The sequence below is a fragment of the Arthrobacter sp. UYEF20 genome, from assembly GCF_040546335.1.
Lineage (GTDB): Bacteria > Actinomycetota > Actinomycetes > Actinomycetales > Micrococcaceae > Arthrobacter.
Window position 1 is genome coordinate 55,863 of sequence record NZ_JBEPNP010000001.1, and the last position, 227,028, is coordinate 282,890.

Consider the following 227,028-nt stretch of genomic DNA (forward strand, 5'->3'; position numbering starts at 1 on the left):
CAAGGAATATTATGACGTGGACTTTGAATTCGTCATGAACTAGAATCGCTGCATGGCAACACCGCAGGACCGCCAGCTGGTTGAGCAATGGCGCAGCATCCAGACTACCTACTTCCGTACCGCGGGCGCGATCGACCGTGCCCTGGAGTCGCGGTTCAGCATCGGCCTGACTGAGTTTGAAATCCTGGACCTCGTGGCCGACAGCGCGGACTCGGCGTGCAGGATGAAGCAGCTCGGGGAGCGGACGCCCATGACCCAGAGTGCCATGTCCAAGGTGGTGGACAGGCTTGAGAAAGCCGGACTCATCTGCCGCCATTCCTGCGAAGATGACCGGCGCTCACTGTTTCTGGAACTCACCGACGCGGGCCGTGCCCTGCACGGGAAAGCCGCCGTCGAACACCGCGCTCTGCTCAAGGAGAACCTGGCCTGAGACCGCCGTCAGGCTGACAAGACGACCGCACATCGGCCTCTTGCGGCAGGACCAGACTCAGGCGGAGGGAATCGCTTCTGAGTAGGAGACGAGACAGTGGTTGGGTCCCAGGGTAGGAGCTCCAAGGACCAATTATTTGGGGTCAACCATTCCATCGGCAGATTCCCGATAGCGGACGTTTATGAGCTGCCCGATGCCGGACACGGCCCCGCCGGGCTGCATGACCTACATGGTCGGGACCAAAGCCCAGGCCGCCAGTTTGTGGACACCCAACAAAATCCTGGCGTCAACAGGAAACTAGCGTCAGCTGTGAGGCATATCCGCAGCCGGCCAGCGCAAAGGACGATCAATGACGATTCAGGCACATCCGGAGACTACCCGGTACGAAATTCTCGAAACCGCTCGCAAACAGGTCCTTGAAGAGGGACGCGGGTTGACGCAGGACCAGCTGGTGGACGTGCTGCGACTGCCCGATGAGGCCCTTCCCGCTGCGCTGCAGCTGGCCCACGAGGTGCGGCTCAGGCACTGCGGCGAGGACGTGGAGGTGGAAGGCATCGTCTCCATCAAGACCGGAGGCTGCCCCGAGGACTGCCACTTCTGCAGCCAGTCCGGACTCTTCGACTCGCCCGTCCGCGGCGTGTGGCTGGACATTCCTGAACTGGTCAAGGCGGCGAAAGAAACCGCGGCCACAGGAGCCACGGAGTTCTGTATCGTGGCGGCCGTCCGAGGACCCGACATCAAACTGATGAACCAGATCAAGTTCGCGATCGACCGGATCAACGAGGCAGTGGACATCAACATCGCATGCTCGCTGGGCATGCTCACCCAGCGGCAGGTGGACCTGCTTGCTGAGTGGGGCGTGCACCGTTACAACCACAACCTCGAGACCGCCCGCAGCTACTTCCCCGAAGTCGTGACCACGCACAGCTACGAGGAACGCCTCGAAACCTGCACTATGGTCAAGGCGGCCGGCATGGAGCTGTGCTGCGGGGCTTTGATCGGTATGGGCGAATCCCTGGAACAGCGGGCCGAGCTCGCAGCCGAGCTCGCAGCCCTCGAACCGCACGAGGTCCCCCTCAACTTCCTGAACCCCAGGCCCGGCACACCACTGGAGAACCAGGGGATCATGGACGGCAAGGACGCCCTGCGCGCCATCGCCGCGTTCCGCTTGGCCATGCCCCGGACCGTGCTGCGCTATGCCGGAGGCCGAGAACTCACCCTCGGTGATCTGGGCACCCGCGAAGGCCTGCTGGGCGGCATCAACGCCGTCATCGTCGGGAACTACCTGACCACCCTGGGCCGCCCCGCCGATGCCGACCTGAATCTCCTGGTGGAACTGAACATGCCCATCAAGGAATTCCAGAAGACACTGTGAAATCTTCCATCCAGAAACCGGATCTCACCGGGCCGACCGACTATTGCGGTCACTGCGGCGGCACGTCCGACGGCGGTGAGCTGCCGACGTCGGACACTCACCTTCGTTGCCGGGAGCAGCTGGCGCTGGAACCGCCACGGTACTGCGAGCATTGCCGCAGGCGGATGAAGGTCCAGGTCACGCCGCTGGGCTGGACCGCAGAATGCTCCCGCCACGGGGTACTTGTCAGATGACACAGGTTCCGGTTTCGGCGCCGCTAAGCCTGATCCAGCGGGACCGCGCACGGTTGTGGCACCCGTACGCGCCGGCTTCCCCGGATCTTCCGCTGTGGGAGGTCGAGGCGGCCGAGGGCGTGCGGCTGCGGCTCCGCGGCGAAGACGGCACGCAGCATGAGGTTTTGGATGCCATGTCCTCGTGGTGGTCGGTGATCCACGGCTACCGGAACCCCGTGCTGGACGCCGCCGCGAAGCGGCAGCTGGACGGTTTCAGCCATGTGATGTTCGGCGGCCTGACGCATGCCCCGGCGGTTGAACTGGCTGAGCGGCTGGTGGACATGGCGCCGGCAGCTGCTGGCAGGTCGCGTTTGGAGCGGGTGTTCCTCGCTGACTCAGGCTCGGTTGCCGTGGAGGTTGCGCTGAAGCTGGCGGTGCAGTTCCAGACCGCGTCCGGGCATCCCCGGCGGCAGCGGTTCCTGAGTATCCGCGGCGGGTACCACGGCGACACCTTCGGGGCGATGGGGGTCTGTGATCCCGTGGACGGCATGCACGCGGCATTCCCGGGGTTGCTCGCGGGCAACGTGTTTGCTCCCCGTCCGCCGGCCGCGGCTTCTGCGACCCCGGAATCCGTTCAGGCGTGGGCATCGGAGGTCCAGGCCATCACGGCTGCACACTCCGAAGAGCTGGCCGCGATTATCGTCGAGCCGCTGCTCCAGGGCGCCGGCGGCATGTACGCGTATCCGGCCGCATGCCTGACGGCGCTGCGCCGGGTGGCGGACCGGCACGGGCTGCTGCTGATCTTCGATGAGATCGCCACCGGTTTTGGCCGCACCGGTGAGCTGTTCGCGGCCGGCCATGCCGGCGTCGTTCCGGACATCATGTGCCTGGGCAAGGCCCTGACCGGCGGATACCTGACCCTCGCCGCCATGCTCTGCACCGGCGACGTGGCTGCGACGGTATCCGGCGGCCAGGCCGGGGCGCTGCTGCACGGCCCGACGTTCATGGCGAACCCGCTGGCGTGTGCGGTGGCCAATGCCAGTCTCGGCATCATCGACGGTGGCGGCTGGCGCTCCGACGTGGCCCGGATAGGCTCCGGGCTGGCCAATGGGCTCGCCCCCGCCCGGGAACTTGAGGCCGTGGCGGATGTCCGCACCATCGGCGCCGTCGGAGTCATCGAGCTCCACGACGCCGTCGACGTCCCCGCGGTCACGCGCGCGGCCATCCGAAACGGCGTCTGGGTGCGGCCGTTCCGGAATCTCGTCTACACCATGCCCCCCTATGTCAGCACCGCGGCGGACATTGAACAGATCACCGCAGGCATGACCGCGGCCGTCGCCGAAGTCCACGAACACGCCGCCGTCCGGCGCGGAGACGCGGCATGAGCGCCTCGATGACGCAGTGGCTCGAGCGCCAGGCCGCGGTCCGGGATCGCCGAGGCCTGGTCCGCCGCCCCCTCCCCCGGGCCGCGGATGAACGCTTCATCGACCTGGCCAGCAACGACTACCTAGGCCTGTCCTCAGATCCCCGGCTTGCGGACGCTGCCGCGGCAGCCATTTTGCTGTGGGGTACCGGCGCCACATCCTCGCGCCTGGTGGCCGGGACCACTCAGCAGCATCTGGACCTGGAGCAGGAACTGGCCCGGCTGGCCGGCATGGAAGCTGCGCTGGTGTTCTCCTCCGGCTATCTGGCGAATATGGGTGTGATCACGGCGTTGGGCGGCCCGGGGACCCTGTTCGTGGCGGACGAGCACTGCCACGCCTCGATGATCGACGGATTCCGGCTGAGCCGCTCCCGCACGGAATCCTTCGCCCACAACAGCGTGGAGGAAGCCAGCCGGTTACTCGCCGGCCGGACGGAACCGCGCGCACTCATCGCCGTCGAATCCGTCTACAGCGTGCTGGGCGATGAGGCCCCGCTCGAGGACCTGCTGGCTTTGGCCGAGGAGTACGACGCCGTGCTGCTCGTCGACGAGGCGCACAGCCTCGGCGTCACAGGCACCGGCCACTACCGGGGACACGGTTCCGTGGCCGGGACAGCCCTTGCCGGCCACCCGAACGTCGTCGTCACCGCCACACTGTCCAAGGCCCTGGGCAGCCAGGGCGGCGCGGTCCTCGGGTCTCCCCTGCTGCGCGAACACCTCATCAACCGCTCCCGCAGCTTCATCTTCGACACCGGACTGGCCCCGGCATCCGTCGCTGCCGCCCTCGCCGCGGTGCGGATCATCCGCGACGAGCCCTGGCGCGCGGGATCCGTCCGGAACAACGCTGCGGCGCTTGCCGCGGGGCTGGCTTCGGTGCTTGCAGTCCGCGGGACCACCATCGAACCGTCGGCGGGGGCGGTTCAGTCCATTGCCATGCCCTCCGCAGAATCGGCCCTGAAGGCCACCCTGGCCGCGCGAACCGCCGGCGTGCGGATCGGTTGCTTCCGGCCGCCGTCCGTCCCTGACGGGATTTCGCGGCTTCGGCTCACCGCACGCGCCACCCTAACACCTGAGGACATTGAACACAGCTGCGCCGTGCTGCGCGGCATCCTGGAGGAAATCATATGAACCTGCCCGCCATCATCCTGGTCACAGGAACAGACACCGGAGTCGGCAAGACCATAACGACGGCGGCCCTCGCCGCCGTCCTCCAGGGGCTGGGGCGCAGCGTCGCCGTCTACAAACCCTGCCAGTCTGGAGCCTCCGCCGGCGACTCTGACACCGCCGAGATTGTCCGTCTTACCGGCGCAATGACAGCCGAAACCGGCGTGGTGCTGTGGGAGCCGTTGGCGCCCGTCGCGGCGGCCGCCGTCGACGGAACGGCACTCCCGCCGCTGGCGGTGCACGCGGGCAGGATCCGCGAGCTCGCCGGGTCCCACGATCATGTTCTGGTCGAGGGCGCGGGCGGTCTGCTGGTTGAGCTGGACTCCGACGGCGGGACGCTGGCCGGGCTCGCAGCGCTTCTGGCACCCGCCGCGGCCTTACTGCTCGTTGCGCGTGCGGCCCTCGGAACGTTGAACCACAGCGCGCTGACCCTCGAAGCGCTGGAAGCCCGCGAGCTTCAGGTGCTGGGCGTCGTGCTCGGAAGCTGGCCAGGCAACCCGGGCTTCGTGCACCACAGCAACCGGCAGGTGCTCCAATCGTTGCGGGTTCCCTTCATCGGCGCCATTCCCGAGCAGGCCTCGGAACTGACCCCGGCCGTTTTCCGTGCTGAGGCAGCGGCCTGGCTGAACGGCCTGCCCGCATGAACCAGGCACCAGCGACCGCAGGACCCTCGGAACCGCAAACGGAGAAGCTTGGACCGGACCGGTGCCCATACATTGTGGTCCGTGACCCGGATGCCGTCCGGGAAGTTCTGCACCGGCCGGGCGACTTCAGCCCCGCCAATGCCCTTGTCGCGGTGACGCCCCTTGCGGGGCCGGCCCTGCGGGTGCTGCAGCGCGTGCGCTTCGCGTTGCCGCCTGTCCTGGCCAGCAATGACACTGACACACATGCGGGGATCCGTAAGGTCGTGGCGGGCTATTTCACGCCGGCCAAGGTCACCGCCTTGGAGCCACGTATCCGCGAACTCGCGCAGGAAGCGGCGGCGAACGCAGCGGAGCAGCTCGAACGTTTCGGCCACGTGGACCTCGTGCCGACGGTAGCGGCGTTCCCTCCGGCCGTCATCATGCTTGAACTCCTTGGGCTGCCCGTCCGAGATCTGGCGGGGCTCAAGCGCTGGGGCCTTGACTCCATGGAACTGTTCTGGGGTTGGCCCGACGAGGATCGGCAACTCGAACTCGCCCAGAGTGCCGCCGATTTCTACGTCTGGCTGCGCCAGCTTGTAGAGGAATCCGTGACCGCGGCCGGGCGCAATCTGTTCAAGTCACTGGCCGAACATGGCTTGTCAACGCCTGAGATCTGTTCGCTTGGCTATTTCCTGCTCATCGCCGGACAGGAAACGACCACCCAGCTGATCAGCACCACCCTGTTCCGGCTCCTCGAGGGATCAGCGCCCGTGGGCTGGGACGACGCGGCATCCGAGGCAGGCTCCCGATCCATGGTCAGGCACGTGCTTGCCACCGAATCATCAGTGCCAACCTGGCGCCGCGTGGCAGCGCAGGACACGCGGCTTGGTGGCGAGCTGATCCCGACCGGAGCCGAGATCCTCCTCGAGCTGACCGGCAATCACGGCACGCGATCAGCCGAGCCCGAGGGTTTGCCCCTGCCAATGCAATCGGCCCGGCACAGACCGTCAACCTCATATGGTCTGGTTTTTGGCTCGGGCATCCACCGCTGCCTCGGGGCCAAGCTGGCAGAACTGGAGGCGGCCATCGTTGTCCAGGACACCGCCTCTGCGCTGCTTCGAATACGGTTGCGGGACCGCGAGCCCCAATGGATCCGCCTCTTGTCCTTCCAGGCCCCCCGGACGGTCACCGTAATGCGCCAGCCATGCTGACCGCCCGGGCTGTTCAGGGTACGTGATCCGATACTTGATGCGGTCTGCGGCAGGTGTCCCTACTGAACTTCTGAGTGCGCCGGCCTGTGAGGGGCGAGGGGGGCGATATGCACCTTACAGTTCGCTGCGATGGCGTCCCGGTCCTGGGCGGGTACGTCGTCAGTCAGGATGACGTCTGTGAAATCGCTGACGGGGACGAAATGGTGCAGGGACGTCCTGCCCACTTTGCTTCCGTCCATCATGAGGATGCGCCTGGTGCCTGCTTTGAGCATGGCGCGCTTCATGAAGACAATGTCCTGTTCCTGGTGGTAGGTCATCTCGGACCCCATGGTCGAGGTTGACTGGAACACTATGTCCACGGCGTAGGAGTTCACAGAGCTGTCGGTAGGAAGTCCGATGAACGAGTCGTGTGTCCGGGAGTACTGGCCGCCGATGACGATGAGACGGATGTCGTCATTCTCGCGCAGGACTTCGAGGACCTGTCGGTAGTTCGTGAGGACGGTCAGGGGGCCGGTCTTGTTCAGCAGGCGTGCCAGCGCGAGAACGGTTGTGGAGTCGTCGAGCATGACGGACATGCCGGCCTCTACGAACTCCAGCGCCTTGTGGGCCAGGGCGGTCTTGGCCTGGGCCTGCATCTGCATGCGGATTTCGGAGCTGGCTTCGAACACGGTTGACGGCAGCGCGGAAACTCCTCCATGGACTTTGCGGAGAACTCCGCGCCCGGCCAGGTCGTCGATGTCGCGGTGAACGGTCATGAGGCTGACGCCGGCGAGGGCTGCCAGTTCGGCGGCAGTGGCGAACCCCGCTCCGACCACGTGCTCGACGAGTTTCTGCTGGCGGCGTGCCCGGGGTTTCTTCAAAGCAGTCGTCTCGTTCATCGGCTCGCCTTCGCCTTGGGTATCGTTCCCGGCACCTGTCGGGGTTCATTGCGGCTGGGCATCCGTTCAGGATATCCCGTCCGCCGTTGTGAAAAGTGTACCAACTTTAGTGGTCGAATTCACATTATTTCTGTTACTCTTATCACATCGGCAGCGGCCGGGATGATCGCACGCCGTACAGCTCACCCCGAGAAAGGGAATTCAATGAAGAACTTCTACACCCGTGCGGCCGCCGTTGCTTTGGCGGCCATGGCAGCAGTGGCGGCCCTGGCGGGCTGTTCCACACCACAGGGCACGGGCGGCGCCGGTGCCGGCGGTGACGCGTCGAACGCCAAGATCGCGTTCCTGATGCCGGACATCGCCTCGACCCGGTATGAACTGTTCGACAAGCCGCTGTTCGAGGCCAAGATCAAGTCCCTGTGTTCGGGTTGTTCGGTCATTTACTCCAATGCCAACGCCAGCGCCGCTAAGCAGCAGGAGCAGGCGAACTCAGCCCTTGCCCAGGGGGTAAAGGCGATCGTGATCGACCCTGTTGACTCGGCGGCGGCGGCCACCATCGTCAACACAGCCAAGGCACAGAACGTTCCGGTCATCGCCTATGACCGGCCAATCCCTTCGGTTCCGGCCAGCTACTACGTGTCCTTTGACAATGAGAAGATCGGTTCCCTCATCGCCCAGTCGCTGGTGGACCACCTGAAGCAAACTAATGCGAAAGGCGGGCTGCTCCAGGTCAACGGCTCCCCTACGGATGCGGCCGCCGGGTTGATTAAGAAGGGCATCCACACCGCGGTGGACTCCAGCGGTTTGAAGCTGCTGGCCGAGTTCGACACCCCCGGCTGGGAACCGACCAAGGCCCAGGATTGGGTCAGCGGCCAGATCACCCAGTTCCAGGGACAGATCGCGGGTGTTGTCGCAGCCAATGACGGCACCGGCGGCGGCGCGATTGCCGCCTTCAAGGCGGCCGGCGTCAACCCGGTACCTCCGGTGACGGGCAACGACGCCGAGCTTGCAGCGGCCCAGCGGATCATCGCCGGGGACCAGTACAACACCATCTCCAAACCCATCAAGATTGTCGCCGAAGCGGCCGCTGACGTCGCCTACAAGTTTGCCAAGGGCGAAAAGCCCGAGGGCAAGACCACCTTGTTTGACACCCCGTCGGAGCTGTTCGTCCCGACCGTGGTAACCATCGACAACCTCAACGAATCGCTGGTGAAGAGCGGCATCCTGAAGGCCTCCGACCTGTGCACCTCCACGTACGCCGCAGCCTGCGCCAAGGCCGGCATCAAATAACAGGGAAAGGTGCCCCGCCCGTTCGGCGGGGCATCGATCCGCCGTATGAACAACGATTACTGCTTAGAGGATCACATGTCTTCAACACCCAACTCACCCGGTGACGGGACCGGAAACCCGCTGCTGGCTTTGCGCGGCATCAATAAATCCTTCGGCGCCGTCGCCGCTCTCATGGACATCGATCTGGACGTGGCTGCGGGAGAGGTCGTGGCCATCGTCGGGGATAACGGTGCCGGCAAATCAACACTGGTCAAAGTGCTCTCCGGAGTGCATGGCCCCGATTCGGGGACCATCGCCTTCGAGGGCAACGAAGTGACCATCCCCACTCCGATGGCAGCCCTGCACCTGGGCATCGCCACCGTCTTCCAGGACCTTGCCCTCTGCGACAATCTCACCGTCGTCGACAACCTGTTCCTTGGCCGCGAGATCTCACCGCTGCGGCTGAACGAAGTCGAAATGGAAACCCGGTCGTGGGAGCTGCTGAAACAGCTCTCTGCCAAGATTCCCTCGCTGCGCACACCGGTCGCCTCCCTCTCGGGCGGGCAAAGGCAAACAGTGGCCATCGCACGGTCCCTTCTCGGGGATCCCAAAATCGTCATCCTGGACGAGCCCACCGCCGCCCTCGGGGTAGCCCAGACCGCTGAAGTACTGAACCTGGTGGAGCGGCTGCGCGAACGAGGGCACGGCGTCATCATGATCAGTCACAACATGGCCGATGTGCAGGCGGTCGCCGACCGCGTCGCCGTGCTCCGGCTTGGCCGCAACAACGGCGACTTCCGCGTCAGCGACGTCTCAACGGAAGACGTCATCGCCGCCATTACCGGTGCGACGGACAACGTCGTTTCCCGCCGGTCCGCCGCACGCGGAACACCCGGACCTGCCACACCCAGCGAGGAGAACCTGGCACAATGAACAGCAATACCGCACCCGCGACCCCTATCCGGCCGCTGGACCTGCAGGATGAACGGCTTCAGGACCGCACCGGACTCTCCGGACAATTCAGGGCCTTCGTGGACAGGACACGATCCGGAGACCTTGGTGTCCTGCCGGTCGTGGCCGGACTCATCGTCATCTGGGCCATCCTTCAAAGCCTGAACCCGATCTTCCTTTCCAGCGCCAACCTGGTGAACCTGAGCATGGAAAGCTCTGCGGTCGGAATCATCGCGCTCGGCATCGTCGGTGTCCTCCTCGTCGCGCAGATCGATCTGTCCGTCGGTTCCGTCAGCGGACTGTCCGCGGCCGTAGTCGCCGTGACCGCGGTCAATATGGGCTGGCCGGTCTGGCTGTCCGTCCTGGCCACGGTGGCCCTGGGCGCGGTCATCGGCTGGGTCTATGGGCAGATCTTCAACCGTTTCGGTGTGCCCAGCTTCGTCATCACGCTCGCCGGCCTGCTGGGGTTCCTGGGCCTGCAGCTGTACGTTCTCGGAGCCAAGGGGTCCATCAACCTTCCCTTCGATTCGGCCCTCGTGTACTTCGCCCAGCTCGCCTTCGTGCCGCCGTGGCTTTCCTATGTCCTCGTCGTCGCAGCGGCCGGCGGCCTGTTCGCCACCGACTATCTCCACGCCCGTGCCCGGCGGACCGCTGGGCTGTCATCGATGCCGCTGCAGAGCATGATCCCCCGCAGCGTCCTGCTGCTGCTGGTCCTGGGATTGGTCGTCTGGTACCTGAACCAGACACGGGGTGTGGGCTGGATGTTCGTCTTCTTCATCGCCCTGATACTGGCGATGAACTACCTGCTGAAGCGGACCAAATGGGGACGGTCAGTCTACGCAGTCGGAGGCAACGCCGAAGCGGCCCGCCGGGCGGGCATCAACGTCAAAGCCGTTTACACCTCGGTCTTCGTCACCTGCTCCACCCTGGCAGCCGTCGGCGGACTGCTGGCCGCGGCACGCCTGGCCGCAGCCAACCAGGGCAGCGGCGGCGGAGACGTCAACCTCAACGCCATCGCCGCCGCCGTCATCGGCGGCACCAGCCTCTTCGGCGGCCGGGGAAGCGCCTTCTCCGCCCTTCTGGGCATCGTCGTCATCCAGTCAATATCCAGCGGACTGACCCTGCTGAACCTGGACTCCTCGTTCCGGTTCATGGTCACCGGCGTCGTCCTGCTGCTGGCCGTCATGCTCGACTCCGTCTCCCGCCGCTCCCGCACCTCGCACGGCAGGGCCTGACCCGCAACCTGCGGGCCACACATCCACAGCAAGAAGGAAGGATCGGACATGGCGGTCATCTGCGTTGATGCCGGCACCACGATGATCAAAGCAGTCGGGTACGACCAGGACGGGGTCGAGGTCGTGGTCGTCCGCCAGGCCACAGCCTTGGCCCGCCCGCAGCCGGGCTGGGCGGAGCAGGACATGCAATCGGTCTGGGACGCCGTGGTCTTCACCGTCCGCGGCGTCGTCGCCCGGCTCCAATCCGAAGTCGACTACCTGGCCATCACCGCCCAGGGCGACGGCGCGTGGCTCGTCGCCTCCGACGGGGCGCCCACAGGTCCGGCCATCCTGTGGAACGACGGCCGCGGCGTGGACATCCTCTCTGCCTGGACGCACGCCGGGGTCCTTGAACGGGCCTTCCCCATCAACGGTTCGCTGACATCCTCGGGAATGCCCAACGTCATCCTCAGCTGGCTGCGGCAAAACGATCCGGACCGGCTCGACCGCTCGCACGCGTCCCTGACCTGCGGAGGATGGATCTTCGCCCAAATGACCGGCGAATTCGCGATCGACGAGTCCGACGCGGCCGCCCCCTTCATGGACATCCACACCCGCCAGTACTCCCCGGAGCTGCTGCGCCTCTACGACATGGAATGGGCACAGGCGTTGCTGCCGCCCATCCGCGACGACCACCATCGAGCAGCGGAGCTCACCGCTCACGCCGGGGCACTTCTCGGCCTTCCGGCCGGGCTGCCGGTCGTGATGTCCTCCTACGACATAGCCTCCACCGCTATCGGCGTCGGCGCCGTCACTCCCGGCCAGGCCTGCTGCATCCTGGGCACAACACTGTGCACCGAGATCATCACCGACCAGGTCCGGATCAGCGACCCTGCCGCCGGCCTGAACATTGCCCCGGGACTGCCGGGACTGATCCTTCGCTCCTTCCCCACACTCGCCGGCGGCGAGGTCATCCAATGGGCCTGTGAACTGCTGGGAATCCAAGACCCTGACGCGCTCACGCAATTAGCCTCCACGTGCGGTCCCGGCGCGGGGGGTCTGATGTTCCTGCCGTACTTTTCCCCCGCGGGTGAGCGGGCGCCATTCCTGGATCCGCTGGCGCGGGGGACCTTCCTGGGGATGTCCTTCGAACACCGGCGCGAACACATCGCCAAGGCTGTTCTGGAAGGACTCACCCTGGTCATCCGGGACTGCCTCACCGCCTCCGGAGACTCCCCCACGGAACTGCGGGTATGCGGCGGAGGAGCAGCCAGCGCCCCGTGGCTGCAGATGATCGCCGACGTCACCGGCATCCCGGTGCTCAGGTCCAAGGACACCGAGGTCGGAGCCAAAGGTGCATTCCTGATCGGACTCGTCGCCACCGGCCGCGCCGGCAGCGTGCAGGAAGCAGCCCCCTCGTATATACGGATCCGGGACACTTTCACACCGGAACCAACCCGGGCGGCCTTCTACAGCGGACTCTACGAAGACTTCCTGGCCCTGCGGCACGTGGCCAGCCAGGCCTGGCCCCGGCTGGCCATGATGCGGCAGCGCTCCATTGAAAACAGCCGGCCGGACACGGTACCGGCCCACAACCCCGCGCCCCCTGGCGACTCCCCCGGGGCCCCACCGCCCCCCGTCGCCGCGCGGCGAACCATCCAGCCGCGAACCAGTCACGGGCCGGAGAGAAGCATATGAAAGACCAGCCAAACGCCATCGACGACGTGTGGGTTGGAATCGATCTGGGAACCCAAAGCGTCCGCGTCCTTGCCGTCACCGGATCCGGTACGGTGCTCGGTTCCGGCAGCCGCCCGCTCACCAGCCACCGGGACGGCGCCCGCCACGAGCAGAACCCGGAACAATGGTGGGAGGCGGTCGCCGGCGCCTCCTCTGAGGCGCTCCGGGACGCACCCGCAGCGGCGGTACGGGGCGTTGCCGTCGACGCGACTTCCGGCACCATCCTGCTCATGGACCGGGACGGACGGCCCCTGACGCCGGGGCTCATGTACGACGACGGACGCGCCGCAGCGGAGGCCGCCCGCGTCAACAATGCCGGGGCCGACGTCTGGGGCGAACTGGGCTACCAGCGGATGCAGCCGGCGTGGGCCCTGCCGAAGCTACTCTGGCTGCTGCGCGAGCATCAGGACAAAGTCCCCGGCGCCCGGCTGGCCCATCAGAACGACTTCATCAACCGCCAGCTCACCGGTCATGACGTCCCCACCGACCTGAGCAATGCCCTCAAAACAGGGGCACACCTCATTCAGGAAAAGTGGCCCGAGGAACTCATGGAGAACCTCGGTGTCCCCCTGACGATCCTCCCGGACCTCGTCCGCATGGGCACCCGGATCGGGTCCGTCAGCAGCGCGGCTGCCGCGGCCACCGGCATCCCCGCAGGCACCCCGGTCATCGCCGGTGCCACCGACGGCTGCGCCGCGCAGCTCGGCGCCGGAGCACTGAAAGTCGGCAGCTGGAACTCCGTACTCGGCACAACACTGGTACTCAAAGGCGTCACCCGGGACCTGATCCAGGACCCCCTGGGCGTCGTCTATTCACATAAGGCCCCCAACGGAGACTGGCTCCCCGGGGGCGCCTCCAGCACCGGAGCCGGCGCCATCAGCCGGGACTTCTCCGGCCAGGACCTGGCCCAGCTTGAGCGTCAGGCCAGAACCTATGAACCCGCAGGCGTCCTCGCCTACCCGCTCGTGTCCCGCGGTGAACGCTTCCCTTTCCTCGCCCCCGGAGCGGAAGGATTCATCCTCGGGACCCCCGCCATCGATGGCGAACGGTACGCCGCGGTCCTGCAGGGCATCGCCTACATCGAACGGCTCTGCTTCGACTACCTCGACCTCCTGGGCGCGCCCCTGCACGGTGAGCTGATCCTCACGGGCGGAGCCACCAAAAGCGAGTACTGGTGCCAGCTGCGCGCCGACATCCTGGGCCGTCCCGTGACATTGCCGCAGAACGCGGAGCCGGCGCTGGGCATGGCCGTCCTCGCGGCCTCCCCGGGCCGACAGACCGCCGACGTGGCCGCGGAGATGGTGCGGATGCGCCGGACCATCGATCCCCGTGACGGATCCACCGGCACGTACGACGCCTCCTACCTGAACCTGGTCGGGGAGCTCGAACAACGCGGCTGGCTCCCGGAAGCCGTCGCCGCACACGCACGTGAAAGGACAAACGCATGACCGATCTCATCCTCGTCCGGCACGGCGAGACCATCTGGCACGCGGAAAACCGGTACGCCGGCCGCAGCGACGTCGACCTGACGCCCCGCGGCCTGGAACAGGCGTCCCGACTCGCCCGTTGGGCGGAAACCGCGGGACTGACAGGTATCTGGGCCTCGGACCTCAGCCGGGCCCGCCGGACCGCCGAAGGCTGTGCCGAGGCCACAGGCCACGAACTTAAGATCGACCCGCGGCTGCGCGAGCTCGACTTCGGCGACGGAGAGGGCATGACCGGTGCCGAGATGGAAGCCAAATTCCCCGAGGCCCGCAAAGCCTTTCAAACCGACCCCGCCGCGTCCCCGCTGCCCGGCGGCGAAGACCCTTTCAAGGCCGCTGAACGGTTCGTGCAGTGTCTGTACGACATAGCGGAGGAACAGCCGGACGGCCGTGTCCTGGTCGTCGCCCACACCACGGCCATCCGGCTCACTCTCTGCCGGCTCCTGGGTATCCCCCTCGGCGAATACCGGCGGGTTTTCCCCTCCCTCGGCAACTGCGCCCTGACCACGATCCGTCTTCAGGGCCAACAGGCCGGCCTCCTCGAATACAACGCAGCCGCCGGGCCGCTGACTGAACCATCCGCAGCCAGACCATCTGCTGCGTCCGCGGCATCCTGACCAGAACCTAGGAGTTCCACATGACAACCCGCATCCTCGCCGCAGGAGACCACTTCGTCCTGAACCGCCTCCTCATCGACGCCGTAGAACGCGAAGTGCCGGCCGGCGTCGAATTCACCGAAATGACGCTTCCGTGGCCGCTGACCCCGTTTGGCCCGGTCGCCGAAGTGGACGAAGCCTCCGGAACCGAAGAACAGCTGATCGAGTCGCTCCGGGGCGTCGAAATCTGCATCACGCAGATGGCGCCGCTGACCGAAAAGATCCTCCAGGCCTGCCCGGACCTGAAACTGTTCTGCATCAGCCGCGGCGGACCGGTCAACGCAAATCTGGAAGCGGCCACCCGCCACGGGGTTGCCGTCACGTCCGCACCCGGACGCAACGCCGCCGCCACCGCCGAACACACCCTGGGCATGATGCTGGCAGCCATCCGCCGCATACCCCAGACCAACGCCGATCTGTCCGCCGGAACCTGGCGGGGCGACTACTACACGTACGACAACGTCGGTCCCGAGCTTGAGGGCAGCACAATCGGCCTCGTTGGCTACGGTGCCATCGGCAGCCGCGTAGCGCGGATGCTCAAGGGTTTCGGCGCTGAGGTCCTGGTCCACGACCCCTACGTCACCGCCGACCTCCTGGCAGGAAACGCCGAAATGGTGGGACTGGACGAACTGCTCTCCCGCAGCCTGGTGGTAAGCCTGCACGCCCGCGTTACCCCGGAGACCACCAAAATGATCGGCGCCGCACAGATCGCCGCGATGCCCGCGGGGTCCATCATCATCAACTGTGCCCGCGGGGCGCTGCTGGACTACGACGCCCTGTGCGATGCCCTCGACTCAGGCCACCTGTTCGGGGCCGCATTCGACGTATTTCCCGAAGAGCCCATCCCCGCAGGCTCGCGCCTCCTCACCACCCGCAACATCGTCATGACCCCCCACCTGGCCGGCGCCAGTAAACAAACGGCTGCCAAAGCCGCAACGATCGTCGCCGGAGACGTCGGACGGTACCTCCGCGGGGAACCCCTGGCCCACTGCGCCAACCCCGAAGCCCTCCGCCCAGCCAACAGATAACCGCGCCCCAAAAGTGTTCGTCGTCAGATGGGCCGTGTGGAAGCTCTGACGTTGAGCATTGTGGGGTGCTCCTCGTCCCAGGGGCCGGTACCTGGCTCCTGGATCAGGCGAATGAGCATGTCCGCACAGCGCTGTCCCATCTCGCGCGGGGAAAGCTCTATTGATGTAATTTGCGGGCTGGCCATTTGCATAACCGAGCTGTCGACGCAGGATGCGACCAGGAGATCTTCGCCGGGGGTCAGGCCGCATTCCGCCGCCGCTGTCAGGACCCCGATCGCCGAGCCGTCCGGTGCACAGACTATTGCGTCCGGGCGCGGATCGACACGCAGCAGCTTCAGGGATTTTTCCCGCACGTCGGCAGCGGTCGCGTTGAAGGCCAGATCGGCCGCATTGGGCTGGACCCCGTGTCTTGTGCACCACTCCAGGTAACCGCGATGGAGGGAGCGGCCCCAGTCACTGGATCTTCCCGGCCCCAGGAAAGCCGGACGCCTGCTGCCCCTAAGGTAAAGGTGGTCCAGCAGTTCCAGCATGCTGGAACGGTGGTCCGACCAGACTGTTCCGCCGTTTCTGCCGACCGCCTGGCGCCCGTGTTCGCCTGTCACAAGAGGGATATTCCGGGATTCAAGGTCCCCGATAATGGGGTCCCCGTCGATGAGATCCACGGCGACGATTCCGTCCGTAATCTTTGCCGTAAGCGCGGACGAATGAGCCGACGAGGACGTCAGGACGACGGCAACGTCATCCTCGCTGGCTCTGTCCACCACTCCAAAGGTGAAGTCCATGTAATACGCGAGGCCGGTCACCTTTTCGGGGAGGTGCAGGCCGATCGCTCCGGTCCGGCTGCGGCGGAGATTCCGTGCCGCCTGGTTCGGGGCATATCCGAGTTGCGTGGCCACCGCCCGGACATGTTCCCTCGTCGCTCCGGACACCCGGCCCGTGCTGCCAAGTGCGGCTGAAACCGTGGTACGGGAAACCTTCGCCTCCCGGGCGATGTCGAGGATGGTCACGGCCGCACGCGATTGCATACTTGGGACTTTAGCAGTCAGAACCGGCCCCAGCAGGCACCTTGGCCGCAGGGTAATTTTGGCCAAAACTATTGCGGAATCGTTCCCGCACCGCCATGATTGCGGAATCGTTCCCGCAGATTTCTGAAGAGGTTCTTCCATGGCAATCAAAACTTCCCCGCAGTCAGTGGCGACTGCTCTAACTCAGCCGGGCTCCAAGATCGAGACCCGCTCCATAGACTTCGTGACGCATTCCGAGCGCTTCGGCAAGGTCCGCGACCTCGGACCCATCTGGTTTGTGAGCAGTGTCAACCTCGTAGGCATAGCCACCGGGGTGGCAACGTTGTCCATCGGAGCGTCGCTGTTCTGGACAATCATGGCTACCGTGCTGGGCTCGCTCTTCGGTACTTTCTTTATGGCCCTTCATTCCGCTCAGGGACCTCAGCTCGGGTTGCCGCAGCTGGTGCAGTCCCGCCCGCAGTTCGGATACCTGGGCTCGGCCGTAACGGTGCTGATCTTCGCGTTCATCAACTACGTCGCGTACAACACGTCGGACGCACTTCTTTCCGGCGGCGCCGCCCAGCAGATAACCGGCATCAACGCGACGGCGGGGTATCTCATAGCAACAGCGGTCGCCGCCGTGATGGCGATCTACGGCTACAAGGCGATCCACCGCATCAACAAGTGGCTGACCTGGCCTATGGTCGCCGTTCTAGTGGTATTCACCGGCATAGCTTTGGGTTCGAATGCGCTCCCTGTGGAGGTCTTGGCGCCGGGCAACTTCGAGCTGGCCCCGTTCATGACCGTCTTCGTGATCGTTGCCGGATTCCAGCTGGGCTGGGCACCCTACGTTTCCGACTACTCGCGCTACTTGCCGGCGACCGTGGGCGTCAAAGCCACCTTCTGGTGGACCTACGCGCCAAGCGTGATCTCTTCAGTCTGGGTTTTCGTTCTTGGCGCCGTCGTGGCTGCCGTTTCGCCGGGTTCTGACCCTGTCAGCGCCTTCATCGCCCTGGGTGACAGGCTCTTCCCCGGGTTCGGCGTCATAGGCGTTTCGTTTCTGTTCCTTGGCGTCCTGTCGATCATGGTCATCAACCAGTACGGCGGAAGCCTCGCGTTGATCTCGATCGTTGACTCATTCACACGTATCCGGCCGACCCGTGCCATCCGTGTGCTCTCGATTCTGGTCATGGGCACCATCGTCTTCGTCATCAGCCAGTTCGTCGGGATCGACAATTTCAACGCGTTCTTCAGCAACGTCCTGATCTTCCTCGCATACCTGTTCACTCCCTGGACCGCCATCAATCTCATCGATTACTTTTTCGTCCGGAAGGGCCGCTACGTCGTCTCCGAAATCTTCAATCCCGACGGCATTTACGGCCGCTGGGGCTGGCGGGGCATAGGTTCCTACCTCATCGCTCTGCTGGCGATGGTCCCTTTCATGGTCACGGCACCGTTTACAGGATTCATCGCCGCCGCCGCCGCCGCCGCCGGCGCCGTCGACTACTCCGTCTTCGTCGGCCTGCCGGTCGCGGCCGTCGCCTACCTCCTCCTCCACCGGACATCGGATCTGAGCAAGGAATTTGAGATGAGCGAGGCCGAGGGCCACATGCGTCACTGAGTCCAGCCCCCGGCAGCCTCGCCTCCGGCCAAGACCCACAAAGGACACACTTTGTGCACCAATCAACGCCCGCCGCGGTGGATCTGGTCGCCGAGGCCCGCAGCCGCGGCCTGGCGGCCTACTCCGAGACGTGCCCGCACTACCTCACCCTGGACGACTCCGTCTACGGCAGCGCGTTTCCGGAGTGGTACGCGTGCTGCCCGCCGATGCGCAGCGCCGAAACCGTGGCCGCGCTCAAGGACCGGCTGGCCGCCGGTGCCATCCACACCATCGCCTCGGACCACTCCTGCTACGACCTCTCGCAGAAGCGGGAACGCACGGACGACATCCGCGCCATGCCACACGGCCTGCCGGGGGTCGAAACCCGCATGCCCGTCGCCTTCACGGCCATGATGGATTCGGCCAGCGGCGGAGAGGGCCGGGTGGAGGACTTCGTGGAGGTTTTCGCCGCCGGACCAGCCAGGATCAACGCCGTCCCCGGCAAGGGAACCATCGCCGCCGGCTTCGATGCCGACCTCGTCATCTTCGACCCCGCCGAGGAACGCACGGTCGACGGCGGCGCTCTCCACATGGGTACTGACTTCTCGCCTTTCGAAGGGAGGACGCTGACCGGTTGGCCCGCCGTCGTCGTTTCGGCCGGGCGGATCGTGGTGGACCGCGACGGCTTCCATGATCCCGGACCCGTGGGCCGCTTTGTGGCCCGAAACGGCTTCCGAGAGCATCAGGCCGCCACCGCAGACAGCACACCCACCGTACCGGCGACCCTCTAGGAGCGACATGCCATCCGCAACACGCAAGACCCGCATCGGCATGATCGTGCCGTCCTCCAACACCTGCCTCGAACCTCAAAGCTACCGAATCCTTGGCGACCGCGACGACGTCACGATCCACTTCACCCGGATCCCGGTCACAAGGATTGCCCTGGACGATTCGTCCGACAAACAATTCGATTCGAGTGTGATGCGGTCTGCCGCAGAGCTGCTGGCAACCGCCGATGTGGACGTCATCGCCTGGAACGGCACTTCGGGCTCCTGGCTCGGAGCGGATCACGATCGCACACTCGTCAGCGAAATCACCAACGCCACAGGCATCCCAGCCACCACATCCACGCTTGCGTACATGGAGGCGTTCAAGTCGTTCGGCACCGACCGGATCGGCCTGTTCACCCCTGCACCGAAGACGTGAACCAAGCCATCGTGGCGTCCTACGAACGGGACGGCATCAAGAAGGTGGGTCACCGGTTCCTGGGGCTGAGCGAAAACGAGTCGTTTGCCCGGGTCACGGATGACGAGATGCGGCCGGGATCGCTGGAGCTTGCAGTGTCGAAACCGGACGCCCTGGTCTACCTATGCACCAACCTCTACGGTGCCAACGTCGCGGCGGAAATCGAGGCCGGCACGGGAGTCTCCGTGCTGGACTCGGTAGCCGTCACCCTGTGGCATTGCCTCAAACTTGCCGGTTCCCCATTGCTGGCACCAAGGTGGGGCAGGCTGCTGGCCGACGCCTCCTAATTCCGTGCCGTTGGCTGCCGGGGTGCTCGCCTTCGCCGGCGTCGTCCGCTCTGTCGCTGGCGCCGCGCTGATGTCCGCCTCCACAATCGTGGCGGCCCTCAACACCTAGCTGCTGCGGCGGCTGAAGCTCAACCCCGCCGAGGCCCGCTGACCGGAAGGACGCCAATGCCAGACTGCAACTCCCGTTATCCATCATTCGGGCAACACTTCGCCCGCGTGGGCCCGCGTATGGACGCCCGCGGGGCAACGGCGCACCGCCGGCGTCTCGTGGAAGTGGCGCACGGTGCCGTCATCGAAATCGGGGCGGGCTACGGGGCCACGTTCCCGTTCTACACTTCCGCGGTGACGAGCGTGCTCGCGCTCGAGCCCGACCCAACGCTCCGGGAGCTGGCGCTGGCCGCCGCAATCAGGGCCCCGGTGCCCATCACCGTGCAAAACGGCGTGGCGGAATCGTTGCCGGCGGCGGATGCCTCGATCGACGTCGTCGTCTCCAGCCTGGTGCTCTGCAGCGTGGCGGACCAGCCCACCGTCCTGGCGGAGACGATCCGGGTACTCCGACCCGGCGGCCTGCTGCTGTTCTATGAACACGTCCGCTCGGCGCACCGAGTGCTTGCGGCGGTCGAAGACCTGGTCACGCCGCTGTGGAGCCGGATGGCAGGCGGATGTCACCCGAACCGCGACACCGCCGCCACGATCGCCGGGGCCGGCCTCACCATGCGGGATCTGGAGCGCTTCGGCTTTTCAGCCCTCCCCGGTAACCCGAAGGTGGCCCACATTCTTGGCGCGGCGGCCAAGGCCGGGAAAAAGGGCGGCAATCGAAGAAGGGGGCGCCTGCCGAACCGGCAGGTGCCCCCTTCTTCGATCTTTACCCTGGCACCGGGACGGTGTCCCGGACCCCTACGCCTTTTTCGGCGGCAGGGCCAGCTTGAAGACCTTGGCCCAGGTGGAGCCGACCTGCTTCAGCAGCGGCCCGGTAGTGTAGGGCAGACCGTAGCGCTTGCAGATCTCCTGCACCTTCGGGGCCACCTCGGCGTAGCGGTTGGACGGCAGGTCCGGGAAGAGGTGGTGCTCGATCTGATGCGAGAGGTTACCGCTCATCAGGTGCATGAACTTGGACCCGGAAATATTGGCGGATCCGATCATCTGGCGGACGTACCAGTCGCCACGGGTCTCGCCTTCGACCATCTCTTCGGTGAAGGTGTCGGTGCCGTCGGGGAAATGCCCGCAGAAGATAATCGCATGCGCCCAGACGTTCCGGACCGCGTTGGCGGTCAGGGTGCCATAAAGCGCCTGCTTGCCGGAACCGGTCAGCATGGCCACTGCGGGTGTGGCGGCGTAATCCTTGGCGAACTGCTTCAGGGCCTTGAGCCCCAGCGCCTTGAGGTCCCTGGTCATGGCCTCTTTGCTCTTCTTGCCCTCTTTGTAGTCGGGCAACTCAAGATCGTAGAGTGCGATCCCCCATTCGAACACCGGTGCCAGGATTGCGTTGTACAGCGGGTTGCCCAGGTTGAAGGGCTTCCATTCCTGGGACGGATCCATGCGCAGCAGGTTGTACCCGATGTCATTGTCCTTGCCCACGACGTTCGTCCAGCGGTGGTGCAGATCGTTGTGGGTGTGCTGCCAGGAGCGGGTGGGGGTGACGAAGTCCCAATCCCAGGTGGTGGAGTGGATGTCCGGGTCCCGCATCCAGTCCCACTGGCCGTGCAGGATGTTGTGGCCAAGTTCCATGTTTTCCAGGATCTTGGCAAAGCTGAGCATCGCCGTGCCCGCGACCCAGGCGGCTTTGTGCTTGCTCACCAGAAGCGTCGCGCGGCCGGTGATCTCGAGCCCGCGCTGGACCTTAATCACCCGGCGGATGTACGCCGCGTCGCTCGCCCCGCGCTTGGCGAGGACCTCGTCGCGGATGGCGTCGAGCTCGCGCCCCAGCTCGGCCACCTGCTCGTCAGAGAGGTGCGCCGCGGCGTCCGGACGGACCAACGGGTGGCCGGACTCGGCGAGGGCGCCGGGCCGCGTCCTCGCAGCAGCGGTCACTTTGGCCGTGGCGGCGTCACCCGTGGCAGCGTCCCCGGAAACGTCCGGCTTGTCGGAAACAATCGTCATGCGGTGGTACTCCTTAGAGGTCGAGGTTAACGGGTCCGGCGGCTGCCGAAACGCACGTCTGGATTAGTTGGCCGGGCTCGCCGTGGACTTCGTCCGTGCGCAGGTCACGGACCTGGCCGGCCCGGAGGGGGATCAGGCAGCTGTGGCAGATGCCCATCCGGCAGCCGCTGGGCATCAGCACGCCGGCATCCTCGCCGACGTCGAGCAGCGGCGTGTCGCCGTCGGCCTCGACCTCGCGGTCGGAGGCCTCAAAGGTGACGAGTCCGCCGTCGTGCCCCTCCCCGCCCGCCAGCTTGGTGCTGAAGCGTTCAATGGTCAGGGTGGCCGCCGCCTGGGCATCGCCGGCGGAGGACTCCGCAATCTCGGCTTCCCAGAGCGCCTCGGCATCGTCGAGGAAGCCTTCGGGGCCGCAGGCGTAGGCTGCCCGCTGGCGCCAGTCGGGGCAGAGCTGTTCCAGTGCGTCGGCTGACGTGAAGTCCAGCCGTCCGCGTTCTCCGGTGAACCAGTGGGTGACGCGGAAGTTGGGGAACTGGTCCGCGAGTTCGGCCAGCTCCTCGCGGAAGATGGCGTCCGCCGGAGTCCGGGCGGTGTGGATGAGCACCACGTCGGAGTCGGGCCGGTGCGGCACGAGCGTGCGGATCATCGACATGACCGGGGTGATGCCGCTGCCGGCGGTGAGCATCAGCAGCGGCCGCGGGTGTTCCGGCAGGACGAAGTCGCCCTGCGGGGGTGCCAGGAAGAGCACGTCGCCGGGCTTGGTGCTGCGCACCAGGGTGCCGGAGACGGCGCCCATGTCCGTGACGGTAATGGCCGGGTCCTGGCCCGCGGGGGCACTGAGCGAGTAGGACCGCCAGTGGCGGACGCCGTCGAGTTCGACGCCGATGCGGGCCCACTGGCCGGCAAGGTGTGCTTGCCAGCCGCGGCCGGGACGGAAGAAAATGGTGGCGGAATCGGCCGTTTCTGGAACCACCCTGGTGACCACGCCGCGCAATTGGCGGGCGGAGAACACGGGGTTGAACAGCGCCAGAATGTCTTCTGGAGCTAAGGGGGTGGTCAGTACAGATGCGGCGCGCGCCAGCTTACGGAGCCGGATCATTCATCAAGCTTATGTCAGATTGCGCCATAGTTCTTCACCCAAGGCATACGATCGAGTCTAAGAAACTGTCTGTCCGCAACAACCTTATGGATGTGGCACATGAACGCTTCCTCAATGGAACAGCCCGCCACCCCCGCCTATGACCCGCCGTGGCTGGCCCTGCCGCGGGAGGTCAGCGATATGCTAAGGCCCATGATGCCGGGCATTGTCGAGGCCATCATCGACGCCGTGCCGCAACTGGTGCCCGCCTATGCCCGGCCCATTGAGGGCCGCTTCGGCCGCGGCCTCCGGCGCGGGGTGGCCGCCGCGCTGGACCGCTTCCTGCAGTTGCCCGGGACCCGACTGCCGGCACTGTCGGAGGAGAGCCGCCAGCTCGTGGCGGGGCTGGGCAGCGGCGAGTTCCGGCAGGGCCGGAGCATGGACGCGCTGCTGAGCGCCTACCGCATGGGTGCCCGGGTGACGTTCCGGGAGATGTCCCGTGTATCCGTGGAGCATCACCTGGGCCAGAGCGTCGTGGTGGACCTGGGCGAGTCGATCCTCGCCTACATCGACGAACTGTCCGCGGTCAGCGCCGAGGCCTACGCCTTTGAGCAGTCCGAGCGAGCCGGTGCGGTGGACCGGCGCCGCACCGAGCTGCTGGATCTGCTCCTGCTGGGCCAGGCGGATGAGGCAGCCCTGCGCCAGAAGGCAGCCCTGGCGGACTGGTCGCTGCCCCAGCGGATGGTGGTGGTGACCTTGCCGTTGGACCGGGCGGCCGGGCTTCGTTTGCGTTTGGGGCCCGGAACACTGGTGATCGAACGCGAGACCGACGCCGTCGCCCTGGTTCCCGCACAGCAGTCCAGCACCGCCCGGGCAAACCTGGAAAAGGCGCTGCAGGGGCGAGGCGCCTCCGTGGGGCCGGCCGGAGGCTGGGAGAAGGTCCCCGATTCACTGCGGCTCGCCGTGCTCGCGGCGTCGGTGGTGCCGCCGCGGGACGGCCCGGAGGATCCGCCCATCTGGGCTGACGACCATCTGGCGCAGGTGATTCTCGGCGCGGAACCCTCGGCCATCGCCGAGCTGGCCAGCCGCCGGCTGGCGCCCCTGGAGGGGCTGCGCCCGGCCCAGCGCGAGCGGCTCGCGGAAACGCTGCTCTCCTGGCTGCGCCACTGGGGCCAGCGCGCCCCGGTGGCGGCGGAGCTGGGCATCCATCCGCAGACCGTCGGCTACCGGGCGGCGCAATTGCGCGAGCTGTTCGGTGACACCCTGGAGGACCCGAAGGCGCGGTTCGAGCTGGAGCTGGCGCTCCACGCCGGACGGCGTTAAGCAAGCGCAGGCGTTAAGCAAGCGCAGGCGTTAGGCAGGCGCAGGCGCTGAGCAGGCGCGGCGTTAAGCAGGCGCCACTAGCCAGGCGCCAGGCCAAGCCGGCGACGCGTGACAGCGCCGCTATTTGGCAGGGTTGTGCGTGCCGATCGGCACCAGGGTCAGGTCCGGGTGGTTCTTCTCGATCCGGCGCAGGGCCCAGACATCGTTGAACAGGGCCAGGTACTCGCCGTCGGAGCGCAGCAGCACCTCGGCGCCGGGCACGTTGGCCAGCGCGGGCATGGCATCCGCCGTCGAGATCCGGGCGATCGAATATGGAAGCCGCTCCAGCCGCATCGGCGCACTGAAATCGTGCGCCATGCGGTCTTCAACAACTTCGAACTGCATCGGCCCCACGGCGGCCAGCACCGGGGCCTGGTCACCGCGGATGTCGGAGCGGAGGACCTGGATGACACCCTCGTGCTCCAGCTGTTCGATGCCGCGGCGGAACTGCTTGAAGCGGCTGGGGTCCTTGGACCGCGCCACCTGGAAGTGTTCCGGGGCGAACAGCGGGATGGCAGGGAACTCCACCGGCCGCTCCAGGAACAGGCTGTCGCCGACCCGCAGCGAGGAGGCGTTGACGAGGCCCACGACGTCGCCGGGGAAGGCCTCGTCGATGACCTCGCGTTCGCGGCCGAACACCTGCTGGGCGTACTTGGTGGCGAAGGACTTCCCGGTCCGGCCCTGCGTGACCACCATGCCGCGTTCGAAGATGCCGGAGCAGACGCGGATGAAGGCGACGTGGTCGCGGTGCGCCTTGTTCATGCCGGCCTGGACCTTGAAGACGAAGCCGGCGAAGGGGGCGTCGACGGGACGCGCGGCGCCGTCGACGTCGGGCCGGGGCGCAGCGGGCGGGGCGAAGTCCACGAGGGCATCGAGGATTTCCTTCACGCCGAAGTTCAGGGCAGCAGAGCTGAAGAGAATAGGCGTCGCCTTGCCGGCGTGGAAGGCCTCAACGTCGAATTCCAGGTTCGATTCGACCACCAGCCCGGCCTCGTCCACGGCGTTGGACCAGTCATCGCCCTGGCTGGCCGCCGCCTCTTCCGGGGTGAAGTACTCGGTGAGGGCGATGTTGGCGCCGGAATTGTTGCGCTGGAACTTCGCGAAGCGGTCGTTGCGGAGGTCCCACACGCCCCGGAAGTCACCCGAAATGCCCACGGCCCAGGTCAGCGGCATGGGCAGGAGGCCGGTGCGTTCTGTGATCTCGTCCATCAGCGCCAGGGCGTCCAGGCCGGGCCGGTCCCACTTGTTGATCACCGTGATGATGGGCAGGTTCCGCTGCTTGCAGACTTCGAACAGCTTCATGGTCTGCGTTTCCAGGCCCTTGGCCGCGTCCACCAGCATCACGGCGCAGTCGACGGCGGCCAGCACGCGGTACGTGTCCTCGGAGAAGTCGGCGTGGCCCGGGGTGTCCAGCAGGTTGATCACGGTGTCGCGGTAGGAGAACTGCAGGGCGGCAGAGCTGATGGAGATGCCGCGGTCCTTTTCCATCTGCATCCAGTCGGAGATCGTTTCCTTGCGGTTCGCCTTGCCGCTGGAAGCACCGGCGGTGCCGATCACCTTGGCGTGCAGGGCGAGCGCCTCGGTCAGCGTGGACTTTCCGGCGTCGGGGTGTGAGATGACCGCGAAAGTCCGACGCCGGGCCGCCTGCTTGTGAATCTCTTGGACTCGTGCGGGGCTAAGGACTTCTTGGGACACGGTGCTACTTTCGCTGCGGGCGTTGGGAGGGGAATCGCGCGGAGAGCCCGCGGTACACCCACGGCTTCCAGTTTATCGCAGCCCGCCGAGCTGACGCGAAGCACCAGCCGAGCCCGGCCGCAGGCCGCCCAAAGTGCGGCCCTGGACGGAGGGCGGCAGGGCCATTCCGCAGGGCTTGCATGACGGGTCCGAATGGGCCACTTTGAGGCTTGCCCGTGCGGTTCCGGGCCACGTTTACCCCTATCATGATGAGAGCGGGGAACCGAGTACTTTTGATCCTGCCGGCAAACACTGGAAACCGGCGCACCTGCGGGCGGTCGCCTGCACCTTTGAAGGGAAAATCTATGGCTCGGAGCCCTGAAGATTCACTCAAGGCGACTCTGGGCAGGGTGGCGCCGGGCACCGCCCTTCGCGACGGCCTGGAACGCATCCTCCGCGGACGGACCGGGGCCCTGATCGTGCTGGGGATCGACAGGACCATCGAATCCATCTGCTCCGGCGGCTTCGACATCGGCATCGACTTTTCCCCCACCCGGCTGCGGGAACTGGCCAAAATGGACGGCGCCATCATCTGCGATAAGGATGCGAGCAACATCCTGCGCGCCGCCGTCCAGCTGGTGCCGGACTCCAGCATCGAAACCCAGGAATCGGGCACCCGGCACCGCACCGCGGAACGCGTGGCCATCCAGACCGGCGTCCCGGTCATCTCGGTGAGCCAGTCCATGCAGATCATCGCGCTCTACGTGAACGGCCTGCGCTACGTGCTGGAGGGCTCGGAGAAGGTCCTGGCCCGCGCAAACCAGGCCCTGGCCACCCTGGAACGCTACCGCTCCCGCCTGGACCAGGTGACAAGCTCGCTCTCTGCCCTCGAAATCGAGGCGATGGTGACGGTCCGCGATGTCGCGGTCACCCTGCAGCGCCAGGAAATGGTGCGCCGGATTTCCGAGGAGATCTCGCAGTACGTGCTGGAACTGGGCGAGGACGGCCGCCTGCTTTCGCTGCAGCTGGACGAGCTGACGGTGGGCCGCGGCCCCGGCAGCGATGTGATCATCCGCGATTACTCCGGGCCGGCCACGTCCAGCGAAGCTATCGACAAGGCCGTCAAGGCTCTCGTGAACCTGGGTCCAATGGAGCTGATCGATCTGAGCAAGATCGCGGGCATCGTGGGTTTCGCCGGCGGAGAGGCCAACCTCGACGCCGTCGTCCAGCCGCGCGGCTACCGTCTGCTGTCAGGGCTCAAGGCCGTTCCCAAAGCCGTCGCTGACCGGCTCGTGGACCACTTCGGCGGCCTGCAGTTCCTTATGGCTGCCACAATCGATGACCTCATGACCGTGGACGGCATCGGCGACCAGCGTGCCCGCACGGTCCGGGAAGGGCTGAGCCGGATGGCGGAGGCCAGCCTGCTGGACAGGTTCCTCTAGGACTTCGTCTCCGGCCGACGTCGGACTCAGTTGAGCTGGAACACGGCCTTCGGGCTCACCTTGTTCGCCAGGCGCGCGGTGAAGACATAGTAAGCCCCGCCCGCTCCGGGCTTTGCCTCAATGGGGTCACAGCCCTGGACGCTGCGGTTGCGCTGCCAGGGGAAATTCGCCGTCTCGCTCTGGCCCGGGGCGATGGTCTTCATCAGCTCCGTGCTGTCTGCCTGGCAGTCCTGGGACGAGAAGATCCGATCCGAGCCGCTGGTGATTTGGTACTCCATCTGGGAAGTCCCCATATTGACCTCGCACGGCACCTTGTTGCCGTTCGTGACTTTGAGACTGAGCAGCGGCTCCTCGCCGGCCGCGTAGGCGGGCTTGTCAGTTGCTGCCGTGACAGTCACGAGGTTCTGCTGGCAGCCATTGCCCTGCGAAGGAGTTGCCGAGGGGCTGGCGGTGGGTTTCGCAGTGGCCCCCTCCGGGCCGGAACTCGGTCCGGTCCCGGGGCTCCCGGCAGCAGTTCCGCCCACCTCTGCAGCAGGCTGCCGGGGGGCGTTGATGACACTGGAAACGGCAATGAAGCCCCCCACGGCAACGGCGACGACCAGGAGCAGGGCGGCACCGACGAACAGCCGACGGCGGCGGTAGACGGCGTTTCCCGGTTTCCTTACCGGCTTACGGGCAGGTTTCTTTGCGGGCCTGCGCGCGGATTGTCCGCTGCCGGAAGCCTTCGGTCGTGAACCGTTCGTTCCTGAGTTGCCTTGCCTGCCCATCCTCCTAGGCTAGAGAACCGCGCAGACTATGGGGACCCACCACGCCGCGGGACGGACCACGGCCCGCGTCCATTACGCTGATTGGATCAAAGCTCTAGCCGATTCCCCCGCCCTCCCGTTGGCAGCACCCCCGGAAAACCTGCCGGACGGCGTCCCCGGCGTCCGCCCGCCGCCTGCCGGCGTTCCCGGCGTCCGCCCGCCGCCTGCCGGCGTTCCGCTGGCCAGCCTGCATGGGGCCCTGGACACCTGGTTCGAGTCCCATGCCCGCGACCTCCCCTGGAGGGCTGCCGGCTGCACTCCGTGGGGCGTGCTGGTCAGCGAGATCATGCTCCAGCAGACCCCGGTGGTTCGTGTCCTGCCGGTCTGGGAGGAATGGCTGCGGCGCTGGCCGGAGCCGGCCGATTTGGCCAGGGAGACCTCGGGCGAGGCCGTCCGGTCCTGGGGCAGGCTCGGCTACCCGCGGCGGGCCCTGCGTCTGCACGCGGCCGCTGTCGCGATCGGGGACAGCCATGGCGGGATGGTTCCCGCCACGTATCCTGAACTGCTGGGGCTGCCCGGAGTGGGAAGCTACACGGCCGCGGCAGTCGCCGCTTTCGCCTTCGGACGCCGCGAAACGGTGGTGGACACAAACATCCGCCGGGTCCATGCGCGGCTGTTTTCCGGCGCCGCCCTGCCCTCGCAGTCGCTCACGGCCGCCGAGATGCGGCTGGCGGCGCAGGTGATGCCGGACGACGTCGGCACCTCCGTGCGGTGGAACGCCTCCATGATGGAGCTCGGCGCGCTGGTGTGCACTGCCCGGGCGCCGAAGTGCGCTGAATGCCCGGTGCGAAGCTCCTGCGCCTGGCTCGCTGCAGGCGGGCCGCCGCCGACTTATACGCCGAAAGGCCAGTCATGGCACGGCACCGACCGCCAAGTACGCGGTGCCGTGCTGGCTGTTCTCCGCCTGGCCGACGCCCCTGTGGCGCCGGAGCTGTTCCAGCGGGCGCCGGCCGACCTCGGCTTCGGACCGGAGGGCATCGGCATCCCGCTGGCCGCCCTGCATCGTCTCGATTCCGCGCCCGAGCAGCTTGAACGCGCGCTGGCTGGCCTGCTGAGTGACGGACTGGCGGAACTGCACCTCGGCGGGCTCCGGCTCCCTGGCTGAGCATGGCCTGAGCATGGCGGGCGGGACTGGGCGGGACTGGGCGGGCTCGCGCTGACTCCGGCGGGCTGAATCCCGAGGCCCTAGCTGGACACGCCACCCGGAACTACCCTGAAGCATGCGCAAGTACGCGGCGACGCGGACGGCCTCCGGCAGGCGGATTAGTCCGCGCCCAGAAAGGGGCACCCATGAACGCGCAGAACATCAGGCATTGGCTCCTGGCGGGCTTGTGGACCCTGCCGGTCTCCGGATTGATCACCGGCTGGTCCACGCTCGAACCGCAGCCGGACCAGGAGCGGGATCCGGATGCCTGGGCCCGGTTTGTCAGCTCGGACTCGTACCAGTTCAGCCACCTGCTGGGCAGCACGGGCGGTACCGTCCTCGCGATCTTCGGCGTCTTCGCCCTCGGCTGCAGCCTGGCTAACAGCCGGGTGGGGCGCCTGGCGCTGGCAGCGATGGTGGTCACCGTCGCCGGAACTGCCTTGTTGCTGGTTCCCGCGGCGGTCTCCACCTTCGCCATCCCCGCGATCGGGAAGGCATATCTCGGAGGAAATCAGGACGTCATGCAGCTCGAGTTCCCCGCCGCCATGTCGGGGTCGTTTCTGCTGGGACTCCTGCTGGCCTTCCTCGGAAATGTGCTGCTGGGGATTGCCGTGTGGCACTCCCGGACCCTGCCGCGCTGGGCAGGGGCGATCTGGGTGGCCGGCGCCGTGCTCTTCTACGTCCTGGGCGTGGTGCTGGGGCAGGCGACGACAGGAAGCAGCCTGCCCACCCAGACCGCCGGGGCGCTGCTCGCGGCGGTTGCCGGCGGCTGGATTGCGTGGAACGTGACGCGGGAGGGACGAAGGTCTTTAGACCGTGCCGCCGCCGGAACCGGCGGAGCGTAGGGACCAAGGGCCAGTGGCCGGGGACCAATGATCATCGGCTGGGGACCAGTGGCCAGTGTCTGGGCGCCTACGCCTACGCTTCACCGAAGCCGGATTTGATCAGGCCGCCCAGATAGTCCACGGCCTTGGAAGCATCCGGGCCGCTGGCTTCGATGTGCAGCACCGTGCCCCGTCCGGCCCCGAGCATCATCATCTCTGTCATGGACGCGCCGTCGGCGCCGTTGACCGTCACCTCGGCGTCCATGCCGGACAGACCGCCCGCGATCTTTGCTGCCGGACGGGCGTGCATTCCGGCCTGGTTCACGAGCTCGAAATCCCCCGACGCTTCGGGCGGTTGGCGGTGATCGTGCACGTGCTCCGGCGCCGCGGGGGGCCGGTAGACGGCTTCGGCGGCTTCCTTGACCGCCTCCTTGCCGGCACCGGCCTGGGCGGCCACGGCAGCAGCGACAAGCCCTTCGATCAGCGGCGCGTCAGCCAGCAGCACGGACGCGGGGTCCCCCGCGAATTCCACGGCCGATTCCGCGGTCATCACCGCCGATCCGAGGTCGGTCAGGACCACGACGCCGTCACCGCCGGCAGCCTGTTCCAGCGCCGCCAGGACCCGCTCCAGGCTGGTGCCGATCCGGCCGTCGTCGGTGCCTCCGGCGGGGATGATCAGAACGTCAGGCGCCATCTGGGCGGCAAGTTCGACGGCGCCGTCGGCGATCTTCTCGCTGTGGGAGACGACGACGAGCCCGACCGTCATTCGGACGCTCCGGCCGCAGCCCTCAGGATCAGGGCGCTGGAAACGGCGCCGGGGTCCCGGTGGCCGATGCTGCGCTCCCCCAGGTAACTCGCGCGTCCCTTCCGGGCCAGCATCGGATCGGTGGACACGGCCCCGGCCTCGGCCGCTTCCGCGGCGGCGAGCAGCACCTTTCGGACGTCGCCGTGGGCTGCTTCGGCGGCGGCCGCCTCGATGGCCGGCGTCCAGGCGTCCACCATGGTCTTGTCCCCGGGCTCGGCCTTTCCGCGGGCTACGATGCCGTCGCGGGCGGCCTGCAGGGCCGTGGCCAGGGTGGTTGCGTCCACATCCGCTGTGTCCCCCAGCGCCGTGGCGGCGCGCAGGAAGGCGGTGCCGTAGAGCGGGCCGGCTGCCCCGCCCACCTTGGACATCAGCGTCATGGCCGTCAGCTTGAGGGCGGCCCCGGGTGTTTCCGGGGGCGTTTCGGCGATCTTCACTATCACCGCTTTGAAGCCGCGGTCCATGTTCTCGCCGTGGTCCGAATCGCCGATCGGCCGGTCCAGTTCAATGAGCTCTTCCCGGTGCTCCGCCATCGCCTGCGCTGACAGCGCCAGCCACCGCAGGGCCCAGCCGACGTCCAGCCCCACGGTCAGACACCCCAGCGGAGGGCCGGCGTGTGGACAGGCGCGTCCCAGAGCGCCGTCATTTCATCGTCCAGGCGCAGGACCGTGATGGAGCAACCCTGCATCTCGAGGGAGGTGATGTAGTTGCCCACCAGCGAGCGCTCCACCGTGATGCCCTTCTCGGCCAGCACTTGCGCGGCCCTGCGGTAGACAATGTACAGCTCGCTCTGCGGGGTGCCGCCCATGCCGTTCACGAACAGGAGCACCTTGTCCCCGGATGCAAGGCCGAGGTCGCTGACCACCGGCTCCAGCAGGCGGTCCGTGATGCCGTCGGCGTTTTCCATCGCGATGCGGTGCCGGCCGGGCTCGCCATGGATGCCGATGCCGATCTCGATCTCGTTTTCCTCAAGGACAAAGCTGGGCGCCCCGGCGTGCGGGACGGTGCCGGCGGTCAGCGCCACGCCCATGCTGCGGACGTTCTGGTTGACCCGGTCACCGATGGCCGCGACGGCGTCGAGGTTGTCCCCCCGCTCGGCGGCCGCACCGGCGATTTTCTCCACCAGCACCGTGCCGCCAACCCCGCGCCGTCCGGCGGTGTACAGCGAGTCCTCCACCGCGACGTCGTCGTTGACGAGCACCGTGCGGACCTCCACACCCTCGGCTTGCGCAAGTTCCGCCGCCGTTTCGAAGTTGAGCACGTCCCCCGTGTAGTTCTTCACAATATGGACGACGCCGGCGCCCGAGCTGACGGCGAGCGTGGCCGGCAGGATCTGGTCCGGGGTGGGCGAGCTGAACACCGCACCCGGCACCGCGGCGTCGAGCATTCCCATCCCGACGTAGCCGCCGTGCAGGGGCTCATGGCCGCTGCCTCCGCCGGACACCAGCCCCACTTTTCCGGCCACCGGCGCGTCCTTGCGCACGATGTACTTCGGGTCCGAAAAGACGGTCACGAGGTCGGCATGGGCAAGCCCGAACCCTTCCACTGACTCGTCGACCACGGCGCGGGGATCATTGATGAGCTTCTTCATGGCTGTGCTCCCTGGATGGTGTCCTGGCTGCTTGCTAAGACCCTACTACCGGGGCCCTGCCAGCGAAAGGCTCCGGTCTAGAACAGCCGGCGCGGGCACCGGATCCGCGCGCGTTCGCAGTGACGCCGTGTCAGGGCCGTCTGTCCGCCCAGGCAGGGAAATTCGGCCAGGCGTCGCTTCCCAGCCATGAAAACGGCGGCGCCGTGACGCGGTGCCGTTGGGTTCCGGCGTCCCCGCCCGGGTCAGCGCGCTGTCCTGGCGCGGGTCCGGGGGCTTCATCGCCCTCGGGTGCCTGGTCCGTTGCCCGGGGCGCTGCGGGTACGCCTGCGATGGTCATTTGGAATGCGGAGAAATTTGGAAATATCACGCGCTTGTGCAATCTCTTGCCTCCGGAAGCTGGGGCGGCCCACCCCCTGGGCCTGGCTCAGTTTATCCATCAAATTGATCGAAAGGAAGAGCTGGGCCTGGCGGGGATGCGCAGCGCGTCCCAGCGGGTGCTTCCGCCGGCGGGCCGGTTCGATCGCGGCGGGTTCGATCGCGGCGGGGCCAGGGGCTACAGAACCTTGATCATCCTTGTGTTGCCCAGGGTGTTGGGCTTCACCCGTGCGAGGTCCAGGAACTCGGCAACGCCCTCGTCATGCGAGCGAAGCAGTTCCGAATACACCACCGGGTCCACGGCGCTCTGGTCCGCCATGACCTCGAAGCCGTGCTTTTTGAAGAAGTCCACCTCGAAGGTCAGGCAGAAGACCCGGGAAACCCCGAGCGCCCGCGCCTCCTCCAGGAGCCGTTCCACGAGCAGATGGCCAACGCCCTTCCCGCGCCAGCCATCCGATGCGGCAAGCGTACGCACTTCCGCCAGGTCCTCCCACATAACGTGCAGCGCCCCGCAACCGATCACCCCGCCGTCGCCCGCTTCGGCAATCAGGAACTCCTGCAGGCTTTCGTAGTACGCCACCGTCTCTTTGGCCATGAGGATCCGCCGGTCCGCCAGCGGGGCCACGAGCGCCTTGATGGCCGCGACATCGCCAGTGCGGGCAGGGCGGATGCGGATCGTCTCAGTCACAGCCCAATCCTACGGTTTCGACCCAACTGACTAGCACTCGTTGTCGTTTTGAGGGCTCAAAACGACAACTATTGCGGGTCAGTTGGGTGTGCCCGGGCTGGACAGCAGAGGCCAGGCCCGCCCGGGGGCGGCCGGCAGCGCCGACCCACCCACCGCCGTCGAGCCCGGACAACACGAAGGCCCCGCCAACTCCTTTCGGGGCAGACGGGGCCTTTGCTCTTGGTGCTAGACGCTCGGAGCGATCTCCGGGATGCGGGGCTTGGCGTTGCCGGCGAACGTGAACTTCGCGTCGTCGCCTTCGCCTTCCACATCCACCACCACGATGTCGCCGCCGTGCAGTTCGCCGAAGAGGATCTTCTCGGAGAGCTGGTCCTCGATCTCGCGCTGGATGGTGCGGCGCAGCGGCCGGGCACCCATCGAGGGGTCGTAGCCGCGGGTGGCCAGGAGTACCTTGGCCGCCGTCGTGAGCTCGATGCCCATGTCCTTGTCCTTGAGGCGCTTTTCCAGCCGGCCCACGAACATGTCCACGATCTCGATGATCTCGTCCTGGGTCAGCTGCGGGAAGACCACAACGTCGTCAACACGGTTCAGGAACTCGGGGCGGAAGTGCTGCTTGAGCTCCTCCGTGACGCGGGCGCGCATCCGGTTGTAGCCGGTCTGCGTGTCCGTGCCGGACTGGAAGCCGGTGGCAACGGTCTTGGAGATGTCCCGGGTGCCGAGGTTCGTGGTCATGATGATCACGGTGTTCTTGAAATCCACCACGCGGCCCTGGGAGTCGGTCAGGCGGCCGTCTTCCAGGATCTGCAGCAGAGAGTTGAAGAGATCGGCGTGCGCCTTCTCCACTTCGTCGAACAGCACCACGGAGAACGGACGACGCCGGACCTTCTCGGTAAGCTGGCCGCCCTCCTCGTAGCCCACGTAGCCCGGAGGGGCACCGAAGAGACGCGACACCGTGTGCTTCTCCGAGTACTCGGACATGTCCAGGGTGATCAGTGCGTCTTCTTCGCCGAACAGGAACTCGGCGAGGGCCTTGGCCAGCTCGGTCTTGCCGACGCCGGTGGGGCCGGCGAAAATGAACGAGCCGCCCGGGCGCTTCGGATCCTTGAGCCCTGCACGGGTGCGGCGGATCGCCTGAGACAGGGCCCTGATGGCCTCATCCTGGCCGACAACGCGCTTGTGCAGCTCGTCTTCCATTTTCAGCAGCCGGCTGGATTCTTCCTCGGTGAGCTTGAAGACCGGGATGCCGGTGGAGTTCGCCAGCACCTCGGCAATGAGGTCCTCATCAACCTCGGAGATGTCATCCATGCCGCCGGTCTTCCACTGGCGTTCCTTCTCGGCACGCTCGGCAATGAGCTTCTGCTCCTTGTCGCGCAGCGAGGCGGCACCTTCGAAGTCCTGCGCGTCAATCGCGGATTCCTTCTCCAGCTTCATGGCGGCGATCTTCTCGTCCATGACCTTGAGCTCCGGCGGGGCGGTCATCCGGCGGATGCGCAGCCGTGCGCCGGCCTCATCAATCAGGTCGATCGCCTTGTCCGGCAGGAACCGGTCCGAGATGTAGCGTTCGGAAAGGCTTGCTGCGGAGGCGAGGGCGCCGTCGGTGATGGTGACGCGGTGGTGCGCCTCGTACCGGTCCCGCAGGCCCTTGAGGATCTCGATCGCGTGCGCGACAGAGGGTTCCTTGACCTGGATGGGCTGGAAACGGCGTTCCAGGGCGGCATCCTTCTCGATGTGCTTCCGGTACTCATCCAGCGTGGTGGCGCCGATGGTCTGCAGCTCGCCGCGGGCCAGCATGGGCTTCAGGATCGAAGCCGCATCGATGGCACCTTCGGCAGCACCGGCACCCACCAGGGTGTGGATCTCATCGATGAACAGGATGATGTCGCCGCGGGTGCGGATCTCCTTGAGGACCTTCTTGAGGCGCTCTTCGAAGTCACCGCGGTACCGGGAGCCGGCCACCAGGGACCCGAGGTCCAGGGTGTACAGCTGCTTGTCCTTGATGGTCTCGGGCACGTCACCGCGGACAATCGCCTGCGCCAGGCCTTCGACGACGGCTGTCTTGCCGACGCCGGGCTCGCCGATCAGCACTGGGTTGTTCTTGGTGCGGCGGGACAGGACCTGCATGACGCGTTCCATTTCGGATTCGCGCCCGATCACGGGGTCCAGCTTGTTCTCGCGCGCCGCCTGCGTGAGGTTGCGGCCGAACTGGTCCAGGACCACGGAACCGGCCGGGGTGCCTTCGGCCTGGCCGGGACCGACGCCAGCGCCGGTGGTCTCCTTGCCCTGATAGCCCGAGAGCAGCTGGATGACCTGCTGGCGGACGCGGTTCAGGTCCGCGCCGAGCTTGACCAGCACCTGGGCGGCTACGCCTTCACCCTCACGAATGAGGCCGAGCAGGATGTGCTCGGTGCCGATGTAGTTGTGTCCCAGCTGCAGGGCCTCGCGCAGCGAGAGCTCCAGCACCTTCTTGGCGCGCGGGGTGAAGGGGATGTGGCCGGACGGGGCCTGCTGGCCCTGGCCGATGATCTCCTGCACCTGCTCGCGGACTCCGTCGAGCGAAATGCTCAAGGACTCGAGGGCTTTGGCGGCAACACCTTCACCCTCATGGATCAGACCCAAGAGGATGTGTTCGGTACCGATGTAATTGTGGTTCAGCATGCGTGCCTCTTCTTGGGCAAGCACAACTACGCGACGGGCACGGTCCGTGAATCGCTCAAACATTTCGCCACACTCCTAGCTACGACTTACTTTGATGCTACGTGGCCCCGTTCGAGATTTGGGGCTTGTTCGCCACAGGGGAAACCGTGGGGGGCGATTGTCCGTAATTTCCGCTTTTTACTGATCGACCCACCACGGGAGTGCTCCGGGGAGAGCCGCCGCATCGCGGACCTGCGGAGGACCGTCCACCCGGTTGAGGTCCACGTTGAGGCGCCCGGGACCGAGGACTCCACCCGGATCACGTCAGCCGACGAGAAATCCTGCCGCGGCTCGTGGCCGAACAGCTCCAGTACGGAATCTCCTGTTACGCAGCGCGGAAAGCCTGAACCGGCGTCGCCGGTGGTAGGAATTGGCCCAATAACCAGCCCGCTCCGCAAAGGTCCCGTTCAAGAACTGAATATCAGACATGGAATCTCCCGCCAAGAATCGATTCGAGCGGGCCAATCAGCAAGGCGCCAGCACGGGAAGGGCGCAGGGAGTCGTTGCGGCAAACGGTCCGAAATGCCGGTGAAAAGGCCCGGCCTCCGCAGCGTGTGGCGGAGGCCGGGCCTGTACAGCGGAAGTCTCGAAGTTCTAGGAATTTGCCTTCTGGTACGCTTCCTGAATTTCTGCCTGAATGCGTCCGCGGCTGTTTACCGAGTAGCCGTTGTCCCGGGCCCACTGCCGGATCTGCGCAGAGTCCTGGTTGCGGCCGCTCATGACCTTGGTGCGCGTGGCGCGCCCGGTGGACGTCTTGCGCGCATGGGAGACAAAGCGCTCAACCGCAGAACGCAGTTCCACCGCATTATTCGACGACAGGTCGATTTCATAGCTGACCCCGTCGAGGCCAAACCGGACAGTCTCGTCCGCGGATCCCCCATCCAGATCATCTACCAGGATGATTTTTACTTTCTGTGCCACAAAGACTCTCTTTCCAAAAGAACGAGTATTTAGAAAAGCGGGATGTATCTGTAATAAGTATCCTCCGCTTTGCCGTGGCGAGTCAAAGCGGACGGAGTTTTTCTAAAGGAAATCCACAGGATCGAATAGGCCCTATTCGACCATTCCGGGAGAATGGCCGTCGTCGGGACCGGTATCGCCCGTCCGGGCCTTTTCCTCGGCTTCAGCCTGGGCTCGCGCCTCAGCCTGGCGCTCTGATTTGTCCGCATTGAAGATCGATTTCATCGCGAACCAGAAAAGCAGGCCCACCACAACGGAGGGCAGCAAAACGGCAATGTACTCCACGTTCAGTGTCCTTCGGGCTTCAGCAGCGGGAACAGGATGGTCTCGCGGATGCCGGCTCCGGTGAAGAGCATGACGAGCCGGTCGATTCCCAGTCCGATCCCGCCCATGGGCGGTGCACCGTATTCCAGGGCCCGCAGGAAGTCCTCGTCCAGCTGCATGGCCTCCACGTCGCCGGCCGCGGAGCGCCGGGACTGCTCGGTGAGCCGTTCGCGCTGGATGACGGGGTCGATCAGCTCGGAGAAGGCCGTGCCCCGCTCCATGCCGCCGATGATGAGGTCCCAGGCCTCGATCAGCCGGTCATCCTCACGGTGCTGGCGGGCCAGCGGCTGCGCGGACGGCGGATAGTCGTAGACGAAGGTGGGGTTCAGCAAAGTGGGCTCCACCAGTTCGCCGAAGAGTTCGACGACGAGCTTCTCGGCGTCCCAGCCGGCGTCGACCTTGGCCTCGTGCTTTGCGGCGAGCGCCAGCAGCTCGGAAACCGGGGTGTCCGGAGTGATTTCCTGGCCCACGAAGTCGGAGAGTCCGGGGTACACGGCCAGCCAGGCCCAGTCGCCGTCGAGGTTGATCTCCCCGGCTCCGGTCTGCAGCACGCGGCCCACCCCGGCGGCATCCGCGGCGTCCAGGATGATTTCCTTGATCCGGTCCGCCATCACGAACTGGTCCGCCCAGGCCTCGTAGCTCTCAAGCGTGGTGAACTCGGGGCTGTGCGTGGAGTCCACACCCTCGTTGCGGAACACGCGGCCCATGTCGTAGACGCGGTCGATCCCGCCGACCACCGTGCGCTTGAGGTACAGCTCGGTGGCGATGCGCAGCGTCATCTTCTGGTCGAAGGCGTTCATGTGCGTCTGGAAGGGCCGGGCCGTGGCGCCGCCGTGGACCAGCTGCAGCATCGGGGTTTCCACCTCGACGTAGCCCTGGCGGTGCAGGGTCTCGCGGATGGAACGGGTGATCGCGGCGCGGGTGTACACCATTTCCCGGGCCTCGTCGCGGACGATGAGGTCCACGTAGCGCTGCCGTACGCGGGTTTCCTCGTTGAGCCCGGCGTGCAGCACCGGCAGCGGGCGCAGCGCCTTGGACGCCATGGACCAGGATTCCGCCATGACCGAGAGCTCGCCGCGGCGTGAGGAGATGACCTCACCCTTGACGAAAACGTGGTCGCCCAGGTCCACGAGGGACTTCCAGTCCGCCAGCGCTTCCTCGCCGATGTTAGCCAGGCTCAACATCACCTGCAGCCGGACGGCCTTGCCGTCGGCGCCGCCCTCCTGGAGGGTGGCGAAGCAGAGCTTGCCGGTATTGCGGATGAAGACGATGCGGCCGGTCACGCCGACGGTGTCGCCGGTGGTTTCGTCGGCCTGCAAGTGCGCGTACTTCTCGCGGATTTCACCCAGCGAATGCGTGCGCCCGACACCCACCGGATACGCCTCGATGCCGCGTTCGATCAGCTTGGCACGCTTCTCCATCCGGATGCGCGTCTGCTCGCTGGCGTCGTGGGGCTCGGCTGCGGTGTGCGGGGCGGGGGTGTTTTGGGAAGTCACAATCCCCAAGTTTACCGGGAGTTCCTCCCGCCCGGGTCCCCGCGGTGCCGGCACGCCGACTCCGGCCCGAGCCGGCTGAAGGATGGGGCCCTGAAGAATCGGACGCTGAAGGACGGGCCTTTACAATCGGGGGGCGACCCCTTCGAAAGGACCCCCTTGGCCAAGCTCTACTTCCGCTACGGCGCCATGAACTCCGGCAAGTCGACGGGACTGCTCCAGGCCGCGTTCAATTATGAGGAACGGGGCCAGCGGGTGCTGCTCGCCAAGCCCGACGTCGACACCAAGGGCCACTCCGACGTCGTGTCCCGCCTGGGCATGACCCGCTCGGTGGACTTCCTGATCCCGGCGGGGGCATCCGCCCGCGGGCTGTTCACCGCCCGCGCTCACGGTGACGATCCCGATGCCCTGCTGGAGCATGTGGACACCCAGCCGGTGGCGTGCCTGCTGGTGGATGAGGCGCAGTTCCTCGAACCGGCCCAGGTGGACGACCTCTTCCGCATCGCCGTCCTGGACCAGGTCCCGGTGCTCGCCTATGGCATCCGCACCGACTTCCGGACCCGGGCGTTCCCGGGCTCGCTCCGGCTCCTGGAGATCGCCCACACCCTCGAGGAACTCAAGACGATCTGCCGCTGCGGCCGCAAGGCCATCTTCAACACCCGCCGGGTCGGCAACCAGGTGGTGTTCGACGGCGACCAGGTCGCCATCGACGGCCAGGACATCTGGTACGAATCGCTGTGCGGTTCCTGCTACCTCGAGGCCTCCGGCGGTCGGCTGGGCGGCTGAGCGCCCCGGCGACCGGCTACCTACTACGCCGTAGCTGCAGCCTCGGCTAGGCTCGGGGCATGACCCGCGAGAACATCAGAACCACCGACGGCGGAACCATCGAGCTTTTCAGCACGGGCGCCGAGCTGGCCTCGGCGGGTTCCGGCGTCGTCGTCGTGCCGGCCTCGATGGTGACTGCCGCCGATTACGGCCGCTTCGCACAGAAGCTCAGCGCTGCGCTGGGCCGGCCGGTCCACACCTTCAACCGGCGCGGGCGCGGCTCCTCCTCCCCGCAGCCGGAGGACTACACCCTGGACGTGGATATCCGCGACCTCGACGCGGTCATGAAGCACACTTCCAGCACGGACGTCTTCGGGCACAGCTTCGGCGGCGCCGTCGCCCTGCACGCTGCCCGCACCCTGCCGGTGGAACGCCTCGCCGTCTATGACCCCGCAGTGTCCGTCAACCACAGCGTCACCGCGGACTGGACCGCCGAATATGAGCGTGCGACGGCGGCCGGCGACGACGACCGCGCCCTCGCCGTGCTGCTCAAGGGGCTCGAAACCGGCAGCGCCCTGTCCCGGATGCCGCTGTCCATGCTGACGCTGGCCAACAAGCTCGCCGCCGGCACCCCGGTGGGCAAGCAGCTGCGCGAGCTCATGCAGACCGGTGTCCGCGAGATCAAGGCCATCATCGCCGCCGACATGCCGGCCGAACCGTTCCTGGAACTCCCGCTGGAGACGCTGATCGTCGTGGGCGAGAAGAGCCCGGCGTACTTCGGCGTGGCCTGCGGGCAGATCCACGACGTACTCTCCGGCTCCAGCTACACGATCCTGCCGGGCATGGGGCACGACGGCGTGAACAAGGCGCCGGACAAGCTGATCACCGAATTGAGTGAATTCTTCGCCGGCTGAGCCCCACCACGGCAACGCGGGGTCACCTGGCGCCCATTCCGGCGGCTCAGAGGGGCGCCAGGTGACCCCGCGCTGCGTTAATGGTTAGTGGGCATTTTCGTTAGTTCGTCGGGGGTTCAGGTCCAGGCGGCGGGGTGCCCGGGCTTAAGGACATGCCCCGCGCCGGGATCGGCGGATGGACATATTCCGATTATGTCCGGACCCGGGCGCGAGGATTGGGCATGGCCTCCCGGGGAGCAGCCCGACGCCCCGCCGCCGAACACGCCCAACGCCTGACATGCCCAACGCTTGACTGGACCAGCCCCACGCACCCCTGCCGTGACGTTCCTCCCCAGTTGCTTCGGCGCCACGCGCAAACCGCCCGCGGGAATCCGGGGTTCGCCACGGCAGGCAGGCGGCCGGGCGGCAAGCAACCGGGAAGGAGCGCCCCGCTTACTGCCCGCGCCCACGTGCCCGGCTTCCGGCCAGGAACGTCACGGTGTCGCCGGTCCCGGGCGCGAAGACCGGGCGGTGTCCTCCTGGAGAGTAGCCGATCCCCGCAGCGGAGCCACCCGAAAGTGCCCCCGGGATCCGGACATGCCCCATGCCGGGGTCGGCGCGCGGACATATTCCGATTATGTCCGGACCCGGGCGCGAGGAATGGGCATGTCCTCCCGACCCGAAGAAGTCCCAGCCCTCTAAACCCCCGACGAACTAACGAAAATGACCACTGAGTGACCCCCGTTGCGTTAGTGGGCCGCCGGCTGGTCCGCCCCGGCGGTCTTGCGCATCATGGCGGACAGCACCACGGCCGCGAGGGCTATGACTGCCGCCGTCAGGAACGCCGCGTGCATGCCCGCGACGAGTCCCGAGGCGGCGGACACGACGGCGTAGATCGAGACCAGGAGCGCCGTGCCGGCGGCGCCGGCCACCTGCTGCAGCGTGCTCATGATGGCCGAACCGTGCGAATAGAGATGCGGCGGCAACGGGTTCAGCCCGGTGGTGAAGGCCGGCGTGAACAGCAATGCAAGGCCCAGGCTCAGACCCACATGCAGCGCGATGATCCACCCCACCGGCGTGTCCGCGTCCAGCAGGGAGAACTGGAACAGGGACAGCACCAGCATGGCCGAGCCCGCGAGAGTCAGCGGAAGCGGGCCAACCTTGTCAAAGATCCGGCCGATGAAAGGGCCCAGCAGGCCCATCGCGAGACCGCCGGGCAGCAGGGCAAGTCCTGTCTCCAGCGACTTCAGCCCGCGGATTTCCTGCAGGTACAGCGGCAACAGAATCACGGCGCCGAACAGGGCGATCATCGCCACCACGAGCAGCAGCACGGACACCGTGAACATGCGGAAGTTGAACGCGCGCAGGTCCAGCAGGGGCGCCGCGGACTTCTGCAACTTCAACTGCCGGAGTACGAACGCCAGCATGGCCGCCACCCCGACGGCCAGGGCAATGACGGCAGGTGAACCAGGACCGCCCTGGCCGCCACCGATCTGGCTCAGCCCGTACACGAGGCCGCCGAAGGCGGGAACCGTCAGCAGGACAGACAGGGCATCAAGCCGCGTCTTTTCCGTTTCGCCGATGTTGGTCAGATACTTGGCGCCGATGGCGAACGCGAGCAGGGCGATCGGCAGGACAAAAACAAACATGAAGCGCCAGGAAAAGTGTTCGAGGATCAGGCCGGAAACTGTGGGGCCCATGGCCGGCGCCACCGAGATGGCGATGCTGACGTTGCCCATCACGGCGCCCCTGCGTGACACGGGGACCAGGGTGAGGATGGTGGTCATCAGGAGCGGAAGCATGATTGCCGTGCCGCCGGCCTGGACGATCCGGGCGAGCAGGAGGATCTCGAAGCCCGGAGCCAGCGCCGCGAGCAGGGTGCCGCCGGAGAAGAGGCCCATGGCCAGCATGAAGACGGCGCGGGTGGACAGCCGCTGCAGGATGAAGCCCGTTGTGGGGATCACGACTGCCATGGTGAGCATGAAGCCGGTGGACAGCCACTGCACGGTGGGGGCGTCGATCCTGAGATCCACCATCAGCCGCTGCAGGGCGACGTTCATGATGGTTTCGTTGAGGATGACCACGAACGTGGCCACCAGCAAGGTGACGATGATGGTGACGGATTCCCGGGACATCTTCGCCGGCGCCGAATTCGGCGGCGGCGGCGGTGAAACAGGCGCCGAAACGGGCGCCCCCGCCGGGGCTTCAGTCAGCACGGCTGGAGTCTGTAATGGGTCGCCGTGGGCGTTGGAAGAGACGTCTGTAGACATGGGGGTTCCCTCAGGGAGTGCGAAATGGTGTCCGGCGAGCGTCGGCGCTGCTGCTGCTGGTTCCAACAGTGTATTCGCGAAGCTAATTCCCGCGAAGAGGGAGAATCCGGGAAGACGTCCGTCAGGAGTCCAGTGGCACGTTGTCGATCAGGCGGACCGGGCCCACTTTGGCCGCGATGAGGGCCAGCCCTTCACCGCGGAAGGGTGTGTTCTTGCAGTTCTCGGCCAGCGGCTCCAGGGTGCGCGGATCCACCACCTCGAAGTAGTCCAGTTCCACGAGCGGCTGTGATTCCACCAGCGCGTGGGCGGATTCCAGGTCCAGCGGCTCGTGGGCGTTGGCCCGGTCCTCGATCAGGCGCAGCGCCCGGGACAGCACCAGGGCCGCTTCGCGTTCCGCGGCTGAGAGGAACCGGTTGCGGCTGGACAGTGCGAGCCCGTCCGGGGCGCGCACGATCGGTACCGGGACGATCTCCACCGGGAAGTTGAGGTCCGCCACCATGCGCTGGACCAGGGCCAGCTGCTGGGCGTCCTTCTGGCCGAAATACGCCCGGTACGCCGGCAGCGCTGCGCCGGTTGCCCCGCGGCTTGCCCCGCCGGTTGCAATGCCCGTGGCCGCGCCGGGCATTCCGTAGTGCAGCAGCTTGGCTACGACGGTCAGGGCGCCGTCGAAGTGCCCGGGGCGGGAGGCCCCCTCCCATTTCCCGGCCATCGGCCCCGCGGTGATCCGCACCATCGGTTCCCCGTCGGGGTAGACCTCGTCGACGCCCGGCGCGAACACCAGGTCCACGCCCTCGGCGTCCAGGACGGCCAGGTCCGCTTCCAGCGTCCGGGGGTACCGTTCCAGGTCCGCTGCCTCGCCGAACTGCAGCGGGTTCACGAAGATGCTGGCCACCACCACGTCGTTCTGTTCGACGGCGGTGCGCGCCAGCTGGGCATGTCCCTCGTGCAGGGCGCCCATGGTGGGCACCAGCCCCTGCGAGGTGCCCCCCTTTTGCGTGAGGAGGCGGGCGCTTTCGGTGCGGAGCTGCGCGGCCGTCGTCACGAGTTGGATCGCCACGTTAGGGTCCTTCCTTAGGATTCCGGGCCACCATGTTCCGGGTCTTCAAGGGCGCGGTTGACGCCCTCGAGCTGGTCCGGTTTCAGCAGGCCGCGGCTTCCCGCCCGGCGGGCCGTCGCCCGGGCCATGGCCAGGTACGCCTCCAGAATATCGCCGCCGGAGCCGGCGTCGTGCTCCCGGAGGGCTTCGGCGTGCGCGGCCACGGTGCCCGCATCGCCGCGGGCCACGGGACCGGTCAGCGCCGATTCGCCCGAGGCGAGGGCGTTCTCCAGGGTGGCGCGCAGCAAGGGGCCCAGCATGCGTTCGGGGGCTTCGACGCCGACTTCCCGCAGGAGCTGCGAGGCCTGCGCCACGAGGGTGACGAGGTGGTTCGAACCGTGCGCGAGGGCTGCGTGGTAGAGCGTCCGGTCCGCTTCGGCAATGGCGACAGGCTCGGCGCCCATCTCCACGACGAGGGCCTGCGCGATGGGCAGCATCGCGGTGTCGGCAGTGACCCCGAAGGTGCAGTCCAGCAGCCTCGTGAGGTCTAGGCTCATGCCGGTGAAGGTCATCGCGGGATGCAACGCCAGCGGCACGGCCCCTGCGGCGCGGACCGGGTGCAGGATGCCGACGCCGAAGCGGCCCGAGGTGTGCGCCACGAGCTGTCCGGGCTGCCAGGCGCGGAGTTTGGCCAGCCCTTCCACGAGGGGGCCGAGCGCATCATCGGGGACGGCGAGGAGCACGAGTTCGGCGCGCTCGACGATGTCCTGCACATCCAGCACCGGCACACCCGGAAGCAGGGTCTCCGCGCGTTCCCGGCTCGCCTCCGAGACCGCGGACACCCCGATGACGGCATGCTCGGCACCGCGCAGCGCGGCCCCCAGGACAGCACCGACCTTGCCGGCACCGATGATTCCGACGCCGAGGCGTCCTGGCTTAGCCATGCTGCAGGCCTTCCTTTTCGCTTGTCTCGGGGTCAACGGCGCCGGCCGGGCCGGGCCGATTCACATTTGGGATTTCGGCGGGCCCGGCTTCGGGGGGCCCTGCTTGGGCCGGGGCCGCCGCTACAGGCTCCGCTTCCGGGCCGGGCGCAGCCACGAGCGGCTTCACCTGGTCCAGCCAGTGCTCGCTGGTCTGGCGCTTCCGCGCGGCCCGGGCGCGTGCGCCCTGCGCGTCGAGCAGGGCCTTGCCTTCCGCGATGCCGGCCTGGATCAGTCTCGGGGAGACGGGGCCGGCGGTGGTGTGGAGGACAAGGTCCACCACACCGAAACGCCGGGCCAGCGGACCCCGCTGCAGCGCCATCGACTGCGTGCGCTGGTGCGGAACCACCACCAGCTGCCGCCACCAGCGCCCCGAACGGATCAGCAGGGCCGTGTCAGTGGCGGTAAAGCCGTTGCGCCGCCAGCCCAGCGGCGCCAGCAGCCGCGCGCGGCGCGGCGTGGTGACGAAGCCGCCGTCGCGCTCCGCCGCTGAGGCGCCGCCTGCACCGGACGCCCCCGCAAGGCCGTTGAGGCCTGCGGTGAAGATCCGCACGGGTTCGGCGGTTCCGGGGTCCGGCAGGACCAGGGACAGCATGGTGAGCACCTCAGCAAAGGTGCCCACGGGAAGGAGCGTGGTCCGGGACGAGCCCTCGCCGTTGTTTCCGGCGGTGCCGTAGCCGGCCACGTTGACCTGCATCCGGTACCAGCCGAAGATCCGCCAGAGCGGGGGCTGGCTGATTCTCAGCGCCTGGATTCTTCCCGGCGGCAGGGTCTGCGCCTGGGTGTCCAGCAACCCGTAGCGCAGCCGGATGCCGTCCGGCGAAATGGCCGCGGTGAAGTTGTAGCCCTTGGTGAAGGAGTTCCAGTAGGCGGCCACCAGGCCGAGCCCGGCCGGGATCAGGTAGAGGTAAAAGCTGCGGTTCTCGGTCACGGCGGAGAGCACCACGGACGCCACGGCGCCCAGGAGGATGAAGACGCTCTGTTCGCTCAGGAGCAGCGAACCGACCAGCCGCGGCGGCGGCACGGTCAGCACCGCATATTCGGGTGCCTCCGCAGCGGCGGCCCCTGGGTGCTCGGGGTCCGGCACCACGCCGGCGGCGCGGGCCAGGATGGTGGCCCGGAGCTGCCGCGCCTGGTCCATCGGGAGGTAGGCGAGCCGGACCGCGGACTCCCCGGCGTCGGCCACCTCGAACTTGAGCTCGGCCAGCCCAAAGATCCGGGCCAGCAGCGGCTGCACGATGTCGATCGCCTGGACCCGGTCCAGCCGGGCCTGCCGCTGCTGCTTGAAGAGGAATCCGGTATTGACCCGGACGTAGCCTTCCGCCACCTGGTAGCGGGTGAAGTACCAGCTCAGAACGTAGCCGGCGACCGTAAGGACCAGGACCGTGCCGCCGCCGAGCAGCAGCCAGGGTGCCCGGCCGGCGACTTGCTCATCGATCAGGGGACCGCCCTGGAGCATCCGCTCGAAGGTATCCCGGCCGAAGAAGAATCCGATGGCGGCCAGCGCCACCCAGCCGCGGACAAAAGGCGAGGCCGGATGCACGCGCAGCCAGCCGCCGTCGGGCCGTTCCGCCTCGGCACCGGCGGTCGCTTCGGGGGCCGTCCCGGTACCGCCCGGCTTCACGGCGCTCCCTTTCCCGGTGCAATCCTCACAGCTGGCCCGTCACAGCCCGGCCAGCCGCGCTTCGCCGCGGGCGGAGAGCTGCTCGCGCAGCCGGGCTCCCTCCGCGGCGGGCAGGCCGGGGATCTCGGCACTGGTCCCGGAGGAAGCGGTGTGCAGCTTCAGCGCGCACAGGCCGAGGCCACGTTCCACCGGCCCTGCGCCGATATCCACGTACTGCATGCGCCCGTAAGGCACCACAAGAACACGTTGGAAGAAGATGCCGCGGCGGATGAGCAGATCATCCTCACGCTCGGCATAACCGATCGCGCGGACCTGCCGCGGGATGAGCAGCAGCCGCCACAGCGCCAGGAGCACCATCGCCGCAGGCAAGGCGGCGGCCAGCCAGAGCGGCAGCGCCTTCCACCAGCCACTCAGGACCAGGATCAGCGGCAGGGACAGCACCGCCACCACGATCAGGTTCCCCAGCGCCCAGCCCGCGATCCGCACCGTGACGTACCTCGGGGAAACCCGCAGCCAGGTGACGCCGGGCGGGTCAATCGCCTCGGTAGGCATATTCGCCCTCCGCCTTCGGTTTGCCGCGCTGTTCCTGGACGCCCGGGGCGGCGTCGGTATCGCCGTCCTCCGGCGGGATCCGGCAGAAACGCTCCACCACCAGGCCCACGATGATCATGATCAGGCCGCCGCCGGCCATGGCCAGGGCCTGCCACGTGATGCCCTGGTTGCTGCGCAGGTTCCAGAGCCGCAATTGGTCCATGAAGATCCCGGCATGCCAGCCCAGCAGGACGGTTCCCGTGTACGCGCAGGCCTGGGCGAGGACCAGGGTCCACGCGGCCAGGATCGGGTTGAGCATCTTCTTTTTCTTCTTGCCGTTGCGCCAGCGCAGCACGCGGATGCCCAGCACAAGGGTCAGGACCACGATCACGCCCATGGTCAGCAGTCCGGTCAGCGGCAGAACCGGCGTCGCCAGGCTGTAACGGGTGGTCAGCACCGTGGCGAACCAGCCCGCAACGGCCACGCCCACGCCGATGACGAGGAGGAGCAGGGGGCTGGTCAGCTTCACGGCCGCTCCACCGCGCCGTGCACGTCCTGGAAGCCGTCGAAGGTTGCCAGGTCGGAAAAGTCCGCGGCCCTGGCGGCGAGCTCGCCGACCCGTTCGCCGTTCAGCTCCGCGGCCGGGTCGATGAGCGACCAGGGGTAGAGCACGAACGCCCGTTCCGCCGCCCGGGGATGGGGCAGGGTCAGCTCCGGGTCGGAGCTCACGGTGTCCCCGTACGTGATGATGTCCACATCCAGGGTCCGCGGACCCCAGCGCACTTCACGCACCCTCAGGTGCTTCTGTTCCACCTGGTGGCAGTGCCGCAGCAGGTCCAGCGGCGGCAGGCTGGTTTCCACCGCGATCACCATGTTGAGGAAATCCGGCTGGCCCGGCGGCCCGCCCACGGCCTTCGTCTGGACGATCGGCGAGATGGCCAGGAGACGGACTTCCGGCGGGTCCACCAGGTCGGCGACGGCGGACGAGAGGGTGTCGTTGCGCTCCCCCAGGTTGCTTCCGAGTGCGATCACGGCGCGGGTGTACAACGGACTCATGGCCGCTCCCGGTGCACGCTGACGGCCACGTCGCCGAAGTCCACCTCGATGGGGGCTTTCGGCTTGTGCACGGTGATGTCCACGGCGGCGACGCCGAACTTTTCCAGCACGTCGTCGGCAATCCGCACGGCCAGGGCCTCGATCAGGTTCAGCGGTTCCCCGGTGATCCAGCCCCGGATGCATTCCGCGACTTCGCCGTAATGCGCCGTGTCCAGGACATCGTCGGAAGCGGCGGCCTTGCCGAAGTCCAGGTGCAGCACGGCATCGACGACGAACGGCTGGCCGTTCCGGCGCTCAAAATCAAACACCCCGTGGTGGCCGACGGCGGTGACGCCGCTCAGCGTGATCTGGTCCATGTTCGCTTGCCGGATCAGTTGTTGCCGGCCGGGGCCATGCGCGCCGCGACCTTCACGGCGTCGAGGCTGGCGCCTACGTCGTGCACGCGGACGGCCCACGCACCGCGGAAGGCGCTGATGGACGTCACGGCGGCAGTGGCGGCATCGCGTTCCGCCGGCGGTGCCGCCTTGCCGGCGACCGTCAGGAGGCTGCCGAGGAAACGCTTGCGGGAGGCTGCGACCAGGACCTTATGGCCCATGGCCTGCAGGACGTCCAGGTGCCGAAGCAGTTCCCAGTTCTGGCCCTCGTTCTTCGAGAAGCCCAGACCCGGATCCAGGATGATCTGTTCCGGGGCGACGCCGGCCGCGTAGAGCTTGTCGCGGATGCCAGCGAGTTCCGCGGCGACGTCTTCCGCCACGTTTCCGTAGTCGGTCAGCGAGTCCATCGTGCTGGCGTTGCCGCGGCGGTGGGTCAGGATGTAGGGCGCCTTGCTGCGGGCCACGAGTTCCGCCATCTCCGGCTCCATGGTCAGCCCGGAGACGTCATTGATGATCGTGGCGCCGGCCCCGAGCGCCGCGGCGGCGGTAGCGGCGTGCGTCGTGTCGATGCTGACGAGTGCACCGGCCTTGACCAGCGCCTGGATCACGGGCAGCACCCGTTTCAGTTCCTCGTCAACGCTGACTTCGACCGCGCCGGGGCGGGTTGATTCGCCGCCGACGTCGATGATGTCCGCGCCGCCGTAGAACATCCGCAAGCCCGCCGCAATAGCGGTGTCCGTGGTCGAGTGCTGGCCGCCGTCGCTGAAAGAGTCCGGGGTAACGTTCAGGATCCCCATGACAAGAGTCCGGTCCGAGGGGAGGTCTTCGAAGCTCGCCGCCGGGCGCGGTTTGCGCAGCAGGGGCAGGGGCGAGGTTGCGGGGCCGGTTCCGGGGGCTGCGGCTAGGGAGTCCATAGTCTGTTCTTACCTTCCGAGTATGAGGCTCATGGCTTCGGCACGGGTGGCCGGGTCATGCAGTTGCCCGCGTACCGCACTGGTGACGGTCTTGGCGCCGGGCTTGCGGATGCCGCGCATGGACATGCAGAGGTGTTCGCATTCGATCACGACGATCGCGCCGCGCGGTTTGAGGTGGGTGACGAGGGCTTCGACGATCTGGGTGGTCAGCCGTTCCTGCACCTGCGGGCGGCGGGCGAACATGTCCACCACCCGCGCCAGCTTGCTCAGGCCGGTGACCTTGCCGTCATGCGAGGGGATATAGCCCACATGCGCCACCCCGTGGAACGGCACCAGATGGTGCTCGCAGGTGGAGTAGAACGGGATGTCCTTGACCAGCACCAGTTCCTCGTGGTCCAGCTCAAAGGTAGTCGCCAGGATCTCCGCCGGATCATGGTGCAGGCCGGCAAACATCTCCGTGTAGGCCTTGGCGACCCGCTTCGGGGTGTCCACGAGGCCGCTCCGGTCCGGATCTTCCCCGATGGCCAGCAGGATCTCACGCACCGCCGCCTCGATCCGGGGACGGTCCACCTTGGCGACGGTGTGCTTGGCGGGTTCTCCCGCCGCCGCAGGAGCGTCGGTGGCGGGAGGGTCGTTGGCGGGAGGGTCGTTGGCGGGAGGGTCGTTGGCGGGAGCGTCTCTGGCGGAATCGTCGTTGTCACTGATGAAAGAAGTCACAACAGAAGCCTAGCCGGGACGGCCATCAGGCCCGCGATCCGTCACACCGCCCTGGAACGGCTCCTGTCCGGAGACCCCCTGGGCGTGCGGCGGCATGGCGTCGAGCGGTTCCTCGAGCCGGGCCTCCTTGGCCTCCTCCTGTGCTTCGCGTTCGGCCTTCTCCAGGCGGGACTCCACCGGGCCGGCGTCCTGGATCGGGCGGGTCTCCTTGGACAGCCAGACATCGCGGAAGTCGCGCTTGCGGATGTGCGTGAAGACCTCGGCGATTTCGGCCTGGTTCAGGGTTTCGCGTTCCAGCAGCTCAAGGGCGAGCTCGTCCAGCACGTCCCGGTTCTCGGTGAGGATGGCGTAGGCCTCATCGTGGGCCCCGTCGATCAGGCGGCGGACTTCCTCGTCCACAATGTAGGCGATCTGGTCAGAGTAGTTGCGCTCGTGGCCGGCGTCGCGGCCCAGGAAGGGCTCGCCGCCGCCCTGGCCGAGGCGCACCGCGCCGACGCGTTCGCTCATGCCGAATTCGGTGACCATCCTGCGGGCGATCCCGGTGGCCTTTTCGATGTCGTTGGACGCGCCGGTGGACGGATCGTGGAAGACCAGCTCCTCGGCGACGCGGCCGCCCATGGCGTAGGCCATCTGGTCCAGCAGTTCGTTGCGGGTCACGGAGTACTTGTCGTTCTCCGGGACCACCATGGTGTAGCCCAGGGCGCGGCCGCGGGGCAGGATGGTGATCTTGGTGACCGGAGCCGAGTTGCGCAGGGCCGCTGCCACCAGGGCGTGGCCGCCCTCGTGGTAGGCGGTGACCTTGCGTTCGTGTTCCTTCATGACCCGGCTGCGCTTCTGCGGGCCGGCCATGACGCGGTCGATAGCCTCGTCGAGGGCGCGGTCGTCAATCAGGTTGGCGTTGGAGCGGGCGGTCAGCAGCGCGGCCTCGTTGAGCACGTTGGCCAGGTCCGCGCCGGTATAGCCGGGCGTCTTCTTGGCCACGGCCCTCAGGTCGACGCCGGGAGCCATCGGCTTGCCCTTCGCGTGGACCTTCAGGATCTGGTCGCGGCCGATCAGGTCGGGGGCCTCGACGCCAATCTGGCGGTCGAAGCGGCCCGGGCGCAGCAGGGCCGGGTCAAGGACGTCGGGGCGGTTGGTGGCCGCGATCAGGATGACGTTGGTCTTGACGTCGAAGCCGTCCATTTCAACCAGCAGCTGGTTGAGGGTCTGTTCGCGCTCGTCGTTGCCGCCGCCGATGCCGGCGCCGCGGTGACGGCCGACGGCGTCGATCTCGTCCACGAAGATGATGGCGGGCGCGTTGGCCTTGGCCTGCTCGAACAGGTCGCGGACACGGGAAGCGCCCACGCCGACGAACATTTCAACAAAGTCGGAGCCGGAGATGGAGAAGAACGGCACGCCTGCCTCGCCGGCGACGGCACGGGCCAGCAGCGTCTTTCCGGTTCCGGGCGGGCCGTAGAGCAGCACGCCCTTGGGGATCTTGGCGCCGACGGCCTGGAACTTGGCCGGCTCCGCGAGGAACTCCTTGATCTCTTCGAGTTCTTCCACGGCCTCGTCGGCACCGGCAACGTCACTGAACGTGACCTGCGGCATGTCCTTGTTCACCAGCTTGGCCTTGGACTTGCCGAACTGCATGACCTTAGAGCCGCCGCCCTGCATGCGGGAGAGCAGGAACCAGAACAGGACGCCGAGCAGCAGCACGGGGATCAGCAGGGAGAACAGCCCGGTGAACCAGTTGTTCTCGAGCGGCTGGTCGGTGAAGCCGCTCGGCGGCTTGGCATCGGTGACAGCCTTCACGACGTCGGCGGCGCGGGCGTTGACGTAGTAGAACTGGACGTTCTTGCCCTTGTCCTGCCCGTCCACCTGCAGGCTGTCCTTCAGGACCAGGTCCACCCGGTTTTCGGCGTCGAAGATCTTGGCCTGTTCAATCTTGCCGTTGTCCGCCAACAGCGCGAGGCCCTTGTCCGTGTCGATCCGGGCGGAGCCGCCAGGTGCAAGGGTGGCAAAGGCCAGCAGGAGCATGCCAACAACAACGACAATCCAGATGCCCGGGCCCTTGAAGAAACTCTTAGCTTTCATCTGTTCGGGGCTGGCCCCGTCCCTCCTGGTAGTGCTGCACGGCGAGCGGTCTGCGCGCGTGTGGTGCTGCGTCAGCTTCTAGCTATACACCGTCGCAGTGACTCACGCACGGTGGAGACCAAAAGTTCCCTGTCGGCGTAGCGGGGCACGGCACGGACGGCTCCGGCGAGGCCCAGGAAAGGGCCCGGCACCGCGCCGGGGCGGGAGCTTCCTACTCGTAGACGTGCGGCGCGAGGGTGCCGACGAAGTCCAGGTTGCGGTACTTCTCGGCGTAGTCCAGGCCGTAGCCGACGACGAACTCATTGGGGATGTCGTAGCCGACGTACTTGACGTCGATCTTGACCTTGGCCGCCGTGGGCTTGCGGAAGGCGGTGCAGATTTCCACCGAGGCCGTGCCGCGTGATTCCAGGTTGGTCTTGAGCCAGGACAGGGTCAGGCCCGAGTCGATGATGTCCTCGACGATCAGGACGTCCTTGCCCATCAGATCGGTGTCGAGGTCCTTGAGGATACGGACCACGCCGGAGGACTGGGTCCCGGAACCGTAGGACGAGACGGCCATCCAGTCCATCGAGACGTGGCTGTGCAGTGCGCGGGCGAGGTCGGCCATGACCATGACAGCGCCCTTGAGCACGCCGACGATCAGCAGATCGCGGCCTTCGTAGTCTTTGTCGATCTGGGCAGCCAGTTCGGTGATCCGGGACTGGATCTGCTCCTTGGAGTACAGAACGTGCTTGAGGTCTGCCTGGACGTCGTTTGAATCCACCAATGACTCCTGTGTAGATGCGGGGCGTGTAGATGCGGGGGCGACTATATTTGGGGCGGCTTTTGAGGCCGGAATACAAGCTTCCCACAGCGGGCGCCCTCCCGGTGAACACCGGAGGGGGCGGACTGGTCCTCGGCGAGCAGCTGGGCGAGGGACAAGCGGTAGACGCTGACCCCGCCGGGGAGTTCCACCGGACCCGCCGATCCGTGCCGGCGCAGCAGGGCCTCCGCCGCGAGGAGGCGCTGGTAGCTGGGCTGTTGACCGCCGACGGCGGCGGCCGCCTTGGCGATGACCCGGAACCTCACGGCCGGAGCCAGTTCGCGTAAGGCTGTCTCCGGGAGGCTGATGCCGGCTGCCGACCGCTCCTGCAGCCGGGCGAAGGTGCCGTTCGCCACGTCCTCGAGGTAGTCGGCGTCGAGCTGCAGGATGGCGGCGGTCCGGGCCAGCGACTCCGCGACGCCGGGGCCCAGCTTTTCCTCCAGCACGGGCAGCACTTCAACGCGGGTCCGGGATCTGGCGTAGGCGGGGTCGGCGTTGGACGGATCGTGCCAGGGTTCCAGGCCCTCGACGGCGCAGATCTCCAGGGTATCGGCACGCCGGAGGCCCAGGAAGGGCCGCAGCAGGCGTCCGCGGGCTGGCCGCATCCCGGCCAGTGACCGGGTGCCCGAGCCCCGGGCCAGGCCCAGCAGGACCTGTTCGGCCTGGTCATCGAGGGTGTGCCCGAGCAGGATCGCGCCGGCACCGGTGCGATCCGCTGCCTCTTCCAGGGCGGCGTGCCGGGCCTGCCGGGCGGCAGCTTCCGGGCCCATGCCGGCGGCAGCGACGTCCACGGTCCGGATTTCGACGGGGGCGAGTCCCAGCTCGCGCAGCACCTCGGCCGTGGTGGCGGCGACCCCGGCGGAGCCCGGCTGCAGCTGGTGGTCGACCACCACCGCGCCGACAGAGACGGGGTGGCCCTCAACGTGCCCCCGCCGGGCGAAATACGCGGCGACGGCGGCCAGGGCCAGCGAGTCCGGTCCCCCGCTGCAGGCAACCAGGACGCGTTCCGGATAGCGGGCTTCGGCCAGGGCGTCCTGCAGCATTTTCCGCGCGGCGCCGACGACGGGAGCCAGCCGCCCTGGCCGGCGTCGTCCGCTGGCAACGGAAGGAGAAGCGGCGGGTGCGGCATGCCCCGCGGGCACGGGTTTGCCGGCGGTCACGGGATTGCCGGCGGGTGGATTGCTGGCGGGCACGGTTATTAGAGCCCCATCCGGTCGAGCCACAGCTTGGAATCGTGGATCTCGGCCTCGGTCGGCAGCTGGCCGGCGGACTCCCAGACCCTGTTGAAGCCTCCCATGCCGGCCACTGCCACCACTTCCCGGACGAACTTCGCGCCGTCGCTGTACTGGCGCATTTTGGCGTCGAGGCCCAGGAGGCTGCGGACGAACTTCTCAATCACGCCGCGGTCCTTGTCCCGGGAGTTGAAGCGCTGCCGGATGGTTTTCACGGACGGTACGATGCTGGCGTCGACGGCGTCCATCACCACATTGGCGTGGCCTTCGAGCAGGCTCATCAGGGCCGTCAGGCGGGAGAGCGCCTCCTTTTCCTCCGGGTTCTGCAGCAGGTCCAGGATGGCTCCGCGGCTGGGGGCGGCGCCTGCTGCGGTGCGGTCCTTGAGCGATTTCGCTGCCGCCGAGGCGCGCTCCATCAGGGAATCGACGTTGCCGAGGAGCAGCCCGCTGAGGTTTTCGATCTCGTCCAGCATGTGGTGCCGCAGCCAGGGCGCCGCGGCGAACTGCACCCGGTGGGTCTGTTCGTGGAGGCAGACCCAGAGCCGGAAGTCCTCGGGTTCGACGTTGAGCTCGCGTTCCACCGAGATGATGTTGGGCGCCACAAGCAGCAGGCGTCCCGCGGCGGGGGCAGACGAGCTCTCGGCGAGGGCGGAGAAGGGGTCGTACTGGCCGAGGACCTTGCTCGAGAGGAACGCCAGGATGGCGCCAAGCTGGCTGCCGGTGATGGCGCCGCTGACGCTGGCAGCACCGGGGCTCAGGGTGCCGCGGTGGCCCTCGAGCATTTTTTCCATCGCGGGTTTAAGCATGACGGCGAAGCTCTGGGTGTTGGCCCTGGCCCAGGAGGCCCGGTCCACCACGAGGACCGAGGAATCCCGCAGGTCCCTGGCGGCCTCGAGGCCGGTGATGTCATGGACGTAGGGCACCGAACGGTCCGCCATGAGGCGCAGGTTCGCCACCGCGGCGGCGATCTCGGCCGGTTCCAGCACGGGACCGGGGGGTGTCAGCCTCGCGGCGGTGGACGCGGCAAGGTCCCAGTTGATCAGGGCTTGGGCTTGGGCAGACGTCTCGCGTGCAGAGGACTCCATAGGGTCCATCACATCACAACGGTCCGACTGTCCGCCTTAAACCTGGCTGCTCGCCTTCAACTCGCCTTAAATTCGTCCGGCTGCGAACGGCAAGGGACGCCCGGGCGGGCGGAAGCGCGTCCCGACGGCGCTTCCTGTCAGCGGCAGCCGCAGCCTGCCAGGACGGACGCCGTGCGGTCCAGTGCCGTCTTGTTGGCTGCGCCCGGGGCGAGGCCGTTGCCGATGAACGAAAACACCAGGAGCCGGCCGTCGGCGTCGACCACGTAGCCGCTGAGGGCGATCACGGTGTTCAACGTCCCGGTTTTGGCGCGGACCAGGCCCGCCCCCCGCGCGGTGGACGCGTCGGTGTAGCGGTCCCCGAGCGTGCCAGTGAGTCCGGCGACGGGGAATCCGGCCAGGGCCGCCCGGAGCCGGGTGTCCGTCCCGGAGGTGATGGCGCGGACCACTTCCGCCAGCTGGCGGGCGGAGACCCGGTTGGCGAGCGCCAGGCCGGACACGTCGGCGGCGCGGAGCGTGGCCGTGTCCACGTCGAGCTCGCCGAGCTGTTGCAGCACGGCCGCGGCGGCGCCGTCGTTGCTGGCGGGCTTGCCGACGGCGAGGGCTGTCATCCGGCCCATCACCTCGGTGAGGTAGTTGTCCGAGGTCCGCAACAGCAGATCCACCTGCTGGCCCACCGTGGCCGACTGGACCTCGGCCAGCACCTTGGCCTCCCCCGCTGATCCGGCCGATCCGGCCTCCTCGGCTGATCCGGCGGGGGCGCGTACGACGCCGGGCGCCACCGTGAGCCCGGCCGGCGCTCCGGCCGCCGATAGCTGCGCCCAGAACGCCTCGGCGGCAGTCATGGCGGCGTCCTGGGGGCGTGGCCCGGTGGTCTTGGCGGGGTCGAACCGGGCAGAGTTCAGCGCCAGCGGGAACAGCGGGGCCATCTCGCCGGCTGCAACGTCCTCCGCGCTCCAGGCCGGGTTGAGGGACGGGCCGGTAAAAAGGGAATCATCCAGCAGCACGGTCACGGTGCCGGAGACGCCGTCCGCCTGGAGGGCCCGGACGGTGGACTGCGCGAGCGTGGCGAGCCCGGCATGGCCCAGGACGGCTTCCGGGGCGGAGTCGCCGGCGCCCAGGAGCACGTCTCCCCCGCCGGCGAGGATGACAGTGCCTGGGGCGGAGCCGGCCAGGACCCGCGTGCTGAACCGCCGGTCCGGGCCGAGGGTCCGCAGCGCTGCGCTGGCCGTCAGGAGCTTCATGTTGGAGGCCGGAACCCTGACCTTGTCCGCGGAGCGGTCAAAGAGCAGCTTTCCGGTGGCGGCGTCCTGCACTACCCCGGTGAAGGTTCCGGCGCCGTCGGTCTTCAGGGTTTCATTGAGCTGGGCGGCCAGGGTGCCGGGCTCCGGGACGGGTGCGGCAGCGCTGAGCGGTTCAATCCCGGCGCCGCTGCGGGCGGCCAGGGCAGCCGGCGGCTGCTGCCACGGCGGGGCGGACGCGACGGGTTCCGCGGAGGCATTGTGGCCAAGGAAAGCCGGGGCGATTATGAGGCCCGCGGGAACGGCGAGCGCCAGGACCAGGAGGGTCAGGAGCAGCATCGGGACGATCCCCCGGAGCGGGCCGGGCACCTGGTCCGTGCCTGCGCTGCCGGTTCTGAGTTTCATGCTGCTGTTGGTCCTTCGGTCCTGACATGTCCCCGCTAGTTCCTGAAACCAGGGCCTCTCGCTATATCCTCAATAGTAGTCGGCGGCAAGTGCAGTCCTTTCTGCGCGCCGCGCACCCCCTGAATCCGTCGAGGAGCATTCCATGAAGCATGACGTGACCATCGAGATCCCCAAGGGATCACGCGTCAAGTACGAAATTGATCACGAGACCGGCCGCGTCCGCCTGGACCGCGTGCTGTTCACCTCCATGCAGTACCCCACGCACTACGGTTTCTTCGAGAACACCCTGGGCGAAGACGGCGATCCGCTGGATGCCCTGGTGCTGCTGCAGGACTTCGACCTGCACCCCGGCGTCATCGTTGAGTCCCGCCCCATCGGCGTGTTCAACATGACCGACGACGGCGGCGGCGACGCCAAGGTGCTCTGCGTGCCGGCCGACGCCCGCTTCGATCACATCAACGAGATCGGCGACGTCAGCGAGTACCTGATCAAGGAGATCGAGCACTTCTTCACCCGTTACAAGGACCTGGAGCCGGGCAAGTGGGTCAAGGCCGAGGGCTGGGGCGACCGCGCCGCGGCCGAAGCCGAGCTCGAGGCTTCCATCCAGCGCTACGTACCGCACACGCACTAACCTTCGCCCGCCCCGCCAAAGCGCGAACGGACACTTGGGGCCCCGACCGCTTGACTTTGCCGAGGGCTTTAGGGGCCTCGAGTGTCCGTTCGGCGGTTGTCAGTGGCGCGCCGGTAATGTGTGGAATCGTTGGCTCATGAACACCAGCCCTGCCTTTGATCCGCTCTGCGGTCCGATCACCGGATGGCGGGACGGTGACGTGGTGCGCGCCACGGGCATTCCCTACGCCACAGCCGGACGTTTCCAGGCTCCGGTGAGTGCACCCGACTGGACCGGCGTCCGCGCTGCAACGTTCCTCTCCCCGGCGTGCCCGCAGGGACCGGTGCCGTTCCTGGACGACATCCTCGGCACCCGTTACGGCGAGCTCCCCGGCAGTGAGGACTGCCAGCGCCTCTCGATCACGCTGCCGGCGGACCTCGATAAAGATGAGCGGGTGCCGGTCATGGTGTGGCTGCACGGCGGGTCCTATACGTCCGGCTCCGGGGACCTGGCAATCTTCGACCCCAAGGCCCTGGTGGCCGAGACCCGGGTCATCGTCGTTTCCGTGACCTACCGCCTGGGCCTGTTCGGATACCTGGCCACCGGCACGGGCCGGCCCGCCAACCTCGGCCTCCTGGACCAGCTGGAGGCGTTCCGCTGGGTGCAGCGCAATATCGGCGCCTTCGGCGGCGACCCTGGTCGCGTCACCGCTTTCGGTCAGTCTGCGGGAGGCGACGCCGTCGCCCACCTCATGGCGACGGCGGACGCACCATCTCTGTTCCAGCGCGCCATCATTCAAAGTGCACCCCTGGGCATTTCCCGGGGAAGGCAAAAGATGAACACCGCCATGGGGATCGCAGCGGAAGCCGTCACCGATGACACGCCGGCCCTGGACGTCGTCGCCATTGAGGAAAAAGTGGCGCACGTGGCCCGAAGGTTCGGCCTGACGGCTGCCATGCCGTTCGGCACGCAATACGGGCACTCACCCCTGCCGGCCGAATCCGGAATTGAGGATGCGTGGAACACGGCCGCCCCGGAGATCGAGGTCCTGATCGGGCACACATCCGAAGAAGCCCGGCTGTTCCTGCCGGGCAACCCGCATTTGAGCCGGGTGGCCAGGGTCCCGGTCCTCGGTAGCGCCATCCTCAAGATCATCAGCTGGGCCGTGACGGAAACGGTCTATGGCAGATCAGCCAGGAGGTTTGCCCGGCGGCATTCGCAGGCGGGAGGCAAGGCTTACAGCTACGTACTGTCATGGGGCGCGCCGGGAAATTTCTACGGGGCCGCCCATACCGTTGATCTGCCGCTGCTGTTCGGAGACCAACGGACCTGGGAAGGTGCAGGGCTGCTTACCGGCGCCACCTGGGAGGAAATCAACGCACAGGGCCGGGCCCTCCGCGCTGTTTGGGCCCGTTTCGCCTACGGGGACGGCCTTGGCAGCCGGGGCGAGATCCCCGGGGCACTCCGGTACCGCGCGGTCTGAGCCGGATGGTCTGAGCCGGGCGGTCCGAGCCGGGCGGGCGGTAGATTGCTCGTATGCCCATGCCGCTGACCACTATCCCGGGCGGATCCCGGTGAGGACCCTCGGCGTCGACTTTGCCGGACGCCTTCCTTCTCTTCCTTGCCGGGCACCTGAACTTCCGGGAGTCAGCGACTACGCCCGTGCCGTGGCTATCAGGGCCTCCATAGCCCGGATGGCCTTCTTGAGTTGGTCGGCAGTGACGGGGTTGTACCCGTAGCCGGCGCGAGTCTTCATGCCCAGCAAAGTGTTGAGGTGCTTTCCGGCCGCCTTGTCTACCGTCTTCAGAAGAGTCACAGCGTCGTTGTGATCTTGACCCTGGGCATACTCTCCGAGGGCTGCGATGCAAATTGCATCCGATGCAGCTATTCCGGCGTGCACGCACAGCGTCACAACCGCGTCCGCCACCTCTTGGTGCTCATCAACCAGGGCTAGCGCGTCGGTGGCTACCCGTTGGAACTGCTCGGCCTTACCCAGCCGACCTTTACGAACTGAATCGTCACCTGTAACCGTTCTCACCCGGGAACCCGGCTTGACCGCAGAGCCTGCCGGAGCCAGCCTGCCTTTCCTGCGATATCCAGGCCTTCCTTAGCGATTGACTCAAAGATCGGGGCAGGGCGGATCTCTCGTTCCCGGTACACCAAAGGGCGGGCGTCGTTGCCGGTCCAAGCGCTTATTTTCATCGCCAAGGCTGCGATTCGTTCCTCCGCCAGGTCGTCATCAACATCGTTCGGCAGGGCGATGAAAATATCAATATCGCTATCAGTTCGCATTTCGTTCCTGGCGGCCGAGCCGAAGATCTTTACTGCGCGGGGAGCGAATTCCCATGAACTGACTTCGCGTCGAATGCGATCGGCAAGCTGAGTTTTTGCAGTCGCCATCGCCACCACCGCATCGGCAATCAAGTGCTCACGGTTCAGATGGTACGTATGTGTCCTTCCCGCGACTCTTTCCAGAACAACACCGTGTTCGGTGAGGCGATTGAGTGCCTTACGTACGCCTGCGAGCGAGCCGCGTTCCGGCAACAGCTTGACGATCTGCGGAACAGTGAATTCTGCATCCGCTCGGGCAAGCACGTACAGCACGCCCATGTCTAGGGAGGGGCTGATCGCCGTAAGTGGGTTCTGTAACCGCATCCCAGGTCCTGTCATCTACTATTGTGCATTTAGATACACAATAGTGCATCCTCGGAGTCCACGTCTCCTGCTGTGCCGACGTCTACCCGGCGGCTTCGCTGAAATCCTGGAGCCTGCCCGCCCGCGGTTACAAGGGACGGGGGCGCAACGGAAACGGCGCTTAGGCACGACGACGTGGCTACTGGAGCCGCAGCGACCAGCCCCTGATCTCCGCCGGGTCCTCGCCGTGGACGCGGGTGTGGTCCCTGGCCCGCATCCGGCTGTCCTGCAGCGACTGCCGCAGCAGCGAATGCTTCTCCGACAGCCCGGGCACCCGGTCGATCGCATCGATGGCGAGCTGGAAGCGGTCGATCCCGTTGAGCATGGCCATGTCGAACGGAGTGGTGGTGGTGCCCTCCTCCTGGTAGCCGCGCACGTGCAGCCCACCATGGTTGGTCCGGCGGTAGGTGAGCCGGTGGATCAGGGCCGGATAGCCGTGGTACGCGAAAATGACCGGCTTGTCCGCCGTGAAGATGCCGTCGAAGTCCCGTGAGCCGAGCCCGTGCGGGTGCTCACTGGCATCCTGGAGCCGCATCAGGTCCACCACGTTGACCACCCGGATCTTCAGTCCGGGGACGCCCTGCTTCAGCAGGTCCGCGGCGGCAACAGTTTCGATTGTCGGCACATCACCGGCGCAGGCGAGGACGACGTCGGGCTCCTCGCCGGGGGTCTCCGAGCCGGCGAACTGCCAGATGCCGAGGCCGCGGCGGCAGTGGTGCGCGGCCTCTTCCGGGCCCAGCCAGGTCGGTGATGGCTGCTTGCCGCTGACCACGATGTTCACATAGTCCCGGGAACCCAGGCAGTGCTCCATCACGGCCAGCAGGGTGTTCGCATCCGGCGGCAGGTAGACCCGGATGACCTCGGCCTTCTTGTTCACGGCGTGGTCGATGAAGCCGGGGTCCTGGTGCGAGAAACCGTTGTGGTCCTGCTGCCAGACGTGCGAGGACAGCACGTAGTTCAGCGAGGCCACCGGCCGGCGCCACGGCAGCTGCCGGTGGACCTTGAGCCACTTGGCGTGCTGGTTGAACATCGAATCCACGATGTGGATGAAGGCCTCGTAGCAGTTGAAGACGCCGTGCCGGCCGGTCAGGAGGTAGCCCTCCACCCAGCCCTGGCAGAGGTGTTCGCTCAGCACCTCCATCACGCGGCCGGCCCGGGCGATGTGCTCGTCCAGGCTGTCGATCCGGTACTGCCAGACCTTGTCCGTGACCTCGTAGACGTCCTGCAGGCGGTTGGAGGCGGTCTCGTCCGGGCCGAAGAGCCGGAACGTCGCCGGGTTCAGCGCGATCACATCGCGCAGCCAGGAGCCGAGCGTGGTCATCGGGCTGATGCGTTCGACGCCCGGTTCGGGGACGTCGACGGCGTGCCGGGCGTAGCCGGGCAGCTTGAGCGGGCGCAGCAGGAGTCCGCCGTTGGCATGCGGCGTCGCGCTCATCCGCAGCTCCCCGGCCGGCGCGTTTGCGGCGATCTCCGGGTTCAGCCGGCCCCGCTCGTCAAAGAGCTCTTCGGGGCGGTAGGACTCGAGCCACTGCTGCAGGTGGGACAGGTGGTCCGGGTTGGTGCGGACCTCGTTCAGCGGGACCTGATGGCTGCGCCAGGTGCCCTCCACCTGCAGCCCGTCCACCATTTTCGGCCCGGTCCAGCCCTTCGGGGAACGCAGCACGATCATCGGCCACCGCGCGGCGGCGGCGCCGGCGCCGGAGTGGTCGGTCTCCGTGTCGCCGTCGCGGCGCCGCGCCTGGATCGCCCGGATTTCCGCCAGGCACTCGTCGAGGGCGGCGGCGAAGGCCTGGTGTGCGGCAGCGGTGTCGTCCGGGTCAGCCACCGTCACGAAGTGCGGCTCATGTCCGTAGCCGCGCAGGAGCTGCTCCAGCTGGGTCTCGGGCATCCGGGCCAGGATGGTGGGGTTGGCGATCTTGTAGCCGTTCAGGTGCAGGATGGGCAGCACCGCGCCGTCCGCGGCCGGGTCCAGGAAGTTGTGGGAGTGCCAGCCCGCGGCCAGGGGGCCCGTTTCCGCCTCACCGTCGCCGATCACGACGGCGGTGATCAGCCCGGGGTTGTCGAAAACAGAGCCGTAGGCGTGCGCCAGCGAATAGCCGAGCTCACCGCCCTCACTGATGGATCCCGGGGTTTCCGGAGCGGCGTGGCTGGGGATTCCGCCGGGGTAGGAGAACTGCCGGAACAGCTCCGCCATGCCCTGCCCGTCGTCGCCCACCTGGCCGTAGATCTCGGAGTAGGTGCCCTCGAGCCAGGCGTTCGCCACCACTGCGGGACCTCCGTGGCCCGGCCCGGCGACGAAGAGCATTGGCTGCCGGTCCCGGCGGATGACCCGGTTCAGGTGGGCGTAGACGAAGTTGAGCCCCGGCGTGGTGCCCCAGTGGCCCAGCAGCCGGGACTTCGTGTCGCCGGCGCTGAGGGGTTCCTTCAGCAGGGGGTTTGAGCGGAGGTAGATCTGCCCCACCGAGAGGTAGTTGGCGGCCCGCCACCAGCGGTCCACCAGGGCCAGTGCTGCTTCATCAAGGGCGTTGCGGGAGGCACCGGCCGGCTGCGCCCCGACGGCCCCGGCCGGACTCAGCCGGGGGTTCCCGGTCACGTCATCGTTCACGTCGCTGGTCACTTCGGTCCTCGCTTCGCTCGGGCCCCCGGCGGTGGGGTGTCCTCCATCGCAACACGTCCCCGGACGGGACACAAGGCCGGCGGCGGCGGGCCGGCCCGCTCTTGCCTCCGATTTACCAGCAGGTAGTGTTTGATCCAGAATGTTCACGCTGACCATCAACCAAACCGACAGCCGGCGCGACGGCGACCGCGTGCCGCAGCTCCTCAAGGACCTGCGGCACATTCCGGCGCGCCTCGATTTCGACCGCTCGGTGGAGGACGAGGTCCAGGGCATTGTGGACTGCCCGCACCAGGCCGTGGAAGCTGCGATGATCGCACTGCGCAGCGGCAGCTGGTACGTCGGAATCGGGGTGGGGCCGGTGAACGAACCGCTGCCCAACCAGATCAAGGATGCTTCCGGCCACGGGCTGATCTATGCGCGGCGGGCCGTTGACCGGCTGCGCAACGGCAAGGACCGGCTCCCGGTGGCGGTGGAAGGCCCGTTGGCGGACCTCGCGGCGGAATCGGAGGCCGTGCTGCGGCTGCTGGGCCATATTGTTCACGGCCGGAGCCAGGCGGAATGGCGGGTCCTGGACCTGTTGACTCCGGGCGTCCGCGGACAGCAGAAAGCCGTCGCGATGGAACTCGGCATCACGACGCAGGCGGTCAGCAAGGCCGTGGCCCGGGCACAGTGGAACGAGGAACACGCCGCACGGCCCGCCGCCGCCCGGCTGTTGGGCCTCATCCTGGAGGTCCGCTGACCGGTTCGGCGGCGACAAAGGGCTGCAGGGCCGGGGGCGCTGGACACTCCTCGTAGAGCACAGCCCCAATAAAGGCGGCAGTTTCCTAAACGAGGAGGCTGCGCAGCACGTGGGCTGCGCCGTCGTCGTAAACGGAGTGGGTAACCTCGTTCGCGGCGGCGATGACCTCCTCCGGCGCCTGTCCCATGGCCACCCCGCGGGCGGCCCACGTGAGCATCTCGATGTCGTTCCGGCCGTCGCCGACGGCGATCGTGCGGTGTGCCTCGATGTCCAGCCGGCCGCGGAGCTGCTCCAGGGCGCTGGCCTTGGTGACGCCGGCGGCGGCAATGTCCAGCCAGGCTGTCCAGCCGACCGAGTACGTCACCCCGGCCAGTCCGATGTGCCGGATTGCCGTGTTGAACTCCTCGGGCGTGTTTTCGGAGCTGAACACCACCACACGCACCGCGGTGGCCTCCAGCATGGTCTGGAAGTCGACGCCGATGGCCTCCACGCCGAAGCTGGCGTCCTGGAAGCGCTCGGTGGAGAGGAAGTTGCCGTCTTCGTCCTCCAGCGCGTACTTGGCCGTGGGCAGTCGCTTGCGCAAGGCGCGGAGGACCGGACCCGGGTCGAAGGTTGCCTTGTGGAGAACCTCGTAGCCGGCGGACAGGCTGGAATCGAGACGAAGGGTCACGCCGCCGTTCGAACACACGGCATAGCCGTTCTCGATGCCGATGTGCTCGATGATGGGTAGCGTGGCGTTGAGTGAGCGGCCCGTCGCGATCATGACGTGGTGGCCGGCGGCCACGACATCCTGGGCCGCCTCGCGGACCGGGACGGACATGTGGCCGTCGTGGTCGACCAGCGTGCCGTCGACGTCGAGGGCGATCATCAGCTTGTGGCCGTTGTTGTTCTGGTTGTTCTGGACGTTATTTCGCCGGTCATCGTTGCCGGCGACTGAGGTTTCAGTCAATGTTGTCATCTCACAAGTAGAGCAGACGCCCCCGACAGCCGCTAGGATCTACGCCACAGCACGCGGTGAACTCGGCGTGAACGCTGCGGGGCGTCGGGGGTTGGGGGGACCGCTACAGGACCGGGAAGACCGTCATTCCGCCAAGGTACTTCTGCAGGGCCGCGGGGACGTTAACGGAGCCGTCCGGGTTCTGGTGGTGTTCCAGGATCGCCACGATCCAGCGGGTGGTGGCCAGCGTGCCGTTCAGCGTGGCCACGGCACGGGTACCCTTGGGGGCCCCGTCCTCGTTCAGCACGCGTTCGCGGATGTTGAGCCGGCGTGCCTGGAAGGTGGTGCAGTTGGAGGTGGACGTCAGCTCGCGGTAGGCGCCCTGGGTGGGGACCCACGCCTCGCAGTCGAACTTCCGCGCGGCGGAATTGCCCAGATCTCCTGCGGCGGTGTCGATCACACGGTACGGCAGCTCGCACTTGGCCAGCATTTCCTCTTCCCAGGCCAGCAGGCGGGCGTGTTCGGCGGCCGCTTCCTCCACCGTGGTGTAGATGAACATCTCCACCTTGTTGAACTGGTGGACACGGATGATGCCGCGGGTGTCCTTGCCGTGCGAGCCGGCCTCGCGGCGGTAGCAGGAGCTTTGACCCGCATAGCGGATCGGGCCGGCGGAGAGGTCCAGGATCTCGTCCGAGTGGTAGCCGGCGAGGGCCACTTCCGAGGTGCCCACAAGGTAAAGGTCGTCTTCGGCGAGACGGTAGATTTCGGCGTCGTGCTTGACGTCGAAACCGGTTCCCTGCATGATTTCGGGGCGGACCAGCGTGGGGGTGATCATGGGCACGAAGCCGGCATCGATGGCCTGCTCCATGGCCATCTGCAGGAGTGCCATTTCCAGCCGGGCACCCACGCCGCGCAGGAAGTAGAACCGCGAGCCGGAAACTTTGGCGCCGCGTTCCATGTCGATGGCGCCGATCAGCTCACCGATCTCCAGGTGGTCCTTGGGCTCGAAGCCGGTGAATTCGCGAGGCGTGCCGACGGTCTTGACCACGATGTAGTCGTCTTCGCCCCCCGCGGGGACGCCGTCCTCGATGAGGTTGGGGATGCCGCGCAGCAGTTCCTCGTGGGCGGCCTGTGCGGCATCGGCCTCTGCGGAGGCGGCCTTGACCGACGCGGCCAGGACCCTGACGTCGGCAAGCAACGCCTGTTTTTCCTCGCCCTTGGCCTGCGCCACCTTCTTGCCGTAAACGTTTTGCTCGGCGCGCAGGTTCTCGAAGCTGATCAGCGCCGCGCGACGGGCCGAGTCCGCGGCCATGATCGCGTCCACCACTGATTCGTCGGCGCCGCGGGCGCGCTGGCTGGCACGGAACTTGTCCGGATTTTCGCTGAGGTCTTTTACATCGATCACCGGATAAGACTATCCAATCCGCGTTGCCTGGCTATCCGGCGGCATGGCAGCGGCGGGATAGTGTTGGAGCACAATGCGCGACTGGCTGCTGTACCTCATCATCGCTGGAGTCCTGGCGTTCGCCGTCTCCAGCTGGTGGGGAGTGCGCAGGCTGAAAGCCAAGCACACCCGCAGCGCCGTCTGGGAGCAAACGCACAGCCCAGGCCTGGGGCAGCAGAAGGTGGCGGTGGTGATGAACCCGATCAAGACCAAATCTGCCGAGGCCCGGGGGCTGATCGAGAGTGCATGCGCCTCAGCCGGCTGGGAGCCGCCGCGCTTCTTTGACACCACGGCCGAGGACGCCGGCTTTTCCCAGGCACGGGCTGCTGTGGAGTACGGTGCCGACGTCGTCCTGGCGGGCGGCGGTGACGGGACGGTGCGCGTCGTGGCCGAGATCCTGGCCGGCACGGACATCGCCATGGGCCTGATCCCGCTCGGCACCGGCAACCTCCTGGCGCGCAACATAGATCTTGACGTGAATGACGTGCACGGCAGCGTGCAGGCCGCCCTCTTCGGACACCAGCGGTTCATCGATACGGCGCGCATGCGGGTTGAAAACTCCAGGACCGGCCGGTCGTCGGAGCACACCTTCCTCGTGATCGCCGGCATCGGTATGGACGCCGAAATCGTGGGCGACACCAATGACGGGCTGAAGAAGGCAGTGGGCTGGCTGGCGTATACGGAAGCCGGTGTCCGGCATCTTCCCGGGCGCCGCAAGAAGGTCTCGGTCGCCCTCGATGACCAGCCCGAACAGTCCAGGAAAATCCGCAGCGTGCTGTTCGCCAATTGCGGGCTGATCCCCGGCGGCATCGACTTCATCCCCCAGGCCATGATCGATGACGGCATGCTGGACGTGGTGGTCATGAGCCCGCGCAGCGCCATCGGCTGGCTGGCGATGTATACAAAGATAGTCCTGAAGCACAACAGGAATCTGCCGGTGATGAGCTACTACCGCTCAGGGAAGGTGACCATCCGGTGCGCGGAACCCATGGCCACCCAGGTAGACGGCGACCCCTCCGGCGAGGCCACAAAGGTGACCGTCCAGGTGGCACCCGGATCGTTGCTGGTACGGGTCAGGAACGGCACCGAGGAAGACTAGGCGCTGGCTTCCTTCTTCGAAGCAGCATGTGCCGCATCCGCGGACTTCTTCGCCTCCGCAGCGGCCTTCGCGGCGCGCGCCTCGGACTGCTCGCGGATCATGGCCTGCTCCTCTTCGAAGCGCAGCCGGTCAGCACGGTCGGCGTCGTCACCGTCCCAGTCCTGGTTGTCAGCGGTCGGTTTGGGATTGACAATCATTCCCTGGCCGTCATTTTCTGTGCTGGTATTGGACATGACCTGCTCCCTCCGTTAGAGGACTTCCCCAATATGGATCAGGCAAGCATACGCACAGTTGCCTAGGCGTGGAAGTGCCCGGTGCGGCATTTGTCTACGCTCTGGGCGAAGCCCTCGGCGTATATTCCGGCACCAGAGATGCTCCTGCCAGAATATTTTTCACCCATGCATGTGCCGCGCGGAATGCCTGGTCCGAGGTATGCGGGGCCACGAGCGTCCGCTGACCGTCGGCACGGCCGTAGGAACCCAGGAAGCGGGTGGCCGGGCTGATCCGGTGCAGGCCGGCGAGGGCATCGGCGACCCTCGCATCGGCAACGTGGCCGTCCGCGTCGATACTGAAGAAGTAATGACCCAGGTACTGGCCGGTGGGCCGGGATTCGATCCGGCTCAGGTTCACCCCACGGGTAGCGAACTGGTCCAGGATCTCCATCAGGGCGCCCGGCCGGTCCTCCGGCAAGGGAACCACCACGGTGGTCTTGTCCGCGCCGGTCGGCTCGGGCAGGGCACCCGGCCGGCCCACGAGCACGAAGCGGGTGACGGCACCGGGGTTGTCCCCGATGTTCTCCGCCAGGACAGCCAGCCCTGGCTGCTCCGCCGCCACGATCGGGGCGCAGATGGCGGCGTCATAGTGGACGCCGTCCTCGAGAAGGCCCATCGCTGCCGCCGCTGTCGAGGAACCCGGAATGTATTCCGCATTGGGAATATTAGCGTCGACCCAGAGCCTGCACTGCGCCCAGGCGTGGCCGTGGGTGGAGATCCGGCGGATGTCTTCGATGCGGACACCGGGGCGGGCTGCCAGGACAAAGCTGATCGGCACGATGGCCTCCCGGAGGATGCGAAGCTCCTGCCCCGTGGCGATGGCGTCAAGGGTTGCCGTAACACCGCCCTCAACCGAGTTCTCGATCGGCACCATCGCCGCGTCCGCTGAGCCGTCCCGGACCTTGTCGAGCGCCGAATTCACATTGGACGCCGGGATGCGGATGGCCTGCGCCGCGCCCGGCACCTGCATCAGGGCAGCCTCGGTGAAGGTGCCCTCGGGCCCGAGGAAGGTGTAGGTGACGGGAGATGCGGGCATCGGCTCTTCTTTCTTCGCTTACAGGATGACTGGCTTGAGCCCGTTGTCGGACACCAGGGGCATGCCGGTTTCCAGCCACTGGTCCATGCCGCCGGCCACGTTCAGGGCGGAATACCCCTGGCCCACGAGCCACTGCGCGGCCCGGAATGAGCGTCCGCCGGTACGGCAGATGACGTAGAGGTCCTCATCCGGGTCCAGTTCGTCGATCCGTGCCGGGAGCTGGTCCAGCGGAATGTGCAGGGCACCTTCCGCGTGGCCCGCAACCCACTCATAGTTCTCGCGGACGTCCAGGATTCTGGCCTCTTCAGGGATGTCAGACACGGTGACGGTGTCGAAGTCGCTCATGTTGGTCCTTTCCGCAGCAATCAAGGTCTGCCACCAGCCTATCGCCAGCCACTGACGGCGCACCCCACCGGGCAGCACGTTACGCTTCTGGGATGGCGCAAAGGAGATCCCATGGCAGCTAACCGGCCCACCATCCTGGCAACCTCCGGCGGTTACAAAGCCGGGAACCGTACCCGGCTGGAGTTCGACCGCCTGGTGCATCACGCCGTCGAACTCGCCGGGGTGAGCGGGCGGGCGCCGCGGATCACGCACATCGGGACCGCCTCGGGAGATCAGCGCTGGTTCAATGCCGAGCTGGATGAGGCCGCCCGGGTCGCGGACTTTGACTTCAGCCATCTCAACCTCTTCACTATGCCTAACCATCCGGACCCCGAGGCGCACCTGATGGAACAGGACGTGGTCTGGGTCAACGGCGGTTCGGTGGTGAACCTGCTCGCCGTCTGGCGGGCGCACGGACTCGATGCCATCCTGCGGCGGGTGTGGGAACAGGGCGTGGTCCTCGCAGGCGTCTCCGCGGGATCGCTCTGCTGGTTCCAGGGCGGCACCACCGACTCCTTCGGCCCCGAACTCGCGGCGGTCACCAACGGCCTGGCGCTGCTGCCCTACGCCAACGGGGTGCACTACGACTCCGAGGCACGCCGGCGTCCCCTGGTGCACCGGCTCGTGGCCGACGGCACCCTCGGCGAGACGCATTGCACTGATGACGGTGTGGGGCTGGTCTATGTAGGTACCGAGCTGGTGGAGGCCGTGAGCGAGACCAGGGGCAAGGGCGCCTACATCGTGACCCGGCGTGACGGGGCGCGGGGGGACATATCCAGCGCCCACCCGGGGACATGCTCACCCCTTGCTGCCGGGACTGGGCATGATGCCACCATGTCCACTCCTGCGGCCCAGGAATGGGCATGTCCCCCGGGCGGGGAGGCCGCCGCAGCCGAGGAACGGCTGGAGCCGCGTTTCCTTGGCTGAAATCCACGAACTTTCCGCCGTCGAACTGCGCGATGTCCTGCGCTCCGGTGAAGTCTCGGCCCGCGAGGCGGCCGGGCATTTCCTGGACCGGATCGGGGCCGAGAACCCGCACCTCGGCGCGTTCATCACTGTCACGGCGGAGCAGGCCCTGAAGGACGCCGCCACGGCGGACGCGCGCCATGCCAGCGCGGCCCGCCACGGGGCTGCGCTGCCGATGCTGCACGGGATGCCCGTGGCGTTCAAGGACCTGACGGACGTCGCCGGCGTGGTCACCACCCATGGCAGCGCCGCCCTGGACCACAAGCCCGCCCTGGCCGACGCCGCGCTCACCTCCGTGCTGAAGGGCGCCGGCGCCATTTCCCTGGGCAAGACCCAGGTTCCGGAGTTCGGCCTGACGGCCTACAGCGAGAACCGGATCGCACCGCCGTCGCGCAACCCGTACGCGCTCAGCCGCAGTTCGGGCGGTTCCTCGGGCGGCAGCGCTGCCGCCGTGGCCGCCGGGTTGCTGCCCTTTGCCCCCGGGTCCGACGGCGGCGGCTCGGTCCGCATCCCGGCGGCGGCCTGCGGGCTCGTTGGACTCAAGCCCGGCCGCGGCCTGGTGCCCGCAGGGGAAAGCTCAGGCGACCCCGCGGGACTGGTTGCTACCGGCCCGCTGGCCCGCTCCGCAGCGGATGCGGCCCTGATGCTTGATGCGCTGGTGCCGGCGGAACCGGGTCCGCACCGAAATGCCGCGCCCAGCTACCTCGAACTCGCCGCCCAGGAACCGCCCCGGCTCCGGATCGGGGTGAGCCTGGACAGTCCGTGGCAGACGATCTTCCCCTTCACCCCGGGCCAGGAAGCCCTCGACGCGCTGGCGGCAGGCGTCAGGATGCTGGAGGCGTCGGGCCATGAAACCACGGAAGCCACGGTCCGCTACGACAACCGCTACCCGGACGCGTTCACCACTGCCTGGACCGCCGCCGTCGGAAGCGCCCGGATCGCTCCCCACCGCGAGGCGCTCCTGTCGCCGCTGACCCGCACGTTCCGGCGCCGGGCACAGCAGCGCAGCGCCGCCAAACTCAACGAGTCGTTAGGGTTCCTGCGGCTGTTCCAGCGGGACACGACTGTCCAGTACGCAGCCTGGGACCTGATGCTGATGCCTGCACTGGCGCAGACTCCCCGGCCGGTGGGCTGGTTCACCGGCGCCGCCCACGGCGACGGCTACTGGCCCGCCTCCGAGTGGACGGGCGACGCCGACGGCGACTACCGCAAACAGTGCGAGTTCGCGCCGTGGTCCTCGATGGTGAACGTATGCGGCTTGCCCGCCATCAGCATCCCGGTGCACTGGACCGGCGGCGCCCGGGGCGCCGGCCTGCCGATGGGAATCCAGCTGATCGGGCCGATGGGATCCGAGGCGCTGCTGCTGCAGGTGGCCGCGCAGTTGGGGTTCTAGCGCCGGTTCCGGTTGTACGGTGGACATGCCCAGTCCTGAAGCGACATGACTTGAGGCGACACCGTCTTGAAACGACATGAGAGGGATCGATGAAGATCACCGGTGCAGTACTCGAGGAAATCGGCCGCCCGCGCCCGTTCGCGGACTCCAGGCCCATCACCATCTCCGAACTGGAGCTGGACGGTCCCGGGCCCACTGAGATCCTGGTCCGGCTTGAGGCCGCCGGGATCTGCCATTCCGACCTGAGCGTTGTTGACGGCAACCGCGTGCGCCCGGTCCCGATGCTGCTCGGCCACGAGGCGGCGGGCCGCGTCGTCGAGGTCGGCTCCGAGGTCACGGACCTGGAACCGGGCCAGCGCGTGGTGATGTCCTTCCTGCCCCGCTGCGAAGAGTGCGAGAACTGCGCCGCGGACGGCCGGCTGCCCTGCACCGCCGGGTCGAAGAGCAACGGGGAGGGCACGCTGCTGCACGGCTCCACGCACCTGAGCCGCGGGGGTGAAAAGGTCTATCACCACCTCGGCGTCTCGGGCTTCGCCAGCCACGCCGTGGTGGACCGGGCCTCGGCCGTGCCGGTGGGCGACGACATTCCCGCGGACATCGCCGCCGTGCTCGGCTGCGCCGTCTTGACCGGCGGCGGGGCCGTCCTCAACGCGGCCCGGCCGGAGCCGAAGGACAGCATCATGATCGTGGGGCTCGGCGGCGTCGGCATGGCCGCCTTGATCACAGCCGTCTCCCAGGGCGTCTCCCGGATCGTGGCGGTGGACAGCCTCGAGGAGAAACTCGAGCACGCCCGCCGGCTGGGCGCCCACGAGGCGTACACCCCCCAGCAGGTCCTCGAGCAGGGCGTCAAGGCCAGGTATGTGATCGAATGCGCCGGAAATCCGCGTGCCTTCGAGACCGCCTTCGCGGCCACCGCCGTCGGCGGAACCACCATCACCGCGGGCCTGCCCTCGCCCGAGGCCCGGGCCGCGATCTCCCCGCTGACCATCACGGCCGAGGCCCGCACCATCGTGGGCAGCTACCTCGGCTCCGCCGTGCCTTCCCGCGACATCCCCAAGTACGCCCAGCTCTGGCGCGAAGGGAAGCTGCCCGTCGAGGAGCTGATCTCAGCCCGCATAGCACTGGCCGACATCAATCAGGCCATGGACCAGCTGGCCGACGGGAAAGCCGTCCGCCAGGTCATCATCTTCGACGCCGGGTAGCCCCTCATCCGGGTTCCGGCGGGGTCGCCGGAACGCTGCGGGGGTCGCCGGAAGCTTCGGGCGAACCCGCAGGTTTCCGGCGAACTCGGCACGGGCCGCCGGGCATCGGAAACAGGACGACGCGCTCCCCCTGGAACTTGCCCCGGGCCTCCGCGAATGTGACAATCGCGCGTCACAGTGTGAGCATTAAGTAAATGAGCACAACTCATTTATCCAATCCCCCCGCTACAACGCCGGGCGATACCTCCTTTTTTGGCCACCCAAAGATGCTGGCCAGCCTCTTCTCCGTAGAAATGTGGGAGCGCTTCTCCTTCTACGGAATGCAGGGAATCCTGCTCTACTACATGTACTTCACGGCGGCCCAGGGCGGCCTGGAAATTGAGCAGGGCCTGGCCGCCAGCCTGGTCGGCGCCTACGGCGGCGGCGTCTACCTCTCCACCATCCTCGGTGCCTGGCTCGCGGACCGGCTCTTCGGCTCCGAGCGCGTGCTGTTCGGCTCCGCCGTCATGATCATGGCCGGCCACATCGCGCTGGCCCTGGTACCAGGGATTCCCGGGCTGATCACCGGCCTCGTGCTGGTTGGGGTGGGTTCCGGCGGCCTCAAGGCCAACGCCACCGCCCTGGTGGGAAGCCTGTACCGCGAGAAGGATGAACGCCGCGACGCCGGCTTCTCCATCTTCTACATGGGCATCAACGCCGGCGCCCTGATCGGCCCGCTGGTGACCGGCTGGCTGCAGGAAAGCCAGGGCTTCCACTGGGGCTTCGGCGCCGCCGCCGTCGGCATGGCCCTGGGCCTGGCCATCTACGCCGCAGGGCGCAGGAAGCTCCCCGACGAGGCGCACCGGGTGCCCAACCCGCTTCCCGCCGCGGAGCGCACCAAGTACGGACTGATCTTCGCCGGCATCGCGGCCGCTATCGCCGTGCTGCTGGCCACCGGCACCGTGAACGCCGGGAACCTGGCCATGTCCATGGCCTACGCCGCGATCGGCGCGTCCGTACTGTACTTCGTCCTGATCTTCAGCAGCCAGAAGGTCGACGGCACCGAGCGCCGCCGCGTGGCCGCGTTCATCCCGCTGTACATCGCCTCGGCCGCGTTCTGGGCCCTGTTCCAGCAGCAGTTCACCTTCATCGCCGTCTACTCGGAGGAGAAGCTGGACCGCAACCTGTTTGGCTGGGAAATGCCGGCGGCCTGGGTGCAGTCGATCAACCCGGTGTTCATCATCATCTTCGCCGGCGTCATGGCTGCCCTGTGGACCCGGCTGGGACGCAAACAGCCCGGCTCGGCGCTGAAGTTCTCGATCGGCCTGTTCGTGATGGGGCTGGCGTTCCTGGCCTTCATCCCGCTGGCCGGCGGGGGCAAGACGCCGCTGCTCGCGCTGGTGGGGATCCTGTTCCTGTTCACTCTCGCGGAACTGTTCCTCTCCCCCATCGGCCTGTCGGTGACCACCAAGCTGGCGCCCAAGGCGTTCCACACGCAGATGGTGGCATTGTTCTTCCTCTCGGTGTCGCTCGGCACCACGCTGGCCGGCATCCTGTCCGGCCTGTACAACCCGGAGGACGAGCTGCCGTACTTCATCGGCATCGGCGGAACCGCCGTGCTGCTGGCGGTCGGCCTTGCGGCGGCCTCGCCGGCCATCAAGAAGCTCATGGGCGGCGTACGCTGAGCCGGTGAGTCCAAGGCACCGGCCGCCGGTTGAGTCACGCAGGTACGTCCGCGCCCCCCGGCGAGGCGTCCGACGTCGAACTCATGCCGGCGGGCGATGTCACCGACGGTGTGGTGCGGCTGGGCGGAACAATCCGCCGCCCGGCACCGGCCGCAGTCTCTCGCCGTCGGTGAGTACCTCGACTGGCTCGAGGACGCCGGTTTCGAGGGTGCGCCGCGGTTCCTGGCGGAGACGTCGTCATGGTGCGACCGCCGCGACGGCGGCGTCGAAGGCGACGCGCCCGCCCACAACGGTCAGGCGGGTCCGGTTCGTCAGTAGCTGCTCGGCTTCGGAGAGGAAGGGGTCGGTGTCTAGGACGGTGAAGTCGGCGAGGTGGCCGGCGATGATGCGGCCCTCGCTGTCCTCTGCACGGCAGGAGTAGGCGGCGTCGCGGGTTGCGTGGCACAGGGCGGCGGCCAGGTCAAGGGCGTAGTCCGGCCGGTTTGGCGGCAGTGAGGGGTCCAGAGCGGACTTCCGGGTGGTGGCGACGTACATGTTGGGCAATGGCTCGTGCGGCGCGGTGGGCGCGTCCGTGCTCAGGGCCAGGGTTGCTCCGGCTGCGAGGAATTCGGTCCAGGGATAGGCCCGCTCGACGCGGTCGTCGCCCAGCACGGACCTCCAGTTGTCCTGGATCGCCGGGTCGGCATGGACCGGTTGCACGGAGGCCACCACACCAAGATCAGCCAGCCGTAGCACGTTGCCCCTAGTGACGGTCTCGAGGTGTTCGATGCGGTGCCGGCGGTCCTTCGGGCCGTTGATCCGGTGCGCCTCTTCGAGGGCGTCAAGGGCGATGTCGGACGCTTCGTCGCCGATGGCGTGCAGGGCGATCTGCATCCCGGCGGCGTCGGCGGCGACCACCACCGGGATCAGGGACTCCCGATCCCAGATGGGTTCGCACCGGCTGCCGTCGGCGTAGGGCTCCTTCATGGCCGCGGTGCAGCTGTCGATGACGCCGTCGATGACGATCTTGATTCCGCAGATTCGCAGCCATGGGCCGGAGAGCTCGTCCACCAGGCCGGCTGCCCTGGCGACCTGGGCGAGGTTGTCCTTCTCGGTGGCCCGGCGGGTGACGAGCCAGTGGCCCTTCACACGCAGGGGCAGGGAGCCGCCGCGGTGGCGCAGGGCACGCCGGAAGGCGTCCAGGTCGTCGTCCTGGACGGCCATGTCCACGGCGCCGGTGACGCCGGCCGCGAGGTAGTGTTCGAAGGCCGACTTGAGGTGGGCGTCGCGGTCAGCGTCGCTGGCGGCCCGGGCGAGGGTGGGCCAGACGATCTGCTGCGCCGCGGTTTCGTAGAGCATCCCGTCGGCAGCCCCGGTGTCCGGGTCCCTTCCGATGCGACCGCCGATCGGGTCCGGCGTCGCGTCGTCAATGCCCAGCTCGACCAGGGCCGCGCTGTTGACCCACACCGAGTGCAGGTCATTGGCGTCAAGGTAGACGGGACGGTCGGCCACGGCTTCGTCGAGCATCTGCCGGGTCGGGGCCGCACCTGCCAGTGCACTGTAAAGCCATCCTGCGCCCAGAATCCGGGGAGACTTCGAGTTCTCCGCGGCCGCCTCCCGCAGGCGCCGCTGGATGTCGGAAAGGTCCGAGGCGTCGCGCAGGGCGACCTTTTGCAGGGCCTGTCCCATCATCAGCAGGTGCGTGTGGGCGTCGACGAACCCGGGCAGGACGAAGCCCCCGGTCAGGTCGATCTCATCAGAGTCGGGTCCGGCGGCACGGCGCGCTTCGGCCTCCGTCCCGACGTAGTGGAAGCGTGAGCCTTCAACGACGAAGGCGTCGGCACCTGCGCCGGCGACGTCGGCTGTGAAGACGGTGGCATTGGTGTAGAGGGTGCGGTTAGTCACGTGGAACCCTTTCGGATTGCGGGAAAGTAGCGGGAAAGTAGCGGGAGCATCAGAGGATCGCTGCCCGGGGGAACTCGGGCTCCGGCGAAGATTGGCCGGCGGAGGCGGTGTCCACCCGGAGGGAGATGCGCGAGATGATAAGGAAGGGGATCAGGAGGACGAAGGTCATCCCGGCAAGGACCATGCCCAGTCCGGCATAGCCGATCGCGGCCGAGAGGGAAGTGCCGAAGACTGGCGCGAAGGAGGAGCCGATGAGGTAGACGCCGAGCAGCGGTGCCGACCACCGTCCCGAAGCGTCCAGCGCGACGGCGACCGCGAGGACGTAGACGAACGCGGCCGCGTAGAGCGTGTTCCACGCGATGATGACCACCAGGTACCAGCCCGGGTCGGTCACCGTCCCGGCGAGAAGTTTGAGCAGGCCGCCGGCCACCAGGGTGACCGCCAGGGGGACGGTGCGTCCCAGGCGCCGGCCGAAGACGCTCATGACGGCTGTGGCGATCAACCCTCCCAAGGTGGACAGGCTTAGCGCCAGTCCCATCCCGGTTTCATCGAGACCGGCCTGCTCGGCCCCCATGGTGCCCGCGACGGCCCACAGGGAATCTTCGCTCAGGGCCCACAGGGCGAAGCAGATCAACAGCCCCATCCCGGCCTTTGTCGTAGTGCGCGCGGGCTTTGCGGTAGGGGCCGACAAGGACGCAGCAGAGGCGTATGTTGCCGTGGGCACGGGACGGTCCGGCAGCCACCCCGTGGTGAGCAGGGCCGCCAGGGCCAGGCCCGCGAGCAGCCCGAAGGCGCTGCCCATTCCGGCTCCCAGCGCCGGGATCGCGAACAAGACGACCGACACGATCGCGCAATTGGTGAACCCGTTGATGCCCGAGGCGCGGTCCGGATTACGCAGGGCCCCCAAGGCCGCGCCACCGGCGGAGACAGCCCCGCCCGCGCCCACGCCGCCCAGCACTATTCCTGCGACGACCACCGGCCCGGAGGGGACGAACGCGGCGGCTCCGAAGCCCAGGGCCGCAAGGGCCAGGCCGGCGCGGGCGACGACGTACCTCCCGCCGTGCGCGGACCAGCGGGAGGTCACCAGGCAGGAGGCAGCGCAGGCCAACAGGGAGGCCGTCATCAGGGTGCCCGCTTCGGTGACGGACAATCCCAGCTCCCCGGTCAGGGCAACGATCATGACCGGAACCAGGTTGGCGGTCATGAAACCCACCACGCTGATCCCAAAGACAGAGACGGCGCGCTTCGCCGTCAGCGGCACGCGGGCCGGAACCCTCCGGCTCCACAATGATTTCAGACATGGCTACCCTCCGGGGGATGGACTGGATGTGAATGCCGTCATTAAATGAAAGCCATTCATTTAGTGTGGCGCATCTCCCGGTCGGGCACAAGAGATTAGTGAAAGGCTTTCACTAAATCTTATGTAATCGCCTTGGCATGTACGCCGGCGACGAGCAGCTCGAGGCCGAACACGAAGGCCGCTTCGGCCCGCTCCTCAACGGAGCCGGAATTTGCGACCGCACGATGCAGCGCGGGGAATTGACCCTCGGGCGGGGACCAGACGACATCCGGGGCGGTCAGGTCAAGGGCCGCACCCAGGGCAAGGTAGTCAATCGTGGCAATCGCCGGGCCGATCTGGCCCTGCTCAAGGCCGGCACTCTCGAGCGTGACGGCAATTTCCTCGTAGAAGCCCACGACGCCGAGATCCTGGACCGTTTGCGTGATCAGCAGGGGTACGAGCCGAGGGTGGGCGGCGAATCGGTCACGGTAGGCGCGCACGAGGGCGCGCAGGGCATCCGCCCAAGATAGATTCTCAATCCGTGGCGGAACCTGGACGGCGAAAAGCCGGCCCCGCATCAGCTCAACGATGTGCTCACGGTTGTCGATGTGGTTATACAGGGCGGACTGGCTGACGCCGAGACGGCGCGCCATCTTGGGGAAGCTAAAGTCCCCCGCCTCATCTACGAGCGTCATCGCCGCGGTGACGATCGCATCGACGGACAACAGCGGTGAGTGGGGACGAGGCATCAGGGACTCCTTGGGTAGCGCACTCCGTTGAATCTACTCAATAAGTCTCGAATGCATCTGCTCGGACCGCTCGACATCGAACAAAATCTGGACTAGGGGCTGACCGCCCGGACGGAGAAGGTCCGGACGGAGACGGGCCCTCAGCGGCTCACGGGTTCGGCGGCGTCCAGCAGCTCCAGCTCCGCGCGCCGCGGCATTCCTTCCCAGTCACCGCTGACCAGACACGCGTAGGCTCCGGCCTTCACCGCCGTCAGGAGACGTTGCTGCACCGGTTCCCCGGTGAGCATCTCGGCGAGATATCCGCCGACGAAGGCGTCGCCGGCGCCCACGGTATCCAGCGGCTGGATGGCGACGGCCGGCTGGTGGTAGGACTCGCCGTCCACGAGGGCCACGCAACCCTCGGCGCCCAGCTTGATGATGACCTGCGACGGCCCGAGGGCGGCAACGCGGCGGGCCAGCTCCAGCGGGTCCTCCGATGCGCCCACCACGATTGCCGCCTCTTCATCGCCGGCGAAAACCACATCCGCCTGCCTGATCAAGCCTCGGAAGGCGCTTGCCGCGGATTCCTTCGGCCACAAGGCAGACCGGTAATTGAGGTCGAACGAGACGAGAGTGCCCGCGTGCTTGGCAGAGTCGACGGCGTACTGGGTGGCCCGCGCCGCCGCCGGGGACAAGGCCGGCGTGATGCCGGTGAGGTGGAGCAGCCGGGCCTGGGCGATCTTCTCCGCGGGAATGTCCTCCGGGGCAAGCATCGATCCTGCGCTGCCGGACCGGTAGTACCAGACCTTGACGCTCCGGCTGGTGCGTCGCTCCTTGATCATCAGGCCGGTTGGTGCGGTGCCGTCCCGGGTGCAGACGACGTCCAGCCCCTCTGCCAGCAGCTCGCGGAGGACAAGATCCCCCAGGCTGTCCGCCCCGACTTTCCCCGCCCACGTGACGGAGGCACCCAGCCGGCGGAGGGCGATCGCCACGTTGCTCTCCGCTCCGCCGATCCCCAGGCTCAGAGACTCTGTGAATGCCAACGGCCCCGGCGTGGAGGCCTTCATCAGCGCCATGGTCTCGCCCAGGGTTACCACCTCACTGGCCGGGGCCGAAGGGGATCCAGCTGCCGGCGCGCTCAACGCTTGTCCCGGGCGTGGAGTGCTTCGGCCACGAGACGGCTGACTTTTGCGGCCCGTTGAGTCAACTCGCCAAGGTCCCCGCCCTTGAAGGCGTCGCCCAGGAGGGGCCCGCCGAGGCTGACCGCCATGGCTCCGGCGCTGATCCAGGATGCCGCGTCTTCGATGGCCACCCCGCCCGATGGGATGACCTCGAGGTCCGGAAACGGCCCCCGGAGCTGGGAAATGTACCCCGGTCCCACGGCGGAAGCCGGAAAGACCTTCACCGCCGTTGCCCCGGCACGCCATCCGGCCAGCAGTTCCGTCGGGGTGAGGCCGCCAGGAAAGACCGGGACGGCACGCTCGACGGCGGCGTGGACTATGGTGCTGTCCGTCACCGGCGTGACAAGGAAACGGGCCCCGGCGTCGAGCGCCTGCTCCGCTTCGGCCGGCGTCGTGACGGTCCCGACGCCGATTTCGACGTCGTATCCGAAGTCCCTGGCCAGCGCCGGCAGGAGGTCGAAGACCCCCGCCGTGCTCAGGGTCACCTCGATCGATCGGACGCCGCCTTCCGCCAACGCTGCGATGACTGGTCCGTATTCGCCGGCGTGCCGGGCGCGCAGCACAGCCACCACCGGGTTCCCGAGCAAAAACCGGCTGGGCGCGGGGCGCGCCAGGTTCATGTCCGCTCTCACGTCTCTGCCTCTCACGTCACTGTCCCCAATTGCCATGGCACAAATTCTTCCTGTCCGAGATCGAGTTCTTCGCTGACCGTCTGCTCACCCGACGCGACCGCGAGGATGCGGGCAAAGATCTGCTCCCCCACCTCCTGGACGGTCGCTTCGCCATCCACGATGACCCCGCAGTTCAGGTCGAGGTCCTCCGGCATCCTGTTGTAGAGCTCCGTGTTGGTGCCCAGCTTGATGCTCGGGACGGGTTTGCACCCAAACACCGATCCGCGGCCCGTGGTGAAACACACCACGTTGGCGCCGCCGGCCACGATGCCCGTGACGGAGACGGGATCGTAGCCTGGAGTGTCCATGAAGACGAGACCGCGGCTCGTGATGGGCTCGGCGTAGCCGTAGACGGCGGACAACTCGGCCTGCCCGGCCTTGGCGACGGCGCCGAGCGACTTCTCCAGGATGGTGGTCAGGCCGCCTGCCTTGTTCCCAGGCGAGGGATTGTTGTCCAGGCTGCCTCCCCCGGCGGTGGCGTATTCCTGCCACCAGGCGAGCCGGTCCAACAGCCGCTGGCCCACTTCGGGTGCCACCGCCCGGCGGGTCAGCAAATGCTCGGCGCCGAAAACCTCGGGGGTTTCCGCGAGCACGGAGGTTCCGCCGTAGGCAACGAGCAGGTCCGAGGCGACGCCGAGGGCCGGGTTGGCCGTGATGCCCGAGTACCCGTCCGAGCCGCCGCAGTTCAGTCCCAGTACCAGCTCGGAAACGTCGATCGTGTCCCGCTGGAGTTCGTTGATGGCCGGCAGCATCCCCTGGATCCGGGCCACCCCTGCCTTCACCGTGGCCCGGATACCGCCCGAATCCTGGATGGTGAGCCGTTCGATGAACCCGGCCGGGGTGTCCGCATCCAGGAAGCGCTCGGCCTGCAGCATCTCGCAGCCCAGTCCCAGGACCAGCAGCCCGGCGAAGTTGGGGTGCTGGGCGTAGCCGCGAAGCGTGCGGACCAGCACCTCCGCCCCGGCACTTCCCAGGACCATGCCGCAGCCGCTCCCGTGCGTGAGTGCGAAGACACCGTCCACGTTCGGATAGGCATCCAGTGCGGACCCGCGGAACTGGTCAGCGATCATCCGGGCCGTGCTCGCCGAGCAATTGACCGAGGTCAGGATCCCCACGTAGTTGCGTGTCCCGGCCTTTCCGTTGGCGCGGCGGTAGCCCTGGAATGTGGGACGCTGGCCGGCGGGCGCCAGCGGTGTGACGCGGGCAGTGCCGAATTCGTAGTCCTGCTGCACCTGGTCCATGCCGAGGTTGTGGACGTGGACGTGGTCCCCGCGCCGGATCCGGGTCAAGGCACGGCCGATCGACTGCCCGTATTTGTGCACGGCCGCCCCGGCCGGCACGTCCGCGAGCGCAATTTTGTGGCCCTGTGGCACGTTGGCACGCACCTCTAAGGCGGGTCCCAGTTCGGCCGCCAGGACAGTGCCGGACGTCAGGTCGCGGGTGGCTACTGCCACCTCGTCGCCCTCGGCGAGCCTCAGGATGCATCCCTCGATCATGGTGTTCCCTGGATCAGTTGCGGGCTGCATAGGACTGCAGCGGCAGGTTGTAGGTGAGGTCGACGGCGGTCTCCACCGCTTCCGCCAGGCCCAGGCGCCCTTCGGCGACCAGCCGGGCGAGGAAGCCGGCGTCGATGCGGCGGGACAGATCATGGCGCGCCGGAATGGAGGCCAGCGCCCGGGTGTCATCCACGAAACCGCTGGTGTTGTAGAACCCGGCGGTCTCGACGGCCGATTCCCGGAAGCGCCGCATCTGCTCGGGGCTGTCGAGGAACCACCAGGGCGCACCGAGCTTCATGGCGGGATAGCATCCCGCGAGCGGCGCCAGTTCCCGGGAATACACCGTTTCATCCGTGGTAAAGGCGATGAAACGGAAGTCCTTGTTCATGCCGAAACTGTCCAGCAGCGGCCGCAGCGAACGTGTGAACTCGACCCTGACGGGAATATCGAAGCCCTTGTCCGGACCGTAGGAGCCGTAAACCCCGTGGGAGTGGTTCCGCAGCACGCCGGGGTGGAATTGCATGACAAGGCCGTCCTCGACGGACATGCGCGCCATCTCGTAGAGCATGTTGGCAGAGAACGCCTGGGCCTCCTCCGCCGTCACTTCCCCGCGCAGGGCCGCAGCGAAGATCCGCCGCGCTTCCGACGCCGGCAACGGAGTGGTGTCCGCCAGCAGATGGCCGTGATCCGTGGCCCTTGCCCCGGCGGCGATGAAGGCACCACGCCGTTGCCTCAGCGCGGACAGGAAGGACTCATAGTTGGCGACCTCCACACCGGAGACGTCGGAGAGCATCCTGACCTCGTCGGTCCACCTGTCGTGGTCCACATGCAGCAGGGAGTCAGGGCGGAAAGTCGGGACGATCCGTCCCGGCCCTAGCAAGTCGCCGAGTTTGTCATGGGCGGAGAGGTCCGAAAGCGCCGAGTCGGTGGTGGCGAGGATTTCCACGTTGAAGCGGTCCAGGATGGCGCGCGGGCGGAACGCCTCGGTCTGGAGTGCTGCGGCAATGGAGTCGTACAGGGCATCGGCGCTTGCTGCAGACGGCTGCATCTCCGCGCCAAAGACTACGGCCAGTTCGTGCTCAAGCCAGTAACGGGTGGGCGTTCCCCGGAACAGCTTCCAGTTTTCGCAGAAACGCCGCCAGATCAGGCGCGGATCCTGCTCGGTCAGTGCCGGATCGTGGCGGGAGGCGACTCCAAGCTCGCCGGGCGAGAACCCCTGCGAAACGAGCATCCGGACCAGGTAGTGGTCCGGAGTAATCAGCAACTCCGTGGGATTCCCAAAGAATTCGTTGTCAACGAACACCTGGGCTTCAACGTGGCCATGCATGGACACAATCGGGAGCGCCTCGACCGCGGCGTAGATCTCCCGGGCGACGCCGCGTGTTCCGGATTCCGCGGGAAGCGCCCGATCCGGATCGATGGTCCATTGTGGGGACTCAGTCATGAAATTGCCTCTCTTATGAAACAAAATGCAACGAAATTCGACATCTGGACTAATTACCAATATGCCCCTCAATTCCCGACAAATCAATGAATCAGACGATTCTCCGGGACATTCATGACGCCGCGAGCTCGCAAAGGACGAAAGTTTGTTGCAACTCTTGACAACGCTATGCAAACGATTGCAGGATGTGATGACCCCCACAGGGCGGCCCTGAGACAACGACGTTAGGCGAAGCATCCATGAAGGGATCGATCACGGTTCGGGACGTGGCGAAGGCGCTGGGCGTCTCGGCGTCGACGGTGTCCCGTGCCCTGTCGTCCTCCGAACTTGTCGCGCCGCGCACCCGGCAGCAGATAGTGGACAAGGCCCGCGAGTTGGGTTACAGCCCGAACAATGCAGCCCGCGGTCTAGTGACCGGGCGCAAGGGAACCCTCGGGCTCGTCGTGCCGGATCTGGAAAACCCCTATTTCGCGTCCGTCACCAAAGGCGTCCAGGCGAGGGCACTTACGGCCGGATACTCGGTCTTCGTAGCCGATTCCGACGAAGACTCCCGGGTGGAGCTGGAGCTGGTCCGCAAGCTCAAGCCCCAGGTGGACGGACTGATCCTGTGTTCTTCGCGCCTGTCAGACCAGGATCTGGCCTCGCTGGTCCACAACACTTCCGTGCTGCTGATCAACCGGCGGATGGACGGCCTGCCCAATATCACCTTGAACGACGGGGAAATGGTCCGCCAGGCCCTGGAGCACCTGCACGCCCTGGGGCACCGGCACGTCGGCTACGCCGGCGGGCCCACCGGCTCATGGTCCGACCGGCAGCGCCGCCTCGGCATTGAACAGGCTGTCCCCGGCCTGGACGGGCTGGAGGTCCTGTCACTGGGTTCCTTCGCCCCGGTCTTCGGGGGCGGCCAGTCCGCCGCGGACCTCGCCGTGGCGGCCGGTGTGACGGCCGTCCTCGCCTACAACGACCTCGTGGCACTGGGCATCGTCGCCCGGCTCAACGCCCGCGGCATCAGCGTCCCCGACGAGATGAGCGTGGTCGGCATCGACGACATCAACGCCGCCACCCTGGTGTCGCCCGCCCTCACCACGGTGCGGGCTCCCCTGCGCAAGCTGGGCAGCACCGCCGTCGACCTGCTGGTTGACAGCTTTGCCTCCGCCTCGGTGCCCCGACCGGCCGAAACCCTGCCGATTGAACTCGTGGTCCGGCAGTCCACGTCTGTACCTCCGTCCTCCACACAAGAGCGTCCGTCCGGCAATGTTGCCGGGCGCAATGAAAGGAAATCCCATGCGAGCATCTAAACGAATCCAGTGGGCCGCGACCCTCGGCGCGGCCGGCCTGCTTGCCACCGGCTGCGGCGCCCCGGGAAGCGACGCCGGATCCGCCCCGACGCTATCGGCGGGCAGCGTTCCGGAGAAGCCCGCCAAGGCAGTCACGCTGAACATCCTCGATGTTGCCGGCAACAAGCAGCTGACCGGCGCCATCTTCGACCAGTTCGCCAAGGACCACCCGGACGTCATTTCCGCGGTCACCTGGGAGACCGCCGGCGCCCCCGACATGGCCGGCAAGGTCAAGGCGCAGCAGCAGGCCGGAAACCTGAAGATCGACCTCGTCCTCACCGGCACCGACGGCCTCGCCGCCGGCATCAGCGAGAGCCTGTTCGCCCCGGTCGCCAAGGACTACAAGGACCGGCTCGGCAACATGGCCAACTACCAGGAACCGGCCGCGGAAATGCAGAAGCTCGCCCAGGACCAGGGCGTCGCGCTGACCTACTACCCCTCCGGCCCCCTGCTCGAATACAACCCGGACAAGGTCCCGAACCCGCCCACCACCGCGGAGGAACTCCTGACCTGGGCCAAAGAAAACCCCGGACGCTTCGGCTACGCCCGTCCCGCGAACTCCGGACCGGGCCGGACCTTCCTGATGGGCCTGCCGTACATCCTCGGCGACTCGGATCCCAAGGACCCGGTCAACGGCTGGTCCAAGACTTGGGACTACCTCAAGGCGCTGAACCAGAACGTCTCGACCTACCCCACCGGCACCGGCGTCACCATGAACAACCTCAAGAACGGCACCTGGGACATGGCCATCACCACCACCGGCTGGGACATCAACCCCCGCGCCCTGGGCCAGGTCCCGGAAACCTTCAAGACCCAGGCCCTAAAGGGCTTCACCTGGGTCACCGACGCCCAGTACGCCGCCGTGCCCAAGGGCGTCTCGGCGGACAAAATGTCCGCCATCCTGCAGGTCCTGCAGTACGCCCTGACTCCCGAGCAGCAGGCCAAGACCTACGACACCGGCTACTTCTACCCCGGACCGGCCATCAAGGACGTCAGCATCGACCTGGCACCGCAGAAAAGCCAGGACGTCATCAAGAAGTTCGGCCGCCCCGAGTACGACGCCCTGATCAAGGACAACCCCAAGGCAACCCCGATCGACGCCGCCTCCCTGGTCAAAGCCTTCGACACCTGGGACACCCAGGTCGCCACCGGAAAGGTCGAACAGAAAAAATGAGCATCCACGCCACCAGCTTCGAGACACTCGAACTTGAGAATGTAGCGCGTTCGTTCGGAGGACAGAATGCACTCCGGGACCTCAATCTCTCCATCCGGAGCGGGGAGTTCATCGCCCTGCTGGGTCCCTCCGGCTGCGGCAAGTCCACGGCCCTGAACTGCCTGGCAGGCCTGCTGCCCCTCACCGGTGGCCGGATCCTCATGGACGGCAAGCAAATTGACCAGCTGCCGCCGGAGAAGCGCGGGTTCGGCATGGTGTTCCAGAATTACGCCCTCTTCCCGCACCTCAGCGTGGAGAAGAACATCGCCTTCGGCCTGGAAATGCGCAATGTGCCGAAGGCCGAGATCAAGCAGCGCGTGGCGGAAGCGATCGAGCTGGTTCAGCTCGGCCCTCATGCCTCGAAACTGCCCGGCCAGATGTCCGGCGGTCAGCAGCAGCGCGTCGCCATTGCCCGGGCTGTGGTGCTGCGCCCGCCGCTTGTGCTGATGGATGAGCCGCTCTCCAACCTGGACGCGAAGCTGAGGCTGGAGATGCGCACCGAGATCCGCCGCCTGCACCAGTCGCTGGGACTCACCACGCTGTACGTTACCCACGACCAGGAAGAGGCACTGTCCCTGGCGGACCGCCTGGTGGTGCTCCGCCTCGGCGAGGTGCAGCAGGTGGGCACGCCGCGGGAGCTTCACGAGCATCCGGTCAACTGGCACGTCGCGGACTTCATGGGATACCGCAACCTGCTCGAGGGCGTCGTCGAGCGCGTTCACGGCGGTGCCGTGACCGTCTCGGTGCTGGGCACTGCAGTGACCGGATCCGCGAAGGATCTCCTCCGGGCCGGCGACGCCGTGAAGGTGGGCCTGCGCCCCGAGGACTTCGACATCGCCCCTGCAGGAACGGTGGCTGACGGTCTGGCGAGCATCACCGCCACGGTGGAAGTCGTCGAGTACCAGGGCCGGGAGTTCGCCGTCGAGGCACGCGCCGACGACGGCCAGGCGCTCCACGTGCGCACCTCGCGGCACGTCGAGCCCGGGCAGCGGGTCACCCTGACGGCGTCCCACGACCGGGTGCTCGTCTTCCCGGCAGAGCTGGCCGGGGCCCGGACCGCGGAGGAGCTTGAGGGGGCCGTGCTGTGACGGTGACAGGGCGGAAACCCGGCCGGCTGGAAAGCGCCCCGGGCACCAAGCCCGCTCTGTCCCACCGGCTGGCGGAGCGCGGAATCGACAAGCTCCTGCTCTTGCTGCTGCCGGCCCTGCTGTTCGCGCTGGTGCTGTTCGTCTACCCCTTTGTCTACGGCCTGGGGCTGTCCTTCCAGCCGAAGACCGGCGGCCTCTTCGGGGCGTACATCAAGTTCTTCACGGACCCGTCCGTGCGCGGCCTGGACTCGATCTGGGTGACCCTGCAGCTGGCAGTCCCGGCCGCCCTGATCAACGTGCTGGCCTCGGTTCCGATCGCTTACAAGATGCGGGGCAAGTTCCGAGGCAAGCGGGCCCTGACCACCGTGCTGGTCATTCCGATTACCCTCGGCACCGTGCTCACGGCGGAAGGCCTGCTGAACTTCTTCGGCCAGCGCGGCTGGCTGAACCGCTTCCTGGGCGTCCTCGGCTTCGAGCCGCTCCAGCTCGTGCAGAACTACTGGGGCGTGCTCTGGTCCCTGATCATCTCCGGGTTCCCGTTCGCTTTCCTGCTGATCCTGTCCTACCTGTCCGGCATCGATCCGTCGCTGGAAGCGGCTGCCCGCACGCTGGGCGCCGACTGGAAGCAGCGGTTCCGTCGGATCACCCTGCCGCTGCTGGCTCCTGGCCTGGCTATCACGTTCTGCCTGACCTTCGTGCTGGCATTCAGTGTTTTCCCCTCGGCCATCCTCGTGGGTGACCCGTCCGGATCCACCCGGGTCATCGCCTACGTGGCGTACAACGCCTGGGGCCAGCAGTTCGACTATCCACTCGCGTCCGCGGCGGCAATCATCATGGGCGCCGTGGAACTGATCGTCATCGTCCTGGTGCTGATCTGGCGTTCACGCATGTACAAAGGAACCACCGGAGGTAAAGGCTGATGAGTCTCACGCTGAAACGAAATCCCAAAGCTGCGCCGGCGCCGGCCAAGCGCCCCTTGGCGGCCTCCCCCGGAACTTTCCTGATCTGGGGCGGCATGGCGGTCTTCCTCATCCTGCTCCTCGGCGTCGTCTCGTCCGTGGTGGTGAACTCCTTCGCGCGCGAATGGTTTGATACCTGGCTGCCCTCGGGCTACACGGCGTCCTGGTACCCCGCGGCGTGGAAGGAGTACGACCTGGGCCAGGTCATCGGCACCACCGTGACGGTGGCGGTCGCCGTCGTCGGCATCTCCGTCCTGATCGGCGCGCCGGCCTCCTATGTGCTGGCCCGGCGCAACTTCCCCGGCAAGAGCATCCTGATGCTCGTCTTCCTGCTGCCGATCATGATGCCGCCGATCACCTACGGCATCCCGCTGGCCACCCTGCTGACGTACTACCATCTGGCCCCCGGCCTGACCGGCGTCATCCTCGCCAATCTGGTTCCGTCCATCCCGTTCGTGATCCTGACCATGACGCCCTTCATCGAACAGATCAACCCGTCCATCGAGTCCGCCGCCCGGATGTGCGGCGCCAACATGCTGCGGCTGTTCACGAAGATCCTGGCACCGCTGCTGATCCCGGGCATCCTGGCCGCGGCCGTCCTCGTCCTGGTCCGCACGGTGGGCATGTTCGAACTGACGTTCCTGACCTCTGACTCCACCTCCGACACCCTTGTGGTGGCACTGTTCACGGCGATGACGGGCGCCGGGATCCGGGCGCAGCAGTCCGTGGACGCGATGGCCGTGGTCTACATGCTCATGATGATGGTGATGCTCATCGTGGCGCTCCGGTTCGTCAATCCGACCCAGCTGGTTTCGCAGGTCCGCGAGGACACGGACTGACCCGTCACGGAAAAGCGTCCGCCCCCTCGCTTCGGTTGAAAGGCCATCCATGTTCACGACCACATCCACCGCCACGGAGAGGCTCTCACTCGCTTCGCTGGCGTCAATATCCGGCAGGGAAGGGGTGTCCGGGCCCGCTGTCGACCCCCGCGCGCTGAGTACGGGGATGGTCCACTTCGGTGTGGGCGCTTTCCACCGCGCCCACCAGGCGGTCTACACCGAGGACGCCGCCGCGGCCTCCGGCGACACGGGCTGGGGCATCCTCGGCGTCACGGGACGTTCGGCGCGGGTGGCAGAACAGCTCCGCCCGCAGGACGGACTGTATTCGGTGCTTACCAAGGCCCGCGGTTCGGAGTCGCTTCGAGTCATCGGCTCGCTGCGTAAGGTGGCATTTCCCGGGGCCGACTCCGAAGACGTTCTGCAGGCCCTGTCATCGGAAGGCGTCCACTTGGCCACCTTGACCATCACGGAAAAGGGCTACCCGCGCACTCCTGGTGGCCAACTGGATGTTTCCCACTCCGGGATCGCGGCGGACATCGCGGCTCTCAGGGAGGAACTTGCGGGCCGGTCCTTTGCCGGTCCGGCCCGCACCCCCCTGGGGCTGCTGGGCCGGGGGCTGGCGCGGCGCTTCGCGGTGTCCGGCGCCCCGATTGCGGTGGTGTGCTGTGACAACCTGATGTCCAATGGCAAAGTCACCGGCAGCCTCCTGCGCGCCTTTGCCGAGGCCGCGGGGGCACAGGGGCTGCTGGAATGGCTCCAGAACTCCGTCACGTTCCCTTCCACCATGGTGGACCGGATCGTTCCTGCCACGACGGACGCGAACCGGCTCGAAGCCGAGCGCATCCTCGGCGTCCGGGACGAGGGCCTCGTCGTCGCCGAGCCGTTCGGGCAGTGGGTGATCGAAGACGCATTCCTTGGTCCTCGCCCGGCCTGGGAACTCGCGGGCGCGACACTAACGCAGGACGTCGCTCCCTTTGAAGTCGCCAAGCTGCGGATGCTGAACGCCACACATTCCCTTCTGGCCTACCTCGGCGCGCTGCGGGGATATCCGACCATCGCCGACGCCGTCGCCGACGACGCCCTGGTCCGGGAAGCCCGGCAGCTCCAACGCGATGACGTGATCCCCACGCTGAGCGCACCGGTCGGACTCGATCTGTACGAATACGGCGAATCAATCCTCACCCGGTTCGCGAATCCGAACCTTGGCCACACCACCATCCAGGTGGCCATGGACGGATCTCAAAAGTTGCCAGTCCGCGTCCTCGGCACCGTAGCGGACCGGCTCAGGGCCGGTGACGTGCCCTATTCCGCAGCCTTGCTGCTTGCCGCCTGGATGGTTTTCATCTACCGCGGACGCGACGTCAACGGGAAGGCCCTGGCCCTGGATGACCCGATGGCAGATGCCCTGCGCGAGGCAGCCGCTGGATCCGAGGCTGGACTTGCGGACAGGCTTCTGTCACTCAGTTCGATCTTCCCCGAGGAGGTGTCCACCCACGTTGACTTCCGCGGGGCGGTGGCATCCAGCGTCAGGCGCCTCTTGTCAGACGTCGCCTAGGAAAAGCCCGCCTGAGGCGCCTGTCGGCGCCTCTTTAGGCCCCGTAACCGTTGTAGCGCGCGCTGCCGATCACGATCGAAAAGATCACGATGACCAATATGGTGAGCGCGATGCCCACGTAGCCCAGCACCAGGCCCGCGACGGCCATGCCCCTGCCGGACGGCTCCCTCGTGAGGGCCATGTGACCCAGGATGACCGCCGCGATCTGCGGCAGGATGAAAAACCCGAACCCCACGAGCGCGGCAATGCCGCAGCAGAGGCTCGCGATGCTCAGGCCCTTGGGCTCGGGCGGCACCCCGTAATAGCCCGGCTGGCCGTAGGCGTTGTAAGCGTTGTAGCTTACGCCCGGCTGGCCGTACGCGTTGTAGGGGCCGCCGGGCCCGCCCGGCGCACCGTACGGCTGGCCCTGCGGCTGGCCGTACGGCTGGCCGTACGGCTGGCCGTACGGCTGGCCCTGCGGCTGGCCGTAGCCCGGCCCGTAGTACGGACCCGCGGGCGGGGCGGAGGTCCCGTCTCCCTGCGGCGGAAGGGACGACGGCGGCTGGTAGCCCTGCGGCGTCTCGTCCTGGCCCGGCGTCTGCTGCTCAGTCATGGAAGTCCCCTCGTAAAGTCCCTGGCTCCAGACTACCGCCGCCCGGTTCCGACGATCAGGAAATTCCGCGTCATAGGAACCGGATTCCCGCCAAAATCGTGTTGGGGTCCGCCCCGTCTGGCATGCTGGTGCCATGGCTAGCCGCGCGGGCACTGTTGCCCAACCCCAAGACCTTGTTGATCTCACTGCGCTCCTGGATGCGTACTACGACGTATCGCCGGACCTTGGCGACCCCGGACAGCGCGTGGCGTTCGGCACCTCCGGTCACCGCGGCTCCAGCCTGAAGGCGTCCTTCAACGAACCGCACATTTTGGCCATCACCCAGGCGATCGTGGAATACCGGGCCGGCCAGGGCATCACCGGCCCCCTGTACCTGGCCAAGGACACCCATGCGCTCAGCGAGCCGGCCCAGAACTCCGCCCTGGAAGTGCTCGCGGCCAACGGCGTAAACGTTCTGATCGACGCCCGCCACGGTTACACGCCCACCCCGGCCCTGAGCCACGCCATCCTCACCCACAACAACAACTCCCCCGCCGGGGCGCCGCAGGCCGACGGCATTGTGGTCACTCCGAGCCACAACCCGCCCGGCGACGGCGGCTTCAAATACAACCCCCCGCACGGCGGACCCGCGGACACGGATGCCACCGGCTGGATCGCCAACCGGGCCAACGAACTTCTGGAGAACGGACTGCGCGGGGTCAAACGGATTCCCGTCGCCGATGCCCTCAGCGCCGGCACCACCGGCAAGTTCGACTTCCTCAGCAGCTACGTGGATGACCTCCCCTCGGTCCTGGACCTCAACGCGATCCGCGAGGCCGGTGTCCGGATCGGCGCCGACCCCATGGGCGGGGCGTCCGTGGACTACTGGGGCGAGATCGGCGAGCGCCACCACCTGAACCTCACGGTGGTCAACCCCACTGTCGACCCGCAGTGGGCGTTCATGACCCTCGACTGGGACGAGAAAATCCGAATGGACTGCTCCTCGCCGTCGGCGATGGCGTCCCTGATCAACAGGATGTCCGAGGCCGGTCCAGGCAAGACGGCGTTCGACGTTGCCACCGGTAACGACGCCGACGCCGACCGGCACGGGATTGTCACCCCCTTCCTGGACGGACAAGGCGGGCTGATGAACCCGAACCACTACCTCGCCGTCGCAATCGACTACCTCTACCGTCACCGCACAGGCTGGAATCCGCAGTCCGTGATCGGCAAGACCCTGGTTTCCTCCTCGATCATCGACCGGGTGGCCGAAAGCCTGGGCCGCAAGCTCGTGGAAGTCCCCGTGGGCTTCAAGTGGTTCGTCCCGGGCCTGCTGTCCGGCGAAGGCGCCTTCGGCGGCGAGGAATCCGCCGGCGCGTCCTTCAACAGAAAAGACGGCAGCGTGTGGACCACTGACAAGGACGGCATCCTGCTGGCCCTGCTGGCCTCGGAGATCACCGCGGTGACCGGCAAATCGCCGTCGCAGCTCTACAAGGGCCTCACGGACCAGTTCGGCGACCCCGTCTATGCCCGGATCGACGCCGCTGCCACCCGCGAGCAGAAGGCCGCCCTCGGCAAGCTGTCGCCTGCGGACGTCACCGCCACGGAACTGGCCGGTGAGACCATCACCGCCAAGCTGACGAAAGCACCGGGCAACGGCGCGGCGATCGGCGGCCTCAAGGTGGTTACCGAAAACGCCTGGTTCGCTGCCCGGCCTTCCGGCACCGAGGACGTATACAAGATCTATGCCGAGTCCTTCAAGGGCGCCGATCACCTCAAGCAGGTCCAGGCCGAGGCTAAAGCCCTCGTCGACGGCGTCATTTCCTAGCGGTCAGGCCGTAGCGGTCAGGCCGACTTTTCCTCAAGGTGGCTGGCCAGCACCGAGCGGTCCCTGCCCAGCGATTTCGCCTGGTAGAGGGCCGCATCGGCTGCGGCCACCATCTTCGGGAGGTCCGCCCTGCCGGGGCCGGTGGCCGCGATGCCGTAGCTCACCGTCGGGAGACGCGGAATCGTGCTGGCCCGCGACGCCTCCAGGCGGCGGCTGATGTCCGCCGCAATTCCGCTGGCCACCTGCGGCGTCACCCCGGGGAGCAGCAGGATGAACTCCTCGCCCCCGTACCGGCCCACGAGGTCGGTGGACCGGACAGTGGACGTGCACGCGTCCGCAAAGGCCTTGAGCGCAGCATCGCCGGCCGAATGGCCGAAGTCGTCGTTGATGGCCTTGAAATGGTCGAGATCGGCCAGGACCAGGGAGCCGATGGTCCCGGTCCGGCTGAGTTCGTGTTCGGCCAGGTCAAGGAATGCCGTCCGGTTCAGCAGACCGGTCAGGCCATCCACCGTCGCCCGCGCCCGTAAATCCTGGGTCAACTGCTCATTGCTCAATTCGGCCATGGTGAAGGACGCCACGACCAGAATCACGGCCGAAAAGATGGTGGTCGTCGCAGATCCGAAGATCGAGATGAACACCCCGCCCTCCGGCCCGTCCGCCAGAAAGGCAACAAGGCGGCCGAGGTAGAACACGGCCAGGACGCCGGCGCCGACGGCCAGCGTGCGGTGCACGCGCGAAAAATTGTGGTCGAGCAGGAAGAGCTCACGGCACGCGAGGCCGATCAGGACGCCCATGAACCCCAGATAGACCGGGCCCCCCGCCCAGACGTTGGTGGCCGGCTGGTCCAGCACCGACGCGACGGCGGTGACGGCGGGACCGGCGGCAAGAAGCCATGCCTTGGGAACCGCGGTCCGGAGCGAACGGGCGCCGGCCCAGATACTGGCCGCTCCTGCGACGAGGAGTACGTTTCCTCCGGGGTTGGCCCACACCTGATGGGCGGTGCCGTCGAACAGATACGCTGCATTGCCGGTCAAGAACAGGAACAGGGCCATGCACCACCAGCCGCTGTAGGCGGACCGGGTGCGGCGGAAGGTGATGAAGTAAAAAAGGAGCAGCAGGGTCAAATCAACCACCGCCAAGAAGACACGCAAGGTCAGGGTGTCAAGCATCATGTTGTGGCCCCCCCGGTCCGCACCTAATAGCCCCACATTTATGGACGCAGCGTCGCGTGACCCCAGTATGGCACCCCCCGGGCCGGATTCCATGGTGCGTGCCCAGGATGTGACTCGCCTTGAGCCACCCGCGGCATCGACCGCCGGGACCGCCGCGTAGCCAGACAGCGGCCGCGGGACGCTGCTCATGCCGCTGGGAGGGTCCAGAGCTTGAGGACGCGCCGGGTCGCATGCCCGCCGTCGGGCGCCATATCCACCAGCGCGATCCGGTCCAGGACCACCACCTGACCGTCCCGCACACGCCTGTCGCCGCGGTGCGAGACGTGCGGCCGGTAGCCCGCCAGGGCGTACGCGGGAGCCGTGATCCTGCCGGGCAACGCCGCCACCATCCGCACCAGCGATTCATGGAGCGCCTGCAGCGGTTCGCTGGGCTCGATCAGGCGGACCGGGATCAAGCCGGACCTGCCGAACCCTGCTTCCCCGCCGGCGGCCAGACGGGTGCCGAGCGCCGCGGCGACTGGCGCCGCCATGAGTCCGGCAATCCTCTCGGCCAGCGCATCGGGGACCGACGCCGGCGCGCCTGCGTGACCAACTACCTCGAACTTGGCCAGCGTGACGTGCAGCGGCCAGTCATCGCGGGGAAATTCGAGCCCCTCGGTGACGGGCTCAAGGAAAGCCACCACAATCAGGTTCCGCATGGGGAAAGTCTGCCACGGCAGCCGGGCGAAGGGACGGCGGCACCCGCCTGCGAAACGCCCTGTGGTATCGGCCCCGATGCGGACTAGACTGGGAAGTGGGCACGGATGCGGCCTTGCGCTCACCCGCAGAATGCGTCCCGAGTGCCTCCGGCCTGTCCCCCATGGTGCCGGAGGCACCTCCGCGTCATGGCGAGCCGGAGGCACCTCCGCACAGCGTGCCGGAGGAACCCTGCGTCCACAAAGTGCGCGAGGCCACGGCGTCAGACCGTGCGGACGACGTCCTCGTAGGCGAATTTCGGCTTCGCGGCACCCCACGCGTCGGCAGCGGGCTGGCCGATGTTGACCACGAGGAAGCTCTTCTGGCTGCCATCGGGGAAGAACGCCTCGTCAATCGCGGCGAAGTCCGCTCCCGTCATGGGACCCGCGGCGAAGCCAAGGGACCGGATGGCGAGGATGAAGTAACCGGCCTGCAGGTGGGCGTTGTTGTTGCCGGTGGCCGCGGCGAGGTCCGGGGCGGCGTCGTACATGGCTTTGGGGGCGTTGTAGCCGGGAAGGAAGGTGTCCCACTGCTCCTGCCAGGAGGTGTCGTAGCTGAGGACGGCGACGAGCGGTGCGGAGGCGGTTTTGGCGCGGTTGCCGCTGGAGAGGGTTTCTACCAGGGCGGCGCGGGCTTCCGCGGACCGGACGTAGGTCACGCGCAGCGGCTGCGAGTTGAACGCGGTGGGTCCGAACTTGGTGAGTTCGTAGATGGCCCGGGCCTGCTCGTCGGTGACTTCGCCGGTGAAGGTGTTGGCGGTACGGGCCTCGGCAAAGATGGCGTCTACTGCGGCGTCGTCGATTACGGCTTCGTCATGGGCGATGGTCATGAGCATCCCTTTCGCTGGGCGTGCCCGCCGGGGCGGCGGCCACTGCTTACTGTCCATAGTTGCAACTTCAACTGGTGCTGTTTGCTTCCTGTGGCGCCCCGTGACGTCGGGCACACCGGACGTCCGGCACAGCGGCACCGCCGCGGGCGTAGACGCCGGAGCGGGCGGGCAAGACCGGCGCGGTAAAGTTGCTCCGGAAGATTCCTTCCCGCCCCGCCACACATTCTCTGAAAGGCTCCGGCAATGAGCATGCTCGGTACCAAATGGAAGCTCCACGGCAACGGCAGGTCCATCCGCCCCGGCGGGGTCGTCAAGCCGGATGAGCGCCTCGCCTGGCCGCTGACCATCGGCGTCGGCATGCAGCACGTCGTCGCCATGTTCGGCGCCACCTTCCTGGTCCCGATCATCACCGGCATGCCGCCAGCCACCACCCTGTTCTTTTCCGGCATCGGTACCCTGCTGTTCCTCGTCATCACCAAGGGCCAGGTACCCAGCTACCTCGGTTCCAGCTTCGCCTTCATCGCCCCGATCATGGCCTCGCAGCAGCAGTACGGCGTTCCGGGAGCCCTCGGCGGCGTGGTGCTGGCCGGCGTCGGGCTGGCCATCATCGGCGCGGTCGTGCAGAAATTCGGGGCGGGCTGGATCAACCGGCTGATGCCCCCGATCGTCACGGGCGCCATCGTGGCGCTGATCGGCCTCAACCTCGCGCCCGCCGCGAAGAACAATTTCGACGCCGCCCCGGTCACGGCCCTGATCACGCTGGCCACGATCATCCTCGTCAGCGTCTTCTTCCGGGGCATCCTGGGCCGGCTGAGCATCCTGGTCGGCGTGGTGGTGGGCTACCTCGTGGCGATGATCCGCGGCGAAGTGGACTACTCCAAGATGGACGGCGCGGCGTGGGTGGGGCTGCCGTTCTTCCAGGCCCCCGAATTCCACGTCGGCGTCGTCGGCCTCTTCGTCCCGGTGGTGCTGGTCCTGGTGGCGGAGAACATCGGCCATGTGAAGTCCGTGTCCGCGATGACCGGCCAGAACCTCGACGGCGTCTCCGGGCGGGCGCTGATGGCCGACGGCGCCGCGACCGTCCTCGCCGGCATGGGCGGCGGCTCGGGCACCACCACCTACGCGGAGAACATCGGCGTCATGGCGGCGACGAAGGTCTATTCGACGGCGGCCTACTGGGTGGCCGGCATCTTCGCCGTGGTGCTCAGCTTCTCGCCGAAGTTCGGTGAACTCATCGCCACGGTCCCGGCCGGTGTGCTGGGCGGCGCGGCGACCATGCTGTACGGCATGATCGGCGTCCTCGGCGTGAAGATCTGGGTGCAGAACAAGGTGAACTTCGCCAACCCGATCAATTTGACCACTGCCGCCGTCGCGCTGATCGTCGGCATCGCGGACTACACCTGGACCATCGGCGACCTGAAGTTCACCGGCATCGCCCTGGGTTCGGCCGCGGCCCTGGTGATTTACCACGGCATGAAGGCGATCGCGAAGGCCCGCGGCACGGTCGCGGAGCCGGAAACCGAGGAGCCCGCGGCGGTGGCTGCGGTCAGGGCCGCCACGAACGCCGCGGCCAAGCGCGCGCCGAAGAAGCGGCGCTAACGCCTGCAGCAGGCAAGCTAGCCGGCGTCGAACGGTTCCTCGTCGTCGCCGCTGCCCTTTGGTGCCTTGCTCTCCGGCAGGTCCGTGCCGGAACCGTCGGGCAGCCCCGCGGCGTCCTGGCCCGGTTCCGAGGAGAACGGCCGCCCGGCGTCGGGCTGCTCGGTGTTGGCACCATCCATCTCGGCCTCCGAGGAAGGCACTTCGGCGTCGGAATCCTCGGGCGCGTCGGCGTCGAATCCGGGCTCTGAACTGGCGTTTTCTGAACTCATTTGTTCCTCCGTTCCGCCGAAGCGTCCGGCTCCGGGTTCTCCTGCACTGTCCTGGTCTTCTGGGCCGAACTCGCTGAGGTCCAGCGCTCCTGCCGGGTAGGTCTCACCGTCCAGGCCGTCCTGGCTCAGGCCTGCGGCGTCAAACGCCTCGTCCTCCCGGGGCTGCGCGAACTGCTGCGTGTCGCCGCCGGGCATTTCCTGCTCCGCCGTCGGGGTTCCATAGCCGCCGGCTTCTTCGGCCGGGTCCTGCTGGTTGTCCTGAGTCATGTCATTCCTCCTGCTGTTGGAATCGTTGTGGAATCGGACTGGGTGGATTGCCCGGTCGCTGGCGGCACCCGGTCCCTCGAAACTATCCCAGCGAAGTAAACAGTTCCACCCTTCCGGGAAAATGGTCAGCAGACTTAGTACCAGCTTGAATTTAGCAGGCCTCAAGCCTAGGTTGAGTGTTAACTGCCCCCGCAGTCCGATCCGCGTTCACCGGGAGGTGCGCAAGTGCCCAGTCCAGAAGAGTCCACCAGACACGGACGAAACGAGTCCGTCGAGGAAAAAATGGACCGCAACTGGATGGAACTCCTGCAGGAACTCCGGGTGCTGCAGACGGGAGTGCAGCTCCTCGCCGGCTTCCTCCTCACCCTGCCGTTCCAGCAAAGGTTCGAGACGCTGGACGACGTCGAGATCACCCTTTACCTTGCCAACGTGGCGCTGGCCGCCCTCACCACGGCGCTGATCCTGCTGCCGGTGAGCGTCCACCGCCGCCTGTTCCGCCTGCGCCTCAAGGCCACCCTGGTGACGAGCGCCGACCGGATAGCAAAGGTGGCCCTGGCCGGCGTCGCGCTCCTGAGCGTCGGCACCTCCGCGCTGGTCTTCGATGTCACGGCGGGGCGGACGGCGGGCATCACCGCCGGGGCGGTGCTGCTGGCAGCCCTGCTCATCCTGCTGGTCTATGTGCCGGGCAGGCTCCGCCAACAGGCAAACAAAGGAGAAATGACATGACGAGCACCGCAGGCCACAACACAGCACACCTTCAGGAGGAACCATGAGCAAGTGGGTCAGGGAACGCGGCCTGCTGTTGGCCAACATCGGACTCTTCCTCCTCTTCTTCGGCGGGATGATCCTCAGCGGGGCCGCCGACTACAGCAATGACCAGGTGGCACACGGAGAGCAGGCGGTCACGGTGCTGGAATACCTCGGGACCGGGGCATTCCTGGAGGCGACCTTTGAGAACTGGGAGTCGGAGTTCCTGCAGATGGGCATGTACGTCATCCTCACGGTCTTCCTCTTCCAGAAGGGATCCTCGGAGTCGAAGCCGATGGGCAAGGACTCCCCGCAGGACCAGGATCCCCGGGACGCACCGCTGAAGGCAAGCACGCCGTGGCCGGTGCGGCGCGGCGGCTGGGTCCTCAAGCTCTACGAGCACTCCTTGTCGATCATGTTCCTGCTGCTGTTCCTGATGTCCGTTGCCCTCCATGCGGTCGGCGGCAGCGAAGCGTACAGCGACGAACAGCAAAGCCACGGGCAACCGCCGGTCACCGTGCTCGGATACTTCGCGACCAGCCGATTCTGGTTCGAATCGTTCCAGAACTGGCAGAGCGAATTCCTGGCCGTCGCCGTGCTGGTGGGCGCCTCGGTCTACCTCCGCGAGAAAGGTTCCCCGGAATCCAAACCGGTGGCCGAGCCGCACTATGAGACCGGCGCCTGAGCCTCGGCGGCAACGTCCGGAACCCGCCCCGCCCGGGCCGTGCGTCCCTCGGGCCATCCGCCCTAGACCTCCGGGCCATCCTTCCGGTCTCCTGCCCTGTTCTCCCGCTCATCCTCCTGCCCCTCGTCGGCCTGCCCTTCGCCGGCCTGCCGCTCGTCGGCCTGCCGCTCGTCGGCCTGGGCCGGTGACTCGTAGGTGTGATCGAAGGGCATCTTGCTAAGATCCAGGTTCTCGTTGGAGTCCTGGCCCGCGACCAGCTCGTGGGCCTCCTCCAGCGAATCCACGCTGGGCATGGAACCGAGCAACGGGCGTCCGGCAGTCTCCCTGATGAAGAAAACGGCCACGGCGCCGATCGCGGAGGTGCCCACCAGATAGTAGGCAGGCATCATGTCATTTCCCGAGGAGGCGATGAGCGCCGCAATGATGAACGGGGCCGTACCGCCGAAAATGGCGACCGCGAAATTGTAGGCAATGCCCATGGCGCCGTAGCGGCTGGCCGTGGGGAACAGCGCCGGCAACGCCGAGGCCAGATTCGCCACATAAAACGTCAGCGGAAACGCGACGAGAGCCAGCCCCAGGAGGGTAGACCAGATCTCCCCCACGCCGATAAACAGGAAGGCCGGGACCGCCAGGATCACGGTCCCGAGCGAACCGATCCACAGCACCGGGCGGCGGCCGATCCGGTCCGAGAGCCGGCCGGTGAGCGGAATGGCCGCAGCCATCGCGACGAGGATCGGAATCGTCAGCAGCGTCCCATGCAATTCGTCATAGCCCTTGGTCGCGGTCAGATAAGTCGGCATATAGGACGTCAGCGCGTAGCCCACCGTGTTGGCGGCCGCGACCAGGATCATCGCCAACAGGATACTTTGCCAGTGGGACGCAATAATTGCCACCGGACCCTTGGCCGCGGCCGCGCCCTCGGCCGAAGCCTGAGCGTCAAGGGTGGCCTGGAACGTGGGAGATTCCTCAATCTTCAGGCGGAAGTAGATGGCCACGATCCCAAGCGGCCCGGCGATCAGGAAGGGGATCCGCCAGCCCCAGCCTTCCATGGCGGGCTGGCCGAGCGTGACCTGCAGCACGGAAACCAGGGCAGCGCCGAGGGCGAAGCCCATATAACTTCCGAGGTCAAGGAAGCTGGCAAAGAAGCCGCGGCGGCTGTTGGGGGGCGTGTTCACTGACAAACGTCGTGGCGCCCGCATATTCGCCGCCGGTGGAGAAGCCCTGAATGAGCTTGGTCGCCACCAGCAGCACGGCAGCCCATATTCCCAGGGCCGAGTACCCCGGGAGCAGGCCGACGACGAACGTGGCCGCCGCCATGATCATGAGGGTCATGGACAGCACCTTCTGCCGGCCGATCTTGTCACCCAGCCAGCCGAAGAACACGCCGCCGAGCGGACGGGCGATGAAGGTCGCGGCAAAGGTCCCCAGCAGGAACAGGTTCTGCACGGTCTTGTCGGCCTCCGGCAGGAAGACCGGGCCCATGGTGGTGATGAGGTAGCCGAACACGCCGACGTCGTACCATTCCATGGTGTTGCCCACGATGGTGCCGCCCAGGGCCTTACGCATCATCGGGCGATCGACGATGTTGATGTGGTGAACCTTCAACCGCCGCGGTATGAGTGGCCGTTCTGACGGCGGGGAACCCGTGAAGTGGTGCTTCCTGTCGGCTTTGCTGTGTTCTCCACGCATGTTCCATCTCCTGCTGGTGCCACGTCTGATGAATCGTGGCCCTGGCCGGGAGTCACGGCAAGCACTCCTAGCATTATATCCGCGTGGCTAAGCGGCTTCCAGAGCTCACGGCCGACGGCGAACTCCGGCCTCAGGCGCCTTCCAGGACCTGGCTGGTGGCCCACGCGAGGTACTTCGCGGCGTTCGCGACGGCGTCCTCCGGGCTTCCCGCGAGGTCCAGCAGCTGCGCGGCGGCCACCACACCGTGCTGGGCGAGGTCCTCCGGGGTGACCAGGATGCGGCCGGCCACCACGATCACCGGGATGCCGAGGTCCCGGGCGGCGTCGGCGAGCGCAATTGGCGCCTTCCCGGTGAGGGACTGCGAATCCAGCGACCCCTCCCCGGTGATGACGAGGTCCGCCTGGGCGAGTTTTTCTCCGAGGCCGGTGAGCCCGGCCACCAGCTCGAAGCCGCCTTCGAGGGCGGCGTTGCTGAAGGCCAGGAACGACGCCGGGAATCCGCCCGCCGCCCCGGCCCCCGGAACGTTGACGTCCCGGCCGGTGGCCTGGCGCAGCACTGAGGCCCAGTTCCGCAGCCCCGCGTCGAGCAGCTCGACGGCGTCCTCGTCGGCGCCCTTCTGCGGGCCGAAGACGTGCGCCGCTCCGTCGCTTCCGAACAAGGGGTTCTGCACGTCGACGGCGATCCGGAACTTGACCGCGGCCAGCCGGGGATCGAGTCCGCTGACGTCCACGGAGGCGACATCCGCCAGCGAGCCGCCGCCCAGGGGCACCACGTTGCCCGCGGCGTCCAGCGGTTTGAGGCCCAGGGCCCGGAGCGCTCCGCTGCCGCCGTCGCTCATCGCCGAGCCGCCCACGCCCAGCACGATCTCCGTGGCGCCGGCATCCAGGGCAGCGGCGATCAGCTGGCCGCAGCCGTAGCTGTGGGCGCGCAGGGCGTTGGCCGGAGTCGGCTCCATGTGCGCCAGGCCGGATGCCTGCGCGGTTTCGAGCACGGCGGTGACGGTCCCGAAAGCGTCCTTGCGGAGGGCCCAGGCGGCGCCAAGGGGCGCCAGGATGGGGCCGACGACGGCGTTGAGCCGCTCCTCGTACCCGGCCGCGACGGCTGCCTCCAGGGTTCCCTCGCCGCCGTCGGCGACCGGAAACTGGACGGCCTCGGCGTCGGGGTAGACGCGCAAGGCACCTTCGGCGATGGCGGCGGCGGCTTCGATGGCGGTGAGTGAGCCCTTGAATTTGTCCGGGGCGATGAGGATGCGCATGGCTCTATCCTGCCAGCCCGGCCGAGGGCCCGGTGCCTGCGTCGAGGCGCGGCGTCAGCGCCGCCACTCGCCGCGTTCCTGCAGCACCGCTTTGAGCAGGTCGGCGCGGTCCGTGACGATCCCGTCCACGCCGAGGTCCAGCAGCCGGTGCATCTCGGCCTGCTCGTTGATGGTCCAGACGTGCACCTGCAGGCCGTGGCGGTGGGCGCGCCGCACAAAGCCTGGCGTCACCACCGTCACGGCGCCGTAGCTGACGGGCACCTGCAGCGCGTGAACGCCGCGGAGCACACGCGCCGCGACCAGCCGCATCAGCGGGGCAGGCAACACCGGGCCCAGCAGGACGAACAGGCCGGTGGACACGATTCCGGCAGAGCTCGCGGCCGGACGGCTGAGCTGCTTCAGCACGGCGCGGCGCCTGCGGTCCGAAAAGCTGGCAATCAGCACCCGGTCATGCAGCCCGTACCCCTCGATCGCTGCGGCCAGGGAGTCCACCGAGTTCCAGTCCTTGACATCAAGGTTCAGCCGGACCTCCGGAAAGGCCGTGACGAGTTCCTCAAACAGCGGGATCGGCTCCGCGCCGCCGATCCGGGCCCGGGCCACCGTCTCCGCCGGCAGTTTTGAGATCCGGCCGCTGCCGTCCGTGACCCGGTCCAATGTTGCATCGTGGAACAGCAGCAGCACGCCGTCGGCCGTGGTGTGGACGTCCGTCTCCAGATGCCGGAACCCGAGCTCGACGGCGGCGCCGAAGGCGGCCATGGAGTTTTCCAGGCCGGCCTGGGAGAAGCCGCGGTGAGCCATCGCGAGGGGCGCGTCGGGGGCTTCGCCGGTGGAAAAATACGGGTGGGACGTCGTCACTCCTGAAGCGTACCGGAGCCCCGGCGCCCCTGGCAGTGACCGGATCAGGAGGCGGGTCAGGAGGCGGGCGGGAGGATTTCGATGCCGTCGCTGCAGTGCAGCAGCGTGCGTCCCCGGCCGCCGTCGAGGTCTACCCAGACAGCCGAGTGGTCCTCCGTGACGGCGTGGATCAGGCCAGTGGTCTCGTAGCCGGGCGCCGTCCGGACGCTGACCCTGTCGCCCTGGCGCAGGCTTTTCCAACGGGTGTCCGGTTCGACCCTGTGCAGAGGCTGTTCGTAAGTGCTTTCACTGCGGTACCTGGCCATGATTTCCCCTCCATCAGTTGAACGATCCGTCGCGTGGTCTCAGCCTAGGACGCCAAGGTGAACGCGAGTTGACCGGAAGCTGGGAATCCGGTGACCGGCGGGCCCGAAAAGTCCGGTCAGGGCCGGGACAGGGTCAGGGAAGCCGGACTCCCAGGGCTGCGAGCTTGGCCTCGAGGATCTGGGCCACGCCGTCGTCGTCGAAGTGCGGCGCCTGCTGGCCGGCCGCGCGGATGGCTTCCGGGTGCCCGCTGGCCATCGCATACCCGTCGCCGGCCCAGCGCAACATCTCGATGTCGTTGGGCATGTCCCCGAAGGCCACCACGTCGCCGGACTCGACGCCGAGCGACGCCGCGTATTCGGCGAGGGTGACGGCCTTGTTGACGCCGGGCAGGGACAGTTCCAGGAGGGCGATGTTCGGCGCCGAGTGGGTAGCCGCGGCCAGGTGCGCGACGGCGGGCGTCACTTCGGCGAGGAACTCGTCGGCGGTGCCCTCCCGGACAACGGCGAGGAACTTCACCACCGAGTCCGACGCGGTGAGGGTGCTGTGCAGCGGCGCGGGGGTGAACTCGGCGAGCAGCTCACTGGAGCCGTTCTCGATGAACCCCGGCTCCAGGTGGAAGCCGGTCAGGGTCTCGGCGGCGAACAGTGCCGAGGGGCGGAGGCGCTGGATGATGCGGCGGGCCTCGAACACGGCGTCGATCTCCAGGCCCCGGGCCGAGATCAGGCGGTCCGCCTCGAGGTCCCAGACGACGGCGCCGTTGGAGCAGATGACGGTTCCGGTGTGCCCCAGCCGGTCCTGCAGCGGGCGCAGCCAGCGCGGCGGGCGCCCCGTGACGAACACCAGTTCCACCCCGGCTTCGCGGCAGGCATGGAACGCGCGCACGGTGCGGTCGCTGATCTTGCCGTCGTGGCCGAGAATCGTTCCGTCAATGTCACTTGCTACCAGCCGCATACTGCCAGTCTACGTGGGCGGCGTGTGCGGAGCGGGCGGCGTCGTGCGGGGCGGGCTGGCAGTCGGCGGCTGGCGGGGGGCGGCGTCGGATTCGCCGGAAGCGTGCCCGCTCGCCGGGAATTTACGGCGAATCCGCAGGCCTCCGGCGAATCCGGGGCGCGGGACGGCTGAGCGCGTCGAAACGGCCACGACGGCGGGAGGCCACCACCGGCCCGGCGCCGCCCGGGTAGCTAGGGGCGTTCGAAGATGCCGGTGAGGGTGGCCCGGGCCAGGGTGTGGCGGGAGAGCCTGGCTTCGAGGCTGGCCGGGGAGGTGCCCGCGTCCAGTCCGGAGTGGTCCACGTCGAGGGCATGGACGGTGACGATGTATCTGTGCGGGCCGTGGCCGGGCGGCGGCGCGGCCCCCAGATAGCCGTGGAAACCGGCGTCGTTCTTCAACTGCTTGACCCCCGGCGGGAGCAGCCGGCCGCCCTCCGCGCCCGCCCCCGCCGGCAGCGAGGTGACCTCGGCCGGAAGGTCCAGCACGGCCCAGTGCCAGAAGCCGCCGCGGCCCGGGGCATCGGGGTCGAACATGGTCACGGCGTAGCTCCGGGTTCCGGCCGGCGCGCCGGTCCAGCCCAGCTGCGGGGACTCGTCCTGCCCGCCGGCGCGCATCTTGCCGCTGCGCTGGGCCGGCGGAACGGCCGCGCCGTCCTGGAAGGACTCGCTGCTGACGTGGAAGGTCGGGGCGTCCTGGCGTGACATGGCCGCCTTTCAATTGTTGGGGGGATCGGTACTTTCAGGATCGGCGGACTCGGAACCCGCAAGAAGCGGAGCGCCCGCCCCCAGCTCCATCCGGTTCAGTTCCGCCCGGGTAGGCGGATTCGCGCCGGCGCGGGAGACCGTCACCGCGGCCGCCCACGCTGCGTGGGACAGGAGATCGCGGAGGCTTCCGGCGGAGAGCTCCCGGAGGTCCTTGCGGTTCTGGGCCCCGTCCAGGCTCAGGTCCGCCACCCCGGACAGCAGCGCCGCCATGAAGGAATCCCCGGCGCCCACCGTGTCCGCCACGGTCACCGACGGAGCGGGGCAGTGCGCTTCGCCGGAAGCGTTGACACCCCAGGGCCCTTCCGCACCGCGTGTCACCACCACCACGGCCGGGCCTTCCGAGCCGCCCAGCGACAGCCAGCGGCGGGCTGAGTCCAGCGGGTCCTCACCGGGATAGAGCCATTCGAGGTCCTCATCGGAGGCCTTGACCACGTCCGCGAGGGTGACGAATTTTTCGGTTTGCCGGCGCGCGTAGTCCACGTCCGTGATGATGCTGGGCCGGCAGTTGGGATCGAAGCTGATAGTGGCCGAAGGATGGACATGCTCCACGGCGGCCAGGACTTCCGCGGCACCGGGCGCCAGCATCGTGGCAATCGAGCCGGTGTGCAGCAACGTGGTGCCCTGCAGCATGAACGGCAACCGGTCCGCGAGGCCGGGCAGCTCCCAGGCGAGGTCGAAGGTGTAGCCGGCGGCGCCGTCGTCGTCGATCAGGGCGGTGGCCACGCTGGTGGGCAGCTTATCGGGCCCCCACGGGAGCAGCACGGAGCTGGTCCTAAGGTGCGCCGCCAGCGCTTCACCGTAGGCGTCCCGGCCGTAGCGGCCGATGAACTGCACCGGATGGCCCAGCCTGGCCAAGCCCACCGCGACGTTGAGGGGGCTTCCGCCCACGTGGGCCTGGCTACCGGAGGATCGCTGGACCACGTCAACAAGGCCCTCGCCGATTACTGTGAGCATGGTCATACTCTGCCAGAGAATACTTTGGCCAGAGAATACTTTGCCGGAGAACGCGGCCCGGCGCCCCGGTGTTTCGCCGGCTCCGCAGTTCGCTCAGCGCAGTTCGCTCAGCCGCGGTGCGCGTGGGACATGTCCATCGGGACGCCGGCAGCCCCGGCGTCGCCGAACCTGGCGTCGATGTGGACCACGTCCCTGCCGGCGCGGTGAAGGAGGCTGGCGGCAATGCCGGCCCGGTACCCGGAGGCGCAGTGCACCCACAGCCTCCCCGCGGGCAGGGCGTCCAGGCGCGGCAGCAGTTCATGGAGCGGGGCGTTCACGGCGCCGGCAACCCGCGACGCGGCGTATTCGTCGGCCCGGCGCACATCCAGGACGGTGTCTGCCGGATTTCGGCCCGCGAGCACGCCGTCCCAGCCCACCCGCGGATAGGAGGCGACGGCGGTCCGGGGCGCCAGCCTGTGCGGGTCAGTTCCGACGGCGGCGTCCGGGGAGTCGATTCCGATCCGGGAGAGGTCGCGGATGGCGTGCTCCACGTCCTCGTGCGATCCGACCAGAGTCAGGGCCTCCTGCCGCGGCAGGAGCCAGCCCAGGTACGTACTGAAGCTGTTGCCGTATTCGAAGCTCACGCTGCCCTGCAGGTGGTTGCTGGCAAATGCCACGCGGCGCCGCAGGTCCACCACCCACTCGCCGTTCGCCAGGCGCCGGGTGAGCTCCGCGGGGTCGAGCGATTCCGGCACGGCCAACTCCGCCGGGCCGGGGCCGCCGGCATTGGTCACGGCCATGTGGGCGTAGTAGGAGGGGTAGGCCGTGAGGTTGGCCGTGAGTTCGCGGACAAAGTGGTCCACATCCGGGTCCGTGAGGGCGTGGTTCGTGGTCAACTGCTCGCCGATGGTCGAGGATCCCGCACCGCTGGCCGGACCGGAGGAGCAGAAGGAGCCGAAGCCGTGCGTCGGAAAGAGGGCCGCGTCCGCTGCGGCCTCCTCGACCAGGCGCCGCACCGAGGAATACTGCTCGCGGGTGAGACCGATGGTGTCGGCGGCCGCAACGAGGTCCGTGCGGCCGACCGAGCCGTAGAGCAGGCTGCCGCCCGAGAAGACGGCCTGCTTTACGCCGTCGTCCACGATGAAGGAAAGGTGCGTGTGCGTGTGGCCCGGCGTGGCGACGGCCCTGACCGTGAGCGAACCGACCCGGACGGTCTGGCCGTCCGTGATCGGCTGGCGCTCGAACTTCACGGGATCCGCGGCGTTCACGAGGTAGCTCGCGCCGTGCGCCTTCGCCAGCTCGAAGCCCCCGGTGAGGTAGTCGTTGTGCAGATGGGTCTCGGCCACATGCGTGATGGCCACCCCGGCGTCCCGGGCGGCCGCTTCGACCCGGTCCGTGTCACGTTGCGGATCTATGACCAGCGCCACCGAACCGTCATGGACGAGGTAGCTGCGGTCCCCCAGTTGCCGGGTCTCGATGACAATGACATCCATGGTTCACTCCTGCGGGTCTTCTCAGCGGTGTCTGCTCAGCTGTGTCTGCTCAGCGGCGAACGACCGGGAGGCCGTCGAGCTGCCACTCGTTGATGCCGCCGGCGACGTTGACGGCGTCGTATCCCTGGTCCTCGAGGTAGGCAGCGGCCTGGGCGCTCCGGCTGCCGGCTGCACCCGGCGGCTCTCTACACCCATGATACCCCCGAGGGTATGAATACAAGCCCCGGGAGTGAGGCGGGAGAAGACCTGGATGGCAGGATGCGAGCCTCCCGCGTCCGAACGCGGGCGGAGCACCCGCCGGGCTAGCCCGGCGAGCCGTCCTGCTGGTAGACGTCCGGGATGCCGTCATGGTCGGAGTCGATTTTCTCGTCTTCCTCGGCCTTCCGGTACTGCCGGTTCCGGGTCCGCAGCACCACTGCGGCCAGCAGCGCGGCCAGCAGGGACGCCGCGAGGATCCCCACCTTGCCGTGGTCGTCGTGGCTGCTGCCCTGGCCGAAGCTCAGCTCGGCGACCAGCAGCGACACCGTGAAGCCGATCCCGGCCAGGAGCGCGACTCCGAAGACGTCGATCCATTTGAACGAATCATCCAGCCGCGCCCGTGTGACCTTGGTGAGCAGCCAGGTGATTCCGAGGATGCCGGCCGGCTTGCCCAGAACGAGGGCAAGAATGATGCCGATGGCCACGGGATCCGTCAGCGCCGAACCGAGCCCTTCCCAGCCGCCCACCGCGACGCCGGCCGAGAAGAAGGCGAAGATCGGAACGGCCACTCCGGCGGAGATCGGCCGGAACCGGTGCTCGAAAACCTCCGCCAGGCCGGGTCCGGCGTCCGGTCCGCCGCTGGCCTTGGAACGGATCACCGGGATGGCGAATCCGAGCAGGACGCCAGCCACCGTGGCGTGGATGCCGGAGGCGTGAACCAACGCCCACGTGACCGCGCCGAGGGGCAGCAGGATCAGCCACGCGGCCATGGCGTGCATCCCGAAGAAGCGCCGGTACTTCTGCGCCAGGAAGGTGTAGATGCCCAGCGGGATCAGCGCCAGCAGCAGCGGCACCGGGTGCAGTTCACTCGTGTAGAACACCGCGATGATGCTGATCGCGAGCAGATCATCGACGACGGCGAGGGTCAGCAGGAAAATGCGCAGGGCACTCGGCAGGTGCGAGCCGATGATGGCCAGGACCGCGACGGCGAAGGCGATGTCGGTGGCCGTGGGAATGGCCCAGCCGCGGAGGGTCTCCGGGCTGGCGAGGTTGACCGCGGCGTAGATGAGCGCTGGGACAACCACTCCGCCGACTGCCGCGGCGACCGGAACGATTGACTTGTCCAGCTGCCGCAGGTCCCCTGCCACGAACTCCCGCTTCAGCTCGAGCCCGACCAGGAAAAAGAAGATGGCAAGCAGCCCGTCGGCGGCCCAGGCCCCGAGGCTCAGTTCCAGGTGCCAGGGCTCGTAGCCGAACTTAAAGTCCCGGAGGGCAAAGTAGCTCTCTGACGCCGGCGAGTTGGCCCAGATCAGGGCGATCACGGCTGCCGCCACCAGCAGGGCGCCGCCTACTGTTTCCTTGCGGAGGATCTCCCCGATCCGCAGGGATTCGGCGTAGCTGCCGCGGCCGAAGACGCTGGAACGCGGGGGCCGGGGGACGGGCGAAGGTGTGGTGCTCATGGGGGTGTCCTAAAAGTTGGGTCCACGGAACTATGCCGACCAGACTTCCCGGCGCACCTGCATCCAGTCTACGGGGTCAGGGCATGGTGCTGAACCGTTCGGCTTTCGCCTTGCTGCCCTGGACGATGACCTGGTCGTCGTCGTAGAGGACGGTCTGCGCCGTCGTGTGGCCCCACGTCCCGCCGGGGCGCTTGACTGCCACGATCGTGACGCCGTACTTCTCCCGGAGTCCGAGCACGCCGAGCGGCCGGTCGCGGACGCCGGCGGGCGGGCTGGTCCTGATCATCACGAAGTCGTCCTCGAACTCCACGTAGTCAAGGATCGAGCCGAGGACCAAGTGGGCGACGCGCTTTCCCATGTCATGTTCCGGGCGGATGACGTGTTCGACGCCGAGCTGGCCGAGGATTTCGGCATGGGGTTCGCTGATGGCCTTGGCCCAGATCTGCGGGCGGCGGAACTTCAGAATCCTCGACGTCGTGAGGATACTGGCCTCGAGGTCCGAGCCGATGCCCACCACCGCCCGGTCAAACTCGTGGACCGAGAGCTGGCGGAGCACTTCCTCCTTGGTGGAATCGGCCTTGACCACATGGGTCAGCCGGCCGTTGAAGGACTGCACAATCTCTTCGTTGGCGTCGATGCCCAGCACCTCGGTGCCCTGCGCCTCCAGCTCCAGCGCCAGCGAACCGCCGAAACGGCCCAGGCCGATGACCACCACGGAGGACGCCTTGGCGTTGGTGCCGGCGGGGCGTGTGGAGAAGATATTCCTAGCCAATGAGCGGCCTTTCCCTCGGGTATTCGTAGAGCATGGGGCGTTCACGGAGGGCCAGGGCGGCGCCCAGCGTGACCGGGCCCAGCCTCCCGACGAACATCAGCAGGATCAGGACGAGCTGACCGGCGGGAGGAATCCCGGCGGTGATCCCGGTGGACAGTCCAACGGTGGCGAACGCCGAGATGACCTCGAACAGGATCCGCTCCTGCCCGAAGTCCGTGATGACCATCAGGAACATCGTCGAGCCAATGACGAGGGCGATCGCCAGCAGGACCACGGTGATGGCCTGGCGGTGCACCGCCCGGGGCAACCGCTTGCCGAAGATGTTCACGGCCGTGCCACCCTGCAGCTCGGTGGAGAGGATGAAGAACAGCACGGCGAACGTGGTGATCTTCAGGCCGCCGGCGGTACCGGCCGGGCCGCCGCCGATGAACATCAGGATGTCCATCCCCAGCCAGGAGACGGGCTCCATCTGGCCGATATCGATGCTGTTGAAGCCTGCAGTCCGGGTAATGACGGACTGGAAGAAACCTGCCAGCACGCGCTCCGCAGGATGAAGGCCGCCGAGCGTCGCGGGGTTGGACCATTCGACGGCGGTGAGGAAGACGGTGCCGCCGGCCAGCAGGACGGCTGAACCCACCAGGACAAGTTTGGTGTTCATGCTCCAGTGGATCGGACGCCGGTACTGGCGGCCCAGTTCAAAGAGGACCGGGAACCCGAGCCCGCCGATGATCACGGCGGCGGCTACCGGCAGGCACACCCAGGCGTCGCCGACGAAACCCATCAGGTTGCCGGAGTACAGTGCGAACCCGGCGTTGTTGAAGGAGGAAACGGAGTGGAATACACCGTGCCACAGGGCCTCACCGAGCGGGTAGCCGTAGCCGGCCATGAACCGGGCCGTCAGGATGAGGGCCAAGCCGGCCTCGACTGCCAGGCTGATCAGAAGCACCCCGAGCAGCACCCGGCGGACGTCGCCCAAGCCGTCACTTTTGGTTTCGGCGGCTACTGAGAGCCTTGACCTGAGGCCGAGCCGGCGCGCGGTCAGCACCCCGAGCAGGGTGCCGAAGGACATCACGCCGAAGCCGCCGATCTGGATCAGCACCAGGATGACCACTTGGCCGAATCCGCTCCAGAAGACCGGAGTGTCAACGATAATAAGGCCTGTCACGCACACCGAGGAGGTGGCGGTGAACAATGCCTCCAGGAAAGTGGCGCCGCCTCCGCCGGCCTTGGCCACCGGAAGCAGCAGCAACCCGGTTCCCGCCGCGACAGCACCGGCGAAACCCAGCACGATCACCTGCGCCGGGTGGCGTGGCGCGAACGCTCTGATGAACTTTGTGAAACCCGCTGCCAGGGCGCGCAGGACTGCGGGAACTTCAAAGTGCATACGCGTCACGCTATCACTCGCTGAAGGCCGGAACGGCGCCCGCCGGGCCGTTCAGGCCAGCAGCAACTGCACCAGCTCGCGGCATTTCCGGTAGGCGGCCGCCTTCGGGTCGATCAGCGCGAAGTGGTCACCCGGAACCTTGAGGAGCTGGACGGGTGCACCCGCGGATTTCGCCGCTGCGGCATACGTCTCGGACTGGCTCATCGGGACCGTGTCGTCCTCGGTCCCGTGGACCGCGTAGACCGGGACGTTCAGGGGCACCGCACTCATCGGGTCCGCGTATTTATGCCGTTTGGGGTATTTTTCGGAGGAGCCGCCCAGCAGGTTGCTGACCGCGCCGTTGCTGAGGTTCAGCCGCTCGGCCGAGGCCAGGTTCAGCACCCCAGACTGGCTGACGACGCCGGTGAGCCGCACCGCGCCGTCGTCCCTGCGGAGCAGCTGGCGGTCCGCATCCGGGGCGCCGATCTGGCCGAGCCGGTCACGGCCGGCCGCCCAGACCGCCAGGTGCCCGCCGGCGGAGTGCCCCAGGGCGACAACCCTGTCCAGCCCGAGGCTGTGCTCGCCGGCGACCTCACGCAGTTTGTCGATCCCGGCCAGCACGTCGGAAAACGTGTGAGGCCAGCCACCGCCGTTGCCGGCACGGCGGTACTCCAGGTTCCAGGCCGCCATGCCGTGCGCCGCAAGGTCCCTGGCCAGCGGCTCACCGAGCTCGGCGCCGTACTGGGAACGCCAGTAACCGCCATGAATGACCACCACCAGCCCCTTGGGCGCGGCCACCTCCGGCAGGAAAAGCTCGCCCCACTGGCTCGGGTCATCGCCGTAGCTGTACTTGTGCCGCTTCACAGTGTCCTCCTTAGGGCCCGGTGAACAGGCGGCGGAGATTGCCCCCAACGTCACCGTCGCTGCGGCCGCGATGAAAGCCCGACGCCGCACATCAGCCATGTGCAAGAGCCTACCTTGGGCGTCACCCGGCACGGCGTAAGACGACGGCCTGCGGTGCGCGATGTTCGCGAGACGGCGGGGGTGTCACCTCCGCCGCCGTCGTACCTCCACCGTAAGCTGGACGCATGGCGAGCAACTGGGATCGGCTGGACCCGAGCCTGCGCGAATCCGTGCAGGAAAACGTGGAACTCTACGAGCGGCTCCGTCCTGCCCTGAAGCTGGTGACGCGCGAGGTCCTGCTCACGCTGCGGAGCATGCTCAAGGGCACCGAAGTGACGCCGCTGTTCGTCACAGGGCGCACCAAGACGGTGGAGTCCTTCCGCGAGAAGATCTCCCGCACCGAGGAGCCGCTGGAACCCGGCGGCCCCCCGGTGCTGAAATTCCCGGACCCGTTCCGGACGCTCAATGACATGGTGGGCATCCGCGTCATCACCAAGCTGCCGGCGGAAAACGCCGTGGTGGCCAACCTGATCAAGCGCCAGCGCCAGCTCTTTGACTGCCGCGGCGACCGCGAGAAGGACATCGGCTCGATCGAATCCGGGACCTACGGCTACTCGAGCCGGCACCTGATCCTGCGGACCATCCAGAACGAGGTGGTTAAGGAGTACCAGCAGGCCCTCAATCCTGAGGTCCAGCCGAACGGCAGCTACTTCTTCGAATGCCAGATCCGCACCGTGTTCGCGCACGCCTGGAGCGAGATCGAGCACGACATCCGCTTCAAGGCCGAGGATCCGCGCGCCTGGACCCCGCACTTCGACCGACAGTTCACCGCCACGGCCGCGATGCTGGAAACCGTGGAGGGCGCATTCTCGGACCTGCACGACCGCTACGAGGAGGTCCGCAGCTACTGGGACACGGACGGCGAGGGCGCCGCCCAGCTCACGCCGAACCGGATCCGGGACGTCTGGCGGACGCTGCTGCCGCACGTGGACCGGAAGGTCGACGACGACTGGGGCTGGGCCGCCGAACTCATGGCCGCCCACGGCCTCAACCAGACCGTCCAGCTCGCGGGGCTGCTCAGCGCCAACCGGATCACCGAGGTCCGCAAGGCCCTGGACCACCGCTACTCCCCCGGCCCGGACCGGCTGCTGGATGACCTGCTGCTCTGGCAGTACGGCACCAAGCACATCGACCTCACCGCAGAACCGGCCGACGCCGTCCCGCACCCCCGCCGGGACAGCCTGCTGCGGCGGCTCAAGCAGATCGAGCGGTACCGGCTGACGCAGGGGTAGCTGACCGGGAGCGGCTGAAGGCTGCCTCGAGACGAACCTGAACCTGGATCTTAATTCCCGTGAGGCCGCGGATGATCTCTACCTGTGTGCGTAGGTCAGGCAATCGGCGTTGTCGACGCCGGGGCCGACATGCACTTCGGGGGCCTTGCACATCAGATGGTCATTGTGGGTGCATTCGGAGCGCTGGCAGGCTCCGACGTCGGCCAGCACCTTGGGCAGGCCGCCGTGGACGCCGATATCGATGAAGGTGGCGCAGGAGGCATGATCTTCGGCGCCGCCGACTGTGATGGCGGCGGCATTACAGGCGGAATGGTCGTTGAAGGAACAGTTGGTTACGCTGCAGTCGGCTACGTGCGTCGTCATCGGAAGGTCCTCCGCGGTTTCGGCAGCCCGGGCTGGGCGGCTCCTTGCGTCCCACGGTAGGCCGCGCCATGGCAATCAAAAAGACCCAATCTTGTGACCTAATCTCTGGGTCTTTGTGGCAGTCGGCGCCGGCGCTACCGGAATTCCGGCCGCGCCAGGGATTTGGCGTGTCGTGAGCCAATGTGCCGGTCATTCCCCCGGGGCACGGAAGCGCGCGACGTAACTACGCTGCCAGGGCGTCTCCACTGCGCCCCGGCGGTAATGCTGCCGCACGAAAGCGACGGCCCCGGCGGGCGGGACACCGTCCAGGACGGCGATGCAGGCGAGGGCGGTGCCAGTCCGGCCGCGGCCGCCCCAGCAGGCGACCTCAACACGCTCGGTTTCGGCGCGGCGCCAGGCCTCCTTGAAGGCGTCCAGTGCGTCGAGGTCATCCGCGGGCAAACGCAGGTCCCGCCAGCGGACCCAGCGCGAGGCCCAGTCCACCGGCCGCGGACTTTTGCCCAGCAGGTAGAGTCCGAACTCGGGCCGTGGCCCCGCTGGAAACGGCGCCAGCAGGGCCCGGCCCCGGATGGTCCGCCCGGAGGGAAGACTGAGCACACCGGCCTGGCCCGGCTCCCACGTCTGCGTCATGATTCCGAGCGTAGCCGTTCCGTCCGCGGCATCGAAGGGGTGGGAACCGGGGCTGACTGCGCCTGAATTTCGCCGGGAGGCTCTGGCGGTAGCGGAACGTGCTCCTTAGAGTGTCCAAGGAACAGCCCTCCGCTGAAAGGAAGCCACGAATGTCATTCCAGGCGTACCTCGACACGATCGAGGACAAGACCGGCCTCACCCCCCGCCAGCTCCTCGAGATCGCCCAGCAGAAAGGCTTCGCTGACGCGTCCGTGAAGGCCGGCGCGATCCTCGACTGGCTGAGGGAGGACTACGGGCTGGGGCGCGGCCATGGCATGGCACTGGTCCATGTCATCAGCAAAGGACCCGGCATCGGCATGAAGCATGTGGGGGCCACCGGCGCGCACAGCGACGAGTCGGACGTGCTCTGGCTCGACGGCCAGGCGACGAAGCCCGCGAGCTAGAGGGAGCGGGCCGGACAGGGGCCGTTATTTGAGCCACGCCTCCACCGCCTGCGGGTGGGCCTCCACCCACTTCTGGGCAGCGGCTTCCGGCGTGCTGCCGGCCTGGATGTCCGTGGCCACCGAATTCTGGTCTTCGTTGGTCCAGGTGAAGGACTTCGCCAGCTTGGCCGCCGGTGAGCCACTGTCCGCGAACTTCTTCGAGATGATCTTGTTCAGCTTGTAATCAGGGTAGTCACACGCCACTTTCTCCGGATCCGCATCGCAGCCCACGGTCCATTTCGGCAGGTTGACTTTTACCAGGGGAACCTCGGCGAGGAACCACTGCGGATCGTAGAAATACCCCAGCATCGGCGTCTTGTTCTTCTCTGCCGTGCGGAATGACTGGATCAGCGCCGCCTCCGAACCGGAGAAGACCACCTTGTAGTCAAGACCGAGATTCTTGACCAAGGCCTCGTCATTGGTGACAAAGGCCGGATCGCCATCCAGGAGTTGGCCCTTGCCCCCTGATTCGGACGTTTTCAGGAGCGAGGCGTATTTGTTCAGGTTCTGGCTGTCCGTGATATCAGGGTACTTTTCTGCCATCCACGGCGGCACGTACCAGCCGATCTTTCCTGAGTTGCCTGTGGGCCCCGCGTCGACGGCGACAGCCTGCTCGGTGATGTACTGTTTCGCAAGATCGTCGTGGCCCCAGTTTTCCATGATCACGTCCACTTCGCCGGAACCGAAGCCTTGCCAGGAAATCTGTTCTGAAATGTCCTTTTGCACCACGGTGCAGCCGAGCTTGTTCTTCGCCACGTAGCTGTAAACGGCCGCGTTCGCCGTATATCCCACCCAGGCGTTGAGTGCCACGTTGACGGTTCCGCAGGGCGACTCCGTCGTGCCTGGGGCGGCCGCTGCCTGGTTGACCGTGGCACCGCCGCAACCGGCAAGCAGCAGGCCGGCCGCTATGGTCCCGGCAACCGTGGGAATAGTTCGTTTCAATAGCTGTCCGGCTCTGTTCATGGGTACATCTCCTTGTTCTGGTGCGGGTTTGGAGAGCGTGCGTTTCCTTCGGCCTGCTGCTTTTGGGCTTGAGGCGTTTATGGTGCGGGTGATGCGGATGTGGGGATCCTGCGTACGGGAATGGCGGCGGCAGCCTGTGTCATGCGGTCCAGCAGGATGCCCAGGAAAACGATGGCCAGGCCGGCCGCGAGCCCCTTGCCGAAGAGCGAACTCTGGACGAATCCCGCGACGACGTCGTAACCCAGGCCGCCGGCCCCTACCAGGGCGCCCACCACCACCATGGCGAGGACGTAGATCAGGCCCTGGTTGGCGGCCAGTGCAAGCGACTGCCGGGCCATGGGCAGCTGCACTTTGGTGATGACCTGCCACGGCGTCGAGCCGCTGGCCACTGCGGCCTCCACCACGGTGGGGGAGATTCCGGCAATTCCGTCTGCCGTGATCTTGATGGCCACCGGTGCCGCATAGATGATGCCGGCGACGATTGCCGTGAACCGGGTGGCTCCGAAAAGCCCCAGGAACGGGACGAGGTAGACAAAGGCCGGCATGGTCTGGGCGGCGTCAAGCATGGGCCGCATGAACTGGTCAATCCTGTTGGACCGGCCCATCGCCACGCCGAACACGACGCCCAGGACCATCACCACCATCGTGGCCACCAGCGTGCCGGCGAGCGTGACCATGGCGTCGCTCCACAGCCCGAGGAAGATGATCACGGCCAGGCAGAATGTGGTCAGGGTGGCGAGTTTCCAGCCTCCGATCGCATAGGCGGCCAGGGCGATGACGGCCACCAGGACAAAGAACGGGGTCTCGGCCAGCAGCGACTGGAACGGATTGAGGATGCCGGTGGTCACCGCTTCCCGGAAAGACACGGTAAACAGCGACAGATGGGTCTGCAGCCATTCGCTGGCGGCCGTCACTCCGCTGACAATGGCCGGTCCGATGTTCAGGTCCTTCGGGAAAGCGGCGGCCCAGAGCATGGTCCGGGACAGCTGCACGAGCACCACCACGAGCACCAGCGTGACGGCAAGGAGCACCAGCCGGATGCGGCGCGGCATCTTGCCGCGCTGCCGTGCCCCCGGCTCCGCCCGCTGGCTGGCCGCCGTCGTCACCCGGTCCAGCACAATGGCGAGCAGGACGATGGACAGTCCCGCGTTGACCGCGGTGCCGACGTCGAGCGACTGCAGGGCCCGGACCACCACCTGGCCGAGCCCCGGAGCCGCAATGAGGGCCGCAATGGTGACCATTGACAGGGCGGCCATCGTGGTCTGGTTGATGCCCATCACGATGGTGCGCCGGGCCATCGGCAGCTGGAGCGTGACAAGCCGCTGCAGGCCCGTGGTGCCCAGCGAGTCCGACGCCTCCCGCGTATCGGCCGGAATGGACCGGATCCCGTGCGCCGTCAGCCGGATCACCGGCGGCGCCGCGTAGATCACGGTGGCGATCACGGCGGAAGCGGGGCCGATCAGGAAGATCAGGGCCAACGGAGCCAGATACACGAACGTCGGGAGCGTCTGCATGAAGTCGAGCACGGGCGTGACCGCCTTCGCCGCGTGTCCGTTGACTCCCGCCATCACACCCACGGGGATGCCGATCAGGAGGGTCAGCAGCACCGCCGTGATGACCAGGGCGAAGGTGTACGAGGCTTCGACGAAGAGCCCCTGCAGGCCGAAGAAGATGAACACGGCCGCCGTCAGCAGGGCCACCCGGGCGTTTCCGACGGCATAGGCGATCCAGCTCAGCAGTCCCACGGTTCCCAGCCAGCCGATTTCAGGAAGGCGCAGGCCGGTGGCGCTGGCCGCGAAAATCGTGATGAACACGTTCGCGACCGCGTCGACGGCGGCCCGGAGGGGGGAAAGTACGAACAGGAAGACGGGGTTGCCGCTCCGGTTTGCCGCAACCCAGGCGTTGAACTGGTTAAGGGAGCGGTGCAGGTCGGTCAGCTCCGACGCCGGCAGCCTCAAGGTGCCGGTGCCGTGCAGGATCAGGAAGCCCAGGAGCCAGAGGACCCCTGCGCCCACCAGCAGCATGGCGCGCCGGCTGGGCCTGCGGCGGGGTTCACGGGCGGGGACGCCGCCGGCCTGTACCGGGGCCCTGTCACGGACGAGGGTGGACATTAGGCCGCCACTTCCGGGCTGCGGAGCACCGAGAGGATGCTGTCGCGGTCGATCTGGCCGGTGATCTTGCCGGCGTGCTCCACCAGGACGGGGCAGGAGGACTTCATCACGGTGGGAATGGCGTCCCGGATGATGGTGCCGGCGCTGAGGACAGGGGCATCGGCAGGAGTGCCGGGTTCCACCGGCCGGGTAATCCATTTCAGCGTCAGAACGTCTGCGCGGGGGACTTCGGAGACAAAATCCTCGATGTACTGGTCCGCCGGGGACCCCACGAGCTCGTCGCCGGTGCCGCACTGGACGGTCTCGCCGTTGCGCATGATCAGGATGCGGTCGCCCAGCTTCAAGGCCTCGGAGAGGTCGTGGGTGACAAACACCATGGTCTTGCCCATGTCCTTGTGCAGGCGGATGATCTCTGCCTGCATGTCCCGGCGGATGAGAGGATCCAGGGCGGAGAACGGTTCGTCGAACAGGATGGTGTCCGGGTCGCCAGCCAGGGCGCGGCCCAGGCCGACCCGCTGCTGCATGCCGCCGGACAACTGGTCCGGAAAGTGCTGCTCGTATCCCTTCAGGCCCACCAGTTCGATGATTTCCCGGGACCGGGCGTGGCGCTCATTCTTCGCTGCGCCGCGGATCTGCAGGCCGTAGGAGACGTTGTCCAGGACGGTGCGGTGCGGGAGGAGGCCGAAGTGCTGGAACACCATGGACATCTTCCGCCGGCGTAGTTCGCGAAGCTCCGCGGTCCCGGCCTGCAGCACGTCTTTGCCGTCCACCAGAACCTGCCCGGAGGTCGGTTCGATCAGCCGGGTCAGGCAGCGGATCAGGGTGGACTTCCCGGAGCCGGAAAGTCCCATGACCACAAACACCTCGCCCTTGGCGACGTCGAAACTCAGGTTGCGGACGGCGGTCACGCAGCCCGTGCGTTCCAGCAGTTCCACGGAATTGAGGGCTGAGAGTTCTGGATTGCCGGGTATCTTGTCGCCACCGGGCCCAAAGACCTTCCAAAGGTTGCGCACTGAGATGTCGGGACTGTTCATTGCTGCACTCCTGCCTCTGAAGGCTCGAACCAGTGGCTGGGCTTGGGGTCGATGTTCTGCCAGATGTGTTTGGTTTCGCGGTACTCGGCCAGGCCCTGCAGGCCCAGTTCGCGGCCGTTGCCGGACTGGCCGAAGCCGCCCCACTCAGCCTGCGGCACATAGGGGTGGTAATCGTTGATCCACACCGTTCCGTGCCGCATTCCGCCGGCAACACGCTGGGCCTTGGAGGCATCGGAGGTCCATACCGCGCCGGCGAGGCCGTACACCGTATCGTTGGCGAGCCGGACGGCGTCGTGCTCCGTGCTGAAGGTTTCCACCGTGAGCACGGGCCCGAACGACTCCTCCTGCACCACCTGCATTCCGCTGCGGCACCCGTCCAGGATGGTGGGCGGGTAGTAGCTGCCCCCGGCCAGCGGCCCGGCGTCGGGGATGAAGCCACCGCAAAGCAGCGTGGCGCCTTCGGCGATGCCGGCCTGAACGTAGGCATGGACTTTGTCGCGGTGCGCGGCGGAGATCAGCGGCCCCGTTTCGGCCCGTTCGTCGAAAGGCCCGCCGAGCCGGATGGTCTGTGCCCGCCGGACCAGCTCCGCCACCACCTCATCGTGCGCCGACTCCTCGACCAGGAGCCGGGTTCCCGCCGAGCAGACCTGGCCGGAGTGCAGGAAGACGGCCGTCAGGGCGTTGTCGATCGCCGCTTCCCGGCCGGCATCGGCAAAAATGATGTTCGGGTTCTTTCCGCCGAGCTCCAATGCCACCCGCTTCACGGTGGAAGCGGCAGCTTTCATGATGGACTTTCCGGTGGGGAGCCCGCCGGTGAAGGAGACGAGGTCCACCCGGGGGTCAACGCTTAGGACCGACCCGACGGCGGGTCCGGTGCCCGTCACGAGGTTGGCCACGCCGTCGGGCAGTCCCGCCTCGCGGAGCGTATCCATGAGCAGGATGGAGGTTGAGGGCGTCAGCTCGCTCGGTTTCAGGACGAAGGTGTTGCCGGCCAGAAGCGCGGGTGCCACCTTCCAGGAGGCCTGCAGGAGCGGGTAGTTCCACGGGGTGATGAGGCCGCAGACGCCCACCGGGGCGTAGACCACCCGGCTGATGGTGCCCGGGACGCCGGTATCGATGACCCGTCCGGCATCCGTTCCCGCGATGCCGCCGTAGTACCGGAAGCAGGCGGCGACATCGTCGATATCGTACTCGGCCTCCACGTAGCGTTTGCCGGTGTCGAGGGCTTCCGCCCTCGCATAGGCGGCCTTGTCCCGTTCCAGCAGTTCCGCGGTGCGGAGCAGGACCCTGCCCCGCTCCTTTTCGCTGGTTCCCGGCCACACGCCGTCGTCGAATGCCGTGCGGGCGCTGGCGACGGCCGCCTCGGCATCCGCGGCGGTGCATTCGGCCACCTCGGCCACAGTCCTTCCGTCCGCGGGGCAGATAATGGCCCTGGTGTTGCCGTCAACCGGCGGGGTCCAGCGGCCGTTGACGTACGCGCCGCGGACCGTTGCGTTGACCGTTTCGGAGAGCTGCACGGCGTTCATGCGCGGCCCACGCTGGTAGCGGGCCCGGCCGCCGCTAACGGTTCCCCTCCAGGGTCCGGTATAGGGTCCGGGATCCCGACGCCGGCCCCCGGCTGGGCTGTCCGGTGCCGGTAGAACCCGGCTTCTTCCGCCGGCATCGGCTCCCGGCCGAGGATAAGGTCGGCGGCCTTTTCGGCCAGCATCATGACCGGGGCGTAGATGTTGCCGTTGGTCACGTACGGCATGGCCGAGGCATCGGCCACCCGCAGGCCGGAGGTGCCGTGGACTTTCATGGTGAGCGGGTCAACCACGGCCAGGGGGTCCGAGGCCGGTCCCATCTTCGCCGTGCAGGAGGGGTGCAGGGCGGTTTCGGCGTCCTTTGCCACCCAGTCCAGGATCTCCGCATCCGTCTGCACGGACGCGCCCGGTGAGAGTTCGCCTCCGCTGTACGGAGCCAGGGCCGGCTGGCCGAGGATGTCCCGGGTGACGCGGATGGCTTCGACCCATTCACGCTTGTCCTGCTCCGTGGACAGGTAGTTGAACTGCAGGGACGGGTGCACCGACGGATCGGTGGACGTGATCTTCAGGCTTCCCCGGGCGTCCGAATACATGGGGCCGACATGGACCTGGTAGCCGTGCTTGGCATCGGCCCTCTGTCCGTCATACCGCACGGCCACCGGAAGGAAGTGGAACATCAGATTGGGGTAGGAGACGTCCTCGTTGGAGCGGACGAACCCTCCGCCCTCGAAATGGTTTGTGGCGGCCGGACCCGTCCTGCCAAGGAGCCACTGCAGGCCGGTCAGCGGATAGCGCCAGAGGCTGAGGTACGGCTGCATGGAGACCGGCTGGGTGCAGGCATGCTGGACGTAGACTTCCAGGTGGTCCTGCAGGTTTTCGCCCACGCCGGGAAGGTCCACCACGGGCTGGATTCCCAGTGACTTGAGGTGTTTCGCCTCGCCCACGCCGGAGAGCTGCAGGAGCTGGGGGGTGTTGATCGCGCCGCCGCACAGGACCACTTCCCTGGCGTCCACGCTGCGGAGCCGGCCGTTCCGGCGGTAGCTGACCCCGGTGGCCACGGTGCCGGTGAAGTTGATCCGGGTCACCTGCGCCCGGGTGCGGACGGTCAGGTTGGGCCGGCCCCGGTTCGGCCGGAGGTAGGCGCGTGATGCCGAGAGCCGCCGGCCCTTGTGGACGTTGCGGTCAAAGGGGCCGAACCCTTCCTGCCTGTACCCGTTGACGTCGTCGGTCCTGGCGTGCCCGGCTTCCTGGGCCGCAGCGAAGAAGGCCCGGAACAGGGGGTTGCGGGCCGGGCCGCGCTCCAGCACCAGGGGCCCGGCGTGGCCGCGCAGCTCGTCGGCCGGGTCCGCGGCGAGGGCGGTTTCCATGCGCTTGAAGTACGGCAGGCAGTGCGCGAAATCCCAGGCTTCCATCCCGGGATCGGCACCCCACCGTTCGTAGTCCAGCGGGTTGCCGCGCTGGAAGATCATGCCGTTGATGGAGCTGGAGCCGCCCAGCACCTTCCCGCGGGCGTGGGCGATCCGGCGTCCGTGCATGTGCGGTTCGGGGTCGGAGCGGTACTGCCAGTCGTAAAACCGGTTGCCGCTGGGGAACGTCAGGGCCGCGGGCATCTGGATGAACAGGTCCCAGGGGTAGTCGCTCCGGCCCGCTTCCAGCACCAGCACGGTGTGCGTCCCGTCGGCGCTGAGCCTGTCGGCAAGCACGGATCCGGCGCTTCCCCCGCCGACAATCACGTAGTCGTAGCTCTCGTTGGTCATGGTGTACATCTCCTTGGGCGTGGTCTCGGGATTCGTTGAAGAGCCTGGATGGAAACGGTTCAGCCGCGCAGGCGCTCCATCCCGGGATCAACCAGGGGCTCTGCAGTCACGGTGGCCGCGATGCGGGTCCCGAAGTATTCGATTTCGACGGCGTCGCCCTCGGCGGTGTGGGCCGGCAGCCAGGCATAGGCGATCGGCTTGCCCACCGTGTAGCCGTAGGCGGCGCTGGTGACGTAGCCGGCGGGTTCGCCGTTGAAGTACACGGGTTCCTTGCCCAGCACCACCGAGGTGCCGTCGTCGACTGTCAGGCAGCGCAGCTGCTTGGTGGTCGGCTGCCCGCGGCGGGCGGCAAGGGCCTCGGAGCCCACGAACGATTCCTTGTTCTTGCCGATCGAGAAGCCAAGGCCGGCCTGGTACGGCTCGTGCTCGGGGGTCATGTCCGTGCCCCAGAGGCGGTAGCCCTTTTCCAGGCGCAGGCTGTTGAAGGCCCCGCGGCCGGCGGCAATGATGCCCTGTTCCTGGCCTGCGGCGAACAGGAGGTCCCAGAGCTTGAGCCCGTAGTCGGCGGACGTGTACAGCTCCCAGCCGAGTTCGCCCACGTAGGACAGGCGCATGGCGGTGACGGGGATGCCGCCGATCCGGACCTGCTTGGTGCGGAAGTACTTGAGGCCGTCGTTGCTGAAATCATCGGTGCTGACCTTCGCGATGACTTCCCGGGCCAGCGGGCCCCAGAGCCCGATGCAGCAGGTGGCGCCGGTGATGTCGCGGACCTGGACCCACTGGCTGACATCCTGGGACGTCTGCGTCCGGGCCTCCCGGGTGAGGTAGTCGACGTCGATGTTGCCGTTGGCGCCCACCTGGAAGGTGGTTTCATCCAGCCGCGCAATGGTGATGTCGCTGCGTACCCCGCCGTCGCCCGCGAGCAGCAGGCAGTAGGTGACTGCGCCCGGTTTCTTGTCGATCTGGCCCGCGCTCAGGCGCTGGAGCAGTGCCAGCGCGCCGGGGCCCGAAACCTCCAGCCGCTTCAGCGCCGTCATGTCATAGAGCGCGACGCCGGTGCGCGTCTTCCACGCTTCCGCTGCGGAAATGGGCGAGTGGAACATGTTGGCCCAGGGCTCGCGTTCCGGGGCCCGCCATTCGTCCGGCAGCTCGGCGAGGAGCGCGCGGTTGGCTTCGAACCAGTGCGGACGCTCCCAGCCGCCGGCCTCCAGGAAGAACGCGCCAAGTTCCCGCTGCCGGCAATTGAACGGGCTGACCCGCAGCTCCCGCGGTGATTGCCGCGGCTGCAGCGGGTGCAGGATGTCGTAGATTTCCACGAAGTTCTGCTGGGAGGTTTCGCTGACGTAGCTCTCGGAGGTCTGCACCTTCTCGAAGCGGGAAACCTCGCATTCGTGCAGCGGCGTCCGGGACTGGCCCTCGACGAGCAGCTCTGCCACGGCCTTCGCCACGCCTGCCGAGTGGGTCACCCAGACGGCTTCGGCGACGTAGAAGCCCTCGACGTCGGGGGACTCGCCGATCAGCGGGCCGCCGTCGGGGGTGAAGGAGAAGATGCCGTTGAAGCCGTCGGCGATTTCCGCCCCGCGCAGGGCCGGGAGCAGCTGCCTGCTGTCCTCCCAGCAGGGCAGGAAGTCTGCTTCGGTGAACTCCAGCCGTGACGGCATGCGGTGCTCGGACATCTGCCCGGCGGTGACTTCCGGGAGCGTGTCCAGCGCCACGGGCATGGGCCGGTGGGCATAGGAGCCGATGCCCACCCTGTCGCCGTGCTCACGGAAGTACAGGTCCTTGTCCTGGTGCCGGAGGATGGGCAGCCTGGCTCCATTGGCCGGGTCCAGGGGGTTGGTGCCCAGATTGGTGCCCCTGAGTTCGGGCACTGCGGTGGTCTTCACATACTGGTGCGCGAGGGGCAGGAGCGGCACGGCCATTCCTGCCATGGCGCCGATCTTCGGCCCCCAGAACCCGGCACAGGACACCACGATGTCCGCCGGGATCACGCCGTCGGGCGTCTGGACCCCGGTGACCCGTCCGCCGGACTGCTCGACGCCGGTGACGGCCGTCGACCCGAGGAACGTCACGCCCGCGGCCGTCGCCTTGCGGATGAGCAGCTGGACTGCGCGGGCTGCCGAGGCCAGGCCGTCGGAGGGAACATGCAGTCCGCCGAGCACCATGCCCTGGTCCAGCAGCGGATAGTGCTTGGAACACTCGTCGGGATCGATGAGGCGGCCTTCGATCCCCCAGGAGGTGGCGTAGCCCAGTTTGCGCTTGAGGTCTTGCAGCCGTGCAGGGGTGGTGGCGATCTCCAGCCCGCCCACCTGGTTGAAGCAGGAGACGCCTTCATCGCTGAGGGCCAGGAGCTTGTTGACCGTGTAGGTGGCGAATTCGGCCATCGTCTTGGACGGGTTGGTCTGGAACACCAGGCCGGGCGCGTGCGACGTGGAGCCGCCGGCCAGGTGCAGCGGACCCTGTTCGACCACTGTCACATCGGTCCAACCACGGGTGGACAGTTCGTCCGCCAGGTTTGCACCGACAATGCCGGCACCGATGATAACGACGCGGGGTGTAGCCCTCATACGGAAGCTCCTGTTCTTGACATACGGCATACTGCAGGGCGCGGCTGTGGCGCCAGATGTGGCGGGGGTCTAGCGGAAGACGACGGTCCTTGAACCGTTCAGGAGCACCCGGTGCTGGCAGTGCCACTTCACTGCCCGCGAGAGCGCGATGGCCTCGGCGTCCCGGCCGGTGGTGACCAGGGAATCCGGATCCGCGCTGTGGTCCACGCGGAAGACTTCCTGCTCGATGATGGGGCCTTCGTCCAGCTCGACGGTGACGTAGTGCGCGGTGGCCCCCACCAGCTTGACCCCCCGGTCGTAGGCCTGATGGTAGGGCTTGGCGCCCTTGAACCCCGGGAGGAAGGAGTGGTGGATGTTGATGGCCCGGCCGAGGAGTGCCCCGGACAGTTCGTCGGTAAGGATCTGCATGTAGCGGGCCAGTACGACGAGGTCTGCCTGGTACTCGTCCACGAGGCTGAGCAATGTGGCTTCGGCCTCCGGCTTGGTGGCCGCCGTAACGGGGACATGGATGAACGGCAGGCCTGCTGCTTCCGCCATGTAGCGCAGGTCTTCATGATTGGAGACGACGGCGACGAGGTCCGCGCCGAGGCTCCCCGCCTTCCACCGGAAAATCAGGTCGTTGAGGCAGTGGCCGAATTTTGAGACCATGACCAGTACCCGCTGCGGCCGGTCGTCATGGAAGCGGAATGTCATCCCGAATTCGTCGGCGACCGCGGCGAAGTCAGCGGCGAGGGAAGCTGCCGTGCTGTTGGTTGCGTCGTCGCCGATGCTGCCGGAAGAGGGATCGGGCGAGCGGGCGAAGCCCGCCGGGCCGGGGGCGGGGATGGCTGAGAGAGTTCCCGTGAAGGCGGTGCGCAGGAACAGCGTGTTGCTCACATGGTCATCAAATTGCTGGTGCTCCGCGATGTCGAAACCCCGCACAGCCAGGAAGCTGGAGACGGCGTGGACGATTCCGCGGCGCTCGGGACAGGCCACTGTCAGGACGAACGGCGTCGCCTGCCGCCCGGGTGCTGCCGTGGCCTGCGCCGCCGGGATGTGCACCGGCGGGACTGCGAACTCCTGGAGCTCATTCTCCCGGAGCTCATTGCTCAGTTGTAGCGTCAAGGTCTTCCCCTCTTTGCCTGGATTGGAGTTTGGTTTAGTGCTGCGAAGGCCCTAGGCGTGTCCGTCAACCGTGAGGCCGGGAGGAAGGTTGGGAGCGTCCTCGGACTCCTGGACCATGATCTGGCCGTCCACCACCGTTACCGTGTGGACGCGGACGGGGAGTTTTGCCGGAGGGGCGTCCACGGCCCCGGTCCGCAGGTTGAATCTGGAGGCGTGCAGTGGGCATTCGACCTCGCACCCTTCCACCCAGCCGTCTGCCAGTGAGGCGTCCTGATGGGTGCACGTGTCGTCGAGTGCAAAGAGTTCGCCGTCTTCGGTGTGAAAAACGGCGATGGGCGGGGATGTGTCGAGCCGGAGTGCTTCTCCGGGAGCCAGTGCGCTGAGTGGGCATGCGTTGTGCATTGAATGAACCTCTTTTTTCACTGGTGACGGGCCTCCCCCGCTGGAGGGGTTGTGCCATCATCAACGGCAATCACAATACGCAACAGAGTGATCTATGCCACTCGCTCTTGTCAAGGGTCCGGGCTTAACTGCGCGGGGCTATTGACACTGGCGAGTGGCGTAAGTCACGCTGTCTCCCAGAAGACGGTTTGTTGCGCTATACGCAATTGGTTGCAACTTATGTAACGGGAAGGCGGCCATGAGGACTTTGGCAATCGTGGGGGCATCACTCGCCGGAATATCGGCCGCCCGGGCAGCCCGGGCGCAGGGCTTCAACGGGAGGCTGGTCATCATCGGTGAAGAGCCACATCGGCCGTATGACAGGCCGCCGCTGTCCAAGGATTTCCTGGCAGGCAAACTCCACGGCGATCACCTGTTCCTGGAAGCCCCCGGGATAGGGCCCGACGCCGAACCGTTGCAGGCCGAATGGATCCTCAGCGCCAAGGCCGTGCGGCTGGATGCGGAGTCCCGGACCGTCTTCCTCAGCGACGGCCGGGCCATCCCGGCCGACGGCGTCGTGATCGCCACCGGGGCCCGCGCCCGGACCCTGCCCGAACTCGCCGGACTGGACAATGTCTTCACGCTCCGGACTCTGCAGGATGCGCAGGACCTGGCACCCGAGCTGTTGCCCGGCGGCCGCCTGGTGATCGTGGGGGCCGGGTTCATCGGCGCGGAGGTGGCCTCCACCGCGCGCGCTCTCGGAATGGAGGTCACCGTGATCTGCTCCTCCTCGGTCCCTTTGGCCGGCCCCCTCGGAGCCGAAATGGGTGCGGTCATGGCCAGGCTCCATGGCCTTAACGGGGTGGAGCTGGTGTGTGACGCGAGCATTGACTCCTACTACAGCGGTGAGGGAAACGTCACCGGAGTGCGGCTTGCCGACGGGCGCTACCTGCCCGCCGACGTCGTACTGGTGGCAATCGGAGCCGCACCCAACACCGGCTGGCTGGCAGGCTCCGGCCTGCAGCTCGGCGACGGCGTACTGTGCGACGGGATGGGCCGGACCGGCGTACCGGGAGTGGTCGCCGTGGGTGACTGCGCCGCATGGTGGGACGGGCGGTCCGCCCGGCATCACCGCGTGGAACATTGGAGTGCCGCCGCCGAGCGGCCCGCGCTGGCCGTGGCTGCCCTCCTCGACCCGGAGGCCCCGCAGCGCCCCGTGAGCCTGCCGTATTTCTGGTCCGACCAATACAACGTCAAACTTCAGTTCGCCGGGCACGCCCGGGACGCGGACCGCGTGGCCATCGAGGCCGGCGATCCCGCGGAACACAGCTTCCTGGCTGTCTACTACCGCGGCGCTGATCCCGTGGCTGTGCTGGGCGCCAACCAGCCGCGGCTCTTCACCCGGTGGCGCCGCCAGCTCAACGCCGCAGCCAGCCTGGCACCCGCTTGAAAAACTGACACACCACTTGCGTGATTACCCGAATGACCACCCCGACGTCCGTCACCGCAGAGGAGCATTAATGACCACCGAAGTAACCTCGCCGAGTCTCATCCCCACCCTGCCGGGCCACACCTACGTAAGCGAGGAAATCTTCCGCGCGGAACAGGAGCGCATCTTTGAACAGATGTGGTTCTGCGCCGTGCGTACCGCCGACCTCGAAAAGCCCGGATCCTTCAAGACCGTGCAGGTGGGCCGTGAGAGCGTGCTCATCAACCGCACCAGAAAGGGCGAGGTCCGGGCATTCTACAACATCTGCCGGCACCGCGGCGTCAAGCTCTGCATGGAGGAATCCGGCGAGGCCAACCGCTCCTTCCAGTGCCCGTACCACGCCTGGACGTACGACCTCGAGGGAAAGCTGATCGCGGCTCCCAACCTGACGAAAATGCCCGACATCGACCGGAACGAATACGGACTGGTGAAGGTCCATGTCCGTGAATACCTCGGGTATGTCTGGGTGTGCCTGGCTGATGAGCCGCCGTCCTTTGAAACGGACGTGATGGGCGCCATTGCGGAACGGCTCGGCGACCTGCGCGCGGTGGATGACTACGACATCGCCAACCTGAGCCTGGGCCGGCGCATCAAGTATGACGTCAAGGCCAACTGGAAACTCATCATCGAGAACTTCATGGAGTGCTACCACTGCGCCACCATCCACCCCGAACTGACGGAGGTGCTGCCGGAGTTCGCGGACGGCCTGGCCGCGCAGTACTTCGTGGGCCACGGCGCCGAATTCGGCGACGACATCAAGGGCTTCACCATTGACGGCTCCGAGGGACTGGACCGGATCCCGGGGGTGGGCGACGATCAGGACCGCCGCTACTACGCCGTCACCATCAAACCCACGGTTTTCGTGAACCTCGTGCCGGACCACGTGATCATCCACCGGATGTTCCCGATGGCAGCGGACCGGACCATTGTTGAATGCGACTGGCTGTACCTGCCCAGCGTGGTGGAAAGCGGCAAGGACATCAGTGCCTCGGTTGAACTGTTCCACCGTGTCAATGAGCAGGACTTCGATGCCTGCGAACGTTGCCAGCCGGCCATGGGATCGAAGATCTATGCCAAGGGCGGGGTGCTGGTGCCCAGCGAGCACCATATCCAAGCCTTCCATCGGTGGGTGACGGAAAAAATCGGCGGCGCCGGAACGGCCTAAGCGTCGATGTAGCCCATCTTCGCGCTGATGGAATGCCCGGCCTGCTTGAGCTCATCAATCAGGCCGGGTATCCGCTCCGGATCGAAACGGAACGCCGGTCCGGAAATGCTCACCGAACCAACCACCGCACCGCGGTGGTTCCGCACCGGAACGGCGACGGCGTTCAGGCCCGGTTCCAGTTCCTCATACACCGTGGCGTAACCCGCGTCCGCGATGCCGGCAAGCTGCTTTTCCAGTTCGTCCCGGGAGGTGATGGTCCGTTGGGTATAGGGTTCCAGTCCGGCTTCGGCCAGGACGCGGTTGCGCGCCTCGGCGGCCAGGGCGGCAAGCAGCACCTTCCCGCTGGAGGTGGCATGCAGCGGAGTCAGTCCGCCGATCCAGTCCTGGGTGGCAAGGGTGGACGGGCCCATGGCCTGGTCCACGTTCACCGCGTAGTGGGAGCGCAGCACCGCAAGGTTCACGGTTTCGCCGAACTTTTCCACGAGATCCTCCAGCTCCGGCCTGGCTTCCTTGACCACGCTCAGCCGGGCCGGGATGGCGCTGGCCAGCCGCAGGATGTTGAAACCCAGCTGGTATTTTCCGCGATCGCTGTTCTGCTGCACCATGCCCCGGGCGTCCAGGGCGCTGAGCAGGCGGGACGCCGTGGACTTGTGGACCCCCATTTCCTCCGCGATCTCGCTGACGCCTGCATCGCCGGTGCGCGCCAGGATTTCCAGGACCGTGATAGCGCGGTCCACGGACTGCACGCCGCCATGCTGCGCGCCGGATTCGGGGTCAAGCGGGGAGAAGTCGTCGGCCATCATAGAAGCCATAGTCTCAAACGAGGTCAAGGGCCGCAGGGACCCCGCCGTCGGGGCAGCGTGCCGCACTTCGTGCCGACGGCATCCGTCCGCCGGGCGTTCGGGCCTCCCCCGCCGGGCGCGGCTGCTCGTCCAAAAATCTGACATATTCCTCCGCCGGCCGGTCATGAACTGGGTACGGCGCGGCCGCAGTGTCATCATACTTGGATGCTTGAGGCAACCAAATCCCCCCAGTCCGCCCCCGAGACCAGCGCTGGCGCGGCCCCGGCCAATCCCACTCTCGCCGCCGAGGCCAAGGTCGCCCGCATCGCGGTCACCGTCTTCCCGCTGCTGGTGGTCGCCGCCGGCGTCGCCGGATACCTGCTGCCGGGGGCCTTCAAGCCCCTCGGCCCCAGCGTGCCGTACCTGCTCGGCATCATCATGTTCTGCATGGGCCTGACCCTGACGCCGCCCGACTTCGCCTCCGTCGCCAAGCGCCCCTGGGCCGTGGTCCTGGGCATCGTGGCGCACTACGTCATCATGCCCGGCGCCGGCTGGCTGATCGCCGTCGCCCTGAACCTGCAGCCGGAACTGGCTGTGGGCCTGATCCTGGTCGGCTGCGCCCCGTCCGGCACCGCCTCCAATGTGATGGCGTTCCTGGCCAAGGGCGACGTCGCCCTCTCGGTGGCCGTCGCTTCCGTGTCCACCCTGATTGCCCCGATTGTGACGCCGCTGCTGGTGCTGTTCCTGGCCGGGTCCTACCTGCAGATCGACGCCGACGCCATGGTGCTGGACATCGTCAAGACCGTCCTTCTGCCGGTGATCGCCGGTCTGCTGGCCCGCCTGTTCCTCAAGAAGCTCGTGGCCAGGGTGCTGCCGGCCCTTCCCTGGGCCTCCGCCGTCGTGATTTCACTGATCGTGGCGATCGTGGTCGCCGGGAGCGCCAGCAAGATCGTCGCCGCCGGCGGGATCGTGTTCCTCGCCGTGGTGCTGCACAACGGCTTCGGGCTGGGCCTGGGTTACCTCGCCGGCAAGCTGGGGCGCCTGGATGACAAGGCCCGCCGGGCGCTGGCCTTCGAGGTCGGCATGCAGAACTCGGGCCTGGCCGCGACACTGGCCACCGCGCACTTCAGCCCGCTGACCGCGCTGCCGTCAGCGGTGTTCTCGTTGTGGCACAACATCTCCGGCGCGATCGTGGCGGCCTGGCTGGCGCGGCGTCCGCTGGAGGACGCCTAGGGTTTTTGCCCTTGACCGTGGTCCGGCTGGCGAAAATTGAACACCTCCCAGTCTCCGAACATCCGTTCGGCAGCAGCGCTCAGTCGCGGAAGCGTTTGCGGCGACTCCGTTCGCCGACGTAGCGTCGGCCAGAAGAACGACGTAGCGTCGGCCAGATGAACGGTGAAAGAAAGCCCATGTCGGAGTCGAACGGCCGAGCGAAGAGAAACGGGGGCACGGCATTCTTACCGATCGGGATCGTTTTCCTTGCCGTTGCGATCGCAATGATATTTCTGGGCACCACGGCCTGGATTGCGTTCTTCACTATGGGCATCACGTTCCTCATCCTCGGGACGCAGAATCCCGCCGGCAAAGATGAGCGTCCACCCAGCGAGACCTCGCAGGGCTGACCTCGACCGGCATCATCCCGCCGAATGTGTCCCTGTTTCTGGAGAATGGGACATGCTTCAGACTCCGGCAAGGACCACCAGGCCCATGGAAGGGGATTGACAGCTGTGGTTGCCACCATGGACTTCTTGATTGGGGCAGTGGCAGTGCTTGGTGTGCCGGCCGGTTTGGCGGGCATTTGGTACTGGTCCTGGCGAAGGGATCGACGCAAGGGCATTGGGCGCAGAGGTAGCGGAGAGCTGCTCGGAATCGCCGATGAAATCTTCCGCATGAGCTCCCAGCGCCCGCGCCGTCTCCTGGAGATCCCCCAGCTTCAACTCCTTGATGAGGCAGCGAATCGTCTACTGACCTGTCCCATTACCAAGGAGCCGAGTCGGCCAAGCCGGTCCGCACATGAGGTGACCTTGACGGTCTCGTCAGCTCATGCCGTCGGAGTGCGGGCTTCCTCTGGTTCAGGGGCGGCTTGCACAGCAATATGAGGAGCTTTGAGTTCCAGCCGTTGTCCCCAGATGGTGCCGGTCAGCACGAGCACCACACCGACAATGCCGATAGGGCCCAGGACGTCGCCAGCGAGCGTGACACCGATGACCGCAGCCCAGACAGGCTCGGTTCCGAGCACGAGGCTCACCCTGGTCGGGGAGGTCTTGCGTACCGCCCACATCTGAATGAAGAACGGGAACAGCGTGCACACGATCACGAGATAGGCCATTTGCAGTGCCGCGGACCCGTCCATGCTTCCGGCATAGCTCGTGATCGGGGTGCCCCAGAGGCTCGACATGATCAGAAACACCAGCCCGCACGTGGCCATCTGCACGAAGGTCAGATTCAGTGAATCCACGCTGCGTCCTGCCGAGAGCCGGTGCATCCCCGTTACATGAAAAGCCCGGGCAACGGCGGCCAGCAGGATCAGCAAGTCCCCCAAGCCGAAGGAGGCAGACGCGCCACCCGTGGCGAGGAAGTAGACGCCGGCAACCGCGATCACCGCAGCCAGGTAAAACAGCCGGCTCAGCTTCCGCTTGCCGACAACGGTCTCCAGCACAGGGGTCATCACAATGGTCAGGCTGATGATGAGCCCGGCGTTGGTGGCGCTGGTCGCCGCAATGCCGAAGGTTTCGAAGGTAAAGACCGTCGACAACAGCAGACCCAGAATCCCGCCGATCACTACCTCAGTCTTCTTCAACCGATTTCGCATCGCCAGGAGAATCAGGCCAAGAGCTAGGGCGGTCAACACCATTCGGACGCCAAGAACCGCCAGCACCGTGTCCGGGCTGACCAGTTCCTTGGCCACCCAATAAGTTGAACCCCAAGCCACAGCAACGGCGAGAAGCAACCCATCGACGATCGAGGTCTGCCGTGCCGTGGCCCGGGAGGGGCCCATATCAGACACTACTCAGCCCACGTTAGGGATTTATCGGTACCCGCAAGGTGGCTTGCAGCTCCGTCATCCAGAGGCAGAGCGAGGATACGAAAAGTATTCTGGAACGGAATCATGATCCAAGGAAACTATGAATGTCTCATTCAACCAAAAGGCCTGGACTGAAGACCATCCTGGGGCAGCGGAGTTGTGCAGACGACTTCGAAAAATGACACACGGGGCAAAGCCCCTGACACGCCGGCATTCGGCTCCGGCCTTGGTCCGTGCAATGCGCCGCCGCTATGACTACCGCGCGGAGACCAGCGCGTCCCAGGCGAAGCTGGCAAGCCAGTGGCTTGACATGAACTCCTCCGTGACGACCGAACTCAGGCCGGCCGAGAGCAGCGGCTCCAGCGCCTCGCCCAAGACATCCACGGCGTTGGTGGCGCCGCCTGCCGCCAGGGCTTTCCGGATGCGGATGATCTGGCCGGCACGCGTGAGATTCAGTCCATTGAGGTGGGCCAGGTAGCCGTCGGACTCATCCGTCACGGTGGCCTTGGCCAGGATGTGGGCATCCGCGGACAGGCCGGGCAGGAATGCGTCAAACCAGCGGGAAAAGTCGTCGGCCGCCAGTACCCGCACCATGAGGTCAGCCTCGCTGAGGCCTGCGGACAGGAAGTCCTGGCCGCTCAGTTCCCACTCCCCCGGCCATCCGGCGTCGTTCCTGAACCAGCGCAGGGCGGCCTGTTCGCATACTGCCGCGGCGTCACCACGGCCCAGCAGGCGGAAGGAATCCAACATCATGCCCAGTCCGAAGGCGGCGTTCGTGTGCAGTCCGTGGCGTACCGGGAACTCGGCTTTGGCTGTCCAGCCGGCCACGAGGGATGCCGCGATGTCCACCAGCGGGTCCAGGGCGGATCCCCAGCGGAGGACCTGCTCATCCTGAGAGCTTGCGGCAGTGGCGGCCAGGCGCACCAGCCACGCCCAGCCGTACGGGCGCTCCCAGCTGGGGTTGGCCAACAGGTAGGCGCCCTCCACCGCCAGGTTTTCCGCCGTGAGGTTGGCCTCCAGCGCGGTCCGCAGTGCCGCGTCCCGCCCGGCGTCGAGACCGTGCTCAAGCAGGCTCACGCCCAGCCAGGTCATGTGCACGCAGGAATGCCAATCGAAGGACGTATGGAACGCCGGGTGCAGTTGCTGCGGGCTGGGGCGGTCCGTCAAGGACTTTTCCACATGGTGCGAGGCGTAGGGGTATGGCCTGGACAGGTTCTCCAGGACGATATCCGCGTATTGCTGGGCGAGTGTGTCCATCTCGACGGAAGCGTGGACGGTGGTGGCATTCATGCGTTCTCCTTGCGTTTCGGATGCAGGCTAGTTGAAGCCCAGGAAGTACATCAGCCCGACGTTGGCGCCCAGCAACGGGATGGCGGTCGGGATCTGGGCCTTGATCACGCCGTATTTGTTTTTCATTTCCAGCAGCGCCGACGGGACCAGGTTGAAGTTGGCCGCCATCGGCGTGCAGAGCGTGCCGCAGAAACCGGCGAGCATGCCGATCGCGAAAATGATCGCCGGGGTGCCATGGAAGGTCTGGACCAAAACCGGCCAGCCGATGGCGGCAGTCATGATGGGGAACGCGGCAAAGGCGTTGCCCATCAGTACCGTGAAGAGGAACATTCCCACGGAATAGACAAGGACCGCGGCGAGCAGCGAGCCTTCGGGCAGCATGCCCTTGGCCAGAGTGCCGACGGCCGTACCCACGCCGGCCTTGGTGAACAGGATGCCGAGGGTGGAAAGCATCTGAGGCAGCAGCGCGGCCCAGCCGATCGATTCAAGAATGCGGCGCCCCTCGAATACCGGGGCCAGTTTCTGCTTGGGGCGCAGGAGCACCACCGCGACGATCGCGGCCACCACGGCGCCCACGGCCAGCGCCACGAGCGTGGTGTTGCTTGGATCGAACAGCGGCTGGCCGCCGACGTTCAACACGGGAGCCAGCAGCACGATGATGACGGTGACCACGGGCAGGGTCAAGGCCGGAATGAACAACTTGTTGCCGAACTTGGCAGCGGACTCGGTACGGCTGTCCACGCTGGTGGTCTTGGCTCTGCCGTCACCCAGCAGACCGGTGCTTGCCAGTGCGACGAGGACCAGCACGGCGATTCCGAGGACCCACGGCGGCGCCGTGCCGGCCTGGACCCAGGTGCCATAGAAGAAACACAGGCCCAACAGGCCCCAGAAGGTGGAGCTGCCCCAGCGTTTGGGGTGGCTCGTGTCCCGGGCGATCAGGAATGCCCAGGCGACAAAAAGCAGGCCTATCAGCCAGAATACGGCTTCAACCTTGATCATGCGTTTCCTCCGGCGGTGACGGTCTGCAGGGTCTTCTCTTCCTCTACTGAGCGGGCATCCTTGTCCAGCTGCCGGTCGAGGCGCAGCAGGCGGAAGCCGTGGATCAGGAAGGCGATGATTGCGGTGGGGATGGCCCACACGGCAAGCTCCAGCGGCTCCAGGTGAAGGCCATAGGTGGTGTCGACAAACGTGGTGATCAACAGGATGGAACCGACGGCGACAAAGATGTCCTCGCCGAAGAACACGCCCACGTTGTCCGCGGCGGCGGAGTGTCCCTTGATCTTTTCCTTGACCTTCTCTGAAACCGTGCCGTAGCGGCGGAGAGCGGCGCCTTCCGCCATCGGGAAGACGAGCGGACGCACTGTCTGGGCATGGCCGCCGATGCTGTTCAGACCCAGCGCCGCCGTACCTTGGCGGACGAGCAGATATCCGAGCAGCACCCGGCCGGCCGTCAGCTTGGCCAGCTTGGAGATCAGCGCTTTGGCCTGCTCCTGCAGACCGTAACGCTCGATGATGCCGATCACCGGCAGCACCACGACAAAGACAGTCACGGAACGGCTGCTGGCAAAGCCGGAGCCGAACGCATTGAGGATTTCGAGTGGAGACAGACCGCCGAGGAGGGCTGTGACGATGCCGGAGACTGTGACAACGATCAGTGGGTTCAGGCGGATGGCGAAGCCAACGATCACCAGCAAGACCCCGATGAGTACGAGCATATTTATCCGTTCCCGCATGGGCCATGGCCGGTCAGCGGTCGATTGTAGTTGGTGAGGCACGGCCAACGGCCTGTCGCGGATCAACTTTCCACGGATAGTGGTGCCCATCACTGTGACCAACAGCATATGCTTTTGTTCAACAATCTGACAAGGCGTCCGGCGCGGCGGATTTAATGGCGCTCCCGCCGGTCCGCGCCGCACACATTCGGCCGGCCGCGCCACGCAACTACAGCTACCGGGCCATTGCCGCCAGCAATTGGGCCTCCGCACGGTCCAGGTACTGGCGCATGAACTCCGCCGCCGCGGCGTTGTCCCCGGAGGCCACAAGCTCGATCAGGCGCAAATTGTCGGCCAGGTAGGGTTCATGGAAGGCGGGATCGGACCCCATCGCGTGGAAAACCAGGCGCATCTCGGCCAGCACCTGCGCCATGAGTGCGTTCAGCCGCTCGCTGGCCGCCCGTGCCACCACGGCGCGGTGGAATTCCTGGTTGGCGGCTGCCATACCGGGAATATCCCCGCGGGATCGGGCCATTTGGCCCGCAGCCACAATGTCGCGCAGCTCGTCGACGGACGCTGGAGCCTGCCACATGATGGCGGCCGGCTCGAGAAAGCGCCGCACACGGTATATCTCGCGGACGTCCTCCGCGCTGGGCTGGGCGACGAACACGCCCCGGTTCGGAATGCGGGTGATGATGTGTTCGGCATGCAGGGCCGTGAAAGCCTCGCGCAGGGTATTGCGGCTGACGCCGAGCGCCTCGCCCAGGGCTTCCTCGGACAGTTTTGTGCCCGGGGCTAGCTGGCCGGCCGAAATCCGCTGGCGCAGCTGGGCCGAGACCCACAGGCCGGTGTGGGCATGGGTTGCACCCCTGGCCAGCTGGCGCAATTCTTCCAATACCGCCTCAAACGTCATGACCACCAGCCTAGGCCGCTCTTCGAAGCCGGGAGCACAGCACAATGCACAGCCCGTGCCGCAACCCTGGCAGGAACCATCCGCGCCCTGTTGTCGTGCGGCAGCACGGCCGCCGCCACCTTTCAATCCCCTACGTCGGCCCGCAGGCCGTCGGCGGGGGTCTGGCCGTTCAGCCGGTCCTGCAACCGGGCCACGGCGTGTTCCGCCCAGACTTCCGCGCCCGACGCCGAACCCGCACCGGGGGCCAGCACATCGAAACCCGCGGGCTGCAGGGTGTCCGAGAAGACCAGTTGGGCCACGCCGCGCGAGTCGAGTTCTGCCATCGCCGCGAGGTCGCCGGGGTTGCGGTCCGCCGGCACTGAGCCGAGGATGACGCCGTCGGCCCCGCCGGAGAGCATGAACTGCCGCCAGCTTTCGCCCAGGAGGATGACCGGCTGGTAGCCGTGGCGCGGCAGGATCCGTGCCGCGGCGGTGGCCAGCGCCCGGTCCCAGGAGTCGTCGAGATCCGTGATGGCCACGGCCACGACGTCCGTCCGTCCGCGCCGCATCCCGCGGGCCGCTCGGTTGGGAACGTAACCGAGTTGGCGAGCTGCGGAGTGCACGCGGTCCTGGGTGGGCTGGCTGATCCGCGTGGTCCCGCCGAGCCGGCCGGAGAGCACGTAGGAGACGGTGGTCAGGGACACCCCTGCCGCCTCCGCGACGTCGCGGATGGTAGGCGTGGATCCTTGCCGCACTGGTTGCTCCCGGGTAGTTCACCGCCGCGAAGCCGCGGCGGCCCTGAAAATGCCGTCCTGCGTTGAACTTTAGCCCGAAGCCGGCCGCAGATTCTTGGTGAAGGCCAGCGGGCCAATGCTTTCCGGATCCGCTTGAATTCGGCCGTCTGCGGACCACGACGCCGGAACGCGCCGCCGGCCACGGACTCACCGCCCTCCCGGACGATCAGCAGCGCCCCGCCGGGATCCGCGAATTCGCCGGCCGGGTACCGGTTGAGCTCCGCCGCCGCGGCTCCCCGGCCGAGGAGGTGCCCGTACCGGGTGTCGTATTCCGTGGCCAGCTCGGCCAGGAGCGGCCGCACGCGGGGATCGCTCATCGGCAGGTTCAGCACCGTCAGTCCCGGCGCCGTTCCGGGCGCCGTTTGAGAAGCCGTTTCGGGCGCTGTTCCGGGCGTGGTCCGGCGCGCGTGATCTCCGGCGAGAATCGTCAGGATCCGACGGGTGAGGGCATCGTTTTCGCGGAAGGGTGCGGCGTTGGTGCCGGGCCGGGCGAACGCCCCGGCGCCCCAGCCGGAGGTTCCCGGGCCGACGCCGAACAGCCTCGGCTGCAGCTCCCCCACGGGGTTGATCAGCTCGTGGCGATCCGAGACGAGGAGCCACCCCGTGGAGTGCAGCCCGTCCGCGCGCAGCAGCTGCTGCGCGGCGCCCATCCCCGCGCGGTGCAGCTGGCGCAGCAGCGGATTCGCCGAGCGCTCCACGGACGGCGCCGGCAGCCGCGCCTCAATGTAGGCGGTGGCCGCCACGGAGACACCGGAGCCGGTGCTCCCGGCGCCGGAGCCGGTACCCTCAGCCCCGGAGGAACCCGCGGAGCGGGCCACGAAGCGGCCGGTTTCCTCCTCCGCCGTGACCTGCAGCCCCGGGCCGAGGAACCGCAGGACCCCCGCCCGGTGCAGGGCCAGCATCTCACGCAGCCGGCGCGGCTGCAGTTGGCGGTCTGGCAGCAGAACCTCTGACAATCAAGGAACCAGGCACGAAGAACCCCCGCCGGATGAGACTCCGGCGGGGTTTGGCCGCCTCCGCTAGCCTTCCCTAGCCCGGATTTTCGCTGGCCACTTGCTCCAAGAGCCTGGCTGTCGGCGGTGCCGCCATCAGCGGCTCCATTATCTCCGGGTTATTCCACACCTGGGCGCGCAGCCGCTCCAGAAACGCAGCCGCGGCGTCCTTCGTGTCGAAGTCCAGGTGCACGTCCACATTGTTTTCGTCGTCGGTGTCCCGAAGTACCCGGATCGAGCGGGCGCCCGAGGCGGCACGGCCTGCGGGATCCTTATCGAACGCCTGCTTCCATGCGGCGTAGTCTCGGACCGGATAACCTACCTGCAGCGTGAACATCCTTAATCCTTCCCTCGATTGGGTAACCACCATAGAGCGAGCGGCGTCCATCTGGATAGGGCCGGAGGACTCTCCCGGAGGACAACAGCAATGCGGGGTCACCTCGCGCCCATGATCTCCTTCGGGACGGACGCGATGCGACCCCGCGTTGGTCTTCGTTGCCCTCCGGCGGGGATTCTTTGGGCCTGAGTGCTGCTACTTCTTGGGCAGACCCGCGGGGTTCAGCTCGGACTTCGTCACGGCCTCGGAGCTCAGGCCCCAGCGGTCCAGGATCTTGGCGTAGCTGCCGTCCCCGATCAGGTGGTTCAGCCGGCCGCGGCGGCAAAGCCGTTGCCTTTCTTGGTGGTGGCGGCCATGCTGGCCTTCAGCGGCCAGCCGCCGTCAACGAGGCCCAAGAGCTTCGTCTTGGCGTCCGAGGCGGCCTTGAACCCTGCCGTGGCGTTGGGACCGAAGGTCAGGTCCGCGCGGCCGGACGCCAGGGCCAGCCGGGAGGCCGAGTCCTCGCGGTCGGGACGATTTCCGCTTCCAGCCCCAGCGATTGGGCCAGTGCGACGGCGATGTCCACCTCGTTGCCCACCGGCGTCTTGTTGTCGGTCGCGTACACGGCCAGCGGCGCGGCGAAGGGGCTGACGGCGACGGTCAGCTTGCCGTCCTGCTTGATTGCTTCCGGGACGAGGGCTGCGGCTTCCGCGCTGGCGGTGACCTTCACCCGGTCCTGCTGGGGCGAGAGGTTGAACTGTTTGACGCCGGCGGACACGGCCGTCGCAGCCGGGTTGGCGCCGGCGGCAGCGGACGCGCCGGGATCGGAGCAGGCCGTCAGGCCCAGCAGGGTGGTGGCGGCAAGGGCCGCGCTGACGCTGGATATGAGCGTGGTTCTGGACATGTTCTCCCCTTTGGAAGTTCCGGATTGGTGCTGGTGCCAGCAACTATCCGGCGCCCCCGGAAGCGGGTCAAAGCGCCGCGAAACCAAGGGATATCGGAGGTCACGGCGCTTCATGAGGGGGTCTCGGGGATGAACCACGGAGGCCCAGTGTTACCCAACATTGCCCAGCGTGACGCGGCAGGAAGAATTTCTGCGCGGCGGGGCGCTGCTGGCCTAGCCTGCTAAGTAAGCCCGCGGATCACAGGAGGTGTCGGACTTGCCCAAGACCACGCGCCGGACAACTCACCGGCTCATCATCGATGCCCCAGGCGAGCTGATCTTCCGCATGCTGCGGGACTCCTTGCACTGGCCGTATCTGGACGGACTCACGGTGTACTCCGAGCGGGTCAGCGGTGACGAGTCCAGCCATGAGCTGCGGACCTCCGTGGTGGTCAACGGCTCCCTGAGTTCGAGCCACTGCCACTGCGTTTTTGATGCCTCCGAGCTCCGCGCCGAGTTCCGTCAGCTCGGACTGGAGGCTCCACTGCTGCGGCTCGACGGCGGCTGGGCGATCCGTCGTTCCGAGGGGTCCTCCGAGGTCACGCTGGATCATGAGTTCGAGGTGGACAATGATGCCGGGGAACTCGCCGAGCTGATCCACCGGACCATCGATGAGTACAGCCGGCGTGAACTTGAGGCGCTGCGCGTGAGCTGCGAACGCCTCGCACTGCTGCTGCGGCAGCACTCCGCTCCGCCCTCCCCGGCACAATCCGCCACTCGAGAGGCGTAGCGTTCAGTCATGCCAGAGGACAGATACACCACCGAGCGGGACGGCTTCGGGCGGCTCCTTGCCGACCGCGTGATCTGGCGGCAGGCCGGGACCATTCCGGCGGCCGGCGAGCTGACCGCGCGCTGGCTGGAAGGCAGCAGCGAGTACCAGCCGGGCACCTTTGCGCCGCGCTTCGACGACGAAACCCGGGCGATCGCCGTCGGGCTGGCGGAGCTGAACCGCAACGGGCTGTTCACCAAGGAATCACAGCCGGGAGTGCTGACCGAGGAACACGCCCAGCGCGCCTACGTGACGGGATTTTGCAGTGTGGAGTCAGCGGCAGCACTCCTGGAGCTGTCCGGCCGGACCGATCTGGTGACCGTGGCCCACGCCCCCGGCGAAGCCAGCCAGGCGTCCATTCCCGTCACCCTGCGGGACGGCGAGGTGGTGACGGTGCTGGGCAGCAGCGAGGGTCCTGTCGGCGACGATCAGCTCCGCGACTGGTCCCAGGAGGCCAATGAGAGCCTGGCGCTCGTGCTGGCAGACGCCTGGTACGTCGAGGTCTTCGACCCGGTCTGGGGACGGAACGGCGTGCTCCTGCCCGCGGTACTCGAGGCGCTGGCAGGCGGGGAGCCCGCAAGCCAATAGCCGGCTACGGCGTGTCCCCACCGATGCTGGCGGCCTCGTCCAGGGTGTGGGGCTCGAAGTGTTCCAGCAGTTCGCGCATGGCCTCCACGCCCTGCTTGTACATGGCTGATGCCCGCCATTGCTCGATCTGCTCGATCGATTCCCACGGCCCGGTGCTGATGAACCGGTTGGGCACGTCATGGTCATGCATCAGCACTGCCTTGGCGTGCGGGAAATCTTCCTTCGTCTTCCTGGCCAGATCCCGCCAGGCCTGCACGAAATCGTTCTCGCGGCCTGGGTGAACCAGCCAGATTCCAAGCGTATAGACCGACACGTCGACCGCCTCCATTTTCTGCCCGGGGTTGATACGCCCGATTATGGGCCTGTCCCCCGGGCGGCGGTAGGGTCCAACTGCCCGGCGGCGTCCCCGTCCCCACAAAAACGCGGGTCCATGCGGGTGCAGCCGGTGCGCTGTCACTCGGCCAGGGTGGGCAACCGTCGGGACCACTCCTCGGAGTTGAGCTGCGCCGCGACGAACACTGCCAAGTCATTACGGCTCAGCTTCCAGCCTCCTCGAGGGTTCGACCCGCCGGAGATGCGGATGTCGCCCCGGGCTGGTCCGTCGTTCAGGTAAGAGGGGCGCGCAATCGTCCAGTCGAGCTCGCTGGCCCGGAACATGTCTTCCATGACCTTCACGTCGGTGTAGAGATCGTTCATAAACAGAGGGATCAGGATGCGCCGGAACCACAGGCGGAAGGCCTTTGTCATCGCGGACTACGCCGCCCGAGGAGACCACGATCACCCGTGTTCCGGGTGCCACTGCTCCGATCACCGCCCGGGCGGCATCGGAGTACACGGAGCCTGACTCACGCCTCCTGATCGCCAGACGGCTGACGGTGGATCGCCGCCGCCATCATGACGACCATAATCACGACGACGACGATTACTTATTCGTTCCGTGGACGGTATAATTCAAGCATGGTTCTAAGTCCAGCCGAGGCAGCTCTGCGCCTCAAGATTTCGGCACGCCGGGTTCGCGCCCTCCTTGAAGAGGGCCGAATCCCCGCTCAGCGTGTCAGCGGACGCTGGATCATCGACGAGTCTGACGTCAGCCGGTACCAGCCAGGCAGCCCCGCCGGGAGGCCTCTCTCTGAACGAAGCGCCTGGCAACTGATCCGCCATGCCCGGAATGACCTCGCCCATGGCTTAGCCAGCCATGATCTCGCGCCGGTCGAGCGTCACCGACTGAAGCAGCGCCTCAATCGCCTGCAGGAATCGCCCGACCCGTTGAGTCTGCTCCGCTCCATGTTGTCCAAGCGCGCCGAGAAAGCTGAGTTCTCCTCCAGCCCCGCAGACCTCGCGGAACTACGGGAGGATCCGCGGGTCCGTCCCTCCGGGGTTTCCCACCCGGATTCCGGGCTGCTCTCCAACTCGGAGCTCGAGGCGTATGTCAGCCGAAAAGACTTCGAGGCACTGGTCCGCGACTGGTTCCTGGTGAAGCCACGCGCCGGCCAACGGCCAAACGTGGTTCTCCACGTCGCCGAAGAAGTCCCCGATAAACTCCCGTCCCTGCTGGTGGCAGCTGATCTGGCCGAGCGGCCAGGCGTCCGCGAACAAAATTCAGCCCTCGAAATCATCAGGAGAATCCATGTCGATTGACCTTCCCGCTATGCTCACCGAACAGCAGGAAGCTTGGCAGGCTGTCTTCGAAATCCACTCGGCCATGCCACACGGGTGGGTCTTGGTTGGCGGCCAGGCCGTCTACCTTCATGCGATCGAGCGCAGCGCCCCGTTCGTCCGGCCGACCAAGGACGCCGACATGGCCTTGGACATCCGGGCATACCCGACGATGCTCCATGACTTCACCGCACTCCTGGTGAAGCTCAACTTCGAATCCGCAGGCGAATCCCTCGAAGGGCACCAGCATCGCTGGTTGCGCGGAGACGCCATGGTCGACGTCCTCATCCCCCGGTACCTGGGGGAACGCGCAGACACCGGCCGCGGCGTCACCGGCGGCACCACGATCGCGGCACCGGCCAGTCAGCAGGCCCTGGACCGGGCAGAAACCGTCGACGTCGTCGCCGGTTCAGCATCAGGACAGGTCAACCGTCCGACGCTGCTCGGCTGCCTAATCGGCAAAGCTGCGACGCTGACCATCATGGATGATCCCGGGCGGCAGCGTCACATCACCGACTTCCTCACCCTCGCGGCCGTCGTCGGCGCCACAGACCTCCGCGGCGTCAACTATAAGCCGGCTGAGCGAGGCCACCTCGCCAACATGCTCGGCCATCTGGCCATTTCCCCGCAGCACATGGGCCTTGTTCCGGAGGGTGCTCCCGGGGTCGAACGACTGCGCATGTCACTGAGGTGAGGCCAGTCGGTGCGTCCGTAGGCGTTGGCGGCTATTTGGTGCTATACCCCTTGGACACGCGTCGGTTTCCGTTGCCCGCACCATCTGCCATTTTGATCACCAGCCGCCTACGCCAAGGGTGACCGATGCCAAGAGCGGTCTGCATAGTAGCTCTGCCGGTTCTCGGCGGTCAGCGCCTCTTGCGCCCGTGCGGCAGGCGGCACGCGCATCTGGCGGGATACGAAACTCTCACACATGCGTGTCTAATACGACCGATTCCGCTACAACCCGGCCGGCCCGTTCAAAGGATCCTGGGAATCGCCCGGGCCCCTGCGGTAGCTCCAAGCGGACGCTGCTTTATTTCCGCGGCGGTCTGATGCAAGCGGCGCACAGCACAATGGACGACATCCAGAGGGCGCCGGCGGGTCCGACCGGCGCGGCGAGCAACCCGGCGGCCGCCGGCAAGGCAACTTGCCCGAGTCGATTACCAAGCAATCTGAGCGCCAAGGCTGCCCCTCGCGACGCTGGTGGAACAGCTTGGCTGATGAGTGTCATCGTGATCGGTTGTCCCAAGCCCAGGAAAAATCCGCCAATGGCCAGCGAGGTCCCTGCCAGCACGGGATTCTCAAAGACCCATGGCAGAAATGCCAACGTGATGCCGGCACCCGCGAGGCTGGAGGTGACCAGCCCGGTTCTGCTCCATCGGGCGAGCAGCACCGGCAGGAGCAGACGCGACGAAATCGAGGCGGCTGCCCGGATGGCCAGCAGGACGCCGACGCCTGCGGGTGCGACGCCCTTCTCCTCACCCAGGAGTGGGAGGAACGCGACGATGATATCGGTGGTCGCCAGAAGGGCAAGGCTTGCCACCATGTTGGTTTTTACCGTTGGGATGCCCAAGAGGGAGGCCGTCGACGCCGGCGCGGCCTTCGTTGACGCTGCGGACGCCTTGTGCTCATGTGCTGGTTTCTTCGCCGAGGCGCCGAAGGCGACGGGAATGGCCAGCACCGAGATTGCACCGGCGAGCATCAGTGCCGTGTTGGCGTCCGAGAGTCGGGACCCGGCGGGCACCCCTGCCGCCGACCCCATCGATAAGCCCGCAATGAGAGGGCCAAGCAGCTGGCCCAGGGAGAAGGCCGCAGTGAACCAGCCGAAGGCGGCGTCCATTTGGCCCAACGGGACAAATCTGGCGATCGCGGACTGCCCTGCGATCGTGAAACACAGGTGGCCAATGCCCAGTACCGCGCTGGCTATGCCGACCAGGAGCAAGGACGGGGCCGCGGACAAGAGGAATGGCCCGGCTGCCAGGAGGATCGTCCCGACGATGACAATGCCTTTGAGTGATGCACGGCGGTCGGTGACTCTCCCAAGCCACAGCGCTACCGCCACCGGGAGAATCGCGTACGAAGCAGAAGTCAACCCGACCGTCACGGAGTCTCCGCCGAGAGCGAGCACCTTATAGGAAATCAGCGGCCGTGCCAGATTGAGTGCAATCTGGCAAAGGATCGCGGATGCGATCAGCATCCATAACCACCTGCGCGGCTGCCTTCTCGTCACAGTTTTCCTTTCATCCGGCCAGGAACCGCACTGTAGGAGGTTCCATTCACAGCGGTCTTGACGCCACCGGAAATCAGCCGCTAATTCTCGCAACCTTCAGAAGTGTACTTTGGAAGGTGTTCGTCGCCCGCCCTGGCGGCGCCTGCGACCAGTCGATGTCGTGCAGCATGATCGCGAGAAGCACGACGGCGGCCTCGGCCTCCGGGGGCGCGCACGGCAATGGGCCGCTTCCGCCCAGCGGAAACGGCCCATTTGAGCCACGAGAAAGCTACCCGATCGGGGCCAGCACGTCTCCCGCCGCAACCACGCCGCCGGACTCGGCGCGGACGTCCGTGACGGTCCCGCCGCGGTGCGCGGAGACCTGGGTTTCCATCTTCATCGCCTCGAACCACGACGACCGGATCCTTTGCCGTATCGGCCCAGTCGTCCAGCTGGTCTGCGGGCCACTGCCATGAGAATCCGCCATTTGAACCCGACGTCGACGGTGAAGGTGCCGCACTCATCCTCGGGTGCGTAATGCGGTCCTGTTCAGACCCTATTGACGCCCTGCGCTCCCCGTGACACCATGTGAGCAGTTGTGATACCGGTATCAATCTGTATCGCTGCCGACTTCTTATACGACGAAAGGACCGCCCGTGCTTGGCTTCAAAGAAGAGGAATTTCTCACCCAGACCCGCAGCGCACTCGCGCTGCAGGGACAGATTGAACAGTTCGTAGACGCGGTGCGGGAACGGGGTTTCGAGAATCTCTTCCTCATCGGTGCCGGCGGCACATACGCGGCCATGCTCCCCTACGAGCACCTCATCCGCTCACGCTCCACGTTGCCTGTACGCGCGTCGATTGGCAAAGAGCTCATGTTGACTGCTGACCCTACTTTCGGGCCCGGCTCCGTCGCCGTTTTCGCTTCCGTTTCCGGAACAACAGAAGACATCATCGAGGCTATCGACTTCGCCAAGGCCAAAGGCGCTTACACAGTAGGTTTCACGGGATTTGCTGACAGCCCGTTTGCCAAGGCACTGGACGTAGTCATGATCACCGAGCCCAAGACCTGGCCGTTCGACATCCCCTTGCTGCTCCTGAGCACCCGCCTGCTCGCTGCGAGAGGTGAGTTTGAAGGCTATGAAGAGCTTGCGGCGGAGTTGCAGACCATCCCGGAAATCCTCGTTGACGTGGCCCGCCAGGCCGAACCGCTAGCGGAAGAGTTCGCCGAAAGGAACAAGGATGTGGACTATCATTTCCTCGTCGGCACCGGGAACCTTTGGGGATTGACCTACCTTTACTCCATGTGCATCCTCGAAGAGATGCAGTGGCTCCGGACTACCCGAGTCCACGGCGCCGAATTTTTCCACGGTTCCCTGGAACTGATCGAGGAAGACACGAGTCTCATGCTTTTCCTGGGCGAGGACGAAAGCCGGCCGCTCATGGAGCGGGTAGTCAAGTTCGCGGAGAACTACAACAAGAACACCACCCTGCTGGACACCAAGGACTACGAACTGGCCGGGATCAGCCCCCGGTTCCGTGGCCTGTTGGCCCCCTTGGTCCTTGACACCGTGGTTGACCGGATCAGCAAGCACCTCGAGCGGGTGCGCAACCACTCGCTGGAACTACGCCGTTACTACCGCGTCGTTGAATACTGACAGAGAGACCGTTGCCGCACCCCCGTCTCCGGGGCATGGCATCCAGCGCTGTGGGCCCGGCAGCCCCGGGCCCGCAGGCGTCGAGACAGGAAGAGCATGAAAGTAATCGGCTTCGGGGACAACATTGTGGACCGCTTTCTTGACCGCAAGGTCATGTACCCAGGGGGAAACTGCGTCAACTTTGCAGTCCTGGCGCGCCGCCTCGGCGTCGAATCCGCCTATCTCGGCGTCTTCGGTTCCGATCCGCTGGGTGCCTTTGTCCGTGCCGCCATACACGACGCGGGAGTAGACGTTAGCCGTTGCATGATCCGTGAAGGCCCCAACGGCGTCACCGAAATCAAGGTCGTTGACGGAGACCGGATATTTCTAGGCTGGAACGACGGAGGCGTGACCACAAGTCAACCGTTCACGCTGGAGCCGGAACACCTCGACTACCTGGCGACGGCTGACCTAGTGCATTCCAGCGTCTATTCTGCGTCCGAATCGCAGCTTCCGGCGGTCCGGGCTACCGGGGCCCTGGTCAGTTTTGACTATTCCTCCGAACCGGAGCGGCGTACCGACCACTATTTTGGGCAAACGGCCCCTTTCGTCGACCTAGCCTTGCTCTCCCTTGGGGGTCAGCCCCTTGAAGCTGTAGAACGGGAGCTGCGGCGGGTAATCGCGGCTGGCGCCGCCCTTGCCGTGGGGACTAGGGGGGCGGCCGGGGCCGTGTTATTCGATGGCAACGAATTCTTCACCCAGGAGGCCGGCGGCACGGACGCCCGACGGTTCGCAGACACGATGGGCTGCGGTGATGCCTTCTTGACCGGACTGGTCGTGAGCCTGCTCAAAGCTGGCTGGACCCGGCACTCCCCGCCATCCCACGGCTGCCTGCGGGAAGCTCTCGCCTTCGCGGCCGGCACTGCTGCCGAGCAGTGTTATGTGGAAGGCGCCTTCGGATACGGACGGCCCGTCGTCGCACCAACTAGGATCTGATGCAGGAATAAACCAATCAGCCGGAATCGCAGCAGCGGATTCCAGAAAAAAGAAGGGGACTGGATGCCGTCGGACCACCAGCACCACGAGGCGACTCCGACCATCACAGACGTTGCCGCAGCCGCCGGAGTTGGCAGAGCGACGGTCGCCCGCACCCTTGGAAATTACGGCTCAGTTAGCGATGCTACCCGTGCCAAGGTGATGCTCGCCGCGGAGCGCTTGGGCTACAAACCCAACACCTTGGCTCGGAGCATGACCACGGGTATCACCAAGACACTCGGAATCGTCCTGGCAGACGTCGCCAACCCGTTCTTCTCCGGCGTCCTCAAAGGAATTTCGGAAACAGCCAAGCTGGCCGGCTACGATGCCATCATCCTGAGCACCGACGAGAAGCTGGAGCGGGAGCGGGACGCAATCGGCGTCCTGCTCGCCAAACAGGTTGACGGCTTGGTGGTGGCTTCGGCCGCGGGTCGGAGCGACGACGTCTCGCACCTTTCCAACGCAATGGAGCGTGGAATTCCGGTCGTCCTGATCGACCGCCTCGTTGACAGCCTTGACACCGATTCAGTGGTGATCGACAACCGCGACGCAGCCCGATCCGCCGTCGGTTCCCTTATCCGGAACGGCCATCGGCGGATTGCCTTTGCCTGGGGCCCGGTGACCCTCAGCCCGGCAACCGATCTGGAGCAGATGCACCGCATCCTCGATGAGGCCCTTTGGAGCGACGGCGAACGCCTGCGCGGGTACCTCGACGCGCTGGAAGAAGCCGGGATACCATTCGACACTGCCTTGGTGACCCATGTCTTGAAAAACGAAGGACAGGCTACCCGTGCTGTCAGCGGCATGCTGGCACTCGCGGATCCGCCCACCGCGGTCTTTGCTACCGAGACCGAGGCCACCGTGGGCGCCCTTCATGCACTACGGGCCCGAAACCTGCGGTTGCCGAAGGATGTATCGCTCATCGGCTTTGATGACAGCCCGTGGGCTGCCGTCATGGAACCGCCGCTCACCATGATCCAGCAGCCTATGCGGGAGTTGGGGACGGTGGCCGCCCAACAACTCATAGCCCGCATCAACGGCGACACTTCTGCCCCGACGAAGCACGTTTTGCCCTCGACGCTGATGGCACGATCCTCGGACGGGCCCGCGCCTGCTGTACCCGGCAAATAGAAAATTCCCCTTGTAAATCCAGTCTGAAACCCTTCCCCCTCAACTGAAACCATGATTCACTGTGGTACCGGTATCACTAATCCCAACATTCCAGCAGCGGAGGCTGGCCCCGTATCCAATGGAGGGTAGGGGTGCCGCTCCAGATCGTGAAGCCCAGGCTGATCAGCCACCGAGCGAAAGTAGACAACGATGCGCAAAAGCACCCACTTGATGACGGCTATTGTGGCAGGCGCCGCCCTGGCACTGGCAGGTTGCGCGGACGGCGGAAGCCAGACCGCCGCGCCCCTCGACCTCACCAAGAAGCCTGAGTATTCGGGCACCCTCAGCATCCTGACGAAGTTTGGCGGCGATCCCCTTGAGCCGTACTTCGAGGACTTGGCCGCCGAGTACAAGAAACTGCACCCAGACGTGTCCTTCGAGCTTATTCAGGAGACGGATCAGAGCATCAAGGACAAGACTAAGACTCTCACCGCATCCTAGGCACTGCCGGACGTCTTCTTCACCTGGGCGGGTAACTGGGCGAACAACTTCATCGACGGCGGGCTTGCTGCCGATCTCACCCCAGCCATTGCACCCGGCACCGAGTGGGGGGACAAATTCGGGGAATCGGCACTCAAGGCCTTCGAAAAGGACGGAAGCTACTTCGCCGTCCCGTTGTACAACAACGGCAAATTCATGGGCTACAACCAGAGGATCTTCCGGGAACTGGGGCTTACCCCGCCGTCGACCTTCGACGAACTAATCTCCTCCTGCTCGGTACTCAAGGGTGCCGGCTACGAGCCCATCGCCTTTGGAAACAAGGACGGCTGGCCCGGACTGCATTACCTGCAGCAGCTGTTCGCCTACGAAGTACCCGCCGATGTACTGAAAGCCGATTTCGACCCGCAATCGGCCAAGCTGGACGACCAGGGGTACGTCAAGGCCATGGAGCAGTTCACCACCTTGGTCAACGAATGCACGGGTAGCGGCAAGGATTCAAACGGCGTCCTGTACACCACTGCGCAGCAGGCTTTGGCCGAAGGCAAGGCCGGGATGTACTACCAGGAGATCCTCGAGTTCGACACCACGGCATCTGACGAATCCCGATTGAAAAAGGACGGGCTCGGAATTTTCAAACTGCCCGCCGCCTCGGACGCGAAGGGCGACACCAAAGCCATTGAGGGTTCTCCCGAGGGCTACATCATCAATGCGAAGTCCAAAAACGCCGCCCTCGCTGCAGACTTCATGAAATTCGCCACGAGCACACAGAACGCCGCGACACTCTCGGCCCCGCCGTACGGCCAGCCCAGTGCAGTAAAAGGCGCCGTCTCGGAACAAAACTCCACTGGTCCCGTTGTCGAGGGCATCAAACAGGTGAACGAGGCGTCGGACTCCATCATTTGGCTGGACTCGGTGACTGTTCCCGCCGTCGCTGATGCCTGGCTGGCCGGCGGGGAAGCCCTAATCGCCGGAACACAAGGCCCCGAACAGATTCTTGCTTCGGTGCGCTCTGCTTCCAGCGCAGTCAAATAGCGGGCAATGCCATGACAGTTTCCCATACCGCGCGGAGGCAGGCAGCGGCGCCCTCGGTGCCTGTGTCCGCAGGACCTCCCGCGGACCGCCCCGCGAAGAAGGCTTCGTCGCCGCGTTGGCACAACCTGGTCTGGGTGTTTCCCGCCGTCCTGTTGTTGTGCGTCTTCGCTTACCTACCGCTCGAGCAGAACCTCGGTTTCAGCCTGCTCAAGTGGGACATCTACAGCGGACGGCAGACCTTTGTGGGTGCGGACAACTACATCAAGATGTTCAATGACCCCATTTTTTGGAAGTCGCTGCTCAACAACACTCTCTACGCCGGTATCTCGATCGTTTTCCAGGTGTTCGGGGCACTTATTCTGGCTGCCATGATCGAAGGGCTTCGCAGTGAACGGTGGCGCGGGATCCTTCGGGCCGTCTATTTTGTCCCTTCCGCGATATCGCTCACCGTCGCGGGCCTGCTGTTCTACTTCATCTACGAGCCGCGAATGGGCATCCTGAATGCTGCCCTTAAGTTCCTGGGACTTGGCAACTTCACCCAGGCCTGGCTTGGCCAGGAGAACACCGCGATCTTCGGCATCATCGCCATGAGCCAATGGCAGGGTTTTGGCTACTGCACCTTGCTGTTTGCCGTCGCGCTGCAACGGGTTCCCACGGAACTGTATGAGGCAGCCTCAATCGACGGCGTCGGTCCGTTCCGGCGATTCTTTTCCATTTCTCTGCCGCTGGTGCGGGAAATGAGCAGCCTCATGATGATCGTCACGGTGTCAGGGGCCTTCCAGGTGTTCAACGAAGTCATGGTGATGACGACCGGGGGTCCGAACAACTCCAGCCAGGTCCTGGGCACGTGGCTCTACCGAAGCGGGTTTGTCCGCAACGACTTCGGCTACGCGGCTGCCATTGCCACCGCGGTATTCATCATCACGCTGGTGCTCGCGGTACTTCAGCTCCGGATATCCAAGCGTAGGAGGGTCGAATGGTAACGCGCACGTCTGTACTCATTGTTCTTGGCCGGGTCTTTGTCCGGGCATTCCTATTGGCCCTCGCCGTCGTGGTCATTTATCCGTTGCTGTGGATGCTGCTAAACGGCATGAAGTCCAATGCAGAACTGTTCTCTAACCCGTTCGCTCTCCCAGTCGCCTGGCGCTGGGAAAACTATGTGACGGCTTGGAATCGGGGAGTGGGAGACTATCTCACGACGAGCGTTCTGGTCACTGTAGCGTCCACTATTGCCACGGTGTTCATCAGCGCCTGGGCGGCCTACGGATTGACGAAGGTCCGCATCCCCTTTAGCCGCACTGTACTGATCCTTATCCTGGGCGGACTGATGCTGGCGCCCACGGTGGCCCTCATTCCTCTGGTGAAGATGTTCCAGGCGATGGGCCTCTACAACAGCTTCTGGGCGCTGCTGATCCTGTATACGGCCTTCCGTGTTCCGTTTACCACCTTCCTGATCCGGGCATACATGATGGACCTGCCCGCGGAAGTGGATGAGGCCGCCGCGGTGGATGGAGCGTCAAAGTCGCGGGCGTTCTGGCAGGTCATCCTACCCATGTGTCGGCCGATCATCGTTTCCACGGTCCTGCTGAACATACTCTTCACCTGGAACGAGTACCTTTTCGCGATGATCTTCACGAGTGGCGGAGCACTGCAGACCCTTCCGGTGGGCCTCACCAATCTCATGTCCAAGCACGGCACGGACTATCCGGTGGTCTTCGCGGGCATGGTGATAGCTGCCCTTCCGGTGATCGTCCTCTTCTTCGCTGGCCAGCGGTACTTCATCCGGGGCCTGGCCGACGGCATAGGGAAGTAGCTGTTCAAGGAGCCCCTCCTGCGGGCCGAACGAGCTACCCGATCAGCGCCAGCACCGCTCCCGCCGCAACCACGCCGCCGGCCTCGGCACGGACGTCCGTGACGGTCCCGCCGCGGTGCGCGGAGACCTGGGTTTCCATCTTCATGGCCTCGAGAACAACCACGGGATCGCCCGCCGACACCTCGGCGCCGGGCTCGACCAGCCACTTCACCACGGTGCCGGCCATGTCCGCACGCAGCTCTGCCGGGTCAGCGGCGGCAGCGCCGCCGTCGGACGCCGAATCAAGTGAGACCCCGGCAGGAACAGCCCCGCCGGACTGCGTCCGGGTAGAAAGAGCCCAGCCGTCCAGCAGGTCCGCGGGCAGGCCGACCGCCATCCGGCGGCCGTCCACCTCGACGGTGATGGTGCGGCGTTCGCCGCCGGGCGCGGTGGTGCTGTCATCCGGGTCGACGGAGATGGAGATACTGTCCGCGAAGTCGGTTTCGATCCAGCGGGTGTGGATGCCCAGGCCGGTCTCGGACGTGAAGTCCGGCGATTCCAGCACGGCGCGGTGGAACGGCAGCACGGTGGCCACGCCGGTGATGCTCATCTCCGCGAGGGCCCGGCGGGCACGTCGCAGCGCCTGCTGGCGGTCGGCGCCGGTGACAATCAGCTTCGCCAGCAGGGAGTCGAACTGCGGCGGGGCGAAGGAGCCGGAGCGGACCCCGGTGTCGAGCCGGATGCCCGGGCCGGTGGGGCCGGAGAACTCGGTGATGGTCCCGGGCGAGGGCAGGAAGCCGCGGCCTACGTCCTCGGCGTTGAGCCGGAATTCGAAGGCGTGGCCGCGCGGCGCCGGGTCTTCGGTGAAGCGCAGCGGCTCCCCCGCGGCAATCCGGAACTGCTCCTGCACAAGGTCGATCCCGGTGGTCTCCTCGGTGATGGGGTGCTCCACCTGCAGCCGGGTGTTCACCTCGAGGAACGCCACGGTGCCGTCCGCGGCCACGAGGAATTCCACCGTCCCGGCGCCGGAGTAGCCGGCCTCCCGGCAGACGGCCTTCGCGGCGTCGTAAATCTGCTGTGTCTGATCCTCGCTCAGGAACGGCGCGGGGCCTCCTCGAGGAGCTTCTGGTGCCGGCGCTGGAGTGAGCAGTCGCGGGTGCCGACGACGATGACGTTGCCGTGCGCGTCGGCCAGGACCTGCGCCTCGACGTGGCGCGGACGGTCCAGGTAGCGCTCCACGAAGCACTCGCCCCGGCCGAAGGCGGCGACGGCCTCGCGGACGGCGGAGTCGAAGGCTTCCTCCACCTCATCCAGGGCGCGGACCACCTTCATGCCGCGACCGCCGCCGCCGAAGGCTGCCTTGATGGCGATCGGCAGGCCGTGCTCTTCGGCGAAGGCGCGGGCCTCCTCAGCGGAATCCACCGGACCGTCGCTGCCGGCGACGAGCGGGGCACCGGCGCGGACGGCCGCCTCGCGGGCGGTGATCTTGTTGCCGAGCAGCCGGATGGCGTCCGGGGTGGGGCCGATCCAGGTCAGTCCTGCGTCGAGGACGGCCTGGGCGAAGTCGGCGTTCTCGGAGAGGAAGCCGTAGCCGGGGTGCACGGCGTCCGCGCCGGACTCGGCGGCCACCGCGAGCAGCTTGGGGATGTTCAGGTAGGTGTCCGCGGGCGAGTTGCCGTCCAGGCTGAACGCTTCATCCGCGGCGGAGACGTGCAGGGCGTCGGCGTCGATGTCCGCGTAGACGGCGACGGACGTCAGCCGCGCGTCGTCGCAGGCCCGGGCGATCCGGACGGCGATTTCGCCGCGGTTGGCGATCAGGACCTTGCGCATCAGTTACTCGCTTTTCGTTCAGAAGTGGTCTGTTCGGTGGTGACCGGCGCCGCGCTGTCGGCAGGGACCCAGCGGAAACGGATCTTGCCGCCGATCGGCACCTGGGCGGCAGTGTCCAGCTGCTGGTCCACCACGACGGCCATCACCGGGTAGCCGCCGGTGATGGGGTGGTCGGCCAGAAAGAGCACTGGCAGGCCTTCGGGCGGGATCTGGAGGGCACCGGCGACGGTGCCTTCGCTGGGGAGTTCGCCGGTGCGGCTGCGCTGCAGCGGGGTACCGTCCAGGCGCATGCCCACCCGGTTGGACTGCGGCTTCACATCCCAGTCCTGGCCGGCAAAGGACGCCAGGGCCGCGGCGTCGAACCAGTCGGCGCGCGGGCCGGGGACGACGTCGAGCACGGTCACCCCGGTGCCCGGGAAGTCCGGCTGCAGTTCGGGATTCCCGACGACGCCGGACTCGGCTTCCCCCCCGGCGGCGAAGACCTGCCCGGCGGCCAGCGGCGCCGGGCCGATGCCGGACATGGTGTCGGTGGACCGGCTGCCGAGGACCGGTGCGGCGTCCACACCGCCGCGGACGGCCAAGTAGCTGCGGAAGCCGCTTTCCGGCGCACCGATACCTAGGATTTCGCCGTCGAGCAGGGCGAAGGGTGTGGCCATCGGCACTGTGCGGCGGACCGGCTCTGAGTCCACGTCCGGCGCCGACTCGATGCTCAGTTCCGACGGCGCCCCGGCGACTGCGAGAACCTGGTCCCGCACGGCCTGGACCCTGAGCCCGGCGGCGACGGTCTCGATGGCGGCGGCCGACGGCGCGTTCCCCACGAGGCGGTTGGCCCGGCGCAGCGACGCCCGGTCCAGCGCCCCGGCGGCGGAGACGCCCAGGGCCGAGTGGCCGTGCCGGCCAAGGTCCTGGATCAGGCTCTGCGTGCCCGCCGAGACAATCCGGAGACCGGACGCGACGTCGTGCGACTCCGAAGGCACCGCGGCGGGTTCGGCAGCCAGCGTCACGGAATCTGGCACGGCGCGGAACTGCACGCGGTGCCCGGGGGCGGCCAGTGCGGGCTGCTCGCGGTCCAGATCCCACATTTTCGCGCCGGTGCGGCCGATCAGCTGCCAGCCGCCGGGGGAACTGCGCGGATACACGGCCGAGTAATTGCCGGCCAGCGCCACCGCACCTGCGGGCACGGCGGTGCGCGGCGAGCTGCGGCGGGGGACTTCCAGCGCCTGGTTCTCCCCCACCATGTAGCCGAAGCCGGGGGCGAAGCCGGCGAAGGCCACGGTCCAGATCTGGCCGGAGTGGGCCGCAATCACGCCCTCCGTTCCGAGGCCGGTCAGCTTCCCCACTTCGGCGAGATCCTCGCCGTCGTACACGGTGTCGATGACCACCAGTTCGCCGTCCCGCTGCACCGGCGCGGTGAGGTCCAGCTGCAGCAGGAGTGTGGCGATGCGCCGCGCCGAGGCCGGCGAGTCGGCCTTGACCAGGACCGTCTCGGCCGCGGCCAGGACGTCCTCCTGGCCCGGCAGCGGGTGCTCGAGGAGCAGCGCCTGCAGGGCAAGCACGTCCTGGGTGCCGGAGAGCTCCGCGAGCACCGCGCGGGTCCCCACGGCCCGCACCGAACTCACTTTGTGAACTGCCGCCTGCTGTCCTGCCAAGGTGTCCCCCGCTGTCTCAATCATCGGCTGCCTGCATGGTTGCTCGTGCCGGAAAAGGGATCCGCGCCGCTCAGGCGCGGGCATCCTGCAGGAGCCGCTCTTCTTCCTCGGTCTGCGGATCCCGGCCGAGGGCCAGTCCTACAACCGTCACAACCGAGGCAACCGCAAGGTAGACGGCGATCAGGAGCCAGCTGCCCGAGGCAGCATAAAGTGCCGTGAAGACCAGTGGTGCGATGGCGCCGCCGATCACCCCGGCCAGGGTGTAGGCCAGCGAGCTGCCGGCGTAGCGGAGCCGGGGCGGGAACTGCTCCGTGATGTAGGCGGCCTGCGGGCCGTACATGAAGGCGTGCAGGGCCAGGCCGATCACGACGCCGAGGGTCAGCATGAGCACGGACTTGCCCTGGACCATGAGGAAGAACAGCGGGCCGTAGACGGCGGTGCCGACGGCGGCGATGCCGTAGACGAGACGGCGGTTGATGCGGTCCGTGAGGGCGCCGGCCGCGGGAATGAGCACCAGCTGGAAGGCGGAGCCGATCAGGATGGCAGCGAGCACGTTACTGGTGGTCATACCAAGTTCCTTGGTGGCGTAGACGGCCACAAAGACGGTGAACAGGGAGTAGAGGACGTCCGGGCCGACACGGGAAAGGGCGGCGGCCACGAGGGCGCGCGGTTCCTTGGTGAAGACCTCCTTGATGGGGGCCTTCGGCTGCTCGCCGTGGGCCAGGATGGCCTTGAACACCGGGGTTTCGTCAAGCTTGAGGCGGATCAGCAGGCCGAACACCACCAGCACGGCGGACGCGAGGAAGGCCACGCGCCAGCCCCAGGACAGGAAGGCTTCGGTGCTCAGCGTCGCGGCGAGCACCGCCAGGACGCCGTTGGCCATCAGGTTGCCGGCCGGCGGGCCGATCTGCGCGGCGGAGGACCAGAAGCCGCGCTTGTGGGCGTCGCCGAATTCGCTGGAGAGCAGGACGGCACCGCCCCATTCCCCGCCGACGCCGATCCCCTGGGCCAGGCGCAGCAGCACGAGGATGATGGGGGCGGCTATGCCGATGACCGTGTAGTCCGGAAGCGCGCCGATGAGCACCGTGGCGATACCGATCATCAAGAGGGTGGTCACGAGGACGTGCTTGCGGCCGATCCTGTCTCCGAGGCGGCCGAAGAGGATGCCGCCGATGGGGCGGGCGAGGTAGCCCACGGCGAAGGTGGAGAAGGAGAGCAGGAGCCCAACGAACTCGTCGCCGACCGGGAAGAAGATCTTGGGGAACACCAGGGCCGAGGCCACAGAGTAGATCGCGAAGTCGTAGTACTCGAGCGAGGTGCCGGTGAGGCTCGCGATGTAGGCCTTGAGGGCGCCGGGCGGCAGCTTCTTTTTGGCGGCGGCCGGGGTGGCCTGGTGCGGTGTGGTCATGGTTTCCTCCGGGTGTGCGGGGTGCTGCCTGTTGCTCGGGTGTAGGTGTGTGTGATGCCGGTGAACCCGGGTGCTGCCGGGCTTGCCCGGACTCGTGTTGAGGCGAATCCGTTTTTAGACGAACGCGGCGGTGGTGATGCCCGCGGCGGTGAGCGCTTCGCGGACGGCGGCGGCCATCGCGACAGCACCCGGGGAGTCGCCGTGGACGCAGATGCTTTCGGCGCGGATTTTCAGGATGGAGCCGTCGATGGTGCGGACGGCGGAATCGGAGGCCATCCGGAGCACATGCTCAGTGACCTCCGCGAGGTCATGCAGGACGGCTCCGGGGAGCGTACGCGAGACGAGGGTGCCGTCCGGGTTGTAGGCCCGGTCGGCGAACGCTTCGGTGACCGGGCGGAGTCCGGCGGCCTCGGCAAGGCGGAGTACTTCCGAGCCCGGCAGGCCCAGGATCGGCAGCTTCGGGTCAACGGACTTCACGGCGTCGACGACGGCCTTCGCCTGGGCGGTGTGCGCGACGATGGCGTTGTAGAGTCCGCCGTGCGGCTTGACGTACCTGACCTGGCCGCCCTCGACGGCGGCCAGCGCCTGCAGCGCACCGATCTGGTAGACGACGTCGTCCGCCAGTTCGATCGGATCGATGTCCAGGAAGCGGCGGCCGAAACCGGCCAGGTCGCGGTAGGCGACGTGGGCACCGATCATGACGCCGGCAGCAACCGCCTCGCGGCAGGTCCGGCGGATGACGCTGGGGTCGCCGGCGTGGAATCCGCAGGCCACGTTCGCGCTGGAAACAGAGCGGAACATCGCTGTGTCGTCGCCCAGGGTCCAGCGGCCGAATGACTCGCCGACGTCGCTGTTAAGGTCGATGGTTGCCATTTGTGATCCTCGTCTCATGATAGCCCCGTATATAAGGATGCATCACTTTGACGGATTGTTCAACAATCTGTTGGCTCGACGTTGAACTACCCCGAAGACACCACCGAAGGAGCAGGTCCAATGAGCACGCACGAAAGAGCGACCCGGGTTGCCCGTTGCGGGCGGACCCGGGTCGCTGCCGTCTTCGGGCGTCCCGGACGTAGCGGGAGCGGCGGCCGAAGCCGCCACTCCCGCAGCTTTGTTACTTCCCGGCCGCTACCGGGACCGGGCGCTCATCCGCCGGCTTCCCGGCGTCGGCACCGGCTGCGGGAGGGGTTTTCAGCTTGAGGCGCTTGCCGAACGTGGCCCCGCCGCCCTTGCCGCTGCGGTTCTTGTTGAAGATGTCGAAACCGACGGCGAGGAGCAGCACGAGGCCCTTGATGAGCTGCTGGTAGTCGGTGCCGAGGCCCAGGATGGACATGCCGTTGTTGAGCACACCCATGATCAGGCCGCCGATCATGGCCCCGGCCACGGTGCCGACGCCGCCCTGGACCGCCGCGCCGCCGATGAACGCCGCAGCGATGGAGTCCAGTTCGAACCCGGTGCCGCCGGCCGGCTGGGCGGAGTTGAGCCGTGCCGTGAACACGAGGCCGGCCAGTGCGGCGAGGCCGCCCATGTTCACGAACAGCCGGAACGTGACGGCCTTGGTCTTGATGCCGGACAGCTCCGCCGCGTGGAGGTTGCCGCCGATCGCGTAGGTGTGCCGGCCGAAGACGCTGTTGTTCATCAGTGCCGTGTAGACGATCACCAGGACCGCGAGCACAATCAGGACGATCGGTGTGCCCCGGTAGCTGGCGAGGAGGAAGGTGATGGTCAGCATGAGCAGGGCAATGAACGCGGTCTTGGTGGCGAACCAGGCCATCGGCTCATTCTCGAGTTCGAACTTCTTGCGGATCCGGCGTTCCTTGACCGCCTGGATCACCAGCGCCAGGGTGGCGCCGACCCCCAGGATGACCGTCAGCCATTCCAGCACCGAGGTGCCGCCGGAAATGTCCGGCAGGAACCCGCCGCCCAGCGCCCGGAGTTCGGCCGGGAACGGCGTGATCTGCTGATTCTTGAGGGTGATCAGCGTCAGGCCGCGGAAAATCAGCATACCGGCGAGGGTGACGATGAAGGCGGGAATGCCGACGTATGCGATCCAGTAGCCCTGCCAGGCACCCACGAGCGCGCCGACCAGCAGGCAGGCGGGGATGGCGAGCCACCAGGCCCATCCCCAGTGCACGATCATGACACCGGCGACTGCGCCGATGAAGCCGGCGATCGATCCGACGGACAGGTCGATGTGGCCGGCGATGATCACCATGACCATGCCGATGGCCAGGATCAGGATGTAGCTGTTCTGGACCACCAGGTTGGTGACATTTTGCGGCTCCAGCAGGATCCCGTCCGTCAGGATCTGGAACAGCAGGACGATCAGGATCAGGGCGACAAAGATGCCAACCTGGCGGAGGCGGCTTGTCAGGAAGCCCAGGGATTCTCGGAGGGCGGACATGTTCGCTATTCCTTCTCTTTGGTCATGTAATGCATGAGGGTTTCCTGCGATGCTTCGGCGATCGGGACCTCGCCGGTGATGTGCCCGGCGGACAGGGTGTAGATCCTGTCGCAGATGCCCAGCAGCTCGGGCAGTTCGGAGGAGATCACAATGACCGCCTTTCCTTCCGCGGCCAGCTTCGCGATGATCGTGTAGATCTCAAACTTCGCGCCGACGTCGATCCCGCGGGTGGGTTCGTCGAGGATCAGCACGTCCGGGTCGGAGAACATCCACTTGCTCAGCACCACCTTCTGCTGGTTGCCGCCGGACAACTTGCCCGTGATGGCGGCGACCGACGGCGCCTTGATGTTCATGTTCTTCCGGTAGTCGTTGGCCACGACGGTTTCCTGGTTCTTGTCCACCCAGCCGCCCTTGACCAACTTGCGGAGCGCGGCCATGGAGATGTTCCGCTTGATGTCCTCGATGAGGTTCAGGCCATAGAGCTTGCGGTCCTCGGTGGCGTAGGCGATGCCATGCTTGATGGCGGCGGAGACGGTGCCGGTGTTGATTTCCGTGCCGTACTTGAAGACCCTGCCGGAGGTTGCCGTGCCGTAGCTGCGCCCGAAGACGCTCATGGCCAGCTCCGTCCTGCCGGCGCCCATCAGTCCGGCCAGCCCCACCACTTCCCCCTTGCGGACGTTGAGGCTGGCGTTGTTGACCACCATCCTGCTGTGGTCCTGCGGGTGCCGGACGGACCAGTCCTCGATCCGCAGGACTTCCTCGCCGATCTGGGGATCCCGGTCCGGGTACAGGCTTTCCAGGTCCCGGCCCACCATTCCGCGGATAATGCGTTCCTGGGTGATCTCGCCGTCGCCCAGGCGGAGGGTTTCGATGGTCTTGCCGTCGCGGATGATGGTGACGGCATCCGCGACCTTGCGGATTTCGTTGAGCTTGTGGCTGATGATGATGCAGGTGACGCCCTGGCCCTTGAGGTGCAGGATCAGGTCCAGCAGGTGGCCCGAGTCCTCGTCGTTGAGGGCCGCCGTCGGTTCGTCGAGGATGAGGAGCTTGACTTCCTTTGAGAGCGCCTTGGCGATTTCCACGAGCTGCTGCTTGCCCACGCTGATGTGCTGGACGGGGGTGACCGGGTTTTCACTCAGGCCCACCCGGGCCAGGAGTTTCGCGGCCTCCAGGTTGGTCTTCCGCCAGTCCACCCAGCCGCGCTTGGCCTGTTCGTTGCCGAGGTAGATGTTCTCGGCGATGGACAGATACGGGCTCAGTGCCAGCTCCTGGTGGATGATCACGATCCCGCGCTTCTCGCTGTCGCTGATGCTGGAGAAGTTGCAGGGTTCGGTTTCGAAGAGGATCTCGCCGTCGAAGGAGCTGTGCGGGTACACGCCGGACAGCACCTTCATCAGGGTGGATTTCCCGGCGCCGTTTTCCCCGCAGATGGCGTGGACTTCGCCGCGGTTCACCTGCAGGGTGACGTCCTGGAGGGCCTTCACGCCCGGGAAGGTCTTGGTGATTCCTCGCATTTGAAGAATGGGTGTGTTCATCGCCAATTCTCACTGACTGGTAGTACCTGAGACGTCCTGCGGCTGCAGGGGTCTACGGGAAGGGTGGCGGCCCGGGCTTTCCGGCGGCCCGCCACCCTTCAACGTGGCTACTTGACGTCGGCCTCGCTGTAGTAACCGGAGTCGATGAGTTCCTTCTTGTAGTTCTCATTCGTGATGATGACGGACTTGAGCAGGTACGCCGGGACCACCTTGACCTTGTTGTTGTAGGTCTTGGTGTCGTTGACCTCGGGCTCCTGGCCCTTCAGGAGGGCGTCGACCATCTTCACTGCCTGGGCACCCAGCTGCCGGGTGTCCTTGAAGATCGTGGAGTACTGCTCGCCGGCGATGATGGACTTCACGGATCCCTTTTCAGCGTCCTGGCCGGTAACGATCGGCAGGCTTCCCTTGGCGTAGCCGCCGGTGCTGGTCAGGGCCGAGATGATGCCGATGGACAGGCCGTCATACGGGGAGAGAACGCCGTCGAGCTTCGTGCCGGAGCTGTAGGCGGCGGTGAGGATGTCCTCCATGCGTTTCTGGGCCACGGGGGCCTGCCAGCGCAGGATGGCGGCCTGCTCGAACTTGGTCTGACCGCTGGGAACCTTCAGGGTTCCGGCGTCCAGGTACGGCTTGAGCGTGTCCATGGCGCCGGTCCAGAAGAAGTTGGCGTTGTTGTCATCCGGGCTGCCGGCGAAGAGCTCCACATTGAAGGGGCCCTTGCCTTCGACCTTATTGCCGCTGGCGTCAACGAGGCCCAGGCCGGTCAGCAGCGAAGTGGCCTGCTGCACGCCCACCGTGTAGTTGTCGAAGGTGGTGTAGAAGTCGACATTCGGCGTGCCGTTGATGAGCCGGTCGTAGGCGATGACCTTGACGTTCTGTTCCTTCGCCTTGGCGAGGACGTCGGTCAGCGTGGTGCCGTCGATGGCCGCGATGATGAGGGCTTTGGCGCCCTTGGTGAGCATGTTCTCGATCTGCGCCACCTGCGTGGGGATGTCGTCATTGGCGTACTGCAGGTCGGTCTTGTAGCCGAGCTTCGTCACGGAGTCCGAGACGTTCTTGCCGTCGGCAATCCACCGTTCCGAGGTCTGCGTCGGCATCGAGATCCCGACGAGGGAGCCGGCAGCATCGGCGCTGGCGGACGGGGCGGCCGTACCGGGCCGGCTGCCGCAGCCGGTGGCCCCGACGGTCACAGCGAGGACAACCGCAACGGCGCCCAGGAGTTTCCTGATCTTCACAATTTTCTCCTTCCGCGGACCCGTGGGCCGCGAAGTTGCTTCTGATCGCAGTTCTTCACGTCATTGTGTCCCGTGAGGGGCGGTAACAGCGGGAGGAATGCGGAGGTCTGGATGGAACGGGGGTTCAGCCGGCAAGGGAACTGCGGCTTATTGTTATCGCTAACAATATGAACAAAGATAGCTTCTCGTATCATGTGAGTCAACGCACATTCGGCGTTTATTGTCCTTCGGGCTGACGGCGGGCCGTCAGGAGGTCAGGCGGCGAAGATGCACCAGGACGCGTCGTGCGAGGCTCCGGGTTCGAGCCGCACGAGGTCCGTGCCCGTGTTGAAGGCGTCCGGCGGGCAGGTCATCGGTTCGACGGCGAGCCCCAGCCGGGTGGGCAGCGGCGGTTCCGTGTCCCCGGTGTAGAGCTGCAGCCAGGCGCAGCTGCGGTCCCAGGCCATGCCGACGCCGGTCCCGCCCGGGTCCCGGACCACGACGTGTGCCCGCCCTTCGCCGTCGTCGTCGTCGAAAACAATGTCGGTGAAGGCATGGTCGATCTCCGTGGAACCGATGACGCGGGCGGCGCGGAAGTCGTATTCGTGTCCTTCAACGGGCCGGATGGCGACCGGCAGCAGCCGGTCCGGCGTGACCTCGAGAATCGTCCGCGCGGGGACCTCCAAGCGCCATTCGTCCAGCGGCGCAGGTCCTGCCAGCAGGTAGGGGTGCGGGCAGACCCCGTAGGGCGCGGTCCGCTCCCCCACATTGGCGGCCGTGACGGTCGCGTGCAGTCCGTCGCCGTCCAGCCGGTAGCAGGCGGTGATCGACAGCGCGAACGGGTACCCCGGCGTGGGCTCGATGGTGCGGGAGAGCACCACGGCGGAATCCGTCCGGGAGTCCAGCCGCCAGTCCAGCTCCGGCGTGAAGCCGTGCAGGGCGCACTGCCGGCCTGGCTCATTGACCGGCACCCGGTAGTCAACCCCGTCAAAGGTGTACTTGCCGTCCGGAATCCGGTTCGGCCAGGGTGCCACGATGACGCCGCGGAAGTCCGGATTTGGCCCGCCGGCCGGGAATGGGACAACAAGATCCCGTTCCCGGTGCCGCAGCCTGCGGATGGCGGCTCCCCGGGCGGCGATGACCGCGGTGTACTCCCCGTGCCGGAGCCCGTATTCGGCCCCGGTCACAGCCCGCCGGCCAGCTTGTAGTAGGCGGCGTTCCAGGCCAGCTCCTTCTTGAACCCCCTGATGGTGGTGCCGTCGTCAATGGTCAGCAGCTCCGTGCGGGCGATCTCGGCGAAGTCCTCGAAGACATCCATGCCGACGGCGGTGGTCAGGACCGTGTGGTGGGCGGCCCCGGCCGTCAGCCAGGCGGCCGCGGACGTGGTGAAGTCCGGCTTGGGCGACCAGAGCGCGCGGGCCACCGGCAGGTTGGGCAGCGGCTCGTCAAGGTCCACGACGTCGACGGCGTTCGCCACCAGGCGGAAGCGGTCGCGCATGTCGGACAGCGCCACCACGACGCCGGGGCCGGCGTCGGTGTCGAAGACCATACGGACCGGGTCTTCCTTGCCGCCGATGCCGAGCGGGTGGACTTCCACGCGGGGCTTTGTGGCGGTCAGGGAGGGGCAGACCTCGAGCATGTGGGCGCCCAGGATCTTCTCCTGGCCCGGGACGAGGTGGTACGTGTAGTCCTCCATGAGGGAGGCGCCGCCGGGCAGTCCGGCGCCCATGACCTTGGCGGCCCGGACCAGGATGGCGGTCTTCCAGTCGCCCTCGGCGCCGAAGCCGTAGCCGTCGGCCATGAGCCGCTGGACGGCCATGCCCGGCAGTTGGCGGAGTGCGCCGAGGTCCTCGAAGGAGGTGGTGAAGGCCGCGGAGCCGTTGGCCTCCAGGAAGCTACGCAGGCCCAGTTCGATCCGTGCGCTGTAGCGCAGCGACTCATGGCGCGCTCCGTCGGCCCGAAGTTCGGGGGCCACGTCGTAGAGCCGCTCGTATTCGCCGACGAGGACGTCGACGTCGGCCTCCGGCGCGCCGTGCACGGCGTCGGCGAGGTCGTTGACGGACCAGGTGTTCACCGAGACGCCGAAGCGCAGTTCCGCCTCGGTTTTGTCCCCCTCGGTGACGGCGACGTTGCGCATGTTGTCGCCGAAACGGGTGAGCTTCAGGGTCCGGACGGCAGCCCAGCCGGCCGAGGCGCGCTGCCAGGATCCGACCTGGCGGGACACCTCGGAGTTGGACACGTGCCCGACGACGGTCTTGCGCGGAATGCCGAGGCGCGACTGGATGTAGCCGAACTCGCGGTCGCCGTGCGCGGCCTGGTTCAGGTTCATGAAGTCGAAGTCGATGTCCGCCCACGGCAGTTCGACGTTGGCCTGGGTGTGCAGGTGCAGGAGCGGTTTGCGGAGCAGGTCCAGGCCCTGGATCCACATCTTGGCCGGGGAGAAGGTGTGCATCCAGGCGGTCACGCCGATCACGGCGTCGTCGGAATTCGCTTCCAGGGCGGTGCGGCGGATGGCCTCCGAGTCCGTGAGCACGGGTTTCCAGACGATTTTCACCGGGACGTCGGACGAGCCGTTGAGCTGCCGGCCAATCTCCTGTGACTGCGCGGCCACCTGCTTGAGGACGTCCTCGCCGTAGAGGTGCTGGCTGCCGGTGAGGAACCAGACCTCGTACTGCTCAAGGGACGTGTTGTTGGCGTTGGACATGTTTTCTCCTGCGGACGTGGTGGGGAGGGCTGGCGGTGGTGGGCCTAGCGGCCGTAGACGTTCTGGTAGCGGGCGTAGAGAGAGTCGATCTGGGCGGGGTCGATCGGCAGGGGCTCGCCGAGCTGGCGGGAAATATGGACGGTCCGGGCCACTTCCTCGCACATGACCGCGGCTTTCACCGCAGAGCGGGCATCCTTGCCCACGGTGAAGGGTCCGTGGTTCTGCATCAGCACGGCCGGCGAGGTGGAGTGGGCCAGGGTGTCCACGATGCCGCGGCCGATCGAGTCGTCCCCGATCAGCGCGAAGGGACCCACCGGGATGGGGCCGCCGAACTCGTCGCCCATCATGGTGAGCACGCACGGGATGGGCTCGCCCCGGGCGGCCCAGGCGGTGGCGTAGGTGGAATGGGTGTGGACCACTCCGCCGACCTCGGGCATGTGGCGGTAGACGTAGGCGTGCGCCGCGGTGTCCGAGGACGGCGTGAGATCAGGGTTTCCCCATTCCGCGGCGCCGCCGTCGGCCTCGGCGGAAAGCCCGCTGACCGGCGTGCCGTAGAGGTCCGTGACCACCATGAGCTCGGGGCTCAGCTCGGCGTAGGAAACGCCGGACGGTTTGATGACCATCAGGTCGTAGCCGGGCACGCGCGCGGATACGTTTCCCGCGGTCCAGACCACCAGCTGGTAGTGCGTGAGCTCGGCGTGCAGTGCGCAGACCTCGCGGCGGAGCCGTGCGATGGAATCCAGCAGCGCGCTCATGCGGAGGCTCCTTCCGGGATGGTGGTGAGAAGTGGCCGGGCGGCATTGCGCTGGATGGCCTTGAGCCGGTGCATGACCTCGTTCGCTCCCCTGCCGAAGTGGTCGTGGAGCGTGCGGTACTCCTGGAACAGTTCCTCGTAGGCGGCAACGTTCTCCGGGATGGGGGTGAAAACGGCTCCGGGTTCGGAGCCCATGGCGGCGGCGGCGGCCCGGATGTCCGGGTACCGGCCGGCCGCCACGGCCGCGTGGATGGCCGAGCCGAGGGCCGGGCCCTGGCTGGAGCCGATGGTGGAGAGCTGCAGACCCGTGACGTCGGCGTAGATCTGCATCAGGAGCTCGTTCTTCAACAGCCCGCCGGCGACGATGAACTCCTTCACCGGCACTCCGGAGTCGCGGAAGGCGTCCACGATGGTACGGGTGCCGAAGGCCGTGGCTTCCAGCAGGGCCCGGTAGGTGTCCTCGGGCCGGGTAGCGAGGGTCTGTCCCAGCACGAGGCCGGACAGTTCGTGGTCCACCAGCACCGAGCGGTTGCCGGAGTGCCAGTCGAGGGCAATGAGGCCGTGCCCGCCGATGGTCTGGTCTGCGGCGAGTCCGGTCAGGTATTCGTGGATGCCGAGCCCGCGGGAGGCGGCGGCCTGGTGGTATTCCGGCGGGACGCCGTACCTGGTGAACCAGCCGAAGATGTCGCCCACCCCGCTCTGCCCTGCCTCGTACCCCCACAGTCCGTCCACGATTCCGCCGTCCACCACGCCGCACATGCCTGGCACTTCGCGCAGCTCTGCACCGCTCATCACGTGGCAGGTGGAGGTGCCCATGATGGCCACCAGCTGTCCGGGCTCCACGGCCCGGGCCGCCGGCGCGGTGACGTGGGCGTCGACGTTGCCGACCGCCACGGCGATGCCTTCGGGCAGTCCGGTCCACGCGGCCGCTTCGGCGGTGAGGTAGCCGGCGGCGTCGCCCAGCCGGCCGATGGTGTGCTCCAGCTTGGTGCTCACGAAGTCCTTGAACCGCGGGTTCAGGGCCGCCAGGAACTCCTCCGAAGGGTAGCGGCCGTCCTGGTAGATTCCCTTGTAACCGGCCGTGCAGGCGTTGCGGACGTAGTTGCCGCAGAGCTGCCAGACGATCCAGTCGGCGGCTTCCACCCAGCGGTCCATGGCGGCGTAGCAGTCCGGGTCTTCCTCGAGCAGTTGGAGCCCCTTGGCGAATTCCCATTCCGAGGAGATCAGCCCGCCATAGCGCGGGAGCCAGCTTTCGCCGCGTTCGGCCGCCAGGGCGTTGATCCGGTCCGCCTGCGGCTGCGCGGCGTGGTGCCGCCAGAGCTTCACGTAGGCGTGCGGCCGGCTGGCGAGCCCGGCGAGTTCGTTCAGCGGGGTGCCGTCCGCCTTGACCGGAACCATGGTGCAGGCGGTGAAGTCGGTGGCGATCCCGACGACCGCGGCCGGGTCGATTCCGGCGTCGGCGATCGCGGCCGGGACGGCGTGGCGCAGGACCTCCCGGTAGTCGTTGGGAACCTGGAGGGCCCATTCGCCGGGAAGCCGGAAGCCGGCGCCGCCCGCTGTATCCTCCGGAAGCTCGCCGGTGACCACGGCATGCGGGTAGTCGAAGACGCCGCTGCCCAGTTCCTTGCCGTCCCGGACCCGGACGACGACGGCCCGCCCGGAGAGCGTGCCGTAGTCCACGCCGATGACAAAGTTTTCGGTTCCGTCCACTGAGACGTCCATCAAATCCTCCAATAGGTTCGGCAGCGTTGCGAACCCCTCCATTGTTAGCGCTAACAAACCTGCTGTCAAGAAGCTCCGGCACACGCGTTGCTCGAATTAAGGCTCCGGCCCTTTACGGGAGCCGCGGCCCGGCCGAGGTGCTGGCGCGCACCACGAGCTCCGGACTGACCACCAGGGTGCCCCCCGCCGCGCCCTCTTCGATCTGGGCGCGCATGAGGTCCATGCAGCGCTTGCCGAGTTCCTCGAAGTCCTGGCGGACGGTGGTCAGCGGCGGCATGAAGTAGGCGGATTCGGGCTGGTCGTCGAAGCCCACCAGCGAGACATCCTCTGGCACGCGGACGCCCTTCTCCCCGAACGCCCGCAGCAGGCCCAGCGCCATCTGGTCATTGCTGACGAACACCGCCGTGGCGCCGCGCTGTTCTGCCAGCTGCTGCCCGATCCGGTATCCGCTGCCCGCGCTCCAGTCACCCTCGACCAACAGGTCGTCGCTGAGGCCGGCTTCCGCCAACTCCTCACGCCACCCGTCAACACGGGCTTGGCCGTCGATCCAGTCGAGCGGTCCCGAGACATGGCCGATCCGCCGGTGGCCAAGGCTGATCAGATGGGCGACGGCCAGCCGCGCCCCAAGCTTCTGGTCGACCATCGCACCGCTCAACCGCCCTTCCCCGGCTCCCCCGACGACGATCACCGGGACATCCAGGTCCAGGCGTTCCAGCGCCTGAAGCGTCCCGTCGTGCGGGACGATGACAATCAAACCATCCGCGCCCTGGTCCGTCAGGTGGCGCACCGCATCGGAAATGGCCTCGGCCCCGGCCCCCTTGATCGAGGCGATGCTCACGAAATACCCTGCCTCCCGCGCGGCCTGCTGGACTCCCAGCAGCGTATTCGCCGGGCCATACTGCCCGAGTTCGGAGGCGAGGACGCCGATGGTCTGCGTTCGCCGGGTCACGAGGCTCCTGGCGGCCGTGTTGCGCCGGTAGCCGAGTTCGGCAATCGCCGCCTCGACCCGCGCCCTTGTTGCCGCGCTGACATTCGGGTGGTTGTTGATCACCCGCGACACGGTCTGGTGGGAAACCCCGGCCCGCGCTGCTACGTCCTCGAGGCGCGGCAGCCGCCGGTCATTGTTGTTCCCCATGCGAGGCACCTTCCTCCGTATGCGGCCGATCCGCGTGAAATCAAGCTACAGGAGGGCGCCGGACCGGCCATGGCCCCCCGCGGCCGGCTGCCGTTCTGTTAGCGCTAACGGTAGCGCATTTCCGGGGTCCGGAACGGGGGCATTCCTGCCGTCCTCCGGTCATCCTCATCCGCCGTGACGCGGAATGCCGGCCCGGACCGTGGTGGGTCCGGGCAGGCGGTCTCTGGGCCGGCCATTCATCAACGTCTCACGCACGGTCCGCCGGCCGGAATCCGCCCGGCCAGTCGTCCTTCCGGATCCGTTTGAGTTCGCTGACGTCGCCCATGGTCCCCCATTCGTCAAGGCCCAGCCGCGAGAGCGGATCCAGCCTGTCGATCCCGGGGTGGGTTCCCTGCAGAACCTCCGAGGCGACCACCGCGTGGGTCACCTCGCCGAACACCAGGACGCAGTCGCCCATCTCCAGCGTGCTGTGGAGCCTGCACTCGAGCGCCACCGGAGACTCCGCAACCCGGGGAACCTGTACCGTCAGGCCCGCCTCACGCGTGAGGCCGGCGGCGTCGAACTCGCTCACGTCCGGCGGAAAGTCGGTGCCGGTCGCATTGACTTCCGCGATGAGGTTCGCCGGGGCCAGATTCACGATGAACTCCCCCGTGGCGACGATATTGCGGAGGGAGTCCTTCTTCCCCACCGACGTGAACGCAATGATGGGCGGGTTCACCGAGGCCACCGTGAAGAACGAATGCGGGGCGAGGTTGTCCACCCCCTCGGGGGACGTACTCGAAACCCAAGCGATGGGCCGCGGAACGACGACCGCCGTCAGCAGCCGGTAGAAATCGCGGGATGAAAGTTCGTCGGGGCTGAAGTCCGTTCGCATGGTTTCACCCTACGGCGCAGAGTGCCGGCCTCGGCGCGGCTGCCGTTGAAGTAAGCGTCCGGCCGATGGCGGCAACCCGGGAGGGGAGCCCGGCGTTTTCCGGGTCGACGGCGTAGGCCTCCTGGCGCCCCAGCAGGCGGATCAGCTGGGGCGTGCCGCCGAGACCCGCGATGACAGCAGCCCACAGTTCTTCAACGGTATGGCACTGCCAGCTGGCCCCGGAGGGACCGGACATCATCCAGCCATCGCTAAGGGCCGTGACCTTGGGGGCTCCGGGCAGGCCAGTGCACACGCTGTTGATCGTGCCCGCCACGATCAGGTGTTGACGCATGGTCCGCACCGCACCGAGGGCAGGATCGGCCACGGTGGTCCTTCCGCAGGCACCGCACATACGATCTCCTGTTCTTACGGCATGACATCGCCGGAGTTTGGGCCGAGGGTTTGCCCCAGGAAGAGGTTGCCACCCGGGTCGCTGGCAAGCAGCAGCGCCACGGGCGCCACCTCGGCGGGCATTCCGAAGCGTCCCAGCGGAAGTTCCGCGCGTTTGGCTGCTTTCCAGTCTTCGGAGATGCCCTCAACGAGCGGCGTTTCGATCGGGCCGGGGGCGATGCAGTTGACCAGGACGTTGTCCAGTGCCAGTTCGAGGGCCAGCGCCTTGGACAGCCCGACGACGCCGGCCTTTGCGGCACTGTAGTGGCTCAGCCCCACCCCGCCTTTGATGGCAAGCTGGGAGGCAATGTTGATGATGCGCCCCCACTTTCGCGCACGCATCTCCGCCACAACCTCGCGACAGCACAGGAAGACGCCGGTCAGGTCGACGGCAATGGTTTCGTTCCACATATCCAGGGACATGTTTTCCAACGGTGACTCCGTCAGGAGTCCCGCGCTGTTCACGAGAATATCGATAGGACCGATCCGTTCCCGAGCCTCGGCAAAGGCTGCCTTCACGCTGGCTTCGTCGGCAACATCCACCCGGATGGCACCGTTTCCCTCGGCGCGGTCCAGGACGGCCACTCTGTCCCCGTTATCCCTGAAGGCGTCGGCGATCGCCTGGCCAATCCCGCTCGCGCCACCCGTGATGACCACAGCACGGCCCGGTCCGGACGGGGAGATGTTCCTGGTGTTCATGGTGTCCTCTCCGCCATCAGGCACGCATCTTGACTGTGAGGCCGCCGTCCACGATCAGGGATTGTCCGGTGATGTACATGGAATCGTCTGAAGTGAGGAAGGCGATGGCGCTGGCGACCTCCTCGGGCCTCCCGACGCGGCCCCAGGGAATGTCGTTTCCGGCCCGCTGAAGTCCCTCCGGTCCGAGCGAGTTGACGGGGTCCAGGGACTGCGGGGTTTCAATCAGTCCGGGGATGACGGCGTTTGCGCGGATCCGGCGGGGCCCAAGCTCCACGGCGACGCTGCGGATGAGACCCAACACCCCGGCCTTGGCCGCGGCATAATGGGCATGTTCCTCCCAGCCGTAGACCCCGCCGGCGATCGATGACACGGCAACCATGGCGCCGCCGTCGGCCATTCTGGCAGCTCCTGCGCGCAGGGTGCGCAGGACTCCGGTGAGGTCGACGTTCAGCATGTCTTCCCAGCGCTCGTCGGTCATCTCGCCCAATGGCGAGTTGCGCAGGACTCCGGCATTCGCCACCGCGTAGTCCAGCCGCCCGTACTCCTGCACGGCCCGCTCCGCGAAAGCATCCACGGACGGGGTGCTGCGCACATCCACTTCGTGGACGATGCCTCGGCCGCCTGCGGCTTTCACCAGGCGAAGGGTTTCTTCCGGGTCGTGCGGATCGCCGGCAAACGTGCCGATCACCGCACACACTCCATGGCGGGCGTAATGAACCGCGAGGGCGCGTCCGATCCCGCTGGCTGCCCCCGTGATCACGGCCACCTTCTGGTCAGTCGTCATGCGGGTGGTCCTCGAGCAGGGCCTCAGCCGGCGGCTTGGCGGCGATCATGAGGAGGCCGGAGATCAGGGTGCCCAGGGCGCCGACCCAGAGCGCTGCGGTGCCGGTGCCGCCTCCAGCGGCAATAGCGGTGAAGATGGCTCCGCCGATGATGGTGCCGGGCTGGCTCATTGCCCCGATGAAGGCAGTTCCAGTTGCGCGGCAGCTCACCGGGTAGCACTCGGCCATGAAGTACTGGATAGCGGCGTAGGGTCCGACGAGGAAGAACAGTCCGGCCCCGTAGGTCAGGATGATCATGAACGGGCTCGTGGCGATGGGGCTGAGCATGATCGCGAAGGAGATTCCGGAGAGGATCCAGCCGCCGATGATGGTCCGCTTACGGCCGATTTTGTCGCCGAGCCAGCCGTGGAAGACGTAGCCGAAGTACGCGAGAAGGTTGATGACGATCAGCATCCAGAATGCGTCGGAAAGTTCCACGCCCTTCGCGTTTTTCAGGACCGAGCTGCCGAGGACGCTGAAGATGGTGATGCCGAAGAAGTTCACGATCCAGGCCAGGGAGAAGACGATGGTGTTCCGGCGCAGGTGCGGTTCCCAGATGCGCTTGAGAGGGGCGGCTGAAGAGTGCTCGACGCCGTAGGCGTGGGCGAGGGAGTGGGCTTCCTCCGGCTTTCCGCTCCTCTCAAGTTCGGTCAGTTTGTGGTGCAGTTCGAACTGCGGGGTCTCCTTCAGTTTCTTGGCAATGACCCAGACGATGACCGCCGCCGGGACGGTCGCCATCAGGTACAGGGCGCGCCAACCGAGGGACGGCAGGAAGGCGAGGGCCAGGGCACTGGCGAGCAGGAATCCCAGCGGCCAGCCGCCCTGGATGAAGGAGTAGTGGAAGCCGGGGCGCTTGCGCTTGTCGGCGACTTCAGTGACCTGGTAGACCTCGTTCATGTAGGTGGCGTTGACGGCCTGCTCGGAGAATCCGAGCCCGCCGAAGGAACGGATCAGCACCAGGAGGCCGTTGCTGAGGAACGGGATTCCGGTCGGAATCAGGGCTGTCAGGCCGGAGACGACGGCGGTGCCGCCGATGGTGGTCATCATGCCCTTGCGGCGGCCGAGCCGGTCGATGACGGGACCGATTCCGAAACAGACGATGGCGGTGCCGACGGCGATCCACGTGTTGATCGCATAGGCTTCTGTCGCTGTCCAGCCAAATTCCTCCTGCATGGCCGGCAGCAGGGTGCCGAAAAGTCCGTAGTCGAAGACGGCGACGGTCCAGGCCAGCAGGGCAAGGACGGTGGCGATGCTGGTATTGCGCTTGGAGAAGACCGGGAAGCGGCGCTTCTCGTCCGGTGCGGGCTGCGTCAGGTCGACGGCGGGCTGCTGGATGGTCATTACTGGTTTTCCTTTCGGGGGCTGCGGGCGAGGAAGGAGTCGGCGATCTGGTCGAAGGTCAGCCAGCTGACGCCCTCATGGGAGTTGATGTCTTCGATGAGCCGCTCGAGCATGAGCAGCACCTGGGGCCGGCCCGAGACGTCAGGGTGGATGGTCATGGTGAAGACGGCCTGGTCCATTTCCCGGTAGACCCAGTCGAACTGGTCGCGCCACATCTGTTCGATGTCGCGGGGGCTGACGAATCCGTGCGAGTTCGGGGCTGCCTTGATGAACATCATGGGAGGGAGGTCATCGAGGTACCAGTTGGCCGGGATCTCGACCAGGTCGGTTTCATGGCCCCGGACCAGAGGCTCCATCCAGGTTTCGGCGGCTTTGGTGTAGTCGATCTTCTTCCAGCTGTCGCCGACGCGGACGTAGTACGGCTCAAAATCGCGGTGCATCAGCGAGTGGTCATATTTGATCCCACGTTCCAGCAGGATCTCGTTGGTGACGGGGGAAAATTCCCACCACGGTGCGACATAGCCGGTGGGACGGCGGCCGGAGACCTTCTCGATCAGTTCGATCGACCGGTCAAGGATGGCGGTCTCCTGCTCGCGGGTCATCGCGATGGGGTTCTCGTGCGAGTAGCCGTGCACGCCGATTTCGTGTCCTGCGTCCACGATCATCCGGGTCAGATCCGGGAACGTCTCGATCGAGTGACCAGGCACGAACCAGGTGGCCGGCAGACCGTACTTCTCGAAGAGCCGGATGATCCGCGGGCCGCCCACTTCGCCGCTGAACAGGCCGCGGGAGATGTCACACGGGGAATCCTCGCCCCCGTAGGAGCCGAGCATTCCGGCAACGGCGTCCACGTCGACGCCGAACGCGACTTGGATGTCCTTAGTCATGAGATCAACCTTTCACTGGGTTTGTTTGCTTGCGTTCTGTTTCCGGGGGCAACGGTCAGGGGAGCTGGCCGCGGCGGGCGAAGATCTCCGCGATGCGGTCCCTGGGGGTGTCCAGCGTGAGCAGAAGACTGAGAAGGATCAGCGACTGCGACGGCCTGAGCAGCCCGGAGGGTATGGCGCCCGCCGCGCGCAGGTTCTCACCGCCGCCGTCGCCGTATCGGGGAACCACGGCTCCGGCGTCCACCCGCGTGCTTGTCACGACGACGACGCCGGCCGCGACGGCGTCGGCGATCTCCGTGCACAGCGCGTGGTTGGCGTTGCCGGTCCCCGTCCCCTGGAGCACGATCCCTGCCGCCCCGGCCTGGCGGGAGGCCCGCAGGAGTGTGGAGTCCGCGCCGGGGTAGACAGCAATCAGGTCCACCCGCGGCGAACCGGTTCCGGAACCCGGCAGCGGCAGGGGTTCGATGCCGGACGGTGCCTCCTGCATCCGGATTTCCCCGCTGCCGGAAACCCTCCCCGCCGTTCCAAAATCCGGGTTGGAAAACGCGTCGAGCCTCGTGGTGTGGCTCTTACGTACACCGGCAGCAGGGAAGATCATCCCGGCAAATACCAACAGCACACCCCGGTTCCGGGCCTGGCGGGAACCGGCGACGGCGATCGCACGGGAAAGGTTGTCCGGACCGTCCGGGGATTCGGAGTCGGCGGCCTGCTGCGCTCCGGTGAAAACCACCGGGCGGGGATCATCGTGCGTGAGATCAACCAGGTACGCCGTCTCCTCCATCGTGTCCGTGCCGTGTGAAACGACAACGCCCAGGACAAGAGGCTCGGCCAGTGCTTCCTTGATCTTGGCGCAGATGACCACCATGTCGTCCACCGTCAGCAGGTACGAACCTTTCCGGAAAACATCCACCACGCGGACCGGATGTGAGGCCGGAGCCGCCATGCTGGCTACCACCTGCTCTCCCGTGTCCGACGCCACAGCGGCTCCGCCGGCCTCCGACGCACGGGAAGAGATCGTTCCTCCCGTGGCCAAAAGCACCACGTGGGGTCCGCGCAAATCTGTGACAGTCATTTCCGCTCCGTTTGCCTTGGATCTGGTGATAAGTACTTACCCAATCGATTGGGTTGTGGGTAAAAGTATCCTTGTGACGCGTCCTGCGCCTGGCTCCGGCTGCTTCGAAGTTCTAAACAACTCGCGCCGGGTGCCAGAACTCCTGGCTACCCAATCGTTTGGGTAAAGGTATGGAATGACTATAGAATGTGAGGTGCGACACGTCAAGGGTTAGAAAACCAGAGAACCGCATGTCATCGGGCACGCTTGGGACTACGACTTTTTGAACTGGGGCAGGGGAACGAATTGGACGACAGCACGGCCGGCGGCCGCACGGTCACACTGAAGGATCTTGCCAACGAGCTCGGCATCCACCCGTCCACCGTGTCCAGGATCCTGCACTCCGGCTCGGATGTGGCGCGCGGCGCGGCCTCTGTAGCGACGGCCCAACGTGTGCGTGACCTGGCGCGGAAACGGGGCTACTCCCCGGATCCGCAGGCCACCGGTCTCCGCACACGGCGCTCCAACCTCCTCGGCGTTATCGTGCCCCGACTTTCGGACCTCGTTTTGGCGACCATGTACGAGGGCATTGAAGAGGCCGCCGCTGAGCTCGGCTATTCCACGTTTGTGATGAACTCCCGCGACGACCCGGACGAACAACGCCGAAAAACGGAGACGATGCTGGCCCGCCGGGTGGACGGGCTGATCATCGGAGACGCGCATCTGGACAGCGGTCTGTTGCGGGAATTGAGCGCCCGCAGGGTTCCTTTCGTGCTCATGAACCGCCGCGTCCCGGGCTACCCGTCGGCCACCTGCGACGACGTCCTCGGCGGCCGGCTTGTGGCCGACCACCTGTGGGGCAACGGTCACCGGAACGTCGCCGTGATCGCCGGCGAGCCCTACGCCAGCACCGCCGTCGACCGGACGGCCGGTTTCGTGGATCGGTGGCTTGCCCTGGGTGGAAGTATCTCCCAGAATGCCGTGGTGTGGTCCCGGTTCGATACCGCCGGAGGACGGGAAGCAGCCGAGACAATCCTTACCGACTGCAACCCTCGCCCCACCGCCCTGTTCGCCGTCAACGACTTCGCAGCGATCGGCGCCATGGGATCATTACGGTCGCATGGCCTCACCGTCGGCCATGACGTGGCAGTTGTGGGGTTCAATGACACCTCACTGGCGTCCGAGCTTCCCATCCCGCTGTCTTCAGTGCGGTCTCCCATGCTGGATATCGGTCGGACGGCGGTGCAGCTCTTGAAGCAGGTACTTGACGGGGAACGCGTCGAATCCATGATGCTGAAACCGATCCTGTGCGTACGGGAAAGCAGCGCCTTGGTGGTTCCTTCGCTGGCGCTGTGACAGGCAATCCGCGGATTTTGCCTAACCGCGTGCCGCCACGATGGTCAGGGCGAGCATGCAGGTGGCGCGGACCTGGCCGTCGGACATGTCCAGCTGCAGGAGATCCTCGATCTTCCGCATCCTGTAACTGAGGGTGTTCCGATGGATGAAGAGCTCATCGCAAATGTCCCGGGAGTTTCCGCTGTGGCGCAGGTAGGCGTCGAGCGTCTCGCGCAGCGGGCCGCCACCGTCGATTTCCAATGGCGCCAGGAGCCGTTGGGACATCGCAACCAGTCCAGGGCTGGGCAGCCCCTGCACGATGCCGGCCAGATCGGCCAGGGGAGCCCGGCGAACGCCGGGCTTGCCTACCTGGCGGCGGGCCAACTGCAGGGCCAGGGGCAGTTCGCTGAGGCTTCCGGATCCTGAAACCACTACGGACAGTTCCGGGGAGTCGGTGAAAAACTCCTGAACGGCGTCCAGCAGGTCAACGGCGCCGTCGCTGTTCTGCACAAGCAGCGTGGTGAGCCCTGCTTCCTCCATAAACCTCACCGTGCCAAAGCGGGCTTGGAGCCCCACTCGCGCACGCCAGGCGATGGCCCTCAGCCTTGCGTGGGCGACGTGCTCCGAGCCGCCGATGAGCACCGAGCTCCAGTCGCCGTCGGGGTCAAATCCGGACTCGAGGGCGTAACGCCACAGGGTCGCGGACGACGCTCCCCTGTCCTCATAAAGCGCCTCCATAAAGCGGGCGGCTTCACGCGAATGCAACGGGGAACGTGACCCAAGTGTGTAGCTCAGCTGCATGGCGATGACGGCGGCCACAGGCCCCAGTATGGGCTGCAGCACCACACTGCTCTTGACGCCCTCGATGACCAACTGGAATCGGTGAGGGTCACCGCTGGGCAGGCGGAGCGTGGTCCGGGCTGTGCCGCCGCGCTCGGCTCCGGCGGAGATCAGCTCGAACGAGTTGTGGTCAATCACGGCCACCCGTGCCTCGATGGCGTGGGCCACCCGCTCCAGAACCTCGGCAAGGGAATGGCCGTCGGCCGCCAACCGGGTGCATTCATCTGCCAGCTCCCAGCCCTTCCGCAGCTCCGCATTCCGCTCGGAGGCGATGACCAGCTCCACATGCCTCATCACCAGGACAAACGGCACCTCCGGCGGCAGCTCCAGCAGCGGCAGGCCATGGGCCTCGCAGGCCTGGACCAGGCTGACAGGCAGCTCGTGGTGGGCGGCGCCCAAGCCGAACGCCAGGCCCGCAACAGGTACCGAAATCAGCCGTTCCACATACGCATCCCAGATCCTGAAGTCCTTGACATTCAGGCCCATGCCGTTGGTCAATACAAGGGCGTTAACGCTCAGGAAGGGTGTCGGATCCATATGTTCGGTCGGAGCACACCACGTGATGGGGCGTCCCAGCCGGCCCTCGCCTCCCGTAACCCGAAGGCGGATTTTGAGGTCGGGATCGTCCACGAGATCGGAGATGCGCACTGAAGCCTCCAAAGAGCGGGATCGCCGCTTGATAGTGCAAACAAGACAATTCACGCGCTAGATTCAGCAACTTGCACAATACCGCGTCGCCTCACAGTTGGGTAGCGTTACCCGCATGCAAACGAATGTGACCCCCGGCACCTCTCCCCAGACTTCAGGACGGGTGCTTTTGAACTCCGACATGGGTGAAGGCCTGGGCCTTCACGAGTTCGGCAACGACGAAGAACTCATGCAAATCATCGACGTCGCCAATGTCGCCTGCGGATACCACGCCGGCGATCCTGACGTCATGAACCGAACCGTGGCCCTCGCCGCAGAGCACGGTGTGGCCGTCGGTGCGCACCCGGGGCTCCCGGATGTGGTTGGTTTCGGACGCCGCCGCATGGTGCTCAGCCCGGACGAGGTCGAGTCGATCATTTTGTACCAGACGGGAGCACTGACGGCCTTTCTTGGAAAGCACGGGCTGGAGCTGAACCACATCAAACCCCACGGCGCTCTCTATGGCATGCTGGCGGGCGACGAGGAACTCATGCAGGCCGCGGCCGGAACGGCTTTGCAGTTCGGCGTTCCGTTCTACGGGCTCGCAGGCACCGCTCACGAAACCGTGTGCCGTGTCATGGGCGTGGAATTCGTCCCGGAACTCTACGTCGACCTCAATTACGGCCCCGCCGGTGAGTTGCTGATCCAGCGCCGCCCGGTCCCCACGGATCCCGTCGCCGCTGCCGAGCGCGTCCGCCGGGCCATGGCCGGACAGCCCGTCCTCGCAGTTGACGGTACCGAACTCGACATTTCGTTCCAAAGCATCTGCGTCCACTCCGACGCACCCAACTCACCCGCCGTGGCCTCCGCAGTGCGTGCGGTCCTGGGCTGACCTGACTTATCCCAACCGTTCCCAACCGTCTGAAAGCGAGAACACCCGTGGCAACCATCGTCTCCCCGCTCCCCGGAATCTTCTACCGCAAGCCCGGCCCGGGCAAGCCGCCGTTCGCCAACGAAGGCGACACCATCGAGGTCGGACAGACCCTGGGCATCGTCGAAATCATGAAGCAGTTCACCGAAATCCAGTCCGATGTGGCCGGAGTCCTTGAGTCCTTTGAAGTCAATGAGGGCGACATGGTCAACCCGGGCGACACCATCATCGTCATCCGCGAAGGATAGTTATGAAGAGACTACTGATTGCCAACCGCGGCGAGATCGCCGTGCGCATTGCCCGGACTGCCCGCGAAATGGGCATCGAGACAGTCCTCGCGGCCAGCGAACCCGACGCCGATTCCCTGGCGGCCCGCTCCGCCGACAAGGTCGTGGTTGTGGGCCCGGCTCCTGCGCCGGCCAGCTACCTGAATCAGGACGCCATGATCTCCGCGGCCTTGGACAGCGGCTGCGATGCCGTCCACCCGGGCTACGGGTTCCTCTCCGAAAACTCGGTGTTCGCCCGGAAGGTGGCCGATGCAGGCCTGATCTGGGTGGGCCCGGACGCGGACGCCATCGAAATGATGGGCAACAAGTCCCTGGCCCGGGAATCCGCCCGACGGGCCGGCGTCCCCGTACTCCGCGGCTCGGACGGCCCCCTCGACCCGGCAGCCGACGCCGTTGGGGTCGCCCGCGGGATCGGCTACCCGCTGGTGGTCAAGGCCTCCGCCGGCGGGGGCGGCAGGGGCATCCGCTTTGTGAACAGCGAGGACGAATTGCTGGCTACCATCGAGGTGGCCCGCGGTGAAGCGGCGTCCGTATTCGGGGACCCGACCGTCTATCTGGAACGCTTTGTGGAACATGCCCGCCACGTGGAGGTGCAGGTCCTGGGCGATGGAACCAGTTTCATTCATCTTGGCGACCGCGACTGCTCCATGCAGCGACGCTCGCAAAAAGTCATCGAAGAAGCACCGGCACCCGACCTTCCCGACGCGGTCCGCCAGACCATCCGGGAATCGTCCGTGGAACTCGCTCGCGAATGCGGCTACAGCGGAGCCGGGACGGTCGAATTCCTTTATGACCCTGTCAACCACGAAGCCGCATTCATTGAAATGAACACGCGGATCCAGGTAGAGCACCCGATCACCGAGCAGATCACCGGTATTGACCTGGTCCGCGAACAGCTGGTGATAGCCAGCACGGGCGCCATGTCGATCGGGCAGGACGACGTCCGCTTCAGCGGGCACGCCATAGAATGCCGCATCAACGCCGAAGACCCGGACAACAACTTCTTTCCCAGCCCGGGGCTCATCAAAGCAATTGAGTGGCCAACCGGTGCGGGCATCAGGGTGGACACAGGGGTCGAGTCTGGATCCGTGGTCAGCCCCTACTACGACTCCCTGGTGGCCAAGCTGATTGTCCACGCAGACACCCGCGAAGCCGCCATTAAGGCCACGCTCACCGCTTTGGACGAGACCCACATCGATGGAGTCAAGACCACCATTCCGGTGCATAAGAAGCTGTTGGCGCGGCCCGAATTTGCGGCCGTCACCCACCACTCGAAATTCATTGAAACAGCTTCGGATCTCTTGGAGGCAAAATGAGCAATGACATCACCACGCTGCAGGAAGCCCGCTACACCTGGGGCGGAGACGAATTCCTGTTCGTAGAAGTCTCGGAAGCCATGAGCCTCGCCGCGAACTTCAAAGTCATGACCATCGCTTCCAGGCTTTCCGCGGCTGACCTTCCCGGCGTCGTGGACGTCTGCCCTGCCAACGCGTCACTGCTGGTGAGGTTCGATCCCGACGTGCTGCCGCCGTCGGACCTGGAAGAAACCGTCCGCAGCATTGAACGGGACCTGACGCACCATCAGCAGCAGGCGCTCGAAACCCGGATCATCGAGGTCCCGATCTGGTATGACGATCCCTTCACGGCGGAAGTAGCGAAGCGTTTCCGCGAGGGATTCCATCAGGAGCCGGACGGCACGGACATTGACTACGCGGCCAAGGTCAACAACCTCAAGGACGCCGCGGAGTTCATCCAGAGGCACCACGAGCAGCCCTGGCTCGTTTCCATGGTGGGCTTCGTGGCGGGCCTGCCGTTCCTCTTCCAGCTGGTGGAGCGGGAGAAACAGCTCGAAGTCCCGAAGTATCTGAGCCCCCGCACTGATACCCCCAAGCTGACGGTCGGCCACGGCGGCTGCTTCGGCTGCATCTACTCCGTGCGCGGCGCCGGCGGATACCAGATGTTCGGCGTGGCTGCCGCGCCCATCTTCGATCCCGCCCAGGCGCTGGATGACTTCAAGGACTTCATGGTGTTCTTCCGCCCGGGGGACATCGTTAAGTTCAAGCCCGTCACCGAAGCCGAGTACAACGGCATCCAGGAGCAGATAGCCGCGGGAACGTTCCGATACCGGCAGGCGCCCGTGACCTTTGAGCTGTCGAGGGCCCTGGCCGATCCCGAAAGCTTCAACCAGGAACTCATGGAGGCCCTCAATGGCATTTGAAATCAAAAATCCAGGACTGGCCACCACGGTCCAGGACCGGGGCCGCGTGGGCCACTACAACGTGGGCATCCCGCAGAGCGGATCCATGGACCAGTACTCGGCCGAACTCGGAAACGCCCTCGTCGGCAACACCGTCAAGGAAGCGGTCCTTGAGTGCACGTACCTCGGCCCGGTGCTCGCCACCGACCGGGACGCCGTGGTCACCGTCACGGGGGCCCCCGTGGACGTGTTGGTCAACGGGGAATCCCGGCCCCAGTGGGCCCGGCTGCAGCTGCGTGCCGGCGATGAACTCAGCTTCGGCGTCATCCGGGGCGGCACGCGCTACTACATCGCGGTTCAAGGCGGAATCGACGTTCCGGAGGTGCTCGGCAGCCGGTCCACCTACAGCCTGGGCGCAATCGGCGGATTCCACGGCCGGAAGCTTGAGGCGGGCGATCTCGTTCCGGTCGGCAGTCCGCTCAATGACGGGAAACTCCCCGACGGCGACACGGTTCCGGAGGACTTCCGCCCCGTGTATGCGAAGGAACAATCCGTCCGGATCGTCCTGGGTTTGTACGATCACCGCCTTACGGAGGAAGGACTGGACAACCTTCTCAACAAGGAATGGAAGGTTACCCCGGTGGCCGACCGGATGGGGCTGCGGTATTCCGGCCCCGGTGTGACATGGAAAGAGCGGGAGCAGCCTTTCGGCGCCGGTTCGGATCCGTCCAACATTGTGGATGCCGGGTACGCGGTGGGCTCCATCCAGATTCCGGGCGGCACGCAGCCCATCATCCTGCACCGCGATGCCGTATCCGGCGGCGGATACGCCATGGTGGGAACGGTGATCAGCGCCGACATGGATCTGGTGGCCCGCGCGGCCCCCGGCACAGCCACCAGCTTTGTCGCAGTCAGTCAGGACGAAGCCCTCGTGGCGCGCAAGGAACTTGCTGAACGCAAAAACAAAGCCTGGGCGGCCCTCGGCCTCAGCCGTTGATTCACGGCGCATTGGCAGGAAGCATGGGCAGGAACCGGAGGCTTTTTGCGGGTCCTGCCAACGGGCAGCGTGAAATTTAAGTCTGACGTTTGCCGTTAACACTGCGAGGAGCACGCCCCATTGCGGTCTGCCTCCCCTCCCTGAGCCAACCTTGAAGGAGATTCATGCCCGATTTCGCACCACTCTGGTCACCTGCCCGGATCGGTTCCACCCAGCTGGACAACCGGGTAGCGCTGGCACCCATGACGCGGGTCAGCGCATCGGAAGACGGACACGCGACCGAGAAAATGGCCTCCTACTACGAAGCGTTTGCACGCGGAGGCTTCGGACTACTGATCACCGAGGGAATCTATACCGACGCGGCGTACAGCCAGGGCTATCTGTTCCAGCCGGGCATCGCCACCCAGGAACAGGCGCAATCCTGGGCCAAGGTTGTAGAGGGCGTCCACGCTGCCGGTGCCAAGATCTTCGCCCAGCTCATGCATGCCGGGGCGCAGGCCCAAGGCAACCGCTTCGTGGCTTCCTCGGTGGGCCCGTCCGCAGTTGCACCCAAGGGCGAGCAACTGGGTTTCTACCGCGGAGAAGGTCCGTACCCCGTGCCCTCGGAGATCACCGCCGCCCAAATGGAAGAGGTCCGGCAAGGCTTCGTTGCGGCGGCACTGCATGCCAAGGAGGCCGGCTTCGACGGCGTCGAAATCCACGGCGCCAACGGGTACCTCCTCGACCAGTTCCTCACGGATTACCTGAACAAGCGCACCGACAACTACGGCGGCTCACCGGAAAACAGGGTGCGTTTCGCCGCCGAGATCTGCCGCGCAGTCCGCGAGGCCGTCGGCCCCGAGCTGACGGTGGGAATCCGGATTTCGCAGTCCAAGGTCAGCGACAACCACCACCGGTGGAGCGGAGGTACCGAGGAAGCGAAGGCGATCTTTGCCGCCCTGGGTGCAACGGGCATCGACTTTATCCACACCACCGAATACCGTGCTACTGCGCCGGCATTCGAGGACGGCCCGGAGACCTTGGCCACCCTGGCCACGCGGCACTCAGGGGTGGCCGTGATTGCGAACGGCAACCTGGATGATCCGGAAACCGCCGTTTCCCTGTTACGCGACGGCGCCGCCGACGTCGTGGCCCTGGGCAAGGCAGCCCTGGCCAACCGGAACTGGCCGAACCGCGTCCGGAACAACCAGGCCTTCGACGAACTCGACGCCAGGCTGTTTGCGCCGGTGGCGGACGTCAAGGACTGGGAGCTCGAGCTGCCCGCGTAGGGTTGCGTTGCAGGACGGGCCGGGCGGACACCGCCTGGCCCGTCCCGCCCGTCCGGCAGCGATGGCGTCATGCGGGTGGGCCCCACCATCGCTTGTTAGGCTGGATCGATGAAACGCACCCTGACTGCCCTGTCCGCTGCCACCCTTCTACTGATGCTGGCCGGCTGCGGCCAGGTGCAGGACGCCGCCAACAAGGCGGTCAGCGACGGCGCTTCCCAGGTTGCCAGCGCGGCCGGCAGTGAAGTGAAGAAGCAGGCCTGCGCCCTGGTGGAGGACGGCCTCGTCAGCGTCAAGGACAAGGAACTCCTCGGCGGACTCGTCGCCGGGGCGGAGACAGCCGGCATTCCCTCGGATATCACCACGCCGCTGCGGCAGATTGCCGAATCAGGCGACCAGGTGCCGGCCGAGTCCGTGCAGGCCCTCCGGGACGCCTGCGCCGCCTAACGCGCTATGGGTCGGCATCGGCGGCCTGCTTCGGCCTGATCCGTCAGAACTCCTGAACAAACCCCTGCGGCCAATAGTGGCTTCTTAGCTTCCGAACGAGGGGGTCGCCGGGACCTCGGGCCGCTTGGCTGCAGGCCGCTCGTCCGGCACCGTGACCATGATGGCGATGATGGCAATCACCACCATCAGGAGGTTGAACAGGATTCCCACGGCACCGCCGAACCGCAGGCCCACGTTCTCCTGGTTCCCGATGAACAGGCCCCAGGAGCGGATGGTGGCGGGGTCCATGGCCTGGGCCGCGACGTACAGGGCCGCCGAGACGGCCACGCCGATCGCGTTGCCGAGCGAGGAGGCCATCTTGTAGATGCCCGCTGCGGCCCCGGCCTCGTCGTCGGGCACGTTGGACAGTGCGGCATCGGTCGACGGCGTCGCGTAGAAGCCCAGGCCGATGCCGAACAGGGTGAATCCGATGACGGCCAGGACGATGTACTGCCCGATCAGGGTGAACGTCATGGACGTCATAAGGATCCCGACGCCGGCGATCGCGCTGCCCCAGATCATGGGCCGCTTCGGCCCGAGACGCTGGAGCAGTTTCTCCCCGACGCGGATGGTGGCGAGGATCGCGATCAGGTATCCGAGGGTCAGCAGGCCCGATTGCAGCGAGGACATGCCCGCGGCAACCTGGACCAGGCCGAGGGAGACGATCAGCGTTCCGGCCGCGCCGTTGAGGAGGAAATTGGACAGGGTGGCGCCGGCGAACGTCGCGTTGCGGAACAGCTTCAGGTTCAGGACCGGGTTGCTCCGGGTTGTCTCGATTCCAAAGAACACGAGCGTACCGGCCACCGCGACGGCGATGAGCCCGATGCCGGTCCAGCTGAGCCAGCCGATCAGCGGGCCCTGCGAGATGTACACATTCAGCGCCACGAGCGCGACGACGAGGCTCACCATGCCGCCCCAGTCGAACGTTCCGCCGGCTTTCGCGGCCGATTTGGACTCCGGCGTGCCGCGCAGCAGGAACAGGGCGAGGACCGAGAGCACGATCGAGATCCAGAAGATGGACCGCCAGCCGAGAAACGACGTCGCCATCAGGCCGCCGAACAGGGCACAGAAGCCCGAGCCGCCCCATGAGCCGATGGACCAGAACGACAGCGCCCGCTGGCGGTCCTTCCCCTCGTAGTAGTTCTTCACCAGGGCCATGGTGGAGGGCATGATGCACGCCGCGGACAGACCCTGGACCACGCGGCCGCCGAGCAGTGCGGCCGCCGTGAGGCCGCCGGCGTTCTCCGGGGTCAGGGCGATCAGGAGGGATCCGAGGATGCTCAGGTAGATGCCGAGGTTCATGATCTTCACGCGGCCGAGCCTGTCCGCGAGCCCGCCGGCCACCACGATGAAGATCCCGGAGAACAACGAGGTGACGGACACCGCGAGGTTCCCCAGTGTCCGCTCGATCCCGAGGGACCCCTGGATGCCCGGGATGACATTGAGCAGGGTCTGCGCGAACAGCCAGAAGTTGATGACGGCCAGGACGATGCCGACCAGCCACGCGTCGTTGGGCTTCCATTGAGTCCCGGTCGTGGCCGTGGACTGGGCAGTGCTCATGGCATTACGCCTCCTGGGAGAGGTAGGACAGTGCGGCGACGACATGGGCCTGGACGCCCATGGACAGGGTCGGATCGATCACGGGGGCGAAGAGCGGGGAGTGGTTCGCTGGGATGTCCTGGGCCACTGTTCCCTTGGCGACGGCGGCCCGGTACGTCTCGGGGTCCACGCCGCCGAGGAGCCAGAAGGTGTACGGCACACCGAATGCGTCCGGAATGCGGCTGAAGTCCTCGGAGGCGGTCTGCCTCTCCGCATGGTGCACCGAGTCCGCACCGAAGTGAGCGGAGAACGCAGCCGTGACCTGCTCTGTCACGGCCGCATCGTTGCTGGTGAGCGGGAACTGGTCGTAGTATTCGAACTCAGGCTCCCGGGGCGACCCGGCGGCCGAACATTCCCCCTTGACGATCCGCTCAATCGAGGCGATCACCCTCGCCCGGACCTGGTGGTCGTACGTGCGGATGTTCAACAGGAGTGTGGCGTGGTCCGGGATGATGTTCGATGTCGCGCCGGCGTTGAGCGCCCCTACGGTGACAACAGCGAAGTCCCCCGGCTTTGTCTCCCGCGAGACGATGGACTGCAAGCTGAGCACGATCGAGGCGGCCAGCACCACCGGGTCCACGGACATGTGCGGCATCGATCCGTGGGCGCCCTTGCCGTATACGGTGATCTTGACTGAATCTCCAGCTGAGAGGACCGGCCCTGCCGTTGTAGCGACCGTCCCCGCCGGGATCGGCATCACATGCTGGGCGAGTGCGACGTCGGGCCGCGGCACTTTGGTGACGAGTCCGTCGTCGACCATTGCCTTGGAGCCTGCTCCGACCTCTTCGGCCGGTTGGAACAGTGCGATGTACGTTCCGGACCACGCTCCCCGGCCGTCCGCCATGAGCTTGGCGGCACCGCGCAGCGCACTGATGTGCAGGTCGTGCCCGCACGCGTGCATGACGCCGTCCACCTCCGAGGAATAGGGCAGCCCCGTGGCCTCGGTGACGGGCAGCGCGTCCATGTCCGCGCGGGCAAGGACCGTCGGGCCCTCCCCGTTCGCGAGGACGCCGACGACGCCGGTGCCGCCTATGCGGGTCACGGAATAGCCGAAGCCAGCGAGTTTCTCCTGCACGAGCTTCGACGTTTCATGCTCCTCGAGGCTCAGTTCGGGATGCCTGTGCAGCTGCGTGTAGGTCTCTCTGAGCCAGCCGAGCTCGGAATCAAGGTCTGCCAGGACTGTGTTGAAATCGCTCATGCGCTTCACTCTCTGGGCGTCTGAACGCCTGGGCGAGCCGGGCGCAAACCTGCAGGACCCAGCATAGACCTGGCGACCCAAGGAGGGGACTGCTGCGTTGGACGGGGAACAGTAACGGAATGATCAGACTCGGCGGTACGACGCACATGTTCCTGCAGCCTGGCTGTTTGCAGCCTCGATTGCCGGATCTATGCTGTTGGCTTAGGGACAGGCTTTGGCGCCGGCAGCAGGTTTACCCAGGGAGCGGAGAGGCGACGTGATGAGCGATAAGTCCGAGCAGGAGAAGTTCGAGGAAAAAGTCGATGCCCTCGAGGAGGCGCAGCCGACGCAGGAGTTCGAGCGCCAAATCAGCGGCGAAGAGTGGCACGGCGATGCCGCCGACCAGGCCAGCGACCTGCGCGAATACGAAGAGGACGCGGAAATCCGCGAGCAGTCACGCCGCCCCGGGGACGCGAACAAGTAGCCCGTCCGGCCAGCGAACGTGAACCGCCAGCCGATCAGCGGTCAGACGTTGCGCCTCCGGCCGGTGAGCTTCAATCTGAGTAAACCCAAGGAGGACTCTTATGAGCCATGCAACGACCAGCCCTGAGGCTGCTACCGCCGCGCAGACCATTTTCCGGGTCGCCCTCGGAGGCGTGCTCATCGCTCACGGATCCCAAAAACTCTTCGGGTGGTTCGGCGGAGGAGGCATCGAAGGCACCAGCAAGGGCATGCACGCCATGGGCTTCCGCCCCGCAAAACCCAGCGCCGTACTCGCAGGTGTGGGTGAAGCAGGAGCCGGTCTTGCCCTCGCCCTGGGGCTGGCAACTCCGGCTGCCGGCGCCGCCGCTGCAACCACGATGGGCGTCGCGGCCAGCGTCCACGCACCCAACGGCTTCTTCGCCACAGAGGGCGGTCTTGAGTATCCTGCGGTGCTGGGCCTGGCGGCAGCATCGTTCACCATTGGCGGGCCCGGACCTTTCTCCCTGGATGCGCTCACCGGTCATGTCCTGGACCGGCCCTGGATGCGGTCGGTCGCTCTAGCCCTGGTCCCGGCAGTCATCGGGGTCCAAATCTATCGCCGGCGTAAAGCCCTGGCCGAGGACACGAATGCACCGGATTCCGGCACTGCGGAAGGCTGAACCGTCCCGATACGCCTTAGATCCATTTCCTGCATTCGGCCACGGAACCACCGGGGACACCGCACTGAAGATCCTGGGCCAGTAGGCATTTTCGTGAGTTCGCCAGGGGTTCAGGTCCAGGCAGCGGGGTGGCCGGGCTCAAGGGCATGCCGTGCGCCGGGGTCGGCGGGCGACGTATTCCGGTTGTGCCCGGTCCCGGGCGCGAGGACTGGGCGGTCCTCCCGGGAAGTAGCCCGGCGCCGGCCACCGGAAACGCCCCACGCACCCCTGCCGTGACGTTCCTCCCCGGTTGCTTCGGCGCCACGCGCAAACCGCCCGCGGGAATCCGGGGTTCGCCACGGCCGGCAGTCGGTCAGGCGGCAAGCAACCGGGAAGGAGCGCACCGCTGACTGCCCGCGTCCACGTGCCCGGCTTCCGGCCAGGGAACGTCACGGTGCCGCCGGTGCCGGGCGCGAAGACCGGGCGGTCCTCCCAGAGAGTAGCCGATCCCCGCAGCGGAAACACCCGCACATGCCCCCGGGATCCGGACGCCATCCGCCGGTGCCGGCGGATGGACATTTTGCGATTATGTCCGGACCCGGGCGCGACGAATGGGCGGTTCATCCCCCCGGGTCGGTGATCGCCGATCATCCGTGCCCGTGGGTGGACGTTGAGCAGGTCAGGTCCCGTGCGCCGGGCCCGGGCCCCGTGGTGGTCCGGATGGCGATGCCGTCGAGGTTCGGCAGGGCATGCCCGAGCCGGTGCTCGGCGTCCCGGACGATCTGCTCGCCGGCCGAGATCGGCATGTCTGGGATCTGGATGGTGGCGTTGCCCTGGAGGCGGTGGCCGATCCAGCGCAGCTGCAGGGTGCGGACGGCGTCAACCCCGGGGGTCGCGGCGAGGGCCGACCGTGCCCTGTCCACCAGGTCGGGTTCGATGCCGTCCATCAGCCGCCGGCCGATGCTCTGGACAGTGCCCCACAGCAGGATGACGATGGCGGCGGCGATCAGCAGTCCGACGATCGGGTCGGCCAGCGGGAAGCCGGCCCACACCCCGATAGCACCCAGCACCACGGCCAGGGAGGTGAAGCCATCCATCCGGGCGTGCACGCCGTCCGCGACCAGGGCTGCGGAGCCGATCTTCCGGCCAATGCGGATGCGGTAAATAGCCACGGCCTCGTTGCCGGCAAAGCCGACCAGGCCGGCGGCTGCGACCCACGCCAGGTTGTGCAGGGGCTGCGGGTGGATCAGCCGGTCGATGGACTGCCATCCGGCAACGACGGCGGAGAGCGCGACGACGGCGACGATGAAGAGCCCGGCCAGGTCTTCCGCCCGGCCGAAGCCATAGGTGTAGCGCCGGGTCGCGGGGCAGCGGGCGAGAATGAATGCGATCCACAGCGGCACGGCCGTCAGGGCGTCGGAGAAATTGTGGATGGTATCGGCGAGCAAGGCCACGGAACCGCTGATGAGCACCACTGCGAATTGAAGGACGGTGGTGCCGAGCAGCATGAAGAGGCTGATTTTGACCGCCCGGACGCCCTGGGCGCTGGCCTCGAGGGCGTCGTCGATGGAGTCCGCGGCGTCGTGAGTGTGCGGGACGAACAGCCCGTGAAAGAACCCCTTGATCCCCTTCGGATGCTCATGGGAATGCCCGTGCCCGTGATCGCCATCACCGTGTCCATGCCCGTCGTGGTCGTGGCGGTCATGCCCCTGGTCCTCGTGCCCGTGATCCTCAGGGTCGTGATCGTGTCCGCCGTCGTCCTGGTGTGTGTGGACGGCTGCGGCCGTCGGGCCGGGATGGTGGTGATCGTGAGGTGCGCTCATGATGCGTCTGTGCTTTCGGAGTGGTGGTGGCGGGGCGTTCCCCCGAGGGAGTGTTCGGCCTGGAAGATGGCGTCGGTGACGAGCCGGCTGGCGTGCTCGTTCTCCAGGCGGTAGAACACACGTGTTCCGTCCTGCCTGGTGGTCACGAGGCGTCCGAGGCGCATTTTCGCCAGATGCTGGGACACGGCCGCCGGAGATTTACGGACCATCTCCGCCAGCTGGTTGACCGGCAGTTCACCGTCGCGCAGGGCAAGGATGATCCGGACCCGGGTGGCGTCGGCGAGCATGCCAAACACCTCAGCGGCCAATTCCACATACTGGCTGTCCGGCTCGCGACCGCATATTTGCTTATCTGCATACATACATAGATTCTTTCACAACGCCGGGGAACGGCCCAATGAGCTACGCATGCAGGAGTTTTCAACATCCCCGCTGGCCGGTGTTCCCCTCGGCACTTTCGCACCGACTTCAGGTGGAGTAGGTTGCACGGATGGAGGATACCTATCAAGTCATCGTGGTCGGGGGCGGGTTCGCCGGCATGACGGCTGCCAAGGAACTTGGCCGCAAGGGCGTACACGTGCTGCTCATCGACTCCAACAACTATCACCAGTTCCAGCCGCTCCTCTACCAGGTCGCGACGTCACAAATCGGGGTATCGGCCATTGCGCGGCCGCTTCGGTCCGTTTTCCGCCGTCTCAGGCGGGTGAGGGTGCTCACCGCGAACGTGGCAGCGGTCGACGCAGCCAACCGCGCCGTCACCACCGCCGAGGGCGACACGTTCCGGGCCCAGGTCCTGGTGATTGCGACAGGCGCCGTGCCGAACTATTTCAATACGCCGGGCGCAGAGGAATATGCCCTCCCGTTGTATTCGGTCACCGACGCCACCCGGCTGGGTACCAGGCTGACGCAGCTGCTGGATCAGGCCGATCGGGAGTCCGGCGGCTCCGTGGACGTCGTCGTCGTCGGCAGCGGCCCGACAGGCGTGGAGACCGCCGGCGCCATGGCGGAAAACGTCAAGTTCGTGGTCCCCAAGTACTTTTCGCCGGAGCTCGCAGCCCGGTGCCATGTCCACTTGGTGGATATGGTCCCGACAGTACTGAATGCATTTTCGGCAAAGTCGCAGGAATACACCAGGCAGCGCCTGACGAAGATCGGGGTCCAGCTGCACCTGGGAGTCGGTGTCACGGAGGTCCGCGCCGACGGCGTGACGCTTGCCGACGGGACCGTCATACCCAGCCGAATTGTGGTGTGGGCCGGAGGCCTGAAGGCCGGAGAGATCATTGCCGGCTCCGGCCTGACGCAGGGCAGGGGCGGGCGCATCGATGTCCGCTCGGACCTGACCGCGCCGGATATCGAGGGCGTGTATGTCCTCGGCGACGCGGCCAACATGACCGATTCGACCGGGGCCAAACTACCGCAGCTGGGCTCCGTCGCGCAGCAGGCCGGGAAGTGGGCGGCCCGCAACATCTACGCCGACCTCACCGGCGGTAGCCGGCGGCCTTTCGAATACTTCGACAAGGGATACATGGCGATGATCGGCCGGGGCGCTGCGGTCGCCGAGATCGGGCGCAAGCGCATCCAGCTGCAGGGGCCGCTGGCTTTCGTATCCTGGCTCCTGGTGCACCTCGCCCTCCTGCCCGGATTCCAGCAGAAGGTGCGAGCACTGTTTTCCTGGCTCAACGGCTACGTCACCCACAGCCCCGCGCAGGTCGTGGTCGGCCGGCCGGAGTGACGGGCGGATCAGTGACGGGGCGGCAGCAACGTCCAGGAATCCGAGCTCAGCGCTTGCCCTTCTTGCGTGATCCCTTGCCGCGGCCCTTGTCCGGATTCGGCGCGTACCGCTGCGCCACTTTCGGTTTCTTGACGGCGGGGCCGCGCCGGTCCGGCTTCGGTTCGCGCTTGGGCTTTTCCTGCTGGGCTGAGGGCTGCCGGGAGCTCGCCGCGGTGCGGCCGCGGACAATCCCGATGAACTCCTCGACCACCTCGTCCGTGGAATCGCTCGGCCACGCCAGGGCGATCTCCGTGGTGGCCGCCCCCGTGAGCTTCCGGGCCACGGTGTCCTTGACGTTGTAGTGCCGCGCCACGGACATCGGCAGGATCACCAGGCCGGCGCCGGACGCCACCACCTGCAGGGCCATCTCCGGTCCGCCGAGTTCGGCCACGTCCAGGAAGGTCTCCGCGGACAGGTCCGCCAGCGCCACTTCCTCAAACACCGAAATTTCGTGGCCCTTCGGCGCCACCACCACGGGCTGTTCCTCATACAGCGGGATGACGCTCAGGCCTTCGCGCTCCACCGGCAAGCGGACGAAGCTCAGGTCCGCGGAACCGTCGCGCAGCACCGCAAGCTGGGCGCCGTCGTCGGACATGAAGGAGTGCAGCGGAACATCCGGCATCCGCTCTTCCCAGCGCCGGATCCACTTGCCGGGAGTCACGCCCGGGACGTAGGCGAAGCGCAGCTCCCGCGCTGCCGCTTCGGCCGGGGCGGCGGATTCGGCGGCGGATTCTTCAGGGGCCTGGGGGGATTCATCGTCTGCGGACACAAGTTCACAGTACCGTCAGAGCCAGCGTAGGGTTCCGTCGTATGGTGCCGCGCCACCGCCGCGCCGGATACCCTTGAAGCATGACCTCTGCAAACTCCCAGTCCATGAAGCCGGCCACCGTTGCCAAGAAACTTGGCATCTACCTGCCCGCAACACCCCAGGAGTTCCAGGATTCGGTCATCACCCGCGCCGATTTCGCCGAGCTCCAGGCCAACCCGCCGGAGTGGCTGGCCGAACTGCGCCGCAACGGCCCGCACCCCCGCCCGGTGGTCGCGCAGAAGCTGAACGTGTCCATCAGCGGCCTGGCCCGCGGCGGCCTCGAGGAAGCGCTCACGACGGCGGAAATCACCGCACTGCTGCAGGCTCCCCCTGCGTGGCTGGTCGCCGAACGCTCCACCCACGCCGCCGTCCGCGCGGAAGCCCAGCGGGTCAAGGACGAGGCCGCGAAGAAGGACGCCAAGAAGGCACGCACCGCGGCCCAGTAGTACGCAACGCCCTTCCCGGAGGCTGTTCTCAACGGGACCGGGCAGTACTATGCTCGCCGGGATCATCGGCACCTCCCCCGGCGGCATCGGCACAGCCGTCATGCAGTCCAACATGCGCAGTGTCCTGAGCTTCCTCGATGCTCCCCAGCTCAACGCGCCGGAGGCGTATGTCCGCTTCGACCCCGAGGCCTTCGGTGATGACGGCGAAGTCAAAAACGCAGACACCGAGGCGTTCCTGAGGCACTACATGGAGGAATACGCCGCGTTCGTCCAGCGGGTCCTGGCCGCAAACGCGCCGGGCCACATCGGCGACGAGCACCCGGACGGCGGCCCGGCCTAACCCACGCGTGCATGGCTTTCGATCGCCCGGAGGGTGCGGATGAGCCGGACGGCGCGCTCCTCGCCGAAGAGCTCGTCCGGGCCACTGGGGGCGAGCTCGCTGTACGGCGATTTGAACAGCGCATCGGGCTTGACCACACCGTTCTCAGAAAGCTGGTTGACGAGCAGCTGGAGGAAGTCCAGCCGGGATGCGGTGAGCGCGGTGTCGGAAACGAACTCCGCGAGGGCCTCTTCCACGGCTTCCCGGTCGAGGCCCACGAGCGATCGCACGAACAGGCCAAGACCATCCGTTCCCGCCCGGTCCAGGTCTGCGGACGTGCCTACTCCGCTCTCCGCCAGAATGCGGCCCGGCTCCTCAAGGTCCTGATCGGTCAGCTGCCGGTTCCGCCTCAGCCGCTGGATGGTGGGTGGTGTGGTCCTGATAGTCGGCCAGGTACAGCCGCGTCGTGTCCCGGTACCGGCCGGCGAACAGCTCAGTCCTGGTGCAGCTGGACGAAGTTCCCGCAGCCGTCGTCCAGCACGGCGGACGTGCCGCCGGGGCCATCGCTCGGTTCACCCTGGAACATCACGCCCTTGGCCGTGAGCCGCTGGTATTCTTCCCTGACGTCCGGAACGCCCAGCACGATCGCGGGCATCCCGGCGTCGTGCAGCCCGTTCATGTAGGCGGCGCCAATCGGGTTTTCGCTGGGCTCCAGCAGGAGCCCCACGCCGCCGGTACCGGCCGGGTCCTTGACGATGTAGAGGTTCTGCTCCGGCAGGGCCATGAGGCTCTCGAACCCCAGGATCCCGGTGTAGAACTCGTGGGCCGCGGCGGGATCCTTGACGTGGACACTGCACATTTTCAGTCGCATGGGCCCTAGGCTACGCCGGGACACCCCCGTGTGTGAACCTGCCGGCGCCGGACCGCCACAGGCCATTGACGCCCCGCCCGCCAGGGACTCCAATTGAATCAGCGGAACTGCGCCCGCCCCGGGCAGCTTCCCTGGAGGTGTTTGGAATGCCGGCTCTCTTCGAAACCAACCTGCTCCCGGCCTGGCAACTGCTTGCGCTGGCCGCCGTCGTCGTTGCAGCGGTGGCAGGCTCTGTTTATCTGGCCCGAAAGCATCTGGCCTCCGACGCCGGGCTGCCGGATGCCGTGTTCTGGGACGGCTTCGCCGGGCTCGCCGTGGTGGCACCCGCCGTGATTGTTGCGTCCCTTGCCTCGCCGTGGGCCGGGCTGATGCTCGGACTCCTTGCCGCGGGCACCGCCGGGGCCGCCTACCGGTGGACGCCGCGGCTGTTCAGCTGGCAGGAAGCCCGGCGGTCCGCCCGGGAAACCCTTGAGGCCAACGAAGCAGCCGCCGCCCGGCACCGCAGCGCCCTCGCCCGCTGGCAGCGCTACGAACTGGACCCCGGTTACTGCATCGACTACCCCGGCATGAGCGACCCGGCCCGGCCGGAGACGGCAGCCCTCATCCGGGCGATGAAGGCGGCCCAGCAGCTGCGCGGCGCAAACGATGCCCGTTACGGGCCGGCCGTCGACCGGCTTGAGCGCGCCCTGGCCGAAGCGGAGCGCGCGGCCGGCGCACCCGGCTTCTCCACCCCGTCCTTCTCCACCCCCGGATTCTTCCCCGACACCCGGCACCTTTCAGCGGAGGGAACACGATGACAGACATGACCATCATCGGCAGCGGCAACATGGCAGGCGCCATCGGAACCCGCGCCGTGGCCGCCGGACGTGCGGTCCAGATCCTGGACCGCAGGCCCGAGAACGCCGCCAAGCTCGCTGCTGAACTTGGCGGCGGCACTACCTCCGGCGGGTTGAACGAAATGCCCGACGGAGACCTTGTGGTACTGGCCCTCTACTTCGGTCCGGCAAAGGAAGTCGCCACCCACTACGGCGACACCCTCAGCGGCAAGATTGTGATCGAGATCAGCAACCCCATTAACACGGACACCTTTGACTCCCTGGTGGTGGCCCCGGGCTCCTCCGCTGCCGAGGAAATCGCCGCCCTGCTGCCCGGTGCCACCGTGGTGAAGGCGTTCAACACCACGTTCGCCGGGCCCCTGGCGGCGGGCGCCGCCGGTGGCCAGCCGCTGGACGTCTTCATCGCATCCGACTCCGAGGAAGCCCGCAACCAGGTCGCGGCGTTCGCCGCCGCGGCGGGTTTGCGCCCGCTCCAGGTCGGCGGGCTGCACCACGCCCGGGAACTGGAAGGCTTCGAGCTGCTCGTAATGGGACTGCAGCTCAACCCCGCCTATGAGAGCTTCAACTGGGGCACCGGATTGAAGATCATCGACTGATCCGTCCGCGGACGTCCGTTTCAGTTCCCCTTCGCGAGGACCTGTCCCTTGAAGAACTCCGGCCGGATCTTGGACATCACCAGCATGAGCACCACGCCCAGCAGGATCACCCCCATACCGAGGATGAATTCGAGGCCCAGGCCGCCGTCGGATGACCCGGAACCGTACTCCGGATCCATCGAGTCGTAGGCGGTCTTGAAGAACATCACCAGCAGGATGATGCCGCCCAGCAGGGGCGAGAGGAACTTGAAGAAGAACGCCCGCGCGCCGCTGAACGCCTCGGCCCGGAAGAACCAGACGCAGGCCAGTGCGGTGATGCCGTAGTAGAAGCAGATCATCATGCCCAGGGCCGTGATGGTGTCCCAGAGTGCGTTCTCGGAGGTGGTCCGGGTGATGACGTAGAACGCTGCGGCGGCAACGGCAGCCGCGACCGTGGCGTAGCTCGGGGACTTGTAGCGCGGGCTGATCTTGCCGAACTTGTGCGGCAGCGCCTGGTAGTGGCCCATGGCGAGAAGCGTCGGGGCCGGTGAAACAAAGGTGGACTGCAAGGAGGCGGCCGAGCTGCTGAGGATGGCCAGGGACATCAGGATGGCAAACGGCCCCATGACCGGGCCGGCGAGGACGGCGAAGATGCTGCCCTGGTTCTCCGGGTTTCCGGCCCCGAGCCCGGTGTCGCCGATGCCGGCGAAGGCCAGGGTGGAGAGCGCGACGGTCATGTAGATGACCACGATGACCAGCACCGTGACGGTGGCGGCGCGGCCCGGCGTCTTCTCCGGGTTCCGGGTTTCCTCGTTCATGGTCAGGGTGACGTCCCAGCCCCCCAGTAAATGAAGATGGACAGCGAGACCCCGGCGGCGAAGGAGGAGAAGGATCCGACCGCCAACGGGCTGAACCAGTCCGGGGAGATGGCGGTGGCGTCGAAGGCCGTGCCGTTGGCGACGTGGCTGAAGGCGGCGACGGCGAACCAGCCCAGCACGAGGAGCCGGAAGGCGACCAGGACGTACTGCACGCCCTTGGTGGTTTCCATGCCGCGGTAGGAGATCCAGCAGGCCAGCGCTATGAACACCAGCGTCGTAGCGATATTCAGCGGGAGGATGGCGGTGAGACCGGCCAGTTCCGGATTCCCGAACAGCTGCGCCAGCATGAGGTAGAAGAAGTCGACGGCGACTCCGGCCAGGTTGGACAGCACGATGATGGTCGCCGCGATCAGGCCCCAGCCGCCCATCCAGCCGATCCACGGACCGAAGGCCCGGGACGCCCAGGTGAAGGAGGTTCCGGCGTCGGGCATTGCGTTATTCAGTTCGCGGTAGCCGAACGCCACCAGCAGCATGGGGACGAAACCCACGAGGAAAATCGCCGGGAGCTGGACCCCGACTCTCCGGAGGTGTCATTCGACGCTGAACGGGAGGAGTGCCGGAGCCGATGGTCGCTGGGGACAACGATCATCGGCTCCGGCAGGGCGCGCAGGATCCGGGTGGGTTTCTAGTGGGTGACGGACACGCGGTCCGCCGCGGTGACGATCCGTGCCGCAGTCCGGCGTCCCATCCGCACCGCGCCGTCGACATGCTGGTAGCCCTCGGCGGCGAGATCGGAGGAGGACCAGTAGATCGGCCCCACGGGTGCGTGCTGGTCCTTGCCGTAGCGGTGCAGGCCGCCCAGGTCGTAGCTGGAGGCATAGGCGCCGCGCGTCCACTCCTCGGATCCCCAGTCCGACTCGTAGTAGACCTCGGGCTCGAGGGCCTTCGTGCCGAGGAACCCGGCGATCGATTCCAGGACGGCGCGGCGGCGGTCCTCGGCGCTGAGTTCGAAGACGGCGTCGGCTTTCTCATCCGAGATGAAGCCGACCAGGGTGCCGCGGGGGTCCTCATGGTTGGTGTTGTCGTAGACCTCCTGGACCAGCGCGTCCGCGCCGAAGCACGTTCCGGAGAGGCCGTCCTCCCGCCAGAACGGCGTGCTGTAGACGGCGTGGACCTTGATGACCAGCCCGAGCGACTGGTGCTGGTGCATCTGGTGCTGGCGGCGCGGCAGCGGCGGGTTGAAGGAAACCCGGGAGTACAGGTTCGGCGGCACGGCCATGATCACGAAGCGCGCGTTCACCGTGGCCCGTTCGGAAACGGCGGTCACCCGGTAGCTGTTTCCGGCACCGTTCCCGCCGGTACCGTTTCCGCCGACACCGTTTCCTCCTGTGGAGGATGGCTCCCAGGTGATGGTGCGCACCGGACTGTCGAGGACGACGTCGTCGCCCAGTTCGGCTGCCTGCAGCAGGGACACCTGCTGCATGCCGCCGATGACCCGCTTGTCGAGGATGAAGTCCTCGTCGGTGAGGTGCGTGAACGATCCGGCGGAAGCCGCCATCAGCACGGCCTGCAGCGCGGAGAAGGCGTGGGCTGGCTTGGTCAACATGCCGCCGGCGATGAAGAGGCCGATGTTGTTGCAGGCTTCCTCGTCGGAGGAGTTTTGCCGCAGCCAGTGGTGGAAGGAAATGGTGTCCAGCTCGCGGGCCTTGGGGTGCGCCCAGGGTTCGGTGGGGCCGATTTCCGCCGCGAGCGTGTCCAGCAGCCTGGTGAGCTTGTCCATTTCCGCGGCGGTGGTCCCGCTGACCGGGAAGGTGTCCCCCGTGTACTTGATGCGCTTGCCGTCGGCGCCGATGTAGACGGACTGGCCTTCGCGGTAGCGGGAGTAGGTCTTCAGGCCGAGCTCCTCGAGCAGCGCGAGCAGCTCAGTCTGGTCCGGGGAAACCCACTGGCCGCCGATTTCGAGCATGGCGCCGTCGATGGTGTCAGTCCAGGTCCGGCCGCCGACACGGTCCCGCGCCTCCAGTACGGCGACACTCAGGCCGGCTTTCTTCAGTTCGCGGGCGGCCGTGAGCCCCGCGGGGCCGGCTCCGACGATGACGACGTCGCGGTCAAGTTCCAGCATGATGTCCTCTCTGCGGCCGCTAGGGTGATGCGGCCCACTAAATGAATGGCGTTCATTTAGTGTCGACTATAGACCCTTCTTCCGCGCCGGGGAAGAGTCCAGGGAAATAATTTCGCTGGCGGAAACGAGCTGGCAGTGAGGGCACAATGGAGTCACGCCCTGAACATCACCTGCAGATCACCTGCACACCGCCAGCAGAAAGGCCCGGAATGCCGGCAGCCACCAGCGCCCCCGCAGACCCCCACCGTCCCGACGCGAAACCGCACCGCAGGGCGGGCCGGCCTGCCGCTGCCGTCCTTGACCAGGCCGGCATCACCTCGGCAGCCCTCCAGCTGATCGGAAAAAGCGGCTACGACGGCTTCACCATGGCCGCCCTCGCCCGGACACTGAACGTGGCGCCGTCGGCGCTCTATAACCACGTCTCCTCCAAACGGGACGTCCTGGTCCTCGTCCAGGACCACCTGACCTCGTTCGTGGATGTCTCGGCCTTCGAGGCTGAGCCCTGGGACCAGGCCGTGCGGGACTGGGCCTGGAGTTACCGCGAGGTGTTCTCCAAACACACGCCGCTGATCCCGGTCATTGCCGTGCTGCCCGTGACCGATGCGCCGAAGACGCTGGCCATGTACGAGGCCGTCAGCGCCGGTTTCAACCGTGCGGGTTTCCCGGAGGAGCGCATCGTCTCGGCGATTGTGGCCCTGGAGTCCTTCATCTTCGGATCCGCCTATGACGTCACGGCACCGGCGGACATCTTCGATTCCGGCAGCATGGCGGAGTCGACGCCATACTTCACTTCCGCCGTCGACCGGCTGGCGGAGCAGGGCGATGAAAGGCCGGCCGATGTCGCGTTCAGCCTGGGACTCGAGGCGCTGATCGCCGGATTCGGGGCGATGCGGGCGTAGCGGGCGGCGTCGGCGGCGGGCGTAGCGGGACAGCGGTCAGGAAATCTGCAGTCCTCCGTTGATGTCATACGTCGCGCCCGTGATGAAGCCGGCGTCCCCGCCCATCAGGAACACCATCAGCGCGGCGATGTCCCGCACGGTTCCCACCCGGCCCACCAGGATGTCGGCTGACATGGCGGCCTTGCGCTCATCCGTCAGCGTCCCACCCATGATGTCCGTGTCCACGGGACCGGGAGCCACACAGTTGACGGTGATTCCATGCTGGCCCATTTCCCGGGCCAGAGCCCGGGTGAAGCCGATGATGGCAGCCTTCGAGGCACTGTAGGCCACCTTGGAGTAGGTGCCGCCGCCGCGCTGGGCGGAGATGGACGAGACGCTCACGATCCTGCCGAGCTTCCGCTCGATCATCCCCCGGAGCACCCGCTGGGTGACCAGGAACGTGCCGGTCATGTTGATCTTGAACACCCGCTCCCATGCCTCGAGCGTCTCGTCCATGAACTCCGTGGGTGAGCTGATGCCTGCCAGGTTGGCCAGGCCAACGATCGGCGGCAGTGTGGATTCGACCTCGTCGATGGCGGCGTTGACGGCTGCCGGGTCGGAGACGTCCGCGCCGGCCCCGATCGCCTGGACGCCGTAGACGGCGGTGATTTCCTCCGCCGCCTTCCGTGCCGCGTCGCCGTCGACATCCAGAATGGCAACCGCCCAGCCTCCGCTGGCGAGCATTTCCGCTGTCGCCCGTCCGATGCCGCGCGGAGAGGCGGCGCCGGTCAGCACCGCGGTTCGCTCGGCCGGGAACGCTTCGTGCTGGGTCATGTCCCTTAGCCTCTCGTCGCCTGGTGATCAGTTGTTGATGTCGAAGTCGTCGGCAGCGACAGCTTCCTCGCCGACCGTGGCTGGCGTACCCGGCTTCGCATGTCCCTCCGGGCGCTTGCGTGCGTAGAGATAGGTGGCGACGGCGGTGATGGCGAGGCAGGCGGACAGGAAAACGAGGCCGGAACGGTTGTCTCCCGTGGCGTCATTGAACAGCCCCACGGCGTAGGGAGCCACGAACCCGCCCAGGTTGCCGAGCGAATTCACCATGGCCAGCCCGGCTGCCGCCGCAGCGCCCACCAGGGCCGTCGAGGGCATGGCCAGGAACGGGGCAATGGCGGAGTAGATACCCATGGCCGCCAGCGTCAGTGCCATCATCGCCAGGATCGCGTTGACCTGTACCAGGAAGCCGGCCGCCAGGAGGCCGATGGCGGCCATGACCATGCTGATGCTCGCATACGACACCCGGTTGCCGGTACGGTCCGAGCGCCTGCCCCAGAAGTACACGAAAATCGCCGCGACCGTGTAGGGGATGGCAACGATGAAGCCCACCTGCGTGGTACTGAATTTGCCGAGTGCGGAAACGATGGTCGGCATCCACAGGCCGAGGCCATAGATACCGCAGACCAGCCCGAAGTACAGCGCCGAGTAGGCGATGGTCCGCGGGTCCTTGAGGCCGGCCAGGAAGTGGTGCGGCTGGCCCTTCTGCTTGTGGGCAAGCTCCGCGTCCATGGTCCTGGTCAGCCATTCGCGCTCATCGTCGGCCAGCCAATGCGCATGGCTGGGACGGTCGGTCATCAGGACCGGGGTCAGCAGCCCCAGGAGAATGGCCGGGATGCCTTCAACGATGTAGAGCCACTGCCAGCCGTGCAGGCCCATGACGCCCTCCATCTGCAACAGCAGGCCCGAAACCGGGGCGCCAAGTGCGTTGGAGACGGGCTGGGCGAGGATGAAGATGCCCAGCACCGTGACGCGCTGAGCGGCCGGGAACCACAGCGTCAGGAAGAACAGGATGGCCGGGAAGAACCCAGCCTCGGCCGCACCGAGCAGGAACCGGACGATGTAGAAGGTGGTCTCGCCGTTCACCAGCGCCATGGCCGTGGCGAAGATGCCCCATGAGATGAGGATGCGGGCGATCCATTTGCGGGCGCCGAACTTGTACATGCCGGCGTTGCTCGGGATTTCCAGCAGCGCGTAGCCGAGGAAGAAGATGCCTGCGCCGAGGCCATAGGCCGATGCACTCAGGCCGATGTCCTCACTCATGGTCAGCTTCGCGAAACCGACATTGTTCCGGTCCAGATACGCAACAAAGTAGAGCAGGACGATCAGCGGCATGAGGCGGTTGCGCACCCTGCGCAGTGTCCGCTGGCCCAGCTCGTCGAGATGATTCGCAGGATTCATGGAAGTCATCGTGCACCTCGGGGTGAGAAACGAGCCCCGCCGGGGTTCCGCAGCGGAACACTTAACGTTTACCACTCTGCAACGCAATAGTCACCACACGTGGGAAGCAGAGGTGCCCAGCCAGCCTTCGCTCAGTCGCGTTCGTAGGAGTGGATGGCATCCACCTTGGCGGCGGAGGACGAATTCTCGTCGAAGCGGTGGCTGAGCCATTCGCCCACCAGCTTCTTGGCGAGTTCCAGGCCGATCACGCGCTGCCCCATGGTGAGGACCTGGGCGTTGTTGCTCAGGACCGAGCGTTCCACCGAGTAGCTGTCATGCGCGGTGACGGCCCGGATGCCGGGCACCTTGTTGGCTGCGATGGCCACGCCGAGGCCCGTCCCGCAGATCAGGAGCGCGCGGTCCGCTTCGCCTTCGGCCACCTTCCGGGCGGCGTTGACTGCAAGGTGCGGGTAAGCGGTGGAGTCGTTGGCGCCGACGCCGATGTCCACCACGGAGGCCACCCGGGGATCCGCCTCGAGCAGTGCCTTCAGGGCGTTTTTGTATTCGACGCCGGCCTCATCGTTGCCGATGACAATGCGCAAACCTTCGGTGTCAGTCATTTTGTGCTCCCTTTCCGGCCGCAGTGGCCGTGTCGGATGTGGCCGGTTCTGGCCTAGCCAGTTCAGCCTTTGATGTGTCGGGCGATCCGTTCGGTGATCAGTCCGAAGGAGACCGCACCGGGATCGGGGTGACCTAGACTCTTTTCGGCCAGCGGACGGGCGCGGCCCTTGAGCGGGCGGAGGTCAGCCGTCTGGCGCGCTGCCTCCGTTGCTGCGGAAGCAGCGGCGGCGAGGGCGCCGCCCAGGGACGCACCGCCGTCGAGCTCGTTCAGGAAGGTCTCCCGGAACGGCAGGAGGGCGTCCACCATGGTCTTGTCCCCGGGTTCGGCCTTGCCGAGTTCGGTGATCGCGTTGGTGAAGGCGTTCACTGCTGCGACGGCGTCCTCTGCCCGGTAAGACTCGCGGTTTCCCAGCGCGAGACCCGCCGCGATGACTGCCGATCCCCAGAGCGCACCGGAGGTTCCGCCGGCACGCTCGCTCCAGGCCTCGCCCGCTGCGGTGAGCACACGTCCAACAGACGCTCCGGCCGCCGCGTGCCGCTCGCCGGCTGCGGTGGCTGCATCCACGCCGCGGCGCATGCCGATGCCGTGGTCGCCGTCGCCGGCGATGGCATCCAGATTGCCCAGTTCCTCTTCGTGTTCGACGACGACGTCCCGCACCTGCGCGAGGACCTCGGCGGCCAGCCGGCCCACCTCAGCGGACGCGACGGTGGCGTTCTCGATCTCCTCAGCCGCCGCCTCTTCGGTTCCGGCCAGTTCGCGACGGGCGCGGGGCGCCAGATTGCCCTTGCGGAACGCAGGGGTGTCCGCCGGGGCCGCCCAGTACTGCTCGATCTCGTCGTCCAGCCACAGCAGGGTGAGGGAGAGCCCGGACATGTCCAGGCTGGTGACCAGCTCGCCGCATTCGGGCTCCACCACGGTCAGTCCTGCCTTATTGAGGAGCTTCTCGACCTTGCCAAAGAGCAGGAAAAGTTCGTCGTACTTGACCGTGCCCAGGCCGTTGACGATGGCAACCACGCGGTCCCCGGCGTCCTCGGGCTTGTCCTCGAGAAGCTTGGTGACGAGCAGTTCGGCGAGCTCGGAGGCGGTGGGCATCGGGTGCTCGGAGATGCCCGGTTCGCCGTGGATGCCCAGGCCCAGCGACATCTGGCCGGCTGGCACCCGGAACAGCGGTTCGCTGGCACCGGGCAGGGTGCAGCCGTCGAACGCGACGCCCAGGGAGCGGGTGCGGTGGTTGGTCCGGATGGCCAGCCGTTCGACGTCGTCCAGGCTTAGTCCGGCCTCCGCCGCGGCGCCGGCGACTTTGAAGACCGTCAGGTCACCGGCGATGCCGCGGCGCTTCCCGATCTGGTCGAGAGGCGCGCTGGCGATGTCGTCGGTGACCAAGACCGTGCGCGTTTCAATGCCCTCAGCATTGAGGCGCAGCTGCGCCTGGCCGAAATGCAGGACGTCGCCCGCGTAGTTGCCGTAGCTGAGGAGCACTCCGCCGCCGGCGTTCGCAGCCTTGGCCACCCGGTAGACCTGCCCCGCCGCGGGGGAAGCGAACATGTTGCCGCAGGCCGATCCCGCTGCCAGGCCCGGCCCCACGAGTCCGGCGAAGGCCGGATAGTGCCCGGAGCCGCCGCCCACCACCAGGGCCACCTGGCCGGCAGGGACCTCGGTGGAGCGGACGACGCCGCCGTCCACCCGGGCGACGTAGCCGCGGTTGGCCGCGACGAAGCCGTCCAGTGCCTCATCCGCAAAGTCAGCGGGGTTGTCGAAGATCTGGGTCATGGTTCCTCATAGAATCCGTTGTGGAGAAGTGCTGCTGGAGAAGTCGTGCTGGGCTGAGTCAGACGCCGGCGGGGTTGGACCCCAGGGGTCAGACGCCGGGGGTCAGACGCCGGCGAGTTCCGCCGTTGCCGGCTGCTGCCGGCCCTGGGCGACCTGGCTCCGGCCGAGGGCGTAGCCGTCCGTCTTCGGCAGGATCTGGCGGCGCAGGTACTCCTGGTTGCTGGCCGTGACGGAGAGGCCGTCGCCGCCGTAGTGCTCGGTGCACAGGATTCCCTGGAAGCCGACGGACAGGGCAATCTTGAACGCCTCGCGGTAGTTGATGAGGCCGGATTCCATCGGCGCGGGCATCGCCACGTACGTATCGCGGGCCACGTCCTCGTCCCGGATGTAGTTCTTCATGTGCCAGTAGTTCGAGTACGGCAGGGTCTTCGCGACCATGTCGCGCCAGTCCTCGATGGGGCGGTGCAGGCGGATCAGGTTTCCGATGTCCGGGTTCAGGCCGACGTTTGCGAGACCGATGTCCTGGACGAGCTGCACGGACGAGTCTGCGGTGCCGAGGTAGGTGTCCTCGTACATTTCCAGCGAGAGCAGGATGCCCGCGTCCGCCGCGTGCCGGCCGAGTTCGCGGAGCCTCGTGACGGCCTTGCCCCAGGTTTCCTTGTCCCCCACCGGGTCCTTGTGCCCTTCGACCGTCCAGAACCAGAGCTGCTTCTGCTGCTCGGCGGTGAGCGCCTGGTGCAGCCCGAAGGAGACCACCTCGCAGCCAAGCTCGGCCGCCGCGTCGATGGTGCGGTGGCTGTACGCCAGGTTGGCTTCCCAGTTGCCTTCCTCGATCACGCTGCGGCGGATGGCGGAGATCACGGGAATGCCGATGCCCACGTTCTCGGCGGTCTGCTTGAATTCGGCCCGGCGCTCCTTGCTGAGATCGCCCGGGCGGACCCAGCTGTCCGTGAGGTCGGCGTCGGCGAATCCGGCTTCCTTGACCTCCTGCAGGACCTCGGCCCAGGCGGAAGCATCGGCGTCGTTGATGTGGGTGCCCTGCGCGTCCGTGCCGGGGAACTGCAGCAGCGCCGCGGTGATGGGCCAGTTCTCAGCGGTGTAAGCCATGGTGTTTCACTCCTTCGTGAATCCTGTTCCTCTCGGAACCGCCCCCGGGCCGGAAATTTTCAACGAGGCACGGACTCTCTTGGGGACACTCAAAAACTTATCGGCAGTAGTCCCGCATTGGAAGAGGTCACCGACTGGGCGCGATGAGGCCATTGGCGTCTCGGACCGTGGGAAGGTTCCACTCGGCCGGGGCGTCGGCCATGGCCCGCGCACGGAGCTTCCGGACGTGGTCACGTGCGCACTTGGGGATGCGCAGCACCTCGAGGATCCGCTACCGCCGGATATCCGCTCAGGGCGGGGTTGATCCCGTGCGCTGATAGGCATTTTCGTTAGTTCGCCGGGGGTTCAGGTCCAGGCAGCGGGGTGGCCGGGGTCAAGGACATGCCGCGCGCCGGGGTCGGCGGATGGGCATATTCCGGTTGTGGCCGGGCTCAAGGGCATGCCGCGCGCCGGGGTCGGCGGATGGGCATATTCCGGTTGTGCCCGGTCCCGGGCGCGAGGACTGGGCGGTCCTCCCGGGAAGTAGCCCGGTGCCGGGCACCGGAAACGCCCCACGCACCCCTGCCGTGACGTTCCTTCCCGGTTGCTTCGGCGCCCCGCGCAAACCGCCCGCGGGAATCCGGGGTCCGCCACGGCCGGCAGGCGGTCCGGCGGCAAGCACCCGGGAAGGAGCGCGCGCTGCGGTGCTCCTGGGGGCTGATGACTATGACGCCATGATGGAAACGGTGGCAGTCCTTTCTGACGCGAAACTTGTCAAGGACATCGGCAAGGGCCTCCGGGACCTGGCGCTGGGCGACACCTTCACCGTTGAGCAGGTCAGGGCCGGCATGCGGACGCCCTCACCCAAAGAATGAGTCCCAAGTACGACGTCAGGTTTTCCAAGTCGGCCAAACGGGCGCTGACCGATGGACTGCCCGAAAAGGTCGCGGCGGCCGCGTTTGAGTTCATCACCGGCGCCCTGAGCGATAATCCTCAGCGAGTGGGGAAGCAGCTTCTGGAGCCTCTTTTCCCGTTGTATTCGGCCCGCCGCGGCGACTACCGGATTATCTACCGGATCCTTGACGACGTCGTCCTGATCGACATAGTCTCGATGGCGCACCGGCGGGACGCGTACCGCTGACGAAAATTCGCTCCCATCAGGCAGCGTCGAGTAACGCGGACAGTTCGCCGTCGGACCCCGGGCCCGGAATGACGGGCGGGCGTCAGCTACCGCCGCCGTGCCACCGTCATTGCCTGATCATGAGGGCGCCCGATGGAGGGCCTGATGGAAAGCCCGTCCACGAAGGGACGGTGCCGGAGCAGAATGCCGTGGCTATCCGGATCCCCGCATTCGTGAAAAAGCCGTCCGCTGAATACCTGCGGATTTACTACTTGTTCCGAAGCTTAGGGTCAACGATCTCCGTCCGGATCACTGCCGCCAGCGTCTGGACCGTTGTGGTGATCCCGGTATTCCGCTTGATTTCCTTGCGGATGGTATCCAGCACCGAGTCGGACAGGATGACGTCCAGAAGCGCATCCGGCGAAGTTGCCGCGCGGTGCTTCCACAGCTCGTCGATCCGACGGCGCTTGAGGGCCTCCCGGTGGAGGAAGAACATTTTGTCCGCTTTTGCCTCCAGCGATTCAGGGCCGAGGAGGTCGACCTCGAAGGCGAGATTCACAATCACGGGGAGCCCGCCGGTCAGGTGGTAGGCCTGCCAGACCTGGCCGTTGGTGAGGATCATCCATTCCACACCCTCGTTGACCGCATACATTTGGACTTGGCGAAGGTGGCGCTCATTGAGTTTCTGACTCACCCGCTTGACCTCTATGAAGGCAATCAACTGCTTGTCAATTCTGACGCCGTAGTCCGCGAAATCCTGCTTGACCATGTATTCGGTGGTCAGGTCGCGGAATTTGTCATAGCCCAAACCCTCGCAGAGCATGTCCGTAATCAAAAGGCGGGTGTCGCCCTCGTTGGCGTCACGGGTGAGGAGATCGTGGAGTGGTTTAGTGAATCGCTGCACGGCAGACTTGACCTGCTCATGGGCCTCGGATTCCCACTTCGGTCCCTTGGCAATGGGAGTCATGGGTTTGATCTCCGCTATGACTGTGACGGCCTCGGTGGCGTGGCTGCTTCCGTGTTCGGTGTCTTGGGCAAGGACCGACACGAGACTTACTTCCATCGCCGGCTGCGCCTGGGCGCCGGCTGGAATTTCGTCGGCTGGAAGGACGTGGAGGGCGTGGGCCGCACCCACGGGACGCGACAATTCGTCGGGGAGTTGGACATGTGGGTCCACGACACCAAAAGCCGCTTGTTTCAACAGCCACTGGATTGTCGGCAACCAAGGTTCGACGGCCTCCCTGTTCACTCCCGGGGCCTCGACGGTCCTCGCCGCGGAGATGGCCTCCAGATCGACAATGCGCGGAACGAGGTGACCCTGCCCAGATGCCTCAGCCGCCCACTGAGACAGCACCTGCAGACGCGCCTGATACTTGATGTCCATCATTTTTCCCCCACGTGAACTCATCCTTACGGGACGTTGACTTCGGGTGAATGCTCTCCAGCAAGAGCCGTCCTCGCGTCTGAGATTCGCCAATTAGACGAGACCATACACTGCCGCCTTGTCAGGCTCCGCCCGCGCCACGACTCCAATTCAAGCGTCCCTGTCCCGGACGGCGGGAATGCCTGGAATTCCTTATTTGCACGGGCGTTTTCCTCATGCCGATTTGGCTTTACCTACGGGGTGATAGGTTATGAACAAAGGTCTTTGGGGATCGGCCCCGGACGCTTTTCCCTGCCTCCCGGGCCCACGTACGCCCGCGGGGTCACAGCACCTAAAGGAGCCGCACGCGGAATGTTCCTGAAAGCATTTGGCCGGCCGTCTGGTATTACGGCCGTAGCGCCGGTCCAGGCCCTCGCCGCCTCTTTCTCCTTCCGCGGCGTCAGGGGACTTCGCCATCACCTCGATTCCGGCCAGTATCACGCTCGGCCCCGGCCTGATCGGCATGGTCTTCGTCCTCACACCATTAACCTCAGATGTACGTACGGAACAAGTGCATGGCCGGAGTCGTTGGAACCTGAGGACATGAGTATTCAAACTAGCTGGAGGTTGAGAAAATTATGGGATTGAGCTTGCAGAAGGGCCAGTCGCTGTCGCTGACCAAAAAAGACGGCGGTTCGCTCACTCAGACGAAGATGGGGCTGGGCTGGGACTCGGCGGCCCCGGCCAAGAAGGGCTTTTTCGGAAAGGCCAAGACCGTGGAGGTGGACCTCGACGCTTCGGCCATTTTCTTCGACGCGGCCGGCAAGTCACTGGATCAGGTCTGGTACAACCAGCTGCAGAGCAAAGACGGCTCCACGCGTCACACCGGGGACAACCTGACGGGCGCCGGCGACGGCGATGACGAGACGATCCTGGTCAACTTGGAGCTCGTCTCCCCGGCCGTGGCACACATCGTCTTCGTCATCAGCAGCTACACCGGCCAGACCTTCGATCAGGTGCAGAATGCATTCTGCCGGCTGGTGGACGACTCCACGCCGGGAAGCCCGGAAATTGCCAAGTACCAGCTGACCGACTCGGGAACCCATTCGGCCATGATTATGTCCAAGGTATCCCGCGACGGTGCGGGCTGGACCTTTAAGGCCATCGGTGAGCGGGCCCAGGGCCGGTCGGTCGCAGACCTGATCGCACCAGCTGCCGCCGTCCTCTAGCCGTTCGAAGGATCCTTTATTGTGTCGAGTCTGACCCTTACCAAAGGCAATAATCTCTCGCTCACCAAGGCTGATCCGGGGCTGGAACGGGCCCTGATCGGCCTGGGCTGGGATCCGCGGACCACCAGCGGCGAACCCTTCGACCTGGATGCTTCGGCGCTCCTGGTCGGGGCGGACGGCAAGGTCCGGTCCCAGGACGACTTCATCTTCTACAACCAGCTCCGGTCCAAAGACGGGTCGGTGGTCCACCAGGGCGACAACCGCAGCGGTGTGGGCGACGGCGACGACGAACAGATCCTGATCGACCTCAGCCTGGTCGCGGCGGACGTGGAGCGCGTCGTCATCGTTGTTTCCATCGACCAGGCGGATGCCCGCGGCCAGAATTTCGGCCAGATCCGTGACGCGTACTGCCGTGTGCTGAACCAGGACACGGATCAGGAAGTGGTCCGCTACGATTTGAGCGAGGACGCGGCACCCGAGACATCTATGATTTTCGCCGAGATTTACCGCAACCGTGCCGAATGGAAGTTCCGGGCGGTTGGCCAAGGCTATGCCACGGGCCTCCACGGCATCGCCACCGATTTCGGCATTTCGCTGGACTAGTTCGCAAGATCGCATCAACACGAAGGAATGGTACAAACATGGCAGGACTAACCCTTACCAAAGGCAGCAATCTTTCCCTGACGAAGAGCGCACCGGGCCTGTCGAAGGCTGTGGTCGGGCTGGGCTGGGATCCACGGACGACGACGGGAGAGCCTTTCGACCTCGACGCCTCCGCCCTCCTGGTGGCGGCGGACGGCAAGGTCAGGTCCTCCGCGGACTTCATTTTCTACAACCAGCCAGCCGCAGCGGACGGCTCGGTCAGCCACCTGGGCGACAACCGGTCCGGCGAAGGCGCCGGCGACGACGAACAGATCCTGGTCGATCTCTCCTTGGTTGGGGCCGACGTCGAGCGTGTTGTCATCGTGGTCTCCATCGACCAGGGTGAAGCGCGCGGCCAGAACTTCGGCCAGGTGCGCAGCGCCTACTGCCGGGTGGTCAACCAGGCCGATGACAAGGAAATCGTCCGCTACGACCTGAGCGAGGACGCGGCGCCCGAAACGTCGATGATTTTCGCCGAGGTTTACCGCAACAACGGGGACTGGAAGTTCAAGGCCGTCGGTCAGGGGTACGCTACCGGGCTCGCCGGCATCGCCAAGGACTTCGGCGTCGACCTGAGCTGATTGGAATCCCGGGCTGATTAGAGTCCCGGGCTGGCTAGTTCCGCTCCGCATTGTTTCCATATGAGGTGGTGTCCCGGCCAATCGAAACCGGGGCACCACCGCTTTCTCGAAAGGCCGCATCATGAATTCTCCGTTGACTCCCCCCGACGCCGCAGAGGCTTCATTGGTGCTTCAGGCTCCGGACGCCCCTGCCACAGTTCAGCCCGAAGACGCTCCCGGAATGGTGCCGGTCCCCGACGAGCGAAGGGCCGAGATCAACAGGCAGGCCAGGGAGTTCGTGGCCAGCCTGGCCCAGCTGGATGCGCGCAGCCCGGAGTTCTCCTCACAGGTCGACGGCATCAATAAGATCGGCAGCGCCGAGATCACAGCGTCCAGCAACTCCTCCAGCAGGCTGCTGGAGCGTTCCTCGACGTCCGTTGCGGGCGCCAAGAAGTCCGGGAACAGCGCCCAGGTTGCGGTCGCCAACACCCTGGGTGAGCTGCGGAGCACGGTGGAGGACCTCACTCCCAACCAGGCCAACATGGGCGTGGGCAAGAAGATCCTGGGCTTCATCCCCGGCAACAAGCTGGCCAAGTACTTCCAGAAATACGAGTCGGCGCAGACCCAGCTGAACCAGATCATCAAGGCCCTGATGACGGGCCAGGACGAGCTGCTCAAGGACAATGCCAGCCTCGCCAACGAAAAAATTCAGCTCTGGGAAACGATGCAGGCGCTGAGCGAATATGCCGTCTTCGCCAAGGCACTGGATGCCGCCTGCGTGGAGAAGATCGACTCCGCCCGCGCCGCCGGGCAGATTACCGAGGCGCAGAAGATGGAGGCGGACGTCCTGTTCCCCGTGCGCCAGCGCCACCAGGACATCCTGACCCAGCTTGCCGTCTCGGTTCAGGGTTACCTGGCGATGGACCTGATCCGTAAGAACAATGTTGAACTGATCAAGGGTGTGGAACGGGCGCGGACCACCACCATTTCGGCACTCCGCACGGCGGTGATCGTGGCCCAGGCCCTGGCCAACCAGAAGATGGTCCTGGACCAGATCGACGCCGTCAATACCACCACCAACAACATGATCCTGAGCACCAGCGAAATGCTCAAGGACCAGACTTCCCGAATCCACCAGCAGGCGTCCAGCTCCGGGGTAAGCGTGGAGACGCTGCAGAAGGCCTTCGACAATGTGTTCGCCACGATGGATGCCATCGACACCTTCCGGTCGGAGGCGGCCAAGAACATGGAGAGCACCGTCGGGGCCCTCGAAGCCAGCGTGCTGAAGGCCAAGCCGTACCTGGAGCGCGCGCGGCAGGGCCAGACAGACTAAGTGACGGCGGAAAGTAGCAGGCGGTACCGCAGTGATTGGTAAGTTCATCGGCTCCCTGTTCGGCGGCGCCCCCGTGCTGGGCATCACTGAACGGGCTCCCGAGCCAACGGCTGACGCCGAGATGGCGCAGACCGCCGGATCCTTGGACAACCTGCGCAGCGCCATCCGGCGGGCCGGCGCTGAGCTGCCGACGTCGGTGTCCTCGCAGCTGCGCCAAATCGACGATGTGCTGCGCCCGCTGGTGACCCATATTGCCGAGCAGGGGGCGTCGATGGAGCAGCAGGTGCTGTTGAATTCCATCGTCTGCAGCTACATCCCGGATCCCCTGCGCACCTACCTGGCCCTCCCGGACAGTGCCAGGACTGAGGAGTCCGGGCCGACGGGGCTGCTGGCGGAACAGTTCGCCACGCTCGAGGAAATCGCCCGGGACCTGGCCAATCAGGTGCGGATCGGTGCCATTGCCGAGCTGTCCACCCACGGCCGGTTCCTCGAGGATAAGTTCGCGCCGTCCTCGCTTCGGCTGGAAGGCCGCTGATGGGCAATCTTGTGGCCGGGGCCAACGCCGCGCTGACGGCCGAGAACCCCGGACTGAGCAAGATCCTGGTCGGCCTGGGCTGGAAGTCCATCCCGAGCCGGGGGCCCCAGTCCGAGCTGGTTCCCCTGGCGATCATGTGCGACGCCGGCGGCCGGGCCCTCTCGAACGATCACCTGGTGTTTTTCAACCAGATCGCCAGCCCGGACGGCTCGGTGGCTTTCGCCGGCACCGATGACCAGGAACAGATCGACGTCGACCTGTCCCTGGTGCCGGCCGGTGTCGCCAAGATTACGTTCATTGTCTACGTCGACCCCGATCTCCGCGGGCCCGGCACCTTTTCCGCCGTCCGCAGCCCGTACATCCGGGTGGCCACCGCGCAGAATCAGGAGCTGGTGCGCTTCGATATTCCCCAGTCCCAGCAGGACGACATCACCGCCCTGATGTTCGGAGAGCTGTACCGCCACCGCGAGGACTGGAAGTTCCGGGCCCTGGGCCAGGGCTACACGACCGGCCTGCGCGGCGTGGCAGCCGACTTCCGGTTCGATGTCTAGGCGATGGCACTGAACAGGTCCAGCATCCGCACGGACATCGCCTACCTCAGCCGGCGGGTCAAACCGGCCGCCCAGGCTGGCCGGGCCGCCCGCGCTGACTCATCCGAGCCGGCAACATCCGTACGGACAGCGGCGGCGCCGTCGTTGCCGGTGTCCCCGGCAGCCGCCCCGTCACTGTCCCTGAGCCGATCGCCCGCGCCCGCATCCCGGGCATCAGCCACCGCCTCAGCGACCCCAACAGCAGCCACCTCGCCAGCGGCCCCCTCGGCCGGAGCCCGGCCGGCAGCCGCGGCTCGGCCCGCCCGGCTTTTTCCGGCTCCCGGGATCGGGGCAACGAGGCTCCTCGACGCCCAGACGCCGATGATCCGCCTTGACGCGCGCCAGTCGGCGATTGGAAGCCTGCTGGTGACCGGGGCAACATCGGCGGCATGGGAAAGTTCCGACCGCGTGACCGGGGCCATGACCCTTGACGGCGCCGTCTCCGGCACTTCCATCAAATGCTCGGGAAACCGCCCGCTGGTCGGCTACGTGGACGGGACGGCAGTCGTGGCGCTGCGGCATATCCGCGAACTGCGCCGGGCGCTCTTTATCGGACCGCTTTCGGCCCCCCTGACCGCGGAGATCTTCGACGGCGGCACCGTGACGCTGCCCGCGGGCGGCGGGGAACTCAGATACATCCTGTCCCTGACCGCGATCGGTGGAGTCATCGAGCTGCGCGCCGAACCGGTGCCGGCCCACGCCGACGCCGCCTTGCTCTGGCAGGAATTCGGCTTTTCCATGACCACCAAAGCTGCCGCCCGCCGGCAGGGACCCTGACGGGACGGCATGCGCCATTTCAGTTTTCTCAGCGACGAGCATGCCTCGCGCCTTTTCCATATCGCTCCGCAGGAACTGAGCCTGGGCTCGGCCCCCGCGCTGCTGGCCGTGGCCCTGGGCGCCACGCTCTACACTCCGGCGGACCGCCCCAACCTGGCGCAGGATATCCGCAAACAGGCGGCCCGCGGCTGCCTGAGCATGGTGATCTGCCTCGAGGATTCCATCGCCGATGATGCGGTGGACGCCGCCGAGACCAACGTCGTGAACACGCTGACCCGGCTGCACGCCGGTGCCTTCCACCCCGACGAGGGGCCTTTGCTGTTTCTCCGGGTCCGCACCCCGGAGCAGATGCTGAGCCTGGCCCGCCGCTGCGGCAGGGCACTGGACCTGCTGATGGGCTTTGTCGTTCCGAAGTTTGAGAATGAGACCGGCCAGGCACAGCGGTTCCTGGATGCCCTGCATAGCATCAACGCTTCCCGCGGGGACGGCCGCAGGCTGCGGATCATGCCCATCATGGAATCGCCGGTCATGATCCACGGCGAGACCCGGGCCAGGACCTTGTCCGGTATCTGCGACGTGCTGCAAGCCAACCGGGAGGATATTCTGGCCGTCCGCGTGGGCGCCACGGACATGTCCAGTGCCTTCGGCCTTCGCCGCTCCCGGGACCTGACCATCTATGACGTCAAGGTGGTCGCCTCCGTGATCGGGGACATCGTGAATATGCTGGGCCGGCCGGACGACGGGTTCGTGATCTCCGGCCCGGTGTGGGAGCACTACGGCAACAGCGAACGCGTACTGCGCCCGCTGCTGCGGCGCACTCCCTTCGCCGCCGCGAATGAGATGCCCCTCCGCGACCGGATTCTGACGGCCAACCTGGACGGGCTGATCCGCGAAATTGAACTGGACCTGGCCAACGGGCTGCTGGGCAAGACGGTCATCCACCCCACGCATGTCCCGCTGGTCCATGCCATGTGCGTCGTCAGCCACGAGGAATACGTCGACGCTCTGGAGATCGCGGGCAAGAACGGCGGCGGCGCCTCGGCCTCGCCGTACGGCAACAAGATGAATGAGATGAAGCCCCATCAGGCCTGGGCCGGCCAGACGCTGCTGCGGGCCGCAGCCTTCGGCGTTGCCGCCGAGAACATCACCTACGTTGACCTCCTGGAAGCGAGCATGAATTGAGCCAGCACCCCTGGACCGGCGGCTTTGTGCGGGACGCCCTCGGCGTCGGCATCAAGACGGACCACTCCGCGAGCCTGCTGCCGGTCGAGGACCTGGTGGGACTGGCACTGCGTCGCAACCCCAGGCGGGCCCACCTGCTGGTGTCCCGGGTGCTGGGCAAACACGTCCCGTCGGAACCCGGGCTGGTCATGGCCGCCGGTGAGCTGCTGGGAGTGCTCGTCGGCGAGGCGCTGTCCGCCTCGCCGGAATCCGTATCCGTCACGCGGACCATTGCGGCCGGGCTCGCGGCGGTGCTGCGCGGGGAAACGCACGACGACGGCCGGCGGGCCACGCTGCGGAGCCTCCGGCGACAGCTGGCCGGGTTGAAGACCCGCAACCCGCAGGTCATTACCATCGGCTACGCGGAGACGGCCACCGGCCTGGGGCGGCTTGTGGCCGACACGATCGGCTCGTATTACATCCATTCCTCCCGGCACGCCCCGGTGGGCGCCGCCGCGTACGGGTCCTTCGAGGAATCACATTCGCACGCCACCTCACACCGGCTGCTGCCCACGGATCCGCGGCGCCTGGACGCCCCTGAACCGGTGGTGCTGGTCGACGACGAACTCAGCACCGGGGCCACGGTCATCAACACCATCACCGAACTCCACGCCCTGGCGCCCCATCCCAGCTATACAGTGGCCGCACTCGTGGACCTGCGGACTCCGGCCGACCGGGCCAAGTTCGACGAACTGGCGGAACGGCTCGGAACCCGCATCCGGGTGGTGGCCCTGGGCACGGGGCAGATCACCCTGGACGCGGACATTCTCCAGCGCGCCGGGGAGGTCGTGGCGGCCCTGCCGCAGGCGCCGGCCGCCCCCGATTCGGCACCCGGAACGGTGACCTTCCTCGAGCCCGGGGCGGACGGTGCACCTGTCCGCAGCGACCGGTTCGGCAACAGCGGCTCCCCCGCGGCGCCCACCCTGGCCGGCATCGCGGAATCGATCCACCGGGCGCTGCCGCAGGCGGTGGCCGCGGAGTCCGTTCTGGTCCTGGGCAGCGAGGAGTTCATCCACGTGCCCCTGGCCGTGGCCGATGCGCTGGACCGGCTGAATCCGGACCGCGGCGTCCGGTTCTCCACCACTACCCGCTCCCCCATCGTCCCCCTGGATCGCCCGGACTACGCCATCACCGGCACGGTGCGGTTCACCAGCCATGACGTCACCGTGGACGGCCCGGGTGCGCGCTTCGCCCACAATGTTTCCGCCGCCGGCCGCAGATTCGGCACGATCGTCATGATGCCCGAACCTGGAACCCCCGCGGAGGTCCTCTCGGGTCCCGGCAGCGTGACGGAGGCGCTCAGCGCCGTCTGCAGCGCCGTCGTCGTCGTCCTCCTGCCCGCCTCGCCCGTCCTCCCGGCGCCGCTGGCCGGACCGGCGTTCGGTTCCTACGCGCCCGAGGAAGTCACCTGGCTGCTCAAGGACCTCGGTGATGCGGCGCTGGAAGCGCCGACGGCCGATCGTGAAGCTGCTGTGCAGTCCGGCGGGGCGAGCTATGCCGAGTCCCTGCCGATCGAGTATTCGCCCTCGCAGCAGTACCAGCAGTTGTACCGGGACGCCCTGGAACGCTCCTCCGCGCGCGTCGCGCAGGCCGTGGGCACGGTGACCGAGATGGCGCTGGCCGCGCGCCGGAACCGGCCGGTGTTGGTTTCCCTGGCCAGGGCCGGCACACCGGTCGGCATCCTGATGCGCCGCTGGGCGCAGCAGATCCACGGCATCGACCTCCCCCACTACACGATGAGCATCGTGCGCGGCGTTGGGCTGGACCAGACGGCGCTGCGCTACCTGGCCGCCCATCATGACCCGGAGCAGATCCTCTTTGTGGACGGCTGGACCGGCAAGGGCGCGATCACCCGCGAGCTCTCGGCCTCGCTCGACCGCTTCGCCGATACCGACGGTATTGCCTTCCCGAAGGACCTCGCCGTGCTTGCCGATCCCGGGCACTGCGCCGCCATGTACGGCACGCGCGAGGACTACCTCATCCCCTCCGCCTGCCTGAACTCGACGGTGTCCGGGCTCGTGTCCCGCACGGTTTTCAACACGGAGTTCATCGGCCCGGACGACTTCCACGGGGCCAAGTTCTACCACCGGCTGCGCGGGGACGATGTCTCGCGGGATTTCCTGGCCGCCGTCTCCGTCCATTTCCCAACCGTCGAGGCCTTCGCCCGGGCCGAAGCCCTGGCACTGCTGGCCGCGGACCGGACGCCCACCTGGGCCGGCCGGCTCGCGGTGGAAAGCCTCGGGCGGGAACACGGGATCGACGACCTGAATCTGGTCAAGCCCGGGGTCGGCGAGACAACCCGGGTGCTGCTGCGCAGGGCGCCGTGGAAGATCCTGGTGCGTCCCGATGCCGCGCCCGAGATAGCCCACATCCTGCTGCTGGCTCAGCAGCGAGGCGTGGCGGTGCTGGAGGTACCGGGCCTTCCCTTCAGCTGCGTGGGGCTCATCGATCCGCGGTTCGGCCGCGGGGTGTCCGGTGCCGACGGATCAACAGCGGCGGCCGCCCTGTGAATTCCGTCCTGGTGGCCTCGGATCTGGACCGGACGCTGATCTACTCCTCGAAGGCGTTCTTCCTGGAGGTCCCCGACCACCTGGCGCCGGCTATGGTGGTCGCGGAGCTCTACCAGGGGGTGCCGATCTCGTTTATGACCCGCGCCGCCGAACAGCTCCTGCTCGAACTGACCCGGACGGCCATCTTCGTCCCGGTGACCACCCGGACCGTGGCCCAGTACCGGCGGGTCCGGCTGCCCGGAGCCGTGTCTGAATACGCGGTCACCACCAACGGCGGTGTCCTGCTCAAGAACGGCGAGCCGGACATCGAGTGGCAGACCACCATCGGACAACGGGTCTCGGAAGGCTCCGCGCCCCTGGCCGTCATCGAGGAATTTCTGTCCCGGGAGGCCTACCGGACCTGGATCCTCCGGCTGCGCCAGGCTGAAGAGCTCTTCCTCTACGCCATCGTGGACCGGGAGCTCATGCCCGCGGAATTCGTTCAGGAGCTGGACGCCTGGTGTGCCTCGCTGGGCTGGACGGTGTCCGTCCAGGGCCGCAAGCTCTACTGCGTGCCGCAAGCTGTGACGAAGAACAGCGCCGTCGCAGAAGTCGCCCGGCGGACCGGGGCCTCCCGGGTGATCGCCGCCGGGGATTCGCTGCTGGACGGGCCGATGCTGGCCGAAGCCGACGTCGCCTTCCGTCCCTCCCACGGAGAACTCGCCGACGTCGACTTCCGCAGGGATCACCTGCGCGTGACCGATGCCCGGGGCATCCTGGCAGGCGAGGAAATCTCCCGGCGCATCCATGCGCTGGTCCAGCGCTAAACACCCGTCTACCGACGGCCGCCTGGCCGGCCTTCGACGTTGCCAGGGGCAGCAGGTCCCGCTACCTTGCTGGCCGGCCCGCCGACCAGATCCGGACGCGGTATTCGGGTCGGCCCAGGCTGACGGCCGCCCGAACCCGGCTGCCGGCGCCGGACTGGGGGACATCCTCACCGGCACCGACGACGTGCCCTGGAGCGATCCTTTTGGCCGCGACTAGCCATTTTCGTAAATTCGTCGTGGGTTCAGAGGGTCAGGACCTCTTCGGGTCGGGGAGGACATGCCCATTCCTCGCGCCCGCGACCGGGCATAATCGGAATATGCCCATCCGCCGGCACCGGCGCGGGGCATGTCCTGATCCGGGGGCACGTGCAGTGACTCCGCTGGGGGCGTCGGGCCACTTCTCCGGGAGGACCGCCCGGTCCTCGCGCCCGGGACCGGCGACACCGTGACGTTCCCTGGCCGGAAGCCGGGCACGTGGACGCGGGCAGTCGGCGGGTCGCTCCTGCCCGGTTGCTTGCCGCCCGGCCGCCTGCCTGCCGTGGTGAACCCCGGATTCCCGCGGGCGGTTTGCGCGTGGCGCCGAAGCAACCGGGGAGGAACGTCACGGCAGGGGTGCGTGGGGCGTTTCCGGTGGCCGGACCGGGCGCCGGGCTACTTCCCGGGAGGACATGCCCATTCCTCGCGTCCGGGACCGGGCATAGCCGGAGTATGTCCATCCGCCGACCCCGGCGCGGGGCAGGCCCTTGAGCCCGGCCACCCCACTGCCTGGACCTGAACCCCCGGCGAACTAACGAAAATGCCTACGAGCCGTCGCCGGGCACCGCTACCAGTGGCTGCCGAACGGTGTCGCGATTCCCGGAGGCACCGGCCTGAATCACACGATCATGGCCGAGGACCAGGGCACGACACTGGTCCTTGAAACCGGCACCGGCACGTTCGGCGCCGACTCCAAAACAGTCGACACTCACGCGGCCGCCAACGTAGAGCAGAAGCAGCTGACGGACGCCACCAAGCCCGTTCTGACAGGGGAAGCCGTCGCTGGTGTTCCGATGACAGTCACGGCCGGGACCTGGTCCGAACCATCCGAGAAGCTGACCATCGCCTACAGGTGGTTCTCCGGCGTGTCGGCTGTTCCGGGGTCGTGGGCGAAACCTGGTTTTACGCGTGGGTGGCACATAAAAAGGAACCCCGGGAAATCATTGATTTCCCGGGGTTCCTTCGATTGCGTGCGCGAGGGGGGATTTGAACCCCCACGCCCTTTCGGACACTGGCACCTGAAGCCAGCGCGTCTGCCGTTCCGCCACTCGCGCGCAACTTCTTCTATCCGGAAATGCGGCCCAATTTGCGGACCGCCAACCTCGTAAAAGCAGCGAGATCAAGCATAACGGACAACTGCGGAAAAACACCAATCGGGCTCCGCAGGCACCGTGGGGCCACGGATTCCGGGGCCCCGCGGCCGGCCCGGGCGGCTCCGAATCGACGCCATACCGCCCCCACCGGGGCCGCCCCCGGCCCGTTGGAGCCACCCCCGCGCAACAGGCATCACCGCATGTCAGCGCCGGCGGACCCAAACTTTCCGGCACGGAGTGGCGGTGCCCATTAAGGTCATTCCCAGCGTCGCCCAGTAGTATCTGATGTAGGAGTGCCCGTCTACGGGTGGCTCACGCAAATGTTGGAAACTGAGTTCCGGAACGAACACTGCCCGGCAGCCGTCAGGAAAGGAGAAGGACCATGGGATTGCTGGACAAAGTCGAGCGCGGCATCGAAAAGGCCGTCCGCGGGGTCTTCTCCACCGGTTCTCGCGCCCAGGTGGAACCCGTCGAGATCGCAAGCCACCTCCGCCGCGAAGTCGACAACAAGGCCCTTACGATCGCCGCGGGTCGAACCCTGGCGCCCAACGTCTTCGACGTCCTCCTGAGCGACGACGATTTCCAGCGGGCCCAGGAATGGGGCACCCCGCTCGCGGAAGAGCTCTGTGATGTTGTCATCAATCACGTGCGCAGCCAGGGCTACACACTGCAGGGACCGGTCCGGATCAGTTTCCGTCGCGACGAAGGGCGCCGGGCCGGGGATTTTGAAATCAAGTCCCGGACCGAGAAGGCCTCCGCCCCGTCCGCTCCGGCACAGCCCGGAACCCACGGCGCCATGCCTGCCGCGCCGACGCGCCAGCCGTCCCGGCTCCAGCCGGTGCTGGACATTGACGGTCAGAGGTACTCGCTTAACGCTCCTTCCGTTGTACTCGGACGGTCGTCCGAGGCAGACATCCTGATTGACGACACCGGCGTCTCGCGCCGGCACCTTGAGATCCGCACCGGTCCGGGCACAGCCCAGGCCATCGATCTGGGCTCCACGAACGGCAGCTACGTCAACGGCCACAAGATCGTCGGGAGCTCGGAGCTCACTGACGGCTCCACCATCACGATGGGACGGACCAAAATCGCTTTCCGCCTTCTGCCCGCCAACCCAGGCGGTCGCCCGTGAGTGAACTGACCATCACCGCCCTGCGCTTCGGTTTCCTGCTGCTCCTGTGGGTCTTGATCTTCAGCATCGTCTCGGCCATGCGCCGCGACCTGATGATCGGACGCAAGGCAGCAGCCGGCGCGCCCAGCGCCCGCCAGGTCCGCAAGAACCCCGCGCTGGCGGAGCCTGCCCCCGCCCCCGTGAAGCAGCAGGCCCACCAGCTCGTGGTGACCGAAGGCCCGCTCAAGGGCACCACCGTCGCCCTGGCGGCGAGTCCCATCCTGCTCGGCCGGGCCCAGGAAGCCACGCTCGTCCTGGAGGATGACTACGCCTCGGGGCGGCACGCCCGCCTGTTCCCGCAGGGCAGCCGCTGGTTCATCGAAGACCTGGGCTCGACAAACGGCACGTACCTGGCAGACCAGCAGCTGACCCGGGCCCTGCCGGTCGAGCTTGGTGTCCCCGTGAGAATCGGCAAGACGGTCATCGAATTGAGGCCGTAGCCGTGGCTGCCCCCGGCATTCCCGAAGACCAGGCAGCAGGCAAAACACCTGCCCCGAAGCGGTCGCTCATCATGCGCTACGCCGCGCGTTCCGACGTCGGCCGCGTGCGGGCCAAAAATGACGACTCCGCCTATGCGGGGCGGCACCTTGCCGTCGTCGCGGACGGCATGGGGGGCCATGCCGGCGGTGACGTCGCATCCGCAGCCACCGTGCTGGACATGATCCACCTCGATCACGATCACTACGACGGCGATGCCGGCACGGTCCTCGCCGACGAGATCCAGACGGCCAACTCGCTGCTGTCCGAACTCGTCCACATCAATCCGAAGCTTGCCGGCATGGGAACCACGGTTACGGCGCTGCTGCTGGCCGAGGGCAAGCTTCATTTCGCCCACATCGGCGATTCCCGTGCCTACCGCTTGCGCAAGGGCGAATTCGAACAGGTCAGCGTCGACCACACGTTTGTCCAGCGCCTCATCGACGAGGGGCGGCTGCGGCCTGAAGAGGCGGAAACGCATCCGCACAAAAACGTCCTGATGCGCGTCCTGGGCGACGTTGACGCGAGCCCGGAACTTGACCTCGCCACTCTCGACGTCCAGCCGGGTGAACGTTGGCTGCTGTGTTCCGACGGCCTGAACTACGTCGCCGGGCATGTCGTGGAACGCACGGTGCGCGAAACCAAGGATCTGCGCGAATGCGCCGAACGGCTCATTGACCTCACGCTCGAGGCCGGCTCGCCAGACAACGTCACGGTGGTGATGGTGGATATCGCCGAACAGACGCCGGACGATGTGCGGACCGCCGCCGTCGAAATTGTCCCGACGCCGATCGCTACGGCCGCCGTCGCCGCGACAGTTGCCGCCGCTGCCGGGCCGCACAGCGGGAGCACCTACGGCGCCGGTCTCGCGGGATCGCAGCAGAAGGACGACGCCGGTACTTCCGGGGACAGTGCGAAGCCCACCGACACCGAGAAGCCCGCCCTCCCTGCCAAGGATGGCGCAGCCGGGGCTCCCGCGGCCGGCGGCAGCGGCGCGGCCCCGGACAAGAAGGAACCAGAGCCCGCAACCGACCCACATCTCGGCGAGCACCTCTCGGCCGAAGTGCTCCGGGAGGAGCTCTCCACCCGTCCCCACGAGCTGGTCGGCGCTGCCGCGACAGCCGCTGAATACGGGTCCATCCCCTCCATTGCCGGGCGCTCCGTGGCCCGCCGGGCAGCGACAGTCCTGACCCACAAGTCAGAGCAGGCCCGCGAGGACGCCGAGGAGTACAAGCCGGCGGCCCGGCCCCGGCGCTGGCTGACCATCTCCATCGCAGCGGCCATCGTCGCGGTCCTGACTGTCGGTCTCTGGCTCGGCTACGCGTGGACCCAGACCCGCTACTACATCGGCGAGCACGATCAGCACGTCGCCATCTTCAACGGGGTCTCCCAGCGCCTGGGGCCCATCCAGCTGTCCACCCTCGAAACGGTGACCGAAATCCGGATGTCAGACCTGCCCGAATACTCCCAGCAGCGCGTGCGCCAGACGGTGCCCGCACGGGACCTCTACGATGCCCAGCGGATCGTGAAGAACCTGGAGCGCACCGGCACCACGGCCCCGGCGGACGAATGCCTCACGCCCTCCCCGCCGGCAACGGCCAGTCCCCCGGCGTCCCCACCGGGCGCCGCGGCGCCCACACCCGGCCCCGGGCCCAGCGACACGGCCCAGCCGTCTGCCACACCCCCGCAGACAGCTCCTATATGTGAGGGGGGCAAATGACACAGATCGACTCGACGCCCAAGCCACGCCGAAACGTGGAACTGGTGCTGCTTATCCTCGCCCTTGCCGTGGGCATCGGAGCCAACGCCCTCGTCGGCGTGGACCGGGAAAAGGCATTCGACACGGACTTCTGGTTCCAGTCCGGCCTTCTGACGGCGGCGGCGCTGGCTTTCCACCTCGTGGTGCGCATCCGCGCAAAATATGCTGATCCAGTAATACTTCCGCTGGTCGTAGCCCTGAACGGACTGGGCCTGGCCATGATCCACCGCCTGGACCGGGTGGGCGAAGATACAGGCAACAACCAGTTGCGCTGGACGCTCGTGGCCATGGCTGTGGCCATAGCGGTCATCTGGTTGCTCAAGGACCACCGGATCCTCCGCCGTTTCACCTACATCTCACTCGCCGTGAGCGCAGTCTTGCTGATCCTGCCCCTGGTTCCCGGCATCTCCGCCGGTGAGATCCTTGGCGCCAAGGTGTGGATCAAGCTCGGCCCCATGACGTTCCAGCCCGGTGAGATTGCCAAGATCACGCTGGCCATATTCTTCGCCGGGTACCTTTCCTCGAACCGGGACCTTATCCTCCTGGCCGGACGTAAGGTGGGGCCGCTGCAGTTCCCGCGGGTCAAGGACATGGGCCCCATGATCGCGGCCTGGCTCGTGTCCATCGGCGTGCTGATCTTCCAGCGGGACCTGGGTACCTCCATCCTGTTCTTCGGCCTCTTCCTCGTCATGATCTATGTGGCGACGAGCCGCATCAGCTGGGTGATCATCGGCGTCGTACTCATCTCCGCCGGCGGCTACGTCGCCGCGCAGGTCTTCTCCCACGTGGCACTCCGGATCGACGGCTGGCTCAATGCCTTCACCGATGAGGTCTACGGCAGGGAATTCGGCAGCAGCCTGCAGATCGTCGAAGGACTGTTTGGCATGGCCAACGGCGGGCTCGTGGGCACCGGCCTCGGGCAGGGCCGCCCCAACCTGGTCCCCTTCGCGAACAGCGACATGATCATTGCCTCCTTCGGGGAGGAACTCGGACTGATCGGGCTCTTCGCCATCGTCCTGATGTACCTGCTGTTGTTCACCCGGGGCTTCCGCGCCGCGCTCGGCACCCGGGATGCGTTCGGCAAGCTGCTCGCCTGCGGCCTTTCCTTCGCCATCGCGCTGCAGTGCTTCGTGGTGATCGGTGGCGTCACCCGGCTCATCCCGCTCACCGGCCTCACCACCCCCTTCCTCGCCGCAGGCGGCTCCTCGCTGCTGGCCAACTGGATCATCGTCGGCCTGCTGCTGATGATTTCGCACACGGCACGGAGCCCGGTGGACACCACACCGCTGCCGCCCGGACAGGTCCCCGGCGCCCGGAAAGACGTACCCGCAATGCCCTCGAAGCCGGCCTCCGCCCCCGGCGTCCGTACCAGTCCCGACGCACCCACCGAGGCGGTGAAACAGCTATGAACCAGGCCATTCGCAATTCGTGGATAGCAGCCATCGCGATGTTCGCGCTGATCTTCGGCGCGCTCAGCTACGTGCAGGTGGTTGGCGCCGACGAGCTCAAAGACAATCCCTGGAACAAGCGCACCCTCCTGCAGAACTACTGCAACGACCGCGGCGCCATCATCGTCGGCGGCAGCCCGGTGGCAGAATCTGTGGCCGCCGCAGAGAGCTGCAGCTTCCAGCGCACCTACACCCAGCCGGAGCCATACGCCGGGATCACCGGCTATTTCTCCAGGAGCTTCGGCGTGACCGGACTGGAGAAGGCGATGAACAAGGAGCTCGAGGGCAGCTCGGACCAGCAGTTCCTGGACCGGATCGGCCAGCTCTTCCTGGGCAACCAGCCCAAGGGCGCCTCGGTGGAACTGACGCTCGACCCCAAGATCCAGAAGCTCGCCTACGACCTCATCCCGGATGGCCAGCGCGGCTCGATCGTGGTGACCAACCCGAAGACCGGAGCCATCCTGGCCATGGTGTCCAAGCCTTCCTACGACCCCAATCTGATCGCCACCCAGGATCCGGCGGCCGAGGCCGCCAACTTCGCCGAGCTGAACAAGGTCCCCGGGATCAACCTGAACCAGAACGTCAGCGGACCCACCGGCGCAGCGCTGGCGCCAGGCTCTGTCTTCAAGCTGATAGACACCGCCGCTGCCCTCAACTCGGGAAAATACAACAAGGACAGCATCCTGCCCAACCCGGCGGAGATGACCTTCCCCGGCATCCAGTACAAACTGCCGAACTACGCGGGCGGAAACTGCTACACCCGCGACACGGCGTCGTTCGCGTTCGCCCTTCAGCAGTCCTGCAACACGCCGTTCGCCAAGATCGCCATCGATCTGGGGCAGAAGGCGATTGCGGACCAGGCGGAGAAGTTCGGCTTCGGGCAGGACTTTGGCGACCAGCTGAAGCTGGACTACGCCCCGAGTGTCTTCCCGAGAGAGCCGCTGGACGACGCGTCGCTGGCGCAGTCGGCGATCGGCCAGCGCGACGTGCGCGCCACCCCGCTCCAGATCAACACGATGACGGCCGCGATCGCCAACGGCGGAGTGCAGATGCAGCCGAACCTGATCAAGGCCGTACGCTCGCCGGACTTGCGGCCGATCAGCGAGCCGAAACCCCAGGCCCTGCGGACCTCCACCACGCCGGAGATCTCACGGCAGATCACCGAGTGGATGACCAGCGTCGTCAGCGACGGCATCGCCCGGGGAGCGGCCGTGCCCGGGGTCCAGGTGGCCGGCAAGACCGGTACCGCCGAACTCGGCACCGGCCTGAACAACTCATGGTTTACCGGGTTTGCCCCGGCGAATGACCCGCAAGTGGCTGTCACCATCGTCATGCAAGACGTGGACATCACCACCGGCGCAAAGCTAACCAGTCCGAACGCGAAGAAGATTTTTGAGGCGGTGTTGAATAAGTGAGGCCTACATCAGGAATCACCCTCGGCGGCAGATTCCAGCTGACCACGCGTATTGCGATCGGTGGCATGGGAGAAGTCTGGAAAGCCAAAGACCTGATCCTTGGCCGCATCATCGCCATCAAGGTGCTCAAAGAGGAGTACACCGGCGATCCGGGCTTCCTCCAGCGGTTCCGCGCCGAGGCCCGCCACACCGCGCTCCTGAACCACGTAGGCATCGCCAATGTCTTCGACTACGGCGAGGAAGAGGGATCCGCCTACCTCGTGATGGAACTGGTGCCCGGCCAGCCCCTGAGCAGCATCATCGAACACGAGCAGGTGCTCTCCCCGGACCGTACCCTTTCCATGATCGCCCAGACGGCCCGGGCCCTCTCGGTGGCCCATGCCCAGGGCCTGGTGCACCGCGACATCAAGCCCGGCAACCTGCTGATCACTCCCGATGGACGGGTCAAGGTCACCGACTTCGGCATCGCCCGCCTGGCTGACCAGGTTCCGCTGACCCAGACCGGACAGGTGATGGGCACGGCCCAATACCTGGCACCCGAGCAGGCCACCGGCCAGACGGCGACCGGCGCCTCGGACATCTACTCGCTCGGCGTGATCGGCTATGAGTGCCTCACCGGGCACCGCCCTTTCTCCGGCGAATCCCAGATCGCCATCGCGCTGGCGCAGGTCAACGACGCACCGCCGCCCCTGCCCGAGACGCTCCCCAAGCCGGTCCGGGCCCTGCTGATGTCGATGCTGGCCAAAGACCCGAAGAACCGGCCGGCCGACGCGATCAAACTCTCCGCGGCCGCCGAGGCCATCCGCAACGGCGACATCTCCGCGGCCCACGCCGCTGTGCCCGGCATGCTCCTGTTCGAGGCAACTACCGGACCCATCACAGCGCCGGTTGACGTCCCGACTGCGGCGACCGGCGTGATCGGCGCCAGCGCCGCCGAGGACCGGACGACGTCGGCGACCTCCGCGTTGCCGGTGATCGGCGCCGGCGCGGGAGCCGCTGCGGGCCTGGCGGCCGGCGCAGCCGCAGCCAGCGCCTACGGCGCGCGCAACACCCTCTCCCGTGCAGATGCCCTTGCGGCCGAGCGCCAGTGGGTGCAGGAGGACGATGACTACGACGAACCCGTTGATGAACCGCAGCGCCGCGGCCGGAGCCCATGGACGTGGCCGCTGATTGCCCTGATCCTGCTGGTGCTCTTCTCCCTCGTGGGCGTCATCCTTACCCAGGCCGGCATCCTCTTCCCGCCGCAGGCCCCGGCAAACAGCAGCGCCGCTACCACCAGCGCAAGCCCCATCAGCTCGAGTCCCACCACCTCGCCCACGTCCCAGAGTCCAAGCCCCACGAGCAGCCCCGCGACCCCCACCGAGTCCACGCCGGCCGCCATCAACCTCTTTCCGGACGCCTACCTGGGGCGGCCGTTCAACGAGGTCCGCAATGAACTGATCGGGCAGAAGCTGGCCGTCACCGGCGTCGAGGTCTTCAATGACGCGACGCCGGGAACGGTCACCAACATCGACCCCTCCGGGCCGGTCCAGCCGGGCGATACCATCACCGTGAGCTACTCCAAGGGGCCCGAAATGGTCTCGGTCCCCGCGATCCGCTCCGGGGCCTCGGAAGCAGCAGTACAGCAGGCCATCGAGGGAGCCGGCCTCCGCTGGGCCAAGGGTGCCGACGTCGCACCGAGCAACAAGAAAGAGGATCCGCAAACGTTCGTCAGTTCAGAACCTGCCCAGGGCCAGAAGGTGGCATCGGGCTCCCTCGTGACCTACCACCTGGCAGCCGCCAAGGCCACCCCGTCGCCCACCGCTACCAAGGGACCGTAGGACTCCGTGTCTGATTCAACCCGCACACCGTCGCACCGGGAGGACCGCGGCCCCGTGAACACGCAGCGCGTCCTCAGCGGGCGCTACGAGCTGGGTGAGCTGATCGGGCGCGGCGGCATGGCCGACGTGTTCCGCGGAACGGACACCAGGCTGGGGCGCACCGTAGCCGTCAAGTTGCTGCGACCGGACCTCGCTAGGGACCCCCAGTTCCAGGCCCGGTTCAAACGCGAGGCACAGGCCGTGGCCGCGCTGAACCACCCTTCTATCGTTTCCGTCTACGACACCGGGGACCACGCCGTTCCCGGTGACCACGAGGACACCGTCAGGGTGCCCTACATCGTCATGGAGTTCGTTTCAGGAAAGACAATCCGGGACCTCGTCCGGGCCAAGGAAGTCAGCATCGACCAGGCGATCGACTACAGCCTGGGCGTCCTCGCGGCCCTCGATTACAGCCATAAAGCCGGGATCGTCCACCGGGACATCAAGCCGGCCAATGTGATGTTCTGCCCCGATTCCAACAGCATCAAGGTCATGGACTTCGGCATTGCCCGAGCCATGGCAGACTCTTCCGCGACCATGACGCAGACCCAGGCCGTGGTGGGCACAGCCCAGTACCTCTCGCCGGAGCAGGCCCGGGGCGAAACCGTGGACGCCCGCAGCGACCTCTATTCCGCCGGCTGCCTGCTGTACGAAATGCTGACCGGACGGCCGCCGTTCGTCGGGGACAGCCCAGTTTCCGTGGCCTACCAGCATGTCCGGGAAATTCCGGAGCTTGCCAGCAGCCTCAACCCGGAAATCTCCGACGCCCTGGACAGCGTGCTGATGAAGGCCCTGCAGAAGAACCGGGCGGACCGGTTCCAGGATGCCGCCGCTTTCCGCCGTGCCCTCCGCGCGGCGCGCAGCGGGGTGGGAGTTGCCCCGCTGGCGGCCAGTGAGGCCCCTACCGATCCGAACGACACCGTGCCCACGTCGGAGGGCACCCCGACGGCGGTTTTCCCGATGACCGGCGCCAAGTTCCTCGATGACGTGCCCGGCGGCAGACTGCGGCCCACACAGGACATCCCCGGCCCCGACGACGCCCTGACGGCCCAGTCCGCCGTCTCCTATGCAGCTTCGGACACGGGAAGCTTTCCGCTGGTGT

The 227,028-nt window shown here is 66.7% G+C and carries 207 protein-coding genes, 1 tRNA gene and 8 pseudogenes (1 of these 216 cut by a window edge); 94 read left to right on the top strand and 122 right to left on the bottom strand.

All coding sequences use genetic code 11. From position 1 onward, the window contains the following. Positions 1-52 precede the first annotated feature (52 nt). The 7 genes from ABIB26_RS00300 to ABIB26_RS00325 all read left to right on the top strand — a co-directional run bounded on the left by ABIB26_RS00300 (position 53) and on the right by ABIB26_RS00325 (position 6,438). Entirely contained in the window at positions 53-430 is a 378-nt protein-coding gene (locus ABIB26_RS00300) for a MarR family winged helix-turn-helix transcriptional regulator (protein ID WP_354238499.1), read from the top strand. A gap of 349 nt (positions 431-779) precedes the next feature. Beyond that, a complete protein-coding gene (gene bioB / locus ABIB26_RS00305) occupies positions 780-1,805 on the top strand; it encodes a biotin synthase BioB (RefSeq protein WP_354238501.1) in 1,026 nt (341 codons plus the stop codon). Further along, a complete protein-coding gene (bsaP, locus tag ABIB26_RS23715; protein WP_502913594.1) occupies positions 1,802-2,038 on the top strand; it encodes a biotin synthase auxiliary protein BsaP in 237 nt (78 codons plus the stop codon). Before bioB ends, bsaP begins: the two co-directional genes overlap by 4 nt. Next, on the top strand, positions 2,035-3,402 hold the full coding sequence (locus ABIB26_RS00310) for an adenosylmethionine--8-amino-7-oxononanoate transaminase (RefSeq protein ID WP_354238503.1): 1,368 nt from the start codon (positions 2,035-2,037) through the stop codon (positions 3,400-3,402). Before bsaP ends, ABIB26_RS00310 begins: the two co-directional genes overlap by 4 nt. Before the next feature lie 8 nt (positions 3,403-3,410). Then, positions 3,411-4,568, top strand: a complete 1,158-nt coding sequence (locus ABIB26_RS00315; RefSeq protein WP_354239257.1) for an 8-amino-7-oxononanoate synthase — start codon at positions 3,411-3,413, stop codon at positions 4,566-4,568. Continuing rightward, complete coding sequence (bioD, locus tag ABIB26_RS00320; RefSeq protein ID WP_354238505.1) at positions 4,565-5,248, top strand: dethiobiotin synthase; 684 nt, start codon at positions 4,565-4,567, stop codon at positions 5,246-5,248. The genes ABIB26_RS00315 and bioD overlap by 4 nt, the downstream gene beginning before the upstream one ends. After that, the gene (locus tag ABIB26_RS00325) at positions 5,245-6,438 is read left to right on the top strand and encodes a cytochrome P450 family protein (protein WP_354238506.1); all 1,194 of its coding nucleotides are present in this window, start codon (positions 5,245-5,247) and stop codon (positions 6,436-6,438) included. The genes bioD and ABIB26_RS00325 overlap by 4 nt, the downstream gene beginning before the upstream one ends. 59 nt (positions 6,439-6,497) lie before the next feature. Here ABIB26_RS00325 and ABIB26_RS00330 read toward each other — a convergent pair whose 3' ends face one another. Then, positions 6,498-7,316 (bottom strand): DeoR/GlpR family DNA-binding transcription regulator, encoded by an 819-nt coding sequence (locus tag ABIB26_RS00330; RefSeq protein WP_354238508.1) that lies wholly within the window; start codon positions 7,314-7,316, stop codon positions 6,498-6,500. 204 nt (positions 7,317-7,520) lie between these two features. On the opposite strand from ABIB26_RS00330, the gene ABIB26_RS00335 reads away from it, so the two are divergent. From ABIB26_RS00335 to ABIB26_RS00365, 7 genes are all read left to right on the top strand, one after another. Next, the gene (locus ABIB26_RS00335) at positions 7,521-8,606 is read left to right on the top strand and encodes an ABC transporter substrate-binding protein (RefSeq protein ID WP_354238510.1); all 1,086 of its coding nucleotides are present in this window, start codon (positions 7,521-7,523) and stop codon (positions 8,604-8,606) included. A 75-nt stretch (positions 8,607-8,681) separates the two neighbouring features. Beyond that, positions 8,682-9,518 carry an ATP-binding cassette domain-containing protein gene (locus ABIB26_RS00340; RefSeq protein ID WP_354238512.1) on the top strand — a complete coding sequence of 279 codons (837 nt, stop codon included), beginning with the start codon at positions 8,682-8,684 and terminating at the stop codon, positions 9,516-9,518. After that, positions 9,515-10,771 (top strand): sugar ABC transporter permease, encoded by a 1,257-nt coding sequence (locus ABIB26_RS00345; RefSeq protein WP_354238514.1) that lies wholly within the window; start codon positions 9,515-9,517, stop codon positions 10,769-10,771. Before ABIB26_RS00340 ends, ABIB26_RS00345 begins: the two co-directional genes overlap by 4 nt. Before the next feature lie 48 nt (positions 10,772-10,819). Further along, on the top strand, positions 10,820-12,448 hold the full coding sequence (locus ABIB26_RS00350) for an FGGY family carbohydrate kinase (protein ID WP_354238516.1): 1,629 nt from the start codon (positions 10,820-10,822) through the stop codon (positions 12,446-12,448). Beyond that, a complete protein-coding gene (locus ABIB26_RS00355) occupies positions 12,445-13,935 on the top strand; it encodes an FGGY-family carbohydrate kinase (protein ID WP_354238518.1) in 1,491 nt (496 codons plus the stop codon). Before ABIB26_RS00350 ends, ABIB26_RS00355 begins: the two co-directional genes overlap by 4 nt. Further along, entirely contained in the window at positions 13,932-14,588 is a 657-nt protein-coding gene (locus ABIB26_RS00360) for a histidine phosphatase family protein (protein WP_354238520.1), read from the top strand. Before ABIB26_RS00355 ends, ABIB26_RS00360 begins: the two co-directional genes overlap by 4 nt. Positions 14,589-14,608: 20 nt before the next feature. Further along, complete coding sequence (locus tag ABIB26_RS00365; RefSeq protein ID WP_354238522.1) at positions 14,609-15,655, top strand: 2-hydroxyacid dehydrogenase; 1,047 nt, start codon at positions 14,609-14,611, stop codon at positions 15,653-15,655. Positions 15,656-15,678: 23 nt separating this feature from the next. Here ABIB26_RS00365 and ABIB26_RS00370 read toward each other — a convergent pair whose 3' ends face one another. Continuing rightward, positions 15,679-16,680: a LacI family DNA-binding transcriptional regulator gene (locus ABIB26_RS00370; RefSeq protein ID WP_354238524.1), complete on the bottom strand. Its 1,002-nt coding sequence runs from the start codon at positions 16,678-16,680 to the stop codon at positions 15,679-15,681. Between the two features lie 139 nt (positions 16,681-16,819). On the opposite strand from ABIB26_RS00370, the gene ABIB26_RS00375 reads away from it, so the two are divergent. The 5 genes and pseudogenes from ABIB26_RS00375 to ABIB26_RS00395 form a co-directional block, all read left to right on the top strand. Further along, on the top strand, positions 16,820-18,280 hold the full coding sequence (locus ABIB26_RS00375) for a purine-cytosine permease family protein (RefSeq protein WP_354238525.1): 1,461 nt from the start codon (positions 16,820-16,822) through the stop codon (positions 18,278-18,280). Between the two features lie 53 nt (positions 18,281-18,333). Further along, a complete protein-coding gene (locus tag ABIB26_RS00380) occupies positions 18,334-19,050 on the top strand; it encodes a dihydroorotase (protein WP_354238527.1) in 717 nt (238 codons plus the stop codon). A 7-nt stretch (positions 19,051-19,057) separates the two neighbouring features. Beyond that, complete coding sequence (locus ABIB26_RS00385; RefSeq protein ID WP_354238529.1) at positions 19,058-19,465, top strand: maleate cis-trans isomerase family protein; 408 nt, start codon at positions 19,058-19,060, stop codon at positions 19,463-19,465. 44 nt (positions 19,466-19,509) lie between these two features. Then, complete coding sequence (locus ABIB26_RS00390; protein WP_502913603.1) at positions 19,510-19,791, top strand: aspartate racemase/maleate isomerase family protein; 282 nt, start codon at positions 19,510-19,512, stop codon at positions 19,789-19,791. 228 nt (positions 19,792-20,019) lie between these two features. Then, positions 20,020-20,334 (top strand): annotated as a pseudogene (locus ABIB26_RS00395) (class I SAM-dependent methyltransferase); the annotation flags it as partial. A 354-nt stretch (positions 20,335-20,688) separates the two neighbouring features. Here ABIB26_RS00395 and ABIB26_RS00400 read toward each other — a convergent pair. Both ABIB26_RS00400 and ABIB26_RS00405 read right to left on the bottom strand, forming a co-directional pair. Then, positions 20,689-21,891 carry a fatty acid desaturase family protein gene (locus ABIB26_RS00400; protein WP_354238532.1) on the bottom strand — a complete coding sequence of 401 codons (1,203 nt, stop codon included), beginning with the start codon at positions 21,889-21,891 and terminating at the stop codon, positions 20,689-20,691. 13 nt (positions 21,892-21,904) lie between these two features. Beyond that, the gene (locus tag ABIB26_RS00405; protein WP_354238533.1) at positions 21,905-22,987 is read right to left on the bottom strand and encodes a ferredoxin reductase; all 1,083 of its coding nucleotides are present in this window, start codon (positions 22,985-22,987) and stop codon (positions 21,905-21,907) included. A 99-nt stretch (positions 22,988-23,086) separates the two neighbouring features. Here ABIB26_RS00405 and ABIB26_RS00410 point away from each other — a divergent pair, with 99 nt between their 5' ends. Beyond that, positions 23,087-24,289 (top strand): PucR family transcriptional regulator, encoded by a 1,203-nt coding sequence (locus tag ABIB26_RS00410; RefSeq protein ID WP_354238535.1) that lies wholly within the window; start codon positions 23,087-23,089, stop codon positions 24,287-24,289. A 120-nt stretch (positions 24,290-24,409) separates the two neighbouring features. On the opposite strand, the gene ABIB26_RS00415 is transcribed toward ABIB26_RS00410, so the two are convergent. Beyond that, the gene (locus ABIB26_RS00415; RefSeq protein ID WP_354238537.1) at positions 24,410-26,023 is read right to left on the bottom strand and encodes a peptide chain release factor 3; all 1,614 of its coding nucleotides are present in this window, start codon (positions 26,021-26,023) and stop codon (positions 24,410-24,412) included. Between the two features lie 344 nt (positions 26,024-26,367). Between ABIB26_RS00415 and disA the strand changes: the two genes are divergently transcribed. Next, positions 26,368-27,444: a DNA integrity scanning diadenylate cyclase DisA gene (gene disA, locus ABIB26_RS00420; RefSeq protein WP_354238539.1), complete on the top strand. Its 1,077-nt coding sequence runs from the start codon at positions 26,368-26,370 to the stop codon at positions 27,442-27,444. Positions 27,445-27,470: 26 nt separating this feature from the next. Here the strand turns inward: disA and ABIB26_RS00425 are convergent, their stop codons facing one another. After that, positions 27,471-28,211: a hypothetical protein gene (locus tag ABIB26_RS00425; RefSeq protein ID WP_354238541.1), complete on the bottom strand. Its 741-nt coding sequence runs from the start codon at positions 28,209-28,211 to the stop codon at positions 27,471-27,473. Positions 28,212-28,239: 28 nt separating this feature from the next. Between ABIB26_RS00425 and ABIB26_RS00430 the strand changes: the two genes are divergently transcribed. Further along, positions 28,240-29,355 carry an iron-sulfur binding domain-containing protein gene (locus ABIB26_RS00430; protein ID WP_502913595.1) on the top strand — a complete coding sequence of 372 codons (1,116 nt, stop codon included), beginning with the start codon at positions 28,240-28,242 and terminating at the stop codon, positions 29,353-29,355. Positions 29,356-29,540: 185 nt separating this feature from the next. Continuing rightward, positions 29,541-30,239 carry a DUF4386 family protein gene (locus ABIB26_RS00435; protein ID WP_354238543.1) on the top strand — a complete coding sequence of 233 codons (699 nt, stop codon included), beginning with the start codon at positions 29,541-29,543 and terminating at the stop codon, positions 30,237-30,239. Between the two features lie 73 nt (positions 30,240-30,312). On the opposite strand, the gene dhaM is transcribed toward ABIB26_RS00435, so the two are convergent. The 8 genes from dhaM to lysS all read right to left on the bottom strand — a co-directional run bounded on the left by dhaM (position 30,313) and on the right by lysS (position 39,148). Beyond that, positions 30,313-30,984: a dihydroxyacetone kinase phosphoryl donor subunit DhaM gene (gene dhaM / locus ABIB26_RS00440; RefSeq protein ID WP_354238545.1), complete on the bottom strand. Its 672-nt coding sequence runs from the start codon at positions 30,982-30,984 to the stop codon at positions 30,313-30,315. Next, positions 30,981-31,607, bottom strand: coding sequence for a dihydroxyacetone kinase subunit DhaL (gene dhaL / locus ABIB26_RS00445; RefSeq protein WP_354238547.1), 627 nt, complete (start codon positions 31,605-31,607; stop codon positions 30,981-30,983). The genes dhaM and dhaL (ABIB26_RS00445) overlap by 4 nt, the downstream gene beginning before the upstream one ends. Before the next feature lie 2 nt (positions 31,608-31,609). Then, positions 31,610-32,611 (bottom strand): dihydroxyacetone kinase subunit DhaK, encoded by a 1,002-nt coding sequence (dhaK, locus tag ABIB26_RS00450; RefSeq protein ID WP_354238549.1) that lies wholly within the window; start codon positions 32,609-32,611, stop codon positions 31,610-31,612. Between the two features lie 553 nt (positions 32,612-33,164). Continuing rightward, the gene (locus tag ABIB26_RS00455) at positions 33,165-33,674 is read right to left on the bottom strand and encodes an amino-acid N-acetyltransferase (RefSeq protein WP_354238551.1); all 510 of its coding nucleotides are present in this window, start codon (positions 33,672-33,674) and stop codon (positions 33,165-33,167) included. 225 nt (positions 33,675-33,899) lie between these two features. Beyond that, positions 33,900-36,392 carry an ATP-dependent Clp protease ATP-binding subunit gene (locus ABIB26_RS00460; protein WP_354238553.1) on the bottom strand — a complete coding sequence of 831 codons (2,493 nt, stop codon included), beginning with the start codon at positions 36,390-36,392 and terminating at the stop codon, positions 33,900-33,902. A 570-nt stretch (positions 36,393-36,962) separates the two neighbouring features. Continuing rightward, the gene (locus ABIB26_RS00465; protein ID WP_354238555.1) at positions 36,963-37,289 is read right to left on the bottom strand and encodes a histone-like nucleoid-structuring protein Lsr2; all 327 of its coding nucleotides are present in this window, start codon (positions 37,287-37,289) and stop codon (positions 36,963-36,965) included. A 132-nt stretch (positions 37,290-37,421) separates the two neighbouring features. After that, the gene (locus ABIB26_RS00470) at positions 37,422-37,613 is read right to left on the bottom strand and encodes a hypothetical protein (RefSeq protein WP_354238557.1); all 192 of its coding nucleotides are present in this window, start codon (positions 37,611-37,613) and stop codon (positions 37,422-37,424) included. 2 nt (positions 37,614-37,615) lie between these two features. Then, a complete protein-coding gene (gene lysS / locus ABIB26_RS00475) occupies positions 37,616-39,148 on the bottom strand; it encodes a lysine--tRNA ligase (RefSeq protein ID WP_354238559.1) in 1,533 nt (510 codons plus the stop codon). A 156-nt stretch (positions 39,149-39,304) separates the two neighbouring features. Between lysS and ABIB26_RS00480 the strand changes: the two genes are divergently transcribed. Beyond that, entirely contained in the window at positions 39,305-39,931 is a 627-nt protein-coding gene (locus ABIB26_RS00480; protein WP_354238561.1) for a thymidine kinase, read from the top strand. 59 nt (positions 39,932-39,990) lie between these two features. Continuing rightward, positions 39,991-40,824 (top strand): alpha/beta fold hydrolase, encoded by an 834-nt coding sequence (locus ABIB26_RS00485; RefSeq protein ID WP_354238563.1) that lies wholly within the window; start codon positions 39,991-39,993, stop codon positions 40,822-40,824. A gap of 728 nt (positions 40,825-41,552) precedes the next feature. Here ABIB26_RS00485 and ABIB26_RS00490 read toward each other — a convergent pair. The 15 genes from ABIB26_RS00490 to dacB all read right to left on the bottom strand — a co-directional run bounded on the left by ABIB26_RS00490 (position 41,553) and on the right by dacB (position 57,143). Next, complete coding sequence (locus ABIB26_RS00490) at positions 41,553-43,073, bottom strand: DHA2 family efflux MFS transporter permease subunit (protein WP_354238565.1); 1,521 nt, start codon at positions 43,071-43,073, stop codon at positions 41,553-41,555. A gap of 121 nt (positions 43,074-43,194) precedes the next feature. After that, positions 43,195-44,130, bottom strand: a complete 936-nt coding sequence (locus ABIB26_RS00495) for a 4-phosphopantoate--beta-alanine ligase (protein ID WP_354238567.1) — start codon at positions 44,128-44,130, stop codon at positions 43,195-43,197. A 14-nt stretch (positions 44,131-44,144) separates the two neighbouring features. Continuing rightward, entirely contained in the window at positions 44,145-45,053 is a 909-nt protein-coding gene (locus ABIB26_RS00500) for a Rossmann-like and DUF2520 domain-containing protein (protein ID WP_354238569.1), read from the bottom strand. Next, positions 45,046-46,713: a PH domain-containing protein gene (locus ABIB26_RS00505; protein WP_502913596.1), complete on the bottom strand. Its 1,668-nt coding sequence runs from the start codon at positions 46,711-46,713 to the stop codon at positions 45,046-45,048. The genes ABIB26_RS00500 and ABIB26_RS00505 overlap by 8 nt, the downstream gene beginning before the upstream one ends. A 39-nt stretch (positions 46,714-46,752) precedes the next feature. Next, positions 46,753-47,265: a PH domain-containing protein gene (locus ABIB26_RS00510; RefSeq protein WP_354238571.1), complete on the bottom strand. Its 513-nt coding sequence runs from the start codon at positions 47,263-47,265 to the stop codon at positions 46,753-46,755. Continuing rightward, positions 47,246-47,773 carry a DUF3180 domain-containing protein gene (locus tag ABIB26_RS00515; RefSeq protein ID WP_354238573.1) on the bottom strand — a complete coding sequence of 176 codons (528 nt, stop codon included), beginning with the start codon at positions 47,771-47,773 and terminating at the stop codon, positions 47,246-47,248. The genes ABIB26_RS00510 and ABIB26_RS00515 overlap by 20 nt, the downstream gene beginning before the upstream one ends. Next, a complete protein-coding gene (gene folK, locus ABIB26_RS00520; protein WP_354238575.1) occupies positions 47,770-48,300 on the bottom strand; it encodes a 2-amino-4-hydroxy-6-hydroxymethyldihydropteridine diphosphokinase in 531 nt (176 codons plus the stop codon). The genes ABIB26_RS00515 and folK overlap by 4 nt, the downstream gene beginning before the upstream one ends. Beyond that, complete coding sequence (folB, locus tag ABIB26_RS00525; protein ID WP_354238577.1) at positions 48,297-48,656, bottom strand: dihydroneopterin aldolase; 360 nt, start codon at positions 48,654-48,656, stop codon at positions 48,297-48,299. Before folB ends, folK begins: the two co-directional genes overlap by 4 nt. Before the next feature lie 14 nt (positions 48,657-48,670). Next, complete coding sequence (folP, locus tag ABIB26_RS00530; protein ID WP_354238579.1) at positions 48,671-49,588, bottom strand: dihydropteroate synthase; 918 nt, start codon at positions 49,586-49,588, stop codon at positions 48,671-48,673. Between the two features lie 9 nt (positions 49,589-49,597). Further along, complete coding sequence (gene folE / locus ABIB26_RS00535; protein ID WP_354239263.1) at positions 49,598-50,158, bottom strand: GTP cyclohydrolase I FolE; 561 nt, start codon at positions 50,156-50,158, stop codon at positions 49,598-49,600. Between the two features lie 156 nt (positions 50,159-50,314). Then, positions 50,315-52,381, bottom strand: a complete 2,067-nt coding sequence (gene ftsH / locus ABIB26_RS00540; protein WP_354238581.1) for an ATP-dependent zinc metalloprotease FtsH — start codon at positions 52,379-52,381, stop codon at positions 50,315-50,317. 211 nt (positions 52,382-52,592) lie between these two features. Next, positions 52,593-53,144: a hypoxanthine phosphoribosyltransferase gene (gene hpt / locus ABIB26_RS00545; protein ID WP_306913931.1), complete on the bottom strand. Its 552-nt coding sequence runs from the start codon at positions 53,142-53,144 to the stop codon at positions 52,593-52,595. A gap of 44 nt (positions 53,145-53,188) precedes the next feature. Beyond that, positions 53,189-54,226 carry a tRNA lysidine(34) synthetase TilS gene (tilS, locus tag ABIB26_RS00550; RefSeq protein WP_354239265.1) on the bottom strand — a complete coding sequence of 346 codons (1,038 nt, stop codon included), beginning with the start codon at positions 54,224-54,226 and terminating at the stop codon, positions 53,189-53,191. Between the two features lie 155 nt (positions 54,227-54,381). Then, complete coding sequence (locus ABIB26_RS00555; RefSeq protein ID WP_354238584.1) at positions 54,382-55,500, bottom strand: Rv3626c family coenzyme F420 biosynthesis-associated protein; 1,119 nt, start codon at positions 55,498-55,500, stop codon at positions 54,382-54,384. 137 nt (positions 55,501-55,637) lie between these two features. Continuing rightward, positions 55,638-57,143 (bottom strand): D-alanyl-D-alanine carboxypeptidase/D-alanyl-D-alanine endopeptidase, encoded by a 1,506-nt coding sequence (gene dacB / locus ABIB26_RS00560; RefSeq protein ID WP_354238586.1) that lies wholly within the window; start codon positions 57,141-57,143, stop codon positions 55,638-55,640. Between the two features lie 142 nt (positions 57,144-57,285). On the opposite strand from dacB, the gene ABIB26_RS00565 reads away from it, so the two are divergent. Together ABIB26_RS00565 and ABIB26_RS00570 are read left to right on the top strand one after the other, a co-directional pair. Next, a complete protein-coding gene (locus ABIB26_RS00565; protein WP_354238588.1) occupies positions 57,286-57,774 on the top strand; it encodes an inorganic diphosphatase in 489 nt (162 codons plus the stop codon). A gap of 136 nt (positions 57,775-57,910) precedes the next feature. After that, positions 57,911-59,236: a carboxylesterase family protein gene (locus tag ABIB26_RS00570; protein ID WP_354238590.1), complete on the top strand. Its 1,326-nt coding sequence runs from the start codon at positions 57,911-57,913 to the stop codon at positions 59,234-59,236. Between the two features lie 171 nt (positions 59,237-59,407). Here the strand turns inward: ABIB26_RS00570 and ABIB26_RS00575 are convergent, their stop codons facing one another. From ABIB26_RS00575 to ABIB26_RS00585, 3 genes are all read right to left on the bottom strand, one after another. After that, on the bottom strand, positions 59,408-59,569 hold the full coding sequence (locus tag ABIB26_RS00575) for a hypothetical protein (protein WP_354238592.1): 162 nt from the start codon (positions 59,567-59,569) through the stop codon (positions 59,408-59,410). 218 nt (positions 59,570-59,787) lie between these two features. Next, positions 59,788-60,363, bottom strand: coding sequence for a nucleotidyltransferase domain-containing protein (locus ABIB26_RS00580; protein WP_354239267.1), 576 nt, complete (start codon positions 60,361-60,363; stop codon positions 59,788-59,790). 223 nt (positions 60,364-60,586) lie between these two features. Beyond that, positions 60,587-63,064, bottom strand: a complete 2,478-nt coding sequence (locus tag ABIB26_RS00585; protein WP_502913597.1) for a phosphoketolase family protein — start codon at positions 63,062-63,064, stop codon at positions 60,587-60,589. Between the two features lie 139 nt (positions 63,065-63,203). Between ABIB26_RS00585 and ABIB26_RS00590 the strand changes: the two genes are divergently transcribed. Next, on the top strand, positions 63,204-63,803 hold the full coding sequence (locus ABIB26_RS00590) for a hypothetical protein (protein WP_354238594.1): 600 nt from the start codon (positions 63,204-63,206) through the stop codon (positions 63,801-63,803). Between the two features lie 85 nt (positions 63,804-63,888). Here the strand turns inward: ABIB26_RS00590 and ABIB26_RS00595 are convergent, their stop codons facing one another. Both ABIB26_RS00595 and serS read right to left on the bottom strand, forming a co-directional pair. Then, positions 63,889-64,761, bottom strand: coding sequence for an HAD family hydrolase (locus tag ABIB26_RS00595; RefSeq protein ID WP_354238596.1), 873 nt, complete (start codon positions 64,759-64,761; stop codon positions 63,889-63,891). Between the two features lie 103 nt (positions 64,762-64,864). After that, positions 64,865-66,145 (bottom strand): serine--tRNA ligase, encoded by a 1,281-nt coding sequence (gene serS, locus ABIB26_RS00600; protein WP_354238598.1) that lies wholly within the window; start codon positions 66,143-66,145, stop codon positions 64,865-64,867. 73 nt (positions 66,146-66,218) lie between these two features. Between serS and ABIB26_RS00605 the strand changes: the two genes are divergently transcribed. Further along, positions 66,219-67,283, top strand: coding sequence for a diacylglycerol/lipid kinase family protein (locus ABIB26_RS00605; protein ID WP_354238602.1), 1,065 nt, complete (start codon positions 66,219-66,221; stop codon positions 67,281-67,283). On the opposite strand, the gene ABIB26_RS00610 is transcribed toward ABIB26_RS00605, so the two are convergent. The 3 genes from ABIB26_RS00610 to ABIB26_RS00620 all read right to left on the bottom strand — a co-directional run bounded on the left by ABIB26_RS00610 (position 67,280) and on the right by ABIB26_RS00620 (position 68,936). Then, positions 67,280-67,516, bottom strand: a complete 237-nt coding sequence (locus ABIB26_RS00610) for a hypothetical protein (RefSeq protein ID WP_354238604.1) — start codon at positions 67,514-67,516, stop codon at positions 67,280-67,282. The two genes, ABIB26_RS00605 and ABIB26_RS00610, sit on opposite strands and share 4 nt — an antisense overlap. Positions 67,517-67,610: 94 nt before the next feature. After that, positions 67,611-68,591, bottom strand: a complete 981-nt coding sequence (gene pheA / locus ABIB26_RS00615; RefSeq protein WP_354238606.1) for a prephenate dehydratase — start codon at positions 68,589-68,591, stop codon at positions 67,611-67,613. Between the two features lie 18 nt (positions 68,592-68,609). Then, on the bottom strand, positions 68,610-68,936 hold the full coding sequence (locus ABIB26_RS00620; protein WP_354238608.1) for a rhodanese-like domain-containing protein: 327 nt from the start codon (positions 68,934-68,936) through the stop codon (positions 68,610-68,612). A 111-nt stretch (positions 68,937-69,047) separates the two neighbouring features. Here ABIB26_RS00620 and ABIB26_RS00625 point away from each other — a divergent pair, with 111 nt between their 5' ends. From ABIB26_RS00625 to ABIB26_RS00640, 4 genes are all read left to right on the top strand, one after another. Beyond that, positions 69,048-69,902 (top strand): Type 1 glutamine amidotransferase-like domain-containing protein, encoded by an 855-nt coding sequence (locus ABIB26_RS00625; protein ID WP_354238610.1) that lies wholly within the window; start codon positions 69,048-69,050, stop codon positions 69,900-69,902. After that, entirely contained in the window at positions 69,895-71,334 is a 1,440-nt protein-coding gene (locus tag ABIB26_RS00630; RefSeq protein WP_354238612.1) for an amidase, read from the top strand. Before ABIB26_RS00625 ends, ABIB26_RS00630 begins: the two co-directional genes overlap by 8 nt. 89 nt (positions 71,335-71,423) lie before the next feature. After that, positions 71,424-72,536: an alcohol dehydrogenase catalytic domain-containing protein gene (locus ABIB26_RS00635; protein ID WP_354238614.1), complete on the top strand. Its 1,113-nt coding sequence runs from the start codon at positions 71,424-71,426 to the stop codon at positions 72,534-72,536. Between the two features lie 194 nt (positions 72,537-72,730). Then, positions 72,731-74,200, top strand: a complete 1,470-nt coding sequence (locus ABIB26_RS00640) for a peptide MFS transporter (RefSeq protein WP_354238616.1) — start codon at positions 72,731-72,733, stop codon at positions 74,198-74,200. A 237-nt stretch (positions 74,201-74,437) separates the two neighbouring features. Here the strand turns inward: ABIB26_RS00640 and ABIB26_RS00645 are convergent, their stop codons facing one another. From ABIB26_RS00645 to uxaC, 7 genes are all read right to left on the bottom strand, one after another. Further along, positions 74,438-76,084, bottom strand: a complete 1,647-nt coding sequence (locus ABIB26_RS00645) for an amidohydrolase (RefSeq protein ID WP_354238618.1) — start codon at positions 76,082-76,084, stop codon at positions 74,438-74,440. A 49-nt stretch (positions 76,085-76,133) separates the two neighbouring features. Next, positions 76,134-77,345: an MFS transporter gene (locus ABIB26_RS00650; protein WP_354238620.1), complete on the bottom strand. Its 1,212-nt coding sequence runs from the start codon at positions 77,343-77,345 to the stop codon at positions 76,134-76,136. 158 nt (positions 77,346-77,503) lie between these two features. Next, entirely contained in the window at positions 77,504-78,112 is a 609-nt protein-coding gene (locus ABIB26_RS00655) for a TetR/AcrR family transcriptional regulator (RefSeq protein WP_354238622.1), read from the bottom strand. 140 nt (positions 78,113-78,252) lie between these two features. Next, on the bottom strand, positions 78,253-79,188 hold the full coding sequence (locus ABIB26_RS00660; protein WP_354238624.1) for a sugar kinase: 936 nt from the start codon (positions 79,186-79,188) through the stop codon (positions 78,253-78,255). 41 nt (positions 79,189-79,229) lie between these two features. Continuing rightward, positions 79,230-79,892: a bifunctional 4-hydroxy-2-oxoglutarate aldolase/2-dehydro-3-deoxy-phosphogluconate aldolase gene (locus ABIB26_RS00665; RefSeq protein WP_354238626.1), complete on the bottom strand. Its 663-nt coding sequence runs from the start codon at positions 79,890-79,892 to the stop codon at positions 79,230-79,232. Positions 79,893-79,915: 23 nt separating this feature from the next. Continuing rightward, positions 79,916-81,439: a UxaA family hydrolase gene (locus ABIB26_RS00670; protein ID WP_354238628.1), complete on the bottom strand. Its 1,524-nt coding sequence runs from the start codon at positions 81,437-81,439 to the stop codon at positions 79,916-79,918. 13 nt (positions 81,440-81,452) lie between these two features. Then, a complete protein-coding gene (gene uxaC / locus ABIB26_RS00675; RefSeq protein WP_354238630.1) occupies positions 81,453-82,883 on the bottom strand; it encodes a glucuronate isomerase in 1,431 nt (476 codons plus the stop codon). A 239-nt stretch (positions 82,884-83,122) separates the two neighbouring features. On the opposite strand from uxaC, the gene ABIB26_RS00680 reads away from it, so the two are divergent. From ABIB26_RS00680 to ABIB26_RS00705, 6 genes are read left to right on the top strand one after another with little or no spacing between them, the layout of a single operon-like run. Then, the gene (locus ABIB26_RS00680) at positions 83,123-84,181 is read left to right on the top strand and encodes a LacI family DNA-binding transcriptional regulator (RefSeq protein ID WP_354238632.1); all 1,059 of its coding nucleotides are present in this window, start codon (positions 83,123-83,125) and stop codon (positions 84,179-84,181) included. After that, complete coding sequence (locus ABIB26_RS00685) at positions 84,168-85,394, top strand: extracellular solute-binding protein (RefSeq protein WP_354238634.1); 1,227 nt, start codon at positions 84,168-84,170, stop codon at positions 85,392-85,394. Before ABIB26_RS00680 ends, ABIB26_RS00685 begins: the two co-directional genes overlap by 14 nt. After that, the gene (locus ABIB26_RS00690; RefSeq protein WP_354238636.1) at positions 85,391-86,521 is read left to right on the top strand and encodes an ABC transporter ATP-binding protein; all 1,131 of its coding nucleotides are present in this window, start codon (positions 85,391-85,393) and stop codon (positions 86,519-86,521) included. Before ABIB26_RS00685 ends, ABIB26_RS00690 begins: the two co-directional genes overlap by 4 nt. Continuing rightward, positions 86,518-87,441 (top strand): ABC transporter permease, encoded by a 924-nt coding sequence (locus ABIB26_RS00695; RefSeq protein WP_354238638.1) that lies wholly within the window; start codon positions 86,518-86,520, stop codon positions 87,439-87,441. The genes ABIB26_RS00690 and ABIB26_RS00695 overlap by 4 nt, the downstream gene beginning before the upstream one ends. After that, complete coding sequence (locus ABIB26_RS00700; protein WP_354238640.1) at positions 87,441-88,319, top strand: ABC transporter permease; 879 nt, start codon at positions 87,441-87,443, stop codon at positions 88,317-88,319. The genes ABIB26_RS00695 and ABIB26_RS00700 overlap by 1 nt, the downstream gene beginning before the upstream one ends. Positions 88,320-88,368: 49 nt before the next feature. Next, positions 88,369-89,874 carry a mannitol dehydrogenase family protein gene (locus tag ABIB26_RS00705; RefSeq protein WP_354238642.1) on the top strand — a complete coding sequence of 502 codons (1,506 nt, stop codon included), beginning with the start codon at positions 88,369-88,371 and terminating at the stop codon, positions 89,872-89,874. A 34-nt stretch (positions 89,875-89,908) separates the two neighbouring features. Here ABIB26_RS00705 and ABIB26_RS00710 read toward each other — a convergent pair whose 3' ends face one another. After that, positions 89,909-90,466, bottom strand: a complete 558-nt coding sequence (locus ABIB26_RS00710; protein ID WP_354238644.1) for a DUF4190 domain-containing protein — start codon at positions 90,464-90,466, stop codon at positions 89,909-89,911. A gap of 133 nt (positions 90,467-90,599) precedes the next feature. Here ABIB26_RS00710 and pgm point away from each other — a divergent pair, with 133 nt between their 5' ends. After that, entirely contained in the window at positions 90,600-92,273 is a 1,674-nt protein-coding gene (gene pgm, locus ABIB26_RS00715) for a phosphoglucomutase (alpha-D-glucose-1,6-bisphosphate-dependent) (RefSeq protein ID WP_354238646.1), read from the top strand. A 17-nt stretch (positions 92,274-92,290) separates the two neighbouring features. On the opposite strand, the gene ABIB26_RS00720 is transcribed toward pgm, so the two are convergent. From ABIB26_RS00720 to ABIB26_RS00730, 3 genes are all read right to left on the bottom strand, one after another. After that, positions 92,291-93,445 (bottom strand): GGDEF domain-containing protein, encoded by a 1,155-nt coding sequence (locus ABIB26_RS00720; RefSeq protein WP_354238648.1) that lies wholly within the window; start codon positions 93,443-93,445, stop codon positions 92,291-92,293. 185 nt (positions 93,446-93,630) lie between these two features. Further along, positions 93,631-94,143, bottom strand: coding sequence for a 2'-5' RNA ligase family protein (locus tag ABIB26_RS00725; protein WP_354238650.1), 513 nt, complete (start codon positions 94,141-94,143; stop codon positions 93,631-93,633). 260 nt (positions 94,144-94,403) lie between these two features. Continuing rightward, on the bottom strand, positions 94,404-95,009 hold the full coding sequence (locus ABIB26_RS00730) for a malonic semialdehyde reductase (protein WP_354238652.1): 606 nt from the start codon (positions 95,007-95,009) through the stop codon (positions 94,404-94,406). 243 nt (positions 95,010-95,252) lie between these two features. Here ABIB26_RS00730 and ABIB26_RS00735 point away from each other — a divergent pair, with 243 nt between their 5' ends. Further along, entirely contained in the window at positions 95,253-96,608 is a 1,356-nt protein-coding gene (locus ABIB26_RS00735) for a uracil-xanthine permease family protein (RefSeq protein WP_354238654.1), read from the top strand. A 17-nt stretch (positions 96,609-96,625) separates the two neighbouring features. Here the strand turns inward: ABIB26_RS00735 and ABIB26_RS00740 are convergent, their stop codons facing one another. After that, entirely contained in the window at positions 96,626-97,144 is a 519-nt protein-coding gene (locus ABIB26_RS00740; RefSeq protein WP_354238656.1) for a prolipoprotein diacylglyceryl transferase, read from the bottom strand. A 225-nt stretch (positions 97,145-97,369) separates the two neighbouring features. On the opposite strand from ABIB26_RS00740, the gene ABIB26_RS00745 reads away from it, so the two are divergent. Both ABIB26_RS00745 and ABIB26_RS00750 read left to right on the top strand, forming a co-directional pair. Continuing rightward, entirely contained in the window at positions 97,370-97,870 is a 501-nt protein-coding gene (locus ABIB26_RS00745; protein ID WP_354238658.1) for a DUF6328 family protein, read from the top strand. Between the two features lie 43 nt (positions 97,871-97,913). Next, a complete protein-coding gene (locus ABIB26_RS00750; RefSeq protein ID WP_354238660.1) occupies positions 97,914-98,576 on the top strand; it encodes a DUF6766 family protein in 663 nt (220 codons plus the stop codon). Between the two features lie 62 nt (positions 98,577-98,638). Here ABIB26_RS00750 and ABIB26_RS00755 read toward each other — a convergent pair. The 12 genes and pseudogenes from ABIB26_RS00755 to ABIB26_RS00810 form a co-directional block, all read right to left on the bottom strand. Beyond that, a pseudogene (locus ABIB26_RS00755) lies at positions 98,639-100,265 on the bottom strand (MFS transporter). Positions 100,266-100,395: 130 nt separating this feature from the next. Then, positions 100,396-101,520 (bottom strand): glycerate kinase, encoded by a 1,125-nt coding sequence (locus tag ABIB26_RS00760; RefSeq protein WP_354238662.1) that lies wholly within the window; start codon positions 101,518-101,520, stop codon positions 100,396-100,398. Positions 101,521-101,574: 54 nt separating this feature from the next. After that, complete coding sequence (locus tag ABIB26_RS00765; RefSeq protein WP_354238664.1) at positions 101,575-102,375, bottom strand: glycerophosphodiester phosphodiesterase family protein; 801 nt, start codon at positions 102,373-102,375, stop codon at positions 101,575-101,577. 56 nt (positions 102,376-102,431) lie between these two features. Further along, positions 102,432-102,680 carry a hypothetical protein gene (locus ABIB26_RS00770; RefSeq protein WP_354238666.1) on the bottom strand — a complete coding sequence of 83 codons (249 nt, stop codon included), beginning with the start codon at positions 102,678-102,680 and terminating at the stop codon, positions 102,432-102,434. Between the two features lie 133 nt (positions 102,681-102,813). Further along, the gene (locus ABIB26_RS00775; RefSeq protein WP_354238668.1) at positions 102,814-103,632 is read right to left on the bottom strand and encodes an HAD family hydrolase; all 819 of its coding nucleotides are present in this window, start codon (positions 103,630-103,632) and stop codon (positions 102,814-102,816) included. 230 nt (positions 103,633-103,862) lie between these two features. Next, positions 103,863-104,375: a YbhB/YbcL family Raf kinase inhibitor-like protein gene (locus tag ABIB26_RS00780; protein WP_354238669.1), complete on the bottom strand. Its 513-nt coding sequence runs from the start codon at positions 104,373-104,375 to the stop codon at positions 103,863-103,865. Between the two features lie 9 nt (positions 104,376-104,384). Then, the gene (locus ABIB26_RS00785; protein WP_354238671.1) at positions 104,385-105,389 is read right to left on the bottom strand and encodes a carbohydrate kinase family protein; all 1,005 of its coding nucleotides are present in this window, start codon (positions 105,387-105,389) and stop codon (positions 104,385-104,387) included. 107 nt (positions 105,390-105,496) lie between these two features. Next, positions 105,497-106,861 carry an MBL fold metallo-hydrolase gene (locus ABIB26_RS00790; protein ID WP_354238673.1) on the bottom strand — a complete coding sequence of 455 codons (1,365 nt, stop codon included), beginning with the start codon at positions 106,859-106,861 and terminating at the stop codon, positions 105,497-105,499. Between the two features lie 302 nt (positions 106,862-107,163). Next, entirely contained in the window at positions 107,164-108,519 is a 1,356-nt protein-coding gene (nhaA, locus tag ABIB26_RS00795) for a Na+/H+ antiporter NhaA (RefSeq protein WP_354238675.1), read from the bottom strand. Between the two features lie 76 nt (positions 108,520-108,595). Next, on the bottom strand, positions 108,596-109,291 hold the full coding sequence (locus tag ABIB26_RS00800; protein WP_354238677.1) for a potassium channel family protein: 696 nt from the start codon (positions 109,289-109,291) through the stop codon (positions 108,596-108,598). Continuing rightward, positions 109,284-110,675 (bottom strand): TrkH family potassium uptake protein, encoded by a 1,392-nt coding sequence (locus ABIB26_RS00805; protein ID WP_354238679.1) that lies wholly within the window; start codon positions 110,673-110,675, stop codon positions 109,284-109,286. The genes ABIB26_RS00800 and ABIB26_RS00805 overlap by 8 nt, the downstream gene beginning before the upstream one ends. A gap of 51 nt (positions 110,676-110,726) precedes the next feature. Then, entirely contained in the window at positions 110,727-111,518 is a 792-nt protein-coding gene (locus ABIB26_RS00810) for an alpha/beta hydrolase (RefSeq protein ID WP_354238681.1), read from the bottom strand. Between the two features lie 224 nt (positions 111,519-111,742). Here ABIB26_RS00810 and ABIB26_RS00815 point away from each other — a divergent pair, with 224 nt between their 5' ends. Further along, positions 111,743-112,849, top strand: a complete 1,107-nt coding sequence (locus tag ABIB26_RS00815; protein WP_354238683.1) for a GTP pyrophosphokinase — start codon at positions 111,743-111,745, stop codon at positions 112,847-112,849. Between the two features lie 78 nt (positions 112,850-112,927). Here the strand turns inward: ABIB26_RS00815 and ABIB26_RS00820 are convergent, their stop codons facing one another. Beyond that, positions 112,928-113,212, bottom strand: a complete 285-nt coding sequence (locus tag ABIB26_RS00820; RefSeq protein ID WP_354238685.1) for a DUF1540 domain-containing protein — start codon at positions 113,210-113,212, stop codon at positions 112,928-112,930. A 189-nt stretch (positions 113,213-113,401) separates the two neighbouring features. Then, positions 113,402-113,842: a protein-tyrosine phosphatase family protein gene (locus ABIB26_RS00825; RefSeq protein WP_354238687.1), complete on the bottom strand. Its 441-nt coding sequence runs from the start codon at positions 113,840-113,842 to the stop codon at positions 113,402-113,404. A 149-nt stretch (positions 113,843-113,991) separates the two neighbouring features. Here ABIB26_RS00825 and ABIB26_RS00830 point away from each other — a divergent pair, with 149 nt between their 5' ends. Continuing rightward, positions 113,992-114,285 (top strand): DUF4287 domain-containing protein, encoded by a 294-nt coding sequence (locus ABIB26_RS00830; protein WP_354238689.1) that lies wholly within the window; start codon positions 113,992-113,994, stop codon positions 114,283-114,285. 24 nt (positions 114,286-114,309) lie between these two features. Here the strand turns inward: ABIB26_RS00830 and ABIB26_RS00835 are convergent, their stop codons facing one another. The 8 genes from ABIB26_RS00835 to ABIB26_RS00870 form a co-directional block, all read right to left on the bottom strand. Beyond that, a complete protein-coding gene (locus ABIB26_RS00835; RefSeq protein ID WP_354238691.1) occupies positions 114,310-115,287 on the bottom strand; it encodes an ABC transporter substrate-binding protein in 978 nt (325 codons plus the stop codon). Between the two features lie 77 nt (positions 115,288-115,364). After that, complete coding sequence (locus ABIB26_RS00840) at positions 115,365-117,398, bottom strand: ABC transporter permease (RefSeq protein WP_354238693.1); 2,034 nt, start codon at positions 117,396-117,398, stop codon at positions 115,365-115,367. Next, positions 117,398-118,432: a quaternary amine ABC transporter ATP-binding protein gene (locus ABIB26_RS00845; RefSeq protein WP_354238695.1), complete on the bottom strand. Its 1,035-nt coding sequence runs from the start codon at positions 118,430-118,432 to the stop codon at positions 117,398-117,400. Before ABIB26_RS00845 ends, ABIB26_RS00840 begins: the two co-directional genes overlap by 1 nt. Further along, on the bottom strand, positions 118,429-119,958 hold the full coding sequence (locus tag ABIB26_RS00850) for an aldehyde dehydrogenase family protein (protein WP_354238697.1): 1,530 nt from the start codon (positions 119,956-119,958) through the stop codon (positions 118,429-118,431). The genes ABIB26_RS00845 and ABIB26_RS00850 overlap by 4 nt, the downstream gene beginning before the upstream one ends. Continuing rightward, positions 119,955-121,712, bottom strand: a complete 1,758-nt coding sequence (gene betA, locus ABIB26_RS00855) for a choline dehydrogenase (RefSeq protein WP_354238698.1) — start codon at positions 121,710-121,712, stop codon at positions 119,955-119,957. Before betA ends, ABIB26_RS00850 begins: the two co-directional genes overlap by 4 nt. A 59-nt stretch (positions 121,713-121,771) precedes the next feature. Then, positions 121,772-124,279, bottom strand: coding sequence for a GcvT family protein (locus ABIB26_RS00860; RefSeq protein WP_354238700.1), 2,508 nt, complete (start codon positions 124,277-124,279; stop codon positions 121,772-121,774). A 69-nt stretch (positions 124,280-124,348) separates the two neighbouring features. After that, on the bottom strand, positions 124,349-125,320 hold the full coding sequence (gene purU, locus ABIB26_RS00865) for a formyltetrahydrofolate deformylase (protein ID WP_354239271.1): 972 nt from the start codon (positions 125,318-125,320) through the stop codon (positions 124,349-124,351). Between the two features lie 114 nt (positions 125,321-125,434). Then, complete coding sequence (locus ABIB26_RS00870) at positions 125,435-125,785, bottom strand: bifunctional 3-phenylpropionate/cinnamic acid dioxygenase ferredoxin subunit (RefSeq protein WP_354238702.1); 351 nt, start codon at positions 125,783-125,785, stop codon at positions 125,435-125,437. A 238-nt stretch (positions 125,786-126,023) separates the two neighbouring features. On the opposite strand from ABIB26_RS00870, the gene ABIB26_RS00875 reads away from it, so the two are divergent. Together ABIB26_RS00875 and ABIB26_RS00880 are read left to right on the top strand one after the other, a co-directional pair. Further along, positions 126,024-127,214, top strand: coding sequence for an NAD(P)/FAD-dependent oxidoreductase (locus tag ABIB26_RS00875; protein ID WP_354238704.1), 1,191 nt, complete (start codon positions 126,024-126,026; stop codon positions 127,212-127,214). Positions 127,215-127,284: 70 nt separating this feature from the next. Continuing rightward, the gene (locus ABIB26_RS00880; protein WP_354238706.1) at positions 127,285-128,418 is read left to right on the top strand and encodes an aromatic ring-hydroxylating oxygenase subunit alpha; all 1,134 of its coding nucleotides are present in this window, start codon (positions 127,285-127,287) and stop codon (positions 128,416-128,418) included. On the opposite strand, the gene ABIB26_RS00885 is transcribed toward ABIB26_RS00880, so the two are convergent. Beyond that, complete coding sequence (locus ABIB26_RS00885) at positions 128,415-129,230, bottom strand: IclR family transcriptional regulator (RefSeq protein ID WP_354238708.1); 816 nt, start codon at positions 129,228-129,230, stop codon at positions 128,415-128,417. The genes ABIB26_RS00880 and ABIB26_RS00885 overlap by 4 nt on opposite strands. Before the next feature lie 195 nt (positions 129,231-129,425). Between ABIB26_RS00885 and ABIB26_RS00890 the strand changes: the two genes are divergently transcribed. Further along, complete coding sequence (locus ABIB26_RS00890; RefSeq protein ID WP_354238710.1) at positions 129,426-130,433, top strand: bile acid:sodium symporter family protein; 1,008 nt, start codon at positions 129,426-129,428, stop codon at positions 130,431-130,433. Between the two features lie 79 nt (positions 130,434-130,512). Here ABIB26_RS00890 and ABIB26_RS00895 read toward each other — a convergent pair whose 3' ends face one another. From ABIB26_RS00895 to ABIB26_RS00945, 10 genes and pseudogenes are all read right to left on the bottom strand, one after another. Further along, positions 130,513-130,749, bottom strand: a complete 237-nt coding sequence (locus ABIB26_RS00895; RefSeq protein ID WP_354238712.1) for a hypothetical protein — start codon at positions 130,747-130,749, stop codon at positions 130,513-130,515. A 492-nt stretch (positions 130,750-131,241) separates the two neighbouring features. After that, a complete protein-coding gene (locus ABIB26_RS00900) occupies positions 131,242-132,198 on the bottom strand; it encodes a DMT family transporter (protein WP_354238714.1) in 957 nt (318 codons plus the stop codon). 282 nt (positions 132,199-132,480) lie between these two features. Next, complete coding sequence (locus tag ABIB26_RS00905) at positions 132,481-133,515, bottom strand: DUF2891 family protein (RefSeq protein ID WP_354238716.1); 1,035 nt, start codon at positions 133,513-133,515, stop codon at positions 132,481-132,483. 27 nt (positions 133,516-133,542) lie between these two features. After that, complete coding sequence (locus tag ABIB26_RS00910) at positions 133,543-134,514, bottom strand: DUF979 domain-containing protein (protein WP_354238717.1); 972 nt, start codon at positions 134,512-134,514, stop codon at positions 133,543-133,545. Beyond that, positions 134,511-135,230, bottom strand: a complete 720-nt coding sequence (locus ABIB26_RS00915; RefSeq protein WP_354238718.1) for a DUF969 domain-containing protein — start codon at positions 135,228-135,230, stop codon at positions 134,511-134,513. The genes ABIB26_RS00910 and ABIB26_RS00915 overlap by 4 nt, the downstream gene beginning before the upstream one ends. Positions 135,231-135,462: 232 nt before the next feature. Then, on the bottom strand, positions 135,463-136,140 hold the full coding sequence (locus ABIB26_RS00920) for a GntR family transcriptional regulator (RefSeq protein WP_354238720.1): 678 nt from the start codon (positions 136,138-136,140) through the stop codon (positions 135,463-135,465). A gap of 122 nt (positions 136,141-136,262) precedes the next feature. Further along, positions 136,263-136,823 carry a LacI family DNA-binding transcriptional regulator gene (locus tag ABIB26_RS00925; protein ID WP_354238721.1) on the bottom strand — a complete coding sequence of 187 codons (561 nt, stop codon included), beginning with the start codon at positions 136,821-136,823 and terminating at the stop codon, positions 136,263-136,265. After that, a pseudogene (locus tag ABIB26_RS23720) lies at positions 136,814-137,833 on the bottom strand (hypothetical protein); the annotation flags it as partial. The pseudogene ABIB26_RS23720 and the gene ABIB26_RS00925, both read right to left, overlap by 10 nt. A 109-nt stretch (positions 137,834-137,942) precedes the next feature. Continuing rightward, the gene (locus ABIB26_RS00940; RefSeq protein ID WP_354238723.1) at positions 137,943-138,242 is read right to left on the bottom strand and encodes an NIPSNAP family protein; all 300 of its coding nucleotides are present in this window, start codon (positions 138,240-138,242) and stop codon (positions 137,943-137,945) included. A gap of 195 nt (positions 138,243-138,437) precedes the next feature. After that, a pseudogene (locus ABIB26_RS00945) lies at positions 138,438-139,125 on the bottom strand (transporter substrate-binding domain-containing protein). A 256-nt stretch (positions 139,126-139,381) separates the two neighbouring features. On the opposite strand from ABIB26_RS00945, the gene ABIB26_RS00950 reads away from it, so the two are divergent. Both ABIB26_RS00950 and ABIB26_RS00955 read left to right on the top strand, forming a co-directional pair. Next, positions 139,382-139,894 carry an SRPBCC family protein gene (locus tag ABIB26_RS00950; RefSeq protein WP_354238725.1) on the top strand — a complete coding sequence of 171 codons (513 nt, stop codon included), beginning with the start codon at positions 139,382-139,384 and terminating at the stop codon, positions 139,892-139,894. Between the two features lie 9 nt (positions 139,895-139,903). Then, positions 139,904-140,521, top strand: a complete 618-nt coding sequence (locus ABIB26_RS00955; RefSeq protein ID WP_354238727.1) for a DUF6919 domain-containing protein — start codon at positions 139,904-139,906, stop codon at positions 140,519-140,521. Positions 140,522-140,525: 4 nt separating this feature from the next. On the opposite strand, the gene ABIB26_RS00960 is transcribed toward ABIB26_RS00955, so the two are convergent. Together ABIB26_RS00960 and ABIB26_RS00965 are read right to left on the bottom strand one after the other, a co-directional pair. After that, complete coding sequence (locus ABIB26_RS00960; RefSeq protein ID WP_354238728.1) at positions 140,526-140,834, bottom strand: antibiotic biosynthesis monooxygenase family protein; 309 nt, start codon at positions 140,832-140,834, stop codon at positions 140,526-140,528. A gap of 140 nt (positions 140,835-140,974) precedes the next feature. Further along, positions 140,975-141,268 carry an NAD(P)-dependent oxidoreductase gene (locus ABIB26_RS00965; protein WP_354238730.1) on the bottom strand — a complete coding sequence of 98 codons (294 nt, stop codon included), beginning with the start codon at positions 141,266-141,268 and terminating at the stop codon, positions 140,975-140,977. Positions 141,269-141,478: 210 nt separating this feature from the next. Here ABIB26_RS00965 and ABIB26_RS00970 point away from each other — a divergent pair, with 210 nt between their 5' ends. Both ABIB26_RS00970 and ABIB26_RS00975 read left to right on the top strand, forming a co-directional pair. After that, a complete protein-coding gene (locus tag ABIB26_RS00970; RefSeq protein ID WP_354238732.1) occupies positions 141,479-142,159 on the top strand; it encodes a helix-turn-helix domain-containing protein in 681 nt (226 codons plus the stop codon). Next, positions 142,149-142,871, top strand: coding sequence for a hypothetical protein (locus tag ABIB26_RS00975; RefSeq protein WP_354238734.1), 723 nt, complete (start codon positions 142,149-142,151; stop codon positions 142,869-142,871). Before ABIB26_RS00970 ends, ABIB26_RS00975 begins: the two co-directional genes overlap by 11 nt. Before the next feature lie 336 nt (positions 142,872-143,207). Here the strand turns inward: ABIB26_RS00975 and ABIB26_RS00980 are convergent, their stop codons facing one another. Further along, complete coding sequence (locus ABIB26_RS00980) at positions 143,208-144,371, bottom strand: MFS transporter (RefSeq protein ID WP_354238736.1); 1,164 nt, start codon at positions 144,369-144,371, stop codon at positions 143,208-143,210. Positions 144,372-144,672: 301 nt separating this feature from the next. Then, a complete protein-coding gene (locus tag ABIB26_RS00985; protein WP_354238738.1) occupies positions 144,673-144,777 on the bottom strand; it encodes a biotin/lipoyl-containing protein in 105 nt (34 codons plus the stop codon). A 262-nt stretch (positions 144,778-145,039) separates the two neighbouring features. Between ABIB26_RS00985 and ABIB26_RS00990 the strand changes: the two genes are divergently transcribed. The 7 genes from ABIB26_RS00990 (at position 145,040) to ABIB26_RS01020 (ending at position 151,511) form a co-directional block, all read left to right on the top strand. Next, a complete protein-coding gene (locus ABIB26_RS00990; RefSeq protein WP_354238740.1) occupies positions 145,040-146,041 on the top strand; it encodes an SIS domain-containing protein in 1,002 nt (333 codons plus the stop codon). 96 nt (positions 146,042-146,137) lie between these two features. Beyond that, positions 146,138-147,016 (top strand): PfkB family carbohydrate kinase, encoded by an 879-nt coding sequence (locus ABIB26_RS00995; protein ID WP_354238742.1) that lies wholly within the window; start codon positions 146,138-146,140, stop codon positions 147,014-147,016. A gap of 63 nt (positions 147,017-147,079) precedes the next feature. Further along, the gene (locus ABIB26_RS01000; protein ID WP_354238744.1) at positions 147,080-148,186 is read left to right on the top strand and encodes a LacI family DNA-binding transcriptional regulator; all 1,107 of its coding nucleotides are present in this window, start codon (positions 147,080-147,082) and stop codon (positions 148,184-148,186) included. Between the two features lie 189 nt (positions 148,187-148,375). Further along, positions 148,376-148,666: a hypothetical protein gene (locus tag ABIB26_RS01005; RefSeq protein ID WP_354238746.1), complete on the top strand. Its 291-nt coding sequence runs from the start codon at positions 148,376-148,378 to the stop codon at positions 148,664-148,666. 3 nt (positions 148,667-148,669) lie between these two features. After that, a complete protein-coding gene (locus ABIB26_RS01010; RefSeq protein WP_354239272.1) occupies positions 148,670-149,698 on the top strand; it encodes an ABC transporter substrate-binding protein in 1,029 nt (342 codons plus the stop codon). A gap of 11 nt (positions 149,699-149,709) precedes the next feature. Continuing rightward, on the top strand, positions 149,710-150,681 hold the full coding sequence (locus ABIB26_RS01015) for a carbohydrate ABC transporter permease (RefSeq protein ID WP_354238748.1): 972 nt from the start codon (positions 149,710-149,712) through the stop codon (positions 150,679-150,681). After that, positions 150,675-151,511, top strand: a complete 837-nt coding sequence (locus tag ABIB26_RS01020) for a carbohydrate ABC transporter permease (protein ID WP_354238749.1) — start codon at positions 150,675-150,677, stop codon at positions 151,509-151,511. The genes ABIB26_RS01015 and ABIB26_RS01020 overlap by 7 nt, the downstream gene beginning before the upstream one ends. Before the next feature lie 34 nt (positions 151,512-151,545). Here ABIB26_RS01020 and ABIB26_RS01025 read toward each other — a convergent pair. From ABIB26_RS01025 to ABIB26_RS01115, 19 genes and pseudogenes are all read right to left on the bottom strand, one after another. Beyond that, positions 151,546-153,320 (bottom strand): annotated as a pseudogene (locus ABIB26_RS01025) (acetyl/propionyl/methylcrotonyl-CoA carboxylase subunit alpha). Next, positions 153,320-154,993: a 5-oxoprolinase subunit B/C family protein gene (locus ABIB26_RS01030; RefSeq protein WP_354238751.1), complete on the bottom strand. Its 1,674-nt coding sequence runs from the start codon at positions 154,991-154,993 to the stop codon at positions 153,320-153,322. The pseudogene ABIB26_RS01025 and the gene ABIB26_RS01030 overlap by 1 nt, the downstream one beginning before the upstream one ends. A gap of 46 nt (positions 154,994-155,039) precedes the next feature. Next, a complete protein-coding gene (locus tag ABIB26_RS01035) occupies positions 155,040-156,377 on the bottom strand; it encodes an MFS transporter (protein ID WP_354238753.1) in 1,338 nt (445 codons plus the stop codon). 114 nt (positions 156,378-156,491) lie between these two features. Beyond that, complete coding sequence (locus ABIB26_RS01040) at positions 156,492-157,250, bottom strand: LamB/YcsF family protein (RefSeq protein ID WP_354238755.1); 759 nt, start codon at positions 157,248-157,250, stop codon at positions 156,492-156,494. A 241-nt stretch (positions 157,251-157,491) separates the two neighbouring features. Next, positions 157,492-158,781, bottom strand: a complete 1,290-nt coding sequence (gene mmsB, locus ABIB26_RS01045; protein WP_354238757.1) for a multiple monosaccharide ABC transporter permease — start codon at positions 158,779-158,781, stop codon at positions 157,492-157,494. Between the two features lie 5 nt (positions 158,782-158,786). Beyond that, the gene (mmsA, locus tag ABIB26_RS01050; RefSeq protein WP_354238758.1) at positions 158,787-160,316 is read right to left on the bottom strand and encodes a multiple monosaccharide ABC transporter ATP-binding protein; all 1,530 of its coding nucleotides are present in this window, start codon (positions 160,314-160,316) and stop codon (positions 158,787-158,789) included. Positions 160,317-160,423: 107 nt separating this feature from the next. Continuing rightward, a complete protein-coding gene (gene chvE, locus ABIB26_RS01055; RefSeq protein ID WP_354238760.1) occupies positions 160,424-161,548 on the bottom strand; it encodes a multiple monosaccharide ABC transporter substrate-binding protein in 1,125 nt (374 codons plus the stop codon). 254 nt (positions 161,549-161,802) lie between these two features. Then, positions 161,803-162,714: an aldose 1-epimerase family protein gene (locus ABIB26_RS01060; RefSeq protein ID WP_354238762.1), complete on the bottom strand. Its 912-nt coding sequence runs from the start codon at positions 162,712-162,714 to the stop codon at positions 161,803-161,805. Further along, the gene (gene araA, locus ABIB26_RS01065; protein ID WP_354238764.1) at positions 162,711-164,231 is read right to left on the bottom strand and encodes an L-arabinose isomerase; all 1,521 of its coding nucleotides are present in this window, start codon (positions 164,229-164,231) and stop codon (positions 162,711-162,713) included. Before araA ends, ABIB26_RS01060 begins: the two co-directional genes overlap by 4 nt. 44 nt (positions 164,232-164,275) lie before the next feature. Continuing rightward, positions 164,276-164,986 (bottom strand): L-ribulose-5-phosphate 4-epimerase, encoded by a 711-nt coding sequence (locus ABIB26_RS01070; protein ID WP_354238766.1) that lies wholly within the window; start codon positions 164,984-164,986, stop codon positions 164,276-164,278. Next, on the bottom strand, positions 164,983-166,707 hold the full coding sequence (gene araB, locus ABIB26_RS01075; RefSeq protein ID WP_354238768.1) for a ribulokinase: 1,725 nt from the start codon (positions 166,705-166,707) through the stop codon (positions 164,983-164,985). Before araB ends, ABIB26_RS01070 begins: the two co-directional genes overlap by 4 nt. Before the next feature lie 112 nt (positions 166,708-166,819). Further along, a complete protein-coding gene (locus ABIB26_RS01080; protein ID WP_354238769.1) occupies positions 166,820-167,842 on the bottom strand; it encodes a LacI family DNA-binding transcriptional regulator in 1,023 nt (340 codons plus the stop codon). A gap of 247 nt (positions 167,843-168,089) precedes the next feature. Then, positions 168,090-168,716 (bottom strand): flavin reductase family protein, encoded by a 627-nt coding sequence (locus ABIB26_RS01085; protein WP_354238771.1) that lies wholly within the window; start codon positions 168,714-168,716, stop codon positions 168,090-168,092. A 4-nt stretch (positions 168,717-168,720) separates the two neighbouring features. Further along, a complete protein-coding gene (locus ABIB26_RS01090) occupies positions 168,721-169,080 on the bottom strand; it encodes a hypothetical protein (protein WP_354238773.1) in 360 nt (119 codons plus the stop codon). Between the two features lie 41 nt (positions 169,081-169,121). Beyond that, positions 169,122-169,844 carry an SDR family NAD(P)-dependent oxidoreductase gene (locus tag ABIB26_RS01095; RefSeq protein ID WP_354238775.1) on the bottom strand — a complete coding sequence of 241 codons (723 nt, stop codon included), beginning with the start codon at positions 169,842-169,844 and terminating at the stop codon, positions 169,122-169,124. Between the two features lie 16 nt (positions 169,845-169,860). Next, a complete protein-coding gene (locus ABIB26_RS01100; RefSeq protein WP_354238777.1) occupies positions 169,861-170,628 on the bottom strand; it encodes an SDR family NAD(P)-dependent oxidoreductase in 768 nt (255 codons plus the stop codon). Further along, a complete protein-coding gene (locus ABIB26_RS01105) occupies positions 170,618-172,006 on the bottom strand; it encodes an MFS transporter (protein ID WP_354238779.1) in 1,389 nt (462 codons plus the stop codon). The genes ABIB26_RS01100 and ABIB26_RS01105 overlap by 11 nt, the downstream gene beginning before the upstream one ends. Further along, complete coding sequence (locus tag ABIB26_RS01110) at positions 172,006-172,893, bottom strand: polysaccharide deacetylase family protein (protein ID WP_354238781.1); 888 nt, start codon at positions 172,891-172,893, stop codon at positions 172,006-172,008. The genes ABIB26_RS01105 and ABIB26_RS01110 overlap by 1 nt, the downstream gene beginning before the upstream one ends. Positions 172,894-172,948: 55 nt before the next feature. Continuing rightward, complete coding sequence (locus tag ABIB26_RS01115; protein WP_354238783.1) at positions 172,949-173,965, bottom strand: asparaginase; 1,017 nt, start codon at positions 173,963-173,965, stop codon at positions 172,949-172,951. A gap of 285 nt (positions 173,966-174,250) precedes the next feature. Here ABIB26_RS01115 and ABIB26_RS01120 point away from each other — a divergent pair, with 285 nt between their 5' ends. After that, a complete protein-coding gene (locus ABIB26_RS01120) occupies positions 174,251-175,300 on the top strand; it encodes a LacI family DNA-binding transcriptional regulator (RefSeq protein ID WP_354238785.1) in 1,050 nt (349 codons plus the stop codon). Positions 175,301-175,321: 21 nt separating this feature from the next. On the opposite strand, the gene ABIB26_RS01125 is transcribed toward ABIB26_RS01120, so the two are convergent. Beyond that, positions 175,322-176,767: a PucR family transcriptional regulator gene (locus ABIB26_RS01125; RefSeq protein WP_354238787.1), complete on the bottom strand. Its 1,446-nt coding sequence runs from the start codon at positions 176,765-176,767 to the stop codon at positions 175,322-175,324. A gap of 115 nt (positions 176,768-176,882) precedes the next feature. Between ABIB26_RS01125 and pxpA the strand changes: the two genes are divergently transcribed. The 7 genes from pxpA to ABIB26_RS01160 all read left to right on the top strand — a co-directional run bounded on the left by pxpA (position 176,883) and on the right by ABIB26_RS01160 (position 182,870). Then, positions 176,883-177,638 carry a 5-oxoprolinase subunit PxpA gene (gene pxpA / locus ABIB26_RS01130; protein ID WP_354238789.1) on the top strand — a complete coding sequence of 252 codons (756 nt, stop codon included), beginning with the start codon at positions 176,883-176,885 and terminating at the stop codon, positions 177,636-177,638. Between the two features lie 47 nt (positions 177,639-177,685). Next, positions 177,686-177,925, top strand: coding sequence for an acetyl-CoA carboxylase (locus tag ABIB26_RS01135; RefSeq protein ID WP_306971109.1), 240 nt, complete (start codon positions 177,686-177,688; stop codon positions 177,923-177,925). Positions 177,926-177,927: 2 nt separating this feature from the next. Next, entirely contained in the window at positions 177,928-179,280 is a 1,353-nt protein-coding gene (locus tag ABIB26_RS01140; protein ID WP_354238791.1) for an acetyl-CoA carboxylase biotin carboxylase subunit, read from the top strand. After that, positions 179,277-180,182 carry a 5-oxoprolinase subunit B family protein gene (locus ABIB26_RS01145; RefSeq protein WP_354238793.1) on the top strand — a complete coding sequence of 302 codons (906 nt, stop codon included), beginning with the start codon at positions 179,277-179,279 and terminating at the stop codon, positions 180,180-180,182. Before ABIB26_RS01140 ends, ABIB26_RS01145 begins: the two co-directional genes overlap by 4 nt. Then, the gene (locus tag ABIB26_RS01150; RefSeq protein WP_354238795.1) at positions 180,172-181,158 is read left to right on the top strand and encodes a 5-oxoprolinase subunit C family protein; all 987 of its coding nucleotides are present in this window, start codon (positions 180,172-180,174) and stop codon (positions 181,156-181,158) included. The genes ABIB26_RS01145 and ABIB26_RS01150 overlap by 11 nt, the downstream gene beginning before the upstream one ends. Positions 181,159-181,322: 164 nt before the next feature. Beyond that, positions 181,323-182,426 carry an oxidoreductase gene (locus ABIB26_RS01155; RefSeq protein ID WP_354238797.1) on the top strand — a complete coding sequence of 368 codons (1,104 nt, stop codon included), beginning with the start codon at positions 181,323-181,325 and terminating at the stop codon, positions 182,424-182,426. A gap of 108 nt (positions 182,427-182,534) precedes the next feature. Then, entirely contained in the window at positions 182,535-182,870 is a 336-nt protein-coding gene (locus tag ABIB26_RS01160; RefSeq protein WP_354238799.1) for a hypothetical protein, read from the top strand. An 84-nt stretch (positions 182,871-182,954) separates the two neighbouring features. On the opposite strand, the gene ABIB26_RS01165 is transcribed toward ABIB26_RS01160, so the two are convergent. Together ABIB26_RS01165 and ABIB26_RS01170 are read right to left on the bottom strand one after the other, a co-directional pair. Beyond that, the gene (locus ABIB26_RS01165; RefSeq protein WP_354238800.1) at positions 182,955-184,469 is read right to left on the bottom strand and encodes an MFS transporter; all 1,515 of its coding nucleotides are present in this window, start codon (positions 184,467-184,469) and stop codon (positions 182,955-182,957) included. A 4-nt stretch (positions 184,470-184,473) separates the two neighbouring features. Further along, positions 184,474-185,706 carry an amidohydrolase gene (locus ABIB26_RS01170; protein WP_354238802.1) on the bottom strand — a complete coding sequence of 411 codons (1,233 nt, stop codon included), beginning with the start codon at positions 185,704-185,706 and terminating at the stop codon, positions 184,474-184,476. A gap of 259 nt (positions 185,707-185,965) precedes the next feature. On the opposite strand from ABIB26_RS01170, the gene ABIB26_RS01175 reads away from it, so the two are divergent. Together ABIB26_RS01175 and ABIB26_RS01180 are read left to right on the top strand one after the other, a co-directional pair. Then, positions 185,966-186,169 carry a hypothetical protein gene (locus ABIB26_RS01175; protein WP_354238804.1) on the top strand — a complete coding sequence of 68 codons (204 nt, stop codon included), beginning with the start codon at positions 185,966-185,968 and terminating at the stop codon, positions 186,167-186,169. Positions 186,170-186,269: 100 nt separating this feature from the next. After that, positions 186,270-186,827: a DoxX family protein gene (locus ABIB26_RS01180; RefSeq protein WP_354238805.1), complete on the top strand. Its 558-nt coding sequence runs from the start codon at positions 186,270-186,272 to the stop codon at positions 186,825-186,827. 626 nt (positions 186,828-187,453) lie between these two features. Here the strand turns inward: ABIB26_RS01180 and ABIB26_RS01185 are convergent. Together ABIB26_RS01185 and ABIB26_RS01190 are read right to left on the bottom strand one after the other, a co-directional pair. Then, positions 187,454-188,629, bottom strand: a complete 1,176-nt coding sequence (locus tag ABIB26_RS01185; RefSeq protein ID WP_354238807.1) for a cation diffusion facilitator family transporter — start codon at positions 188,627-188,629, stop codon at positions 187,454-187,456. After that, the gene (locus ABIB26_RS01190) at positions 188,626-188,991 is read right to left on the bottom strand and encodes an ArsR/SmtB family transcription factor (protein ID WP_354238809.1); all 366 of its coding nucleotides are present in this window, start codon (positions 188,989-188,991) and stop codon (positions 188,626-188,628) included. Before ABIB26_RS01190 ends, ABIB26_RS01185 begins: the two co-directional genes overlap by 4 nt. A 128-nt stretch (positions 188,992-189,119) precedes the next feature. Here ABIB26_RS01190 and ABIB26_RS01195 point away from each other — a divergent pair, with 128 nt between their 5' ends. Then, positions 189,120-190,361, top strand: a complete 1,242-nt coding sequence (locus ABIB26_RS01195) for an NAD(P)/FAD-dependent oxidoreductase (RefSeq protein WP_354238811.1) — start codon at positions 189,120-189,122, stop codon at positions 190,359-190,361. A gap of 46 nt (positions 190,362-190,407) precedes the next feature. Here ABIB26_RS01195 and ABIB26_RS01200 read toward each other — a convergent pair whose 3' ends face one another. Then, entirely contained in the window at positions 190,408-191,169 is a 762-nt protein-coding gene (locus tag ABIB26_RS01200; RefSeq protein WP_354238813.1) for a LysR family substrate-binding domain-containing protein, read from the bottom strand. 80 nt (positions 191,170-191,249) lie between these two features. Between ABIB26_RS01200 and ABIB26_RS01205 the strand changes: the two genes are divergently transcribed. Continuing rightward, a complete protein-coding gene (locus ABIB26_RS01205; protein WP_354238815.1) occupies positions 191,250-191,654 on the top strand; it encodes a DUF5997 family protein in 405 nt (134 codons plus the stop codon). A 58-nt stretch (positions 191,655-191,712) separates the two neighbouring features. Next, a pseudogene (locus tag ABIB26_RS01210) lies at positions 191,713-191,994 on the top strand (NADPH-dependent FMN reductase); the annotation flags it as partial. Here ABIB26_RS01210 and ABIB26_RS01215 read toward each other — a convergent pair. Beyond that, entirely contained in the window at positions 191,991-192,500 is a 510-nt protein-coding gene (locus tag ABIB26_RS01215) for a type I restriction-modification enzyme R subunit C-terminal domain-containing protein (RefSeq protein WP_354239274.1), read from the bottom strand. The pseudogene ABIB26_RS01210 and the gene ABIB26_RS01215 sit on opposite strands and share 4 nt — an antisense overlap. Then, positions 192,467-192,844: a VOC family protein gene (locus ABIB26_RS01220; protein WP_354238817.1), complete on the bottom strand. Its 378-nt coding sequence runs from the start codon at positions 192,842-192,844 to the stop codon at positions 192,467-192,469. Before ABIB26_RS01220 ends, ABIB26_RS01215 begins: the two co-directional genes overlap by 34 nt. 146 nt (positions 192,845-192,990) lie before the next feature. Between ABIB26_RS01220 and ABIB26_RS01225 the strand changes: the two genes are divergently transcribed. Continuing rightward, positions 192,991-193,641 carry a hypothetical protein gene (locus ABIB26_RS01225; RefSeq protein ID WP_354238819.1) on the top strand — a complete coding sequence of 217 codons (651 nt, stop codon included), beginning with the start codon at positions 192,991-192,993 and terminating at the stop codon, positions 193,639-193,641. After that, complete coding sequence (locus ABIB26_RS01230) at positions 193,638-194,276, top strand: NADPH-dependent F420 reductase (protein ID WP_354238821.1); 639 nt, start codon at positions 193,638-193,640, stop codon at positions 194,274-194,276. Before ABIB26_RS01225 ends, ABIB26_RS01230 begins: the two co-directional genes overlap by 4 nt. A gap of 20 nt (positions 194,277-194,296) precedes the next feature. Here the strand turns inward: ABIB26_RS01230 and ABIB26_RS01235 are convergent. Beyond that, a pseudogene (locus ABIB26_RS01235) lies at positions 194,297-195,651 on the bottom strand (APC family permease); the annotation flags it as partial. 107 nt (positions 195,652-195,758) lie between these two features. Continuing rightward, complete coding sequence (locus tag ABIB26_RS01240) at positions 195,759-197,195, bottom strand: flavin monoamine oxidase family protein (protein ID WP_354238823.1); 1,437 nt, start codon at positions 197,193-197,195, stop codon at positions 195,759-195,761. A 209-nt stretch (positions 197,196-197,404) separates the two neighbouring features. Between ABIB26_RS01240 and ABIB26_RS01245 the strand changes: the two genes are divergently transcribed. Continuing rightward, positions 197,405-198,094, top strand: coding sequence for a TetR family transcriptional regulator (locus ABIB26_RS01245; protein WP_354238825.1), 690 nt, complete (start codon positions 197,405-197,407; stop codon positions 198,092-198,094). A 36-nt stretch (positions 198,095-198,130) separates the two neighbouring features. Here the strand turns inward: ABIB26_RS01245 and ABIB26_RS01250 are convergent, their stop codons facing one another. The 5 genes and pseudogenes from ABIB26_RS01250 to ABIB26_RS01270 all read right to left on the bottom strand — a co-directional run bounded on the left by ABIB26_RS01250 (position 198,131) and on the right by ABIB26_RS01270 (position 203,783). Next, positions 198,131-198,907, bottom strand: a complete 777-nt coding sequence (locus ABIB26_RS01250) for an SDR family NAD(P)-dependent oxidoreductase (protein ID WP_354238827.1) — start codon at positions 198,905-198,907, stop codon at positions 198,131-198,133. A gap of 27 nt (positions 198,908-198,934) precedes the next feature. Beyond that, a complete protein-coding gene (locus tag ABIB26_RS01255) occupies positions 198,935-200,314 on the bottom strand; it encodes an MFS transporter (RefSeq protein WP_354238829.1) in 1,380 nt (459 codons plus the stop codon). A gap of 122 nt (positions 200,315-200,436) precedes the next feature. Continuing rightward, positions 200,437-200,904: a ribose-5-phosphate isomerase gene (locus ABIB26_RS01260; protein WP_354238831.1), complete on the bottom strand. Its 468-nt coding sequence runs from the start codon at positions 200,902-200,904 to the stop codon at positions 200,437-200,439. Beyond that, positions 200,897-202,676: pseudogene (dhaL, locus tag ABIB26_RS01265) on the bottom strand (dihydroxyacetone kinase subunit DhaL). Before dhaL (ABIB26_RS01265) ends, ABIB26_RS01260 begins: the two are co-directional and overlap by 8 nt. A gap of 102 nt (positions 202,677-202,778) precedes the next feature. Further along, the gene (locus tag ABIB26_RS01270; RefSeq protein WP_354238835.1) at positions 202,779-203,783 is read right to left on the bottom strand and encodes a sugar phosphate isomerase/epimerase family protein; all 1,005 of its coding nucleotides are present in this window, start codon (positions 203,781-203,783) and stop codon (positions 202,779-202,781) included. 683 nt (positions 203,784-204,466) lie between these two features. Between ABIB26_RS01270 and ABIB26_RS01275 the strand changes: the two genes are divergently transcribed. After that, a complete protein-coding gene (locus tag ABIB26_RS01275) occupies positions 204,467-204,637 on the top strand; it encodes a type II toxin-antitoxin system Phd/YefM family antitoxin (protein ID WP_354238837.1) in 171 nt (56 codons plus the stop codon). After that, positions 204,634-204,903, top strand: a complete 270-nt coding sequence (locus tag ABIB26_RS01280; RefSeq protein WP_354238838.1) for a type II toxin-antitoxin system RelE family toxin — start codon at positions 204,634-204,636, stop codon at positions 204,901-204,903. The genes ABIB26_RS01275 and ABIB26_RS01280 overlap by 4 nt, the downstream gene beginning before the upstream one ends. Before the next feature lie 247 nt (positions 204,904-205,150). Here the strand turns inward: ABIB26_RS01280 and ABIB26_RS01285 are convergent, their stop codons facing one another. Next, the gene (locus ABIB26_RS01285; protein ID WP_354238840.1) at positions 205,151-206,269 is read right to left on the bottom strand and encodes a type I restriction enzyme HsdR N-terminal domain-containing protein; all 1,119 of its coding nucleotides are present in this window, start codon (positions 206,267-206,269) and stop codon (positions 205,151-205,153) included. 614 nt (positions 206,270-206,883) lie between these two features. Here ABIB26_RS01285 and ABIB26_RS01290 point away from each other — a divergent pair. The 10 genes from ABIB26_RS01290 to ABIB26_RS01335 all read left to right on the top strand — a co-directional run bounded on the left by ABIB26_RS01290 (position 206,884) and on the right by ABIB26_RS01335 (position 216,448). Next, entirely contained in the window at positions 206,884-207,474 is a 591-nt protein-coding gene (locus tag ABIB26_RS01290) for a TerD family protein (RefSeq protein ID WP_354238842.1), read from the top strand. A 21-nt stretch (positions 207,475-207,495) separates the two neighbouring features. After that, entirely contained in the window at positions 207,496-208,077 is a 582-nt protein-coding gene (locus ABIB26_RS01295; protein ID WP_354238844.1) for a TerD family protein, read from the top strand. Between the two features lie 38 nt (positions 208,078-208,115). Next, on the top strand, positions 208,116-208,697 hold the full coding sequence (locus tag ABIB26_RS01300) for a TerD family protein (RefSeq protein ID WP_354238846.1): 582 nt from the start codon (positions 208,116-208,118) through the stop codon (positions 208,695-208,697). Between the two features lie 121 nt (positions 208,698-208,818). Next, positions 208,819-210,009 carry a toxic anion resistance protein gene (locus ABIB26_RS01305; RefSeq protein ID WP_354238848.1) on the top strand — a complete coding sequence of 397 codons (1,191 nt, stop codon included), beginning with the start codon at positions 208,819-208,821 and terminating at the stop codon, positions 210,007-210,009. A gap of 31 nt (positions 210,010-210,040) precedes the next feature. Next, the gene (locus ABIB26_RS01310) at positions 210,041-210,544 is read left to right on the top strand and encodes a hypothetical protein (RefSeq protein ID WP_354238850.1); all 504 of its coding nucleotides are present in this window, start codon (positions 210,041-210,043) and stop codon (positions 210,542-210,544) included. Next, on the top strand, positions 210,544-211,095 hold the full coding sequence (locus tag ABIB26_RS01315; protein ID WP_354238851.1) for a TerD family protein: 552 nt from the start codon (positions 210,544-210,546) through the stop codon (positions 211,093-211,095). Before ABIB26_RS01310 ends, ABIB26_RS01315 begins: the two co-directional genes overlap by 1 nt. A gap of 3 nt (positions 211,096-211,098) precedes the next feature. Next, positions 211,099-211,911 (top strand): hypothetical protein, encoded by an 813-nt coding sequence (locus ABIB26_RS01320; protein ID WP_354238853.1) that lies wholly within the window; start codon positions 211,099-211,101, stop codon positions 211,909-211,911. 9 nt (positions 211,912-211,920) lie between these two features. Continuing rightward, on the top strand, positions 211,921-213,093 hold the full coding sequence (locus ABIB26_RS01325; RefSeq protein WP_354238855.1) for an HpcH/HpaI aldolase/citrate lyase family protein: 1,173 nt from the start codon (positions 211,921-211,923) through the stop codon (positions 213,091-213,093). Further along, the gene (locus ABIB26_RS01330) at positions 213,090-215,642 is read left to right on the top strand and encodes a phosphoribosyltransferase domain-containing protein (protein ID WP_354238856.1); all 2,553 of its coding nucleotides are present in this window, start codon (positions 213,090-213,092) and stop codon (positions 215,640-215,642) included. Before ABIB26_RS01325 ends, ABIB26_RS01330 begins: the two co-directional genes overlap by 4 nt. Next, positions 215,639-216,448 (top strand): HAD family hydrolase, encoded by an 810-nt coding sequence (locus tag ABIB26_RS01335; RefSeq protein WP_354238858.1) that lies wholly within the window; start codon positions 215,639-215,641, stop codon positions 216,446-216,448. Before ABIB26_RS01330 ends, ABIB26_RS01335 begins: the two co-directional genes overlap by 4 nt. A 1,227-nt stretch (positions 216,449-217,675) precedes the next feature. Here ABIB26_RS01335 and ABIB26_RS01340 read toward each other — a convergent pair. Beyond that, positions 217,676-217,758, bottom strand: a tRNA-Leu gene (locus ABIB26_RS01340). Positions 217,759-218,179: 421 nt separating this feature from the next. Between ABIB26_RS01340 and ABIB26_RS01345 the strand changes: the two genes are divergently transcribed. The 7 genes in view from ABIB26_RS01345 to pknB are tightly spaced (at most 6 nt apart) and all read left to right on the top strand, a layout consistent with a single transcriptional unit that may run on beyond the window. Further along, positions 218,180-218,929 carry an FHA domain-containing protein gene (locus ABIB26_RS01345; protein ID WP_354238860.1) on the top strand — a complete coding sequence of 250 codons (750 nt, stop codon included), beginning with the start codon at positions 218,180-218,182 and terminating at the stop codon, positions 218,927-218,929. Then, positions 218,926-219,408, top strand: coding sequence for an FHA domain-containing protein FhaB/FipA (locus ABIB26_RS01350; RefSeq protein WP_354238862.1), 483 nt, complete (start codon positions 218,926-218,928; stop codon positions 219,406-219,408). Before ABIB26_RS01345 ends, ABIB26_RS01350 begins: the two co-directional genes overlap by 4 nt. A gap of 2 nt (positions 219,409-219,410) precedes the next feature. Next, positions 219,411-221,165 carry a PP2C family protein-serine/threonine phosphatase gene (locus tag ABIB26_RS01355; protein WP_354238864.1) on the top strand — a complete coding sequence of 585 codons (1,755 nt, stop codon included), beginning with the start codon at positions 219,411-219,413 and terminating at the stop codon, positions 221,163-221,165. Next, positions 221,162-222,613 carry an FtsW/RodA/SpoVE family cell cycle protein gene (locus tag ABIB26_RS01360; RefSeq protein ID WP_354238866.1) on the top strand — a complete coding sequence of 484 codons (1,452 nt, stop codon included), beginning with the start codon at positions 221,162-221,164 and terminating at the stop codon, positions 222,611-222,613. The genes ABIB26_RS01355 and ABIB26_RS01360 overlap by 4 nt, the downstream gene beginning before the upstream one ends. Beyond that, positions 222,610-224,067: a peptidoglycan D,D-transpeptidase FtsI family protein gene (locus ABIB26_RS01365; protein WP_354238867.1), complete on the top strand. Its 1,458-nt coding sequence runs from the start codon at positions 222,610-222,612 to the stop codon at positions 224,065-224,067. The genes ABIB26_RS01360 and ABIB26_RS01365 overlap by 4 nt, the downstream gene beginning before the upstream one ends. Next, positions 224,064-225,887, top strand: a complete 1,824-nt coding sequence (locus tag ABIB26_RS01370) for a protein kinase domain-containing protein (protein ID WP_354238869.1) — start codon at positions 224,064-224,066, stop codon at positions 225,885-225,887. The genes ABIB26_RS01365 and ABIB26_RS01370 overlap by 4 nt, the downstream gene beginning before the upstream one ends. 6 nt (positions 225,888-225,893) lie before the next feature. Beyond that, positions 225,894-227,028 carry the 5' portion of a Stk1 family PASTA domain-containing Ser/Thr kinase gene (gene pknB / locus ABIB26_RS01375; RefSeq protein ID WP_354238871.1) on the top strand. It continues 845 nt past the right edge of the window, so only the first 1,135 of its 1,980 coding nucleotides appear in the window; the start codon lies at positions 225,894-225,896; the stop codon falls past the right edge of the window.

Excerpts from the sequence above, each read along its gene's own strand:
- ABIB26_RS01285 (WP_354238840.1), bottom strand. The coding sequence starts at position 206,269 with ATGATGGACATCAAGTATCAGGCGCGTCTGCAGGTGCTGTCTCAGTGG.
- dhaM (WP_354238545.1), bottom strand. The coding sequence starts at position 30,984 with ATGACGGTCGGGCTCGTCGTCGTCTCCCACAGCGAGAAGATCGCCGAC.
- ABIB26_RS00605 (WP_354238602.1), top strand. The coding sequence starts at position 66,219 with ATGCGCGACTGGCTGCTGTACCTCATCATCGCTGGAGTCCTGGCGTTC.
- uxaC (WP_354238630.1), bottom strand. The coding sequence starts at position 82,883 with ATGACTGAGTCCCCACAATGGACCATCGATCCGGATCGGGCGCTTCCC.
- ABIB26_RS01250 (WP_354238827.1), bottom strand. The coding sequence starts at position 198,907 with ATGACCCAGCACGAAGCGTTCCCGGCCGAGCGAACCGCGGTGCTGACC.
- ABIB26_RS00325 (WP_354238506.1), top strand. The coding sequence starts at position 5,245 with ATGAACCAGGCACCAGCGACCGCAGGACCCTCGGAACCGCAAACGGAG.
- ABIB26_RS01230 (WP_354238821.1), top strand. The coding sequence starts at position 193,638 with ATGACAGACATGACCATCATCGGCAGCGGCAACATGGCAGGCGCCATC.
- araB (WP_354238768.1), bottom strand. The coding sequence starts at position 166,707 with ATGGACGTCTCAGTGGACGGAACCGAAAACTTTGTCATCGGCGTGGAC.
- ABIB26_RS00705 (WP_354238642.1), top strand. The coding sequence starts at position 88,369 with ATGTTCACGACCACATCCACCGCCACGGAGAGGCTCTCACTCGCTTCG.
- ABIB26_RS00460 (WP_354238553.1), bottom strand. The coding sequence starts at position 36,392 with ATGTTTGAGCGATTCACGGACCGTGCCCGTCGCGTAGTTGTGCTTGCC.
- bioB (WP_354238501.1), top strand. The coding sequence starts at position 780 with ATGACGATTCAGGCACATCCGGAGACTACCCGGTACGAAATTCTCGAA.
- ABIB26_RS01325 (WP_354238855.1), top strand. The coding sequence starts at position 211,921 with ATGCGCCATTTCAGTTTTCTCAGCGACGAGCATGCCTCGCGCCTTTTC.
- ABIB26_RS01085 (WP_354238771.1), bottom strand. The coding sequence starts at position 168,716 with ATGCGAACGGACTTCAGCCCCGACGAACTTTCATCCCGCGATTTCTAC.
- ABIB26_RS00970 (WP_354238732.1), top strand. The coding sequence starts at position 141,479 with ATGGTTCTAAGTCCAGCCGAGGCAGCTCTGCGCCTCAAGATTTCGGCA.
- ABIB26_RS00840 (WP_354238693.1), bottom strand. The coding sequence starts at position 117,398 with ATGTCCACCCTCGTCCGTGACAGGGCCCCGGTACAGGCCGGCGGCGTC.
- disA (WP_354238539.1), top strand. The coding sequence starts at position 26,368 with ATGGCTCGGAGCCCTGAAGATTCACTCAAGGCGACTCTGGGCAGGGTG.
- ABIB26_RS00820 (WP_354238685.1), bottom strand. The coding sequence starts at position 113,212 with ATGACGACGCACGTAGCCGACTGCAGCGTAACCAACTGTTCCTTCAAC.
- ABIB26_RS00850 (WP_354238697.1), bottom strand. The coding sequence starts at position 119,958 with ATGAACGCCGTGCAGCTCTCCGAAACGGTCAACGCAACGGTCCGCGGC.
- ABIB26_RS00635 (WP_354238614.1), top strand. The coding sequence starts at position 71,424 with ATGAAGATCACCGGTGCAGTACTCGAGGAAATCGGCCGCCCGCGCCCG.
- ABIB26_RS00995 (WP_354238742.1), top strand. The coding sequence starts at position 146,138 with ATGAAAGTAATCGGCTTCGGGGACAACATTGTGGACCGCTTTCTTGAC.
- pheA (WP_354238606.1), bottom strand. The coding sequence starts at position 68,591 with ATGCCCGCATCTCCCGTCACCTACACCTTCCTCGGGCCCGAGGGCACC.
- ABIB26_RS01255 (WP_354238829.1), bottom strand. The coding sequence starts at position 200,314 with ATGACTTCCATGAATCCTGCGAATCATCTCGACGAGCTGGGCCAGCGG.
- ABIB26_RS00330 (WP_354238508.1), bottom strand. The coding sequence starts at position 7,316 with ATGAACGAGACGACTGCTTTGAAGAAACCCCGGGCACGCCGCCAGCAG.
- ABIB26_RS00345 (WP_354238514.1), top strand. The coding sequence starts at position 9,515 with ATGAACAGCAATACCGCACCCGCGACCCCTATCCGGCCGCTGGACCTG.
- ABIB26_RS00785 (WP_354238671.1), bottom strand. The coding sequence starts at position 105,389 with ATGCTCACAGTAATCGGCGAGGGCCTTGTTGACGTGGTCCAGCGATCC.
- ABIB26_RS01225 (WP_354238819.1), top strand. The coding sequence starts at position 192,991 with ATGCCGGCTCTCTTCGAAACCAACCTGCTCCCGGCCTGGCAACTGCTT.
- ABIB26_RS00905 (WP_354238716.1), bottom strand. The coding sequence starts at position 133,515 with ATGAATGCCACCACCGTCCACGCTTCCGTCGAGATGGACACACTCGCC.
- bioD (WP_354238505.1), top strand. The coding sequence starts at position 4,565 with ATGAACCTGCCCGCCATCATCCTGGTCACAGGAACAGACACCGGAGTC.
- ABIB26_RS01105 (WP_354238779.1), bottom strand. The coding sequence starts at position 172,006 with ATGACCATCCAGCAGCCCGCCGTCGACCTGACGCAGCCCGCACCGGAC.
- ABIB26_RS00355 (WP_354238518.1), top strand. The coding sequence starts at position 12,445 with ATGAAAGACCAGCCAAACGCCATCGACGACGTGTGGGTTGGAATCGAT.
- ABIB26_RS00565 (WP_354238588.1), top strand. The coding sequence starts at position 57,286 with ATGAAGCATGACGTGACCATCGAGATCCCCAAGGGATCACGCGTCAAG.
- ABIB26_RS00360 (WP_354238520.1), top strand. The coding sequence starts at position 13,932 with ATGACCGATCTCATCCTCGTCCGGCACGGCGAGACCATCTGGCACGCG.
- pxpA (WP_354238789.1), top strand. The coding sequence starts at position 176,883 with ATGCAAACGAATGTGACCCCCGGCACCTCTCCCCAGACTTCAGGACGG.
- ABIB26_RS00425 (WP_354238541.1), bottom strand. The coding sequence starts at position 28,211 with ATGGGCAGGCAAGGCAACTCAGGAACGAACGGTTCACGACCGAAGGCT.
- mmsB (WP_354238757.1), bottom strand. The coding sequence starts at position 158,781 with ATGTCCGCCCTCCGAGAATCCCTGGGCTTCCTGACAAGCCGCCTCCGC.
- ABIB26_RS00965 (WP_354238730.1), bottom strand. The coding sequence starts at position 141,268 with ATGACAAAGGCCTTCCGCCTGTGGTTCCGGCGCATCCTGATCCCTCTG.
- ABIB26_RS01095 (WP_354238775.1), bottom strand. The coding sequence starts at position 169,844 with ATGAACACCAGGAACATCTCCCCGTCCGGACCGGGCCGTGCTGTGGTC.
- ABIB26_RS01160 (WP_354238799.1), top strand. The coding sequence starts at position 182,535 with ATGAAACGCACCCTGACTGCCCTGTCCGCTGCCACCCTTCTACTGATG.
- ABIB26_RS00300 (WP_354238499.1), top strand. The coding sequence starts at position 53 with ATGGCAACACCGCAGGACCGCCAGCTGGTTGAGCAATGGCGCAGCATC.
- ABIB26_RS01320 (WP_354238853.1), top strand. The coding sequence starts at position 211,099 with ATGGCACTGAACAGGTCCAGCATCCGCACGGACATCGCCTACCTCAGC.
- ABIB26_RS00735 (WP_354238654.1), top strand. The coding sequence starts at position 95,253 with ATGAGCATGCTCGGTACCAAATGGAAGCTCCACGGCAACGGCAGGTCC.
- mmsA (WP_354238758.1), bottom strand. The coding sequence starts at position 160,316 with ATGAACACACCCATTCTTCAAATGCGAGGAATCACCAAGACCTTCCCG.
- ABIB26_RS00385 (WP_354238529.1), top strand. The coding sequence starts at position 19,058 with ATGCCATCCGCAACACGCAAGACCCGCATCGGCATGATCGTGCCGTCC.
- ABIB26_RS01190 (WP_354238809.1), bottom strand. The coding sequence starts at position 188,991 with ATGTATGCAGATAAGCAAATATGCGGTCGCGAGCCGGACAGCCAGTAT.
- ABIB26_RS00595 (WP_354238596.1), bottom strand. The coding sequence starts at position 64,761 with ATGACAACATTGACTGAAACCTCAGTCGCCGGCAACGATGACCGGCGA.
- araA (WP_354238764.1), bottom strand. The coding sequence starts at position 164,231 with ATGTCCAACGCCAACAACACGTCCCTTGAGCAGTACGAGGTCTGGTTC.
- folP (WP_354238579.1), bottom strand. The coding sequence starts at position 49,588 with ATGGACTCCCTAGCCGCAGCCCCCGGAACCGGCCCCGCAACCTCGCCC.
- ABIB26_RS01245 (WP_354238825.1), top strand. The coding sequence starts at position 197,405 with ATGCCGGCAGCCACCAGCGCCCCCGCAGACCCCCACCGTCCCGACGCG.
- ABIB26_RS00680 (WP_354238632.1), top strand. The coding sequence starts at position 83,123 with ATGAAGGGATCGATCACGGTTCGGGACGTGGCGAAGGCGCTGGGCGTC.
- ABIB26_RS01030 (WP_354238751.1), bottom strand. The coding sequence starts at position 154,993 with ATGATTGAGACAGCGGGGGACACCTTGGCAGGACAGCAGGCGGCAGTT.
- ABIB26_RS01110 (WP_354238781.1), bottom strand. The coding sequence starts at position 172,893 with ATGACTAAGGACATCCAAGTCGCGTTCGGCGTCGACGTGGACGCCGTT.
- ABIB26_RS00405 (WP_354238533.1), bottom strand. The coding sequence starts at position 22,987 with ATGATCCGGCTCCGTAAGCTGGCGCGCGCCGCATCTGTACTGACCACC.
- betA (WP_354238698.1), bottom strand. The coding sequence starts at position 121,712 with ATGACCAACGAGAGCTACGACTACGTGATTGTCGGCGGGGGAAGCGCC.
- ABIB26_RS01365 (WP_354238867.1), top strand. The coding sequence starts at position 222,610 with ATGAACCAGGCCATTCGCAATTCGTGGATAGCAGCCATCGCGATGTTC.
- ABIB26_RS00490 (WP_354238565.1), bottom strand. The coding sequence starts at position 43,073 with ATGTCTACAGACGTCTCTTCCAACGCCCACGGCGACCCATTACAGACT.
- ABIB26_RS01005 (WP_354238746.1), top strand. The coding sequence starts at position 148,376 with ATGCGCAAAAGCACCCACTTGATGACGGCTATTGTGGCAGGCGCCGCC.
- ABIB26_RS00760 (WP_354238662.1), bottom strand. The coding sequence starts at position 101,520 with ATGCGCATCCTCATCGCCCCGGACAAATTCAAGGGCTCACTCACCGCC.
- ABIB26_RS00410 (WP_354238535.1), top strand. The coding sequence starts at position 23,087 with ATGAACGCTTCCTCAATGGAACAGCCCGCCACCCCCGCCTATGACCCG.
- ABIB26_RS00730 (WP_354238652.1), bottom strand. The coding sequence starts at position 95,009 with ATGACCATCGCCCATGACGAAGCCGTAATCGACGACGCCGCAGTAGAC.
- ABIB26_RS00790 (WP_354238673.1), bottom strand. The coding sequence starts at position 106,861 with ATGGATGTCATTGTCATCGAGACCCGGCAACTGGGGGACCGCAGCTAC.
- ABIB26_RS01195 (WP_354238811.1), top strand. The coding sequence starts at position 189,120 with ATGGAGGATACCTATCAAGTCATCGTGGTCGGGGGCGGGTTCGCCGGC.
- ABIB26_RS00870 (WP_354238702.1), bottom strand. The coding sequence starts at position 125,785 with ATGCACAACGCATGCCCACTCAGCGCACTGGCTCCCGGAGAAGCACTC.
- ABIB26_RS00910 (WP_354238717.1), bottom strand. The coding sequence starts at position 134,514 with ATGATCAAGGTTGAAGCCGTATTCTGGCTGATAGGCCTGCTTTTTGTC.
- ABIB26_RS00315 (WP_354239257.1), top strand. The coding sequence starts at position 3,411 with ATGACGCAGTGGCTCGAGCGCCAGGCCGCGGTCCGGGATCGCCGAGGC.
- ABIB26_RS00830 (WP_354238689.1), top strand. The coding sequence starts at position 113,992 with ATGTCATTCCAGGCGTACCTCGACACGATCGAGGACAAGACCGGCCTC.
- ftsH (WP_354238581.1), bottom strand. The coding sequence starts at position 52,381 with ATGAAAGCTAAGAGTTTCTTCAAGGGCCCGGGCATCTGGATTGTCGTT.
- ABIB26_RS00710 (WP_354238644.1), bottom strand. The coding sequence starts at position 90,466 with ATGACTGAGCAGCAGACGCCGGGCCAGGACGAGACGCCGCAGGGCTAC.
- ABIB26_RS01170 (WP_354238802.1), bottom strand. The coding sequence starts at position 185,706 with ATGAGCGATTTCAACACAGTCCTGGCAGACCTTGATTCCGAGCTCGGC.
- ABIB26_RS00955 (WP_354238727.1), top strand. The coding sequence starts at position 139,904 with ATGCCAGAGGACAGATACACCACCGAGCGGGACGGCTTCGGGCGGCTC.
- ABIB26_RS00720 (WP_354238648.1), bottom strand. The coding sequence starts at position 93,445 with ATGATGCTTGACACCCTGACCTTGCGTGTCTTCTTGGCGGTGGTTGAT.
- ABIB26_RS01145 (WP_354238793.1), top strand. The coding sequence starts at position 179,277 with ATGAGCAATGACATCACCACGCTGCAGGAAGCCCGCTACACCTGGGGC.
- ABIB26_RS00885 (WP_354238708.1), bottom strand. The coding sequence starts at position 129,230 with ATGGCTTCTATGATGGCCGACGACTTCTCCCCGCTTGACCCCGAATCC.
- ABIB26_RS00890 (WP_354238710.1), top strand. The coding sequence starts at position 129,426 with ATGCTTGAGGCAACCAAATCCCCCCAGTCCGCCCCCGAGACCAGCGCT.
- ABIB26_RS00815 (WP_354238683.1), top strand. The coding sequence starts at position 111,743 with ATGGCGAGCAACTGGGATCGGCTGGACCCGAGCCTGCGCGAATCCGTG.
- ABIB26_RS00775 (WP_354238668.1), bottom strand. The coding sequence starts at position 103,632 with ATGCGGCTGGTAGCAAGTGACATTGACGGAACGATTCTCGGCCACGAC.
- ABIB26_RS00555 (WP_354238584.1), bottom strand. The coding sequence starts at position 55,500 with ATGGAGTCCTCTGCACGCGAGACGTCTGCCCAAGCCCAAGCCCTGATC.
- pgm (WP_354238646.1), top strand. The coding sequence starts at position 90,600 with ATGGCTAGCCGCGCGGGCACTGTTGCCCAACCCCAAGACCTTGTTGAT.
- ABIB26_RS00780 (WP_354238669.1), bottom strand. The coding sequence starts at position 104,375 with ATGTCACGCCAGGACGCCCCGACCTTCCACGTCAGCAGCGAGTCCTTC.
- ABIB26_RS01300 (WP_354238846.1), top strand. The coding sequence starts at position 208,116 with ATGGCAGGACTAACCCTTACCAAAGGCAGCAATCTTTCCCTGACGAAG.
- ABIB26_RS00805 (WP_354238679.1), bottom strand. The coding sequence starts at position 110,675 with ATGCACTTTGAAGTTCCCGCAGTCCTGCGCGCCCTGGCAGCGGGTTTC.
- ABIB26_RS01360 (WP_354238866.1), top strand. The coding sequence starts at position 221,162 with ATGACACAGATCGACTCGACGCCCAAGCCACGCCGAAACGTGGAACTG.
- ABIB26_RS01015 (WP_354238748.1), top strand. The coding sequence starts at position 149,710 with ATGACAGTTTCCCATACCGCGCGGAGGCAGGCAGCGGCGCCCTCGGTG.
- ABIB26_RS01205 (WP_354238815.1), top strand. The coding sequence starts at position 191,250 with ATGACCTCTGCAAACTCCCAGTCCATGAAGCCGGCCACCGTTGCCAAG.
- ABIB26_RS00430 (WP_502913595.1), top strand. The coding sequence starts at position 28,240 with ATGGGGACCCACCACGCCGCGGGACGGACCACGGCCCGCGTCCATTAC.
- ABIB26_RS01040 (WP_354238755.1), bottom strand. The coding sequence starts at position 157,250 with ATGGCAACCATCGACCTTAACAGCGACGTCGGCGAGTCATTCGGCCGC.
- ABIB26_RS00350 (WP_354238516.1), top strand. The coding sequence starts at position 10,820 with ATGGCGGTCATCTGCGTTGATGCCGGCACCACGATGATCAAAGCAGTC.
- ABIB26_RS00825 (WP_354238687.1), bottom strand. The coding sequence starts at position 113,842 with ATGACGCAGACGTGGGAGCCGGGCCAGGCCGGTGTGCTCAGTCTTCCC.
- ABIB26_RS01020 (WP_354238749.1), top strand. The coding sequence starts at position 150,675 with ATGGTAACGCGCACGTCTGTACTCATTGTTCTTGGCCGGGTCTTTGTC.
- ABIB26_RS00370 (WP_354238524.1), bottom strand. The coding sequence starts at position 16,680 with ATGCAATCGCGTGCGGCCGTGACCATCCTCGACATCGCCCGGGAGGCG.
- ABIB26_RS01100 (WP_354238777.1), bottom strand. The coding sequence starts at position 170,628 with ATGACGACTGACCAGAAGGTGGCCGTGATCACGGGGGCAGCCAGCGGG.
- ABIB26_RS00510 (WP_354238571.1), bottom strand. The coding sequence starts at position 47,265 with ATGCCTACCGAGGCGATTGACCCGCCCGGCGTCACCTGGCTGCGGGTT.
- ABIB26_RS01305 (WP_354238848.1), top strand. The coding sequence starts at position 208,819 with ATGAATTCTCCGTTGACTCCCCCCGACGCCGCAGAGGCTTCATTGGTG.
- ABIB26_RS00940 (WP_354238723.1), bottom strand. The coding sequence starts at position 138,242 with ATGTTCACGCTGCAGGTAGGTTATCCGGTCCGAGACTACGCCGCATGG.
- ABIB26_RS00975 (WP_354238734.1), top strand. The coding sequence starts at position 142,149 with ATGTCGATTGACCTTCCCGCTATGCTCACCGAACAGCAGGAAGCTTGG.
- ABIB26_RS01155 (WP_354238797.1), top strand. The coding sequence starts at position 181,323 with ATGCCCGATTTCGCACCACTCTGGTCACCTGCCCGGATCGGTTCCACC.
- ABIB26_RS01290 (WP_354238842.1), top strand. The coding sequence starts at position 206,884 with ATGGGATTGAGCTTGCAGAAGGGCCAGTCGCTGTCGCTGACCAAAAAA.
- folB (WP_354238577.1), bottom strand. The coding sequence starts at position 48,656 with ATGGACCAGATCACGCTGAGCGGCGTCACCGCCGTCGGCCACCACGGG.
- ABIB26_RS01260 (WP_354238831.1), bottom strand. The coding sequence starts at position 200,904 with ATGACTGACACCGAAGGTTTGCGCATTGTCATCGGCAACGATGAGGCC.
- ABIB26_RS00500 (WP_354238569.1), bottom strand. The coding sequence starts at position 45,053 with ATGGCTAAGCCAGGACGCCTCGGCGTCGGAATCATCGGTGCCGGCAAG.
- ABIB26_RS01080 (WP_354238769.1), bottom strand. The coding sequence starts at position 167,842 with ATGGGGAACAACAATGACCGGCGGCTGCCGCGCCTCGAGGACGTAGCA.
- ABIB26_RS00980 (WP_354238736.1), bottom strand. The coding sequence starts at position 144,371 with ATGCTGATCGCATCCGCGATCCTTTGCCAGATTGCACTCAATCTGGCA.
- ABIB26_RS01165 (WP_354238800.1), bottom strand. The coding sequence starts at position 184,469 with ATGAGCACTGCCCAGTCCACGGCCACGACCGGGACTCAATGGAAGCCC.
- ABIB26_RS00835 (WP_354238691.1), bottom strand. The coding sequence starts at position 115,287 with ATGAACAGAGCCGGACAGCTATTGAAACGAACTATTCCCACGGTTGCC.
- ABIB26_RS01220 (WP_354238817.1), bottom strand. The coding sequence starts at position 192,844 with ATGCGACTGAAAATGTGCAGTGTCCACGTCAAGGATCCCGCCGCGGCC.
- ABIB26_RS00880 (WP_354238706.1), top strand. The coding sequence starts at position 127,285 with ATGACCACCGAAGTAACCTCGCCGAGTCTCATCCCCACCCTGCCGGGC.
- ABIB26_RS01000 (WP_354238744.1), top strand. The coding sequence starts at position 147,080 with ATGCCGTCGGACCACCAGCACCACGAGGCGACTCCGACCATCACAGAC.
- ABIB26_RS00625 (WP_354238610.1), top strand. The coding sequence starts at position 69,048 with ATGGCAGCTAACCGGCCCACCATCCTGGCAACCTCCGGCGGTTACAAA.
- ABIB26_RS01185 (WP_354238807.1), bottom strand. The coding sequence starts at position 188,629 with ATGAGCGCACCTCACGATCACCACCATCCCGGCCCGACGGCCGCAGCC.
- ABIB26_RS01280 (WP_354238838.1), top strand. The coding sequence starts at position 204,634 with ATGAGTCCCAAGTACGACGTCAGGTTTTCCAAGTCGGCCAAACGGGCG.
- ABIB26_RS01070 (WP_354238766.1), bottom strand. The coding sequence starts at position 164,986 with ATGAGCGCGCTGCTGGATTCCATCGCACGGCTCCGCCGCGAGGTCTGC.
- ABIB26_RS00685 (WP_354238634.1), top strand. The coding sequence starts at position 84,168 with ATGCGAGCATCTAAACGAATCCAGTGGGCCGCGACCCTCGGCGCGGCC.
- ABIB26_RS01345 (WP_354238860.1), top strand. The coding sequence starts at position 218,180 with ATGGGATTGCTGGACAAAGTCGAGCGCGGCATCGAAAAGGCCGTCCGC.
- ABIB26_RS01035 (WP_354238753.1), bottom strand. The coding sequence starts at position 156,377 with ATGACCACACCGCACCAGGCCACCCCGGCCGCCGCCAAAAAGAAGCTG.
- ABIB26_RS01140 (WP_354238791.1), top strand. The coding sequence starts at position 177,928 with ATGAAGAGACTACTGATTGCCAACCGCGGCGAGATCGCCGTGCGCATT.
- ABIB26_RS00920 (WP_354238720.1), bottom strand. The coding sequence starts at position 136,140 with ATGACGTTTGAGGCGGTATTGGAAGAATTGCGCCAGCTGGCCAGGGGT.
- ABIB26_RS00985 (WP_354238738.1), bottom strand. The coding sequence starts at position 144,777 with ATGGAAACCCAGGTCTCCGCGCACCGCGGCGGGACCGTCACGGACGTC.
- ABIB26_RS01180 (WP_354238805.1), top strand. The coding sequence starts at position 186,270 with ATGAGCCATGCAACGACCAGCCCTGAGGCTGCTACCGCCGCGCAGACC.
- ABIB26_RS00335 (WP_354238510.1), top strand. The coding sequence starts at position 7,521 with ATGAAGAACTTCTACACCCGTGCGGCCGCCGTTGCTTTGGCGGCCATG.
- dhaK (WP_354238549.1), bottom strand. The coding sequence starts at position 32,611 with ATGAAGAAGCTCATCAATGATCCCCGCGCCGTGGTCGACGAGTCAGTG.
- ABIB26_RS00365 (WP_354238522.1), top strand. The coding sequence starts at position 14,609 with ATGACAACCCGCATCCTCGCCGCAGGAGACCACTTCGTCCTGAACCGC.
- ABIB26_RS00640 (WP_354238616.1), top strand. The coding sequence starts at position 72,731 with ATGAGCACAACTCATTTATCCAATCCCCCCGCTACAACGCCGGGCGAT.
- ABIB26_RS00740 (WP_354238656.1), bottom strand. The coding sequence starts at position 97,144 with ATGACTCAGGACAACCAGCAGGACCCGGCCGAAGAAGCCGGCGGCTAT.
- ABIB26_RS00690 (WP_354238636.1), top strand. The coding sequence starts at position 85,391 with ATGAGCATCCACGCCACCAGCTTCGAGACACTCGAACTTGAGAATGTA.
- ABIB26_RS01175 (WP_354238804.1), top strand. The coding sequence starts at position 185,966 with ATGAGCGATAAGTCCGAGCAGGAGAAGTTCGAGGAAAAAGTCGATGCC.
- ABIB26_RS00900 (WP_354238714.1), bottom strand. The coding sequence starts at position 132,198 with ATGGGCCCCTCCCGGGCCACGGCACGGCAGACCTCGATCGTCGATGGG.
- ABIB26_RS00845 (WP_354238695.1), bottom strand. The coding sequence starts at position 118,432 with ATGAACAGTCCCGACATCTCAGTGCGCAACCTTTGGAAGGTCTTTGGG.
- ABIB26_RS00700 (WP_354238640.1), top strand. The coding sequence starts at position 87,441 with ATGAGTCTCACGCTGAAACGAAATCCCAAAGCTGCGCCGGCGCCGGCC.
- ABIB26_RS00375 (WP_354238525.1), top strand. The coding sequence starts at position 16,820 with ATGGCAATCAAAACTTCCCCGCAGTCAGTGGCGACTGCTCTAACTCAG.
- ABIB26_RS00725 (WP_354238650.1), bottom strand. The coding sequence starts at position 94,143 with ATGCGGAACCTGATTGTGGTGGCTTTCCTTGAGCCCGTCACCGAGGGG.
- ABIB26_RS00400 (WP_354238532.1), bottom strand. The coding sequence starts at position 21,891 with ATGACGATTGTTTCCGACAAGCCGGACGTTTCCGGGGACGCTGCCACG.
- dacB (WP_354238586.1), bottom strand. The coding sequence starts at position 57,143 with ATGAAACTCAGAACCGGCAGCGCAGGCACGGACCAGGTGCCCGGCCCG.
- ABIB26_RS00655 (WP_354238622.1), bottom strand. The coding sequence starts at position 78,112 with ATGCCTCGTCCCCACTCACCGCTGTTGTCCGTCGATGCGATCGTCACC.
- ABIB26_RS00750 (WP_354238660.1), top strand. The coding sequence starts at position 97,914 with ATGAGCAAGTGGGTCAGGGAACGCGGCCTGCTGTTGGCCAACATCGGA.
- ABIB26_RS00580 (WP_354239267.1), bottom strand. The coding sequence starts at position 60,363 with ATGGGCGTGCTGTACGTGCTTGCCCGAGCGGATGCAGAATTCACTGTT.
- ABIB26_RS01150 (WP_354238795.1), top strand. The coding sequence starts at position 180,172 with ATGGCATTTGAAATCAAAAATCCAGGACTGGCCACCACGGTCCAGGAC.
- ABIB26_RS00860 (WP_354238700.1), bottom strand. The coding sequence starts at position 124,279 with ATGAGGGCTACACCCCGCGTCGTTATCATCGGTGCCGGCATTGTCGGT.
- ABIB26_RS01315 (WP_354238851.1), top strand. The coding sequence starts at position 210,544 with ATGGGCAATCTTGTGGCCGGGGCCAACGCCGCGCTGACGGCCGAGAAC.
- ABIB26_RS00620 (WP_354238608.1), bottom strand. The coding sequence starts at position 68,936 with ATGAGCGACTTCGACACCGTCACCGTGTCTGACATCCCTGAAGAGGCC.
- ABIB26_RS00610 (WP_354238604.1), bottom strand. The coding sequence starts at position 67,516 with ATGTCCAATACCAGCACAGAAAATGACGGCCAGGGAATGATTGTCAAT.
- ABIB26_RS01240 (WP_354238823.1), bottom strand. The coding sequence starts at position 197,195 with ATGCTGGAACTTGACCGCGACGTCGTCATCGTCGGAGCCGGCCCCGCG.
- ABIB26_RS00770 (WP_354238666.1), bottom strand. The coding sequence starts at position 102,680 with ATGGCCAGGTACCGCAGTGAAAGCACTTACGAACAGCCTCTGCACAGG.
- ABIB26_RS01115 (WP_354238783.1), bottom strand. The coding sequence starts at position 173,965 with ATGACTGTCACAGATTTGCGCGGACCCCACGTGGTGCTTTTGGCCACG.
- nhaA (WP_354238675.1), bottom strand. The coding sequence starts at position 108,519 with ATGAGCACCACACCTTCGCCCGTCCCCCGGCCCCCGCGTTCCAGCGTC.
- ABIB26_RS00435 (WP_354238543.1), top strand. The coding sequence starts at position 29,541 with ATGAACGCGCAGAACATCAGGCATTGGCTCCTGGCGGGCTTGTGGACC.
- ABIB26_RS00590 (WP_354238594.1), top strand. The coding sequence starts at position 63,204 with ATGTTCACGCTGACCATCAACCAAACCGACAGCCGGCGCGACGGCGAC.
- ABIB26_RS00670 (WP_354238628.1), bottom strand. The coding sequence starts at position 81,439 with ATGATCGAGGGATGCATCCTGAGGCTCGCCGAGGGCGACGAGGTGGCA.
- ABIB26_RS00665 (WP_354238626.1), bottom strand. The coding sequence starts at position 79,892 with ATGAACCTGGCGCGCCCCGCGCCCAGCCGGTTTTTGCTCGGGAACCCG.
- folK (WP_354238575.1), bottom strand. The coding sequence starts at position 48,300 with ATGAGTCCGTTGTACACCCGCGCCGTGATCGCACTCGGAAGCAACCTG.
- tilS (WP_354239265.1), bottom strand. The coding sequence starts at position 54,226 with ATGCTGCAGGACGCCCTGGCCGAAGCCCGCTATCCGGAACGCGTCCTG.
- ABIB26_RS01270 (WP_354238835.1), bottom strand. The coding sequence starts at position 203,783 with ATGGCTTACACCGCTGAGAACTGGCCCATCACCGCGGCGCTGCTGCAG.
- ABIB26_RS00485 (WP_354238563.1), top strand. The coding sequence starts at position 39,991 with ATGACCCGCGAGAACATCAGAACCACCGACGGCGGAACCATCGAGCTT.
- ABIB26_RS00340 (WP_354238512.1), top strand. The coding sequence starts at position 8,682 with ATGTCTTCAACACCCAACTCACCCGGTGACGGGACCGGAAACCCGCTG.
- ABIB26_RS00310 (WP_354238503.1), top strand. The coding sequence starts at position 2,035 with ATGACACAGGTTCCGGTTTCGGCGCCGCTAAGCCTGATCCAGCGGGAC.
- ABIB26_RS00570 (WP_354238590.1), top strand. The coding sequence starts at position 57,911 with ATGAACACCAGCCCTGCCTTTGATCCGCTCTGCGGTCCGATCACCGGA.
- ABIB26_RS00875 (WP_354238704.1), top strand. The coding sequence starts at position 126,024 with ATGAGGACTTTGGCAATCGTGGGGGCATCACTCGCCGGAATATCGGCC.
- ABIB26_RS00915 (WP_354238718.1), bottom strand. The coding sequence starts at position 135,230 with ATGCTCGTACTCATCGGGGTCTTGCTGGTGATCGTTGGCTTCGCCATC.